This window comes from Armatimonadota bacterium (assembly GCA_037138755.1).
GTDB lineage: Bacteria > Armatimonadota > Fimbriimonadia > Fimbriimonadales > Fimbriimonadaceae > Fimbriimonas.
Window position 1 is genome coordinate 1,317,800 of record JBAXHT010000001.1, and the last position, 229,337, is coordinate 1,547,136.

Here is a 229,337-nt window from a genome sequence, read left to right on the forward strand (position 1 = left end):
TCACCAGATTTCGGATTAAGGCTCAAATCTCGAACCTCTCCCCAAGGGAAGATCGCCTTCGCCGAAACCGTATCCTCCGGCAGCGTGAGCGAGAGCAACGGATCTCCCATGCGAGCGATGATCGGCTCAAGTTCCTTCTTCAACCGCTCAACGCGACCCTGGGATGCACCTGTCTCTTCCAGACCCTCAATCTCCACCGAGAGTTTGATGCGTTGCAGTCTGTCTTTTTTGTAATCTTCGCCCCTCCACTGGTTCGAGGGGTCCGTCAGGAACTGCTTTTCCAAAGACGAAATCTCTTGCTGGTTCAGATTTCCACGCTTCCGATAGGCGGTGATCAATCGTTCACGTGAGCCAAAAGTCACCGCTTCGGCTTCGCGCTGGGCTCGGGCTTCATCAGCGTAGAGCCATGCCAGCTTCTTGATCAACCGCTGCTTCGCCTCTGCTCGGTACTTCTCAGATTTCCCAATTGTTCCGTACTCTTCGATGTATTGATTCTTGGCATAGTAAACGTCACCACTCGTTTCTTGGTCAACTTGTTCGGCGAAGTACTTGAACTGTTTCGTCAACGCCGGAACGGTCTTCGCGTACTCGTCGAGCCGCCGCCGATATGCCTGGATGTAGTCGACTCGGCTCTCGAAATCATCCTTGTTACGAATGACAAGATTGCTCCAAGGTGCGAATGCGTAGGCAATGCCACGGTTCAGGCAGTCATCAGCCATACGCTTCGAGAGCTGGTTCACTCGATTTCTGAACTCGACGAGTTCCTCGGTATCGATCCTCCCGCGCTGCTCCCATTGCCCTTGTAGTTTCGATCCTTCTTCTCGCAACTGACGATACTTTGGAACGTCCAGAAACTCAGATTCGGTAGAGAATCCGATTCGGTTCGCTAGCCGAGCCATTTCGCTCCGCTGTTCGCTACTCAGCTCCGGAAGCGAGTTACCTTGGGCGTCGTAACCAGGCATCGAGAGCTGGTCCAACTGATCCACATCTTGATGAATGTTGAACTTCTTCTGCAACTTTGACAGTCGTTCGATCACAGGTTGATCTGTTGGTTTCAAACCGCCCATTCTGATGTTATGGAATAGAGCGTCCGTGGCCACGCGATAGGCATACTGGGCAGCATTTTCCTCGGAGATGCTACTCAGCGATGGGCAGTGCTTTTTGATGAAGTTCCAATCCAATGCACCCTTGAGCGCTTTACCCATTACCTCAGCCGTCAAATACTGTTCGTAGCCATCTAGGCTGCCAATATCCGCTTGGTCAGGTTCTGCGCCCAACCAGCGTAACTTCTGCACTCCGCTGGCAACCGAAGCTTCTGTCTCTAACAGCTTTCTGTGCTGGGCGGACTTCGATAGGCTCCCGAAATCGTAGGCTGCCTGAATTCGGCGATTGATTGAATCGGAGATTGGCTCGTGTAGATAAGTTGACTCAAATGCTGCCGGATCCGCCGCGACCGACAATATCTCCATCCGCAAAGCTGCATACTGAGCCTTCGTCGCCTTCTCGCTAAGCCGGCCCTTCAGCACATCCTCGGCAAGCTTTCGCGCCTTCACGGCCGTCTTCGCCTCCTTGATCATCTGAGCGAATCGCTTTCGCTCCTCCGTCGGAATCGCGATCCAGGAGGTGAACTTGCTAATCAGGTTGTGCCGAAGCGACATCGCGATGACCTGCTCGCGATTCTTTGCAGACCGCTCCATTGAGCGAATCCGCTGGTAAGCCCAAATCTTGAGCCCTGGGTGATTAGGCATCACCTCTTGAGACAATCGCGAAGCGGGGCCATAAGTGCCAGAGGTCACTTTGGTGCCGCCGACTTCCATCGTCATCGGCGAGTTCAATGCTGGACCACCGTTGCCTGCCACGGCTGCATATCCTTTCTCCGAGCCGGATCGACCGTCTATGACGGTCACTGGCTTTTGACCAGCCACAGGCAACAGCGAGAAACGCCAATCCGAACGTGGCCGAACCGCCGTCTGGTCAAACGTGAACACTCCTGAATCCGATTTCAACCCAATGCTCTCCGTGGCTCGTTTGAGCCACGGCACGCGAGCGACGGTCACCTTTGCGGAGACCTCGCTCAGCGGATCCTGCTTCCGCATTTTGATCGGGAACTCAAACGTCGGCACGCCCTTCACCGTCTTCGCAATCTGAATCCAGCAGACCTCCATTCGGAGATCCTGACCATATTCGACGGGGAAGATCCGGACTCGAAACGTCTTCTTGCCGATAAACTCGATCAGTGCGGGATCCTGCATCCGGGTGGTGATGTTCTTGTAGATTTCCTTTGCCCGTTCTTTCTCTGTAATGAATGCGGGAACCCGCTCGCCATGATAGTAGTAGGCGAAGTCCGTCGGAATCGCGCCATCGGGGAGGGTGTAAATGATGTCCAGCTCCGTTCGCCAGTTCTCTCCCGATTTGAAGATGTGGGTAGCTTTGACCTTAGCGAAATGCCCGGTTACGTCCGCCGTCAGTTCGAGTCGCTTCTGCTGAAGCCGTTCCCCCCTACCGTCGTTTCCGGCAGTGATTCCTACCTGGCCCAGCGAGGTCCCGGCAACAATAGCCAACCCGCCACACAAAAGAAACTGTCGCATTTTCCCCATCACTTCGTACCTGTGCTGCTAACCCCAACCAAAATGCTGATCGGCCTGTTCCCATAATCTCCTAACTTTCCACTCCCAACTTGCAGCCGAGTGGTTGACAAAACCCATGTTTCCTCGTCTTATAGGTAAAGATGCCAATTCCCTTTATCGGTCGTCGATTCCGCCCCGCCGAATTCGAGGCGTATCTCAAGACCGTCACATTCACCGACTTTCGCCCGGAGTTTGTCACGTTACATCACACCGGAGCTCCTTCACTGGCCACACGCCCAGACGGGCTGACCGACCAGCACCTCCAAAACTTGTTGAGCTACTACCAAGACCAGCTCGGCTGGAGCGGCGCGCCGCACCTGTTCATCGACGATCGAGCCGATGGGATCATCGTCTTCCAGCGCCTCGATCGACGCGGAGTCCATGCCGTCAGTTTCAACCGCAACAGTTGGGGGATCGAGATGTTGGGCGAATACGATTCGGAAGAGGTCAATTCGGGGCGCGGTGCCATCGTCCGAGACCACGCCGTCAAAGCCATTTCGTTGATGAATAAGCGCATTGGAGCGGCGCCCGAAAGCTTAAAGTTCCACCGAGACGACCCTCAGACCAACAAGACGTGCCCTGGACTAAAGGTCCAGAAGGCAGACATCGTTGCTAGAGTCGCGGGCGCGATGCAAACGGCTCCTCCTCCAGACATGGTGAGCACATCGGTGCCATGGAAGGTGTATCTGAGTACGGGACTCGAAATTAGGCTCGTTCACATGGTTTCCGGAAGACCAACGTGCCGGATCAGGGAACTTCTGACACTTTTGCGTCCTGACGGCACTTTCTCCCTGAACGGGAGTAAGACCAAAGTGACGTGGAATACCAGCACTGGCAACGTCAAAGTGATTAATGTCGCTCAAATCGACGAGAAGGGAAGCCCATGGGGATTCCTCAAGGAGATCGCAGAAGCCGCCAGGTATCGATATGATGTCAGCGGAAACAGAATTACACTTACAAAGATTTGACCACTGGATTCAGGAGTGAATCGGGACTTTTCGATTGTAATCGACGCAATTACTTGGTATAGTGACGGCGGGAATTCTATGATGAACACTCGTATTCTTATCGGTGTTGCCGCTGCACTCGTCGGTCAAGTCGCACTTGCCAACAGTGAGGGCAGCCAATCACTGCAACTTCGCTACACTGCTTTCGGCGGAGCCGAAAGCCTCTACCGCAGCTACACTTACCGAGCATCTAACGCCGACGGTAGCTCGTTCCACCTCAAAGCCGTCCAAAGCCTACGGGAAACGACAGGTGCTTTCCCGGCGATCAATACTGGCGGAAACGACATTGAGTTCGGAATCACGGCAAACATCGCAGATTTCAACGGGACCTACTCGCTAGGATTCGCGTTTCCTAATACGTTTGCGGACAATTCCACGTCGTTCGTCTACGCTGTGACTCGCTCACTGAGCGACACTGTGGGAGTCTCGATCAAGGGTTTCAGCGGAGCAACTTCGGCCAACGCGTTTTTCGTCAACAAGAACTTCAAGTTGAATAACTCGCTTTCGTTCGACGCAGAAGTCGGTGTGATAATCACTGGCTACTCGACCGTTGATGAGACCACGGGAGCTGCGAAGCGGAATGCCCTGGTTAACGCCCGGTTGAACTACCAATTGTCGGAGATGCTCAATGCATTTGTTGGCGTGACGAACACCCTCGGCGACTCAACCCGATTCTCGCTCAACAGCTCGGTCGGAAACAAGATGGCCCTTACCTTCGGAATCGGAGGCAAATTCTAATGAAGCACCTCAAACTAATCGCCCTAGCTCTCTTCGTCATTATGGCCCTGATCTTCATCGGTTGCGGAGGCGCATTCCCTGGAGTCGCTGGCGGAGATACAAACAGCAGCGGCTACGGTAACGATAACAACCAACCTAACCAGTAGTCAGGCACACCTGATCAAGATAGCCAGATTTTTTCGAATCTGGCTATTTGACTTTACAGGGAACGATTTTTGGGCAAACCTCATAAGCTGGTTACAGTGATAGCCCTCGCCCTGGAAATACCGAAGATGAGTACAGCACCGAAAAGAGAAGACTTTGAACGCTTCATCATTCCCTTGCTGCCTCGACTAAACGCCTTCACTCGTCAGTTGACGGGAGCAAACAATGAGATCGCCAGAGACATTGCTCAAGAAGCCATCGTAAAAGGCTTCCAGAGTTTTATGGCGGGTAAGTTGGAACTCAGCGACCGCACCATGTCCTGGCTCGCCACCGTTGCTCGCAACGAGTTCCTGATGATGAAGCGCAAAGATCGCCGCATCGTCGAATTCTCGGATGAAGAAGGCGGCTATGAAGCCCAACTTCCGCCGCACGACGGTCAACGAGACGCCGATAACTCAGACACACGCGCGATTCTCCAACAAGCTCTCGCCGAACTTCCCGAAGACCAGCGTGAAGTTGTCGAACTAGTTGATATGAACCAGTTTGACTATGAAGAAGCCGCCGATATCCTCGGAATTCCCGTAGGAACTGTTCGTTCTCGCCTATCCCGCGCCCGCCTCAAACTTGCCGCCCGACTCCACTTTATGGTGAACCCCGTATGATCAACGCCGAACCCAAACTCCGCCCCTGCCCTCAAATCCTCTCGAGCATCGAGAAGATCGCCGAAGGCAAAGACTCGAACGGCTTGTTCATGAAGTACGTGAAGAAGCACGTCGAAAAGTGCTCGCATTGCGGCGAAGCACTCGATGCCTTAACTTGCTATCAGGATGCAGTCAAAGCTGCCTACAAGGATACGCTGGAGGAAGGTGAATCTAACCTGACCGCCAGTGATCTCACCTCAATCCTTGACGGAATCAGCCACTGACATCTAGAATTCGACTGTGGCGACTTCCTTTGACGAAACCCGTTATAGACTGTTTCGTATGGAAGCCGCCACCCGATCCCGACTCACCTCCGAGCAAGTCGAGCATTTTGACAAGCATGGCTACTCCCTCTTCAACCAGCCCGTTTTCGAAGCCGCCGAGTTCGCCCGCCTTACCGCCGAATTCGAACGGTGCCTCGAAAAGTACGGAGCCGCCGACCTAGACACCATCCATTTTCGCGAGCCCGTCTTTCTCGATTTCCTGATGAACGACAAGGTTCTCGATCTTGTCGAGCCCCTCATTGGCCCCAACATCGGTATCTGGAGCAGCCACTTCATCTGCAAAGAGCCGCGAACCGGCAAAGCAACCCCCTGGCATGAAGACTCCGCCTACTGGAACGGCCGAACCAGCACCATGGAGGGCATTGTCACCGTCTGGCTGGCCATCGACCGAGCCTTCCCCGAAAACGGCAGCATGGGCGTCGTCCCCGGCACCCACAGCGGAGGCTTCAGCGAATACCAAAAAGTCGACGGAGGCACCAACATCTTCGAAACCGAAGTCATTGGCGTGGATGAATCCAAGGCTGTTTACTTCACTCTCGAACCAAACGAGTGCTCGCTACACGAAGCCCGCATCATCCACGGAGCGAAAGCAAACACCAGCGAGTTCCGCCGCTGTGGATACACCATGCGCTACTTCCCAACCACCACCGAGGTGCTTCCAGAGCGAAACCAAGGCCACAAAGTCTGGCTAGCTAGAGGCAAAAACCTCTCTAAAACCAAGTTCGAGAACGAGTAATCCAACCGAGAACCACAACCGCGAACCCAAGTTCGTGATATGATTGCATGGCAAAGTTGGAGACCGCGCTACAGAACTATCTCGCCGAAAACATCCCCATCACATCCGCGATGGGGATCAAGGTTGCCGTTGCCTCGCCCGAGCGAGTCCTTCTGGAATGTCCGCTCGAGCCGAATCGAAACCACCGAGGAACCGGTTTCGGAGGCAGTATCGCCAGCATCGCGACCCTCGCCGGCTGGGCCTGGATCTGGGTGATGATGCGCGAGCGGACGATCCCGCCCAACATCGTGATCTCGAAAAGCAGCATCGAATATGAACAACCGGTTGAAGGGAACTTCAGCGCCGAACTCCGGCCTCCGTCCGATGCTCAGATCAAGTCATTTATCGACTCCTTCGATCGTCGAGGGTCAGCACGGATCGAGTTGAAAGTCGACGTGCTCTGCCAAGGCGAAGAGGCCGCGTTGTTCACCGGAGTCTACGTAGCGGTTAAGTCATAATAAGGGGCAGGAATGGGCGATCACAAAAAGTTTCAGGGGCATATCGACGAGGTTGCTAAACTGATCTCGGAATACAACCTGTCCGAAGCCGAGCTTGAGGTCGACGACTTCAAAATCGTCCTCCGTCGCCAGCGCCCGCAGGTGATGGTCGGAACTCCGGCTCCCCAGCAGTTCATCGAACAAGCCGTTGAAGAAGCTCCGCCCGCTACGATTCCGGCGTCGGCTCCCGTCCAAACCGGAACCCCGATCAGTAGCCCTATGATGGGAATCTATTACGCCTCCTCAAGCCCTTCGGCAGATCCTTATGTGAAGGAAGGTGACACGATCACTGCAGGTCAAGTTGTCGGCCTTATCGAGGCCATGAAGGTCTTCAACGAAATTCAATCCACCGTCAGCGGCACCGTCAAAAAGATCGTCGCCGAAGGCGGAGCCATCGTCAACCCCGGCGATCCCCTCATGTTCATCGGCTAAAGTACATCGGATGATAATTGCCTCTCTACTCGCATGTAAAGTCGGAGCGTTTATGCTCGTCGGCGGAGGCAGCACGACCCCCGAAATGGTCGCCAAGTTCGCCAACCTCTGCGGCGGCTGGGAAGCAAAAATCGTCGTTCTTGGTCAAACCCGCCAGAAACCAAGCGACGCCACAAGCAGCCGCGACTTCCTCCTCAAACAAGGTTTCAAGAACGTCGAACTCTACGACGATTCCGAATTCTCACTAACCCGCAAGCGAGAACTCGCCGCCTCCGTCCTTAGCGCCAACGGAATCTGGGTTCCCGGTGGTGACCAACGCCTCATCGTCGAGCGCCTCGGCGCCGACTGGGGCAAGAACCTATTTGAGAAAGCCATCAAGAACGGCACCAACTGGTTCGGAACCAGTGCCGGGGCCATGTGCGTCTCCGACCCCATGATCCGCGACGAAGTCACCGAACCCGGCTTCGGCCTGATCGACTTCCTCATCGACACCCACTTCGTCAAACGCAACCGCGAAATGCGCCTCAAACGCGCCTTTTTCGGCGGCAAAGCCGGAATGGGCATCGGCCTCGACGAAGGCGAATGGATCATCATCCGTAACAACCAAATCGAAGAAACCAAAGGCTCCCCAAGAGTGCTGCACAGGGAATATGCCTCTCCCCTTGCCCCCTGAGGGGGAAAGGGGCCGGGGGTTAGGGGGTTGTCGCCCCGAAAAAATCCATTTCCACCGCGCTAAACAACGACGATCAACAGCGCGCAATCCCAACGCACCCCCGGAGTCTCGCCGGGTCTCCCAGACCTCATTACCGAAGCCCGAAGCCCGAAGCCCGACCACCAAAAGCCAAAAGCCAAAAGCGAACAGCGGGTAACGTAAAACCCATGAAAGCCCTCTTCATCGGCGGAACCGGGATCATCAGCTCCGCCAGCTCCCCCCTCGCCGTGAAGCAAGGCTTCGAACTCACCCTTCTCAACCGAGGAAAATCCGCCCGCCCGACCCCCGAAGGCGTCGAAGTCATCCACGGCGACATCAACAACCTCGAAGAAACCCAAAAACTCCTCAAAGGAAGAAAGTGGGACGTCGTCGTCAACTGGATCAACTTCGTTCCTAGCCAAATCGAACGCGACATCGAGCTCTTCCGAGGCAAAACCAACCAGTACATCTTCATCAGCAGCGCCAGCGCCTACCAAACCCCACCGGCCTCACTACCGGTAAGAGAATCCACCCCGCTCGATAACCCCTACTGGGAATACTCACGCAACAAAATCGCCTGCGAAGAAGCCCTGCTCAAGGCGTACCGCGATGAAAAATTCCCCATGACCATCGTGCGCCCATCGCACACCTACGACAAAACCCTCCTCCCGTTCGACTACGGATACACCATCCTCGACCGAATGCTGAAAGGTAAGCCGGTCGTCGTCCACGGCGACGGAACCAGCCTCTGGACCCTCACCCACCACACCGATTTCGCCAAAGGCTTCGTCGGACTCATGGGCCACTCCGCCGCCATCGGCGAGGCGTTCCACATCACCAGTGATGAATGGCTCACCTGGAACCAGATCTACGACACCGTCGCCCGGGCCGCCGGAGTCGAGGCCAAAAAAGTCCACGTCCCCTCCGACATCCTCGCCGTCCGCGACCCCAACCGAGGCCCCGGCCTCCTCGGCGACAAATCCAACAGCTTCATCCTGGATAACTCAAAGATCAAGTCCCTCGTCCCCGCCTTCACCTGCACCACCCCCTTCAGCCGAGGCGCCCAAGAAATCGTAGCCCACTACACCGCCCCCGGAGTCAAAGGCGTAGTCGACCCACAGAAGGACGCGTTAGAAGACGAGCTTTGCGCGGAGTTTGCGAGCTGATCGCTGAAGCTCGGATTTCCTAGAATGGCTCTATGAGGCCAAAACGTATTCCAGAACCCGGTTCACAATTGGGCTGTAAGCTCTCTGTCTTACCGAAAGTGCCGTTAAGTGCCTTGAGTATAGTATTCGGTTTTCCGGTGTCACTAAACCACGTGCGAACATCAACAAGACTTCGTAGGGCAGGATATTCCAGTCACTCCTGGTGGAAAGCTGCCTAAACAGCCTTCTTAGCAGCAACGCTTGGTTGGTTCCACCCCACTCGTGCCGCTCTACGGCACGGATAAACAAAGCTTCCAGTAGCTCATCGTTGTACCTCTGTACCGTATTCCATGATAACACTTGAGGAGAGTAGTATTGTGCACTCAATCGAGCCGAAGAAGGCTCGGCCATTCTTAGATTCTGAAGTGCATTGGAAATGTACAACTGTGCTGCGATAGCCGACCACCCCGCAGGAAAAACCTTCGAGCCTTGACTTACTGAAAGCCGAGAGTCAGTGACCGAACCGCCAGCAATGTCCCAACCGCTGATCAGTTTCCTTCGAAGAAGCTGTAGCCTGCCGCCACAGTCATCCTCTGCTTCGGGGGAAGACTCAATGACCTTCTCCAAGACTCTCGCTTCCTCACACCATGGGCACGCCAGCTCAGTTGAGAATGGAATTCGGTCCACAACATGAAGTTGTACTTTCCAAGAGTTTCCCCTCCCGATGGCGGATTGGACGCTGTCTATTTCAGGATCGGAGGTGCAAGCCAGACCCACCAGATAATCGACGGACGCAGGATTGTTATGGCTGGTAGCAAGTGTTCTGATTTGAACACTATCAGTGATGAGAGTATCCCCCGATGAGAGTCCTTCCCTAACAAAAAGTATCTTTTTGTCCTTTATGTCAGAACCTCTGGCTAGCTCGATCATTTTCACGGGCAAGCCCAGTTGCTTAGCTATACGACTGCCAAGCGTAATGCTCGGTTCGAATCCAGCTGTAACGACTAGGTCAAACTGACGACCTTGCATCGTTGGTAGGGTTAATGCTTTGTTTATCCAGCTTTCAGATGTTGCAAGTACGCCAATATCAATGAAGAATGGAAAATGCCTATCCTCAAAGTCTCTATGGACCTGAATCGCGTCCGGAACGCGATCGTATAAGTCAATGCATGATCTCTGATCTGATCCGCGAAGCTCCTCCCACATTCCTTCCTTAACGGATGCATCGTACTTCAGTCCAAAATGGGCTGGCTTAACCTGCACGGTTGTCTCCGGCCATACTCTTGGATAGAAGAGCACAGGATCGATAGTTACCCGTTTTCTATCCAGGAACTGATCTGCGTTCGAAAAGCTTGAAATGTCCTCGATCACTCCGAGTGAATCATCTTTGATCTCCGGAGACGAGTCTGAGAGACAGAATAGGTAGCTCACCTTCGCGGTAATACTTGCAGGCGCATCCCTAAAAAGCTTCTCAACAATGGACTGGTACTTGCCGGTGCTACCTACGCTGGTGAGACATAGGATCGATGCCCCTTCGGCGACCCGGTCTTCAATGTTTTGCACGACCTTGCCAGCATTCACCGAATCATGACTCGGATGAATCTCAAAACCCTGCACGGGAATTGACATCTCTGCGAGTTGCAACATCCTAAATGCAACTGCTGAAATTGACCACGTGTCAAGCAGAATCGCTGTCTTTTGGTGAAGGTAGGGGAGTGACCAAAATGCAAGTATATCGATGTGTTCAGCACTGTTGAGTAGATTTGCACATCGGAAAAAATCTTCGCAGAGGCTACCGGACGGGCTCAGAAAAACGAAACCTTCATTCTTATGTAGAGATAGTTTTTTCCCCGTTTCAATGAGTCGACCGATCTCCTGTTTTCGGATCTCTCTGCAGAGCTCGACATCTTCGATCCGTTCCAAAGTAACGTTGCTGCTCGTTCGACGAAGCGTATATAGTTCAATCTGGTAGTCCTTAGGGCTGAAAGTTATGAAATAAAGATCAGCACTTACGCTACGTGCCGCCAGTGTCCTGTACTTGCTTTGAGTCGCCGCCTTTAATGTTTGCAGTAATCCTGGTGCTATCTTGACAACGACGGCCTGGGATCTGGCAAGCGCTTCGTTGGGAATAGCGTGAATACATGAATCCAGTTCATGTATAGTGGTGATGTCGAGACCACTGCAAATTTCGAATGGCAACACTGCAGATGAGCTCATTTTTGCCACAGTACAGTTATCGAGGTACCGAGACAGCCGCCACTTGTGCCGTCAAGCGGAACGAAACGGTCCCTAATCTCAGTGCCATTCTGGTAACAGCGAACAATTGTAGTTAAGCCCGGGGTGTCAACAATTACGGTTGCGTGCAGAACCTCGGAGGCTTCCACCAGACTGCTCAGTCCATAGCCGTTTCCCGACTTTCTACCTGGCTGGGCTTTAGTCGTAGTACCCGGCGTGAAGGCCAGTTTGACCAGCTCGAAATCAGCTAAATCTGATACGTTCGCAGGTTGGTTGGCTTCTCGAAACGAGTTTGGGATACCTCTACCGATATCTGCGACACCAACATAGTATGCCGGTGCCCCCGAGGCAACCCCCTTAAACAGGTCTCTATGATCTCTTAGGATGTCTGAGTTGGCGTCTTCGAGAGATTTTAGCTTTGCGCCAAATATACAGTAGTGTCCGAAGATTTCCGAACCGGCCCGGCTCTTTAAGCAGATGTCATGCTCCTCCGTCGCATTCTGCAGCGCCTGGTATAAAATCTCCGGCAATTCGTTGACTCCCAGTTGCCTCTGATCTCCATACTGCTTATTAAGTACCAATGATTCGAACAGCTGATTCAGTCGCTTCCAACTTACCGTGCTGGTCGACTCGTCGCTAGAGTTCTTTAGTTGCCTAAGAGGAAAGGGGAGTGGATGTATTGGGAACTTGCAGACTAGAGTCCAACCCGAATCATAAGACAACCTATCTCGGTGATCCTGATGCTGTTGCACTAAGGGAGCTCTTACATGATCTTCACGATCTAACTGTTTGTTGTCCTGACTAAAAGTTTTTGCAGCAAATACTAATGCGAACCCAAAGCCTGACGTTAAAAAGGTTGGGGGCATCTCGTCGGTCAACATTTCCTCTGGAAGAGATTGGAAGTTCAGGTGGATCGTTCGGCCTTCACGCTTCAAGTACTGAACCCACTGGATCGCAACGCCTTCGCAAAGCGGTTCTACCGCGAACTCTGCGGGTACTTTGACCTCAATGCTGACGCCAGCGGGCAACTGACTGTGCTCTAAGATGAACGATCGGGTCAGATGTGTGGGAAGAGAAATGCAAAGACGAGCGCTCATGAACACCAAGTTGGAAAAAATCTGCTAGCCAAAAGCCTGAGATGTATCCTATTATAATCCGCTGTTTAGCTAGCCATGAGCGTGGGAGGTACGAGCAGGTGTGTACAGGGTTGGCATTGTCAAGCGACCAAACACCTAGAACTTCCGACCACCGGAAAACGAGCTTGTCAGTGAACAGTCTCCCGCTCGTGCCCCACCTCTCGCCACCCTCCCCCGGACGGGTAGAAATCCGCAAATCCCTGGTTGACAAACCCCCGATTTCGTCGCCTATGTATTGATGATGAAATCCTGCAGACCGCGAACGGCGAGCCACTGGCGTGGGCGGGGTAAGCAGGAGTTCGAGGGGTGGCACTGGCAAGCGACCAAACACCGAGAACTTCCGACCGCCGGAAAGGTAGCTTGTCAGTGAACAGCCTCCCGCTCATGCCCCCTCCTCCCGCCCGACTCAATTTGAACTGGTTGCTACCCCGAGATCCATAATCCCGGGGTAGCAGAAGTGATCTACTAGCCTGAGCGAGCTCAGGCCTTCTTGCGGCGCTTAAGAAGAGCTAGCCCACCAAGCGCAAGGGCGGTCATCGATGCTGGTTCTGGAACCGAGTCGAATCGCGCCATCGGCGTAAATCCGGTCCAACCAGTATCGCGTCGGAACGTGCCAACTCCACCAACTCCACCGTCGGTGTAGTTGCCAGCGGTCTGAGTGTTCCAATACGTATCATCAGCGTCAACATCCGTGCCAATTGTTGGAGCCGTGTTGATCACTGCATAGTTTAGTGAGTTATAGGGACCGCCCGCTCCGATTGGGTTTGCCCCCCAAGTTTCGGTGTTGTAAGCCAGTCCATAGATGAAAGTATCTGGGTAGTTGAGGTTGAGCGAGGAAAGGTCAAACGTGACGTTCTGAGCAATGCCGTTGAAGCCAAAAACTTCTGGTCGGTAAAGGATGCTAAAGGTTTGAGTCTTCGTAGCGAGCAATGCGCCAACTGTGTTTCCCGCACCAGCGGCGTAAATGTTGAGCGTCAAAGGGTGGTCGAACGTCGTTGCCGTGCCAACGGTTGGCCACTCGCTTTTCTTTGCCCAACTGCTCAGTGTGAACGTAGCAGCCGTTGCAAGCCGGGTTGAACCCGCCAAAGTGATCTTGTTGCCAAACTCTGCGGTTTGTGTCGCTTGGTAACCGAGGCTGGGATAGTTACCCGCCAGTGTCGAAGGAATGTTGTCAAAGACAACTTGCGCCTGAGAAGAAGCCGCCAACAGCAAAGTTGCGCCTGCTAAAGATAAGTTTTTCATGTTAAGCCCAATCAGAACCCGCGAAAATGCTGGTTCAACATGTCAAGAATAGAGCAAGTCTCCATTCAGCAGGCATGATTACCGGAATTTCCTAACTTAAACTAGCAAATGTGCTGTGGTGCTTAGAATTCATCCAGCTACGTCTCGCATTCCATCATGTTTTGGAAAGAAGCTTATCGATCAAGACTCCGACTCGGCAAGAATCGGAAGATACTGGTAGGCCCGCAAGAGTGATGCGCTTTTGGCGTAACGACTATCAACAGGATGCCATCGCCGAGCAAATTGCATGGGTGAGGTAATAAGGAGGATCAGGGGTGGCACTGTCCGGCGACCAAACACAGACAACTTCCGACCACCCGAAAAATAGCTTGTCCGCAGAATGTCCCGATGAAATCGGGATGAACAGCCTGCCGCTCATGCCCCCGCCTCCCGCCCCTTTTCCATCGGGCGGATGGAATTCCGCAACTCCCTGGTTGACAGACCCCCGATTTCGTCGCCTATGGATTGATGATGAAATTCTGCAGACCGCGCGCTAAGCATGCCGATCATGCCGATCAGGCCGGGGCATCTCACCGTCCCACGCTGATGTTCGAGCAAAGCCCAGAAAAAGGCTCACAACAAGGCTCAGTTCCAACCTCTACACGCCTACCCAACCCTACCCAACGTTCGCCCAAAATCCGAACTTCGTTGAACCTGACTACCCATCAAAATGCGTTGCAGTTCTTTCTTCGAGAACCGCTCAAGACTCGAGATCCCTGCCCCTCAAACTCCACGCACGCCTACCGCGCCAAAACACGACAAACCCAGCAACAAACCCGGAACCAAACCCCAACCCCGCCTGTTGAAACCCCACAGAGGTTCAACACCAGATGGCACTGGGGATCAGTTTAAGTATCAAAGCTCCGACTAGGGAGGAAACAGATGGGAAAGGTAGACTCGGACGAGCCATGCTCTTCGGGCGCCGAGACTACAAAAAGGACTCGTTCGAGCAGCAAGCCGAGCGAGTGTTCAGCTCCGTCTTCGGCACCGCCCTGCGCCTCACTCGAAGCCGCGAAGAAGCCGAAGACCTCGCCCAAGAAGCCATCGTCCGAGCCTACGAGGCCTACGACCGCTTCGACGGAACCAATTTCAAAGCGTGGATCCTGCGGATCACCACCAACCTCTACATCAACAAGTACCGATCCCGCCAACGCGGACCGATGATGGCATCGCTCGAAGACGAAAACGTCGCCGAGCCAATGTCAACCGAAGCCCAAATCCCCGACCGCCAACTGTTCGACGGAATGGTCGGAGCCGAGGTAGAAAAGGCCCTCAAGAGCGTCCCCGATGAATTCCGGCTCGCCGTCATCCTCAGCGATGTGGAAGAAATGAGCTACCAGGAAATCGCCGACGCAACCGGAGTTCCCATCGGCACGGTACGATCTCGAATTGCGCGAGGGCGAGCCATGCTCCGCCGCTCGCTCGAAAGTTATGCCCTCAAAGAGGGATTTATTAAGGAAGGCGAAGATCTATGATCGACCCAATACAATTGCATTCATATCTAGACGGAGAGCTCAGCGAGACTGAGGTCAAAGAAATCGAAGCTAAGCTGGCAAACTGCCAAGCTAGTCGAGAAGAGCTAGCCGCAATTCAGTCAGTCAAGACCGTACTGAAAGGTCGCTTAGAAACGCAGACTTGCGACAAAACCTGGGCCGCCTGCCAAGCAAGACTCAAAGAAATCGAGAGAGTAGAGAAGAGCGGAAACTTCGTTTCCAAATACTCCTGGGCTTTTGCACTGGGCGTTGCGATGATTTTGGTCGTCGGTGGAACCTTCTCTAGGTACACCCAACAGTCGTCAATTTCGACTGGCGCACTGGCTGGATTCGTCGGAAAGAGCAACCGAATGACTCCGGAGAAAGCACTCTCTGAGGCGATCTCAACCGATGTTCTTAGCCGAGTTGATGCAAACCTTTCCAGGCTGCAGGTCCTGAGTGGAAGGGAAATCGTTCTCGAAGGTCAGCTAGCTACCGCACTCCTGGTCAAGGACGCAAACGGCCCTCTCCAGATGCTCGTCTTCCCCGTGAAAGCCAATTTTGAGAACCTCACCAAGGTCGAAGGAACTCGCTACTCTGGTGGCGAGACGTCGTCCAAGCAGAACGCGATTTCGTTCGAGGTGAACGGTCAGTCAGTCGTCCTCTTCGGGCAACGTTCGCAAGAAGCGTTAATGCGATCCGCCGATAAGAACTTTCCCGAAACCAAGTAGCCAAAAGACCCAAATCCTTTCGCAAAACCTGACAGAATGTGTTAAATTAGAGTTGAGAATACGAATTCTCAACTGCCTCTGTTGCGGTGTCGCAAGAGGGCAAGGGTTTGACGATGTTGTTAAAGGCTCGGTTTTTTGGCGTTTTTGTGCTCGCTATGTTCGCGCAAGCGACACTCGCGCAGTTGTCGTGGTTAGGTGGAACAACCACCTTCAATATGGGCTCCCAAATCCCGACGGTTGGCGCCTACATGCAACCATTCTCGAGCGTCACAATCTCGACCCAAACCTTCCCAATCGCCGCCGGCCAAAGTGTCGTCGCCGTGGTCACGACCAACAACTGGCAGACGCAAACCGAGATTCCGCTCAACTTCGACGGCAACGTTGGCAACAACACCAAGTGGTACGGCATAGTCGGCCCTTATCCACAAGGAACCAACGTCCAGTTCTACCTTCGAGCAAACGGCTCCGGGAATACCGTTCAGTACGACAACAATAGTGGTCAAAACTTCCAATACACCTGGCGGTACTCCCCCGCGGCTCGACGCGGCGCGATCCTCCAGTGGTTCGCTACCGACTACAAAACGATGCTCAAACGACTTCCCGAAGTCGTGCAGGCTGGCTATGGTTCGATCTACCTACCACCGCCATCCAAGTCCGGCGGCGGAGGCTTTAGTGCCGGCTATAACCCGATTGATCGCTTTGACCTCGGCGATCGCCTGCTTAGCGGGACCGTCAAAACGAGATTTGGTAGCACCGAAGAGCTCCAAGACCTGATCCGAGCAGCAAAGCGTTTTGGTCTTGAAGTCTATTGCGACCTCATCATCAACCACAACGATAATCGCGCGAGCTGGGCGATCAACCGCTACCCAGACATGATCCCAGAGGATTTCCATATTCGAAGCAGCGCAGACACTGGGAACAACGAAATCGACTTTAACAACGCTGGGCCCCTGAGCTTTTCGATGCTCAACCATGACCTGGTTGGACTGGCAGACATCGCCCACGAAAACGGAAACCTAACGCAAACGGGTGTATTCAACCTTCCCAGTTTCGCTGAGTGGAACATGTGGGGCAAGCCATGGTTCGTGAGGCAACCGACAACGCCCCAGTACTATCCGGGAGGAGTACCGGTGAAGGAAGATGTCCGAGAATACTTGCGCCGCTGGTGCTGGTGGCTCAGCACGGTGGTTGGCTTCGATGGCTTCCGTGTGGATGCTTTGAAGCACGTCAATCCACGCTTCATGATGAAGACTCAGGGGCAAGCGGGTTACGATTCCAACAACTCTGATCTGCTGCCGTCGATCTATGCCGCGAATCCCAACGCCTACATTTTTAGCGAAGTTCTCTCCGGCGACAACTATGAGCTTCGTGAGTTTGCCAAGACCGGCACCCAGCTCCTCGACTTCCCGCTAAAATTCAAGACCGCCTCGCTGTTCAACTCAAGCGGATTTGGTGATCTGACTCAACTAGCGAACGGCTTCGCAATTGACGGGAACACCGGACTGGGTTTCCAGAATGGCGGGGTTGATGCGTCCCTTGGCGTCAGCTTCATCCAAAGCCACGATGACAACGCGCCAGTTTCTAACAACTTGGCCCATGCTTTCTCGCTCTTGCGCCCTGGCGGCTCGGTTGTTTACTACGACGGAAACAACTTGAATCCCTCTGACTACGGCCAGTTCCCCCGGCCGGGCCGGTACGATTCGCTTGGCAACGGCAGCGACTACACCCTGAAGATGGTCGATGCGCGAAATCGCTTCGGACGAGGCACGATCTTCAATCGCTGGACAAACGACAAACTCTACATCTTTGAGCGGCATGTGAACGGTCAAGCGACGATCCTGGTCGGCATGAATATCCGAGGCGATCTCACATCGCTTACTCAGACTGTGAACACCGCGTTTGCACCGGGAACGGTTTTGGAAGACTTGAGTGGTCAACAGCCGAATGTGACCGTCAACGGCTCGGGTCAAGCAACGATAACCGTCCCTTCAAACAGCACCTCGACCAACAGCAATAACGCTCGGGGCTACGTGCTCTATGCTCCGGTTTCGCCGAAGGCGAACGGTACACCGATTGTTGTGTCAGACGCGGTCACCACCGTTTCCTACCCAGAAACTACGATAACGCAACCAACGGGCTCGTTTGCCCAGACCGCGGGCACGCAGACCAAGCGGGCAACCGTCACTGGCAAGTCGCTCAACGTCAATATCAATACGACCGCCGATGGGAACGCTGCGTTCGTGATGCTGGACAATGGAAAGCCAGGAGCTTGGTACACCGGGCTCACGAACACTCTGGAAGGTCTCACCGATGGCTACGTCGCCACAACAAAGCTAGCGAACGGTAGCTTCCGGCTCGCAAACTTCGATATCTCAAATCTTGAGGATGGTCTGCACGTCCTCAAGGTCCGCGTGTTTGCCGACACTGGCAGCCGCCCCGGCGTATTCAGCGACTTTTACTACTGGTTCGATGTCCGTCGGGGACTGGGGACTGGCTGGACCATTGACGGAAACCTCACCGAATTCGGTACTGAGGCCAACTGGTGGCAGCAACGTACTCCTTCATCGAGCTCGAATCGTCTGGATGGGCTCTTCATTTCAAATGACGACCAGTACCTCTACATCGGGCTTGCTGGTCGAGTCGACCCAGCCGAGGGAATGACGAACGGAATGTCGTTGTTGATCGACCCTGCAGTCGGTTCAAGTGGAGGGATCACGAATCTTGCGTCTCTTAATGATGATAGTGGTCCGGCTCCGAGGCTTTTATCGAATACTCGCCTCACTGTTCCAAGTGGGTTCTCCGCAAAGTTGGCTCTATCCAGCTTCCGCCATAGTGTGCTAAGCACGTCGCCGGAATCGGGAATCAATGGGCTGCCCACGCTGCCGAAGACCGCCGGTGCCGAGGCGGGCACTTGGCGAATTGACCCCACTAGGCTGAGTGCGCTGATCGGAGTTCCTAGCAGTATCGCCATCCAACCGCGAACTTCACCTACGGGGACTCTCACCGGGCTTGAAGCAGCGATTCCGTTGCGATCAATCTTCCGCAACGGAGCAGTAAGTGGCCAGGCAATGGGCTTCCTAGCCTATCTTGGAACGACTGGAGAGGCAGGGACAACACTTCTTTCCACTGACCCTCTCCGGGGAAGTATCGGCGGACGGCCCGAAGCCGTGAGCTGGCTGTCGAACCAGTTCCTTCCGACCCAGTCAAATGTCTTGAATGACCCTGGTACAAACTTGTTGACGGTTCCGAGCTTCCTAAGCTACCAGCCGATGCGAGCAAGCGCGAGTCCTGACATTGTCATTAGAACCACGAGTTACGATCCCGCGACCCAAACTCAGACGGTCGGGGTTCGGAACAATGGAACAACCACCCTGTCTGGCCCGGTTTGGTTGGTGGTCACTCCTGGAGTAAAGAGCACGGCTCAAGTGGTGAATCGGCAGGGGATGACCATTTACGGAACGCCGAAGCCGTACTGCCTGATTCGCCGGACGAGCCTTGCTCCGAAGCAAGAGCAGGTGTTCGAGGTGAAGTTTAGCAACGTGAACGGAAGTTCGCCGCTGGCAACCTACGCTGCAATGTTTGGTAGAGGCGCGCTGTAGTTATGCGGTAAAATGTAAGTTCTCCGCGCAGGGGTATAGCTCAGTTGGTAGAGCGTCGGTCTCCAAAACCGTAGGTCGCGGGTTCAAGTCCTGTTGCCCCTGCCATTTTACTGCGGAAATCTCAAGAAACCGATCCTAGTAGAAATGCGTTTATACTAGTCAAGTATGGACGGCGAATACAGCAAGCTGGAAAAGGACTTCCTTGGCAATGAGCGGATGGTTCATTACAACTCGGACGGAGTTGCCGTTTCCGCCAGCCGTGTTGAGCGAGCCGAGGATGGGTCGATGACGGTCGGTGAGCCGATTCCTCTTTCCACCCAATCGCAACCGACCCAAGTACCGGTCCGGCCGACTACAGATGCTGGGCCAGGAAGTTATCCTCCTGGAACCGTCGCCACGATCGGTATTGCGTCTTTTGTCTTGGCTGCCCTAGCAGCTTTGTTCATCATCAACTCAAACAAGTCGGATTCGCCGGCCGAGCGGTTTAATACTGCTGTCTACCGTGATCCTGTTCAGGTGCAACCGCGAACCGAAAACTTGGAAGATGTTCCTCCGCCTAGAGAGTACGACAGCCCCCAGCCCAGGCAAGAGGATGAAGTGCCTCCTGGAGACCCAACAAGGCCAAGAATTGATATTCGAAACGAAGAGCCCGAAGTTCTTGAAAAGAAACCTGAGCCTACTCATGACAAACCCGATCCAGAGCCGAAGAAAGGGTCAGACCCAATTGATCTACGGGGCGATGGCGACGAATCCCGGTAACATTGACAACACAAGATCATGGTAGCCATCGGAATTGCGTCGTTTCTCATTGCGAATCTTCAGCAAAAGCTTGAGACAAAGTTATCCGATCTAAAACCGGTCACTCAAGCAGCCGGAACTGGGCAGATCGAAAAGAATGATGCCTTCTCGATCGGCGGAGTTGTCCTCTCCGAGGGAATGCTCTTTACACCAAAGAACGCTGGAGATAACAACGAGCAAAAGGCGACGCTGGTGTACTCAATCCCCGCCAATACAACTTCGTTTCGAGCCTTCTTCGGGATACCCGACGGCTATCCGACCGCATGGCTCTCAGCCAGCTTGGCGGTTTCGGTCGATGGTGAGCTCGTCAAGCTGTACGAAGCTCAATCAGATTCAAAGCCAATCAAGATAGAAATCCCAACCAAGGGCGCGAAGTCGCTCAAGTTGGTCTTCAACGGCTACTCTGCGCTGGGAGATAGCGTTTTTTCTTCGCTCGCGTCGAAGCCCTCCGAACAAATTCCAAAGCCGGCTGTGGATACAACTGGCCTCGCCCGAGTCATTCTCACGGCCCCGGAGAACGGTGACAAGACTAAAGATAAGCTTGTTGTTAAGTGGGATGCTATCTCTGAAGCAATCGCCTATGGTGTCGAAATAGTTTTGGTCTCTAACAACTCGAAGACGGTTCCGACTCGGTTTCTTCGATCCTTTACAGCCAAAGGAACTTCCTTTGAGTGGGTCTTTTCGGAGGATGTCGTATCTGGCGAGTACCAAGTCAGTGTGATTGCATTTAGCAAAAAGGGAGTTCTGAGTCGCTTCAGCGCGAGCAAGCGATTTACGGTGGAGCGAAGAACGGCTACAAAGCCCGGAAACCAATAATCTCCTGACCTTGTTCTGGTAATCAGGTGTGGTTTCAAGCCACAATGAATGTTATGCGCAGGCACTTGCTTGGACTACTGTTGCTCTCATCCCTCTCGTTTACTGGATGTGATAAGGCGACGACAGTCTCTGTCCCCATGCGGGGCGAGAGACTTCAGCACATCGTTAGTTTGAGCCCTGGAACGACAGAGATCCTCGCCACAATTGCCGTCAATTTTGAAGGCAGAACCAAGGCGTGTGATTTTCCGGACATGGTGAAGTCAAAGCCAATTTACGGAGATTTGAAACCGGACTTTGAGAAGATCACTCTGGACAAGATCCAACTCGTGGTGGTAGACGCTGATCTCTACTCCGAGGAGGATAAAACAAAGCTGAAGTCGACTGGTGCGAAGATATTTGAGTTCAAAGCTACAACGGTTTCCGATCTTGAGAAGGAGATGCTCACGCTCGGTAGCCTTGTTGGCAGCGAAACGAATATCCAGGTTTATGTTGACCGAATCCGGCGAGAGCGCCGGGCTGCGGAAGGAGATTCTCCCTCTCCAAAACCAAAAGCAGTTCTGATCCTTCCTGGATCGGGTGGGACTCATATGATTGCGGGTGTGAAGTCTTTCCAAGCAGATTTGCTCAAGATAATTGGTGCTGAACCTGTTGGACCCGAATCGAGTAAGTTCGAAATGCTGACTCCTGAGTTTCTGTTTCAAGCTAACCCTGATGTGATTATCGTTGCTGGAGAAGCTAAATCCTTCCTGGCAGACACTCGCTTTTCAAACCTCGCAGCCGTTAAGGGTCTGAAGATTTTCGGAAACAAGCAAGACATGTGGGTTCGCCGTGGGGGTCGTATTGACACTCTTATTGAGCAAGCCCACAAAGCCTTGATGCTCGTGGTGAAGAAGTAATGAATCAACGCGCAGAAATCGGAGTTTTCGGTGGATCTGGCTTCTACAGCCTCCTCAAGGATGTCGAGGAAGTCAAAATTGACACGCCTTATGGCGCGCCAAGCGACGCTGTCTTCCTTGCGACCGTAGCTGGCCGCAAGGTAGCGTTCTTGCCCCGCCACGGTCGGCACCACACACTGCCGCCCCACAAAATCAACTATCGGGCGAATGTCTGGGCGATGAGATCGCTCGGTGTCCAGGCGATCATCTCGCCGTGCGCAGCGGGTTCCCTTCAAGCTCATGTTGCACCAACCCACTTCGTCGTCTGCGACCAGTTCGTAGATCGGACCAATGGTCGAGCCGACACTTTCTACGACGGCCCAATCGTCACTCACGTCTCACCCGCAGACATGTACGACGCGACCCTCCGCAAGCTCGCCGTCGAAACCATCCGCGAGAACGGAATCACCTGCCACGACGGCGGAACCGTTGTTGTCATCCAAGGACCTCGCTTCAGCACCAAGAGCGAGTCCAAGTGGTTCCACGACCAAGGCTGGGAAGTCATCAACATGACCCAATACCCCGAGGCATACCTTTGCCACGAAATGGGAATGGCGGTTGTCAACATCTCGCTCATCACCGACTACGACAGCGGCGTCCATGCCGGAGCCGAAGCTGTGAACGCCCATGACGTCCTCAGCGTATTCAAAGAGAACTCAGAGAAGATCAAGAAGGTCGTTCTGGACATGATCGGAAAGATGCCTTCCGACCTAACCACCCTCGGACACCGAGCCTCGCTGGCGTACACTCGAGGCGACGGACACGCAACCTCGCCCAACGATATTCGTCTATTTGAATTGCTGGACTAACCTATGCTTTCGACCCTCATCGCCCTCTCGTCGCTAACGCTTACTCAGGTTTCGGGAGGCCAGGGGGAAAGTGTTTTTCCGAAACCGGTGGCGCGAAATCCGGAGGTGCTGACGGACCGGAGCATTTTTCAGTACCTCACGGACTCGACGAATGACATCTCTCGCACCACGAGTGAGGAACAAGATTGGTCTGCGCTCAAGCTAGTCGCTCCCAAGGTGACAGCAGTAAAGCTGCGCGTGCTGATGCTCGTTTTTGAGCGCGACTTCACGAATCCCAGGATCAGCAACACTCTGGAGCTATCTGACAAAACTCGACTGGTGCAGTCAATGTCGCGAATCAGAGCTTTTTTCTCGTCGATGTCCGCTGGAGAATTGGATATCGAAGTCATCCCGCGATTCATCTCTGAGCCAATTTTCTTTGACTACGAAGCAAAGGAGATCTTGGAGAAAGAGTTTAACCAGTCGAAGTTTGACGCTGACGATCGTGAGGAGAGGGGACCATTCGACTCCGTTATAGCGATTTCTAGTTCAAATGGAAAAATTGGTTTCTCTAGCGACTTTTCATCTCTATCAGGCAACTCTGACACAGTTCTACTCGAACAGAATTTAGTTCGAACGGTGTGCTGGTCTTTCCGAGATAACTTGTTGCGTAGGTACAAGGAGGCTCCTGTCTCGATGGAGGTAGCAGCAAGAACTTCTCCATTCAACTACCCTAATCAGTGGCCAAGCCTTCGCAAATCGGTAGACTCACGTCTATTCAGCAAAACGTTCCGTTCGGATAACGAGTCCGTCCTGCGCGGAACATCTGCATTTGGTGCTCAATCTGAGTTCCAGAGTAACGAGCCAACGACAAGCGTTTCGGGCTCGGTCAATGTACTTTCCGTGGATGGTGCGCTGGTCTACACCGAATCGGCAATCATCAGAAACGGAAGAGTGAAGATACCTGGTTGGCCCGTCGGAATATTGGAATTCAAAGTCCGAACGAAATCTTCAAACCCTGTCTCGTTCCGGTATGTGAGTCCAACCGCTGGTGCCGAAGGCGGTCCAGAGGTCAAAGATGTCACCATCGGAGTAGGTGCCTCTATTCCCATAACGCCAGACGGTACATGGCAAACCGTTCGCGTTGGTCGTGCCGACGGGAAATCACAACATCTTACATTCGGTGTGCCCGCCGAGTTCAATGGCGTTACTCGTGACCCCCACGAGGTGGTCAAGTACGAGTTCAAAGAGTTCAAAATTGTGTCCGACGCGCCGAATCCGGTTACTCCGCCAAAGACTTGGAATTTGGACACCTCGGAAGGGATTGCGCAGGCCCTCACCTCGGCACGAACTGAGATAAAGCGGAATGCGCTAGCACAAGTTCTTTCCGATCCTGATAAATTCAAATCCCTCCAGCCCAAGCTCCTAGAAATGTCGACCGAACTCGAACCCGCCGTCGCCTTCGGCGCCGTCCATGCCTACGGCCGAATCGGAATCGCGAACGACGACCTGATCGGCAAAGCCTTCATGAACCGCCTCGTTGCCACCGCGCCAAACGAGTACGCCCGCGAGGCCGCTCTCCTCTACTTCGCCGAGCACCCCGAACAGACCACTTTCGAAGCCATCGCTCCTAATATCGTTCGCCGCAGCTGGCGAACGAGGATCGCAACAGTGAAAGCCCTTGCCGCGCTGGACAGGACCGAGCTCAAGGCCAAGCCCGCCGCTAGGCAGCTCCTCCTAACTGCCACGGGGCAGGATATGGCGATCATCCGCTCCGCCGCCCTCGCGATGATGAAGCCTGAGGTTGAACTTGAGCGAAAGCAGCTCGAATACTCCCTGGTCAACGATCCTTCGGAGCAAGTCCGGCTTCAGTGCCTCAAACAACTCGCGGCGGCTAACGCCTCCAAGGAAGTCCTCTTCGGGTCCCTTGCCGACGACAGCCCATACGTCAGGGAACATGTCTATGAGCAACTTCCAGTAAGTCTTCAGCGTGAGGCACTCCAGCGCATGGTGATCGACCGAGACACCTATGTCCGAGCGGCAGCCCTTTACGGTTTCGCCAAACTTTCAGAATCAACACAATCAGGTGAAATTCAGAACACGTTTGCTGAGGAGCATCCTGCGGTTCTACTGGCTCTGGTCGAAGGCGCCCAACGTGGAAAGTGGAAACTTCCCGCAAACGTGATCGAAAATGCCAAGAAAAGCAAGAGTCCACTGGTGCGAGAGGGCGCAGCGAAGTTAGCACTGCAATGAAGATTGTCCTTGCATCCGACCACGCAGCCCTAGACCTCAGGGGATACCTGAAAGACAAACTGGAAGCCGCTGGGCATCAAGCCACCGAAGTAGGGGCGCTAACTACCGATGCCTACGATTACCCAGACGCAGCCGACGAACTTGCCAAAGTGCTGAACGATCACGATTTTGGTATTGTCATTTGCGGAACCGGAATTGGCATCAGTATCCGAGCCAATCGATACACCCAAATCCGCGCGGCACTCTGTACCACCGAATATATGGCCGAGATGGCTCGTGAGCACAACGATGCCAACGTCCTGGCTCTCGGAGCCAGAGTTCTCGGCACCGAGCAGGCGTGGGCAATCACCAAAGCGTTTCTCAGCGGAAAACCTAGTGAAGTCCCGAGGCATAAAGCTCGCGTCGAGAAGCTTGGCGCGCCAATCTGACGTAGAATAGTTCCATATGAGTCTTGAGCGCAAAAGCCTGAGCAGCGCGTTGGTCATTTCCGGTCTTTTGGTCGCCGGAATTGCGGGAATGAAGTTCAGATCGATCCGTGACCTTCCGAATACGCAGGAAACGAACCTGAGTTCCATGCTCGCCTCAAACGGCAAAGAACTCGAGATTGCTGAAACAGACTATTTCACCGGAATCATCGAGCTCCTTCGGGGTCGCTACGTTGACCAAGTGCCCACTGACGACAAGCTACTTAGCGGGGCGGTAAGAGGAATGATCGTCGGCTTGCGCGATGTCGATAGCCAGTTCTACAAACCAGAGGAGTTCACCGCCTTCAAGAGCATCCGCGCCGGACGTTATCCCGGAATCGGAGTCTGGATGGACTACAAGCCCCAGAAGGTCAGCCTCAAGCTTGGCGGAGTGAGCCAAGAACAGGACATGCCTCGTCTCACCGTCGTTTCAGTCGCCCCTGGCTCGCCAGCGGATAAAGCGGGTGTGAAACCCGGCGATCTGCTCGATTCTGTTGATGATCACTGGGTGATGAACAGTGAAGCCATCATCAAGTATCAAGCCGCCCAAGCCGACTTCATGGCGAAGAAGATCGACTTCAAAACGATCAACGACATGCGAAAATCGCTCAAGGCCCGTATGGACAAGAGCATCATGCCCGTCCGAGCGCGCGAGAAGCTCATCACAGGCAATACCGGAGAGCTTGCCATTATCTGGGAACGCGCCGGCAAAAAGATCGAAACGAAGATCGCGAAAGCGGAAACTGATGTCCAACGAGCAGTTGCTGCCGACGGAACGGTTAACCTGATGTTTACCAGCGGAGCCGTTGAGGATCTGACGGCGGCGCTGAAAGACAAATCAGCCATCACTCTGGACCTCCGGAACAACGTCCTCGGAGATATGGAAACCATGCGCCGTTGCCTCGCCCTCGTAGCTCCGGCGGGAACTTACGGTTACTTCAAGAACGAGCGAAAGTCGTCGGCACCCGTTCAACTGACGATCAGCAAAGGGAATTCAACCCCTCCAAAGATCAAGTTGATTGTTGATCAAAGCACGCGCGACGCCGCCGAGATCTTCGCTCTTGCGCTTCAGAGCAAAGGAATCGCGACGCTCAGCGGTACCGATATGGGCAACAGCCGCAAGCTGAAAGACGTCGTCCAGCTTCCTGATGGTAGCGGATATACGCTCAATATCGGAACCTTTACTCCAGGCAAGCCGCCAACCACCAAGGTCGCCCAGGCCAAAGAGGAGGCACAAGTATGAAAACTCTCACCCGCGCACTCGCCATTACACTCGGACTGAGTGCCAGTTTCGGGTTTGGATTCCTTTGGAAGGATATCCGTAATGGCCAACTCGGCTCATCTCCGAAGGACCTGCTCCTCGGAATCAAAACGCCGAGCAAGGCGGCAAATGCGGAGTCGTTATTCAAGCAGACATTTGCGAGAATCCTAAGTTCGTACAAGAGCGAACAAGACCGCAAGGAACTCAAGTATTCGGCGATGGAAGGGCTCGTCGCCTCACTTGGCGACCCGCATAGCAACTTCTTCGTACCAAAAATCAACACCGCGTTTCGCGACGATACAAGTGGCAAATTCTACGGAATCGGTGCCAGGTTGCTTCCGGACCCGCTTGGCGTTAAAGTCGTCGCGGTCTTCAAGGATGGCCCGGCGATTCGTGGAGGAATTAAGGGCGAAGACGTGATCATCGAGGTCGATGGAAAACGCATCGCCGGAATGAATTCCGACGATATCATCCTGATGATCAAAGGCAAGGAGAACACCTTTGTCAAGCTCAAGGTTATGCGGCCCGGAAAACCAGAGCCGCTTGTGTTTAACCTTCGTCGCGAGAAAGTCGTTCCGCCGCTCGTCGAAGGCAAACTGCTTGAGGATTCAAACGTCGGCTACCTCAAGATCACAAGCTTCTCTCAAGAAGTCCCTGAGCAGTTCACTCGGGAATGGGAAGCACTGGACAAAGGCAACCTCAAAGGCCTCGTCATCGACCTGAGGGATAACCCCGGCGGCGCGCTTGATGCGGTTGTAGACATGCTAGGAGCGTTCATTGATGACCGGCTTGCCGTCACTCTGAAAGATCGAGATGGTGGAGAAGAGAAGGCGAACACACCCGGCGGTCAAGTTCGACAGATTGGCTACAACGTTGCAGTTCTGATCAACGAAGATTCGGCGAGCGCGGCAGAGATCATGGCGGGAGTTCTCCAGGATTACAAGAAGGCGATCCTTGTCGGCGATACGTCTTACGGAAAATTCTCAGTTCAGACCGTGTTCCAACAGTCAGATGGCGCCGGAATCAAGCTGACAATTGCGAAGTACTACCTGCCCAAGCAAGGGGCACTTTCGCGAAAGGTGGATGATGATGGGATCTACGTCAGCGGCGGACTTAAGCCTGACCTATCGGTCGCCCCGGATCCAGATCAAGAGTTCGAGTCGGGTAATCCGAAGAAGGACAATCAGTTAGCAAAAGCAGTCGAAGCGATCACCAAACGTTAACCCTGGTTGGATTTCGGATCGAAGTAGTTTCGAAGTCCATCGCCAATAAAGTTGAGCGAGAAGACTGTCAAGCTGAGGATCAAACAGGGCCAGAGTAGCTCAACTGGGTACGAGTTGAAGTTCGTTCGCGCACTATTGATCATTCCGCCCCAAGTCGGCGTTGGTGGCTGCACACCGATGCCGAGAAAGCCAAGCGTTGACTCGGAGATAATCGTTCCTGCTAGCTCAACCGTAGAGACGGCGAGGAAAATGCCGGACATTTGGGGCAGCAAGTGTTTGAAGACGAGGTAAGCCGTCGAAGCTCCAGATGCCTTGGCCGCAACCACATATTCTCGCTCCTTCAACGTTGCCAACTGCGTTTTTGTAAGCCTCGCAATGCTTGGCCACCCGGAGATCGAGAGTGCGAAGATGACCGCAAGCGGGCCAACTTTGGTCGCGCCAACAATTCCCACAATCAGGATCGCGAAGAGAATATCCGGGAAGGCAAACATGCCATCTGTGAATCGCATCACGGCATTCGAGACCCACTTCTTCGAAAAAGTAGCGATGACGCCAACTGTGATCCCCACGATCAAATTGATCGTCTGAACCGCAAAGCCGATGAAAAGACTGATTCGCGCACCGTACGCGAGGCGCTGGAGGAACGATCGTCCGATCTCATCCGTTCCGAGCAATGCTCCTGGTGAGCCCATCGGCAAGTGAGGCTTACCGGCGTTATCGAAAACAGGGTCTAGAACCTTCCCGTCGGAGCCAAGCGGGATGGGAATCAACGGCCCAAAGATCGCGAAGAGCAACAGCAACGCCATGTAGGTGACGCCGATCCAGAACAACGGATCTCGAATCTTCTTTCCCTTCAAACCTGGCCCTCCCGGATGCGTGGATCGAGAATTGGCAGAAGGATGTCAACGATGAGATTTACGACAATGAAGATGAAGCCGGTTACAAGGACGCATGCCTGGATCACCGGAACGTTGTTAGAGAGGATTGCTTCAATCGTTGTGCTACCGATCCCTGGATAGCTGAAATATCTCTCCACAACAAACGAGCCAGTGAGAAGGAATCCAAACGTGGTTCCAATTGCGGTCACAACGGGCAGAATCGCGTTCCGGAGCGCGTACTTTGTCATCAGCCGAAACGGCGGAACGCCCTGCGCCGTCGCCGTGCGGATGAACTCTTGCCGCAGGGTCTCAATCATCGAGGCTCGAGTCAATCGAGTCAACAATGACATTGGTCTGAGCGACAAAACCGTTACTGGCAAAGCGAGATACATCCACAATGGACCCCGGAGCTGAGTCTCCCAAGTTGTTGGCAGGACATCAAACTTGATGCAGAAAATAAACGTTAGAATCGGAGCCAGAACGAAGTTCGGCAGGGTCACACCAAACGTCGAAGCCGACAAAATGCCCCGGTCAAGCAACTTAGTCTCCCGGATTGCGGCAATCGTGCCCATCGAGATTCCTACAATGGATGCGAGCAGGATGGCGAGTAGCGCAAGCCGAAGCGTCATCGGCATCGTCCGACCCAAAATCGCCGACACCTTTTCGTGTGTCCCCGAATAGCTCTCGCCCCAATCGCCCTTCACAATCCCGCTGATGTAATTCACGTAGCGAATCGGCAACGGCTTGTCCAAACCAAGGCTTTCGCGAATCCGCTGAATTGTCTCAGGTGAGGCCTTTTCACCAGCAATGTAGGTGGCCGGATCGCCTGGAGCTAAGTCCGAGGCAACAAAGGTGATGATGGAAATGAACAGAAGGCTGACAATGCCAAACGCAAATCTAGATAGAAGCGCTCTGACCAACTGCACCTGAAAAGTTTAGCAGACCTCAGCCCTTAACAACACGGACCGAGCTGATCTTGTCGCCAACCGCAATTCTCTGAACCACATCCATTCCCGCCGTGATCTTGGCGAAGACCGTGTACTTACCGTTCATGAATCGACTTGGAGTGAGAAGGATGAAGAATTGGCTATCACCAGAATCTTTGTCGTCTGGGTTCCGAGCAAGTCCAACTGCGCCGAGATCGCAAGCAAGACCGCTGTCCTCGAATGGAATCTTCTTGCCCGATCCGCCATTTGACTCCTCATCTACGGATCCATTCTTGGAAGCCGGATCGCCAACTTGAACCAAAAATGGCTTCGGCTTCTGAATCGAGCGGTGGAACCGCTGACCATCGTAAAACCCTCTCGAGACAAGTCCCAAAATTTGAGCGCAAGTCTTTGGGGCCGCCTTCTGATCCAGCGTCATTGTGAACTCGCCGCGACCCTCGATCGCGAAAACGAGCTTGTCTTGCGCAGCCGAAAAAGCCGACGCCAAGAGCAGAACCAGAAAAATCAGAAGTGAACGCATACGCCTCAACTACATATTGTGACGTATACACGAGCTCGGCGTTTCAGTCCTCAAGCGCTCGACCGTAGCCATCCAGCCGTACTTGTCCGGACAGAATGAGCACTCCGTCGATGATCGACCAGACGTGGAGCGTGCCGCACGTAATGATCGCGGCGATGAGTTGGATCACCCCAAGAGCGGAATAACCCATGTAAATTCGTCCCACACCGGGCACCAACAATTGCAAAACGCCGCTCAGCGTCCGGCTCTTGTCGCTGCGTGGCATGTTCGCGGGCATGTGGTAGCCGTACGTTGGCCTAGGGTAGCTCGTCTGAGCCTGCATCGGCGGAATCTGCTGCATTTGTTGGGAGTAGCTTGGTTGAGCATAGCCCTGACCCTGACTCATCGGAGGCATGATTTGCGATGGTGACGGCGTCGGGGGCGGCGAAGCAAACGGCTCAATCGCTTGGAACGCACCCGTCAGTTCAGGCACCGAGGAGGCCGGCAGCCAATCGCCCATTCCAGCGCGCCACACGTAAGTCTGTTTCTCGATAACGCCGCCCTCGATCAGCTCTTCGAGCTGCTCCTTGGTGAGTGGGCCAAGCTGCCCAAACGACCCAACGTAATACCAAGTGGCGAGATCACTCATGAATGGAAAGAAACCTTGTGTTAATGAGAACGATACGACAGAGTTGTACCCTTTCGTTTCGTTCATAGGTAAAAGCGACTATCAGACGGAACGCAGCTGTCTGCAGGTACGTTAACCTGAGCAACTCAAATGAGCAAAGAATCCACGAAGCAAGTTTTTGTCGATGAAACCGGAAAGCGTTCCAGGTTGATTCGACTAATTCTCACCGGATTCATTCTCGTTGTCAGTGTGCTCGCATCTGTTTTTCTCATCAGTCTGGGTTCTATTGCTGTTCTTCAACCTAAGAAGCTGACCAATCGAATCAAAACTCATCTAGTCTCAAATGAGAGAAAGGGCTCTGGGATCGAACTTGCCCGGCTGACCAATCGCCTGATGCGCGAGAAAAAGCCTATTTCAGATACCAAGGCCAAAAAGAGCGAAAGTGTTGTCCTCGGCTTCTATGCACCTTGGGAAGAAGCCGGATTGCCTTCGTTCGAAGCTCACGCTGCTTCGATGACTCATCTTGCGCCCGCTTGGCTGCGGCTCTCATCAGATGGAGGCAGGGTCGAGACACCCGACTTTGATCTTGAGTCGAATCCAAAGAATCTGGACATCATTCGCATTGCTCGTGAGAAAGGTGTCAAGATCACGCCTCTTCTTTCCAACGCCAATGAAGGGAATTTTTCGGCTAAATCTTTCAAGCAGCTGTTGGTTGATCCTGCCAAACAGAGCACAATCGTGTCCTGGCTCATCAGATTTTGTAAGGATCACCACTTTGATGGGATCAACTTCGATTTCGAGGAGATCGATCCTTCTGACTATCCGAAGGTTACTGCGTTCCTCAAACAAGCAAGCCTCCAGTTCGGAAAGGAACAACTTGAGCTCTCGTTAGATGTCCAGACGAACCTACCAAGCAAGATCGTCGCTGAATGGTGCAATTCATTGGACTACGTCGTTCTCATGGCGTACGATCAACACGAGGAGACTGGCACGGCCGGGCCAATCGCGTCGTTGTCTTGGGTTGAGGAACAACTAGAAACGATGCTGGCTGAGGTACCGGAAGACAAACTGGTACTTAGTCTCGGCAGCTACGGCTATGACTGGAAAAGAGGTAAGTCGGGGGGCGAATCCATTTCATTCCAGGGCGCGATGGCTGCTGCCGAAGGGTATCGAGATGGCGAAAATCCCAGCGATGTCATTCAGTTCGAATCGAAGTCGCTCAACCCCTACTTTGAGTACGAGGATGAAGCCGGGCAGATGCATGACGTCTGGTTCTTAGATGCTCCCACCGTCTACTCTCACTGGAAACTTGGCCGAGAACGAAAATTGAGAGGAACTGCTCTCTGGGCGGTTGGGACTGAAGACCCAACCATATGGAAGTTTCTTGATCGTCATACAAAGGACAGCTTCGATCCCGTGGGTGAACTCGGCACGGTCCGCTTCCCGTTCGAAGTTGCATATGAGGGCAAAGGCGAGGTCCTGGAAGTACGGGCTAGGCCCTCGGAAGGCAAAAGAGAGATCACTATTGACCCTAAAAGCGGGCTGATCGACGACGTGGTCTACCAGAAGTATGCTTCTTCTTACCTGATCAGGAAGAGCGGGTTCAAACCGAAACAGATTCTTTTGACCTTTGACGACGGACCGGACCCAAAGTACACTCCGCAAATACTGGATGTACTTCGAAAGTACAACGCTCCTGCCGCATTCTTCTTCGTCGGAGCTAATGTAGAGGCCAATCCTCAACTTGCCCAACGAGCCTATGACGAGGGCCATGATGTTGGAAACCACTCGTTCTCTCACCCAAATCTCGGATTTGTTTCCGACGAACGAGTCGCACTTGAAATTAATGCGACCTTTCGAGTCATCGAAAGTGCCACTGGGCGATCATCGATTCTCTTTCGACCACCCTATAACGCTGACTCGCAACCTGAAACGAGCAGCGAAGTACGCCCGGTTGACATCGCCTCCCAGCGTGGCTTCCTAACCATTGGCGAAAACGTAGATCCTAACGACTGGGACCCAAATTTCACTGACGCAAACGGAATTCAGCGGAGGCGAACAGCCGAAGATATAGTTCGACTCACGCTCGAAGATCTCGACCGCCGGGAAGGTACCGGCGAGGAAGGCAACATCGTCCTCCTCCATGATGCTGGCGGTCCGCGCGATGAAACGGTCAAAGCTCTCGATCAGTTGATTCCCACCTTACGAAAGAAAGGCTACGAGTTGGTGACTACCGGGCAGTTGTTGGGTCGTTCAAGAGATGAACTTATGCCGCCCATTGCCTCCAAGGATCGCGGGGCCGTCGCGGTGAATCGAGTTGTTTTCAATTCTCTGCATATCAGCCAGATCGTGTTGTCCACAAGCTTTGTGATCGCACTGGTTCTCGGCTTCCTCAAAGCCATTGCTGTGACGGTTCTGGCTCTCGCAGAGCGAAAAGCAGAGCGAGTCCGAAACTTTGAGCTCGGTTACGCTCCTACGGTTTCCGTTCTCATTGCTGCCTACAACGAAGAGAAAACAATTCTTGATACCGTACGTTCCGTTCTGGATTCGGACTATCCAATTCAGGAAGTCATCGTGGTTGACGATGGCTCGAAAGATGGCACTGCGAAAGCTCTTGTAGGAGAACCACGAGCCAGGGTCATCACAAAGGAGAATGGCGGAAAGGCATCGGCGCTCAATGTTGGCTTGGCGGCAACGCAGAGCGAACTCGTCTTTTGCATCGACGCCGATACTCAGCTCGATCCTACGGCCATCACTCGTCTCGTCCGTCATTTCGCGAAGCCCGAAGTCGCTGCTGTTGCTGGAAACGTCCAAGTCGGCAACGTGAAGAACATGGTCACAGCCTGGCAGGCTGTGGAGTACCGTACCAGCCAGAACCTGGATCGACGCGCTTTGAGCCGTTTGAATGCGATTACCGTAATCCCCGGAGCGATTGGGATGTGGAGACGGGAGGCAGTTCTTGCGGTCGGAGGTTACTCCAGCGATACGCTGGCCGAGGATATGGACCTGACGTGGCGCCTGAGAATCGCGGGCAATCGCCTCCTTACCGAACCGACCTCTGTGGCATACACTGAAGCCCCCGAGACTTGGAGCGCTCTCAGCAAGCAGCGTTTCCGTTGGTCTTACGGCACGTTTCAGTGCCTCTGGCGCTATCGACACGCGCTAGCCCATCACGGTGCCTTTGGCTGGATTGTCTTGCCGTTCATGTGGATCTTTCAAATCGGTTTCCAGCTCCTAGGGCCGATTGTTGACTTACAGATTCTCTTCTCACTCGGCATGGCGATGCTGATGCCCCACACCAAAGAGACTCTTAACTCTGCTCATTGGGATTCGCTGCGGCTTATGCTCGAGCTCTACGCACTCTTCTTTGCTGTCGAGTTGGGCTCGGGAATAATTGCTTATCGTCTAGATCGAGCCAAACCGTGGCCCCTGATGTGGCTACTGGTTCAACGATTTGCATATCGTCAACTCATGTACATTGTCATGCTGAAAGCAATCTGGCGTGCCCTCATGGGCACTCGTCAAGGATGGGGGAAGCTCAAACGGACGGGAAACGTAAAGGTCTAGGTCAAAACTTCAAAGCGATTCTGATCTCGGTTTTTTCGAACCCGATTGGGATCGAATACCTGACCGTTCATCGCAAGATAAACGCCCTTGTTCGCGGTCTGAAGCACCCCCATTGCAAACGCCACGTTGAAAACTGCATCTGTAAACCGAAAGTTTGCCGGCTGCAGCGAACCGGTGAGAACAACCGTCTTGGATGTCCGCCCCTGCAAAAACTGCCCAGTTAAGGCCAAAGTGTCGGTCCCGTGGGTGATCAGAATCCGCTCCTCAATGCACTCATTCACCTTCTCAAGAATCATGGCGCGGTCCTCATCGGTGATCTCCAAACTATCTTTCTTAAGAACGCTTTCGACGATGTAAGGCACCGTCACCCCGCCTTCACGAAGGATTCCTTGTACGACCGGATTCCCCACCTCATACTCGCTCAGCGAGTCGAAGTAAATTTTGTCAATCGTCCCGCCCGTCGTCAAAATGCGAATCATTCGTTAAATTCTACTAACACTGCCCAATGCACGGTTCGCTGGTCAGTTCTCCTCAAGAACGGTTCCGGTAAAATAGTGTGTCAGTCGACCGTGATCTTTCAACGTAGAAAGAACTAAGGCAACCATGTCAACCAAGACTTCAAAAAGCACTTTCAACAAGCTCAAGTTCCTCAAACTGATGATGCTCTCCCGTGAGGGGGATCGCCGCGAAGGAATCTTGCTCCGACAAAGCAAGGGCTGGTTCCAAGTCTCCGGAATGGGCCACGAAGCACTTGGCGCGCTTGCCTACTTACTCCGAGAAGACGACTATATCTTCCCCTACTACCGCGACCGTGGCTTGATGCTGGCTCGAGGACTCACCAACAAAGACCTCGCCCTTGCCTACTTCGCCAAGCGTGATGGAAGCAGCGGCGGCCGCCAGATGCCCGGGCACTACAGCAGCCGACCGCACAACGTTTTCAGCGTCTGTACGCTCACCGGTGGCAACTGTCTTCCGGCCTGCGGAACCGCTTGGGGAATGAAGATGGACGGCAAGGACAGCGTCGCTATCGCCACCATTGGAGACGCGGCGGCTCGGCAGGGCGAGTTTTATGAAGCTTGGGCTTTTGCCATTCAAGAAAAGCTTCCCGTCGTTTTTGTGCTGGAAGACAACAAGTACGGCATCTCAACTCCGACCGAGAAGTTCATGCCGTTCCACCTCGGATTATTCGAATCAGAAGCTGTCGTCAAAGTCGATGGTCGGCATCCGGACAACATCCTAGAAGCAGGTCGAACTGCCATCGAGAAAGCTCGTAAAGGCGAGGGGCCAACCATGATCTGGCTCGACATCGACCGCCTTTCCTCACACACATCTAGCGACGATCACCGGGTCTACCGCGATCTGAACGACATCGAAGAGATGCAGCTCCGCGATCCGATTCGACTCCTTTCCGAGGAACTCCTCAAGTCCGGAGAACTCACCGAAGCCGCATTCCAGGCGATGCAAGATGAGGTCTTCAAGGAAGTCGACGAAGACTATATTGCCGCAGAAAAAGCCGACGATCCGATCAGCGAAGAAACCATGCGCGATTGTTGGGGCGACGAGGTTGATGCAGAGGCTCCGCCGATCACCGCCGGACGTCAAACCATGGTCTCCGCAATCAACACTACCTTCCGAAAAGCCCTCGAAAATGATCCCAAGATCGTCTTCTTCGGCGAAGACATCGAGGACCCCAAAGGCGGCGTTTTCGGCGTCACCAAGGGTCTCAGCGAAGCATTCCCCAAGCAAGTTTTCAATTCACCACTTGCGGAAGCAACGATCATGGGAGTCGCTGTTGGCTTGTCAGCCTACGGATGGCGACCGGTCTTCGAACTCCAGTTCATCGACTTCATCGCTCCTGGCTGGAACCAGATCACTGGCCAAATGTCCACCCTCCGCTGGCGAAGCTTTGGTGAATGGAAGTGTCCGCTCGTGATCTACGCCCCTTACGGTGCGTACCTGCCGGGCGGTTCGCTGTGGCATAGCCAGAGCAACGAAGGCTCCTTGGCTCACGTCCCGGGTCTGCGAGTCGCCGTTCCGAGCACCCCGCAAGACGCCGCCGGACTCCTCTGGAGCGCAATCCACGGTGACGACCCCACCTTCGTTCTCGTTCCGAAGCACATCTTCCGAATGCAAATCGAAGTCGAGAACGTCGAGCCGGTTCCGTTTGGGGTTGCGAATGTCGTTCAAGAAGGCTCCGATGTCACGATCGTCAGCTACGGTAACACGATGGAACTCGTCCACGAAGCCGCTGCCAAGAGTGGCGTGAGCTGTGAGATCATCGACCTCCGGTCAATCGTTCCGTGCGATTACGAGACCATTACCGAGTCCGTCGCAAAGACTGGAAGGTTGGTCGTCGTTCACGAGGACACCAAGACCTGCGGCTTCGGACAGTCGATCATCAGCGAAATGGTCAGCGTGCCTGAGAGATTTAATCTCTTCCTTTCGCCACCTCAATTGGTCTGCCGTGACGATGTCCACATCGGCTACAACCCGATCTATGAATACGCTGCTTTGCCTGACGTTGATCAAGTGATTTCCGCGATCAACGTTGTGATGGAATAACCTAGATTCCGAAGAATTTACGGATCAATCAAACGAAGGGGTCAAGTAAACTTGACCCCATGAAGCCCATGCGAGTCGGCATTATCGGAGCCGGCAATATTAGCTCGATCTACTGCGAAAATCTCAAGAAATTCGCCTCAACTGAGCTGGTGGGCATCGCAGATCTGTTGCCTGCAGCAGCGGAAGCCCAGGCCGAAAAGTACGAGATCAAGTCGTTCTCCGTCGAAGAAATGATCGCAACTGACGAGGTGGACCTCATCGTCAACCTCACGATTCCGGCTGTCCACGGGCAGGTAGCACTCCAAGTCTTGAATGCCGGAAAGCACGTCCACAACGAAAAGCCCCTCGCGCCAAACCGCGAAGAAGCCCGCGAAATGCTCCGCACCGCCAAGGAAAAGGGCCTCACCATCGGTTGCGCCCCGGACACCTTCCTCGGAGCCGCTCATCAGCACGTTCGCAAGCTCCTCGAAGGCGGAATCATCGGCCCGATCGTCGGAGTCCACGGCTACATGACCTCACGCGGAGTCGAATCTTGGCATCCAAATCCCGAGTTCTTCTACAAGCCCGGAGCCGGTCCGATGCTCGACATGGGCCCGTACTACCTAACGGCGATGGTCAACATGTTCGGACCAATCAAGCGGGTCGCCAGCATCACCAACATTACCTACCCTGAGCGAACCGTCACCAGCGAGCCAAAGAAGGGAACCGTCATCAAGGTCGAAACTCCAACCCACTTTGGAACCACGGTCCAGTTCCATAGCGGTGTCGTTGGTCAACTCACCATGTCGTTCGACACTCACGGATTCGAAGGCCAGCCCTGCATCGTCGTCTTCGGCGGCGACGGAACCATGATCGTTCCTGATCCAAACTCCTTCGATGGCTGGGATGGCCGCCCAGAAACCGGCAACATCATCGTCCGGAAAGGAGGCGAGTCCCAGATCATCCGCTCCACCGAGCCATTCAAAGCCAACTCGCGCGGCCTCGGGGTCCTCGACACGGTTCACGCCATCGCCGAAGGACGCCCCAACCGCGCCAGCGGAGACCTGGCCTTCCACGTCCTCGACGCCATGCTTGCCTCAATCGAGTCGTCCGAGCAAGATCGCTTCATCAGCCTGGAAAGCAAGCCCGACCAACCGACCGTGATCGGTGATACGGAGTTCCCGGCCGAACGCGAACTGATGGGCTAATTGGAGCGCGGGTGCCCCCACCCGCTTCCGGGCGCGATAGCGACAATACAAACCAGGATCGCAAGTGGAACAACCCGAAAAATCGGGGCGTCTCGCATGCTTCGCGAGCGCAGCGAGGAGTCACGAGAACCAACAGATTGGAGTAGAAAGGAATATGAAAGTTTCAGTCGAATGGAAAGGCGACCTCACTTTTGAAGCAACCGCCCCGAGTGGCGTGCCATTCATCATGGACGCCTCCCACAACGAGAACGCACCCGCAAAGGGCCCAACGCCGCTTGAAGTTATGGTCGGCTCTCTCGCTGCCTGCTCAGCCGTTGATGTCGTCGGAATCCTTGCCAAAAAACGCCAAACCGTCGAAAGCTACCGAATCGAAGTCGTCGGCGAGCGTCCCGAACCGGGCACCTACCCCCGCCCGTTCACCGCCCTCACCGTCCGCCACATCCTCAAAGGTCCAAATCTCGACCCCGCCGCCGTCGAGCGAGCCGTCCAACTCAGTGACGAAAAATACTGCTCCGTAGCCGCCACGCTGCGCCAGAACCCGACGATTTCGACAGAAGTTGTGATCGGTTAAGGCGCGCAAATAAGATCTGCTATTGCTTGGCGAAATTGGAGCGTGGGACTTCGTCTGCCTTAGGATTTGTCAGGAGGGGCGCCAGCCGAATGGGAGTCAGCTGGCTGGTTTCCGTGTCTCCAACGGTAGTCAACAATCGAATAGGCACTTTTAAGATCCACCCCGGTTCGGTCTCTGACCAGCTTAATTGCTTGTAGCTTTTCGCTAGGTAGGTGTCTTAGTTCCTCCTCGGTTAGATAAATTGAAGATAACTCGGAGTTCAAAGCTACCCGCTGATCGATTCGCTCTCTCCGGCCCGGAAGGGACGACCATCGACCCGCAAGGAAGGCCAGTACTGCCACGTCAATGATGTCTAGTTGCTCTCGATTCATCCTAACAACTCTCGAGCATTTGCCAAAGCAGTCTCGGTCACCGTATCCCCCGCCAACATCCGCGCTATCTCCTCCACCCGATCCTCCGCCGAAAGTGCTACCACCGACGTCTGGGACCGACCCCCTTCTTCCCGCTTCTCAATCCGGTATTGATGCGAAGCGCAAGCCGCCACCTGCGGCAAGTGGCTAATAGCGATCACCTGATAAAACGCCCCGAGAGCCGCCAGCTTGCGCCCAACCGCCGCCGCCGCCTTCCCACCGAGCCCAGTATCCACCTCATCAAAAAGCAACGTCGGAACCCCTACCCGCCCCGCCAAAGCACTCTTCAACGCCAGCATCACCCGCGAAACTTCGCCGCCGGAAGCAATCTTCGCCAGCGGCTTCGGAGGCTCCCCTACGTTGGCCGAAAAGAGAAACTCAACCTCATCAGCACCCAGTGCTGAAGGCTCGCAAGGCTTGATCGAAACCTCCAACCGGGCCCTGCCCATCGAGAGGTCATCCAAATGCTCCCTCATCGAAGCTACAAAAGCATCCGCCTTCGACCTCCGAACACCTGTCAAAACTTGGCAAGCCGAAGCCAACTCAGCCGAAGCCGAGGTGAGTTGCTGGTTCAGCGATTCCTCCGAAGCCTCAGCATCCTCCAAGGTCGCAAGCTCTTCTTCAGCCGATAAACAAAAGGCCAAAATCGCAGCTTCGCTTTCGCCGTACTTCCGCTTGAGCCGTTTTAACCCATCAAGGCGCTCGGACGTCAAATCCAGCAATGCAGGGTCAGAGTCCAGCCGCTCGAAGTAGGAAGACAATGCATGCACGGATTCATCCAGATTCACCACCGCAGCCTCCAGTCCAGAAGCTACGACCTCCAAGGAAGAATCAAACCGAAAAGCATCTGACACCGCAGAGGAACCGCCCGCCAGAAGATCACGAGCATTCACTTCGCCTTCGCTAAGTGACGAAAGAGCGGCCTGAACCGAAGAAGTAATGCGCTCCAAGTTCTTCAATCGAGAGAGTGTCGCCGACAGTTCCTCTTCCTCGCCGTCGACCGGGGAGAAGGAGCGAATCTCGTTCACCTGGAACCGAAGCATATCCAAGCGCTGTTCCCGTTCCCGAAGCCCTCGCCGCAAGGCTTCCATCCGGGTTCGAACCGCTGAAAACGACGAAAACGCCGACTCGACTGCACCTAATGCAGAAACAGCCTCGACTCCAATCCACTGATCCAAATACCCAACATGCGTCAGTGGATCAAGCAAAGCTTGATGCTGATGCTGGCCGTGCAAATCAACGATCAACCGCCCTAGAGCCCTCAAGGTAGCAATCGGAACCGTCCCTCCGTTCACCCGTGCAACCGACCGACCCCCTGCAAAAACCTCACGCAGAATGAACAGACGCCCATCCTCCAGCTCCAAACCAAGCTCAGACAACGGAGCCAGCAGGTCAGCTCGCGCAGACAAATCAAGAACCAGCTGAACCGACGCCTTCGCTGCTCCGGTCCGAACTAAATCCGTATCCGCCCGCTCGCCCAGAGCAAGCTCCAAAGCGTCGATCATCAACGATTTTCCCGCCCCAGTCTCGCCAGTCAGAACCGAGAAACCTCCGTTGAATGAAAGTTCAACGTGGTTGATAATCGCAAGATTCTCGACTCGTAGTTCAGAGATCATCAGGAACGCGCAAACCGCGCTTTGAGTCTATCCCACCAAGCCGCAGTCTCTTCACCATCATAAAAAACGATGTACGAAGTCATCATCAAGAAGGCAAACAGAGGGATGTTCATCGAATACTCGATCCATGCATGGAGGCTCACTCCTGCCAGAAGCACATACTTACGAAGCGGCTTGAAAAACACCAGAGTTCCGAGCGCGAACTCAACGGCAAGGCTCCCCCAGGTAGTGATTTTTACCATAGGATAATCGTCGAAGAAAGCAGGAACGGGAAAGCGATCGAACTCGTGTAATCGAGCTGGGTACCACGTAGCATCCCCTGACTTCCAAAGACCTCCGAACCATTTCGCCCAGGTCGTCGTGAAATACAACAACGCCAAATTGTATGCAATTAGCCGTTGGGGCCACATTGAAATCAACGGCGGCTGTTCCCCTGCGGTCCCCTTGCGCCTTGCAATCCATCGATCAAGAGAGACCGCTGCCCCCGAAGGTCCCATCGCCAAGTAGATGGCCGCGACTCGCATCCAAGTGTCTCCGCCGTGAAGAATGATCGGATTGCGATGATGAATCGCGACGATTCCAAGAGCCAAGCAAAACGTGCTGAACCGACTCCAAATCCCTAATGCGGATAGAGCGGCAAACCCGGTCGTCGCCCAGTAAACCGCTTTCACGATTAGATCGTTGGTCACTCCAAATAGAGGATCGATCCGGTTGAACAACAGCGAACGATCGCCGCCGTTCATGTAGTGCGAGTCCATCCACTTTGCGCCTATCTCGGCCGGAACGTAACCTGTCTGACCAAACCAGTCGTTCCAAAACAGCCCGATCATGACGAAGTTGATGAACAACAACGTGCAGAACAAGATTCGGAACACCCCAAGGGTCACCGGGCTTCCATACCCAAACCACCAACGGTAAAGCTGCTTAGCGCTTTCCAACGTTCCACCCCATGTCTCGCGCTAGTTTGGTCTGATCAACGATGTGCCAATAATAGGTGTAACTCTGGTAGGGCGGTTCTGGCCCACGTTTTGCGTCGTGCCGCGCAACCTCTTGCCAGTGCCGAGTCAACCCAACTTTCACTGGCGGATTCTTGGGGTCTTTCGCGTTGATGAGCGCGAAGTGTTGGGCGAAGACTGGCCACATCCAGCCGTTATCGTTGCCATGAGCCGGATCACTCTGGTTGACTCGCTCATAGAACTTCCGATAGCGCTCCATGAGATACTTCTGAGTGAGCGGAAGTTCCTTCATCCTGGGATACTGGTAGGTCGTATGCGAACCATCGAAGAAGATGATTTGTGCGTCGCACCAAAAGTCCGTCTGCGCCGGATTAGGGGCAAACATATCCCAATATTGCCAGAGCCCAGTGGGCAGGATGTAGGTCTCAAGAAACGGATGAGTCTTGAGCGTAGCGTCGTTCCACTTCAGAAAAATATCGGTTCCGTGCGCTGGTACCTCATTGTTAACAACGGCCTGAGTGGGCTTGGGTAATGCGTAGATCGTCACCATCAAGACGTTAGAAGCGACAAACGCGCACACCAATGGGTGTACGCGTTTGTTCTCAGCGGGTGCGGTTACCTGCACCGTACTAGTTTACGCCTCAAGCTCGGCAAGAACGTCTTTTAGTTCAGTCATCATGTCCGGGTTTTCGTTGACAACCGCCCGAACTTGCTCAGCGATCTGCTTCGCTTCATCGGTGTGCCCCGCTCGCTTTGCAGCAAGGCCGAGGTTAATAAACACACCGAAACTCTGCTGATTCTGCGAGAACGCGAACTGCATGAACTGCCAAGCATCTTCGTGCTTGCCCTGCCCGTTAAGCGACTCTCGGTACTCGCCGTAGGCTGGTTCGCAGCCAGGATACATTTCAAGCAATCGTCGAGCCGCGTCTTCGGCTTCGACGTGATCGCCGATTCGGTTGTACGCCGATGCAAGCATCGCCCACATCTTCCAGTAATCGGCAAGCCAGTTGCGGAGTGGTTTAAGGTCGCGAATCGCACCTTCAGCATCTCCAGCGGCTAACTTTTCGCCTGCAGCCTGAACGCTTTCTATCCGCTTCGGCTGCTCCAGTTCGATAAGCCAAGCAGTTGCCTGGGCCTTGGTGTTCGGATCTGGATTCGCCTTCAGGACGTTTTGCAGTACCGCAGGAATCTCAAACTCGCGGTCGGCGGCCTGGAGAGTCTGAGCGTATTCAAGCAACAGCGGAACATCGGCCGGGGCGACATCAATGACGTCCTCGTAGAAGTCCATCGCTCGGTCCAAATCCTCGTTTTGTGCCAGATAAGGAGCATAGAACCGCTTAACCAAAACGTTTTCTTCGACGCTGACAATGGCATGCTCGAACGCCTTCTCGCCGTCGGATTGGCGACCGTTTTGAATCAGGGAGATGGCGTACTTTGCGTGAAACTCCGGATTCTGCGGATGCGCATCGACCAGTTCTTTCCAAAGCGCAGGAACTTCGTGACCCCGACCGGTCGCGTTCAATACTCCGACCAAGAAGTCCATTGAAGGTTTGGTCTCATCCTCAAGCTCAATCGCTCGCTTAAAGTTGCGCTCGGCATTGACGAACATGTTCATCGACGCCTGAGCATTGCCGAGGCGATTCAAAATCCCCGGATCATCGGCTTTGAGCTGAGCCGACTTTTCGAAGAAATCGACCGCTTTTGCGGCATCGTTTGCCGCTTGGTGAAGCTCACCAAGTGCGAAGAATGCACCAAAGTCGTCTGGAACGAGCTTGGTCGCTTTGTTCAGCGCTCCTTCTACAAGTTCAAAGGTTCCGATCTGGTACTGCGTGCAAGCTCGGCATAGTCCAACCAGCACTTGGTACGCCCCTTCAAACTCCTTGTCAAGCTCGATGGCTTCGGCTAAGGATTCAAGAGCGCCCTCCGGAGAAAACTCCTGGGCCACGAGGCCGTTGGCCTGCTGGATGTAGTTCAGAGCATCGTAACCCTCAAGGAACTTGAGGAAGCAAGCCGCGCTGTCGGTGCCGAACTCCATCGTCTCTCCCGCCAGAAACTCGGGGAGCCCGATTTGGGCTTCATCAGCAAGTCGCTTGACCATTTTGTGGAGAACGGTAAAGATCTGCTCGTCCGTAAACTTGTGGACTTCGGTGACGCCACCTGCCAAGTCATCTTTCTTGGTATAGCGAACCGTAATCTCGTGGCCGCCATCGGCGGCGGCAATCGAGCCGTCCATCGAAACATCAACCCCGGACTGGCTAAACAAATCGCCAAGCTGATCGGCTTCGAGGAGCCCGTCCCCAATATTCACAAAAGCGGTACGGGCAACCCCGCCCTGTTCGACTTGGGTCAGGAAACTCACGGACTGAACATCAGCTTCTCCGTGGCTACGAAGTTGGTCTGCCACGAAAGCGGAAATTTGGCGCCCGAGCTGGGGCTTTGCGCCCTCTCCGGCATTTAAGGGCAAAACTGCAACTTTCAACACGGCTTTCAGTTTACCGGGCAGGGGCGTTGCCAAGTACAATGATCGCCGTGCAAGCCATCGCAAAGACGCGACCTGAGCCGGGCGTTGAAATCGTCCAAGTTCCCGAACCAACCATCCAGCCTGGTTACGTGAAGCTCAAACTCGAGGCTGCGTCGGTATGCGGCACCGATTTGCACATTTACAACTGGGACGAATGGTCTTCCGCTCGCATTAAACCACCGCGTATCATCGGGCATGAGTTCTGCGGAACCGTCGTCGAAGTCGGCGAGGGTGTCACCGAGCGCGAGGTTGGGGATTTTGTTGCCAGCGAGTCGCATATCGTCTGCGGCAAGTGCATTCAATGCCTCCATGGGCAAGCTCATGTCTGTGCAAACACGGTTATCCTCGGCGTTGACGTCGACGGTGGATTTGCCGAATACGCGGTCATTCCTTGGGAAAACGCCCGCCCGACTCCACGTGGAGTGTCGCCTCTCGTCGCGGCCTTCCAAGATGCCCTGGGCAACGCTGTTCACACTGCCATGGCGGGTCCGCTCGAAGGTCGAAGTGTTCTCATCACCGGTATGGGACCAATCGGCCAAATGGCAGTGACTGTTTGTAAGGCAGCGGGAGCCGACAAGGTTTTTGCTACCGAGGTCAGCGAGTTTCGAACCGCCTCTGCGCTCAAAGTCGGGGCCGATGACGTCTTCAATCCGCTCACTCAAGATGCGCTGGCCGAAACGCTAAAGCACTGTCCAGGTGGCGTTGATGTTGTCCTTGAGATGTCGGGTCACCCCTCTCAACTCGCATTAGCGATAGGCGCCGTTCGGCCTGGGGGCAGGGTGTCCCTGTTGGGAGTTTACGGAAAGGCTGAGCAGACAATCCTCCTTAACGAGGTCATCTTCAAAGGGATCGATTTGCAGGGCATTGTCGGTCGCAAACTCTGGGATACGTGGGATCAGATGGGCGCTTTGTTGCAAAGTGGCAAGCTCAATCTGGATCCAATCGTCACCCACGTAATGCACTACACCGAATTCCAGAATGCGATGGAGCTGATGAAGGCCGGTAAGGCCGGAAAGGTCGTCTTTACGTTCAACTAGGGTTGGGCCCTATCTAGCCAGAGCTAGCTGGCGGCGGCGAAGAGACCAGCGTTGATGGCCCCCGCCCGAAAGTCATAGGCCCATGTCATTGCATCATCCAGCGCAAAGGGATAATTCTCGCGATGAGTCGCCAAATCGACCGCAAGTTGGTAGGCCCCTAAATTGGCAAGGGCGTGTTGAGCAACCCGGAAGGTGCCATGGTTATTCTCTGAGAGTGAAGCATCATGACCGGTTGAGGTCCAATCAGCAACCGCTACCGCTTGGTGGCCTTTGATAGCCGCCGCCGCGCCTTGCCAGGAACCGCCCTTGCGAAACCGCGCGGAACAAACGACTGTAAAATGCGCCATCGCATAGATCAAACCGTTTCGCTCCATCGCCCGTCCCGTGCTGAAGGGCTCTCGGGGTGGGCATACCGAGAGCGCGTAGCCGAGCCAACGCCCATGGTCCATCCCACACGGCAAGAAGTGAACCACGTCGCCTTGCGCCCCCAAAATACCGTCTCCAAAAGCAGCGTCGCATCCCTCAGCGGCGCCTGAAACTCCAAAATAGCCTCGATCCGAGCACCAATGTCCTGTCGCCCGGGCCAACTCGACCCCCATCGGAGGTGGCTGACGACTGCCGACTCCTCCTACTCCAAAACGATCCAAGCCGTCCTCGTCCTGCCAAGGAGGTGTGGCTGCCATAGATGGATCGCTAACCCAAAGAACCGGCGGAGCACAGCGGCCAAGGTGCTTTAGCAAAGACTGGGGGTAAGCCGCACAAGCCGACGTAACGATCTCCTGCCGATCCAACAGCACTTCCGCCTGAGTGATCCGCCGGGTATTCATCAAGTGGACGGCCTCGGTGACAAAACCCTCGCGGCGTAGGGTCGAGAGAATCCAGTTCCATGAAGGTTCCGTTTCCCCGTCGAGCCCTCGCCGAAGGCATGAGAGTATTTGGGTGTGACGCGACGATCTCGAGCCGGGGCGGTTTTCACCTTCTCCGTAGAGTGCTGCCAAGACAGTACTTAAAACTCGCATATTGCCACGTACTAAGTATATCGTGTTTGTCGATGGCGATATTTAGGCTACGACTGCATTTTTGCGACATTATTCGCAACTAACCCCGAATCAACAGCTTCATGTCCACTTTTCCCCGAAACGATGGGTTCAAGGTTCGAGCCAAAGTAGACTCCCCAAAAGACAAATGCTCAAGCATTCCGACCTCACTCGCCGCCGCGTCTCGCAGTTTCTGGTTAACACGCTGGAACCGCTCCTCTACGGGGACCAAGTCGATCTCAAAATCGAAATCAACCGTCGTCCAGCCAAGGATCAAAAAGAAGCCATCGCTGGCAATTGGGAAGAGGTCGGCCCAGGCTTTGCTTACGGACCTGCCTACACCACGTTCTGGTTTCGCCTAACGGGCAAGGTGCCAAAATCTTGGGCTGGCCAAAACGTCGTTGTTCACGCCGAAATCGGCAGCGAACGCACCCTTTGGAAGGACAATAGCCCTTACCGCGGCATTGACTACAAGCACACCGATTTTGGATTCTTGACCGGCGGTACCTTGCCGACAGATGGCCCCGTAAAAGGTGGGGAAACCGTCGAGTACATCCTCGAGGCCTATACAAAGAACCCTCAATGCCGAGTGCACCTCAAAGAGCTCCCCAGAGAAAAGGAAGTCGAGAAGGTTGAGTTCGCTTATCTCAAAATCGTCCGCCCCGAAGTCAAAGCCCTCCACTTCGATATCGACTTCTGTCTCAGCCTTCTTGAAACCTACCAACAAGATGACCCCGGTTACGCAACGGTCTTACGCGCGCTTAACGAGGTCATTAACCTGTGGGTCAAAGAGGAGATTGAGTCGATTCCGAGAGCCAGAAAACTAGTTAAGGACACCTTGGGCTCCCTCAACGGGGAGTTCAAACATGCGATCTACCCCGTGGGCCACGCCCACCTCGATACCGCATGGCTCTGGCCTATCGACATCACCAAGAAGAAGATGGCGCACACCACCTCCACGCAGCTCAGCCTCATGGAGCGATACCCAGAGTACGTCTTCGTACATAGCCAAGCCAGTCAGTACGAGTGGCTCGAACTCGAGTATCCCAAACTCTTCAAGCGAGTCAAAGAAGCCATTGCCCGCGGCCAATGGGAACCAGTTGGCTCGATGTGGGTCGAGGCGGACTGCAACCTCACTGGTGCTGAATCCCTCGTCCGGCAATTTCTTTACGGTAAGCGCTACTTCCGCAAGCACTTCGGCTACACCACGAAGGACATGTGGCTTCCTGATGTTTTCGGCTACTCTGCCGCGCTCCCACAGATTCTCGCGAAGTTCAACATCGACTACTTCCTCACCCAGAAGATCAGTTGGAACCAGTTCAACAAGTTCCCCCACCACACCTTCTGGTGGCAAGGCATCGACGGCACTAAAGTCTGGTCCCATTTCCCTCCGGCGGACACCTACAACGCATCTGCCGAACCTAAGGAAGTCGTCTACTCAGTCAAGAATTACAAAGACCAAGCCCGAGCCGACCAATCGCTGTACGTCTTCGGACATGGCGATGGTGGCGGCGGCCCAACCGAGAGGCATCTCGAATTCATTCGCCGCGGTCGCATGGCTCCCAACTATCCAGAGGTCATGTCTGGCAAACGGGCGATCGACTTCTTCCGCGAGGCGAAAGCCAAGTCCAAAGACTTAATGACCTGGGTCGGAGAACTCTATTTGGAGCTTCATCGAGGAACCTACACTTCGCAGGCCGCCAACAAAAAGTCGAACCGCGAGTGTGAGTTCCTGTTGCGCGATGCCGAATGGCTCAGCTCGTTCACGGCTAGTTTCCCAAAGAAATACCCATCGAAGGAGCTCGAAGCAGCTTGGAAACTCGTTCTGCTCAACCAATTCCACGACATCATCCCGGGTTCGTCAGTGCAGGAGGTCTATCGTGACTCGAAGGTTGACTACATAAAGGTAACGGAGTCTGGGAAATCCATTGTGAACGCCGCCTTAACGGAAATCGGAGAGAAGCTGGCGACAACGGAGATGAAACTCCCCCACGCAATCTTCCAAAACACGACTGTTCAGACACAAGCCTCGATCCCTTGGAGGAGCGAGACAGTGCCGGCCAGCGTGGCCTGCGGTGATGAAATCCTTCCGGTGCAAAACGTGGATGGAGAACTCATCTTTTCGACCCCGCTCGCCGCTCAGGGCACCGTCGCGGCGGCAGATTTCTCCGACCTCAACCCAACGACCAAGTACCGGCTAAAAGCCAGCGGACGGAAAATCGAGAATGATCAATGGAGCGTCCGCTTCGACGTCAACGGCAATATCAGCTCAATCCAAAGTCTTGAGGACGGAACGGAGTTCATCGAACCAGGCAAGCTCGCAAACGTCTTCCAACTTTTTGACGATCAACCACTCTTCTGGAGCGCGTGGGACGTTGACGTTTTTGCCTACGAAACGGCTCAAGACCTCCTGAAAAGCGAGAGCTTCGAGATCGTCGAGCGCGGCCCTGTGCGTGTTGCTGTTGAAGTCGTCAAGAAGTTCGGAAAGTCAACAATCAAACAACGCATCAGCCTCGGCCCCACCCCGGGAATCCGGTTCGATACCGAGATCGACTGGCACGAAGACGACAAGCTCCTCAAGGTGGCGTTCCCGCTCAACGTCAACGCCGCTAGGGCGACTTACGAGATTCAGTTTGGAAGCGTTGAGCGACCAACTCACTACAACACCACTTGGGACATGGCTCGCTTTGAAGTCTGCGCCCAGAAGTGGATTGATGTAAGCGAGGGCGACTTAGGTGTTGCCCTCTTGAACGATGGAAAGTATGGCCACGACGTTCATCAAAATGTCATGCGGATGTCACTCCTTCGAGCGCCAAAAGCGCCAGACCCCGACTGCGATATGGGTGTCCATAAGTTCACTTATGTCCTGATGCCGCACTTCGGACCGCATCAGTACGCCGATGTCGTGCGCTCGGCGTACGCGCTGAACGCTCCCATGAGATCGGTGCCGTTGAAGCCAAGCAATGGAACTGCCGCCGTCCTTCCCCAACTGGTCAGTTGCGACAACCCAAACATCGTGATCGAAACCGTGAAGAAGGCGGAAGACTCAAACGACCTCATCGTTAGGGTTTACGAATGTCATAACACAAGAGGGACTGCCGAGCTTCGCTCTCTCCGGCCGATTCTCGGTGCCCAACTTTGTAACCTGGAAGAAACCGAAATGGGCGAACTCGAAATCGAGGATGGAGCTATACAGTTTGATTACAAGCCGTTTGAGATCATCACGCTCAAACTGAGGGTCTAGCAATGGTTCACCTTGCGGCACTCTTGCTTCTGGATGACGATCCTTTGATCGTCATCCAGAAGGGTGATCTACCGATCATCATTTCTGCTCCCCATGGTGGCCGGCTTACAGTCCCAAACTGTCCGCTCCGAACAAACAAGGCCGCCCCCCAGTTCGTGACCGTCCTCGATACCAACTCCGACAAACTTGCCGAAGAGACGGCGAAGGAACTCGAAGAGCTCACCGGCAAGAAGCCCTGGCTGGTCATCGCTAAGTTCAGCCGGAAGTATGTCGATGCCAACCGGCCGGAAAAGGATGGCGCCGAAAGCGAGGCGGGAACTGCCGTCTACCGCAAGTACCATGAAGCACTTCGGAAGGCAGTGGACGCCACCCGGATTCAGCCTGGTGCTCTGCTCATTGACATCCACTCGCAAGGAAAAGTGAGCGATACGGTGTTTCGTGGAACCGGAAATCTCACTTCGCTTCGAAATAAGTCTCTCGGCCCGTTCTCTGGAGCCAAGGGATTCTTGGCGATTTTGGAGAGTAGAGGACTGAAAGTTGAACCCTCCATCAAGGATGCCGATCAAAAGGAGAATCCCGCTTTCAATGGAGGCTGGATCACGAGAAGCTACGGCGCAAGTGCTGAAAAGGGGATCGATGCGATCCAATTGGAATTTGGCGCAGACTTGCGGTCGAAAGACAAACTTACCAGCACGGCCAAGACCATCGCGATAGCGATCAAATCGCACCTTGAAAACGGCTCGAAGTGATAAGATGCTCACATGTCTTTGCTGAAGAAACTGTTCGGCACAAAGCCAACTCCAACCCCCGTCAATGAGATGTCGTACGACGACGTTTGGGTCGAGTTCAGGCGCATCGTGCCCTATCGGGACGGCAAGATGTTCATCTCCGTCTTGCAGCAACCTGAGTACAAGGAGGCGCTTGCCTGGCTGAGTCCTGGTACGGAGTGCCCCATGGCGAAGAGCCTGGTTCGAGGTCTGGTTGACTACTTCCGCAACCCGACTGGCGATCTCGACAACCTCGCGATGGTCTATCAAGCCGAGAGCGTCGAGAATTGGTCAACGCCCCCGGGATCCAGTCTGACGGCACTCGGTCAAATCGTCGCCATCACAGGAATCAAGGCGACCGTCTTCTACAAGCCAACGCCCGAAGAGGAGCACGTCAAGATCGAAATCACCCCTTGAGCGAAGCCAGATCGATCACGAAGCGGTACCGAATGTCGCTCTTCAACATCCGCTCGTATGCGGTGTTGATGTAATCCATCGAAATCACTTCGATGTCGCTCGTAATGCCTCTCGCCGCGCAGAAGTTGAGCATTTCCTGAGTCTCCCGGATGCCCCCGATCATCGATCCAGCGAGTGAACGTCGTCCGCCTATGAGCGAGAACGCGCTGACCGGAGACGGATTTGGTAGGCCGACAAGAACCATCGTGCCATTGAGTTTCAAAAGCCCGAGATACGAATTGAGGTCGTGATCAGCAGAAACTGTGTCCAGAATGAAGTCGAACTTTTTCCGATTCTCCGAGAACACCGCTTCATCACCCGTCGCGAGGAAGTCGTCAGCACCGAGTGCCAAAGCTGCCTCGCGTTTCGACGGTGAGTGGCTGAGTACCGTGACATGAGCACCGAACGCTTTCGCAAACTTGACACCCATGTGCCCGAGTCCTCCGAGACCAACTACTGCGACCGAGTCGCCGGGCTTCACGCCGAAGTAGCGCAACGGCGAGTACGTGGTGATACCAGCACATAGCAGCGGAGCCGCGGCATCCAACGGGAGTCCCTCTGGAATCGACACGATATAGTGCTCCTGAATGACGATTTGGGTTGAGTAGCCACCGTAGGTCGGCCCCGAACCGTCGCGAGCCTGAGCGTTGTACGTGCCAGTCATGCCTTCGTCGCAGTACTGCTCCTCGCCGGCAACGCATTGAGGACAGGTTCGGCACGAATCAACAAAAACTCCAACTCCCACCGTGTCTCCAACCTTCCACTTCGAAACGCCTGATCCAACGGAGAGAACTTTTCCAACGATCTCGTGCCCCGGTACCATCGGGAAAACGGATCCGCCCCACTCGTCGCGAGCCTGGTGCAGGTCGCTGTGGCAGACGCCACAGAACAGAATGTCGATAAGAACATCATCAGCTCCCAGCGCTCTCCGCTCAAGACTCCAAAGCTCAAGAGATGAAGTGGCTGATTGGGCGGCGAAGGCACGAGTAGGGAAGCTCATAGGAACCTTTGTTGTACTGCGATGAGCTTGCGTTTGTCGCGGTTCGCTGTAAAGAGTTGCCCGATTCCAACAAATAAGGGGTAACGTACCCTCCATGAAGAGCGGTATCGTCGCCCTCGCATTCCTTGCCGGTGTCGGCACAACCCTCGTCGTGGCCCAAAACCAAGCCGCAAAGCCAAACCCCGATTCTTTCTACAAGCTCGGTCCTGATTCTCAGGTCAAAGAAGGCGTGCCCAGGGGCGAAATCAAAGGGCCCTTCATGCTCCCGAGTACCGCTTATCCCGGAACCCAGCACACGTACTGGGTGTATGTTCCTGCGCAATATGACGCCAAGAAACCCGCTTCGCTGATGGTCTTCCAAGACGGCCACGCCCACGTCGGACCTGACGGCGGGTTCCGGGCCAGCGTCGTCATGGACAACCTGATCTTCCGCCGAGAAATTCCGGTCATGCTGGGTATCTTCATCAATCCTGGTCGCCGACCTGACCAAGATGAACCGTCCGCGCAGCGCGGCTGGGGTGACGGCTTTACCAACCGCGGTCAAGAGTACAACGCTCTTGACGATAAATACGCCAGGGTCGTGACGGACGAAATTGTTCCTGAAGTCGAGAAGACCTACAGTATCAGCAAGGACCCTGAGCAGCGCGGAATCGGTGGAACAAGCTCAGGAGCGATCGCCGCATTCGGCGTAGCCTGGCACCGCCCGGACTCCTTCCGGAAAGTGCTGAGCATCGTCGGCTCGTTTACCAACATCCGGGGTGGCCACCAGTACCCCGACATCATCTCGAAGGAGAAGAAGAAGCCGATTCGGGTCTTCCTTTGTGATGGTCGAAATGACCTGCGTGGTGTCCGCGACGGGAAATACGATGCCACCTGGGATTGGTATTTACAAAATGTTCGCATGAAGGACGCCCTTACCAAAAAGGGATACGACCTGAACTACACGTGGGGCATCAATAACCATGGCGGAGCCTTTGGTGGCCAAATCCTCCCCGACATGATGCGCTGGCTCTGGCGAGACGCCCAAAAGGACATCACCGATCCTAACGACCAGATTGAACGGAGCTTGCGGGCACCAGGGATGGACCACTAAAAAGCTAAAACCTAGGTTTTGGCACGAAATTCGCACCTCTGCTTGCTGACTCGATCTGAGTCCGCGAGCAGATATGAAAATTGCAATCCTCCCATCGCTTTTGGTCGGCACCCTTGCTATCGCAGGTTCAGCGCAGGCCATTGACCTCACCTTTACGGGTATGAGCTTGCCAGATGCAAAGACTGCATCGATCTCTGTAAACGGAAGTGGCTTCACTTCGGTCTATGCTGGTCAGCTCAACTTCTCTTCAAGTAGCGGCTCCTTGAGCAGCTATTGTGCCGATGCACTGTCCTTTTTGGACAATACTTCGAACAGCTATTCAGCTAGCTCCCTCACCTTGACGCCGAACACCAATCTTGGCAAAGCTGGCACCATTCTTGCCAACAACCAAGCAACAGCCCTGACGTCTGCTCAGCAAGCGGGACTTCAGCTCGCCGTATGGGAAGCTATCTACGACGGCGGATCGACATTCGACGCTTCTGGCGCTAAGTTTCAGGCGAAAAACGTGAGCTCGGAAATCCTGGGCTTTGCTTCGCAGTACTACGGAACTTACTGCGTCACTCCGACGAACAGTGTCACATATTTCGGCACCACTGAAAAGGGTGGCCAATCTCAGATGACCGCAGTTCCGGAGCCGATGACGATGACCGCGCTAGGACTTGGCTCACTCGCCCTGCTACGACGCCGACGCAAGTCGGCCTAACCCATGAACTTGTAGCCAACACCCCGGACGGTCACGAGTTTCTCGGGAACGTTCGGGTCTGGCTCAATTCGGGTTCGAAGCCAGCGGATGTGGACATCCACAGTTCTGGAAGTAACGTAAGCATCCTTCCCCCAAACTCGATCCAAAAGGGCTTCGCGAGTAAAAACCTGACCGGAGTTCTTGGCAAGAAACATGAGCAGCGCAAACTCTTTCGGTGAAAGAGTCATTGGCTTTCCATCGATGCTCGCTTCGTGAGTGCGTGGGTCGATCAATAGGCCGCCACGTTCGATGACTTCGCTCGCGGGTTCGCCTTGAGCGCGCCGCAGAATCGCCTTCACCCGTGCCGCAAGTTCGGACATGTTGAATGGCTTAACAACATAATCATCCGCTCCCATTTCCAGGCCCCGAACTCGATCCTCTTCGTCGGCTCTCGCGGAAACAAAGATAATTGGCGTCTGGTTATCCTTGCGAACTGCCCGGCAAAAATCAAAGCCCGAACGATTGGGCAACATGATATCAAGAATCACAAGGTCGGGTTTTACCCGCTTGAAAAGCCGCATGCCGTCCTCGGCACTCTCGGCGGTAAACGTCGTATACCCCTCGCGTCGGAACTTCGCTTCCAAAGTTTCGGAGATCGCCGGCTCATCGTCAACAATCAGTAGAGTCATGTTTCCAATGCAAGTTTTACGCGCCGATGTTAAGGCTGAGTAAAGACTCCTTAATCCTGTTAATTATCCCGCTGCGATAATCTCAACGTTCGCCCTCGGAACCGTCACTTCCTCACCGCTGTTCAGCTTCGCCCGCAAGACTCGAACGTGAGTTCCCGAATCCAAAGTCACTAGCTCGGGCGGAAGATCTGTGACGCTAGCCAGCAAACCGAAGTAAGGCTCGCGAATGACCCGAATCTGTGTCCCGATATTGAGCGAGAGAACCTTCGCTTCCTTGCTTGCTTCACCCGTAGTTCGCGGTTCTGGAACAATCAACTCCGGCCGGATAACGCCAGCCCGAATCTGGGTTGCTCCATTGATCGAACAATCGTGTCCTTCAAGCGATTTCAAGAGATCAAACGTGCGCGAAGCCATTGGCAAGAAACCAAATCCCTCGGTGACCATCAAGGTCAGATTGATTTTCTCTGAACCGGTAATCGCAACACCGATGTCGTAACCCAAAAACTCGATGAGGTCGCTGTCTTTGAGTCCTCCAGCGATGATTCCGGCTGCGCCGACTGCCGACGCCCGTTTGATGGCAGCGGCTGTCATTCCCGCGCCCCCGATCAAGATTTTTCCGGCGTCGGAATCCAAAATGTGCTTTTCGTCCAGAACCTCGTCGGGCGACTCAACGGCCTGGCGAAGCGAGCCCTGCCGCTCTCCGCCCACTCCAAAAATTCCTTGGACCATCGCACAGCGCGTCTCGATAATCGCGCCCTCCATCGGCAGAACTTCGGCGACTTTGCCCTTGATGTAGGCGTTCATGTCAATTGGAATCGACGGCTCGCGAATCAGAGCATTGCCCGTGATGTCACTGTAGCTTTCAACTGTTCCTGTATGCTCCGAGGTTGCGGTCGGGGCCTTGAATATGCCAAATAGTTTCTTCCCGGTGGCAACAAGATCACCCTTCTCAATCTGATCGCCAACCTTGACCACCATGAATGCCTCAGCATCCTTCGGCTCTACGCCCAGAGGATCGGCAATACGCATGGTCTGCAGGTTTCCTGGGAGCAGAGCCCTGGCAATCGGCGTAGTCGGCTCGACTGTATCACCGATGCCCACCAAAACCTCACCTTTAATCGGTAGTCGGCGTGTGCGGCGGACAACGATGTCGCCACTAACGGTCAATCCAGGTGTATATGCGCTTCCCAATTTCTTAACAACTCCGAGAGGTTTGGGAATGATGATACACCCTACAACTCCATATCGCTGCTATGCCCCGGAAACAGCTTCGCTTCCGGATCGATGTACGTCTTCGCAAAGCAAACCGCCGTCGCCGCCTCACCAACCCCCGTCGCAATCAACTTTAGCTTCGACCCGTAAGTCGCAACATCCCCCACCGCAAAGATTCGCGCCAGGTTCGTCTCGTACTTCGAGTCAACCTTGATCTGATTCTTCTCAATCTCCAGCCCCCATTCCTTCAAGGGACCGAGCGAAGACTTAAAGCCAATGTTCACGCAAATAGCATCCGCCTCAACCCGCTCGAGTTCCTTCGTCTGGGTGTTCTCCAGCGTCACCGCCTCGAGCTTTCCATCCGAGCCATGAAGCTCCTTAACAACATAGAACAGCTTCATCCGAACGCTCGAGTTCTTAACAACTTCAACCGAATGGTCATGGGCCTTAAACACATCTCGCCGGTGAACCAACGTAATGCTCTCGCAGATGTCGTTCAGGTTCATCGCCCAGTCAAACGCCGAATCTCCGCCACCAACAATCAGCAGCTTCTTCCCGGTAAAGATCGAGCGGTCTCGAACCCCGTAGAAGACGCTCTTCCCCACAAACTCTTCTTCCCGCTCAACCCCAATCTTCGTCGGAGAAAACGCTCCCGGTCCCGCCGAGATAATCACCGTACGAGTAGGTAGCTCAAGCCCCTTATCCGTCCGCAACAGCCAATGATCACCACAATCCTCCGCCGAAACCGCCGTATTCTCAAGCACCAACTTCGGATGGAACTGCGTCCCCTGAGCGATCAAATCTCTCGCCAAGTCCTTGGCCAGAACTTTCGGAAACCCCGGCATATCAAAGATGTACTTCTCGGGATAAAGTGCCATCAATTGCCCACCGAGTTCGGGAAGGGAATCGATAACTCGCACGGACATCCCGCGCAGGCCAGCATAAAACGATGCGAACAACCCGCAGGGGCCGCCGCCAATAACAGTTACATCAACGAGATTCATGGCCTAGAGATTTATGGATTAGTGTCGCGGCTCGCCATTGAAACCGGATATCCGTTTTACCCTTTTGTTAACCCCGACCACTTCATCGCAAGCCGCTCAGACCACCTCGGCTTCGGCGGAACATATCCCCGCCCCGCCTCCATTGCATCCTTCAACGAGTTGAAAGTATTCCAGAGACCCCAAAGCGCAAAGAGAACCCACGTCACAGCACTTTTAACGATGATGCCTACCCAGCCAATCTTCTCCGGATGGATGCCCGTCGAGTCCCAAACGCCATCCTCCTTCATCTTCCAGATGCTATAGCTCAGGCTGCAAGCAATCAAAATCCCCGCGATGATCGTGCTCATCACCTGCTCGATCAACATCCGGTAAGAGTGGAACTTGACATAGGGCGAGCGCGTCCCGATCACCGAACCCACGATCGGCGCAACGTACGGTAGAGGAATCGATGCCAGATTCACCAGCATCGCCAACCCCTGATCCTTCTTTGGGATTTCCAAAGTCATTGTCGAATCAGTACGCCGCGCCTCCGGAACCGGTTTCATAGCATCGAAAGTGCCCGATCGATCCGCTTCACAATCCGATCCGGACCTAGAACAGACATCAGCTCAAACAATCCCGGCCCAAACGTCTTGCCCGTCAAAGCAACCCGCGTCGGGTGAACAATCGGCCCCAACTTCTCAATCCCGTTTGCTTCCTGGAAAGCCACCAAAGCCGCTTTCATCTCATCCGGCGACAGAGCCGAGGCACCACAAGCAGAACGAATGTGCTCGAACAAAGCGCGCGCATGAGGCTGGCCAAACCACTTCTCAACCGCCTTCGGATCCATCGGCGGCTCCTCAACAATGAAGAACTCGCAAGCCTCGCCAAACTCGATCAGGTTCGTCACGCGCTCCTGCTCCAGCTTAATGCACTCCAGCGCATACTCCCGATTCGTCCGGGCAAAAAGAACGAACTTCTCGAACTTTTCAAAAATCGCCCGTCCATCGCGAGGTTTCTGATTCGGCAAGACCTCCTCATCAACAAAGTTCTCCCAGAATCCCTTCGTGTGCTCCTCAGCGTACAAGCCCTCGATCTCCGCCAAAACCTGCTCGGCACTCATCGACCGAATCGTGTGGCCGTTCAGCCACTTCAGCTTCTCAATATCGAACTTGCCCGGACTCGGCTGAAGCCCCGAAAGCGCAAAAGCCGAAATCAACTCCGGCTCCGACATCGCCTCCCGATCATCCCCCGGCGACCATCCAATCAGCGCAATAAAGTTTTTCAGCGCCGACTTCAGGTACCCCTGCGCCATGTAGTCCAGAACCCGAGTCGCCCCATGCCGCTTCGACAGCTTCTTGCCATCCGCACCTACAATCACTGGACAGTGAACAAAAATCGGCGGAGTCCAGCCAAACGCCTCAAAAATCAGCCAGTGAATTGGCGAAGTCGAAATCCACTCCTCGCCCCGCAGAACATGGGTGATCTCCATGAGGTGGTCATCCACCATCGCCGCAAAGTGGTAAGTCGGCATCCCATCCGCCTTGATCAAAACCGGATCCGGCAAGGTATTCGAGTCAAACTCAACCCGCCCACGGATCAAATCCTGAACAACGATCTTTCGATCCCGAGGAACCTTTAGCCGGATGACATAAGGCTTACCCTCCGCAATCGCCGCCTCAACTTTCGCGGCATCAGCATCACGCCAATCCCCGCCGTAGTAGCCGATCTGGACCTTGTTGATCTGCTGAAACTCGCGCATCTGCTCGATCTCTTCCTGAGTATCAAACGCCTTATAGGCGTGACCAGAAGCCTCTAGCTCGGCGATCTTCGAAGCATAAATCCCCAAAGCCTGACGCTCCGACTGCCGATAAGGCGCATGAGGTCCACCCACGTGCGGCCCCTCGTCAAACTCAATCCCCACCCACCGCAGAGTCTCCACAAACTCATGCTCGCTGTCCGGGTTATAACGACTCCGATCCGTGTCCTCGATCCGCAAAATACACGAGCCGCCTTCCTTTTGCCGCAACAAATAGTCGTACAGAACCGTACGCAAAGCTCCCACATGAAGGAGCCCCGTTGGGCTTGGCGCAAATCGAACGCGGACTGGCATAGACCCATAAGGGTACCTGCCAGGCTTATTTAGCCTTCAAAGTCTCTTCGCCCGCAAGGCAAGCTTTCAGCGAATCCAAAGCGACCTCGATTTGGTCATCGCGTGGCTCCGAGGTCGTGATCAACTGCGTCCACAGCCCCGGCTTGAACATCACCATAATTGCCGCGTTGTCCCGAAACTTTCCCGCGAAGCGAAGGAGTTCATAGGCAATCCCCGCGATGAACGGCAGAACTGCGATGTGATAAAGGAAGTTGCCCAGCGCGATCATCAGGGTATTGCCCTTGAACTGCGTGAAGTGATCCTCAAACCGTGGAATCCACGGGAAGATCACAAACCCGAGGAGCAAAACAATAATCGCAAAGGAGGTTCCACAACGAGGGTGCAAGCGAGTCTGAGCCTTACAGTTCTCCAGCGTCAACTCCTGCTCCGCTTCCCAAGTGTTGATCGCCTTATGCTCTGCGCCGTGATACTTAAAGACTTCCTTCACCTGCTTCATCTGGCTAATGAGCAGAAGATAGCCGATGAAAAACGCGAACTTGATCGTCTCGACGAGAAGGTTCGTCACCTGTGGCCCGAGGTCGAACTTTTGGCGAAGAGTAGTCCCTCCGACCTGGGGAAGATATTTGAACAAGAAGAGACTAAATGCCAGGGATACGACAATGGTTCCGGCGACGACACCGTCCTGAATCGCCTTTGACGCTACCGGCTGTGAGTTCTTCGTCACCTCTTCCGCCGCATCCACAACCTTATCCTCCGGCTTCTGATACTCCGGAGCCAACTGAATATCCGAAGCAAACTTCATCGCCCGAATCCCGAGCGACATCGCATCGAGCAACGCCCACGACCCGCGCAAAAACGGCGTCTTCAGCCACTTCTGCCGACCAATCCAAGTCTTCTCCAAAGGCTCGGCCTTCACAACCAACTCCCCATTCGGAGCGCGACAAGCCACTGCGAAGTACTTCGGCGACCGCATCATCACTCCCTCGATAATCGCTTGACCGCCAACACTTAGGAATTCATCCTTGGACATCGGTGTAAGTATAGCTTTCACGGGCTTCAGGCTTGAGGGATCAGGTTTCAGTTTCGAAACCACTTCTCAATCCTGAAACCTCAATCCTGAATCCCCCATAGGCCTCAATCCCCATCAAATGTTAAGGAATGCTTAATGAACCCCCCATTAAACCGACTTTAGGATGATGGCACCGAACTTGCCGTACACTTATGTAGTCGAAAAGACCAAGGAGGAGCAATCATGGAATCTCTGACAAACAGAGGACTGAAGCTCACCGAGGACGAAGCATTCGCACTGTTGGGACTTTGTTTAACCAGCCCTGGGCCGGTTGATGAAGCGACAGCGGTTGCAATGCGGAAACTGGCGGCGTATTGTTCGCAAAGAAGCGAAAAGAGCAATTATCCAATCAATCTAAATACAGCAGCCGTTGCACCGAGGTGAGACGAAACAAAGTAAGGGGAGGCAAGAAGCCTCCCCTCTTTGTGTCTGAGGATCAATATGGAGTGCGAAAACTCGTTCTCGCTTTGGATCACTAGAGCTCCGCTCGGACTCCTTCGACAAACTCTCCGCGCGAAAATTGAGCACTGTAACCGAGGTAAGAGCACCAGCCAGTAGATTCGACATCCCCGCCTCGAGCCTCAATCCGTTCGCGACATAATAACAAGGATGCTGACCGTCCAAGACGTCCTCCGAACCCTCGAATCCTTTACCCCCGTTCGATGGGCGTTCGATTTCGATAACGTCGGCCTCCTCGTCGGCTCAAAATCCGCCCCGGTCACCAGAATCATCATCGCCCTTGACCCGAGTCCTGCACTCATCAACCAAGCCATTGCCCAGAAAGCTGAGCTCGTCATCACCCACCACCCCATCCTCTGGAGCGGCACAAAGTCGATCACCGACGCCAAAGACGATACCGCCTTCGCCCTATCTCTGGCAAAACACGGGATCTCACACATCGCCGCCCATACCAACTGGGATGCTGCTCCGGGCGGAATCAACGACACCCTCGCCGGTCTCCTCGGTCTCCAAAATCTCAACTCATTCGGTTCCGCCGCAAGCGTTCCGTACAGCAAGATCATCGTCTTCTGTCAGCTCGAACAAGAAGACATTCTCCTCGATGTGATGGCTGAACACGGGGCGGGAAACATTGGTAACTACCGCCGATGCGGATTCAAGGCCCACGGAGTAGGCACGTTTGAGCCGCTTCCTGGCTCAAACCCCTCCGTCGGCAGAATCGGAAAGTCTGACGAAATCGAAGAAACCAAGATCGAAATGATCTGCCCAACCCACCGAGTCTCCGACGTCATCTCCGCAATGATCGAGAAGCACAACTACGAGCAACCCGCCTTCGACGTGATCCCGCTTGCTCCGCTCGAAGAGCAACCTTGTGGCCGAATCGGCTCTCTAGCCAGTCCGATCACACTACAACAATTCATCACCGAAACCAACACCGCACTTGGAACATTCAGCATGGCCTGGGGTGACCCCCAACGAATGATCGAGAAAGTCGCCGTAGTCGGGGGAGCCGCCGATAGTGACTGGCGCCACGCCCTCGACGCCGGAGCCGATGTCTTCGTCACGGGAGAAGTGAAGCACAATGTCTCAATCGAAGCCACCAACGCCGGCCTCGCCATCGTTGCCGCCGGGCACTTCGCCACCGAAAACCCCGGCATGAAGGCACTGGCGGACCAACTCAGCCTGCGTCTTCCGGCGATAAAGACCAGTCACTTTGAACCCTCCGCTGGGCAATTTGGCTGCCCGATCTAACTTATTGGAACCCGGGGTGTCGACCATTCCGTATTGGTCTGCATGAAAGGTCTCATTCTCCTTCCCATCGGAATCCTCGCTCTCGGTGGATATGTCTACGCTGGATCGCACCTTGCCCAAGGTACGTACGCTGCCGTCAAAGGCAACGGAAAGCTCAAGACTGAGAACCGATCTGTTCCGGCATACACTAAAGTCGTCATAGGCTCCGCATTCGAAGGTCAATTCTTCGAGAGCACTCCCGGCCCACTAACCATCAGTGCCGAATCAAACATTTTGCCGCTGATTGAGACGAAAGTTGAAAACGAAACCCTATTCGTTAATGTCAAAGGTTCGGTGAGCACTCGAAAAGGATTCAGGATCACTGGTCGAACCGCAAAGCTAGCCGCATTCGAAGCTGGGGGCGCGGCCAAAATGGAACTCAAAAACATTGGTCGACACGCACTAAAGCTCGAAGCCTCTGGTGCAAGTAAGGTGAGTGTGTTCGGTACACCTTCAAGTTTGGACGTTGATGCATCCGGAGCGAGCGAAATCGCATTTGGGACACTCACCCTCGAATCACTGATTGTAGAACTCTCGGGAGCCTCGAAACTTAGCCTCGCGGGAACAACCAAGTCAGCGAACATCAGCGCATCCGGTGCGAGCAACTTCACCGGAAACATCTCTGGTGAAAAGTTCAAAGCGGTTGCCTCGGGAGCTTCAAAAGTGGAGATAAAGGGGCATTTCAACACCTCCACCACCAGCGCTAGCGGTGCTTCAAGCATTTCCAAGCCCTACTGATCGTATCCGAAAGAAACTGATTCATACTGATAAAGCCCAAGAAATTTACTAGGGCAGACTGGAGATAAAAATGAGCATATTTGACAAGGCAAAAGAAATGGCCGAGAAAGCCGCCGACGTAGCAGGCGACCTCAAAGACAAAGCAGTCGACGTGGCTGGCGACGTGAAGGACAAGACCGTCGACGTAGCCGGAGACGTGAAGGACAAAGTCGAAGATGTAGCCGGAGATGCAAAGGAAGCCGCTGGTGGCCTCCTCGGCAAAGTAGGCGGAGTCCTCGGAGATCTCAAGGACAAGGCAGTCGAAGTCGCTGAGAACGTCACCGGCAAAGACCTCAACAAAGACGGCGTCATCGGCTCCGCTGCTGTGGAAGTCGAAGAAGCTACCGAAACCACCGAAGCCTAAGGCTCTCAAAATTGAAAGGGGTTTCGACTCAGGTCGAAACCCCTTTTTTGCGTCAGAGGTTCTTTTCGTAGACAACCACGTCGCCGTCAATGACTTCTCCAGTCACTTCGATCGTCTCACCCTTCTCCCTAGGCACGAACTTAAATCGAATCAAGTCCCGATTTCCTGTAGTAGCATTTGGTGCTCGTCGGTCCGAAGCGACAACGAACAGGTAGCCTTTCGGATCACTGACCACTTTCCCGTCAACGCTACGGTACATCGTTGCTTCTCCAGCAAACTCCGCCACGTTTTGACCCTTAGCAAATCGAGCGCACTTGAGGAACCCTACGGTCACTGCGACATTGTGGTCGCCATCCCGAAACTCTGACCTGAACTTCGCCGATCCGCCGACTTCGAACCGTCCTTCTCGAGTCACCTTTTTGACTTCGATTTCGAATCGCACCTTTCGATTGTTATTGGACATCATCCATCCACGACCTCTACAACCTGCTTCGGTTGCGCCAGCTGCGAGCGCGATAGTAGCGGTGACCAAACTGAGTGAGACAAGCACTGATTTCATTTGAACTTCCCTTATTCGGAACCCTCTTTCCAGATCCCGATATATTGAATGATATGTCAAGTTCAAAGCCCTGCGGGACTTCCGGACTAGCGTGGAACCTAGTCGTCAATAAAAACATGGTGGGCGAGGAGAGAGTCGAACTCTCACGGCTATTAACCGCTGGAACCTAAATCCAGTGCGTCTACCAATTTCGCCACTCGCCCAAGTGAACTTTTTCATTTTACCAGAACAGAAACATCGAATCCTTCGTGTACAATTCATGCATGGCCACAAAGACAATTAGCATAGAACTCGATGTCTACGACTGGCTCGTCGCCAGCCGCGAACACCCAAGCGAATCCTTCTCCCAAGTGATCAGGCGAATGAAGAAGAGCGGCGAAAAATGGACCGGAAACTCACTCTACAAAGCTATCACCCTGGGAGAGCTTAAACTCGAGATCACTCCTGAGCAGGAAGCAATGATTCTCAATCAGGACAGGGTCGAAGACATTGCTTCTTGACACCTGCTTCCTCATCGACTTAGCGAAAGGCGACTCTGGCGCCCTTAAGTTCATCTTTCGAGCTGGCGAGCGCAAACTACACGTTTGCCCCATCGTCATCGGCGAGTTCCTAGTTCCGTTCGCGCCAAACCCCCAGCCCGGGCTGACCTTCCTTCAAAGTTTCGAGGTCCTACCAACCGACGAGCTAGTCGCCGCAAAATACGCTCAACTAATCAACCGACTTGGTCGCCAAAAAACCGTTGGCGGAACCAACGACATCTGGATCGCCGCGACCGCAGTTGTAAACAACGTCAGCTTGATAACCAGAAACACGTCGGACTTCTCCAAAATCCCTGAACTCCAACTCCTCAGCTACTAAGCCGAACCGTTCCCCGAACAATCACTTCTCCTTCCCGGTGCTCAACCCCCTCAAACACCACCGGAACCGGAAACATCTCCGCCTCAACTATCGGGTTCATTTTCTCAATCTGCGAAGAAACCAAATTTTTCAACCCCGCCCCCATCGCCGCCGCCGAAACTAACTGAATCGACAAGTCAGAAGGCGACGAAACGGCCAAAACCGCATGAGCCGTCACCGGAATCGGAACAATCACCTGCTTCTTAGCCTCAATATGCACCCCATCCGAAGCCACCGAAACCGAAATATCATAAAGATCGGCAGGCTTCAAGTTCTCTAAAAACACCTCAATCGACTTCGCCCGAACCGTCGCCACAAACCGCCCCGAACCCGTCGATTGCTCCAACGCAGAAGGCTCCAATCGCCAAGATTCCCCCTCAAACGAAACGTGATCAATCAACAACCCCACTGGGGTCATCAGCCACTCAATCGTCGACGAAATCTTCCCAATTTGAACCGACGAATCGTTGCCCACCCCAAGAATTTACCGTAGACTAAGCAAATGCTCACCGCGATGATCGCCCTTGCAACGCTGCAAAACGACCTCCCCCCCATCAATCGCGAGTTCCGCGCCGCCTGGATCGCCACCGTCGACAACATCGACTGGCCCACCAACCGCACCGACAGCGTCGAAACCCAAAAGCAAGACCTCAAAAACATCGTCGCAAGGGCCAAACAACTCCACCTCAACGCCCTTATCTTCCAAGTCCGCCCCTCCGCCGACGCCCTCTACAAAAGCAAGCTCGAACCCTGGAGCGAATACCTGACCAACCAACAAGGCCAAGCCCCAAACCCCGCCTGGGACCCGCTCGAATTCATGGTCGCCGAATGCCACAAGAACGGCATCGAGCTCCACTGCTGGTTCAACCCCTACCGCGCCCAGCACCCCTCGCAAAAGAACCCCGTCGCCAATAACCACCTCAGCAAAACCAACCCCGCAGTGGTCAAACAGTACGGAACCTACCTCTGGATGGACCCCGGCGAGCCCGCCGTCCAAAAGCGCTCCCTCGACGTCATGATCGACGTCGTCAAACGCTACGACATCGACGGCGTCCACATCGACGACTACTTCTACCCCTACCCAATCCTCGACGAAAACAAGAAGAAAGTCGACTTCCCCGACGCCCCCAGCTACGCCAAGTACGGCGGCGGAATGAACAAAGACGACTGGCGTCGCAAAAACGTCGACGACTTCATCGAGCAACTCTACAAAGAAATCAAGCGCCAAAAGTGCCACGTCAAGTTCGGAATCTCCCCCTTCGGCATCTACCGCCCCGGCATCCCCGAAACCATCAAAGCCGGAGTCGACCAATACGCCGAACTCTACGCCGACGCCGAAAAGTGGCTCAAAAAAGGCTGGTGCGACTACTACACGCCCCAACTCTACTGGCCAATCTCCCAAACCCCCCAGTCCTACCCCGTCCTCCTCGACTACTGGATCAAGGTCAACGACCAAAAACGCCACGTCTGGCCCGGACTCTACACCAGCCGAACCGACCCCGCCGGAGGAGCCTGGAAGGCCCAAGAAATCGGCGACCAAATCCGCCTCTCTCGCGAAAAACAAGCCACCGCCGGCAACGTCCACTTCAGCATGAAAGCCCTCATGAAGAACTGGGGCCTGCTCAGCACCGGCCTCCAACGCGGACTCTACAAAGACGACGCCTTCGTCCCCGAATCCCCCTGGCTCTCCCCCCGCAAACCCAAATCCCCCGAAATCTGCATCGAAAACGGCACCATCACCCTCAAGTGCAAAGGCGACGAAGAAACCACCGCCGTCTCCCTCAAAACCAAAGAAGGCACCTGGTCCCCCTGGACCCACGCCGAAGAAGGAGTCCCCCTAAAAAACGCCACCCAAATCGCCGCCATCAGCTTCAGTCGAGCGGGCATCGCCAGCGAACCGACGATTCAGACGGTCAAGTGACCTAAAGAAATCGAGCCATGAGGCGAATAATAACCTTAATCGCCTCACATTCTGAGGCGATTAGACGGTATAATCGCCTCATCAGGTTCAAATGTACATCCATGAGCTTCCCCAATGGCCGAAGTATCGCTTCGACGCCAATGCCCTGATCTCCAGTCTCGAAAGAGTTAATTCGGAGCGCGGAAAGCTATACGGAATCCTCGGCGCCATCGGATTTGACAGCATGCAAAGCCAAGACGCCGAGGCCCTCGCCGAACAGCTCATCAAAACGAGCGCCATAGAAGGCGAAAAGCTCGACCTGGAAGCAGTGAGAAGCTCTGTCGCAAAGCGGCTCGGCATGGCGCGCGCAGGCCTCGCCACCCACGATTACTACATCGAAGGGCTGGTCGAAATGGCACTGGACGCCACCCAAAACTACAATCAACCACTCACGCCAGAGCGCATCTTCAACTGGCACGCCGCCCTTTTCCCCGCCGCACGAAACGCCTACGGGCCGGTAAAGGTGGGCAACTGGCGAGACGACACCGAGGGTCCGATGGTCGTTGCATCCCAAAAACGGGGAAGGGAACTTATCCACTTCCAAGCCCCGGCCGCCCACCGATTGCCAAAAGAAATGGATCGGTTCCTCACCTGGCTAGAAAACAAGAACGAGCCAAGCCTCACCCTCAAAGCCGGAATCGCCCACATCTGGTTCGAAACCCTCCACCCCATGGACGACGGTAACGGACGTGTGGGGCGGAACATCATGGATCTGCTCCTCGCCCGAGCCGACCAGAAACCCAACCGCGCCTACAGCCTCGCCAGCCAAATCCACGCCAACCGCGAGGCCTACTACACCCTGCTCGAACGCACCCAGAAAGGCGACCTCGAGTACACCGAGTGGCTTGCCTGGTACCTCGACATGCTCCAAAGGTCCCTTACCGACGCCTCCGCCCAAGTCACCCAAGCCATCGCCCGAACCCAATTCTGGCATTCCATCAAAGACATCCCCCTCAACGAACGCCAACGCAAAGCAATCTCCCGAATGCTCATGGGCTGGGAGGGCCGAATGACCAACAAAAAATACGCCGCCCTAACCACCTGTTCCGACGCTACCGCTACCCGCGACCTTGGAGACCTAGTAAGCAAAATCATCCTGCGACTCGATGGAGCCAGAGGACGAAGCACCGGCTATGAACTGGTAACCCAGGAATCGTAGCGCCATCAAACTCCCATCGCGCACACCAACTAACAACTCCCCGCTTGACGGGGAGTCGGTGAGACTCCGGTCGAACCGGTGGGGCCGTTGTAGCCTCCTACCAACCCCAAGCTCCCGCATCACCTAACGCAACTCCTTCCGCTGATTCAAGATCATCTCCCGAAAGATCCGGTACCGCCGCTTCAAACGTTCAGATCCCGCCTCACGCTCAAGGCTCTCCAGCAACCGCACGGTCCCAGAATCAGCATGCCGAATCATCAGGCGGGCAAGATCGGCCAGCTCCCTTCGGTACACCCGGTTGGTCAAGTAGTCCGAATAAATCTCACGTAGCCGAGCACTTTGCTGTGGCTTCAGTTCGTACTTCTTCAGCCTTCGGCAAATGTGCTCCTTGTAATAACCTGATCTTAAGCAAAAAGATCGAACCGCAAGGATATCTAGATTCGTGTCGATGTCTTTCGAAGACCAGGGTTCATCCGGAACCGCTGACTGCAGCTCCTCAAACACTTTGCAAAACTGAGCGTAGTCGGGAATCTGCCGTCGTACTTCGTCCCATATCCGCGGATAATCCCAACCCGCGTTCGACGTCATGATCGCATGAAAACGCCCCCAAACCAGCTTCTGATCCACCTCCCGCCACCGCCTGCAGGCTTCAGCAGTGAGCGCCTCACGTTCATGTAGCTTCACGGATTCTTTCCCGAGTGCCAGAATCTTTGGTCATAACAACCGTTCCCGGAACCCATGGTTGATAATACACAAGGTCTTGTTGCTCGGATGCCCCAACATCCCCGATTCCGCAGGCTTAAACAACCAACTCAGATCGAGCCGCCAACCCAAAACTCCCCACTCGTTGGGGAGTCGGTGAGCCAAGCGAACCGGTGGGGCTGTGGTAATTGCCCACCAGCCCGGTGCCTCGGGCAGAGGATCCCAAGGCATCAAAAAAGGGCCGGGGGCGAGGTGGGCGCAGGCACCAAACTCCCATCGCGCCACCAACGCAAAAAACGAACTTTCCTGACCCAAACATCGTTCACCAAAAACAAGTGAACTTCGCCCTACTCACCGCCGTCGCCGCCGCCCGGCCCGCCTTCCCAACTTACACGCCCAAGTTTGTAGCCGGAGCAACCAGGGAATGCGTGATCACCGACGCCAAACCAAATCTCTCCCTCTGTGGCTACACCTGGATGAGGATGGTCAACAGCTTCCTCACCCAACCAATCTACGTCTCCTCGGGCTACACCGAGAAATTCGATAACGATCGAAGCCCAGACCAACGGCCAGGCCTATTCCCCCTCCGCCTTCTCGACTCCACCGCTCCCTGCGGCTTCACCGCCGCCGTCGGAGAAGACCCCCAAAATCCGAGCGGATACATCACCTGGGCCTGGACCTGCTTCCGCGGACTCCAAAAATACGCCACCAAGCGGCCCGAACCAAGAGCCCAAGCCAAAGAGTTCACCCGCCAAACCCTCACCGCCGCCGAGCAAACGTTCTTCAACCGTGAAGTCCCCCAAACCACAAACCTCAAGTTCACACCCACCGAAGTCTCCGTCCGCCCGATCACGTCCACTCTCTTAACCGGTTCGATCGTCTACCAAAGGGTCAAAGACCCCAACGACGACACCCCCAGCTTCGAGCCGCCCCCGTCGGTCAGCTTCGTCAGATCCGGAACCACCTACCGAAGGCTGGCCTCTTGCATCAAGGGTAAGGAGAAGTTTTCCAAAATCGAACCCGCCTGGGTATCCCCGGCCGGCTGGCTTGTCTGCATCGCCGAATCAAACGGCTTCACCGGCTACCTCTGGCTCTTTCCCCCCGGAACAACCTCCGACCGAACCTCAGTGATCAATCGAGACGGCCGAACCGGTCGCTCAAAGGGCCCCCAGGGATTCATCATCTCCCCCTAAACCCGCCAACCAACCCGAAGACCCCACGTCTGCTGGCGCACCTCTTGATGTCTCAGGCTTTCGGCACCCCCCGGGGCCCACGCCGAAGACGTCGTCGTCCAGAAAGAAGCGATCTGCCTCAGAGAAATCACAGGTCGTAAGATAGTTGAGGCTGTGGGACTGCCTCCAAATCAATCTCCGAATGTGTGCCGAACCTGAGCCAGCTGTCTTTCGCATACTCAGGTGAGAGTTCAATCGACTTCCATTGACGGCTCAACTGTTCTGCTACATGCCCGGTGGTGTTGCTACCTGCAAAAGGATCCAGAACCAGATCACCCTCGCTTGTCAAATACTTGATAAAGAACCGTGGCAGATCAGCAGGGTACCGAGCTGGGTGTATTTTCCTTCCAAGTGACTTACTGTCTCGAATATAGTCACTGTTTGACTCGTTGTTTCCTGCTTGGATGAGATTTGATGGAATCGAACCACCTTGGTCAGAGGCAAAGCTTCCATTTATCACGTGGCCACTAGGACGCACCGTTGGTTTGAGCCCTCGGCCTATCAACCGCTTCATGTCAGCACTGTATTCCTGCAAAACTTGTCGGTTATCGGCCTTGGCGAAGGGTTCTTTGACCAGCCAAAAAATGTACTCGACACTATCCTTCACTCGTATCCTGCGGACGTTAACCCATTCCGCAGGTGCCGGCATTTTGGCAGGGTTATACCAAAAGAATTCTTGCGCCAAATCAAACCCTAGATCATCGCACAAGGCGAGTAGAACTCGGTAGTGGTACAAACTGCGGACTGGAGCCCCAGGTGTCCACGCGCCTCCCAGATTGAGCACAAACGAACCGGTCGGCTTGATTATCCTCTTGATTTCCTTGGCAAACGGGAGTAGCCACGCGACGTACTCAGATTGGTCGGCGTTACCGTACTCCTTTTTGAAATGTAAGGCATACGGAGGGCTCGTCATGACTAGATCGACAGAGTCCGAAGGCAGTGACTTCATGTATTCCAGACTGTCCGCGCAATACATTTCACCGTACAACGTTCGGTAGATCGGTTCAGTTATGGAGCGCATCCACCACGTCCTGAAATTTTGTGTACCAGACGGAGCCTTGTACCGGATCCAGCTCCACTTCGTTCATGACGCGGAGCTTGCCAGCGTGAGAACTATGATCGGGAATGTCTCGAACCAAAATATATCTGAACTGGCTCCAGTCCTTTGTGTATCGCCCCATGCACACCGCCACGACATCGAAATGATCGCGGTCGTAATATCGGCTACTCGCATCCTCCTTTGACGCCCGAGTCTTCTGGATTTCAACCTCCAGCTTAACTCTACTTTTCAGCGGTTTGGGTTTACGTAGGGTCTTAACTTCCACTCGGATTCGATTAGAGTCAAGTGTTACCGCCGTGAAGTCATGCATCCCATCGACATCGTGCTCATCGAATGACTCCAACCAACCTTCTTGCGAAGCGATTTTGAGCTTTCGCTCGAAGTGGACCTCTGCTACCGCTCCCTCTAACGCTACTTTGAGCCGAAATCTACGATCGATTGCATCGAGAAGTTCTTGAGAGGTCAAACCGTACTCAATCTCAAGCGGGTGTGGCACGATTGATTATGTCACCCAGCCACGAACCGCCGACTCAAATTAATTCTCAAACTTCACTTTAAGTGCTCCATCAGCCTTCAGGTTGGGTTCCGTAGCGGCGTCATCGGGCAAGAACGGTGCCATAGCAAACTAAACAACTTGGACTGTCCGCAGCTATTGACTTAGAGGGCTGTGGGAGTGGTCCTTGCTCACTTAGAGTCTTTTGCAGTGCAAGATTTCCGCTCTGGCGCTGTAAAGAGTATCTGGTAAAGTGTACTGTCCAAAATGGCTGAATCGAAAGAATCTCTTCATAAAGAAAATTCACTGCTTAAAAACGTTTTAGTTGCCCTGTTTTTTCTTCTTACTGGATTCGGCTTGCTAGGCCTCGCAAGTGTCGATTTTGGCGTCACGGTTTGGAAGTATTTCCCCAAACTATTCGAAAAGATTGGTGCAGTCCTGTTGGCGGTCGGCATCGTTGATGTCCTTTGGGAATACGCACGCAAGCAATCTTTTCTTCACGAAATCAGGACCGCCATTATTCAAACCGATGCCCCGCCAAAGCTTGGAATCGAAGACGCGACTGACTCGTTTCATGATGATGTTCCATGGGCAAAGCTCTTCGAAAATTCTAAGAAAAAGACAATCAGCGTAGCCTTTGCGTATGGAGGGACTTGGAGAGGAATGAATGAGGCACGGTTGAAGGATTTCATAAAGGACGGAGGGACATTGGCCGTCTACCTCCCGGACGCAGAAGATGAAAATGTGCTCACGTGTTGCGCTCAGCTTTTTTCGAAGTCCACAGGAGATATGAAAGAACGCATTCTCGGATCAGAGAAATTCTTTGCTGATCTTCGGAATTCTTGCCCCAAGGCGAGCAAACGGCAGCGCAGTGTTCAAATTTATCGTGTCAAGAAACTGCTGACTTTTTCGGCTTATGTCTTTGAAACGCACACGATTTACTCGTTTTATACGCACTCAAAGGAAAAAGGACGCCCGCCAGCTCTGGTTTGCTCTAAGGGTGGAGTGATGTCCAGATACGTTATGCATGAACTTGATACGCTACGGCATGAGAGCACCGCCAAACTCTACGAACCGTAAGCATCCGAAGTCGGGCTCACTTGGATACGTCGGAATTCTGAATCTCTGGGATGAGCATATCGTGGTTCGGTAAGGTGGTGATTAACCGCGCACTCCCAAGTGAGGACCGAAAACGGAGAACTTTCCAACAACCAGGTTGACAAAACCCCCGTTTCATTGCCTATAAGTGCATGCAAGAATTCCTCGACTGGCTCTCGCCCATCTGGAAACCCCACCCCGGACAACTCGCCTTCCTAGAAGCAAAAGCCAAAACCAAAGTATTAGCCTGCGGACGACGCTGGGGAAAAACCGACGCCTGCGCCGTCCACATCCTGTCGAAGCTCGAAAGCGACAAACCACGCCGCCAGCTCATCATCGCCCCCACCAAATCCCAAGCGAAGATGATCTACAAACGAATCGTCAGCCTCATCAAACGCCTCCTAAACAAAGACCTCTGGTTCCAAAAGTTCATCGACATCCCCACGTTCCGGGACAGCGACATGGAAATCACCATCGGACACCACACCATCTGCGCCCGAAGCGCCGGACAAAAACACAACCTCCGAGGAGACGAAGCCGACCACATCGCCGTCGACGAAGCCGCGTTCGTCACCCGCGAAGTCATCGACGAAGTCCTGAGTCCCATGATGGCCACCACCGACGGCGAGCTCACCCTCATCAGCACCCCCAAAGGAACCAACCACTTCTACGAACAGTTCTCCGAGGGCATCAAAACCGACCACGACAAAGACGAGTTCTTCAGCCTCCAAAGCCCAAGCTCCGACAACCCCATGGTCGTAGCCAAGTTCCTAGAGAAACAAAAGAAGCTCCTCAGCGCCAGTGCCTACCAAACCGAATACGAAGCCAAATTCGTCCAGCACGACGGCTACGTCTTCGCCCGCGAAGCCGTCGAGCGGTGCGTGCACCTCGAACCCGAAGCCGACATCCCCGGCCCCGACATCATCGCCATCGACTGGGCGAGGTACCACGACTACACCGCGTTAGTCGTCCTGCGCGGCCACCAAACCCGCGCATCTGTCCTCGAAGCCGACCGCCTCCAGCGCACCGGCTGGAAAGAACAAATCGAATGGGTCAAATCCATCACCGAGCGCTACCCCAACGCCAGAATCGTCTGCGACACCACCGGAGTCGGAGACGGTATCACCAGCTGGCTCCGAGAAGAACTCAAAACCAAATCCGTGAAAGACCACACCATCACCGCCGCCAACAAACCCCAACTCATCGACGGCCTCGTAAAACTCATCGAGCGAGAACACATCCAACTCCCCGACTACAAACCCCTGCGCGATGAACTAGACAACTTCGAAGCCACCCGCAGCGCCACCGGACACATAACCCTCGCCGCCCAATGCGGACACGACGACCTAGTCATCGCCCTAGCCCTAGCCGCCGCCGACCTCCCCTACGCCAACCGAATGATGATGGTCACCGGAGAAAGAAGATGAGAAGACTCAAGACTCAAGACTAAATACTAAAGACTCCTCTCAGCCCCTCTCCCGGTACTGAACCGCTTCCGCCAAATGAGCCTTCCTAACCTGCTCCGACCCATCCAAATCCGCAATCGTCCGCCCGACCCGCAAAATCCGGTCAAAAACCCGCCCCGAAATACTCATCCGAGCCGCCACCGCCCGCATAAACTGGTCGCACTCCTCGTCCAAGACCACCATCTCCCGAATCTCCCTCGGCGTCATCTTCGCGTTCACTCTCGCCCCACCCAACCGAGCCCCCTGCAGCTCCCGCGCCGCAACAACCCGCTCCCGAATAGCAAAAGAAGCCTCCCCCGGCTCCTTATCCATCAGCTCATCCGGCTTCAACCGAGGCACCTCGAGGTGAATATCAATCCGGTCCATCAACGGCCCACTAATCTTGCTCGCATACTTGCTACAAGACGCCGGATTCGAAACGCACTTCTGCTCCGGCAACCCCCGAAACCCGCAAGGGCAAGGATTCATCGCCCCAATCAAAATACACTCCGCAGGAAAAGTCAGAGTATTGCTCACCCGAGCAACCGTAATCACCCCATCCTCCAAAGGCTGCCGCAAAGCCTCCAAAACCGACCGATCAAACTCCGGCATCTCGTCCATCAACAACACCCCAAAGTGCCCCAAAGAAATCTCCCCCGGCTTAGGATTCTTCCCCCCACCCACAATCGCCGCATGCGATGCCGAATGGTGAGGCGACCGAAACGGCCGCTCCCAAACCAACCCCTCCCGAGCCCCCTTTTGCCCTGCCGAGGAATGAATCCGAGTCACCGCAATCGCCTCTTCCAGTTTCAACGGAGGCAAGATCGTCGGCAATCGCCGCGCCAGCATCGTCTTCCCTGAACCCGGAGGACCAACCATCAAAACGTTATGCCCACCCGCCGCCGCGATCTCCAGCGCCCGTATCGCGTGCTTCTGCCCTTTTACATCGCTGTAATCAACTTCGTAGTGAGGCAGTCGAACATCTTCGCCATCATCAAACACCACCGGTCCAACGAGCAAGGACCCATTCAAAAGCTCAACCGCTTCGAGCAGATTCCGAACTCCGTAGACCTCAACGCCCACTGCAACTGCTGCCTCGCGAGCATTTTGATGGGGCATGATCAGCCTCCGGAAGCCTTGTTCGAGTGCCATCAACGCCACTGAAACCGCTCCATCTACCAGCCGCATTTCGCCGTCCAGACCCATCTCTCCTATGATGAGAGTGGATTCTAACTCGGAGATTGGCAAGACGTTGTTTGCGGCAAGAACCGCGATAGCAATCGGCAAATCCAGGAACGGCCCTTCCTTTCGCAGGTCCCCTGGAGCTAGGTTGCAGAGCACTCGCTTATAGGGAAAGTCCAGCCCGGAGTTCTTGATCGCCGTCCGAACCCGCTCTTTGCTTTCTCCGACTGCCTGATCCGGCAGGCCGACCAGGGTGAACATCATCTTCTCAACCGCGGGTTGGAGGTCAACTTCGATCACAATCGGCAACGCCTCAATCCCGTTCAGGGTTGCGGAGTGGGCTTTGGCGATCATGCGTATAGTTTGCCGTCAGCGGTTGGCAGTTTGCAGTTTTTTTTCGGGTGGGGGTACGAATTTGAGTTCAAGATCGCAGGCGACGTCCTCGGTACCGCCTTGCATCCGAGTCTTGGGGATTCGGAGCTTGAGAAGTTCTGGGAAGGGAAGTTTTGCATTCCAGATTGCGGTTCCGACGATTTTCGGCTGACTCTGTGCCCGATAAGTGATTTGATCCACGCGAATCTTGTTGTGGACGGAACGAACGACCGCAACTGCGCCCGCCGTCATCGACTCCGTTTCGTCCATAAACTCGGAAATCCAGTCACCTCGATCTGAATCTCGGTCACGAATGGATCGCAACACGCGCTGGAAAATGCCTTCAACGGGACCTCTTTCGGGCGGCGAAAACGCTACAGATCCGTTCGAAAACAACGTCCATTTTCGCTCTGAAGGAGCGGCTTTGTAATCCGTCACAATCCGCTGACCGTCCACAGAAGTTGCGATCAGTTTCTGGACAAACGTCAGTTGGATTGCTTTCGGTTCGACTTTATCCACCCGAATACGCAACGACTCCTCGTTAGCGAGGTCAGTGTCTGCGTTGGTAAACCGTGACGTCAGGGTGTAGTCCCAGAACTGTCCTTCCTTCATCACAGGAAGCAATACTAATGCAGCAATCAGAGTCATTTCAGAGGAGTCTCTCCGGGTGGAACCCAGCCGGCTTTTCGGGCTTTCTCTTCCATCTCCAAAGGATTAGTCGCTTCACGACTCTTTTCGGATTCCTGGATTTCAGATTCTTTAAGAGATTTGATCTCCTTTCGCATTGCGCTCGCCTTCGCTTTCTGGTCGCCATACATTAGCCAAGGTCCACGGGCGGCAAAGAGTCCGGCCGCTACCGCCAGGATAATCACGATGGGAAGGAACAGCCCTTTCTTCTTTTTTCGGGTTCGCCGCCGGTTCATTTCACAACCTGGGTCATGATCATATTCGTGTTTCCGGCTTTGCCAGCTGGAACCCCGCCGGTGAGAATGACGAGGTCGCCGGAGTGCAGGCAACCGTTCGCGCTAAAGGTTTCGACCGCTTCCGCCATGACGTCGTCCGTCGAAGAAGGCTGAGGCACCAGCGTGGCCTGAACTCCCCAGACCACAGCCATGTAGGCAACAGTCTCAGGGCGCCAACTCGCACAGAGAATCTTTGCCTTTGGTCGAAACTTTGAAACCAATCGGGGGGTTTGCCCGCTTGTCGAGGTGGTGACGACAGCGGAAGGCACAAGCTGACGCTCGAGAATGGCGACGGCTGCAGCAATTGCCTCTGTGTGCTCCTCTGGGTCCTCTTTGGTGTATCGGTCGTAAATGTCGTCTCCAAGTTCGTACTCGGCTTCGAGAGCAATGCGCGCCATGACTCTGACGCACTCGATCGGGTACTGCCCAGCGGCAGTTTCGCCAGAGAGCATTACGGCGTCCGTCCCGTCGAGAACCGAGTTGAAGACGTCCGAAACTTCCGCACGAGTCGGGCGAGGGTTCGTCATCATACTCTCCAACATCTGGGTCGCTGTAATGACGGGGATTCCTGCTCGGCCGCAGTGCTCAATGATCCGCTTTTGGAGTCGAGGGACGTCTTCGATGTCCATCTGGAGGCCCATATCGCCACGGGCGACCATCACGATATCGACTTCTTCCATGATCGAATCGAGTTCACGAATCGCTTCGGGAGTTTCGATCTTAGCGCAGACCTTCATCGTGGAGTGGTGCTTCTGGAGTTCCCACTTAAGGAGTTCGATGTCTTTTGCGTGCTTGACGTAGCTCAGGGCAATGAAGTCGCAACCGTAGTTGACGGCCTGCTGAACATCGTCGAGGTCCTTGATGGAAAGCGCCGGAACATTAAACGCTTGGCCAACCAACGTGATTCCTTTCTTGCTTTTGAGGTTTCCTCCTGTGACAACGCGTCCTTTGAACCACTCACCGGACCTTTCTTCGATACGAATCTCGATTTCTCCATCACCCAGCAGGAGCTTCTCGCCTGGATCCATGACTTCAAGGATTTCATCTTGCTCGATTGGAAGCTCGGCTCCCTTGCCCATCGTGACAACTTGTCCAGCAACTAGGTCGAGACCATGAGTTCCGAGATCTCCGACGCGGAATTTTGGCCCTTGTAGATCAGCGAGGATTGCAACGGGAGCAGTCGTTGGGGAAAGTTCGCGGATCCATTCGATCCACCGGCCCTTGGCTTCCCAGTCTCCGTGGCTACAGTTCAGTCGGGCGACAGACATACCGGCTTCGATCAGTTCTTGAATCCGTTCTTTTGAATCCACTGCGGGACCCAGTGTGACCACTATTTTGGTTCGCCTATCCATAATGCTTCGCTTCCGTGCTGGCTTCGTTGAAACCTAGCCTAGAGTATGCCGTATCATAAAGGACGTGGCGGAGCCTGTTTTAAGATCAGGGGAAGATGTTGAAGCAATCTTAAAGATCGCGCTTAGAAACGAGCATGGCTCAGTGGACGAGTTGCGCGAACGCCTCGCTCGTTCGGCGGATGAGCTTGGAATCTCCCCGGAGGCCTTGGCCCAAGCGGAGGAGCAGTACCGTAAGGAAGCAAAAGTCGATAAGTACATGGCGGCCAAGCAAGCGGGTTTTCGTTCGAGCTTGATTACTTACGGGGCAATCACCGTTCTATTGAACGTGATCTACACGATCACAATGTTTGGCAAGTTTTATTGGCCGGGGATCGTTCTCGCCGCCTTCGGTGTCGCCATTGCCGGGCACTTTAATGAACTCCGACAGCGTCCAAGCTTATCTGATCGAAAGTTTCAGCTGTGGCTCCAATCGGGGGAGCCAACTTCGGTCGGTACGGACAGCGATGAGTGGGCGGACAAAGAAGCCCGCGAGCGACTCGAACGGTAAACTCGTTGATACATGCTCACCCGCGAGTTCTTCGAAGCGATGCCAAAAGTGGAACTCCACGTCCACCTCGAAGGGGCTACGCAGCCCGAAACTCTTCTGAGACTCGCCAAGAAAAACGGCGTTGAGTTGCCAGCAACCGACATCGAAGGCGTCAAAAAATGGTTCCAGTTCGAGAATTTTGACCAGTTTGTCCAGGTTTACATCGCGTGTATTGAGTGCTTTCGATCCGGCGAGGATATTGAGCTTCTTGCCGAAGAATTCGCTCGAGAGCAAGCTCGTCAAAACATTTTCTATACTGAGGCGACCTATACGGCCGAGACGATTTTTCGAAGGTGTGGAGTGCCCCCAGATGAGCAGATCGAGGCATTGAGATCTGGCTTTGCCAAAGTTCCAGAAACGCGAGTTGAACTGATCATCGACATCGTGCGCGACATGGAGACTCCGAACGGAGAATGGACGGCGGAATTGTGTAAGAAGTGGTTTGGAAAAGGCGTCTGTGCCATCGGTCTCTCAGGGTTCGAAGGGCGTACCTCGGTCTCCCGGCACTCCGCCGCGATTCGTGAGTCTAAGAAGGCAGGTCTGAAGTGTTCGACGCACGCGGGCGAAACTCAGGGTGCAGATTCGATCCGCGAAGTGATCGAACACGCCGACCCCGATCGGATCGGGCACGGCGTCCGTTGCGTCGAAGATCCACACCTAGTGGCACAGCTCCGGGATTCTCAAATTCATCTCGAAGTGAATCCGAGCTCCAATGTGTGTCTGGGCGTTTTTCCTTCGCTGGAGAAGCACTCGCTTCCGCGAATGATGGACGAGGGCCTGAATCTATCGATCAACTCTGACGACCCCCCATTCTTTAACACAACTCTCTCCGACGAGTATCTGCGGTGCGCGGAGACATTCGAGTTCTCCACCGACGTAATCTACTCTCTGGCTGTCAACGCGGCGAAGAACGCCTTTCTCCCTGAACCAGAAAAGCGAGAGTTGATCGCCAAGGTGTCCGCCGGATTCAGTGCGCTTACCAGCGGATTAGATTAGCGCCCCAGACGAGTCCAGCCCCGAAGCCCACAGTCATGACCACCATTCCTTCTTTGAGGCGGCCAGCCTCAACCGCTTCATACAGTGCAAGCGGAATCGAGCCTGCGCTGGTGTTGCCGTATTTTTCCAGATTGACGAAGACCTTTTCCGGGGGCAAGTTCAGTCGCTTTGCTGCGGATTCGATGATTCGAATGTTTGCCTGGTGAGGGACAAAGAGGTCGACTTGGTCGGCAGTCATCCCGGCATCGTGAAGCACCTTTTCGCAGGCGTCGCCCATGGCTCCGATTGCGAATCGATAAACCTCATTTCCGTTCATCTTGATGCCGTAGGTGCGGGCGTACCACTCCTCACTTTTCGGCGGATATTTGGTTCCGCCAAGCTCGTTCATGATGTGTGGCGCGCCGCTGCCGTCGCTCATCAGCGCCGTCTTGATGATCCCTCTGGTGCTGGATTCTTGGTGGCCAAGAACGACAGCGCCTGCCCCGTCTCCGAACAAGATGCATGTCGAGCGGTCGTTCCAGTTGACCTGCTTTGAAAGCGTATCGACGCCGACGATAATCGCGTTGTCGATCTGACCGCTCACGACCATCGCGTTCCCCACCGATGCTGCGTAAATGAACCCGGCACAGGCGGCACCGATGTCAAAGGCGCCAGCATTTTTGAGGCCGAGTTGATCCTGTACGTAGCATGCGGCGGTCGGCCAGTCCCAGTCTCCCGAGACCGTGGCAACGATCACCATATTGATGTCGTTTTTGTCGAGTCCGGAGTTTTCAAATGCCTCTCGAGCCGCAGTAAGGGACAAGTCGAAACAACCTTCGTTAGGACCGCAGATTCTGCGCTGCTTAATTCCCGTGCGTTGAACAATCCACTCGTCGGTTGTATCAACAGTTTTGCTGAGCTCCTCGTTGGTAAGGATTTTCTCGGGGAGTGCGTGCCCGATGCCTTTGACGACGGCGTTTCTGTTCATTAACTTCCAAAGAAGTTACCCGTTTTTGGGGTCGACGAAGTTCTGAGGAAGTTCGCGGTGGACGGCATCTCGGATGTGATCAACTAACTCTGATCGGATCGCCTTGTCGGCCATTAGCACCGCATTCTTGATCGCTTTTGCGTTGCTTCGGCCGTGGGCAATGATGCACGTTCCGTTGAGCCCAAGCAGGGGAGAACCCCCAACTTCGGCGTAGTCCATGTGCTTGCGGATCGGCTTCATCACTTTCTTGAGCGGCCAATACATCGTCTGCATCAACTTGTTCGTCGGGACTCCGGCCTTGATCATCTTGGCAAACATCTCGGCGACGCCTTCAGCGGTTTTGAGGATGGTGTTTCCAACGAAGGCTTCGCAAACCACAACATCGCACGGCGCATTGAACATGTCCTTCCCTTCAATGTTTCCCGCGAACCATTCGTGATGTTCCAATAGCTTAAAAGCTTGTTTTGCAAAGGCGTTGCCTTTGCCTTCCTCTTCGCCGATGTTTGCTAGGTGAACTTTTGGATTTTTGCGTCCCATGACCGCTTCGGCATACGCTCGGCCCATGATGGCGAACTCGACGAGGTGCTCGGGATCAACATCGGGCGATGCCCCGGAGTCCAACAGGAGGAATCCACCGTGCATGTTAGGCAGTTGTGAACCAATCGCAGGACGGTGAATGCCGTGCACCTGTCGCCAAGTGAGAAGTGAGGTGGCACATGCCGAGCCGGTGGATCCCGCCGATACAAAAGCCTTTGCTCTGCCTTCCTTTACCAGACGGCATCCGACCACCATGGAAGAATCCTTCTTCTTTCGGTAAGCGTCCAGAGGCTTCTCGTGCATCTCCACGATCTGGGTCGCGTTGACGATTTCGATATTCTTAGGGAAGTTGGCAGGCAGAAATTTCTCGACAACGTGGGTCGGCCCAACCAGGAGCAACTTTCCGAGAATGCTCGGAGCCGCTTGGAGTCCACCCAGGATAATCTCGCCAGGGTAGTTATCGCCACCCATGGCGTCCAAAACGATGTTCGGCTCGCCGTGCGAGATGACCTCGGAAAGGTGGATCTGCGCGGCCTCGCTCACTCTGCCGGGTCTCCAAGGAGCTTTTTGAGCTTGCCAAGCTCGCTATTGTCGTTATCGATGATACGAGTTGCCCCTTCTGCAAAGATGCGATCACACTCTGCGATTGCATCCCCTTCACACTGAGGGTGGATCGGAAGGTTCAGAAGCAGGGTCTGTTGGATGAGTGCCTCGACCATTAAGTTGTTCTCCTCGAAGAACTTAACCGGCTCATCGGGATCAGCTTCGACTTTTGCGAAGTCCTGGTGGCTCATCGAGCTTGGAATTCCGACCACTCCAAACTGTTCGTCAAGAACAAACTCGATATCCATTTCGAGAGGTTGATCGCATCGCGAGCACTCCAGAACGACCCGAGCTTTGAACTCACCAGTGAGAAGGAGAGCATTGCCTGTCGAGATCGCTTCGAGGAATCCTTCAACGGGGGCGACCAGATCCAGGTCCTCCATTTCAGGAAGTTCTGTGGCAATGTCAACCGCCAGCTCCCGGCCAGGATGCTGGAGAACGTCATTGAGGTCTAGTAAGTCGTCCCTTCGCACCGGACTGAAATTGTACCAGCGTGGCGAATTCCCAAAAAAACCTATCCAAGTGGGAACATAACTTGCTATACTCCGATCACTCTTGTTGCTAGGGATCACTATGCGTCGTCAATTGGATTGGAAACAACTGAAGTGGGGCTTGGGCGTTGGCGCTCTCGCCATCGCGATTTTTGGCTGTGCGGGTAACACCGCTGGCGGCTCTTCTACGGGCTCTACTGCGACCTCCGGGTCCACTGCAACCTCTGGGTCAACTGCCACCTCTGGTGGGCTATTCCCTGATGTAGCGTCTGTCAACCTCTCTGACACGCCTGCTCTCCTTCAATACGTCTTCTTGACGGGTGCTGGACGCGCGCCTTCTACCGAAGTTGCGGTTGCTCGAAACATGGCCGTCACCGACAATTTTGGAATCGAAATGTCGGATCTTACGGAGAAGACGCTGACGCTAACCTCCAATCAGTCGCAGATTCTTCCGACAAACGTTGGTCTCAAGACCACCGAATCAAGAAACTTTACGAAAGTTGACCTCAACGTAGTGAGATACGACCTCAGCGATGATACTGGAACGCGATCGTTCACCAACATCATCGGTATTCCCGGAACGATTCCTTCGGACGTTAGAATCTATAAGGGAAGAGAAAGTCTTGTTCCTCTGTACATGGATGGCTCGACCATCAACACCGAAACAAGAAACATCGCCGGAGTCGATACAGAAGTCGCAGTTTTTGATCGAGCTTGGTTTGATAGCATCAACCAGATCGAAGGAGATACCACGATCGTTCGAGGGTTCTTGAGCGACTACATCTGCTTTGATGTTTCCGCGATTGCATCAGGAAGCCGACCTACCTTGAGCCAAGGCCTTGGAGTCGCCAATCGAATCTTCTTCTCGGGTGACGGATATGCACTCGGGGCAGGGAATCCTGCGGCAGGCGTGGCTGGTGGAGCACCGTTTGAGTCAATCTTCCCAGCTGGGCAAGATGCATCCGTCGTCGGGCGATACTCCGCTCCGGCAACTCTTCCCGGCGGAATCGCAGTGTCGCTTACCCCTGGAAGCTACACCACTTTGGGCGTCGACCCAACCGACGTCACTACGACTGATCCAGTTCTCGCGCGAAAGATCACTTCTTTCCAAGGAACATGGAAGCCGCACTTCCAGCAGCGACAGGACCCTTCGACGGGAACGATCTCAGACGTTGGTTACTTCAAAAACGTCCACTCATTCGAAGCGGTTGCTTTCCCGAGCAGCTTGGACGACGAGCGGCAAGACGTAGTGTTCTTTAACCAGACGATCAGCACCGCACCCAATGGTGCAAAGTCAGCCACGATCACTTCGATCATGTGGGGTTATATCGACATGGGTACCAAGCAGCTGTTCTTGTATCCAATCAAGAACATCGGTGATGCAAATGCAACGACAAACAGAGTCGGCGAAGTTTCTGGTTCAATCGGAACTCAGTACAACTCGGCCGGCGGTTCGACCGTGTCGCCGCAGAAGACTCGTTGGATCGACTTTTCATTCACCTCGCCTCCGGCTGGTTTCCCAAGCAGCGGAAAGATCGTCGTCCTACGCAAGTGATGCCCTGCTAAATGCATAGAATCCTTGCCGGTATCGATACGGAGTACGGACTCCGTATCGAAGGGCGAGGAGCTGAAACCCAAGTCGAGGACTCGGAAGACTTCGTAAGAAGTTATCCGGGTCCTTGTTTTGTTGGCTGGGACTACAGGTTCGAGAACCCGCGCAACGATCTACGGGGCTTTTCAGTTGACCGGCTAGAGGTCGATCCAAACGACGCGAAATTCGACAAAGGCAAGTCTTACGGTGATCCCAAAGATGTTCGAGCGGATCGGGTGCTTCTTAATGGAGCTAGGTTCTACAACGACCACGGCCACCCGGAGTACGCGACTCCGGAGTCCTTCTCAATCTTCGAGTTAGCAAGGCTTGTCTCCGAAGGCGACCAACACCTCCTCGCCACTGCCGGAGCCTACGCCGCCAAAACCGGGCGGCGAGTCACTCTTTATCGCAACAACACCGACTTCCACGGCTCCTCCTTCGGTACGCACGAAAGCTACCTCGTCTCACGCAGACATTCGCCTGAGGCAATCCAAAAAGCCGTCGTCCCCATTCTCATCGCTCGCCAGCTCCTCACCGGGGCCGGAAAAGTCGGTTCCGAAAATGGCGAACCATGCGATTTCCAACTCAGCCAACGTGCCGACCACCTCTCCGAACTCTGCAACCTAGAAACCCTCTGGCGTCGTCCGATCTTCAACACCCGGGATGAGCCTCATGCGGATCCCGCCAAGTGGATGCGGCTCCACGTCATCACGGGAGACTCGAATATGATGGAGGTCTGCTGTGCGCTGAAAGTCGGGTTAGTCAAAGTCGCACTATATCTCTTAGAAGCTGGAGCAGTTCCTAATTACGAGATTGGCGATCCGGTCGAACTTTTCAAAAAGTTCAGCCGAACTGGGGGTGACCTCTTCACACGGCTCGCAGCGAAATCAATATTGATCACCTACCTTGAGGAGCTACAACGCACTTCGTGTCTTGAGGTTGACCCCGAATTGGCATGGGTTTCGACACGGTGCGTTGAGCTTTGTCATCAGCTAGAGTGCGAAGATATTCCACCGAACACGCCAATTGAGTGGCATGCAAAATTTAGATTAGTCAATCAGGTCGAAGAAGGACTTGGAGATGTGGATCTGAGGGCCTATGATCTTGAATTCCATAATGTTGATTCTGATGAAGGTCTGTATGGCGCAGTAATGGATTCAGAGAGCATCGCTGGTGACCTTCCTTGGAACCAACCCGAGAGTGCTCCCATGACCCGAGCCTTCGCCCGATCCGTCGCAGTCACTAAATTCAAAGACCACCTCCAAACCGTCGGCTGGCGAGGAATCACCATCAACAACGAATTCATCGATCTTCCCCCCGAAAAGGAATATCCCGCGACGCTGGCGGACTGCCCGGACGTAGAATCATTCATAGCCGCCCTCAAGGAGATCCGATGATAAACGCCGAACAGCCGCAAAGACAAATGCCCACCACGCCCGAGCGCAAACTCGGCGATGATAGCGGCCCCAAAGCCCCCGATGTCCAAAAGCCCGATGGCGGCAACGAGCTCCTGCGCAGACTCAAGAAAGTCGACCCCGACCAGGCCAAAAAGTATCGCCAGAGGTCCGGCCAGTGATGTCGCCCCTCGCTAAACCGTTCAACGAGTTAGTTCCAGCCCCCTTCAACGAGGCAACCGGTAACCACCCCGAAACCCACGGAACAACCGTCCTCGCGCTGCGCTACAAAGACGGCATCCTCATTTTCGCCGACCGCCGAGCCACGATGGGCAACCTCATCATGTTCGAACAGGCCGAGAAGATCATGGCCTTGGACGACGCAACCGTCGTAGCAATCAGTGGCTCCTTTGCGCGCTCGGTCGAAATCTGCCGCTATCTGAAGCACTCCTTCAAGTACTACCGACGCTCCGTCCTCCAAGAGCTCAGCCTCGAAGGCAAGCTCGCCGAAATCAGCCGATCCCTCGCTGGAAACGCGGCCTCGGCGATGGAAGGCATTGGCGTCTTCCTACCCATCCTCGCTGCCTACAACAAGGACACTGACGACTTCCAACTCTACTTTTTCGACGGGGCCGGAGCGAGGTTCCTCAACGAAGAGTACGCCTGTGCCGGATCAGGCAGCATGCAGATCAAAGGCGTGTTCGAATACCTCCGCCGAAAAGAAGGCTCGTTCGCAAAACGCCCCCTCGATGAAGTTCTCAAAAACGGCCTGGAAATGCTCGACATTGCCGCCACGCTCGACAGCGCAACCGGCGGTTTCCAACGCATCGAACCTGTTGTCCGAGTCCTCGACAAAGATGGCAACCGACCAATCGACGAGAAATCCCTCAAAACCGCCATGCAGGCGGTTCTGAAGGCCGCTAAACCCCTTTAGCCGCCGAGCCGCGCCAGAGCAGACTCAACGGTGTTTCGAGCGAAGTGTAGCGAGTGGTTCCGGCGAGATTCAATGACCGGAATTGCTCGTTTGTCTCCATAGTCCGCCAATGCATTGATGGCTTGGTCCATCGGCGCATACGCCCGGCCCTTCGCAAGGGAGACAAGGAGGTCGAACACTTCTAGTGAACCGGCAGCATCTTTGACCTGCCCAAGCACGCTAATCGCTCTCATCCGCACTGGTCCCGGAGCGAACTCGCGCACCGCCTTTAGAGCCATCGTCCGTGCCCGATCCTTGTCATTCGCCGCAAACCAAGTCAGTGCTCTCGTCTGAGTTTGTAGATTCCACGTGTTCGTGTTCCAGCCCAGCTCAGCGGTAGCCGCGTCGTTTCGAACCGAAATCAGTTTATCAAACGCTGCGTTCCTCATCTCCTCATTGGAGCTCGTAGAGAAAATCCTCTCAAACAAAGGCTCGTTCTTCGATCCCTTGTTCGCCGCAAGCCCCCAAAGAGCCGTCAGTTGGAACTTCGGATTGTTGGAAGATTCCAACACGGTGCGGAGGAAAGAATCAACAGATGTTCGGCGGAGTAACTCTAGCTTCAGGGCATCCGAGCGTGGGCGATCAAACTCTGCCATCCTGAACACGGGGGATAGCTTGTCGATCAAGCGCATTCGCTGCGCATCATTGTCCGCCAACGTCCAGGCACGCTCCCAATCTGCCGACTTGTAGTCCGAAGGATAAGAAATGTCACACAGTAGCCAGGCACCAGGGTCTAAGACGAGAGTCTCGCCGGCGCCCACGACGACTGGGACAGGATCACCAGAGGTTCCACCCAACACACCTCGCCGAGTGACCATTTCACCGTTCATGATCACGTATTCAAGATCGACGTCAAACCCAGGTGTCGTTTGCTTAACGCTAAATCCGTCGGCAGTCTTACTAACCTTGAAGTTCGGAACCCCCTTGGTGTAGAACCACTGCTTGCGGAAGTCTTGCAACTTCGAACTAGACGTCTTCTCGTACGAAGCGAAGAACTGCTCAGTTGTGACGTTCTTCCGACCATACTCACCCAGATAAGCCTTGGTTGCCGACCAGAACTTGGGCTCACCAAGCTGACGCATCAGCATGAACATTCGCGTCGCGCCGCCGGGGTAGGCATTGCCGTCGAACATCTCCATCGGCACGGTATAGTCGGTTCGCACCATCGGATGCTCTTTTGCCGATGCTTTACACCCTTCATAGGTGTTGAATCGTTCGATATGATAAGCACTATCACCGTCGATCTGGCGGGTCACAAAGTGCGGAAGAAACGTTGCCCAGCCCTCGTTCACCCAGATGTGGGCCCAAGTCGGAGTTGTGATGAGGTCACCAAACCACTGGTGTGCCAGCTCGTGAGCATTCAGCCCCCGTGCAGAAGACGTCGCCGCAGCGTTCTCGGGGAAGATCGCCCCGATCGTCTGCGTCGTACAGCTCAAGTTCTCCATTCCGCCAAACATGAACTCTGGCACCACCGACTGGGCGTACTTAGCCCAAGGATAATCGACGCCAGTCAGTTTCGAGTAAATCTCGATGAGCTTGTCAGTTCCTCTGAACGCCGTTCGTGCGGCATCTTCTGCCCCTTTGGGTGCCCAAATCTGCACCGGCTTGCCTTTGAAGTTTCCGTCCGGAATCGCGACATAATCTCCCGCGACGAGCGAGATCAAGTAGGTCGACATCGGCTGATCCTGCTTCCAATGCCAAATCGCCTGATCGCCGACGGTCTTCGTCCCAACAAGCTTTCCGTTGGAAAGCACGCTCATCCCTTTAGGAACCCGCGCTACCAGCTCGGTCGTGGTCTTGTCATTGGGAAAATCGTAGGTGGGGAACCAGTAGCGGTTGTCCTCCATCTCACCTTGGGTGTAAGCGAGCGAGCCCTTGCTCGGGTACGCGCGCTCGGCGGGAACAAAGTAGATTCCGGCTTCGGGAGCAGCAGAATATTTCAGAGAAACAGTAAGTGGAGTTCCACTGGGAACTCCGGTGCACCGCACGAATACGTTTTTTGCCGTCGATTCCGTCTTAAACTTGCCTTTTCCAACCACATTCACCGATTGAATCGTCATCGGACCCTTATCGAACGCCAACACAGCATTTTTGGCGGTTGTGAGGAGTTTGTGTGAGACTACACCAGAAACCGCTTCCGCTTTGAAATCGAGCGTGACGTCCAGCTTGACGTCGAGAAGGTCAAACTGGTGGGGTGGCCGAATGTCGGGTGCAAAGAACACAGTCGCAGCGAGGGCCGAGCCGAAAAGCATAAGCTATCTTAGCCCATCTTGTCGCGCAACCGAACCGCTGCGTCCCATGCCTTCCGGATATCCGCAACTAGCAAGCTGTAACCGCCGTCGTTATCTGGTCGTTGTTGTCGCAAAATGTAACTTGGGTGCAAAGTGGCGATGGCGGTTTTGGCGTACTCGCATTCGTTGTAAAGCCCGCGTTCCTTGGTGATTGCAAAGTTCTTCCGGATCAAGTTTCTCGCGCTCGGTGCGCCAACGCACAGAATCACCTTGGGGGCGATGAGCGTGAGTTGAGGAAGCAACCACTGGCGGCAAGCTCCGGTCTCTTCCTCGGTTGGAGGGCGATTCTGAGGTTTCCCAGTCGACCAATCCGCAGCGCGGCATTTCACCGTGTTACAGATGTAAACCGTCTCGCGGCTAAGGCCGGCGTCCACAAGCGCCTTGTCTAACAGTTGGCCCGCTCGCCCCACAAACGGTCGACCGGTTCTATCCTCCTGATCACCTGGACCCTCTCCGACAAGAACTAGCGGAGAACGCGGATCGCCTTCCCCGAAGACGACGTTGGTTCTTCGCTCACTGAGTCCACAGGCAGTGCAAACCAGAGCATGCGATCGCAACTCCTCAAGCGTCACGACGTATTGCCTCCAAAAGTTTGTCGTAACTGTCTTCAAGCGATTGGGGCATGACCCGCGTATCGCCGACGGTGGTGAGGAAGTTAGTGTCCCCGTTCCAGCGGGGCAGAACGTGCCAATGGATATGCTCCGGAATTCCAGCTCCGGCTGCGCGGCCTAAGTTAATCCCGATGTTGAAGCCATCCGGCTTGTAGACTTCAGTAAGCCATTTTACAGACCGGGCGACCAATCGATTGATCTCCAAAAGCTCCTGATCGGTCATCGTTGGCAAGTCATTCGTCTGCCGAAAGGGTGCAATGAGCAAGTGCCCGTTTGTGTACGGGAAGGCGTTGAGAATGACAAAAGCCGTTTCACCGCGGTGCAGAATGAAGTTCGTCCGGTCATCGTTCTGAGCCGGAAGCTCCACAAAGATGTTGCCGGAAGCCGAGGGTCTCTCGACATACTTCAGCCGCCAAGGCGCCCACAAATTCTCTGGCATGAAGTCTAGTTTAGACCCTTAGATTGACTTCGCAAGGATAATCGCTTCTGCAACTTCCTGCATCGTCTTACGAAGGTTCATTGACTGCACCTGGATGCGACGGTAGGCTTCAGCCTCGCCAAGGCTGTGGGAGTCCATCAAGATTCCCTTGGCTCGGTCGATTGCCTTTCGGGCTTCGAGACGCTGCGATAGGTTCGTCACTTCCTTTGTTAGCAAGACGTTTTGCTCAAAGCGGGCGCGGGCAACTTCGATCGAGGGTGCTAAATCGCTCGGCTTAAACGGCTTCACCAGATAAGCAAAGACCCCAGCGGCTCGGGCTCGGTCGATGAGTTCCTTATCCGAGTAGGCCGTAAGCATGATCGTCGGAGCGATGTTTTCGTCGGTGATAATGTCGACCGCCTCAATCCCGTCCATCACGGGCATCTTGACGTCAAGAATGCAGACATCCGGCTTCAATTCTCTCGCCAGATCCACCGCTGCTTGGCCGTCGCCAGCCTCACCCACAACTTCATATCCGAGGCTCTCCAGCATCTGGCGGAGGTCAAGCCGGATAATCGGCTCATCATCAGCAATCACTACGCGAACTTGGGACATGGCTCTTTGGGTGCCGACACGATCTTCATCGATCCGCATCGCGAATCTAAAAGATACCATGATCTAAGCTAAAATGAACCGTGGCAAAGCGCGCAGACGGTTTTCTCGATCAGATCATAGATTACGCAGGCACTTTTCCCCCTGCTGCTCTCGCCGCTTCCGAAGCTGTTGAGAGTTACTTTGCCTTGATGGACACCGACGATCACTGGATCATCGAGAACCTGGCGTGGCGGGTCGCCGATCTCGCAACTCTGGCAGATTTACTCGGAAATCGAAACGTTGGAATCGCGGCAATTGGTCGTACAGGTGCTGAGTGGGCTGACTGGCAGGCAGCCAGGGAGTATGACGCGAAGGACATGTCCGTCTTCTTAGGCATGAGCCAAAATTCGATGATCCGAACCTACGAGTGCCCGGCTCCGCCTCTGTCGCACTTCAGTGCGGGAATCGCCTCGCTCAAGAGCTACCGCGATGAAACCGACGTGTTCTTCGAGGTCTCTTGGGATCGAGACGTAACCGACGAACTTGCCATGATGGCGGAGAGTGAATGGCTTTCTGCAAAGTTTCGATGTGGGGGGGCTGCAATCCCGTCTCCAACTCAACTCGCGACCGTTTTGAAAGAGTGCATTGATCTAGAGCTACCTTTCAAACTCACCGCTGGACTGCACGAGCCAGTAGCTCACGAAGGTCAGCACGGCTTCCTTAACGTGTTCGCCGCTATCGGCATGCGGTATCTGGAGGATTCTAGCATCAGTGAGATGGCAAGTATTCTCGCCGACGAGAATCCATCCTCGTTCTCGATCACGGGAGCTTTTGCCTATCGCGGCCGCGAGTTCTCCGAAGACGACCTCGAGGACCTTCGCTCCTTCTTCACCACCTTTGGCTCGTGCAGCGTTGCCGAGCCGCTCGCCGGCCTCGACCGCCTCGCAGGAAAGTAAATCATGTTTGTCGTACCAAAAACCGCTCGCTCCTGGGTCAACGTTGATCCATCGTCTCATTTTTCAATCCAAAACTTGCCGTTCGCAATCTTTGCTCCGCTAGCAAGGGAAGTCACGTTGGCGACCGCCATTGGCGACTACGTTGTCGATATCACGGTTCTTCGTGACGCCGGCCTGATTTCCGACAAGCAGTTTCCATTTCTTGACAGCTTTGCTGACCTAACTCAAGAAGAGTTCTCTGCGCTTCGGAAGGCGCTCTTCGAGCTCCTTGAAGAGTCGAACCCCAAGCTTCGGGATAATGACATTCTGCGTCTGAAAGCGTTGATCCCCATGAGGAAGGCGAGGCTAATGCTTCCAATCAAACCAACGGCCTTTATCGACTTCTATTCGGGAATCAACCATGCAAGCAATGTGGGTCGCATGTTCCGACCGGACATGCCTCCGCTTCTGCCGAACTATCGCCACCTACCGGTCGCGTACAACGGCAGGGCGAGCAGTGTCGTTGTCAGCGGGACTCCGATCCGGCGCCCGAAGGGCCAGACCAAAGCCCCTGATTCCGAAGCGCCGACTTTCGGCCCTACTCAAGAATTGGACTTCGAACTCGAAATGGGATTCTATGTCGGGATGCCGTCCGCGATGGGCGAGACGGTCGATATTGGCCTTGCGAAAGACCATATTCTCGGTTTTGTACTCGTCAACGACTGGTCGGCGCGCGATGTGCAGCGTTGGGAATATCAGCCGCTTGGGCCGTTCCTTGCCAAGTCGTTCGGAACATCCGTTTCTCCTTGGGTTGTCCTGGCGGACGCTCTGGAGCCATTCCGAGTTACCCGGTTGGAACAAGACCCTCCGGTGCTCGGTCACCTTAGGACAAGTGAGCCGATGGCTTATGATGTCACTCTCGAAGTCAAGCTGAAGCCCGAAGGCGCCAGCGAGTATGCGAACGTCTCGCGTACCAACGCGAACCAGCTTTACTGGTCCTTCGACCAGCAGCTCGCGCACCAAGCCTCTAACGGAACGCCGCTCTCTTGGGGCGACCTGTATGCCAGCGGAACGATCTCCGGCACTGAAGAGGGAACTTATGGCTCACTGCTAGAGCTCACTTGGCGAGGCTCAAAACCGATTGAGGTTGGTGGCGTGTCCCGGAAGTTCCTTGAGGATGGCGACAGTCTCGTCCTGACGGGTTATTGCCAAGGCGACGGCTTCAGAGTCGGCTTTGGCGAAGTCGAAGGCACAATTCTCCCTGCCTAGAGCCTAAAAGAACAATGGGGCAAGCAATTCTAGATCGCTTGCCCCATCTTTGTGCGAGAGAAACTTACGAAGCTAAGTCGTCGGCCTGGCGCTGAAACACCTGGTGGACAAACTCTGCCACTGCCATACGCTCTTCATGATTCTCGGGAACGAACCGGACGCCTGCGCTAAACAGGTCGGAGTTCGGAATTTCGACGGTGTGTCGGATCTCCCCTCGGAGTTCCAAGTTGTCGCCATCGGTGCAAGCTACCTGAATAAAAACCTTTGAACCCGAAACCAGTTGAGAGCGAGTCCGGACCTGGATTCCTCCTAGGCCAATGTCTGTAATAACAACGTTCACCGTGTCAGACGAACCGTCAATGGTCATCACGGCGTAATCCAGCAGCTCGTACCGAATGTAGCGACGTTTGTCAGTGTTATATGCCAGATTCAACGGAAGTCTCCTAGTCTCGGTGACCGAACAAAGCTCGGTACAAGAGAGTTATCGGAGAGTTGATTCCATATACTAAGACTTGGGAACCATCAAAAATGAGAAAGGCGATCCGAATCTCGGATCGCCTTTCCTGATCGTCTGAAAGGAGCCTTACTTGGACTCTTTCTTGGTGATCAGCACGTGACCAGTTGAAGGGTCAAAATCGATGTTGACTTTAAGAGCGTCTCGCATGAACGTCAAAGGAACGATGGTTCGTCCTCGATCGATGTAAGGCGCCATTTCTAGCTTGAACGACTGGTCGTTGACCTTTGCGTTTGCATCGCCAACTTTGAACCAGATCTTCGTTCCGTCCGCGGAAGCGTTAACTTCCTTGGCCGACTTGAGCCATTCGACCATTCCGCCGGCCTTTTTGATCAGGTGTCGGAACGGGGTCATCGGGATCCCTTCGTCAACTCGAGGCTGAACATCGAACTCGACGAATCGTCCGTTATAAAGAACGGCGAAGGTGTTGACACCCTCCATTCGGAAGCCTTTATCAATCGAAAGAACCTTGCTCGCTGCTTCAGCGGCGAAGTTCGGCAAGCCGTAAGGTCGAGCAACTCGGGTTCCAGTCGGGACCATGTTCAGGTTGCCCATTGGAATTCCGCCATCCACGACTGGCGACTTAAGGGTTGCTACTTTGTCATCAATCTTGGGGGCGACCTTTGTGCTCGTTGGCTGGAGCTTCGGTGGCGTTTTCGCCGGAGTGGTTGCCGTTACGGTGGTTTTGACTACGGGAACCGTCTTTGGCTCGGAGACCTTTGGGGTCGTGACCTTTGGAGTCGCAACTCCAACTGGAGCAGTTGCCGCTGCGACAGCTAACTCTGAACCCTTAACCTTTACGCTGGTGTCCTCAATCGTCGGAACGGAAGTGCCCTTCGACACAACGGCCTCTCCGCCGCCGAGCCCCACACGATTAGTTCGACCGCCTGGGTTGTTGACAAACACGCGGACCTGCTTCGACTTGTAGGTGTTGGTTAGTTCATCGACCACCCAAGCTTCGACGGTGTGCCATCCATTGGATTCTTTCTGGGTATCCCAGACATAGTTGTAAGGGGGGGTGTTCTTAATGTCTTTGTGGTCGCCGTCGATGAAGAACGAAACGAACGCGTTCTTCAGTTCCTTGCCGAAACCGATCTTGATTTCGACAGGACCCTTAACGGTCTCGCCTTGTTTTGGACCAGTGATGTAAACAGGGCCCTTGTTGCCTTGGTCGGTCGAGATGTTTTGCTTCTGACTGGAAAGAACTTTTCCGGTCTTGTCGTACAGCCGAATCTCAACTTCGTTGTCTCCGTCCTTGAGGTCGGTGACGGTAACGGTGAACTCAACGGTTCCCTTGGTTTCCTTCGACGCAACCGCGCGGGTAGCGAACGACTCGCCGTTGATGCGGAGTTCAACCAACGAAGCATTAGCGCCATCGTACTTTACGGTCAGAGTCGGGCTGTTGAGAGCTCGCTGAATCAGAATCTCGGCATCAAATGCAAACGCGAACGAACCAGCGGAGAGGGCAGCAGCGCCCGCCAAAGCCATCGTTCTCTTAATCTTCGTGAACCTATTCACCATGTTATCACCAAGCACTATCCCCCCGGATAGCAATACAGGTGGCTTATTGTCGCACTTCTGGCCCAGAATGTCAACGATCTTTTTGCGTTCTTCACAATTTTCTGTGACAGGTTGTGCGTCAATAAAGAGATGCTCTCTGCGCTAGTGGCAACGGTTGTGATGTCAACCCTCGATCAACGTCCCCTTCTGGACTATCTAGCCTTGCCACAAAGGGGCCTCCCTTCTGCAAAACTGACCCGCAACAACGGCATCGACGAGATCGAATTCTGCAGCCAGATGTGGCAGAAACAGCTCTGGTCGCACCGCATTCTCATGAAGGTTCCGAAGGGTGCTGAGAAGACGGAGACAGCGATTCTCTACATCACCGGCGATGGTCCCTTCAAGGGCGACATGGTAGATATCAACCTCCTATCCAACGCCACCGGAATGCCGATCATGATGCTCTTCAACATCCCCAATCAGCCAATCTGGGAGATGCGTGAAGATGATCTCATCGCTCACACCTTTACAAAGTATCTCGAAACCGGCGACACCACTTGGCCGCTCCTGTTCCCCATGACCAAAGCCGCGGTCTCGTCTATGGACGTTATCCAGAGGTTCACCAAACAAAACGGGATGAACATCAAGAAATTTGTCGTCACTGGAGCAAGCAAGCGCGGCTGGACTACCTGGCTCACGGCTGCCAGCGGCGACAAACGGGTTGTCGGAATCGCGCCCATGGTCTACGACAACCTCAACATCGGCCCACAACTCAAACACCAACTCGAAATGTGGGGCGACTACAGCGAGCAAATCCAGGACTACACCCGCCGTGGGCTCCAAGCCAAACTCGAGACCAACGAGGGCAAAAAACTCCTCGAAATGGTCGATCCGTACTCATACCGCGACAAGATCAAGGTCCCAACCCTGATCGTCAATGGCTCAAACGACCAATACTGGGCCACCGACGCCACCAAGCTCTATTGGAACGACCTCAAGCAACCCAAGAACGTCCTCCAAGTCCCCAACAATGGCCACGGACTCAGCGACCGAATCCGCCTCACGAACTCCATCGGCGCTTTCGCGAGGTCCCTCAACGGAGCCTTCAAGTTTCCGAGACTGCAAAGCAAAACAACGGTCACCGAAGAGGAAGTCTCCTTCAACCTCGACCCGAGCGAAGGCCAAATGGAAGCCGTCTCGATCTGGAAAGCCGAAAGTGACACCAAAGACTTCCGCGAGCGACGCTTCGTCGAAGAGAAAAAGGCCAAAACTGACATCCTCAAAACCGAACTCAAGCCCGGAAAGTGGAGTGCCGTCTTCCTCGAGGCTCGTTACAACATCGGCGGTAAGCCTTTCACCCTATCGACTCCCTGCGAAATCGCCTACGGTGGTAAACCCCAAAAATGATTCGGCTTCTCCTTGGCCTTGCTATCGTCGGCTGCAATTCGGCTCCTCAAACCCCGAAGCCGACAAACATCAAGCTCTACTCAATCGGTCACTCGCTCAGCAGCGAAATTCCCGATATGGTCGCCTCGCTAGCCAAGAACACTCCGGGTCTCAAGTTCGAATTCCAAGAGCAATTCCGACTCGGAGCGCCGCTGGACCTCCAGTGGAATGAAGCAGTCAAACCCGCCGACAAATGGGATGACGGCAGATTCCGAATCAGCTATCCAAAGAGTCTTGGCAAAGGCGGCTACAACGCCGTCGTCCTCGTCGACTCCGTCCCTCGCGGCGGTGACTGGCAGGAAAAAAACTCCATCGAATTCCTCACTAAGTTCGCCGACTACATCGGTCGCACGAACCCGAATGCCAGCATCTACTACGTTGAACCCTGGCACAGCCTCAAAAGCGGAACCGGCAAAGCCGAATGGGACACCCACAGCCCAACCCGCAACCTCCCGTGGCGCAAACGCGTCGACGCCGACGCCCCGATGTGGCTAAGAATCAAGTCCGCCGCCGAAAAGGCCACCGGTCGCAAAATCACTCTGATCCGAGAAGCCCAAGCGCTCGGCGCGCTAGTCGATGCCGCCGAAGCCGGCCGCCTCCCCGGATTCACCAAAGCCCAAGACCTCTTCGGCGACGACATCCACCTCAAGCCCGCCGGAATGTACTTCATCGCCTGCCTCCAATACGCCGTCATCTTCGGCCGCTCTCCCGAGGGCCTCACCGTTGACCTCAAAGGTCGCTGGGGCAGCGAATACTGGGGCAAGCAACTCTACGGCAACGGTCCGATCCACCAAAGACCGGACCCTGCCGCCGTCAAAGAAATGCAACGCATCGCCTGGCAGTTCGCTAACTAGGTAAATTTTTGGAGTGACCGAGGTTACTGGCAAAAGGATCGTTGGACTAGCTGGTAAGTCGGCCCTTGTTGGCAATCTTCTCATTGCACTCGCTAGTTTAGTGGTGATCAAGAATGACTCAATGCCACTTTGGGTCTTCTATCCTGGTTCCTTTTTGCCGCTTACCTTTGCTTGTCTCCTTTTGCTCTGCCTGTTGGTGTATTCCGAACTGAGAAAGTTCAGGGAGATGTATGCCTTGGCGGTTAAGTGGACGGCGGCCTTTATTCTGGTGAGTGCTGTTGAGATCTGGCTCGGGTACTCGTTACTTAACGGATTGAGGCACTGAAGCTCGGCACGAATGCTGCTAGGTGATGATGACCCAGTCGTGAACTCAGTCGAATCAGGGCTACTGGAGGTACCCTGTAACCCGAAGTTGGCCGGGTGACGGCCCCGATTTGATCGGGGAGGAAAGTCCGGACTTCATAGGGCATGGTGCCCTCGGCAACGGGGGGCGGGGCGACCCGACGGAAAGTGCAACAGAAACAAACCGCCTCGGCTCGCCGGGGTAAGGGTGAAATTGTGAGGTAAGAGCTCACGTCTTTGGTTAGCAATAGTCAAAGAGGGCAAACCCCACCAGAAGCAAGGCCAAATAGGGAGGGGCTGACTCGGCCCGACGACCCTCCGGGTTGGCCGCGTAGATAAATCGTCACACAAATACAGAATCCGGCTTACAGGCCAACTTCAAAACTGGATCGTATCCAACGAATTCAGCATCTATTCAGCTTTCCTTCATCAAATTCAAATATTGGCTTGGCACCATAAACGTATGTCCAAGCGAGCCTTTACTCTCATCGAGCTCCTCGTAGTCATCGCAATCATCGCGATCCTCGCCGCGATCCTCTTCCCAGTCTTCGCCCAAGCCAAAGCCGCTGCAAAGAAATCCGCCTGCCTCAGCAACCAGAAGCAGCTCGGAATCGGCGCCCAACTCTACATGACCGACAACGACGGAGCACTCTACCACCACCACGAGCAATGGGTCCTGGACGACGGCTCGCTGAGAGACGATCTCCCCGCCGACATCACCGGCTGTGAAGGCGGCGGATACGGGAACAGCCAAGCCGAAAAGCCGTGGGCTGTCTTCTTCCAGCCTTATCTCAAGAACCGGCAGATCCTCTTCTGTCCAACCGATTCGACGCCAAAGTCGACGACCCTCTCCCAAACAATCGAGGAATACAACGGTGGAATCGAGGAGATTGGAACCGAGTGCGCCGTCGCCCCAACCGGTGAACAGTGCCGCGCAGAACAAGGTCACCTGACCATGTGGAGCTATCTGCTCAACTCCATATTCACCCACAAATCCTGCACCTACGCGATGGATGGCTCGCTGGGCGACTTCGCATCCGAATCTCTTCTCGCCAGCCTAGAAAATCCGAACATCATCATGTTCAGCGAGCGTAACTCCGCCGGTTTCGCCGATCCAGAAAGCGATTTCCATTACACATCCCAGGACGATTACGACACGTGGTCCGGCGAGGGTGCGATGGTCCAGTGGGGCAGCGGAAGCCGACCCAACGAGGGCTGGCTCCTCCAAAACCGGCATAACCAAGGCGCAAATTACATCTACGCTGACACCCATGCCAAGAATCTTCGCTGGGGCAAGGCGCGTCTTGACCAGTTTCCAGATCATGTAGTGAGAAAGCCGCTCGCGAATCCACCGCTGTAGACTCCCGTCTCGCACGGTCCTCCCGATAGAATCGGTACTGAACCTCGTGCGTGATGTCTCCGCACCGAGACGGCTACGCCGAAGGATCGATCGTCACAGTGCGTGGACCCGCGATCATGCCTTTCACATCCGGAATCGACACGGTGATTCCTTCCGGAACGACCAGCGTCGCCTCCCAGGATGAGCCTTTGAGCCGCACATGCGCGTGTAGAAGGCCTTTGCCTGTAGCGATGTACCCCTCGGCCCACTCCAAGTCGCAAAGGTGCGGTCGGAATTCGATTCGCCCTGGTTCAAGAGGATGGAAGCCGAGAATTTTCGTCTGGAAGTGCAAGAGTGGATGCGCCGCCCAGGCGTGGCAATCTGATCGGGAGGGCTCTAACTGCTCCATTGTGCAGACCAACCCGTTGTCAACCATGGCTCCCCATTCCTTCCTAATCGAATCTAACATCTGTTGATGCCGACCGAGTTTCGCCAACGCTTCGAACCGGTAGTGCTGGAAGTAAAACGTCGCCTCTGGCCCCTTGGGCTTCGAGTCGTACCAGCGAGCACCGATTCGCTGTAGCTCCTGATCATTCGAGAGGATCGCTATCGCGTGTGTGTGCTCGCAGAACGAGGCACCACCCGGCTCGTCGGGAATCAGCCCGTCCGTTGAGACCTGCGCCTTGATTGCCTTCCGTAACTCCTGGATCCACATCAAAATCGGCCGCTGACTCTGGGCGTATCCGTACAAACTCTCCAACTCACTTGTGGCTTCGAGAGCAAGTAACAACTGCAACGCGAACCCGAGATTGATCTTCTCGTTTCCACCCGGCGGAATTCCGGCGTCCCACGCCGGAACCCAGTCGAGGAAGTTCCAATCTTCCTGGGCTTTAGGGAGATTCGTCTCAGGGTCGATTAACATTTGATACGAGTTCAGAACCGCCCGAATCCCCGGCAAATGCGCCCGTACCAACTCCCGATTTCCCCGCCATTCGTGGTGATCCGCGACCATAAGAATCCACCAAAGCGAGAATGGCGGGATGTACTGCCGGTTCCGACAAGGATATCGGCTCTGGGTAATTCCGCGCCGAGAACGGGATGCATCGAACATAAGTATCGCCTTCCGATGTGCCCGGTCATCATCACCAAGCAACGAAGTCATCAGGGCCTCGATTCGGGTGTCCCCCACATACTGCAACTGCTCATAGTACGGCGAATCGCAGAACGTATCGTGGCAGTCCATTTGCAGAGTGCGCAGGCAGATGTCGGCAATGCGATCCAGCTGAGGATCGGAGCATCGGAACGGGTGCGTCGAAGGTTCCAACGGATACCTTGTCTCCTCGAATCTCAAGTTTCGCAATACTAGCGGCTCATCCCCCGTCTCAACAAAGATCTCCAAATACCTTCCCGCCAGCCACCACAGCGCTCGATACTCTTCGTCTTGGCCTGCCGGACGAACCTCATCCCCTTGCCCCAGCGCTTTCGACCAGACCATGCCAAACAGCTTGTTCTCGATCTCGTTCCGATTCCCCTTCTCGTTTGAGGTCAGCTCGTGATAGAGCGATTCCGCCCAAGTGAGACGAACAGTCGAACCTTTTCCGCCCGAGGTCGCAAGCGACCAGTACGAACACAAGTACGTCTCGCAATCCACAATCACTCGGCGACGAGTGTTGGCAGGAATCGTGATGGAATAGCCATTCAGCAGGGAAGCCCAGTCGTCATGCTCGGGGGCCAAATCGGAACTGTTTTTGACCCTCAGTTCGTTCGTCTTAGTATCTGCCGGAGCGTCGATATGCCTCACGACAAAGTGCTTCCAGTCCCGTCGCCAAGGGTTTGGCAGCATCGATGGGCGCAGAAGTCGGACCGGAAACGTATCTCCTGCGCCTTCAATCGTCGGTTTTTCAGACTTCACCGCCGCAACCCACGATAGTTCCGCATCACTGCCGATAAATCGGAACCGGTCTCCCGTCGCAAACGTCGCCGTGCGAGGAATCATCTCAATTCCTCGAACCTCCCGCGCTATCCAGGGAGCCTTGCCCGTCGTCAGCAACGGTGCCAAGGCCTTGTCCTCGGCGATCAACAGAAAACCATGCCGAAACATGAATTGAGCGAACGGCGCATGATTGTTTCCGAGTGACCAAACAAACGCCTCAATTCTATGCTCGCCCGTCGCCAAGTCAAGCTGATACGACTCATAGAACCAATGATCGGGATCGCCTCGCTCCGACCCACGACCCACCAATTCGCCATCCACAAACAACTGGTACCGCTCATCCGCCGTAACGTGAATCTTAGTTGAGACCGCCTCCTTCAGAGAAATATCCAAACGGTAAGAAACAAAAAACGGCTCGACGTGATGCCCTGGCAATGCTACAAACGAGGCATCCAACTGTCCCCGATCCCATGGCGCAGGCTTTCGATCTATGGGAAATGGGTCGTAATCGATCAGCACGCGCTGGCAAGACATAGCCGATAGTGTACGCGCAGAGCTATGGTATAATCTTCTCTTGTCCGTGTGGTGAGTTGCCCGAGTGGACAATGGGAACAGACTGTAAATCTGTCAGCGAGAGCTTACGTTGGTTCGAATCCATCACTCACCACCATTTATTTTTTTGATTCCTCGCTAAATCGGTGTGTAAAATGCACGCATGGTTATAGCCGCCGTGGCATATTTATCACTTGCCATGCAAGATGCCACTTCCATCAGCGTTGCGATTGACACCACAAAGACCCGCGATGCGATCAACCCCTACATCTATGGTCAGTTTATCGAGCACCTAGGTCGCTGCATCTATGGCGGAATCTGGGCCGAGATGCTCGAAGATCGAAAGTTCTTCCACCCAATCAAAACCATCTATGCTCCGTATGTGTCTATGAAAGACACCGACTTCCCCGGAATTGGCGCATCGCCTTGGGAAATTAATAGCGGTAAAGTCGAAATGTCTAAGCAGGACGTCTTTGTCGGTCGTCACACTCCCGTCCTTGCCGACGGAACCCAGATCAGCCAGCACCGCCTCGGCACCCTCGCTGGAAAAGAATATGTTGGCTATATCTGGCTTAAGCCCCTCGCTGGAACCCCCAAAGTTTCCGTCTCGTTCGGCGCCGAAACGGCAGTATTGAGCCCGAAACCCGGTGACTACACAAGGTTCCCCTACAAGTTCAAAGCCGACAAAACAAGCGACGAGATGACCCTCTCTGTCGCAGTTCAAGGCGGGTCCGTCGCCCTCGGAACTCTCTCGCTCATGCCTGCGGATAACGTTCGCGGCATGCGTCGCGAGACCCTGGTGCAACTCAAAAAACTCGGCGGAACCATCTACCGCTGGCCAGGCGGAAACTTCGTCAGTGGCTACGACTGGCGCGACGGAATCGGCGACCGTGATCGCCGTCCACCCCGGGGCAACCCCGCGTGGGGAGGGGTCGAGCATAACGACTTCGGAACCGACGAGTTCATCGACTTCTGTAAAGAGATCGGCACCGACCCGCTCATCGCCGTCAATACCGGTTTTGGCGACGCCTACACCGCTGCCCAATGGGTCGAGTACTGCAACGGCTCCGCCAAAACAATCGGTGGATCATGGCGAGTCAAGAACGGCTACCGCAAACCATACGATATCAAAATCTGGTGCGTTGGCAACGAAATGTGGGGTGACTTCCAACTTGGATACATGAAGCTGGACCACTACACTCGCAAGCACAATTGGGTGTCCGAGGCAATGCTCAAAGCCGACCCCTCGCTCACCCTCATCGGTAGTGGCGACCTTGGGGACCCCGAAGTCACCGGCCTCGACGGCAAAGTTGCCAACCGAAGCTGGTCCAAAGGCATGCTCGAAAAATGCTCCGAGCACATGGACCTCATCTCCGAGCACTTCTACGACGGCCGCCTTCCCTGGAACAAGAATCAGCGATTCCCGATTAACGAAGCCGTCAGACAGATGGCGAACAACATTCGCAAAAAGGCTGATGGGCATCGCAAGATGCAGAAGGGCATGAAGCAGCTCAACGGCAAAACCATTCCCATCGCAATGGACGAATGGAACTACTGGCACCGCGACTACACGTACGGCGAACTTGGCTGTGAATACGACCTCGCGGACGCCCTCGGGATCGCCGCCGGGCTCCATGAGTTCTTCCGACAGACCGACATCATCCACATCGCAACTTACGCTCAAACCGTAAACGTGATCGGAGCAATTAAAACGAACCGAACGGCTGCTGAAATGGAGAGCACGGGTCTTGTCCTCCAGGTCTATCGCCAACACTATGGTTCCATTCCGGTTCAAATCAAAGGCAACTTTGCCGAACTCGACATCGAAGCTGCCCTCTCGGCGGACAAAAAGACCCTCACCGTAGGCGTCGTCAATCCGACGAGCAAAGCAGTCACTCTGGACATCAACTATCCAGGTGCCAAGCTAGACCAAGCCAAGGCGTACGTCGTAACCGGCGAAGCCGAGACCGACAAAAACGCCCCTGGTCGAGCCCGCAAAGTTGACATCATTCAGCTAAAAGGCACAACCATTCCACGCCTTGGCTGCGGAGTTATCTCTATCCCGCTGTAGATGCGGGATTAGGGGATATGATTTAACGGTAACGCCATGCTCACTGCCCTGATCGCAACAATGATGTTAAAAGACGCACGACCCGTCGATACCTACGGTCTCCTCCAAGCCAAAGGAAACCGGATCGTCGCCAAAGACGGCAAGCCGGTCGCCCTCCAAGGCATGAGCCTTTTCTGGAGTCAATGGATCGGCAAATACTACACCGCTGGCACCGTCAAGTGGCTCAAAGATGACTGGAAGTGCAGCATCGTCCGCGCCGCCATCGCCGCCGACCAAGGTGGATACCTCAAGCAACCCCAAGTCGAACTCGCCAAAGCCGAAGCGGTTATCGATGCCGCCGTCAAAGAAGGCATCTACGTCATTGTCGATTGGCACGACCACAAGGCCGAAGCCCATACCGCCCAGTCCGTCGAGTTCTTCAGCAAAATCTCCAAGAAGTACGGCAAGCACATGAACGTGATCTACGAGATCTACAACGAGCCGCTCAAGGTCAGTTGGAAAGACACGATCAAGCCCTACGCCGAAACCGTCATCGCCGCCATCCGGAAAAACGACCCCGATAACCTTATCGTCGTCGGAACTCCAAACTGGTCCCAGGACGTCGAGGACGTGATACCGAACCCAATCAAAGACCGAAACGTCGCCTACACCCTCCACTTCTATGCACGGGGCCACAAGCAGTACCTCCGTGACAAAGCCCAAAAGGCGCTCAACGCCGGGATCCCGCTCGTAATCACCGAATGGGGAACTGTCAACTACGACGGCGACGGAGCTGTGGACGACGCCTCGACAAAGGAGTGGCTCGCCTTCGCCAAAAAGAACTCCCTAACGATGTGCAACTGGTCCGTCGCCGACAAAGTCGAAGGCGCCGCCGTCCTGAAGCCTGGGGCGAGCCCCACAGGTAACTGGCCAGCATCCCAACTGACAGACTCAGGCAAGTACGTTCGTGAGCTGATTCGCGGTTGGAAGGCCAGATAGCAAAGTAGCAAACGTGGAATGACGATGATCCGAGACTTGTCTTGAATAAGCTGAACTCCGTTAGTGAGAAATTCTACTACCTGAGGGTACGATCCGCTTGTGTTCGTTTTTCCTGGTATCTTCGGCAATAAACGCTGTGGAGCTATATGAAGAACTCACAAGATGTTAGATGAAGAATAAATCTGAACTGAAACACGTCAAAGATCTTTTAGAGCTCAAGGCAAACGACCTTCTGAAAGCTAACCCCGAGTATCAGAGAGGGTTAGTGTGGAGCAAAGATCAGAAGCGAAAGTTAATCGATTCGATTCTGCGCGGATACCCTATCCCGCTGATTTACTTGCATGTAGTCAAAAAGGAAGTTGGCGGAATCTCCAACACAATGCTATACGTGATCGATGGTCAACAACGAATAAACGCGATCCACGAATACTCCGAGGGAGCATTCAACCTATATGACCCAATCGGAGATGAACGTCAAGCTCGATTTCCCTACTTCATAAAAAATGAACCTTGCCCTTGGGCGGGCAAGTACTTCCACGAACTTTCAGAGGATCTCCAGAACCAGTTTAAAGATCAGCAGCTACCGGTTGTCACAATAACTTCGGACGGGGACCACGAGCCGCGAGACTTGTTCATACGGTTGCAAGCAGGTACACCCTTGAGTAATCAGGACAAGAGGGACGCTTGGCCAGGAAACTTTAACGAGTTCATTCTGAAAATAGCTGGAAAGCCAGAAGTGCCTAAGTATCCAGGCCATGACTTCTTCCACAGGTGCATGGGAGTAAAACAAGGAGCGAACCGCTCGAAGTTTAGGCAATTTTGTGCGCAGTGGGCGTTGCTCTACTTCAGCCGACGAAGTGGCACGCCTTTAGGCGCGATCGATACGAATGCCGAAGGTCTCGATAACTTTTACTACCAAAACATCGACTTTGATCTCCAAAGTGTGGATGCAAAGCGATTCGAGTCAATTTTATCGAAGCTAGCGGATCTCCTCGGAGACGGTAAGCGAAGAGCTTTGAAGAGCAGCGAGGCTATGCACTTGATACTCATAGTAGACTCGTTGCTCGATGAGTACACCCGTGGTTGGGAAGCTGACTTCGCAGCTGCTTTTGATGGATTCATGGCTTCGTACATCAGTGCAAAGAGCGATCGCTATTCGAGTAACGCCGGTCCATATTGGGTGATATACGGTCAAGGCACGCGTACTAATGCTGATCGTGGAGATACGATAATGAGGAGACACGAGTTTTTCGTCCAGGAGATGCGTAAGCGGATGCCTAACCTAAAGGCAAAGGATGAAAACAGACTCTTCGGTGCAATTGAAAGAGAGATCATCTACTACCGAGAGGGGAAGAAGTGCCAAGTTTGTGCTGCGGAAGTGAAGTGGGACGAAATGGAGATTCATCATGTTACACCCCACTTTGAAGGTGGGAAAACAAGCCTCGAAAACGGCGCGCTTGTTCATGGACATTGTCATCCCAAAGGCGAAGCTGCGACGAAGTTTAAGCTCGACTTGGAACGTCGAAAATCGACAAGTTCAGGGGAGTCCACGGCCTGAGACCCCCTGGGTTAGCTTGCAATAGTCGGCTCAGGCTACGAATTCAGAGACTAATCGGCTCGCCCAAAAAATCGACTAAAATCCACTAGCAAATGCTAGCGCCGCCTTGTTTTTAGTGCCCAGATTTCCCTTTTCCAGAAGGGATCACTCTTCCACAACTGCACACCTAAACCGAGTCACCAACATGATCGCCCTTACAATAGTTTCCCTCGTCTTCTCATCCCCCGTTCCGAACTTCGCGACCCAAACACAAGCTCAGCCTCTGGCCGAAGTAGGAATCAGCGAGCCCGGTGCCTCGCCAGAAAGCATTACCTCCACCAAGGACGGGACCGTCTATTTCGGCAGCACCGCCAAGGGTACGATCTACCGCGCCTTGCCCAAGCAGGCCCAAGCCGAGCCGTGGATCAAGGCGACCGAAGTGGGACTCACAAACGTCCTCGGCGTCCTCGCCGACGAGAAGTCAAAGACCCTCTGGGTCTGCTCCAACGTGTCGTCCGGCAGAAACGCGGCCGCGGGCGGACAGACCGCCCTCCGATCCTTCGATCTCAAATCCGGAGCCACGAAAGGAACCTACCCAACCCCCGGAGGCGGCTTATTCAACGATATCGCCGTCGCAAAGGACGGAACCGTCTATGTCAGCGATATGAGTGATTCGCGAATCCTTCGCCTCAAGCCAAAGGCAACCGCGCTGGATGTATGGGTCAGCGACCCTCAACTTCGCGGCATCGACGGACTCACATTCCTCGCCGACGGAGCCCTGTATTTCAACAACTACTTCAACGGAAAGTTCTCCCGAGTCCGAGTGCAGCGCGACGGAACCGCCGGACCAATCGTCGATCTTGAGACGTCAGTCAAGTTCACCCGCCCCGACGGCCTCCGCACATCAGGAGCCAAGACGATGCTCCAAATCGAGGGCTCGGGCCGGCTTACCGAGATCACAATCGACGGCGACAAAGCCATTGCCAAGGTCCTCGGCGAAGGCTTCAACCAAGCCAGCGCCCTCACCCAACACGGCAAAGAAATCCTCGTCTTGATCGAGCGGACCAAGGCGGTCCGGGTCGCATATCCCAAGTCTTGAGATTCCCACCGAACAATCTCCCGCCCGGCTCGTCCTACTATGCCTAAGTGGGCCAGTGGCCGAAACGGACAGGCGACGCAAAACTTTGGTGCGCGTTCGAAAGAGCTTGGGGCTGGAGGAGTAGGGTCCGTGGCCGCGTTGCGGCGTTCCCCGAAACGGAAGGCGGATGACCGGTTTCAGAAGCACCGAAAGGCACCGTATGGGCCGAGGGCGGGGAAGTTCCGGTCAGTGAAATCCTGTAGGGAAGCGAGTTTTCCGAAGAGTCATCGGCCAAGCCATGCGGGTTCAAGTCCCGTCTGGTCCACCAAGATTTTCCGGGCGAACGCGGCTATTTCGCTCAGAACTCGATGGTGATTGTTGCACCTTCTTGCTCTAACCCTGAGACTTCGAATCTCCTCAGTATCAGTTCACTCAAGTGGAAGTCATCGCAGGTAAACACGCAGGCCACTGGGTGCTTTGAGTTTCGAGACTGTCTAAACAGTGTGTCCAGAACTGGCTTCGCAAGATTGTCCAGATCTCCCCTTCTTCGTGGTGTCAGTCGAAATTCGACAACAACTCGCGAAGGACGAACGGTGGCGCCGTATGGTTCAGAGACGACCTCTCGTGCACGTGTGGCGATCGCTTGCCGCCAGGCGCTTTCATGAGGTTCATTAGCCCAAGGGCTAGGACGTCCACTCACGTCAAAAATGATCGGCGCCATTGGCTTCTATTATGCGCGCACGAGATCGACGCCGCCTCTGGTAAAACTTCCCAAACCCGTGGAAAATCCTTCACCCCTCGACTGGGGAGCCGCTCCCGACTGGTCAACCATCCCCGCGCCCACTGACGACGGCGCCACATCCCACCTCCCCGGACTGAACTGGCCACCCGTAAGTCTCGAAGGAACCGACGGACAACTGCACGATCTCTCCACCCTCAAGGGTCTAACCGTCGTCTACGCCTACCCGCGAACCGGTCAGCCCGGAATCGAGAATCCCGACGGTTGGGACCTCATCCCCGGCGCCCGAGGCTGCACCCCCCAATCCTGCTCCTTCCGAGACCATTTCGCCGAACTAAAAGCCCTGGGCGTCGACCATCTCTTCGGACTCTCGACCCAAACTGCCGACTACCAACGCGAAGCCGCCGAGCGCCTCCACCTGCCTTTCCCCATCCTCTCCGACGAGCAACTCATCCTCACCCAAGCCCTCAATCTCCCCACGTTCGAAGCCGGCGGAATGACCCTCCTCAAGCGCTGCACCTTCATCATCCTAAACGGAAAAATCCACCACATCTTCTACCCCGTCTTCCCGCCAGACCAAAGTGCGAGCGCCGTCAAGCAGTGGCTAATCGATCGCGAACCGTGACCTCAACCGACCCGACGAGCAATGGCCTAAGCTCGGCCCGCATCTAAAACCGGCTTGCTGACCCAAGCATGATCCAAATCTCGCATGACTAAAGCGTGGTCAAACTCAACGCTTCCCGCAGGGAAAACCGCCTCGTCTTCAAAGAACGAAGAGTGAAACTGAAGCACCTCAAACGGGCGAACTTCCCATTGCTGAGTCACAAGCTGAATTCCGTCAAACCGATCACAACGAGAAGTAGCCGAATACCCAATGCTGCCCGCTTCGAAGAACGCCGAAGAGGCGGCCAACGACTCGAAACGAGAACCCGTCGGCAGAGCATCAGCAACCCGGCCCTGCACTCCCAGGTTCATCGCCCCATCCTTGCTCCGAGCCGAAAGGGTTACCATCTCGCCATCATCGGTCACCTCAAAGTCCGCTGGGTACTGTTCGCCCGGAAAAAGCCGTCCCCCCGCCAACTGCGACAACCAGAAATTACTATCCCGACGAGGGATATAAACCCCTTCGCATTGCCCTCCGTCAGCATCCGTCCACGTCACAGCAAACCGGTGCGCCGCGTTCTCGCTCGAGAACCCTAGAACTTTCGGTAAACCCGAAGGACGAACCTGCTCAAGCCGAATCAAGCAGATCCCTCCGATCGCAAATCCGTCGTGCGTTTTCGGCGAAAACCGCTCGGGAAGCATCTTGGACGCAACTGCTGCATCAATCCGAAAATTAATGAGAAGCCGACGCCGTATCACCCCCCGAATCTCCCCAAAACTGGCCATCTTCAATTCCCAGACTACCTGGCGATCTACCATGGGGCAGCATGAGCGGAGGTAGCTGGATTGACCGATGCTGGTAAGCCCGTCTCCATGAGCTGTGAAGAGGCTCAGAATTTCCTTGCAAGCGATCCAAATTGAACCCGTGTATGACTACAAATCCAGGAAGAGCGTGCTATTCACTGCCTTCACTCAATCCCTGCCCGAACAGGACTTTGTTCTGCTACGATGGAGTATCGATGGTCACCAGTCCGTTTGATACTTTGGGAGGAACGGAGAGAGATTGTTCGCTCAACAGTGCGCCCCAATCGAGCAATCGCTCCCTAAACGGTGTGCAATGATTTCCACATTCCTACTGTGCTGTCTCGCCCAGCAGCAGATAAACCTCTCCGGTTCCTACGTTCTAGACTCCTCGTTTGGAGAAACAACTTTCAGTCATGGGGCGCTGAGTGTAGGCATCGACTTCTCATCGGAAACATCGTATTGCCGTAAAGAGTTCTTGCTTGGAGCTGTTTCCGTAAACAAGGCACCGGGAAACCAACTAAGAAAAGTCTCCCTGACCGAGGACGACTGTGACGTCTACCTAGGACGAGACGTACTCGATGAACAAGCAATCTGGATTGATCGGATCAATCGAACGATCACCTTCAACAATCCAGAATGGCCACAAGAGAGAACGAAAACGCTAAAGCTCGTTATCGCTGGGAAGTCGCAAACAGTGCGGATTGGCAAAGACACCTTCAATCTGATGAGACTGCACAACTTCGGCATCCTGCAAAGCTCGTCGCCAAAGACGGACGTGCTTCAAATGTTGTTCACTGAACCCGAATATCCTAAGTTCTTTTTATATGGAAACGCCAATACCTTTGGCCTTGGGTTGGTTCCGGGCGATAAGTTAGCATTCAATATGGCAAAACGGGAAGTGGAGATAACGAATTCCAAGTTCTCCGAGGACAGCTTAGTGTTAGCTGCATTGTTGAGGCAAAGGTATTGGGTTAAACGAGATGGTGCGGGATGGTATCTCGCAGAGGGCATAACATCGAAAAACTTGGACCAGAGTCTTGAACCGCTTTGGATGAAACTGAGTAGTGTAGGGGGGCTTCCCGCAGAGAGAATCTCAATAGAAGCTCTCCGTAAAGACCGGCACCTAGTCAGAACAATCGCAGAAGCTAAAGAAGCTGTAGTAATCAATCGTCGAGGAGAGATCGAAGTACTCCGGCTCGAGGACGACTCTACGACAAGCTCCTCGGCCAGCCACTTTCATGGGTGGGGTAAGCAAGATCATTCGAAATGATGCTCGAAACCGAAGGTCGAAAGATGTCCTACAAGGTGACAATATGGATTGTCGTCGTAGGCTTCCCGTTGCATCTCTTTTTTGGGACGATGATCGTTCCAGGCCAGGCTGACACGATTCTGAATTGTTTACTGCTAGGGCTTGCGGCGTGCAACTTTTGGTATATGGCGAAAAATCCTGCTGTGTTCAGAGTTGAAGATGAGTTTAGGAACATCACAAAGACGGGAAGAAATGCAATTGTTTTGCCTGGTGTGTTTCGTTTTGTCGAGATGGTTACGCGCTCGAACTTGCCCGCTGAAGATCTAAGGTGGATGCCCTATGTAGACGCTTTGCTTTGCTTCCTGGGGGCGATTTACCTCTGGCGCAAAATCTGGCTCGTCAATCGTCGCAATACGCCGAAACCCTGACAGTTCCTAGACGTCGCCAGACGACAAGCCACTTGCGTGGGTGGGGCAAGCGGAAGGGCATGGGCTGGCACGTTTAAGCGACAGTTGCCGAGTGCTTGGCTGACATGCGCCTAGCTTAAGCGTGAACAGCCATTCGATCTCACCGAGCACTTCCAACTGATGACTAGCTCAAAGTCTCGGACCGCTCATTGAACTGTCAGCAAACATGCATCAAACATGGTTGACAAACCCCACCTTTTGTCGCCTAGTAAGTGATGATCAAAAACTTTCTACACGCGAGCGAGGAACGTCCCGATGAAGTCGCGATGGACCGTCCGGAGATATCCGGAGCGCCTCGCTTGCCTGCGCCTAAGTCTGAGCAAGGCTCCCACCCCCACTCAAATCCTTGTCCCCACTTGTCCCCACCAAAATCGAAAAAAGAGCACCCATTTGAACCCAATGTCCCCACCAAAACGCGTCGCAGTTCTTTCCCACTCAAGCCTCAAAGCGCCTACCCAACCCTACCCAGCTTTCTCACCAAATCCGCACATTCTCGAACCTGACTACCCACCCAAATGTGTCGCAGTTCTCTCCTATCGCTTCCCGCTCCAACCCTGCCGGGTCACGATCGGAACGTACCCGACCTCCATTCCCTTCGGCGGTTTCACCAGAAGTGCCGGATCAACGCTCGCCAACTTACCCACGGAGGGCTCTGGCAAGTAGCTCCGATCCTGCTTCCAATTGCGGTGAATCTTCTCCACCCGTTTCTGAATCGCCTCACGCTCCGAAGGGCTCAAATCCGCATTCAGCATCGCGGGCTGATCCGCAAACCGATACCAGTAGTAAGTCACTTCGCTGCCATCTCCAAGCTTGCGAACGAACGGCCCCGCCTTCGGTCCCGGCGACTTCCAAGGTGTCTGAGCTTCCGAGGGAGTCACGTAAGGCTCCGTCGGCCGTTTGGCCGGCGGAAACTTCGCATCCTGCAACCCCGTCTCCTCGGGAACCTCATCCCGACGAACCACCGCCCAAACCTCTTTGCCATTTGGCTTCTTCGTCAGCCGGTAAAACTCGGGCAAGGTCACCAACGAACCGTCCGCGCCCTGGTCTCCCATCAGCTCCCGCTTCCATCGGTAGCCGTAAGTCTGAGGATCGAGCGCAATCGGCGAAGCATACGAAGCCCAATCAACGTCCGCCGACTTCGAATGCTCAACCCCCGGAAGGTGAATCTTCCACGTCGCATACCCTCCAGTCTTGAACGTGTGAACGCTCGACGCTGCCTCGTTGATCTTGCCCGAAGCCACCTGACCACCGCCGAACCACCGACTCACATCATCCCAAAGCGCGCCTTTCGCATAAGCCGTGCTCCGATGAATCAGCCGAGAATCCTTCCCAATCTCGCCGGGAAAATGAGTCGGCGCAATTCGAGCAAACATCGTCCCAGCGCTGTCCTTAGCCACCATCGCCGGAACATGTTGAGTCTCCATCTGCACCGCCCGGTTAGGGTCGCTTGGCCTAGAATCCAGAAAGAGTCCCGCCAACTTCTCGTCCTTAGCCGAAGCTTTTGACCAGAAGTGAGGAGTGAAAAACGCCACCGGCCCCTTAAAATTTGCCGAGTTCAGGACCAACGTCCAAGCATTGTTTCCCGTCGGAACCGCCTTGCCTGCTGTCGTAGCCTTAGGCTCGGTCAACGGCAAGGGCAAGTACCCATAACCAAACAACTCACCCTTCGTCCCTTGCTTAAGATTCAGTCCGTCCGGTGGCCAAAGCACCCACGGGCTCAGCTGAGCAACCGCGTAAAGCCCAGTCGGATTCTTCCAATCCCGTCCCTTGCCCGCGCCCGGTCCATTCGCCCACTCGCTGAAGTTGAGCGCAACGCCGCCCATGATGAACTTCGGCGTCTCCGTCGCAAACCGAGTATCCCGCCACCATCCAAGCCCGCCCTCGATATCGGTGTAGTGATCCTTCGGCCCCTTCCCCTCAAACTGCGGAAACATCCAAGTGCCAAACAAACCACTCTGAAAATCCGATCCCGGATAAGTCTTCTGCAACGGCCAAGTCGCCACGTACATCGAGAACCCCCCGTTAAACTTCGGATCAACTCGCTCGTGAGGGACAATCAAATACCCCGCCATCTCCGTCATCTGTGGTCCAGTCTGACGTGATGGAGAGAGTGTGCTCAGAGTGGGAAGTTGTGAGATAAGGATGCTAAAGATCATGACAGTGCTCTTCCGGACGACTCGTGGTGATTCTATTGTAGTGGAGGTTGAATCAGGAAGCTTATTTGCAAGCCGCAACAACTACGTCAATCAACCCCGGAAACTGCGGAGCCCCGGTCTTCCGATTGAACAGTCCTGAATCAATCCCGATATCCCATAGCATCGGAACCACCCCGTGTCGATACGCCGACCTCGTCACGTATCCAACCCATGCCCGCTGAAACTTCTCGTACCCCGGAAACTGCTTTTTCGACATCGCCGCATACTCGCCTAACAAGACCGGAACTCCCTTATCGACAAACCAAGTCTTCATCAACCCAAACTGCCGATCCACAAAGGCCTCGTTCGCCCATGTTTCGGTCACCTTGGGATCAGTCGCCCCCGCTCCCCACTGCCAAACCGAACTCTTCTCATTCAACGTGAAATTGTAAGGATCGTAGTAATGAACTTCCATCATCAACTTCTCCTTGACCGAGTCCTTAGGAAGCGTCGCATTGAACTTCACCGCATGACCAATATTCGTGTTGTAGCTCTGAACCACCAAGAATCGTTTAGAGTTCATGCCACCCGTCTTTCGAACCGTATCAACGAACAACTGGTTGTATCCGTTCTGAACCTCCGCGTTCTCCGCCGTTGGATCCCCGTAGTTGTCCTTTACATGCACCTCATTGCTTCCGGCAAAGATCAGATGATCATCGAAGCTCTTGAAGCGGGTGCCGATCTGCTTCCAAAACGCTGCCAACCGCCGCCCGGCCGCATCGCGGTCCTTAAAGGTCGGCTCCAACCAGCCGCCATCCCAGTGAACATTGAGCATCACGATCAGGTCAGCCATTCGGGCCATCTTAACAACCTTCTCAACGTGATTCATCCACGATGCCGAAACGGTGTGATTCGTATCCGAATACTGCGACCAAGCCGCCGGAATTCGAATGCTTCGGAACCCTGCCGATCTCATCGCCTTGAACACCGCCTCATTCGGCTCCGGATTCCCCCAGGAAGTCGCCTTCGGAATCGCCTCGAGCGTATTGCCCAAGTTAATTCCCGGCGACATCAAATTCAGAGCATTTTTAGCTGTCAGAGCTTCGCCCGCAAGCGAGTGGCTGATCACTCCCAAAAGCAACGCGAAAACGATAGCCGCGCGACTTCTCATCAGCCTTATCGTTCTTCGATCTTCACTGTCATCTCGACTCGTTTCACCGGGTTATCTCGCTCATCTCGTTCTGAGGCGACGATCTTGTCCACGACGTCCATCCCCTTGGTCACTTTTCCGAACGCGGAATACTGGCCGTCAAGGTGAGGTGAAGTCGCAACCATGATAAAGAACTGCGAACCTGCAGAATCTGGGTCTTGCGAGCGAGCCATGCTGAGGATTCCTCGGACGTGCTTCGTATCATTGAATTCGGCTTTAACTTGGTATCCTGGTCCACCGGTCCCCGGATAACCAGTTGCGCCCGGCTTTGTGTTTGGACATCCTCCCTGAATCATAAACCCCGGGATGACACGGTGAAACGCGGTCTTGTCGTAGAACCCTTTTTTCGCCAAAGCGATGAAGTTCGCGACGTGCTTCGGAGCCTTATTGGGGAAGAACTCTAGCTCGATTACACCAAGCGTGGTGGTTATCACGGCCACGGGTTTCTTAGCGACTTTCGGAGCGTCGGCTTGATGCAAAAGAACTGCACAGAGAAGGGTGTACATCCAGTTATGTTAGCACCTGAGATCGATTCGAGCTTTATAGCTTTTGAATCTTCACTCGCTGCAAAACTCGCTTTACCAAAGCCGCCTCTACGGGAGCCCATTTGGGCGATAGCTTGTTGTCAACGATCAACTCCGCAAACGTGACTCCGGTCGGAGCCATGTCTTCGGCGTACAGAATCATCAGTTCGCGCCGCTTTGTCGGCTCCGGCAGGTGAACAAGTCGAACATTGATGATCTCCTTCGGCATCGTGTACCCTGCCGCCGAGATCAGGCGAACAACTCGCTCGATTTCGGATCCGGGTTTGAAGGTTGTCTCCATCGGCCCGAACCGGGGCCGCATGTTGAAGTCCAATCCAGCGATCTTAATGTCCGTCCCGTTCTTGTACTCGTAAGAGTAGGTCGGCTTCGAGGGCAAGTAAGCCTCAAACTGCACCCAGCAATAGCTCTTCACCCGCTTCTGATTGTCCGCCTCAACAAACACTTGAATCTCGCAGTCGGCGACATCAAACAAGTTCCACCGGTCTGCGCCTACATACTTGAACGACTTCGGCAAAGTCACCTTTGCGCGAGGTAGGTCCTCCGAAATCACACTCGTGCCAACTACTTTGTGGTTGGGGGTCTGCACTGACGGATTTTCTCGAGCGAGTAGAAGAGTTGCGCCAAGTGCCAAGAACTGACTCATGAATCGGATACGGCTCTATCCACCCGATCGGTTACCAGGGGGTCAATCTGCCCAGCTATTTAGCCCACTTCAGTGCTTCGAATGCTAGAGCCGCCCCTCCTAGCATTCCTGCATCCTCAACCTGCTCCGCAAGCCGAAGCTCGCAATCTCGGAACAATGATGTGATTGCATTCGAACGAGCAGCCTCAAAGATAGGGTTGAGCAACCACTTACCCGCCTTAGAAACCTGCCCTCCAATCGCCACAATGTCCGGAGCAAAGATGTTGATGTAATTCGCGACCCCGACACCCAGAACGGTGCCGACTTCGCGAAAGGTCTCAATCGCGACCTCGTCTCCAGCTTCGCATGCCTCAAAAATCATGCGAGGAGTGATCGAGGAGGGATTGCCCTCCGAGAGTTCGGTCAGAGCCGAGGCGCGACCCCGAATGATCTTGTACTGCGCCCGCCGCACAATTGCATCTCGCTGGCAATAGGCCTCAACCGTCCCGTAAGTTCCTGCGCTACAGTCCAAGCCGTCCATGTTCACAATGACGTGCCCAAGCTCAGCTCCGCCTTTATTGCCGCCAACTAAAACTAAGGGCCCGCGCGCGTCGCCCAAAAGGGCATCTGGAGAGAGAATGACCCCGCCGCCGATCCCCGTACCCATCGTCACCATTACAAACGACTTAGCCGTTCCACGACCACAGCCGTACCGATACTCGCCCAACGCCGCCATGTTGGCGTCGTTGTCCATGAAAATCGGAATATCAATGTGCTTCGACAAGGGTGCCCGAACCGGAACATCGAACCAGCTCTCAAAAATTCCGTCAACGTCCTGCCCAAAGTTTGGAGCCCATCGAACGATTCCCGCCGCGTTATCAATGTGTCCTGGTATAGCCAGGCCGACTGCTTCTGGTTTGGACTCAGCCGCTCCCATTGCCTGCCGAATCGTTCCGGCTAAGGCGTCAAAAATCGCCTCGGTACCTTTCTGAGCGTGAGAAGGATTCTCGAACTGCTTGCCAGCCGGCGAGCCATCCTCGTAAAAGGCTCCCGCCCGAACATTCGTTCCCCCGAGATCAACGCCGATTACGCATCTAGACACATTGAAAAGTTTAGCATCCGGGTAACCCCGCAATCGAATGATGAATCTATGTAAGAATTGTTGAACTAACTACCTGGCAAAAGCGTAGGGGTTAGATACAGTTTGGGGAGATATGGCAAGCGCAAGGATTGGAGACTTCTCGCGACGAATCGTTCGCGAAATTGAGAAAGCCGTGGTCGGCAAAAGGGACGCCGTGGAGATGGCAACCGTGACCTTGCTTTGCGAGGGTCATCTTTTGATCGAAGACGTTCCGGGCGTCGGAAAAACCACCTTGGCGAAAGCCATGGCCCGAACCATTGGTGGAGAATTCCGTCGGGTGCAGTTCACCCCTGACCTTCTTCCTGCCGACATAACGGGTAGCTCGATTTACAACCAGAAAGAAGCCGAGTTCGAGTTCCGAGCGGGACCGCTCTTTGCCAACGTCGTCCTTGCCGACGAGATTAACCGCGCGACTCCCAAAACCCAATCGGCACTGCTCGAAGCGATGGAGGAGGGCCAAGTTTCGACTGACGGAGAAACCAGAATGCTTCCGCGACCATTCTTTGTTATCGCCACCCAGAACTCCGTCGAGATGACCGGCACTTACCCCTTGCCGGAGGCTCAGCTCGACCGATTCTTCTCACGAATCTCTCTGGGCTATCCCGACCGCGAAGCCGAGCGAGCCGTTCTAAGCGCTCAGCAGACCGCCAGTCCGATTGAAACGGTTTCTGCCGCCGTGACCCTCGAAGAGCTTAAAGAAATTCAAGCCGAGATTCGGCAAACCTTCGTCCATGACATGATCAAGGACTACATCGTCGATATTGTTCGCGCAACTCGCAATAGCAACCAACTCCTTCTGGGAGCATCACCTCGGGCAACTCTTCACCTGATGCGAGCTGCTCAGGCCAAGGCCGCAATTCAGGGTGCGGACTCAGTGCGACCCGACGATGTGAAACAAGTCGCTCCCTACGTTTTGGGGCACCGAGTGCTTGCAAGAGCCGAGCTGCGGGCAAAAGGAATGGACTCTTATGAAGTCGTGAAACAGGTCGTCGATTCGGTCACCGCGCCGCTTCCGGTGGGGTAGCCAGTGCGTCGCGTCGCAGCTCGAGCTCTAGGTTGGGCTTCCGCCTTTCTGGGCATAGTTGCCGTCCTTATCAACGCGCCTGCACTTTTCTACATGAGCTTCGCCCTAATCGCGACGCTCGCAGCCTGTCACATCCAAAGTAACATGGCAACGAAAGCGCTCCGTATCGAACGGATTGCCCCGAAAAGCGTCCATGTAGGCGAACTCGTCACTGTCGAGATCGTCCTTTGGAGCGAGCGGAAGATCAAACGCCCGCTGGTGACAGTGGACGATAATCTTCCGCCCCGGCTTCACCCTGGCGGCGTCGGCCCTAGCTTGCCAGTGGCTCCGGCATTCGATCTACCAGTCCGGACGATGTATCAGTTCACCCCGCTCAAACGCGGTCGATTCCGCTGGAAGAACCTCAAAGTCACTGCGACCGATGCGCTTGGGCTCACGACGAAGACAGTTGAGTACCCGACCGAGCAAACCGAGATCGTCGTTGTCCCGCTTCCGATTCCCGTTTCGATTGAGCTACCGAGCTCCGCTGGTTGGGGGATCAACGAAGCAATCTCTGGCCAAGCCGCCGGAGCTGGGATTGAGCCGAGAGGAATTCGGCAGTATGCCTACGGCGACTCCCTACGCCACGTACACTGGCGTACCAGCGCACGAACCGGGGTTCTGCAGGTCAAGGAGTTTCAGGCAGGTTCGCAAGGAGCCGCGAGCTTTTTGATCCAGCGATCAAGCAATTCAGATGTGGGTAAAGGCAACGTCTCGACATTGGATGCCATAAGTGGTCATGCCTTGTTCATCGCTGAGCAGATGCTCCGACAAGGTGTCAGCGTCAGTTTTCCTCTGATGGAAGCGGAGCGCGGAATGAAAGGCGAGGCCGAGCGGAAAGAAGAGATCGCCTTGCTACTTGGCACCCTAATGGCGGATTCTCCTGCGACCTTAGGAGCCGATCTTTTAGAAGCCGCCTCGTTATTAGAAACAGGAGCAACGCTCTATGTGTTTGTCTCTGTTGACGATGGATCGCTCGTCTCGGCACTACAAAGACTTAGAGGTCGAGCGAGCGTGGTCGTTTTGGTTTATGACGCTGCGGCATACGATCCCAAGCGACTATCCGATTCAGCAGCACTATTTAGCGAGGCATATCGACAAGCCGGGGCTCACGTTGTATCGATGCCGGAGGTGGCGGGTTGAAAAAGAACTGGTGGACAGATACCAGCGCGGCGAACTTCGTCGACTACCTGATTAGCTGGATCGCGTCGTCTCTGGCCGCCTGGTCTTGCGGCCAAGCGGTAGGTTCAAACACTGTGTCAGTGCTGGGATTGGGAGTTGTCACAGTAGGAACTCTTCTTAGCTTCCTTGCCCGCTCGATTGGGTACGAGAAGAAGTGGACTGGACTTGCGGGCGCGCTCTACTGCGTGGCAGCTTGGTCAGCATTTCTGGGAGTTGGATTTATCAACGGTGTAGTCTTCGAGGAAGGAACCTTTCCTCGAGAGTTGATGCCTTCTAGCTGGCTCTACTGGATGATCCTGTTCGGAACCTTTTTCCTTTGGCGGGATGGAACGCTGATCTTCCACTTGGTTCCTGCCTTGGCGATGTTCGGATTCGTGGGGTGCTACGACACTTTTCGACCGGTTGTGGTTCTGTTCTTCATCTTCTTGGTCTGCTTTGCAATCATGTTCGCTCGCGCACATGCTCGCGAGATGCAGACAAGGGCGCTTCAATCAGGCTACTTTAATCATCTTTCTCAGTCGCGGCTCTCGGCGATGGATCAGTCGGAGGTTCTGCGCGAAGGCCCATGGCGCTGGGCTGCCGGTGCGGAATGGGCTCTCGGCTCGGCGTTGATAATCGTGTTGCTTTCCGCCCTCGGAGCGCCGGTGATCCAAGCAGGAGCTAAGCCTATAGCGGGGCTGATCGCGGTTCGCCAGCCGACTATTCGCAGTGCCGCGAGCCGCCTCCCTACTTCTGCGGTTGCGAACCAGGAAACCGCACGTGTCGGAACCGGGGGAGTCAACCTCACGAACCGTCCCTACTTCGAAGTCAGAGGGGATGTCCCTGATTATCTGCGTGTCGGAACGTACAACCGCTGGAACGGTCGGCTATGGCAACGGGTGCCCTCGGTGTCCCAAGATGAAGTCTTTGATACGTCAACCGGGAAAGCACTTGATCAACGAGACCCCCAGCTGACACAGAGACTCAAAACGCCCAACCAGTCCCCAGGCACTCCTCCGAGTGAGTACCGGTCCCAGGTGATTGATATCACGTCGCTGATTCCCACCTCCGAGATTCCGCAGGCGGGGAACAGCCCGATTATCCAACACCCAAGGGGCGTCGTTCCCTCGTCGGACGGCGTCGGCGTAGCCGCGTCGATAAGCGTCTATTCTGGAAACGTTCGATTCGATGTCGTCGACCCCAAGCCAGGTGCGATGGTTCCCAAACGAGTGACGGGCATGATGATCGAAAACGTCTCGAAGGATAACCTGTCCCCACGTTTCGTTCTAAAGGCCAAAGAGGTCACCAAAGGGGCTAAGAGCGATGCGGAGCGGATGGAGAGTATTCGCGCGGCGGTCAGTCGGCTCATCAAGTACAACACGAAAGTCGAACCTACTCCAGCTGGGAAGGATCCAGCCGAATACGCGTGCTTCGAGAAAGGCGAAGGTTACTGCGATGTTTTCGCCACATCGGTTGTGCAAATGGCACGAGCCGTCGGGATCCCCTGCCGATACACCATTGGCTACCTTCGCGATCCCCTCAACGTCAACTCTGTGGGAACCCAGATTCTTCTTGAGTCAGATCGTCACGCATGGGCTGAGGCTTTTTTCGAGGGGGTTGGTTGGGTGCCGTTCGATGCAACTGTTGGCGCGGATGTTGTTCCAGGTGGCGACCGGCGACATAGCGAGAACGACGGATTGACGTTCGTTCAAATCCTGGGCTGGATACTGAACGGCCTGATTGTAGTAGCACTTGCGATTGGTGGCATCGCCATGTACAAGGCGAAAACCGCTCCCCGAACTCCGGAAGTTGTCCGAGCCGAGATGGACCGCAGTTATCTCATCTTCGTAAGCAATCTTTGGCGGTTCACCGGTCAGCGCCGCTTGCTCAGTGAGACTACTCAAGAGTATCTCGATCGAGTTGGAGAGAAATTGGGTGAGCACAAAGGGGCCGCCGCTGAGATCGGACGAGAATTCACGAACCGAATGTTCTCGCGAACGGCACCAAGTGAGGAACAAGTGGCAAAGCTCCAAGCCGACGTGACAAACTTTGCTAAGCAACTTCGCGCGGCAAAGAAATGAGTTTTAACATCCCGAAAGTCCTTCAAAACCGCGTCATCGGGATATCGGGTGGAGAGGAGTTGCTGATTCGTCGAGCAATCACAGACCTGATCGCAGGCGCAGGCCTAGAGAAAGACGATTATGACCTCCAGCACCTGAGCGGGGATTCGAGTTCGCCGAGTGAGTGGCTCGGCTCTGCCGGCACGATCCCATTCCTGGCTCCTCGCCGAATTGTGGTTGTTAAGAACGCCACCAAGGCCAAACCAGACGAAATCTCGGGTGAAAGTCTAAAGGCGCTTCCGGAGACAGCGCTGCTTGTACTCGTTCTTGAAGAAGACACAACGGGAGACGACCGTAAGGGCGGAGCGAAGAAGAAAGCATTTGAGAAATTGATCACCCAGGCTGGTGGAGCGGTATTCAGCTTCGAGCTTGACCCTAAGAAGGCGAAGGAAGACATTCGGTCCGAAGTTGCCAAACGCGGAAAAACGATTCATCCACAAGCCCTTGAACTCCTTACCGAAATGGTTGGTGGAAGCGTTAGCAGAGCCTATGAGGAGCTGGACAAGCTCGTGCTCTTCGCGGCGCACGATCAGATCTCTGAGAGCGATGTGCGAAGTATTGTCGTTGCTTCTCGAGAGTGGAACATCTGGCGAATGATCGACACGATGGTGCTGGGCGATGTTCCGGAGTCGTTGAAGCAGCTCAAGATCATCCTTTCCAACAAAGGCAAGGTCGAGGATGTTGCGTTTGGGCAGCTCTTTCCTCTCATTTCTCGCCAGCTTCGGCTCCTCTATCAAGGGCGGCTTTGCTTGGACGCCGGAGTCACGCCAGATCGGCCAGGCGAGCTAGTGAACACCTTCCCGAACAAGCCAAATATCACCAGCATCTCGGATTATCAGCGCAATTCGGTGATGCGATCTGCGAGGAACTTGAACCTGAGTCAGATTGGACAGGCTATGCAACACCTCTCCGAGGCGGACTCGCGGCTTAAGGGTATGGGTGCATCTTTTAGCGGAATGGATACGATCGAACGACTTGTTTTTGATTTAGCCAGCACACTTAACCCAAAAAGGGCATAGAATAGAGGAAGCGATGTCAGAGCATATCGAGGGCAATTCGGGAGACGATTTAACTAGCCCTCCGCAGTTTTTTGCGGAGCAGGTCTTCGATCAACCGGAGATTGTTGACATCACCGAGCCGATTGAAGTGCAGATCGAGGGTCTCTATGAAACCGAGATCAATCGCTCGCCACATCAGTACATCGTTCTAACCGATGGAGAGATTCGACTCCCGATCAGCATTGGGACTCCGGAAGCGAAGGCAATCCTTGATGCGCTTGAACTCGAAGTCCCTGATCGACCAATGACCCACGACTTGCTCCGCAACGTGATCGACCGCCTTGGGGCGACGGTGGAACGAGTGGTCATCGATGACCTGTGGCGTGAGGTCTACTACGCCAAGATCTACCTTTTACGTGGCCTCGAAGAGTTCATGATTGATGCTCGGCCGTCCGACGCGATTGCCGTCGCGACTCGCTTTGCGGCACCGATATTTGTTCAGTCAAAGATTTTAGAAGTCGCCGGAAAGGAAGGCTAGTCGGTAGCATATCGGCATGAATTCCGCCGAACGTGCCGCATTCTTGCGAAGTGAGCTCGAAGAGCACAACTATCGCTATTACGTGCTTGATTCGCCTTCGATTTCTGATACGCAATACGACCTTCTGTTTCGTGAGTTGGTCGATCTCGAGGCAGTCGATCCTGTTCTTCGGACGACGGATTCGCATACCCAGCGCGTGGGAGTAGCGCCGCTGGCCAGCTTCATACAGCATCGTCATGCGGTGCCGATGCTCAGTTTGGATAACGCATTCTCGGCCGACGAGCTGAGAGCTTGGGACGAGAAAAATGTCAAAGTCGCGGGGCGAGCGATCTCGTATCTGTGTGAGCTTAAGTTCGACGGAGCATCATTGTCGTTGACCTACGAAGACGGTTTACTGGTCATCGCGACCACTCGCGGTGACGGAGTCACTGGCGAAAATGTCACTACAAACGCCAGAACCATTCGCGGGGTTGCCCTCCGGCTTCGGGGACAGGCTTCCGGACGCATTGAAGTTCGGGGTGAAGTTGTCATGCTGAAGTCCGTTTTTGCCGAACTCAACGAGGCCAAGCGGAGCCGGGGCGAGCAGCTTTTCGTCAATCCGCGTAATGCCGCCTCCGGCGGGCTGCGACAGCTGGACAGCCGGCTCACTGCCGAACGAAAGCTGAACTTTTTTGCGTACGGCATCGGCTTGGCCGATGGTGTCGCGCTTCCTGATTCCCAGTTCAGTACGCTTAAGACGGTCAAGTCCTGGGGGTTTCCAACTCGATCCGAGACATCTCTTTGTGGTTCGATCGAAGATGTGATTCGCTTCATTGAGCGCATTGGACTTCAGCGCCCGTCGTTGCCTTTTGGCATCGACGGAGTGGTGATCAAGGTCGATGATCGTCAGATTCAGCAGGACCTTGGGTTCACGGCTCGCGGTCCCCGCTGGGCCATAGCTTACAAGTTCCCCGCGGAGCAGGCATTTACGAAGCTCAACCAGATTTCGCTTCAAGTCGGGCGGACTGGGAACGTGACTCCGGTGGCGGAGCTTGAACCAGTTTTTGTTGGGGGTGTGACGGTTTCCCGAGCGACCCTGCATAACTACGATGACCTCGCCCGACGTGGAGTTCGCGAGGGGGATTGGGTGATTGTCCAGCGTGCTGGCGACGTTATCCCAGAAGTCGTCGGCCCCGACCTTTCCCGACGGCCGCAGAATTCCGTCGAACCTAAGCCGCCGACTCGTTGCCCCGTTTGCGAAACGCCGCTTGTGCGACCTGAAGGGATGGTCTTCTTGAAGTGTCCGAATTCCAAAGGCTGTCCGGCGCAGATTCGCACTTCGTTAGCGCACTTTGTAGGTCGCAAAATGATGGACATCGATGGCCTTGGCGAGAAGCAAATCGAGCGGTTCCTCGAACTGGGTTATCTGACCGACGTTGCTTCGATCTATCGTCTTCATTCGCATCGAGCCGAGCTGATCGAGCTTGACCGAATGGGTGAGCAGTCGGTAGACAACTTGCTCTCAGCCATTGAAGCATCCAAAACTCGCCCCCTGCCAAAGCTGATTTTTGCGCTCGGAATCCCAGAGGTCGGTGAGCGCGGCGGGCAGGACCTTGCGCGGGCTTTTGGCACCCTTGAGGCTCTTCGCCGGGCTCACTACGATGATTTGGTTAGCATCGATGGGTTCGGTCCCAAGACAGCATCTCAAGTCGAACTATGGTTCGACGATGAGGACAACCAGCAGCTCATCGACGATTTGCTCGCGGCAGGAGTCAGCCCGGTGGAAGCGGAGGCTCCGACCGGCGACCAGTTTGCCGGAATGACGTTTGTTTTCACCGGAAAACTTGAAAAATTCACTCGCGAGGATGCCGAGGCAACTGTGATGAAGCTCGGTGGTAAGGCATCCGGGTCGGTTTCGGCGAAAACGAACTACGTGGTCGCCGGACCAGGGGCGGGGTCGAAGCTCGCGAAGGCGGAACAGCTTGGGATCACGGTTTTGACTGAGGATGAGTATTTGACGATGCTCCCCTCAGCAAAGCCAGAATCTCATCCCTAGCCGACATGCAAAACTTCCAAATCACGGTTACCGACGGTCGCCTTGACCTAGATCGAATCGCGCGAAGCGGCCAGATGTTTCGTTGGCTTCCTAACGGTGACGGTTGGGCGATTTATGATGGTGATCACGTACACCTGGTCGAGCAGGTCGACGAAGTTTTGCATGTTCGATCCAACCAAGATCACAAAGTCTTCAAGGGTTTGATGAGGTTCGATGAGGACCACGGAAGGAAGCTCGAAGATATCGTTAGGTTGGGCCCTGAACTTGAGCCCTCCCTCAAAAACTTGGTTGGAATGCGGATGATGCGTCCGGTATGTGCCCGCGAGACTCTTTTCAGCTTCCTGTGTTCGGCCAATAACCACCTCTCGCGCATCACCTCGATGGTTTGGAAACTTTCTGAAGCGCGGAATCTCCCGTCAACCCCGTCACTCGCTTCAATTCCGTTCCTGACCATAAACCAAATCGCCTCTATCGGTGAAGGAATTCTTCGGCAAGAAGGCTTTGGATATCGAGGAAAGTCAATTCCCCAAGTGGCGAAACGGCTGGAATCAGACGGCGGCGACCGGCTCTTGGAAGAGCTTAAGTCAGAGGAATATGGCGTGGCTCGTGACTATCTGTTGACCCTTCCTGGGGTAGGTCCTAAGCTTGCAGACTGTATTTGCCTGTTTGCATTTGACCACCAAGAGGCCGTGCCTGTTGACACACACATCTGGCAACAGCTGACCAAAATCTACTATCCAAACTGGCACGGAACGGCCCTAACGAAGACAAAATATGACTATGCAACAAAGGCATTTCGAGACCGTTTTGGGGCTCTCGCAGGGGTAGCGCATCAGTTCTTGTTTGTCGATAATATGACGAGTTATCGAAATAAAAATCCGAAATCGTAGCTTTTTTGTTATTTCCTGTCTACGCAAATTCTAGGTTCAACCCAACCTGAACCCCCAAGTAAAGACGGGCGGCGAGTATGCCAAAATGATTGTGTTATCGTCGTTTTGTCCGTATTGGGGTCGACTCCCCGCCGGACCCCGTTGATGTGTAGTCATGCTGTAGGAGGTGACCCCGAATGCACAACTCCCCACAAAGGGTTTGTTTATTGCTGGTTGGATTGGTAGGCGCAATGTTCGCTTACGCAGGACAACCGAAAGAGGAAGGTATTGAAACGATCTCGGAGACGAAGTCTCTGAAATCAGAAACGGTATACGAGTTTAGCCGTCAGGTAGGACTCGGGCGTATGGTCAAAGTACGCGATGGTAAAGACGGTTCCATCACTAAGGTCTTCAAGCTCATGAAGAAGGATGGCAAGATCGTCGGGAAGGAGTTGATCCGAGAAGAGAAGATCGACGCTGTGCCTACCACTTACCGACTTGGTAACGGAGGCTATAATGCTAGCCGAGGAACCGGAACATTTAAGCCAAAGAAGGTGCTCTCAATGCGAGCTTCGGCTTACGATCCGGGCCCACATTCCAACGGAAAGTGGTCAGGAACGACTACACTGGGCATTCGACCGACTTATGGCATTGTTGCCGTTGATCCACGCGTGATTCCGCTAGGTTCAATCCTATTCGTCGAAGGCTATGGCTTTGCCTATGCTGCCGATACCGGTAGTGCAATCCGTGGAAATCGAATTGACCTCTGTATGAACTCGGTAGCGCAGTGTTACCAGTTCGGACGCAAGACCGTAAAGGTCCACGTCCTCGGTAAAAAGTGAATCTCGCCGATCGTGGCGAGCTTGTTGGCTTCCTTCGGAAGCACGGCATCAGTGCCGACAAGAGTTTGGGGCAGCACTTCTTGTGCGCCCCAAGCGTTGTTAAGGGCATCGTGGATGCGGCAGGGTCTTACAAAACCTGCTTAGAGGTCGGTCCAGGTCCAGGAATTCTAACCTCATTTTTGGCGAAAAGAGCCGAGCAGATGGTCGCCGTCGAATTCGACGAGCGCATGATTGCTTTGCTTGCCGATTCAGCACCATCCTGCGCGGCGATACATGGGGATGCGCTAAAGGTGGATATGCGCGAGCTGCTCGCCACTACTCCGCATCCGCGGGCGCTTGTTTCGAATATGCCGTATTACATCACCGGACCGTTGCTAGAGCGGTTCGCGGGGATACGCGATTGCTTTGACGTTGCAGTTCTGATGATGCAGAAGGAAGTTGGCATCAAGATTGTTGCTGGGCCGGGCGAGCGAGAGCGCGGCGCGCTGAGCGTGATGCTTCAGACTCAGTTCGAAATCACGAAGTTGTTGAAGGTCCCACCGGGATCGTTTATGCCGCCTCCTAAGGTGGAATCGGTGGTTCTGAGGATGATTCCGCGCCAAGTGGACCTTCCGTTGGCGTTTGAAAAGGTGGTGCGAGCAGGTCACAGTCAACCTCGAAAGACGCTGATCAACTGCCTCGCTGCAACCTTTCGGCTAGATCGACCGGTCGTTCAGGCGGCGGTCGAAGCAGCGGGACTGACAGAAAATGCCCGGGGATTTGAACTTACCGAGGCCCAGTGGGTCAAACTCTCGGAAGTCATCGAGGGTCAGCCATGGAGCGAATCAGTAGCGAAACCGTAAAAGCGTGCGCGCTGGAGCTTGGCTTTTCGACGGTTGGTGTTGCGCCCGCTTTGCCGATTCCTGAAGCGTTGGCAACGTACCATGCTTGGCTTGCTGAAGGGTTTGGTGCGGACATGGCGTACCTGGAGAACCACAAGGCGCTGAAGCAGCATCCTGAGAACCTGCTAGAAGGGTGCGAGTCGGTCATCGCGGTGACTCTGAACTATTACCAGCCGCCGCCTCCTGGAGAAGGGAAGATCGCGCGGTATGCGCTCGGGCGTGATTACCATAAGGTTTTGCGCTCGAAGCTGAACCGCTTGGCTCGCAGGATTGAGCAGGATCACCCGGAAAGTCGACAGCGGGCATGCATAGATTCTGCTCCGATTTTAGATCGAGCGTATGCGAGTCTGGCTGGACTCGGCTGGTTCGGAAAGAACACGATGCTCATTGACTCGAAGCGGGGAAGTTGGTTCTTCATAGGATTGCTCTTGTCGACAGTTCCTTATGAGCTTGATGAGCCCAGCGTCGGCGGATGCGGGAGCTGCCGGGCATGTATTGACGCCTGCCCAACTGGAGCGATCAAGTTACTAGGGGATCGCTACCAAGTGGATTCTCGGAGCTGCATCAGCTACCAGACAATCGAAAATAGAGGAGATCTGACCGCCGATACGGATGGGTGGCTGTTTGGCTGCGATGTTTGTCAGGAGGTTTGTCCGTTTAACCAGCCTCGATCTTCTCAGCCGTTGCGGGCTGACTTGACATCGGAAAGCGACTTTTTGATGCCGCTGGCCGAGCGAGTTCGGGCGGCAACAAATGAAGCTGAATGGGGTCTTGCCACCCAAAGTTCCCCTATTCGGCGAGCAGGCTATCTTGGCTGGGTGCGAAACCGCGAAGGAAAAATTACCTCATGACGTGGCCAGCTCGGGTGCGGACGGCTTGGGAGTATAGCTCGACATACTTGGCCGCCGACGTGTCCCAGCCCCAGTCGGCTTCCATTCCGTTACGCTGAATCTCCGCCCAGCGAGGTTTGTCATTGAAGACTTCAGCGGTTCGTCGGCACGTCGCGACTAACTCCGTCACAGACTTGTGGGCGAAAGTGAATCCATTGATTCCTTCGAACACGGAGTCCATGAGTCCGCCAGTTTGGCGGACGACGGGAACTGTACCGTAGCGCATGGCGATCATCTGCCCGAGGCCGCAGGGCTCAAATGCCGAGGGCATCAGGAAGGCATCGGAGCCAGCGTAGACGCGCTGAGCAAGAGATGGGTCGAAAACGTTGAGGAGCCGGAATTGAGTAGGATAGCGCTCCTGAAGAGCCTCGTAACCGCGCACTATCCCAGGCTCGCCGAGTCCCTGAACGACGAGTTGTGCACCGGTCGAGAAGATTTCGGGTGCGGCATCAAGGAGGATATCGAAGCCCTTTTGCGAGCTTAGACGAGAGACCATTCCGAAAACGGGTGCCTGATCTTGAATCGGTAAGCCAACTTCCTTTAGAAGTTCAAGGCGGCAGACATCCTTGCCTGCCAGCGCAGCGGCCGAGTAGGATGCGACGATGTCGGTGTCATTCTCTGGGTCAAAAACTGAAGTGTCAATACCGTTTAGAATTCCAGACAGCCGTCCATTGTCGGCAAGGAACTGGGTCATTCCTTCAAGCGCAGCCCCATACTCGCGCGTTTGAATTTGTGCTGCGTAAGTCGGAGAAACGGTGTTCACCTTCTCGGCAAACGCCATTCCAGCTTTCAGGAAGTTGACCCGTCCCCAGGCTTCGACTTGATGATAGTTGAAGAGGTGGTGGGGCAGATCGAGCCAGTCCAAGGCGTCTATGTCGAATTCGCCTTGGTAGGCAAGGTTATGGATCGTGAAGACCGAAGCGGTGTTCGCCCATGCCGGTGCGGCTCGCTCTCGGAGTAGAACAGGGACGAATCCGGTGTGCCAGTCGTTTGCGTGCAGGACCTCCGGAATCCAATCCAGCTCTTCGCAAGCTCGGAAGACGGCTGCTGCGAAGAAGGCATGGAGATCGCCGCCTGGTTGGTAGAGAGTCGCAGAATCAACTGCATTCGAGAACCAGCGATCACAACCGATGAAGTAGTGCAGTACTCCGTCGTGCTCGTACTCCCAAAGGGATGCGCTCTGGGTCCACTCTGAGTTCATTCGCACTTCGAATCTTGCCTTTAGCTGGCGAAGCGACCAGCGAGGATCTGTCTTGATCATCTCGTAGAGTGGCATGATGACGCGGCAGTCAACGCCTTGTTTGACTAGAGACTTCGGCAAACCGCCTGCAACGTCTGCAAGTCCGCCGACTTTGGCGAACGGCGCAACCTCAGCTGAAATGAATAAAACCCTCATCCAATGATTCTCAGGCTTAATGACCTGACCCCTTCCCGTTGTGTTCCACGGGTCCCAAAGCTGGGGGCTTGGTCGTTATACCTGCTTCGCGCTGTCCTGATTTCATGCAGTTTGAGTTCGTTGAAGCAGTAACACCTCCATAATTGAATCCAGATGAGCTTCTTTGCCTCGCGCCAAATTCAACTCGCTATTGGGGCACTGCTCTTTCTACTACTCAGCTTTGTCCCGAATTTTGGATGGCTCGCCTACATTTCGATTCTTCTTGGAGCAATTGAATCGGTTCCCGCGGCTTGGACGACCGTTCGAGCGAGAAAGCTCGATGTTGAGTTCCTGATGATCTTGGCGGCGGTTGGAGCAATCGCGCTCGGAAGACCCGGTGAGGCAGCTGTTCTGCTTTTTCTGTTTTCGCTGAGCAAGGCACTGGAAGATCTTACGATGGCAAAAACGAAAGGAGCGATTGATGCGCTCGTTCGCTTGCGCCCAGCCACAGCCATCGCGATCCGAAATGGCGCTCAGATCGAGATCCCTGTTGAGGAAATCGTACTAGGTGATGAGCTATTACTTCCCGCTTTTTTGACGGTAGCGGTGGATGGTGAAGTTACGGACGGAATCGGAAGCGTAGACACCTCCGCCCTGACTGGAGAATCAATCCCTGTGCCGGTTAAGCCAGGGGAAAAGCTTCTTGCAGGAGCGAGAAACTTGGAGTTCGGGCTGAAGTATCGCGCAACTTCAACCATTAAAAATTCAACGCTTCAGAAGGTCGTTGACCTCGTCGCCGAGGCTCAGGGCAACCAGGCGAGTGGTGAAAGAGTCAGTAAATGGTTTGGTGAGAAGTACACCTGGTTCGTTTTGATTGCGAGTCTTGCCGTGTTTCTCCTCCGCCTGTTTGTCCTAAAGCTCCCATTAAGAGAAGCAAGCTACCAGTCCTTGACCTTGCTTGTCGCGTTGAGCCCGTGTGCGCTGGTGATCAGCGTGCCAGCGGCTACGTTGAGCGCAATGACTTGGGCAGCCCGTCATGGCCTTTTGATTCGGGGAGGCGAGATGATTGAGCGAATGGGACAGGTAACAGCTTTTACGTTTGATAAAACCGGAACGCTCACTCAGGGGCGCCCAGAATTGACGGAGATTTGCTTATGTGATGTGGAATGCAATGGGAGCGAAGTCTGTTGGGGCGGAAACGGAGAGTTCTCGGCGGAGGCGGCTGAGATTTTGGCGTACGCTGCTTCGGCAGAAGCACAGAGTGAGCACCCGGTTGGACATGCCATCCGTCGGTCGGTTCCGGCGGGCACGAAAGTTCCGATTGCTGAGACAATAGAGGTCATTCCCGGTGAAGGGATTCGAGCGACCATTAGCGGGAAACGGGTCCTAATTGGGCAGCTTTCGTTGATTGAACAGACGGGTTTGAAGCCAACCGACGACTTCCGCAACCACTTTGGTGAGATCCAGGCGAGGGGTTGGACTGTCGCGGCTCTAGCGGTCGATGAGAAGATGGCGGCGCTCGGATTCAAAGACGGCCTCAAGAAGGGCGCGATCGCAACTCTAGAGAAACTGCGCGGCCAAGGGATAACCAGCATGACTATGCTGACCGGCGACCACCCGCGCACCGCGGAGGCCATTGCGAAGGAAGTCGGACTCAAGGATTTCCACGCCGCGCTTATGCCGGGCGACAAGCTAGAAATCATAGACATGCTGAGCAAGGATTACAAGGTCGCCATGGTCGGTGATGGAATCAACGATGCGCCAGCTTTGACTCAGGCTTGGGTAGGCATTGCTATGGGTGGCCTAGGGAGCGATATTGCGCTGAACGCTGCCGATATTGTTCTGATGAATGACCGGATCGAGGCTTTGCCCGAGCTGATCGCTCTCGGGCGACGAACGAATGGAATTGTTCTCGCGAATCTCATCATCGGCGGCGGAGTCATCGCATGCCTGACAGCAGCGTCGCTGGCTGGCCTATTGCCTCTTCCGATCGCTGTCATTGGACATGAAGGCTCCACCCTCCTAGTTATCCTCAATGGCCTGAGGTTGCTCAGGGGGCCGTTCACAACAATTTAGTCCCGACTGGCATCGTGGGCTTCTGAACTGCTTACCGAGCCAAGAGACCTACCAATTCCAAACTAATCTGCGAACTTGATCTCGAGCCTTGGGCGCAGACCGCGCTCCTTGTTGTCTTTGGAGAACACCTTGTACATCCCCTTCATCCCTTGCTCGCTTGCATCGTACTTGGAGGTGAGGGCGACGAAGAGTTTGTCGGTTAGCTTTGCAAAATCGTTTGCGAAAGCTGATTTTTCGCCAAGGAGATTGATGCGGATTTCGAATGTGTCATCGGCAGTTGTGGTTTTGATCACCCCGGAACCATAAAGGGATTTCGCGGATGGCTTGACCTCTCCCGCCATCTCGAAGCCCCAAGTCTTTTCTGAGAAAGTGCCGACAAGAGGTCGAACCTCCAGAGGCCAATCCTTTGCTGCAGGGTCAACTGCGGGCTTGCCCGCAGGGGTCAGTACCAGTTCTGCAGAGGCGAGCTTCTTGTCTTTTGCGACGGCCGAAACATCGAACTTTAGATAGCCGTAGCTGAACGATTCTAGGTCACCGGCTGAGGCCGCGACGGCGTTGCCTCCGTTTCCGAAAATCCGAAGAGCCGAGTCTCCACCGGGATCGCTGGCATGCGAATACACCCATACGTCCTCGCTCGCTTCGATGGTTTCGACAAGCACGGGACGGCTGAGAAGAGCGGCGAAAAGAAGCGTAGAAACCATTTGTCTATCATACTTAACGTGCGAGATCGTGTCTGGAGTGCGGAAACTTGTTCCCGCTTTCCATCCCAGCGATTCATCGCGGTCGGAAGCAAGCACCATTCTCCACGCCGAGCAGAGCTCGTACTGTGGAAAAGCGGCAACAAGTTTCCGCACTCCAAACCAGAACAATGCGCGAAATACGAGCTCTGCGAATCCTCGAATTTCCGGCGATCAGGGATCGCCTGGCTGCGCATTGCCAAACCGCGTTGAGTCGGGCGGAGGCGCTCGAACTGACTCCGGACTTTGAAGAAGGAAAGATCTGGAAGCTGCTCGATCAGACCCGAGAGGCTTACGATCTTCTCGGAACCGCTCCACCTCCGTCGCTCTACGGAGTTGCGGATTGCCGCGATGCGCTGAAACGAGCAAGCAAGGGTGGAATGCTCGGCGGGCAGGAGCTTCACCAGATTGGGGTTGCGCTGGGAGCGATTCGAGCGATGAAGGACCACCTGGAGCACCTGGAGAAGCCGAATTTGAAGGAGATCTCGATCGGACTGTGCCCCGAGCAAAAAGTCGAGCAAGAGCTACTTTATTGCCTGGACGGCGACGGAACCATCGTCGACGATGCAACTCCCACTCTCGCGAACATAAGAAGCCGGAAGAAGGGGGCGCACGCCCGAATTATTGAACGAATCACAGCCTACACAACGGGCAGGGCCAGGGAGTATCTCAGCGATCCGATCTACACCGTCCGCGAAGGACGCTATGTCGTTCCCGTCAAAGCCGAGCATAAGGGCAAGATCAAAGGAATCGTTCACGACAGCAGCGCGACTGGGTCGACCTTCTTCATTGAGCCCGACGACGTTATCGCGGCTACAAACCAAGCAAGGCAAATCGACGCCGAAGAGCGCGAGGAAGAGAAGGCGATTCTTACGATGCTCAGTCGAAAAGTCGCTCATATCGCCGAGGCAACCAGCGGCTCGCTAGTTCACCTTGCGGAACTCGACCTAATCTTCTCGAAAGCAAGACTCGCCGCAGAGATGAAGGCGGCGTTGCCGATTCGTAAAGGAGGAAATTTCATTAGGATTCAGGGCGGCAAGCATCCGCTTCTCGACCCCGAAAAAGTGGTCCCGCTCGATATCCAGGTTGGAAAAGGGAATAGCGTCTTGATCACTGGCCCGAACACTGGGGGAAAGACGGTGAGTATTAAGACTGTCGGGCTCTTCGTGGCAATGCTCCAGTGTGGGCTGCTGCCCCCGGCCTTGCACGTTGAGTTTGGACACTTCACCCAGCTTTGGGCAGACATCGGGGACGAGCAGTCGATTGAGCAGTCGCTTTCGACTTTTAGCGGCCACCTCAAGAACATCGCAAGTGCCCTGAACAACCTTGAATCAGGCGCGCTTGTTTTGTTGGACGAAGCCGGGGCAGGGACGGATCCGGCAGAAGGCGCGGCTCTAGCCCGCGCAATCCTTGAAGAGTTTGCGCAACGAGGCGCCACGTTGCTCGCGAGCACCCACTACGGCGAACTAAAGGCGTTTGCCTTTGAGGCTGAAGGGTTCCAGAACGCAAGCATGGAGTTTGACCAGAAGTCGCTCCGGCCAACTTATCGACTCATCCTGGGAGCTGCCGGCGCCAGCCAAGCGCTAAAGATCGCCGAAAAATACGGCATCGCGCCGCACATCATCGAACGAGCCAAAGCGGGTCTGAGTGAGCAAGCCCAGGACATCGCGGCGATGCTCCAACAACTTGAAAACAGCCAAAAGCAAGCCCGCGCTGCCCAGAGCGAAGCTGACCGACGCGCGGCGGAGCTGAAAGAGCTCGAAGCGAAAGCGGAACGAAAGCTCAAAGATGCCGAAGACATCCGCAAGCGAGCCAATGAGCGGGCCCACGACGCCATTGAATCGACGCTGAGAGAAATCCGGATTCAGAGCGACGACATTATCGACCGGCTCAAAAAGCATGGCGGCAACCCAGATGCGATCCAGCGGGCGAAAAAGGACCTGCAAGCCCTCGACTCGCTAGGAAAGGATCTCAGCAAGAAGTTCAAGAGTGAACCGAAACCGACAACCACCCAGGCGCAACTCAGAAAAGGTGACACCGTCCAGGTTCTCGGCTTCCAGCAGAACGGAACGTTGCTCGACGAGCCGACTGGAAGGGACGTTCAGGTTCAAATTGGGGCTATCCGCATGAAAGTCGACATTCGAAAACTCATCCCCGTCGAAAAACCCAAACCGACCCATGTTAGCCGGGGCAAGGTGAATATCGAGAAGACCTTCAACGTCACCACCGAGATCACGCTACGGAACCAACGCGCCGAAGAAGCGATCAGAATTCTTGAGAAATTCATCGACGAAGCAATCCTCGGAAACGCCCCGTTTGTCCGAATCGTCCATGGAAAGGGCGAGGGAATCCTTCGTCAGATCACGCAGGACTACTTGAAACAGCATCGAGATGTGAAGAGCTATCGCGACGGCGACCCAACTGAGGGTGGTCAAGGAGTGACGATTGCCAACTTCGCTTGAACTCCTAGCTGAAGCCGAACAGGCTGCCAGACGGGCCTACGCACCCTACAGCAACTATCAAGTAGGAGCGGCAATCCTCACCGCGAGTGGCGAAGTTTTCACCGGCGCGAATATCGAAAACATCTCCTACGGAGCAACAATTTGTGCCGAGCGAACCGCAATTGCTCATATGCGAACCGCGGGCGATCACCATATCCAAGTCGTTGCCGTACACACTCCCGATCACGGTTGGCCCTGCGGAATCTGCCTCCAAACCATCGCCGAGTTTGCGATTGACGCAGATTCGACAAAAATTGTCGTACCATCAGAGAACGGTTTTATCGAGAGAACGTTAAGAGAGCTCGCGCCCTATTTGTGGTCTAGCGAACTGGTTAAGAAGAAATGAGCACCATCACCCGAGTCATGTTCGCGCTTTTGTGCGTTGTCCTTCTCGCCTGTGGAGGCGGCGGTCCCAAAACTGACGACAACCTCGGTGGTGTTGGCCCCTTCAGTTCGCTACGCATGGAAGTTCGTCTTGAATCAACGAATGCGATCATTGACCCGACGAATATCTTCGTTGGCGAACGAGTAAAGTTTCGGATTACGGCAATCGATGGTGGGGTCGTAGGGAATCCGCGCATTACTTTGAACGTGAACAACTGGTCCTTGTCTGGTGCACCGGGAGGTACATTGGCACCCGATGGAACGTATACAGGCTCAGGAACCGCATCATCGAGCACGGGAATAGCTACCGCAACCGCAGACGGATTGACGTTTACGACAGGCGTCCGAGTGGTGCAACCCCAAGCCGTAATCACGGGAAGAATCAGATTGACGACTGGGCAGGGTGCCAGCAAGCTCCAGATTCAGGCAATCGATGCGGCGGCAAATGTCGTTGCAACCGGGTTGAGCGGCGCGGATGGCTATATTCGAATGAGTCTTCCAACCACTGCGAAGAAGTTCAGCGTGGACTTCTCGATTGCTGACCCGACTTTGATCTATTACATCCGGCAGTTTGCATACAACGGCAAGGACTACTCCCCAGGGATCTCTGGATGCGTTGCGCCGCTTCCCACATTGACCAACTTAGTGACGAGTCCACTCATTACCGACATCGCGATTTACCAAGCTTCTCCAACTTTTCCGCCTCCTCCGCCAAACGGTTGTTCATAAAAGTTTCGATAACCCTTACACAAAGCTGCAGGGACTTGGCATAATAAGGCGCAATGAAGCATTTGCGCTCATTTGGTGTATGTCTGCTTGGACTCCTGCTCGTGGCTTGTGCAGGAACCTCAACGACCACGACGACAGGATCAACTGGCGGCGGAGGAGTCACAATTGCAACGACTCCAAAAGTTGAGATGATTTACTCACCAGGGTTCGGCTCGGTCGCGACGCTCCCGGTTTATGGCGATCCTCTTAACATCCGAACTGGCGAGCAAGTTCGCTTCCAAATGGTTGGTTACACGTCTTCTGGAGAGCGAGTTGTTCTTTCGGCAACCGATTGGCGCACGTCAGACACCACGAACACTTTCGGCACTTTGTCGAACACCGGTGTGTACGACGCGGCATCGCGGCAAACCCCTTCTACCTATTTGGTCTCGGCTACCTACAACGGTGTTGAATACTCAACCGAGTACGCAATCAAGGGTCGAGAAACCCGCGTTACCGGAATGTTGTTGAACCAGGGGACTGGACTTCCAGTACAAGATGCTTTCATCTACTTCTTTGACATCAACGGCGACTACGTGGGTATCGCCCAGTCGACATACGACGGTTCGTTCCGAGCCGCTCTTCCACGAGCCGCGCAGCGATTCCAAATCGTCAATGACAGTCTCTCGGCTTCGTTCTTCCGGCTGATCCAGTTCAACTCGATGACTGCCTTGACCACTGTACGTCCCAGCTATTTGGATAATCGCAATTCGTCTGGAGTGGTTGTCGCACAGAGTATTAGCACGGCAGGAACTCAGTACAGACTGACCGGTGTCTCGCAGCTCTGCAAGCCGCTTTTGTCGACCACCACTAGCTTGACCGCTTCGGACTACTACCTCACCAATCCAATCCTGGTTGTTCCGACAACCGCGACCAACAGCCTCGGCGCTCCTATCGATCCGTTCCTGGTCGCTGAAGGTTGCACCGTTCCGTAGGCTAAAGCCTCAATCAAAGCCACAACCGAGACCGGAAGACTCTTCCGGTCTCGTATTGTTTTGAGTGGAGGATTTTCGTTATGCGGAGTACAATCAAGGCGTGCCTGAGCAGTTGCTTCCGGTGAATGCTGACCCGCGCGAGTTAATGCGCGACCCGGTCGTGCTCCAGGCAATGCAGCTTGCTGACCGCCTCCGAGAGGCGAAAGGCGAGGCTCTGGAGGCCGACGAGTATGAGGCCATCGCCGAAGCGACCGGCGTCGCTCCGGAATACTTGAAGTTTCTTGAGCAGGATAAGAGCGTTCGGAAAGCTCGGAACTTCGCGGATAACCTTCGCTCGCAATACTTCGCTTTAGAAAACGACACTCGGCGATACGTTTCGGCTGGAGTACTCGGCACATTTACTGCTCTGTTTTGGCGCCTCGGCGAGAAGCTAGATGACCTCACCTCCAACCCGGCTCTGAACTCCCAGTACGGCGTTTTTCAAACGCTGGCATATCTGTTCATCGCGGGAGCGATCTATAACTCGACGATCACGAAGACCCAGAAAGCGGGTGCGGGTTCGGGTTTGATTTTTGGCGCAACCAGCTTTTTGATGAGTGCGGTTTTTGGTTTAGTTTTTTTCATCGGGGACATGCACCACACGCCTCCGCTGATCATTCTCTGGGCGGCACTTTGGGCGGTCGTCGGAATCGCGGCCCACGCGGTCACTCACCAGAAAGGGAAGAATTCGACGCAGGCGACGAAAGGCGTTGAGGCTAGACAAGAGCTCTTGAAGCAGCTCGTTGATCTTCAAGACCAACTTCGCCAGGGTTCGCAGACGATCACCTTCCTGTCGCTCGACGTTGTTGGTTCGACAAAGATGAAGATCGGGGCGGACAATCTTGCGGTCGAGTTCACGTTCAACGAGTATCACAAGTACGTCGAGCGTGTAGTTGAGAAGTACGGCGGCCGCGTTCACTCGACAGCAGGAGACGGCGTGACGGTTGCGTTTGACCATGCTCAAAGTGCATTCAATGCCGCAAAACAGATCCAGACCGGAATGGTCGAGTTTAATGCGTTGCGAAACAAACTTGGCGTCCCGCTGGCTCTTCGGGCCGGAATCCACACCGGTGAGGTTGTTGCGCCGAAGAGCGGTGACGTCACCTCGATCAACTTCGCTAGCGTCATCGACATAGCGGCGCACTTGCAGAAGGAATCGCCAGTCGGCGGAGTTGCGGTGAGCGATGCAACCGTCGGCACGATCTCAGGTGGCTCGCAAGTCGTTGGGACGGAGCGGGTCTGCGTGCATGACACTTGGGCGACCATCTGGATGCGCAAGCGAGCGCTGGACAGCTTCCGCCTTAGCGAAACCGCCGCGACCCCCTCACAGGCCTGACCATGTTCGGAATCGTTCAACGCCGCTTACGGACACTCGCAGAATTTGAGGAGGCTTGGAACACGCCGATTGACATTCCCAGTTTTGTGCGCGACCTCGGCGAGCCAGGCTCTCTAAGCATCGATAGCGGATTTCAGGCTGCTGCCCACTTCATTGGCGGGTCGCTTGAGCGATCTGAATTCAAACTGTTTCGCAATGGTGGGCTGCCTCTTCTTGAGCGGCGAACGCCGCCTTTACGCGAAGAAATCCTGCTCAAGCTCGGCCCGAACGCCATCCGAGGCGCGTACTTGCCGATTTCATTGGAGCTTCATATTTGTCATGAAGGTTTGCGCGAGGTTCGAGAACGCTATTGGCTGGGTGCTGGTCGCCCTCCGATCGTTCTGGTGAGCGGGAACATTGGGTTGACCCAGCAGGTGCCCTCCCACGACATCTGGAATGTCGCAACCGAAGACGCTCTGCGCGAGCTGCTCCATACGATTCGAAATGACGTCCTGCCGTTTATGGAGCTTCTGGATGCTCCGAATCAGCTTCGCCGCGCGATATTCGACTTTGAAGCCCCTCTGTTCGATCATGCAACTTCGATTGAGTGGTTGCTAATTGAATTTGGGCGAAAGGATGCCCGTGATTACGTTCGGGCTTTGATCGATAACGAAGACATCGCAGTTCGCGACTTCTGGTCACATCATGACGAAATCAAGTCCGAAGTCGGTGCGGCAATTAAGACCGGCGAGACGGCTCGAAATCTGGCGGTCATTGCGGTTTCGCACGACCTGTTCAAACGCTGGCTGTACTAAGTCTTGAGTGCGCACACTCAAAACGCCCTAACCCGGTAAACTACAGTTTCTACCGCTTAGGACCAAACAAATGGCCGCTCCCAAAAAACCAAGCGTACGAGCTCCGCGCCGTCGCAAAACAGATTTAGCTTCTTCCACCCCTTCCAACGGCGCAGTTCGCAGTAGCGAACTCATCGTTAACGTCGCAAACCGAGAGACTCGCATCGCCCTACTCGAGGACGGAAAACTCATGGAGTTCCGTGTCGAGCGCGAAGAACGCGTCGTCGGCTCGATCTTCAAGGGCATTGTCCAGAACGTACTTCCGGGAATGGATGCCGCATTTGTTGATATCGGCCTGGAGCGCAATGCGTACCTGAGTATTGCCGACGTTCTCCCTGAAGAGGGAAGCGACAACTCGCCGGCCGCGGTGCGTCGCTCCGAGCTTCGCCGCCGCAAGATCAAGGACTTGCTCAAGCCTGGTCAGCAGATCATGGTGCAGGTCACCAAGGGGCCGCGAGGCACCAAAGGTGCTCGGGTTAGCACCCGAATCTCCCTCCCAGGACGCGCAGTTGTTCTAATGCCAGAAACCGGGAGCGTCGGCGTTAGCCGAAAGATCGAAGATCGACGAGAGCGAGAGAGATTGAAGAAGATCGGCGAAAAGATCTGCCCTGACGGTTTTGGCCTCATCATGCGGACCGAGTGCGAAGGTCGCACCGAAGCTGAGCTTCGCGCAGACGTTTTGTATCTCGTGCACGTTTGGGAAGAAGTGACCAAGGTTGCCAAGCGCGAGCGAGCACCGGCCTGCGTGCACCGCGATCAGACCCTCTTGTTCCGAACTGTGCGAGATGTGTTCGGCGAGTCGATCACTCGAATGGTGATTGATGACCCTGACGAGTACGAGAAGGTTCACATCATCGCCAAGGCCGTTGCACCGGCGATGGTGAGCAAGATTCAGCTGTATGACCGTGAAGAGCCGATCTTTGAGTTCCAGGGGATTGAGAAGGAACTGGATCGTATCATGCAGCACCAGGTTCCGCTCAAGAGCGGCGGCTATCTCGTCATCGACGAAATGGAAGCACTGACCGCAATTGACGTAAATACCGGAAAGCACGTTGGCGGCTCAGGTGGACTGTCTGACACCATTCTCAAGACCAACATGGAGGCATCGGACGAAATCCTTCGCCAGCTTCGCCTTCGCGATATGGGCGGAATCATCGTGTGCGACTTCATCGACATGGAAGATGCCGCCGCTAAGAAGAGGGTTATGGACCACTTTTCGGCTGGGCTGGAGCGCGACCGCGCCCGAACCAGGATCGGTAAGATTTCGTCCCTTGGGCTTCTTGAACTCACTCGAAAGCGCACCGGAGAATCGGTGACTCAAGAAATCACGGAAATCTGCCCGATGTGCCTTGGTGTCGGTCGAATCGCTTCGAAGGAGACGCTCAGTCTCATGATCGAGCGCGAAATGCGGAATCGACGTGGAGAGCCAGGGAATGCCTTCTTCGTCGAAGCCCATCCCGCGGTTGTCGAAGCCCTGATCGGCCTCGACGGCGAAAGCGTTGAGGAACTCGAGCACGAAATTCGACGCGGAATCTATATCCGAGCGAATTTCGATTTTGAGTACGACGAGTATGAGATCACCAGCGGAACCCTCGAAGTCTTTGACCAAGAGCTGATGAACTATCGCCGGTCTCAGGTCATCGAGGTGAACGTGAGAAGGTCTGCATTTGAAAACGTGAACCGTTCGATTGGCTGGACAGATGATGGATTCTTCATCGAGCTGATCAACGGCCAGGAGTCAATTGGCCACCGTGCGAGAGTCGCGATTCATGACCTACGTAGGTCTTTCGGCGTCGCCGATCTAATTCAGCCCGGTCATGCAAGTCCTTCGCGAACGATTGCCTAATCTGATCACGTCTTACAAGTGACGTCATGCGCTGGGTGACCACCGAAGAGCGAGAAAAGCGGAAACAGTACGCCGTAGGATGCGGCGTACTGTTCGGTGCACTCGTTTCTGTTTCGTCGTTGGTCGTCGGCTATGCGCTTACTTCCGCTAGCGTTCATCGGGCGACCTTGACCCGTGATCCCATAACCGACAAGGTTAATGATATTGGCGTCGGGGTTTATATCCCAGTCGCGATCGTTATGTTTTTCGGCGGGATTCTGATCAGCATCGGGACGTTGCTCTACGGCTATTTCCAGGAAAAGAACAAGAACCAAGGGGCTCGCCTCGTTCACGCGAGCTCGCGAATAATCGCCCGGTTTGCGATTGACAAGAACGGGCTCCTCATCACTGACGAGTCATCGTTCGAGTTTCAGGACAAGTTGCGCTACTATGTGCGGGTTCTCAGTCCGACTGAAGGTTCCTTAGAGTACGAATGTGCCGAGCCCGTCTTCTTTCAGTGCGGCGAGGGGATGGTTGGTGACATTGAAATCACCGGCCGCTGGATAGGTGCATTCCGTCCCTACACTGGGATGGAACAGACTCACGTCGGAGAACGTTTCTAGACAACCCTACCGTCACACTGCTCTCAAGATTCACGCGTTGAAGTCTAACCCGTCCGACTTTGGGGAGGCTATTGGGACATCTGGCGTTGCATCTTTTTCGACATCATGGAGTTCGACGACGTCAGATTCCTGAGTCGATCCTTCTTGAGAAGACCCGCCGGATCCCCGACGTTTATCCTTGGAAGCCGCATCGACGCGATGTCGAAAGTCGTGGCCGAACGTTGAGTTGTACGTTCCATGCACTCTTTCGACTTCGCCCACGCTACACCTACCTGACCCCGATCCCGCCTTCTTGGCGCATAAAGTTTCGCAAGCGGTTCATGGCCTGCGTATGAAGTTGGTAAACCCGGCTCTCTGAAACTCCTAGGACCTTGCCGATTTCCTTGAAGGTCAATCCCTCAAAGTAATAAAGCGCAACCACTAGGCGTTCGCGTTCTGGAAGGTGGTCAACTCCTTTGGTCAGAATCCGGCGAATCTCTTTGCCTTCAACTTCTCCGCCCGTGCTGGTGTTTTCATCGGCCAGAAGTTCGATGAACGAGACATGGTCGTCGCCGTCCGAGGTCCCCAGAATGTCGTCAAGCGAGTAGACGTTGGTTCGCCCCATGCGGACCATGAGTTCGCTCACTTCCTGAGAGCTGATTCCCATCGTCTCGGCAATCTCTTGGTCGGTCGCGGGGCGGCCAAACTTCGTCTCCAAAGCCATCATCGTTCGGTCAAGCGCCTTCAGCTTTTCACGAATCGAACGAGGGACCCAGTCCTCGTCGCGAAGCATTTCCAAGATTGCGCCCCGAATCAATGCAATCGCGTAAGTCTCGAATTTTACGTCCCTAGTCGGGTCGAACTGGTCGACTGACTTAATCAGACCGATGACGCCAGATCCCACCAAGTCCTCGCGATCGAGGCCACCTGGAAGGGAAGTCACCAATCGTCCGGCGGTGATCTTCACCAGGTACGAATAGTGGTCAATAATGTCGGCCCGGGCACCGGGGTCTTTGAAAACTTTAAAGTCTTTCCAAGCCTTTTGTAGCTGTTCTGCACTGAGCGGCATAGCGATTCCAATCCATGGCGGGGGCCTAAGCGGCCTTCGCCTGTTCTCCTTCCGTAGTTTCTGCGTCGGCATCCTCGCTTGGAGCACCACCGGGCATTACAGTTAGTTGTACCGGAACAGACGTAATGGCCGCCCATAAAGCACCGCAACACCATCCAGAAACTAGAGCGACGAGGGCTCTTTGTAAGCACAAGGCGGGTTCAATATTGCCAAAAATGCCCGCAAGAAGGGCTACAAACCCTGCGAGACAAGCAACTAGTTTCGGCATATCGACCATCCTCGATGTTCATCGAGTTACTGTTAATACTGCCAGTTTTCCATGCTCCCGTTAGGGTCAAACCTCGTAAAGTTATCAGGTTTTGGGGAGCGAAAGCTGGAGCGGTTGCCCAACTAAAAACTGATTCGTAACCCGTCATAGGCCAACCGCACATGATCGGGCAATCCAGCTTCGTATGTGTTATGATCAAACTCGTGACTCAGATGGGTTAGATAAGCCCGCCTAGGCTTGAGCTCCTCAATCACCGCCATCGTCGCTTCGAAGTGAAAATGGTTTGGATGTGGCTCGTGGCGTACCGAATCAATGACCAGAGTATCCAATCCCCATAACATCTCAATGGAGGCCGGAGGAATGTGGTTCACGTCCGTAATGAACGCAAAATCGTTGACCCGCACTCCGGTGACGGGATACTTTCCATGCATGACCTCAAAAGTGCGTACTTCCAACCCCCCGACGTGGATCACCGCTGGAACATCTATGAGATCGAACCGAGGGACCCAGATCCCGGGTGGCGTGTCCATAAAGGCATAAGGATAGATCCGGCGAATGTCTTCTTGGTAACGACGAACCGCATAAACCGGGACGGATTTTTCCGCGACCACGCAAATCGAGCGCAGATCATCCATACCCATCACGTGGTCAGCATGAGTGTGAGTGATAAGAACCGCTTCGAGATCGTAAACCTTCTCGCGAGTCAGCTGGAGCCGCATCTCCGGTGCGCAGTCGATCTGTAAGTTCCCAGACGGCCCCATGAGGAGGCACGACGAACGAGTTCGGTGGTTTTTGGGATTCGCAAGGAACTCTTCTGGATACCTAACGCCAAGCATCGGAACCCCGTTGCTCGTTCCCGAACCCAGAATGATTGCGGTTCCCGAAGACACGTTAAATCTCTTCGGCTCGTTTCAGAACCTCGAAAGCGACATACGAACTCGGAATCTCAGTGTACTGAGAAATGCGCTCCAAGCACCGAGCAAAGCTCCTTTCATTCACATCGTCAAAATTCGTCTGCTCTCTGCGAGCGTCGGCGACGATCGAGACCGCTGCATCAAAAAATCGTCCTCTGTTTTGCGGCAAAGATCGGTTTGCGACTCCGGCGAATTCGCGACTGATCTTCTCGTAAACCGCTTCCCAAGACGTTTTCGTCTCGAGTTCGGCCTTCATCTTGGCCATATCGGCCTCTTGCATTCGGCGCCGTTCAGCGTCTCTTCGCTTGGTCAGGTCCCAGTCTTCTTGGCTGGTTCCGTCGATTACTCGGAGCCGGGTCGGCGCACCCAAAGCAGCAGTGGCAGTCGACTCAATCAGCCGTGAAGTGGCTGGCATTCTCAGGTGTCCCCCAAGTTCTCCTTGTCCACCCGGAACACCGATGACTAGATAGCCGTCTTCCAAGGCGATCGGAACTGCCGAGGAGAGAGCGGTCCAAACACCGACACCTGTCACTCCCGCCTTCACTTGAGGGAGAATCTTTGGCCACAACTCCGCGACTTCTGCCATGAGCAACCGGAGTATAGCTCGTGAATCGGCAAAAATGCCGACCTCAAAACCGCAATCTCGGGCAATGTTGCGCGTTAGAATCAATCATGGTTTCTCCGCGTTCACTGGTCTGGCTACTCCCTCTCGCGCTTGCCGGTTGCGCAGGACCCGGTTCAGCTTCGACTGCGGTGTGCGGGCCCGATTCGTTTGTTCCCAACTATGCAACCGAAGTCAACCTGAAGCGATGGGAATCTTTGCCGATCAAGGTGTACTTCCAGACGAACACGAACACAGGTGGAGTCAATATCGAGAATGAGTCGCGCAGCGGGTTTGATGAGTGGGAAACAGCCCTTGGTCAAAACCTTTGGACTGAGGTGACTTCGGCAGCCAGCGCTAACTTGGTGGTGAAGGTCCAAGCGAGTTCTCCACAGAGCACACTTGCCGAAACGACGATCTATTTCTTCTCGGGCCAAAACATTATCAACCGGGCAGAAATGGTGATCTACACCTGGCCTTCGCTGCCCACTGGAGGTTATGCGGGTACCGCTGCCCACGAAATGGGCCATGCACTTGGTATCAATGGGCATTCGAGTAATGTTGCCGACATCATGTACTTCACCGGAAACGCCACGGACCTGCTGACTCAAAACGATTTGAACACGCTCAGAACCGCATATTGCGGCTTTGGACTTCTCAAAAGCGCCCCTCCGACTCGGGCGGGAGGCACATTGATTTCAGAAAAAATCTCCTGTCCTGCACACTAAGATGGCCCACTTGGCACGAATCCTGCGACTAGGGTGTTAAACCTATCGGCTGAACCTGCATTGAACCTGCCAGGTACGATGATGGGGCTAGTATTTTTACGAGGAAGATGAATTTGAAGAAACAAGAATTGGCGTTTGGGATCATGATCGGAGCAGTTGTGACAAGCGGACTGTTTGTCACATCCGGCTGCAAAGGGAAGACCGCCGAAGTCATGGCGACCGTCAACGGCGAGCAGATCACCCGAGAAGACTTCTATACCTACATGGAGCACAAGCCTTCTGTCATGGTGCAAACTCCGCAAGGGGCCGCAAGTGCAAACGTCGCCACTCCACTCAACTTCCAGTCACTCAACGATCTGATCAACCAGAAGCTTTTAGAGCAGATGGCAAAGGACGAGGGTGTCTACCCAACCGAGCAGGAAATTAAAGACGAAATCTCCTTCCAACAGACTAAGAACCAGGGCTTTGTGAAGACGTTGACCGGTCAGGGTTACACCATGTCCGAGATCCGCCGTCAGCTCGCTCTCGAGCGATGCCGGTTCAAGTTGATCACAAAAGGAATCAAGATTTCCGATTCCCAAATCGACAACTACATCAAAAATAATCCTCAGCAGTTCGTTAACCCTAAGACCGTCGACCTTAGCTGGGTCGTTGTCAAGGACGAGGCCACGCAAAAAGAAGTCGATTCCGCGATCAAAGCTGGTGATAACTTCTCCATCGTAGCCACCCGATACAGCGTCGCGAAGACGCCCACCTACCCAAGTCGACTGTACTCCCAATTTCCGGACCGACTCAAGCAAGTCGTTGACAAGCTGGCTGAAGGCGGAACAAGTGACTGGCTAGTCGATGGCGCTAACAAGGTGCGATTCCGCGTTGAAAAGAAAACCGAGGCCTCAAAGATCGAGATCAAGCCTTGGATGAAAACCGAGATCTCGCGCGCACTGGCAACCCAAAAGGGATCGGTTGCGGTTGATCTCGACAAGCGCTTGCTGGCCAAACGCAAGGACGCGAATCTAAGTGTGACCCCGACTGGCCTCAAAGAGCAGTTCGACAACATTGCGAAATCGCTCAAGGAGTCCGACGTTAAGGCCGGAACTTCGACAACAGCCGAAACAAATCCTAAGTAAAAATAAAAAAGCCCTCGGTGTTTACCGAGGGCTTTTTCGTGTCTGATATCTTGCAGCTAAGCTGCGTGGGAAACTGAACTGAGTCCGTCGGTAAGCATCTTGACGTGCTCCGAAGAAAACTCGTCGGTCTTGACGTACTCCTGCATCGCAGATTCCATCTCGCCAAATGAAGGTGATGTCCAAGTTCCAAGCGGGTCACTGCTGGAATCCAGCTTGGTAAGGGTTAGGCGCAAATTGCCGCCCTCAGCGTACTGCAATCCGTAGCGAACAAGGTCAGGAATAGAAGTGTAGACACCGTTGACCTTGCTGGTGCCGTCGGTGAATACTTGCTCACTCACCCAATAGAGTCGTCGAAACATCGTTGTTTTGTAGCTCCTGCCGATTAACGGCTTGTTATATTTTGACGCCAAGCATGTGGAAAAGTGCCCACTTCTCAGCGAATTGAGTTAAGTATTGGTCAAATGTGTCGTCCCGCCAGGGCAAGTGGCCCATTTCCCGTAGCAATACAAGGACTTCGCCGGTGCGCCAAAATGAATGGGTGACTGATCTCTTTGTCCCCGATGAATCAGCCATGTTGTCTCTTGGTGAACGAATCGGTAAGGTGCTGAAGCGCGGTGACATCGTTCTTTTTGAAGGAAACTTAGGGGCAGGAAAGACGACTCTCATCCGAGGAATACTTCACGGGTTTGGTTGGAAAGAGCCTGTCCGATCCCCAACATACAATCTGTTTTCACCTTACGAGACCGATCCCCCCATCCTACACGCTGACCTCTATCGCCTCTCCGACGCTCAAGGCACTGGAATAGAAGATTATTTCGATAGTCATCTCTGTCTGATCGAGTGGCCGCTCGCGTTGGCATCGTTGGTTCGACTTGAACACTGTCCCAAAGTGCAAATCTCGACTGAGGGCACCGGACGCCTAGTCAGTCTGAGTAACATCAATCTATGATTCTTCGCGTCGGGCTGATCAGCGCTGCCCATGTGCACACTCCAAGCTACGCCCACAACTTTGCCTCTAATCCGAGGGCCGAAATTGCGGGTGTATGGGACGATGATGTGGCACGAGGAAAGGAGTTTGCCAAGCAGAGGGGAACTCCCTTTTTCAAAGAACTTTCGGAGTTGCTGGCCAAGTGTGACGCCGTTGCGATCAGCAGTGAAAACACCAAGCATCTGGCGCACATCCAAGCCGCCGCAAACGCGGTGAAGCACATCATCTGCGAAAAACCGGTCGTCGTTCGCCAGGACGATTTTGACAAAGTTCGTGAAGTTGTTGCGAGAAACAACGTCAAGTTCATGACTGCGTTTCCTTGCCGCTTTTCTCCCGCCTACCAATCCCTTAAGCAACGTGTGAAGAGCGGTGAGCTTGGCGAAATCAAGGCGATCAACGCTACAAACCGCGGTCAATGTCCCAAGTCGTGGTTTATCCAGCCCCAGCTCAGCGGCGGCGGAGCAATGATCGATCACGTTGTTCACGTCGCCGACCTGCTCCGCGACTTGCTCGGGGAAGAACCGAGCCATGTGGAAGGCCAAATTGGCTCCAACATGTACGGTGGCACAGGCTGGGACGACACCGCAATGGTCACCCTTGACTATCCAGGCGGAGTGTTCGCCACCCTCGACAGCTCCTGGTCCCGTCCGGCCTCCTTCCGCACCTGGGGCGATGTCACGATCAAGATCGTGGGCACCAAAGGCGTCCTCAATGCAAACCTCTTCGACCAATCGCTGGGTCACTACAAGAATGACCGTTCGAAGTCATTCTCAGATCAGTGGTACGGAAGCGACCTCGACGGAGCAATGATGGGAGCGTTTGTTGATGCATGCCTAGACAACACCGAAGTTCCGGTCACCCTCGAAGACGGCCTCGCCGCCGCCCAAATTTCTCTGAAGGCTTACGAGTCATTGAAGCCGCAAGCAGCGTAGAAACGAGTTCATGACAATTCGAGTTGCTCACGATTTCAGTTGCTCCTGGTGTTGGGTAGGTCTCTTTCACGCCCTACGCCTCGAGCAGGAGTTTGGTGTGACCATCGAATGGGTTGGCTATGAACTATTTCCCAAAGACATGGAGTGGGACTACTCTTCGTGCCCGCTGGAACCCAAAAACAAGCCCAAAACGCCGGGTCGCTTCGCGATCCATTGCTTCGCCGAAGGAATAGCGGTCCCGAAAGTTGATCGCCCCTACGAACAGCGCACGTATAACGCGCACCAGGCGGTTGAGTACGCCAAAACTGAAGGTGTCGCGAACAGTCTCGTCGAACGGCTCTACCGGGCGCACTGGGAAGAAGGAAAGGACATCAATGAATTGTCCGTTCTGAGGCAAGAAGCTGCCGGCATTATTCAGAACATCGAAGAGATGATCAAGGCAGCCGAAGGAAACCGCTTCGACGACAAAATCACCGACTTCAATGAACCAGCCTACGCAAGCGGCGTATACAATCTCCCAACCTTCTTTATCGGCGAGGAGCGGCTGGCTGAACAGCCATACATTAAGCTCAAAGCCGCCATGGAAAAGCTGATTCCAGCAAACCCGGCCGGCTCGGTCTACAGGGACTTGGTTTTCACCAACCCGCACACGGATCGACCATTCACCTTCATCAATATGGTGACCACCATCGACGGAAAAATCATCTCTGGCGACCGTGGAGAGCATGTCAGCGATTTGGGCTCCGCCAACGATCACCAGATCATGAACCGGCTAGAGCACAAAGCTGATGCAGTCCTGTGCGGTGGAACGACCGTGCGAGCAAGCGGTAACTGGGATCCGGTCACTCCCTATCGAATTGCGGTAACGCGGTCAGGAAACCTCGATTGGTCAAAGCCCTATTTCACCGGTGGAAGAGCAATTGTCCTGCATCCAATAGACGTTCACCCCCAGGTTCCGGATGGTATTGAAACGATTGCGTTTAGTGACTGGCCAGACGCCCTTAAACAACTGAAGGGGCGCGGAATGGAGATCATCAATGTGATGGGCGGTAGCGAGATCAATGCTTACCTGCTCGAAGCCGAACTCATCGATGAGCTGTTCCTAACTTTGGCTCCCAAAATAAAGCTCGGCGATAATATCCCGACCTATGCCGGCGGAACCCCGCTGCCTCGCGAAAAAGTGCAAACCTACAATCTGGCGGAAGTCCATCACATTGAAGACGAGATCTTCCTCAGATATACCAAGAAATGAACCCGTTAGCACCTACGATGTTCCTTCGGCGAAATGCCGGGAAGACGGTGCCGCTGGTGCTGGTCATCACCCTCGCCGTGATGCTCATCCAAAGCATCATTGCGCTCATTAACAGCATTCCGCTGAGCATCAGGACGATCTATCGCTATACAGACGCCTTCCTGGGAGTTTCTCCTCGGTTGGATCCAGCAAAGACTCCCGAGTTCGTCAAGATTCTTACGACGAATCCACCCACGGCTATTGATCGAGTGATTCTGTGTCGAGGTAGCGGTGCCCAAGTCAAAAGCATTGTCGGAAAATGGCCGTTCGCCGTCATGGCGATGGACCGTCCCGACGTCGATTACTACCTCAAGCGTCAGGGCGCAACCGGAATCACGGGGCGCTACCCAAAAGACGGCGAACCGGAAATGATCGTCAGCGAGCCGGTCGCTCGGAACCAGAACCTTAAGATCGGTGACATCTTTCTCAAGCCAGACGAGGCCGAAAATTTCTCGCGAATGCCTGTCAAAGTGGTCGGAATCGTGAAAGCTGAGCGCTGGTTGATGCTCAGCAATAAGAAATATTATGCTGACACCCAGCCGATCCCCATCGACTTCGCCCTGGTCTTCACTAAAGATAAAGGCAAACAAGGCGAGTATGACCGTTGGGCCGAAAAGAAGATGAAAGGCGAGTTCGCCCAGCTCTTTGCTTTTCACCAGATTGAAAAGCAATCAGGTGAGATGTTCGCGGTGCTCTACAAGATCATTAACCTCGTGATTGGGGTACTGGTGATCGTCATTACCACGATGATGGGCATGCTAATGAACATCTACCAAAGCCAAAGGCTCGTTGAATTTGGGCTGCTCCAGGCGATCGGGTTCACAAAGCAACAACTTCTCAAACGGGTTTTGATCGAGTCTTTGATTGTCATCGTCGGCGGTTGGTTTGTCGGCCTTGCCGCCGCTCGCGGAGTCCTGCTGATTGCCCAGGCCGCCCTTATGACTCCGAATGCGTTCGCCCTCGACGTCGCCGACCCCATGGCTCTGCTTTACACAGTTCCAGTCCCGATTGCAATCCTCATCGTCGCCATTGGCACCATCTGGCTAAGGTTTCGAAACTTCGACCCTGTCGCGGTTGTTGAAAGGAGGTTGGTGTAGCTTTGGCTATCCACGGTTCGCTGGTCGTTTATCGCTCTGGCACGGCTTTCTCTTCGCAAAAGCCTGAAAGGCGTTTCCAAAATGTGAAAAATGAAAAGCGAAAGGCGAAAGGCGGCCCCCAATGATCACCGCCACAAACGTCTCCCTCGTTTATAACGACCACGAAAAGCAGGTCTTCGCCTGCAACGACGTCACGCTTGAAGTCAAACCCGGCGAATTCCTCGGAATTCTCGGTCCCAGCGGATCCGGAAAAAGCTCACTCCTCTATCTGCTTTCCGGGCTCAAAAACCCAACGACTGGGAACATCAAACTCCGCAACCAGGATCTCCAAACTCTCAGCGATAGAGACCGAGCCGAGCTCCGCCGAAAGCACTTCGGCTTCGTCTTCCAGCAGCCCTTTCTCCTTGGTTACCTCACCGCCCTCGAAAACATCCTCGCCATCTCTCCAAACTCAAGGCAGCGCGCCGAAGATCTTCTTGCCGAGCTTGGGCTGAAGGACAAACTCCACCGGCTCCCTCACGAACTCTCCGGCGGCGAACGTCAGCGCGTTTGCGTCGCCCGCGCCCTCATCAATCAACCCGAAGTCATCTTCGCCGACGAACCCACTGCTGCTCTAGACCACGCCAACGGCGAACAAGTCGTTCAACTCTTGGACCAGCACCGAGGTAAAGGCTCCCTAGTTATGGTCACCCACGATCCATCCATGCTTAATCAGGCAAACCGAATCGTTGGAATGAACAATGGGCAGACAACCGCACAACGTTAGCACCCGGAACAATTGCTCGAAACTTGTTGTCAAAACTGATCGTAAAAACAATTGAGGTATTCTCCTCTATTGCGTCACACGGGCAACCGCGTGGCTTCTGTGGGCCTAAACAATCCACAAAAGGATGAAACTTACGACGAAGAGATGAGGGGAGACGAGTTGCAAGCGGTGAAGCCCAATGTTGCGCAAAACCAACCTGCACAAGTTTGCTCGATTCGAATCGTCCCATTCTCGTCGGGTTTCTCGCGCCGATCCTGATCGGTGTCTGCGAAAGGTTAACATTGAGGACTGTGTGATTGACAACTATAACTCTTCTTACGCTTAGCGGCCTTTGTTGCGCCGCCGTCGCCGTCGACCCAAGTCGCCTTGGGTTCATGGGTTGGCTTCGAGGTCTTTTCGAAGGCAAGGTCAAACCCGAGCCAGCACTCGTTGCCGCTGCCCCTCCTCGCCTTCGGCAGGAAGGCGGATGGACAACAATCGAGTGCGATGACCTCGAGGCATTCGACGAATGGCTCGATCGAGACTCCGAGGGTCTGCCCTACCGTCCCGGCGAAGAGCCATCCTTGGGTAGCCACCTGCTCATCGAACTTTTTGGCTGCGATGGAAGCACCCTAGAAAAGACCGACACTGTTGGTGATGCAATGGTTGGAGCGGCAAATGTGTCCGAAGCCACCATCGTCGCCGATTGCTTCAAGGAATTCAAGCCTTACGGCGTCAGCGGAGCGGTGATTATCCAAGAGTCGCACTACACCATCCACACCTGGCCCGAACACGGCTACGCGGCTGTGGATCTGTTCTATTGTGGGGGCACCGTAAAGGTCCGCCGAGCCGTCGAACTTCTCCAAGAGCGGTTCCAACCCCAACGCATCAAGTTCCTGGTTGTCCGACGCGGTAGCCAGAGCGAAGTCGAGCGATAAGATCGACCTTAGACCTAAAACCGGGACTCAGCGAGTTCCGGTTTTTTTGCCGTATAGATTGGCACAAAGGTAGCCTGAACCACACCCTATAGATGAAAGGATTTCTCCAGCATGGGTTCGACCTCTCAGCACTCTCGCCAAGTGGTGAAAAGAACTGCGTTCTCATGCTAAGCAGCGGGAATCCCCGAATGGCGGGTGGCGTCCCAACTCAGTCCCTCAACCGCGCCGAGTTCCTAAACTCAGTTGGAATATCTTCAACGATTGTATGCCGAGGATCACACGATTGGAATGGGTTCCAAAGAGTCAACGACGTTGACGTCCTTGCAGTCTCTCCAAAGGACTTCAAACTGGGTCGATGGATCGCTAAGCAGTGGTTTCATCCTCTTCTTCCTCATGGCCAAAGAATTGCTCTTGAGGAACTTCAAGCCGTCAAGCCGATCGACTTCATTTTGGTTACTGATTCCCAGTGCGCACTGGCTGCCGTTCCGTTTGGAAAAAAACATGGCGTTGTCTCGGGCCATTCGATTCAAGGAACCGCACTAATGCCCGCGGTATTGCCCAAGCTACTCAAACGGAGCAGCCTTAAATGGGAGCGATTTGCTTTTGATCACATTGACATTTCGCTTCCCTGCAGCCTAACGCTTCTCGCAGAATACGAACGAGCGTTTGGACACGCCAAAAACTTTGAGGTGCTCTATAACGCCATTGACGACGTCTTTCAGTCGGTTGACCGAGGTAATCGACCAATCCGCAAATTTGGCTTTGTCGGGCGGCTTGAGCACGACAAGCGCCCGTTTGCCATGATTGAGGCGACGAAGACCATAAATGTCCCAGACGATTGGAGATTCAGGATGATTGGCGAAGGATCGTTGCGGGCTGAAGTCACCAAAGCAATTGCTAATCATCCGCATCGAGACAAGTTTGAGCTGAGCGAGGGATTCTTATCAAGCCGGGCTGAACTTGCACGCGAATATGGGGAAATGGACTGCCTCGTCTGGTCCTCCGAAGTCGAAGGCCTCGGAGTTGCTCCCACGGAAGCGATGGCTACAGGCCTCCCAGTGATCGGCCCGAACATCGTCCCTGGTCACGAACTTCTCGGAGCGGACTACCCCGCATTCGCCGATGTAGACGACTTCGCAACCATTGGGAAGCACATGGTAGCTATGGCATCCGATCCAAACCTTGCTGCAGTGTGCCGCGAGCGAGGTCTAAAAATTGCCGCCAAATTTCGGCCGCAAGTCACGATGACCAGGCTCGCGGAGATCATTCGCAACGGCGGACTCTGATCTTTGAGGCACCAGTAACACGTATACTTTGTTGAACTAGCCGTCCTATGACCTCGCCCGACCTCACCATCATCGTTCCTGCCCTGAACGAGGAAAGAACGATTCGAGAGGTTGTTGAACGCCTGCTTGCCCTCCAAGCAAGCACCCAGATCATCGTAGTGAATGACGGTAGCACCGACAAAACTGCTCAAATCCTAGACGAGTATCGAGGCAAAATCGAAATCGTCACGAACGAAAAGCCTGCAGGCAAGGGTGCGGCAATTGTCAAAGCTCTTCCCCTCGCCAAAGGCAGACTCGTTGCCATCCAAGACGCCGACCTCGAGTACGCCCCGGAAGAACTTGTCACCCTCGCCCGCCCGATCTTGGATGGCAAAACCAAGGTCGTCTTCGGAAACCGCTTTCATCACGGACTGCCAAAGGAAATGGCGATTCCTAACAAGATCGTCAACATCCTTCTCGCCGCCACGGTTCGGATTCTCTTCGGAGTCAAGCTTCACGACGAAGCCACATGCTACAAACTTGTCGACACCGAGTTACTGAAGAAAATGAACCTCCAGTGCACCCGGTTCGAGTTCTGCCCAGAAGTCACCGCCAAGGCTATCCGGCTTGGAGCCGAAATCACCGAACTCCCCATCAGCTATGTCCCACGAACCAAGGCCGACGGGAAAAAGATCCGTTGGACTGATGCTCCCGATGCTTTCCTTACTCTCTTCAAGTACCGCTTCTGGAAACCTTGATCGAGTGTTAACACTCCGATAACCACTTGGGTTGAGCCACCGGGGTTAGACTCAGCCCAAATGCTTGCGTCACTAGCCGCCGCCCTCGTTTTCCCGCAATCACCCCAGTTCGAAGCACCTGCCGGAGAGAAGTTTGCTAAAGTCGTCTATGGTGGCGAAACCGTTTTGCCTAACGGGCGGATCATCACTCCCCTGGGCAAGCGCATGTACACCGCCGAGAACCTTTGGCGAGTCGAACTCTCGCCAGATGATAAGACGTTGGTGGGAATCACCGAAGCTGGGCTCTCTCTTTTTGATCTAACCCAGACCAATCCGAAGCAACGGCAGATCGCGATTCCAAAGGGGAGCATCGCCGGAAAGTTCTCGCCGGATGGAACCACTTTTGTAGCCGGTGGTGGCGAGAACGGTGATCTGCTCGTATTTGACACTGCGAGCTGGAAGATCGTCAAACGGATTTCAATCAAAACCGTTGAAGAAAAGGATCCTTTCATCGTTGACTTAGCGCTTAGCAAGGACTCCCGCTACGCCTACACCATCGATGTCGCCCACCAGCGACTCGTGACAATTGACCTTCAAGCGGAAAAAGTGATCGCAAGTGTCAAAGCGGGACGCCAGCCGTACGCGATCGAACTCTCGCCCGATGGAAAGTCGGTTTTCGTCGCCAACATCGGAATCTTTGATTACGAGTTGGTCAAAAAGCCTGAAGAAGGAAAGGGAAATCCTAGAGGATTAACCCGCCCCCCATTTAGCTTCCCCACCAGGGAGGCTGAGGAAGGAGTGGAGTTCGAAGGACGCAAGATTGCCGGACTCGGCGACGCGCTGGTGCCAGATGCTCACTCCGTTTGGAAATTCAACGTAGTTCAACCAAACGCTCCATTCCCAACGAGGAAAGTGAAAACTGGAATCCTCATCCATGCAACCGCCGGTCAAGGTAAGGCCGTTGGTGGAAGCTCACCGAACGCCCTCAAGTTTGTCGGCAACGATCTTCTAGTTTCAAACGCTAACAACGACAGTGTTCAAGTCTTCGATACGGCGCTCCAACTCAAAAAGACAATCTCCCTCACACCGCAACCCTTGCTTAAGGGTTATCGTGGGGTCATTCCAACTGGACTCGCGACCACACAGGATCACAAGCGGGCCTTCGTATGTGCAACTGGAATCAATGCCGTTGCCGAGCTAGATCCCAAAACCTGGACTGTCAAAGGATATCTCCCCGCCGGAGATTGGCCGATTGCGGCTACCTTCAACAAGCAAGGCGAAATGTTTGTTGCCAATAGCTACGGAATTGGGATGGGACCCAGGGGCTACAAGGAGTTCCGAAAGCCAGATGACGAACGTTACGGGATGCCAACCACCGGCGCCATCACTGGCGAATACCTACCTGGAATGATCACAAGGTTCATCCCAAAGCCAACTTCAGAACACACGCAAACCGTTCTCCGAAACAACGGCTTGCTCCCTGTCAACCGAACTCCAAATTTTCCGAAAGAAATCAAGCACGTCGTGTTCATCACCAAGGAGAACCACACGTTTGACGGAATCTTTGGCTCATTGAAAGGAGCAAACGGCGATCCTGACTACGACATGCACGGCATGAACGGGTTCATCGATGGCAAAAGGGATCAGAAAGTGCCGATCATGCCGAACCACGTTCGACTCGCAGAGCAGTTTGGAATTTCGGACAACTTCTACATGGAGGTCGGCGCATCCGGTGCAGGCCACCGCTGGCTCGTGGGCGTTTACGCATCCCTATGGACGTCGCGTCTCTACTACTCGGGGTGGAACTTCAAAGCGAACGACGCTGCGAAGGGGAGGCTCATCAGCTTCGGCTCTAACGGCAGCCAAATTCCCGAGGACTACCTCGAGAACGGCTCAATGTGGGAGCACCTTGGTCGAAACGGTGTGAGTTTCCGAAACTATGGCGAAGGATTCGAATTTGCCGACTCTGACGAGGACGCTCCGTTCAGCAAAACCGGAACCGGCGAGGTAGTCAACTTCCCGATGCCTAAGATTCTTTTTGACAACACCTGCTTTGAGTTTCCCGGCTACAACAACAACATCCCCGACATCGTCCGGGCCGACTGGTTCAAGGAAGATATACAGAACAATTATCGGAACAAGAACAAACCGTTGCCGAAGTTCATGAACATCGCCATCTGCAATGACCACGGAGCCGGGCCAAACGCCAAGCAAGGCTTCCCCTTCACCAGCAGCTACTTGGCAGACAACGACATGGCTCTCGGTCAAATCGTCGATTACTTGTCCCATACTCCCGAGTGGAAAAACATGGCTATCTTCGTCACGCAAGATGACGCCGGGGGAGACAGCGATCATATTGACCGTCAACGCAGCTTCGTCCTTGCAATCTCACCGTATGTGAAGAAAGGCTATGTCAGCCACAAACACACCAGCATCATGAGCATCATCAAGTCGATCTACCAAATCTTTGGCCTCGGACCCAACAACATGTTCGATGCAGTGGCGACTCCGTTAGACGATATGTTCACCTCGAAGCCGGACTTCAGACCATACAACCATGTTGCCGCAGACCGCCGAGTGTTCCGACCAGAAGAGACGTTTGATCCCTCTGACCCCGACTTCAAGCGAAGAAGGGCGATGAAATCAGTGCAAATGGACAGCAAAGAGTGGTTCGAATGGCTTGAGAAGCAGCGAAAGAGTGGTAAGTCTTAACACTGTAAAGTGTTGTTATTTTGAATAACAACAAACTCTGAACAATTCTCTAACTCCTCGTTAACACAAGAAGTGAACACTTTTCCCCGGGAGCTATTCTTATGCGAAAAGCATTTACTCTAATCGAACTACTCGTCGTCATCGCGATCATCGCGATTCTCGCTGCAATCCTGTTCCCGGTCTTTGCCCAAGCAAAGCTTGCCGCGAAGAAGACCAAGTCCTTGTCGAATGTCAAGAACCTTGGAACCGCTTTCCAGATCTATCTTGGTGACAACGACGATGTCACACCTTCGATTTTTGGAACAAACAACCAAGTGCTCTGCACAAACGCGAACGTGGCAATCAGCAAGAGCGTCGAGGGTTGCAGCAACGAGTGGTGGTACCCAATCTTCCCGTACTTCAAAACGATCGATCTCATCTACTCTGACGAGCGCACAAACCCAGACACGAGTTTTATCCGAAACACCGTTTTCGGAACCAAGTACATCTCTGCATACGGTTACAATTGGGGCCCATTCGGATGGCGAGGCGGCGGACTTCTTGAGAAGCAAGTTGTCTACCCTCGACCTACTGGTGGAAACGGAAACATCAACCAAGGAAAGAGTGCTACCAGCGTCACCGAGCCTGCCGGAGTCTTTGTCTTCGGAGATACCTACGATACTCCGCGTGCAACCGTTGGGATCGGATTTGCAGGCGACCAGTGGACTGGCTTTGGGAACACCACTCTTCGCTACGGCGGTTCCTTCAACTATGCATTCTTGGACGGACACGCAAAGGCACTTAAAGTAAAAGGCGGCATTCTTCCGGGGGCGTTCGGACAAGCCGCCACTGGCGGACGTTGGATCATGCCAAGCGATCACGTTCGCTTTGCAGGTGCGTTCTGTTCGGATCCAGATGCGATCATTCAACCGGAGGATGGGACGACATCTAATCTGGTTACGTCGCCTCGCCCACCGGCTCTGGCCTGCAATGCCTACGCACAGTGGGTTGTTGACAACACCAACACTCCTTGTGTCGGTAACGCAATCGGCACGGCTTGCCGCTTTGCAAACTAAGTCTATTAGAGTTATGCAGTTAATCGCTGCGTAACTCCAATGCCTCTGCTTTAAGCCCGCTCATTGAGCGGGCGTTTTCTTAACTACTTCATAATAGTATGTAAACGTTCTGTTAATATACTGAGGGAACAATTGTTTGGGAGAAATCTTATGCGAAAAGCATTTACACTAATTGAGCTACTCGTCGTCATCGCGATTATCGCGATCCTCGCCGCTATCCTGTTCCCAGTCTTCGCCCAGGCGAAAGCTGCTGCAAAGAAGACGGCTGCCCTGAGCAACGCAAAGAACATTGGAACCGCTTCGATGATTTACGCTTCGGACGCAGACGATCGATTCCCATCCGTTTTCGACGGCGGCAACGGTGGAGATCCCATCCGAACCATGGATCCATACATCAAGAACCTTGATATCTGGTCGCAGTACCGACAGAACAAGGATAAGATCACCCGAAATGCCGACGGTTCGATCAACTATGGTAACAACGACATCGGTTACAACTGGGGTTGGGAAATCCGCGGTGCCGAAGCCATGTTGAATGAAGAAAAGTGCACAGGCGGCGGAGCTGTCCAGGGTTGTTCAACTGGTCGATACAACACAGGTAAGTCGAACTCCGAGATGGCAAATCCTGCGTCTCTGTACGCCTTCGGTAACACCTACGACACCCCTCGCCAAACGATGGGCGGAATCGGCTGGTTCTTCGACGATTATCCCGGCGGTCTCAACGCTAACAGCCGAAACAGCGGTATCTACTTCGGTGGAAGCATCGTTACCTCGTTCGCCGATGGGCACGCTAAGTCGGTCGCTTGGAAGGGCGGTTATGTTGCGGCATTCGGCGAATATGTTGGATCACCAAAGAACTTCAACGACCGAGTCAACGGCTACTGCGCTGACCCAGATGCAAGAATCAATCCGTTCCCTCGCTCGGGCTTCCCGCTCGGATCGATGGTTTGCCGAGACTTCCTTGCGTTCCCAGAAGCAACCGGAGTCACTTGGTGGAGAGACTGATCCGTCTCGCAATCATAGCTACCTTGGTTTTCCTAGTAGGCTGCCAAGGTGGCGAAGAGACCAAGCCAGAAGCTCCCGCCTCTCAGGAAGCGGCAAAAACGGCTGCCGGAAATTGGACTCCCGAACAGCAAAAGATTTTTGCTGAGGAGAACAAGAAAGCCAGAACTGGACAAGATTCTGGAACTGGCGGAGCTCCAACTGGAGTTGGTAAGTAAAAAAGTGGGCACCCAACAGGTGCCCACTTTTTCTGTCAATCGAATGAAGCGAATAAACAGAAGCAAAGAAATTATTAGTCATGGAAACTTCTCAGAATCGAATAAATGTTTCATTTCTCTTTGCACTCACAGCAACCATCCTTGCAAGTGTCTGCATTTCGGGATGCCAGGGCGAGCCGGAAGTTGTCGAGACTCAGGCATCAAAAGACATGGCTGCCTCCGCGGCTTCAGCATGGACACCAGAAAAGATCAAGATTTTTGCAGCCGAAAACAAAAAAGCGCGTGCTGGACTCGACAAGTAATTTGAAAGGACTTGGGTTCTGGCCGTCGGATGTTTCTTGGGATGCATCCGTCTTTGAACATTATTCAAGTCTTAATCATTTGCAAACATTCTGTTAATACACTGAATGAATAGTAGTAGTGGGAGTTTCCTTATGCGTAAAGCATTTACATTAATCGAGCTACTCGTCGTCATCGCAATCATCGCGATCCTCGCCGCTATCCTGTTCCCGGTCTTCGCCCAAGCATAAGCAGCCGCCAAACACACGACCAACCTTTCCAGCGTGAAGAACATCGCGACCGCGACGATGATCTACGCTTCCGACTCGGACGACGCTTTCCTCTGCGAATTCAATAACGACTCGCTGAACGACTACGGCGAATGGCAGTGGTTCCTCCAGCCTTACATGAAGAACCGGGATATCGTCTATGACGTGAACCGAACCAGAGGCGGCGGAGATACTTACATCGATCCTAAGGGACGCATGATCGGCTACGCGCCGAACTTCGGAGTTCTCAACTATCGAGGCGGCACCGGAATGTTCGAAGTCGCAACCAGCAACTTCCAAATCTGCCGGACCGGTGGCAACCCCGAGTGCGACAACGGTCGCATGTGGAGAGGAAAGAGCCTCACCTCCTTTGACTCCGCAGCAGAAATGCAGATGTACACCACCACGGCAGACTCGCCAATGTACACCAACGCTTACTACTATCAAACCGAAGACGGTGAGAACAAGGAGCCAAGAAACGGCGGACGATGGGTCAACGGTTTCGTTGACGGACATGCAAAGACCGTTTTCTACGGCGCATACACCGTTCCTTCTCTCGGAAACGCATACATTCAAATGCCAAAGAGCATTGTGGATGCCCACCGATACTGCGCGAACGCAACCGTCACGGAAGGCGAGTCTGCCGATGCTGGCGGATTCCCAACCGTTGGTATGCGATGTGTGGATATCAACGCGCTCCTCATTGCCAGCCGAGTCGCGAAGTAATGACGAAAGGCATCGCAATCGCAATCGCCCTGATCTGCACCCTCGGGTGCGGATCGGGCGAGGAAGCCGGAGTTACCAAAGGCGAAACCTCCGCCAAAGAGGCTCAGACTCAGCTCGACAACTCGATGACCAAGGAACAGCAAGAGCAGTTCAAACAGAACGCAAGCGGATTCAATCCGAAGAACGCTCCGAAGTAGTGCTCAGCATTGCCTGAAAAGCCACAATCGCTCCCGCAACGTGTACGTTGAGGGAGCGACCTTTTCCAGCCATTGGAATAAACACCGCCGCCGAGCACTTCTTCATCACCGAACCGTACACGCCTGCCCCCTCGTTTCCGAGCACCAAGCAGGTTTGAGTTGGATATTCAAACGACAAGTAGTGGGATGCCTCATCGGCAACCTCCACAGCAACCAAGGTGTAGCCCGCGTCAACCGCCTTGTTGCAAGCCTCCAAGTGATTCTCGATGTGCAACCAAGGCACCTTTCGATGGGCTCCCATCGAAGTCACTGCCACCAAGGGCGAGTTTTCTGGCGTCGGAGTCTTACCTGTCAGCAAAATTTGAGTGGCGCCACAGGCGTCGGCAACCCGAAACATCCCTCCGACGTTATAGCCATCCTCCCAATCCTGAAGCAGAAACACAAGATCAACGCCCGACGACTCGTACTCTTTAAAAAGCTTCCGAATACCGGCCTTCTTTCGTATCTGCTTCATGGAATAGCAATAGTACACTGAGAGCGCGATGCAAAGGGGCTACGATGTCATCTTTCAAGACCGCACTCTCGGTGCGCTCCTCATCTGCGCCGGGCTCCTCTTTACAACTGCTGTTTGCGTCTGGGGTGCTCTCTTTTTCCAGAAGAAGATCAAAGAGGACAGCGAGATGCGCCGCAAGTTTCGGCGCGAGAATCGCCCCCCAAAGTAAAAACACTGGCTTTTCCCTTCTTGCGATGTTCCTCGCAATTCTCATAGTCTGTAGCACGGGCCCAAAGCGGAAGCACAATCACGGAGGTCGTAATCACGGCCCTTCCGGTGTGTATGAAACTCTTCGTTAGGCAGAAAAGGAAAGGGCAAGGATTCACGATTGTCGAGGTGATGGTCGCGCTTTTGATTCTGGGAATCAGCTCGGTGACCGTCCTTGGGATGTCGATGATGTCCACCAAGATGGCGAAGCAGAATGAGATTCGCTCGACCGTTCAATCAATTGCACGAAGCCAAATCGACCGCTTAGTTGCCGTCTCTCAACAGAACCGCGTCGTGGTGGTCAATCAGCCGATTACCCTGGACGCAGATCTCCAATCGCAACTTCCATCAACGAATCTTTCAGCGACCTACAGCATCAAACCTGTTGCCGGATCAAAGAACCTCCAATCCATCGAAATCATCGTTCGATGGGTTAACCAGGCTGGAAGAAGCAATACGGCGATGTCCACGGTCTCGGTTGGAAAGACTTTCTCCTCGGTTGTAAATGCTGACTGGATCCAGGACCCTTGGAATCCGCATCCAATTGATCAGCTCTTTTACACCCCACCTCCTCCCCCCCCGCCACCACCATCCACAACAGGGACCAGCTCTAGCGGAAGTTCAGGCTCCAGCGGTAGTTCTGGCAGTAGCGGATCGAGTGGAAGCTCCGGATCAAGCGGAAGCTCTGGATCGAGCGGAAGTTCAGGGAGTAGCGGAAGTTCAGGTTCTACAGGTTCGCCGCCACCACCATCCGGTTTCAACTTGGGCGGAGGAAACAAATGGAAATGAAGCTGCGATCCCGAAGAGCGTTCAGCACCATGGAGATCATTGCTGCCGCCACCATCGGTTTGATGGCAACGGTGCTTCTGGCTCAAACCTCGATCCTTGCTGCCAAAACCTTTAAGAAGGTCAGCGAGGTCGCAAGTGCCCACACAATGGGGCGCCGAGCTTTCGATACTTTTGTTTCTGACATACAGAAAGCAGATCTGTCCATGGCGAAGTTTCCGGCCTGGAGTTCCAGCCCGTGGTACACCGCCAAAGACAATGAATGCGTTATTCTGCGTCAACCTAAGTTCAAGTCTGATTTGACCGTCGATACCAAGAACTGGACAGTCGTCACCTACCAACTCGTGGCAGCATCGGTGCCTTCCGAAGGTCCCTACGTTCTGAAGCGTATCGAGAGTCCGCTAATGGTCGATCCTGGAGTCTCCAGTAGTGCCTCAATGGGAACTTCTCGGATCGTCGCAAAGAACATCAAGAGTGTCCAGTGGAACCAAATGACCAACCAGACCTTCTGGGGAGATCGAAACACCCAGGACTTCTACATTCGGTCAGCTCCAGAGCCAGACACTGCCCAGATCAAGCTGAAAGCTCTCATCGGAGGTGAGGACCGACTTGCGGATGGTAAGGCAACGAGAAGCGGTACCAAGATATCCCTGTACAAAGCGATGGAGTGGGGTGTAGCTATGGATGTGAGCTATCGTATCAAGCCAGACATATCCCTCGATGCCACCGGAGACAACAGCGCTAGCGCCATGTTTGTCAAGTTTGTCTTCCAGCCTCGCTGGACGGCTAACAACTATTCAACCCAAACTCGAGAAATTACGCTTTCCGGCATGCCCCAGCTAGACAACAAGGTGGACTAACTTATGAATTCTAAACTTAGAAGTTTCAATCGTCAACGCGGCATGTCGGTCGTCCCCGTGATGATCTTTGCCCTCGGCTTTGGAGCGGTTGGCGTCAGCATCATGTCGATGTCCAACACCCAAGCCAACGAGGTCAAAGGTGCTGGAGACAAGTGGCAAACCGATGGTCTGGCTTCCAGTGGAGCAAACATCCTCTATGAACAGATTCGTCAGCAAATGATTCAGGACCAGTCCTATCCGTTCGTGCTTGCCGAAACGCCACAGAAGGTGAAGCGGCCAGACAACACAGAAGACACAATCGGGACATGCTCAGCTCGAATCGTTGCAGATCGTCTTGTTGAGAAAGACGAGGGCGGATATCGCATCCAAACCTACTACTTCACGATCGAAGGTCGAGGAGTGTCAAGTTTAGGCAAGGAAAGTATCACTCGGGTCGAATTCAAGGGCGTGATGTGGAGGCATCTCGTTCCTCGGGACACGTATGGGAACAATGGGGCCCCTGATTCGATTTGGTTCCCTACTGGCGCAATCGTCGCGAATGGCGCTGTGAACATGACGACTAACCAAGGGATTAGAACCTTATCAAGCAACGGGGATGCCCACGTAGTTGGAAACAAAGGTATCACGTGGAACCCATTCAGCGGTAGCAAAAACAGCTTCGCTAACCCAAACATCATTGACATTCAAGGCTACTATCTCGTCCCGGACGGCGGTCCTTATACGAGCACCTTATCGAACAGCGGCCTAGCCAATCCTAGCGGCGTCAAAAATTACCGTTCCCCAGCCGCGCCCGCCCAAGGCGATTTCCCGGGAGCGGCCGCCAACTCAGTTATCAAACTTAACGGCGAAGCTTCGTTCCCTGACGCGGGTACGGTTGACGGTTGGGCTGCGGACTATCTGAACTCAGCAAGTGTATCCACGGCAGCGAAGTTTCCGACCGGTCTCAACTCGTCGGCGATTACTCCCCGAGTTTCGGACGGCCAAATCGGAGTTCAATCTCCCGCTCTCATCACCGGAGATCTCAACGTAGCAAATGGAGCAACCGTTCACCTCTGGCCAGCCAGCACCAATCCGAAAAAGAACATCATCTACGTCAAGGGCAACGTCAAAAACCTGGGCAACATTATCAACCATGGCTGCACCCTGATCTTTGAACAAACTTACGAGGATGCTTCTTCGGCAACCTATCGCATCGAGCAAGATGCGTTGACGTTCAAGACCAAGGAAGAAGCGGTCATGAAGTCAGCGCTTCTATCGCTCAAGTCTTCGAAGGATGCGTTCAAGTTCCACACCAACGGATCCGCAACCACCGGTCTGATTTACGCCATGAAAGGGGGAATCCAGATCGACGGTTCGAACGCCGACTTCACCGGGATGCTCCTAGCTGGTGGAAGCGGAACTAACGGAAACATCGACGTGAAACCAGGAGGGGGAAACTCGTTCACGGTGCACTACGAGGCGTACGCAGCGACCGGTGGCAATGTCGTGACGGATGCTGAATCAGTAATCAATACTGAGTACGTCGCCGGAAACGTCGCACAGCCATTCACGCCAACCAAGATGTACAACTGGAATTGGATCAAGTAATTGGGAAACGAGCCGCCCACCGAATCGAATAAACTGATCTGGTGGGCGACCGAGTTCCGATTTTGACTTACCACAAGATCTCGCCGATCACCAAAGGCACCATTTACCCCGGAACCTTTGTTCCGCCCAATCTGTTCGAGAAACACCTTCGCCTACTCAATCGGCGAGGGTTTTCTTCTGTTCGAGTTTCTGACTTATTCAGCGACCGAATGCCCGGCCAACCTATCCTTCTCACGTTCGACGACGGTTTCCAGGACTTCGCCGAAAGCGCTTGGCCACTACTTCAGAAGTATGGTTTCGGAGGGCTGGTTTTCCTGGTTCTCAACCACCTCGGCGGACATAACGACTGGGATATTGCTGTCGGCGACAAACCTGCACCTTTGATGACGCTGGACACAATCCAAGAACTGGCGGGTCGAGGTGCCCAATTCGGCTCCCACACTCTCAGTCATCCTCGACTCGCTAGCCTCGATGAAGCTGACCAACGGCAAGAAATATTCGGGAGTCGGACCATCCCCGCTTCCGACTTCCAATATCCTATTTCTGACTTGTCAATCTGCTACCCCTACGGCTCGTACAACGAAACTACCCTCCGGCTTAGCCGAGAAGCGGGCTACCAGTACGGATTCAGCACCGACAAGGGCCTCAACAACGCCAGTACTGACCCGATGCGCCTCAAGCGCATTGCAATTCGCCACGATACCAGCGTTCCCGCCCTCATTTACAAGCTATGGAGAGGCTTCCGATATGACCGATGAGTCCTTAAAGATAGTTCATGTCACTAGCGCCGGGAGCTATACCTACGGCGCCGTCATGAGCATGATGACCCTCGCCAAAGCCCAAATCGCCGCTGGCGAGGACGTCCAATTCGAAACCTGGAAAGGGCGAAAATTCGGCGCAGAACTTCGGGGACAGGGCTATCGAGCCCACGAGGTCAAAGTCCGCACTAAAATCGACGTCCTCGCCATCCTCCAAATGCGCCGCTGGTTCCGCGAGCAAAGGTTCGACATCGTCCACACCCACCTCTCCACCAGCTCCATCAACGGCTGCCTCGCAGCCCGATTCGCAAAAATCCCCAGCGTCGCCACCGTCCACGGAATGAGCAGCAAATGGAGCTTCATCTTCGCCGACCACATGATCGGGGTTAGCCAGGGCGTGTGCGACCACATCGTTTCCCAAGGCGTTCCCAGGAGCAGAACTACCCCCGTTTACAACGGCGTCGACGTCCCCGCCGGGGTCATGACCAAACAAGAAGCCCGAAAAGCCTTCAACCTCCCGCCAGAAGCTGCCGTTTTCGGTACCGTCGCCCGCCTCACCCGCATGAAGGGCATCGACACCGGCCTCGAAGCCTTCCGAATTCTCGCCGAAAAAGTCCCCGGCTCGCACTACATCCTCGTCGGGAACGGCGACGGTGAAACCGGCTACCGCCAATGGGTCGACAACCACAACTTGCAAGACCGAGTCCACTTCCTCGGCTATCAATCCAACGTCTTCAACCCCCTGGCCGCAATGGACCTCTTCCTCTTCCCCAGCCTCAAAGAGGCAATGGGAATCAGCGTTGTCGAAGCTTTGGCGATGGGACTGCCAGTCGTCAGCAGTAATGTAGGGGGGCTGCCGGAGGTGATTACTCCAAAGGTAGGTGTCCTAGTTCCTGCGAGCGACCCCAATGCGATGGCGAAAGAAGCTCTCGCCGCGCTCCAGAATCCGAACCTACCCGCCGAGGCTAAACTCCGCGCGGAAGCCCATTTTAGTGTCGACTCAATGCGTGAAGGCACTCGCCGGGTCTACCAAATGCTGATCGAAGCCTGATCTTAACTCCAACTTGTATACTGCGCGCGTATGCTTGCGCTGATCGCCTTAAAACTGCTTGCCGCTCCCCAAGCTCCCAGCTGGAGCGACATACGCGCCGAGCTACAAAAGCCCTGGCCCCAAAACCACGAGTTTCGCGTCGTCTGCCACGGACACAGCGTTCCGGCTGGCTACTTTGTCACCCCAAAAGTCGACACGTTCAACGCCTATCCGCACCTCCTCCACCAGGTACTCAAAAAAGAATTCACCAACGCGGTTATCAACGTCGTCGTCACCGCAATCGGCGGCGAAAACTCTGTTCAAGGCGAGAAGCGATTTATGGAGGACGTGATGTCCCTCAAGCCAAGAGTCGTCACCATCGACTACGCACTTAACGACAGAGGCGTCCCACTCGACCAATGCAAAGCTGCCTGGCAGTCCATGATCACCACTGCCCTTAGGAGCAACGCCAAGGTGATCCTTTTAACCCCAACGCCAGATCTAACCGCCAAAATGCTGAACTCCGACGACCCGCTCACGCAACGAGCGTCCATGATTCGCGATCTTGCCAAACAAAACCAAGTCTCCCTAGCCGACCCTTACGCCGCCTTCAGCGACATCCTCAGAGCCGGCAACTCCCTGGAACCGTACATGTCTCAATTTAACCACCCCAACCGAAAGGGCCATGACGTCGTCGTGAAGGAGCTTGCAAAGGTTTTCTTTTCCAAAACGGACTAGCAGGGTGGGCTAGAGTGCTAGCCTTTGTCGAAAACCATCCCAAAGGGATGATGGACGCTCTAGTGTGATCCACCGGACTTCGGGGCTAATCGGACTGTCTTCCAGGTCAAGCGTACAGCCGCTCTTTTCCCAGCGATGCAGTCCGGCAGGACCATCCAGCCACAAGTCGGAGCGAATCCAACCGATTGGTTCGAGGGCAACAGAAATCTGCTTGATCATCTCAACATCAGAAGTGTTCTTCGCTGGTGTCAAGATGAACGCGCGACTCATCCGACCTGTGCTCATTCCGTTATACAAGTAGGACAGCCAGGCGTTATCGCCTGGACCATTCTTCAACCCCAAAACCCGAATCGCCTCATCAACGGGCGAGCTCGCACGAGGCATCAGGATTAGAGTTGCAATGCCTGCCGCAACTCCGGCTCCAGTCCCAACCCAGGCCCTCCTCCGCATGCCCCATTATGACAAACCTAAACTTCAGCAAACTCTCCCGGCAACTGCAACTCGAGAAACTGCTTCTCGAATGGACCAGTCAATCGATCTGAGGTGATCATCAGCAAGGCAATAGTTCGGTTCAAAAACGGCGAGTAGGAGAGCATGATTCGGTCTTCACCCCTCGCCCACTCCCACACGGTCTGGCCCGACCGCTTGACAATCCATCCGTTGGAACCAAGTTTGGAAGTCCACTCTCCGCAGAGTGTCTTGAGTTCACTTTTTGAGTCACGCGCAATGGTGTAACTAGCCAGGCTGCCGTCTTTGCTCCATTGCTTTTCTGAAGGGACAGGAAGAGCGAGCAGCTCTTCAATCGGAATGCGGGTGTAACTTGCGACCGCCGCGACTCGATGCTCTTTGATCGTCCCAAAGAGCACGATCACAAAGAAGCAAACAGTACACCCAACGAGGAAACGGTAAACGTTCTTCATGGGTTTTCAGTGATGATGGATACGGAGGCTATACATGCTCCGGTTCCACGCCGGGCCAAAAGGTCCCGGTTCTCAGTATGAGTTCGTTAACCCAAACTCTCGGCGCAACGCCTCAAACCCGCCAGGCGTAGAAGCCAATGGGTATAATTTAGCAATCTCGGCAGGCGAGTGCTAAAACCCTGCACTCCTCCTCCAGCCCACAAGGGCAGTGGAGCGCCGCCGAAACCAAAAAGAAAACGACCATGGCAAACTTGAAACCACTCGGTGATAAAGTCGTCGTTGAGGTACTCGACGCAGAAGAGAAAACTGCTTCGGGAATCTACCTCCCAGACAGCGCTAAGAAGAAGCCGCAAGAAGGAACCGTCGTCGCCACTGGCAACGGACGAGTCCTCGATAACGGCGAGCGCAACACACTCAACGTCAAAGTCGGCGATAAGGTGCTCTTTAGCAAGTACGGCGGAAACGAAGTTTCCATCGAAGGCAAGGAATACACCATCCTCGACGAAGACCAAATCTACGCCGTCATTGGCTAACTCCGCAACGAAAACTCATGGCTGATTACCGCAACCTCGACGTCTGGCAACAAGGTCGGACACTTGTCACGACCGCTTACCGCTTTACCGAAGTCCTGCCCGACGCCGAAAAGGAACGGCTCACCCTGGAGATCATTCGTGCCTCCTACGACGTCCCGGCGACCATCGCCGTGGCCGCTTGGCAAGACACCGGGAACTACAGCGAAGCCGTCGCTTCGCTGAACCGCCTCGATACCCTCGTGGCTCTCGCCGCCGACCTCGGCTATGTCGAAGAGTTCCACACCAAGGATATCAAAGAGCGAGTCCGCGAACTGAGCCTCAAGCTCGGTTCAATGTCCAAGCCGATGCGAACCGAGCGAACCGACCGCGAGGACCGGCCGCAACGCGACTTCAATCGCGATGATCGGCCCCAGCGAAATTTCGACCGAGACGATCGCCCACCTCGCCGCGACTTCGGAGACCGACCTCCACGCGACTTCAATCGGGATGACCGGCCTCAGCGAAGCTTCGACCGAGACGACCGCCCACCTCGCCGCGACTACGGCGACGACCGACCTCCTCGCCGAGACGAGGGTGGCGACGATCGCCCACCACGTCGCGACGATGACGGCGGCGGACCTCCTCGACGCCCATACGGCGGCGGTGGCGGTTTCCGACCAGGTGGCGGCGGCAGACCCGGCGGCGGTGGCGGATACGGCGGCCGACCAGGCGGTGGACGCCCAGGTGGCGGTGGTGGATTCCGACCCGGCGGTCGCCCAGGCGGCGGTGGCGGCGGATTCCGAGGCCCCCGAGATAGAGACTAATTCCAGTTGGCAGTTTGCAGTTTGCAGTTCAGAGAATCGCAATCCGCAAACAGCCAACCCAACTGACAACTGTTAACTGATAACTGAGAACTGAACATGGCAGCAAAGAACCTAGTATTCGACGAAAACGCACGACGAGCCCTTGAGCGCGGTGTCAACAAAGTCGCCGACGCAGTCAAGGTCACCCTTGGACCAAAGGGGCGAAACGTCGTCCTCGACAAAAAGTGGGGAAGCCCAACGATCACCAAGGACGGCGTCACCGTCGCCAAGGAAATCGAACTCGAAGATCCCTATGAGAACATGGGTGCGCAACTCTGCAAAGAGGTCGCCTCCAAAACCAACGACGTCGCCGGTGATGGAACCACCACCGCAACCGTCCTCGCCCAGGCAATCGTCAACGAAGGCCTCCGCTACGTCGCCGCCGGTGGAAACCCCATCGCCGTCAAGCGCGGAATCGAAAAGGCAGTTGAGCAGGTCATCGCGACCATCAAAGAAACCGCCAAGCCGATCAAGGACAAAGAGCAGGTCGAATTCGTCGCCACCATCGCTGGTAACGATTCCGAAGTCGGAAAGCACGTTGCTGAAGCAATGGACAAAGTCGGCAAGGACGGAGTCATCACCGTCGAAGAGTCCAAGGGCCGAGACACCCAACTGGACGTCGTCGAAGGTATGCAGTTCGACCGAGGCTACATCAGCCCCTACTTCGTCACCGATCCTGAGCGCATGGAAGCCGTTCTCGAGAATCCGATCATTCTGATCCACGAGAAGAAGATCAGCGTCGCCGCCGATTTCCTTCCGTTCCTTGAGAAAGCCGCCGCCGCTCGACGACCAATCCTCGTCATCGCCGAGGACATCGAAGGTGACGCCCTAAGCACCATCGTCCTCAACAAGATTCGAGGCGTGCTCCAAATCGCCGCCGTCAAGGCCCCTGGCTTTGGCGACCGACGAAAGGCAATGCTCGAAGACATCGCCGTTCTCACCAACGGAACCTTTATCAGTGAAGACCTTGGAGTCAAGCTCGAGAGCGTTCTGATCGAGCAACTTGGCACCGCCAAGAAGGTCGTCATCAGCAAGGAAGAGACCACGATCATCGAAGGCGCCGGTTCCAAGGAATCCGTTCTCGGTCGAATCGATCTCATCAAGCGACAAATCGACACCACCGACAGCAACTACGATAAAGAAAAGCTGCAGGAGAGACTTGCTAAGCTCAGCGGCGGCGTCGCTGTCATCAAGGTAGGAGCATCCACCGAGACCGAGCTGAAAGAGAAGAAGCACCGCTACGAAGACGCCCTCTCGGCAACCCGAGCGGCCGTCGAAGAAGGCATCGTCCCTGGCGGCGGAGCAACCCTCCTCCGAGCAGCCGATAAGCTCAGCACCGAAGGTATGAGCACCGATGAAGCAACCGGAGTTGCCATTGTGAAGCGCGCGCTCGAAGAGCCAATCCGACACATCGCCAAGAACGCCGGCCTCGAAGGCTCGGTCATCGTGGAAAAGGTCCGCGCAGCGGCAGACGGCTTCGGCCTCAATGCCGTCACCGGCGAGATTGTTGACATGGTCGCTGCTGGAATTGTTGACCCCGCAAAGGTCACCCGTTCGACCATCACCAATGCCGCGAGTATCGCAGCCCTCGTACTCACCACCGAAACCCTAGTCGTCGACAAGCCCGAAAAGAAGGGCGCCGGAGGAGCAGGAATGCCCGGCATGGACGGTATGGGCGGAATGGACTACTAAGTCAGAACCGACCACCCTTCCGACGGGACGAGAACCTTCTCGTCCCGTCTTCGTTTATCTACGCCTCGAGTTCGATTTCTTAGTAACAAGATCGTTGATCGGAAAGCTCGCATATTTACTAGTTTCGGGATTTCATTCAGTGAAATCGCTGAATAATTAAAAAGAATTTTGTCGAAAACTTAACAAAACGCGCGAGGTTTGGATTAATCTTGCAAGATTCAGATTAGTAGGTCTGTTTGCGTTCGGATTTGCTGAACGCGATCGTTTGGAGGTTCCCGCGCCGATGCTGGAACAGGAAGGCATGAAGAAAAAGCAATATATCGTTGATTCGAGCATTCTCTCGAACAAAACACTTTTGGTTTTAGGCTTAGCTGCGGTGGGCATGTCCCGCGCAAACGCACAGGTCAACGGCACATGGATTGGCACCGCATCTGCTAACTGGAGTGCTACTTCAAGTTGGCTCGGTGGAAACGTTGCTGATGCCGGTGGTACTGCGACATTCAATGACGCAACCGGTCAGACTGCAGGTTTCACTGCTACAGTTGACGTTGCGAACCGAACCCTTTCGGCGATTAACTACAACACTGGGTTTTCGACGACCATCGCGGGAACGTTTGGCATTAACATGTCTGCGACCGGTCTCTCGTTAAACGCGACCAACACTCTCTGGTCGACCCCCTCGCTGTTCTTTACAACTGTCAACACGATCTCTGCGCCGATCAGCGGTACTGGGAACCTGACTAAAACTGGAGCAGGAAGCGTTGCCCTCACTAGCACCACGAGCTCGTTCACCGGTCAAGTCCAGGTGCTCGGAGGAACCCTTTGGGTCAACTCTGGAAACAACGCAACGTTGGGTAACGTTGCCAACGGTGTTTTGCTCGACGGTGGAACTCTTGGAATCAACACCAGCGCACTTACCGCTTCACGAACCTGGACAATTGGTTCAAATGGTGGTGCAATCAACAACTTTGCAGCCCTGACCATGGGTGGAACGCTCACCGGAACTGGCGCGCTTACCAAGCAAATCAGCACCGCAGGCTTGACGATTACCGCTAACGGCTCAACATTCTCAGGGCTGCTACGGTCAGATTCCGGCACTACGACGATTAGCGGTGCCTCTGGTCAACTTGGTGCTGGTAGCAACGTCGACATCAACGCGACTGTAACCCTTGATAACACCACAAACCTTAACAATCGCCTCGCTGGAAGAAGTGTCGTCAGCCGTGGTGGAAACCTAAACCTCACCGGAAACGCCTCGGGAGCTACTTCAGAGTCCATTGGGACGTTAACCGCCCAAGGAGGTAATAGTTTCGTTACGGTGACCCCGAACGCTGCGCAGTCGAACACTTTGACAATCAACTCGCTTGCCCGAAACAACGGCGGAGGCATCTTCTTCAGGGGTGCCGGACTCGGAAATACAGCTGGTGCTGGTGTCGCAAGCGTTGTAGTTACCAACGGTCCTACGATGATCGGCGGCGGCGGAGGTGCCGGAACGACGAACCAATCGATTATCCCTTGGGTGACGTCGCTAAACGGTACATCGTCGCTTGGCGTGAACATGACGACACGCGATAGCGGTACGGGTCAACTCCGACCGTTGGGAGCAACTGAATATGCCGCGACAATTGGTGCGGCAGGCGCAACCGACAACGTCAGCATTACTGCAAACGAAGCACTTGGATCTGCAACCACAATTAATGCGCTCCGGCTAGGCGGTTCAACAGCCGTCGCGCTGAGTGGTGCACCGCTCACCATCACGAGTGGACTCATTCTCAACGGACAAACTCTCTCCAACCTCAATACAATCTCTAACGACGTAACGGCAGGAGCAGCTGAACTGATCCTCCACACCGGCGGTCTCGGAGGTTCTACAACCCCACTTAATCTTTCGGGAGTTATCTCTGGATCGGGCGGTCTGACGAAAATTGGCTCAGGTAGCTTGTCTCTCACAGGGAACAACACCTACACTGGCACGACGACACTAGCCGGTGGATTGACCGTTTTAGGCACGGGGACTGTGGCAGGGGACGGCGTAACTCCGAGCGCATTCGGTCTTAGCACTTCTCCGATCAAGATGACGTCAAGCACGAGTGCAACTCGCATTTGGGCCACAGGAAACGCGGTGGTAAACCGCGACCTTGAAGTGCACCTTGGCGCAAGCTCGTTGCCGGGAATTGGAACCGCTGGTGTCAACCTCGCAGAATCTCTGACCGTTAACGGAAACATCAACCTGCTGAATACGTCCGGTTCCCCGCTCAACAACTTCCTCAACCTGGAGGGTGACGATTCTCTTTCCAACGGTGTGACACTCAATGGTGTGGTTTCCGGCCAAGGTGGCTTGAGAACCAGCTTCGGATCGTACAACATCCTCAACGGGGCAAATACCTACAGCGGTGGAACACAGATTGGATTGAGTAATTTTGGCCTCACTTCCGGCACCGGACTGAACCAGTTCGTCCAGGGCGATGTTTGGGAAGCAGGCACCGATAGTGCCTTTGGAACAGGCACAATTTGGGCGACAACTAGCTCAGTTTCCGGCTTCGCCGGACCAGGATTGGGCACAATCATGGCACGAGGCGGTGCCAGAACATTCGGTAACCGAGTAGAAGTCACTTCAGGAATGATCAACCTATCGGGTACGAACCCAATGACGTTCACTGGAGCTTGGGAGCTCAACGGTGGCGCAGCAAACGGGTCAGTGATCCAAGTTGGAGCAACTTCACCAACTACAATTAGTGGTGTGGTATCTCGGGGTAGTTTGATCAAGTCCGGGGCTGGAACTTTGACCCTTAGTGGAAGCAACCAGTACACCGGCCAAACGATCATTCGTGAGGGAACGCTCAGCGTGAGCACGATCGGAAACGGTGGAACATTTGGAAACCTCGGAGGAGCCCCATCGTCCGCAAGCTATCTGACTCTTTCAGGAAACGCTGCCGGAAACACCGGTTCGCTTAGATACACCGGAGCAGGCGAAACAACGAACCGAAATCTTGCTATGGCAGGAAGTGGTGGTACGATCGACGCTTCAGGATCTGGGGCGCTGGTCTTCGGTTCAACGAACTCGATTACTCAAAACACTCCAATCGGAAGCGGTTCGATCACTGGTCTTACGTTCAACTCGGGCAGCAACGTGGTCTCTGTTGGAACAACCTTTGCAAGCCAAATGGTTGTTGGGTCGACCGTAACGGGTAACACGAACATTCCGGCAAATACAACGATCACGGAGGTTGGAGCGAACTTCATTCGATTGAGCAACAACGCAACGGCTGGTGGCGCAGCCCAATCTCTAACATTGACATTCCCATCTCTGATGCCAAGGACCCTCACACTAACCGGTTCAAACACCGATCTGAACACGCTGAATCTGAGCCTTGGTAATCAGGGAACGAGCCTTACATCCGCCCTGGTTAAAAACGGAACTGGTACATGGAATCTCACTGGAGCGAGCACCTACACAGGTGGAACCACCATCAACGCTGGCAAGCTCTTCGTCAACGACACCATCAGCGGCACGACTTCCGGTCTCGGAGTTGGCGCGGTGACGATGAACGGTGGAACACTCGGCGGAAACGGTTCCGTTCGCGGAAACCTTACAGTCAACAGCGGTGCCGCAGTTGCTCCTGGCAATAGCCCTGGAATCTTGAGCGTGTTCGGGAACGTCACGATGAATTCCGGCTCGGCGTTTAACGTTGAGCTGAACGGAACCACGCCAGGAACCGGCTACGATCAGTTGGTCGTTTCAGGAACAACGACCCTAAACAACGCTACGCTTAACTTGTCGGGAATTGCGCCAAACACGGCACTCTCAGACTTGTTCTTCATCGTAAGCAACACGGGAGCGGGCGCAGTCAGCGGGACATTCAATGGACTTGCTGAAGGAGCTACCGTCAGCTGGTTGGTCGGTGCAGATACGTTCACCGGAAAGATCACCTATCTTGGTGACTTCGGAACAAATTCGATCACCGGAGGAAACGATATCCTGATCACTAACGTCGTTCCTGAGCCTGGCACCTTCGCCGCAATCGGTCTAGGTCTTGCTGCTCTGGCTCGCCGACGACGAAAGAACGCCTAACACGCGTCTCACAGAGCCAGTGCCCTCGATCCATAGATCGAGGGCACTTTTGTTTTCTTGATTCAGGTCAGCAAGGTGCCCACAATTTCACACGAGAACTTTTCTGGAACCGACCTATCCCGGAAGGCGTTAGAAACATCATAGGGCTCCAAACAAGAGAGTCCGACATAGCAAGAACCTCCCAATCCCTCGGCGGCCGCGAACAAGCCAAAACGCGGTCGTCTTTTTTCTGTCCAAGATTCCGTATAAAATAGCCAGATGAACCGAGTATTGATCGCCTTGTTAGCGGTGACCCTGACCGCTTGCGCTCCTGCCAAGCCCGAGCCTCGGGCCGCCGGGCGATACATTGACAAAATCACGGTTGCCGAAAAGCCACGCGACTACATCCTCCAGGTTCCGAAGGGATACGACCACACCAAACCAACCCCGGTCGTCATCGCACTTCATGGTCTCACGAGCAACAAATTCGATTTCGAGAGAATCCTTCATCTCAAAGACGAATGCGATAAAGCCGGCTTTATTCTTGCGGTCCCGGACGGTCTGCCCGACAACTTTCGAGGCTGGAACGCCGGATTCTTCAAGATGGCAGGCGACAAAGCCGACGTCGAATTTATCAAGACAATCCTGGATCGAATAGAGGGTGAGTTCAACATCGACAAGAAACGCGAGTACGTCTTCGGTCACTCTAACGGCGCAATGATGAGCTACTACCTCGGCTCGGTAATGGGCGACCGCTTAGCCGCGGTTGCGGGTATCTCTGGCACAGTCGGTCTTCCAGCAAATGGTGGACTAGATACAATTCCGGCTCCCAAATCCCAAGTCTCAGTCCTGTTGATCCACGGAAAACAAGACAACGTCGTCGTCTACAAGCGAGGGATGAAAGCCATGCTGCAGAGCATGGGAGCCGATGAAAGCGCGGAATGGTGGGCCAACAAGTTTGGCCTTCCTGTAAAAGCCGAGACGGTCGAGTACAAGAAGGACCAGGCCACCATGCGTCAGTTTGGAAAAACCGACAAGGGAGCCGAAGTCACCCTCATCTCCTCGGAGAACGGAACTCACGAGATTTTCGGCGGCTGGTACGCCGCGGGCCGTGAATCCAAGAGTGGAATCCTCGCCTGGGACGAGATCTGGAAGTTCTTCCAAGACCACCCTAAGCAGTGATCAAATTCCAAGCTGAGCTCTGGATATGGCGCGCAGAGAACGGCGTTGGGTGGCACTTCCTGACTCTGCCCGAAGCTGCGCGAGATGCGCTGAAAGCCAGCATCAAAGGAACTCCGAAGAAGGGCTTTGGCTCGGTGAAAGTCAATGTCACGATAGGGAAGACAGACTTTCAAACCTCTCTGTTTCCCGCAAAGGAATATGGAAGTTATCTGCTGCCGGTTAAGGCTACGGTGAGAAAGGCGGGAAAGTTGGTCGCAGGTGACTTGGTTGCGGTAACCCTAGAAGTCGTTTAGATCGCCTCGGATGACAAGGAAACCCTTCACGACGTCCACAGGCCCTCCGCTCGCCTTCCACTTGGCAAGCGTTGCGCTCACCGCTTCGCGGTTTGAGCCGATTAGGTCGGCAAGCTCTGCATGGGTGAGTTTGATGTTAACAAACTCCCGCCCCGACTTGGTCTGGCCGGGAAACTGCTTGGCGAGACGCTGAACGAGTTTCGCAAGGCGTTGCGCAACTGTGAGGAACAGCACGTCCTGCATCTGATTGATGATTTGAGAACGTCGTTCACGGACAAGCTTGGAGACGGCAAAAACCATTTCCGGCTTGGAGAGAATTAGCTGTTTCAGTGTTTCCAAAGGAACAGCGTAGAGCACGCAGAAGCCAATCGCTTCGGCGCTCTCGCCAAAAGCAAGCTCGTTCTCGAACAAGTCGATGTCGCCGATCAGCTCGCCGGGCTTGAGGATTCCGACCGTTAGTCGCTTCCCCTGCGAGTTAGTCGACACAATGCGGACATTGCCTTCTTTGATCAGATAAGCGTGAGTGTGTTTCACCCCGCTCATGCAGATGTGATTGTTCCGCCCGAATTCCACCAAGCGGCTCTCGTGTACGAGTAAAGTCAGATCTTCCGCGCCCAGTGACTTGAACAGATCGAAGTTCCGAAGAACCCACAATCTTCGATCGGGAGCCAGAACTTGCGAAGCACTCATTGCTATCAATTTACGCCATCGATTGACTACCTGTCCCAGTAGCGCGCGCAAAAGTCGAAGAAGATGGGGAAGTTTGGAACGTTTGTGTGTCCGCCAGTGTGTCCGCTAAAAGCGAGTTCGCCGCCGACCGCTGGCACCCCTTCTCGGGGCAACTCCGACACAGAAAGTCCCTTCTTACCTAGCTGTTCCCAAGCAGGAGAGGCCAGTTTGGTCGCCATAAAAGTTCCCATCAGATCGATCCAAATCCCTTCCACCTGCGGTGATCCGATTCCGACAAACGTTGGACGAGGGGCACATAGAGCCAAGAGCTGGTGGGCGTCGACTGGCATATCGCCGGGAGTCAGCGGCCCTGCATATTTGACATAGTTACCCGCCATCCAGTGGTACTCGCCGCTGCTTGCGACATTCTCGACGGTCTCGCCATTATCGCGTCGCCAGATCTTGATGCCGCCTTGCCCGGATGAACCGATGAGGGCCGTCCCAAATCGCTGGTCATAGGCCATGGTCACCGCCACCGCTTTGCCGTAGCGCGAGATGCCTTCTATCGCAACCTTCTTGGCGTCAATCTTTGGGTTCTTTGTGAAGAGGTCAAGGCATCGTCTGGCTCCCCAGGCCCAGGCTTTCAGTGCTCCCCAGTCGTCTGGCTTCCGAGCTTGGCCCTTGTTAACCAATCCAATGATGCCTCGGTTGAGTCCACCTCCGTTATCTGCTTGGACCGAGTTTGGATCAAGGATTGCAAATCCCCACCCCCGCTTGATCGCGTCAACTTGCCAAGCCGGTGGAGGTGGCGGCGCAACCGGAGCCGAGCCAGGGCGCCGGGGAAAGATGAAGCCGAACTCGAGGATCACCGGAGACTTCCGCTTGGTCTCGACTGGCAAGGTCAGAGTGAGTTGAATGTCAACTTTGATCTCAGGACAGGATCTGTTATCGACATGCCCAACAAGCTTTTGCGAGGTCGCCTTGGCTCCGGAAAAGTCTTTCTCCTCGCTAGAGATGACCTCCCAGGTGACTCCCGGGGTCTTCTTGGGGGTGCGGCCGTAAATCTCGCGGTCGAGCAACTCGGTGATTTCGGCCCTTCGCCGAATCCAATCGGCTCTCGTTTTTACAGTGCGACCGTTGTTAAAGGTGAGCAACGCCGGGATGTTGGGATTAGGGTTGGACTTCGCTTCGTCCGTATTCGCAAAGTTTGGGTTCTTAGGATTCATCCCGTCTTTACCGGGTCTCAATCGTTCGATTCCAAGCTCTTTCAGAAGCCTTGCGTGGTCTTCTTGGGCGGAAATTGGGGGCGGAATCTGACCGAGCATAACGGCGAGGAACGACATGAAATCAGCTTAGCCGATAGCCGCAGGTTACTCGGCGTTCGGGTGGTCCATCTTCTCGATGCGGACTTTTATGATTCGCTTCCCGTCGGTTTCGGTGACGGTGAACTGATAAGTCCCATCATCAATCCATTCACCTTGCTTGGGTTGTCGTCCAAACAAGCCGAAAATGTAGCCTCCGATTGTGTCGAAGTCCTCGCTCTCAAAGTTTGATCCGATCTCTTCGTTCACGTCGTCGACGTGCGTCTTGCCTTCCACAATGAAGCCGTTTAGAGTTTCGGACACGGTCGGGTCTTCGTTGTCGTACTCGTCTTGAATTTCACCGACGAGCTCTTCGATGATGTCCTCAATCGTGACAATTCCTGAGGTTCCACCGTACTCGTCTTTCACAACGGCAAGCTGAGTTCGGAAGTGCCGCATATCCGCAAGGAGGTCGTGAATCGACTTGTTCTCAGTGACGTAAAGCGCAGGGCGCATGAGTGAACGGAGGTTCACTGGCTTCCCGCGCAGCATCGTCACTAGCAAATCCTTGGCGTGGATGATCCCGACGATTTCGTCGTCGGTTCCTTCAAACATCGGGATTCGCGAGTGGCCCGAGGTCTGGATCAGCTCGACCAAGTCGTACGGGTTGATGTCAATACTTGCGGAATCAACATCAATCCTCGGAGTCATTACCTCCCGAGCGATCGTCTCTTTGAACTCAAAGACCGAGTGAATCAACTCTGTCTCTTCTTCCTCAAACTCGCCGGATTCTCCGCCCGATTCTACTAGAGACCGAATCTCTGTCTCCATCGTATTGGATCGCCGAAGAGAAACTCCGCCGCCCGCCGCACGAGCGAATACCTGGGCGATTGTGACAAAAATTCCGGCAATCGTGAACAGGAAGGGACGGAGAATGCGGCGCAAACCGCTCTCAGGAGCTTTGTCGCCGTTTGATGATTGATCGATCATGGATGTCGTTTACTACTTAACTGTATCACGTTGACTCACTTATTTGGGGAGCGTTGCGTAAAGGAGGAGGCCAACTCCGGTGCCAACGGCGGCTCCCAAAACAAGCTCGCTGATGGTGTGAAATTTTGCTTCGTACCGACTCTGCGCGATCACTGCGGCGAGAGTGAGTGCAATTGCGGCAACAACCGCATTGGTTGTGAGCAGTACGGCCCAGGTGGCAAAGAAGAAGCCCAGTGCAGCATGCCCTGAGACGAGTCCACCCTGAAGAACTTGCCCTCGCTTTCCGAGACCCTTACCGATGACGACTGCGATGATACAGAGGAATACCCCGATGATGATTCGGGGGATAACTCCGATCTCTGGAGCCTCTGCACCAAGAGAGACTTTGAGGGTTTCCCAGCGATTCTCACCCAAAACGAGTAAAGATCCGACAACAATCGCGATGATCGTGGTGATCAATACCGCACCCGCGGCGATGTCCTTTGCGAACTTCGCCATAGGGTTATAGTTAGGACTGACGAGATCGACAACGGCCTCGATGGCAGAGTTGAACATCTCGGCGACGACGACCAGCGAGATCGTAAACAGCAAGACAAGCATCTCGCGAAGCGGAAGGTTCACGAAGATACCGAGGAGGATAACGATAAACACGACGTAGAGGTGAAACCTCATGTGCCGCTGAGTTTTGAAGGTGAAAACGATCCCGCGAATCGCCACGCGGAACGGCTCAAAAACGTTTCTTCGTTCGCTCATTCCTCTTCCTGATGGAGTACAGACGTCCAAAAGGCGTCAATCGGCGTCCCGATCATCTCGCCAATCTCGTTCATTCGAGTTTGCATTCTCAGTTTGTCTTCGTCTTGTACGTCATCATAGCCCTTAAGGTGAAGCACTCCATGGACGATCAATGCGATGAGTTCTTGTTCAAGTCCGACTCCCCTTGCAGAGGCCTGTCGCTGTGCGTAGGGCAATGAAATTGCAATGTCGCCGAGTGGGAACGGATGGTTTTGTCCGGAGGGAAAGGTGAGAACGTCGGTCGTGGCGTCAATGCCTCGAAACCTTTGATTTAGTTCTTGCACTTGCTGATCTGTAGTCACTAGGACGTGTACTGATTGGGAAATCTCTTCGATGCCACATACCTTCTCCAGAGCGAGCTGAAGCTTTGAAAGCTCCAGTTCTGACTCGGTTGCATTCTCAACTGAAAAGGGGAATCCCATACATGCAAATGGGGAGTTCCATAACAGAACTCCCCAAAAACTTCATTGACCGATTATCGCTGTGAAACGCGTCGACGAGCTTGTCGTCGTCGCTTCTCGCTTGGCTTTTCGTATGCGCTGTGCTCCTTCAGTTCTCGCAGAACTCCGGCTTGCTGGAGCTTCATGTTGAACTTCTTGAGTGCGCTGTCGATGGATTCGTTGGGTTGAACTGTAATGTAAACCATAGGTTATAGGGAAAGGATACCGCAAAACGAAACGACCGAGTCGGTACCGACTCGGTCGTAACTTCGCTCAAAGAATGATTTGGATTACCAAGTTGTGTAGCCTGTGATGCCCGACCTTACGTTTCCGAGTCCAGACAGGGTTGTGGTGTAGGTGAAATCGCTGGTGCCATCAAAATCCTTTGGGACCGCTTGAAGGTATGGACCTCTCCAGTCGGCTGCCGTCAAAGCGACCAACGTTGCTGTCGAATCGTAGCCCTGCGTTGGTGCGGTTGTAACTGCCAAAGAAGCGAGATCCTTAGGGAATAGTCCTGTATCCGCTCTGAAAAGCTCAACTGCATTACGGGCTAGCTTTAGGTTACTTCGGAGCGCCGACTCCTTGCTTCGGGTCGTCGAGTTCGAGAACTTCGGAATCGCGATTGCAGCAAGCACGGCGATGATGATGATGACGATGAGCAGTTCCACAAGTGTGAAAGCGTTTCGGCGATTTCGGAGCGAAGGTTGTCGCATATTTCCTCTCTTCAATGTTTATTGGTTTACTAGGGTCAATTCTTTAGAACTTTGAGTGAATTATCGAATGTTTTCGACCGCACTGTAGATCGGACCGATGATCGACATCGTGATCGAGCCAACGATGAGTCCCATCCCGACGATCATCAGCGGCTCAATGATGCTAACAAGTGCCTTTAGACGGCCGTCTACCTCAGTCTCCATGGATTTGCAGACGGTGGAGAGTAGTTGCGGCAAGCGCCCCGTTCGTTCCCCCACCGAGATCAGTTGGATGACTTGCTTCGGAAAAATACTGTGTTTGCCAAGTGCCTCCGACATTGAGCTCCCGCGCTCGATGTCGTCCTTTGCTGTGAACAGAGCTTTTTCGAGTTGTGTGTGACCCGCAACTCGAGCTCCCGCTTCAATCGCTGCGAGCAGGGGAACGTTTGAAGCCACAAGCGTGGAGATGGATTGTAACGAGCGAGCAAGCGCGAGCCGTTTCATAAGATCGCCCAAGAGTGGCAAACGTGCGGCCACTCCTGAGAGCACCTTTTGAGAGATTGGGTTTCTCAGGGCAATCGTCAGACCGACGATGAACGCGACTAGCCCTACCGCTGATACGATCGGCTGACTTCGGATAAAATCGCCCGACTTGAGCATCACTTGGGTAGTCAGCGGAAGCTCTGCTTTCATTTGTTTGAACACCACCGCAAACCGAGGCATAACGAATATGATCAGAACTAGAATCGTGCAGCTCGAAACTCCCAGCATGACGCTTGGATAGAGCATCGCGTTCATGATCTTTCGTTTGAGATCCGCGGCGCGTTCCATGTAGGCCGCACCGTTATCAAGGGCTTGATCTAGTCGCCCGCCCGCCTCAGCAACTCGAATCATGTCGACGATGATCGCGGGAAACATGTTGGGAGCGAGCCTCAAAGCTCCCGAAATCCCTTGCCCACTAACAACACCGTCTTTGACCAGACGCATCGTTGCTTCAATTTTTGGAGTGCGAGCACTGCTGATCACGGCATCAATCGCCTCGATGAAAGGAACCCCCGTTTCTGCCATAACGGCAAGGTTGCGAAGAATTCCGGCGGCGTCTTGGGGAGAGATCTTTGATCGAGCGGCTTCCGGTAGAGCTGTACTCTGTTCCGTCTTTTGCGCTTTTGCGCCATCGGGGCGCAAAGCGATGACGCTAATGTCTTGTTTAGAAAGACGATTTTCCGCATCCTCCATCGAGGATGCAGAGATGGCACCTTCGACACGAGTGCCTTTGCCGTCGATCCCCTTGTAGGCGTAGGAGACCATTAGCCTTGCTCCGCAGTGACACGCACGACTTCCTCAATTGTTGTTCGGCCTTCCAATACTTTGTCAGAAGCGTCTTGCCGAAGCGTCAGCATTCCGTTATTGATCGCAGTCTGCTGAATTTCGCTGGCATTCTTGCCAGCCAAGATCATTCGTCGAAGTTCCGAAGTCATTTCAAGAACTTCATAGACTCCCATTCGACCTCGATAACCAGTCTTCGAGCAGTGCTCACAGCCCTTTCCTCTTACAAATGTAGAAGCTGGATCGAGTCCGAGCCGACGGATGTTCTCCGGATCTGGTTTGTACTCTTCGAGGCACTTTGGACAGTTAACGCGAACCAGACGTTGGGCGACCGAGCATGAAACTGAGCCCCCAAGCAGGAAGGGTTCGATACCCATATCAACGAGTCGAGTGATCGCGGAAGACGCGTCGTTGGCGTGGAGCGAGCTCAACACAAGGTGCCCAGTCAAAGCCGCCTCGGTTGCGATCGAGGCCGTTTCTTGGTCTCGAATTTCACCAACCAGAATGACGTCAGGGTCTTGGCGCAGCATCGAACGAAGGCCCGTCGCAAAGGTGATTCCAGCTCTTGGATTAACGTTGGCCTGAGTGATTCCGTCAAGCTGGTACTCAACTGGGTCCTCAATCGTGATGATGTTTCGATAGATCGCATTCAGGTAGTGCAGGCCCGCGTAAAGCGTGGTGGTTTTTCCGGACCCGGTAGGGCCGGTGACCAGAATCATGCCCTGAGGCTCTTGAAGCCTGGATGTCAGTGTCTTGAATCCAGATGCGTGCATGCCAAGCTTCTGAATGTCGATCATGGCCGCGTTTTTATCGAGAATTCGGATAACGATCGTCTCTCCGAAGACGCTTGGATAGGTCGACACGCGGAAGTCAAACTCACCTTGTGGGGCGACAAGAGTACAACGACCATCCTGTGGAGCGCGTCGCTCAGCAATGTCGAGTCCCGCCATCAGCTTGATGCGCGAAGTAAGAGGCATCTGAAGGTCTTTTGGAACCACCATGACTTCTTGAAGGAGACCATCGATACGAACGCGGACGCGCACCCGCCGTTGGTGAGGCTCAATGTGAATGTCCGAAGATCGCATCGCGATAGCACGGATCAGGACGGCGTTCACCAACTTGACGACGGGAGCACCTTCGCCAACTTCGCGAAGCTCGACGACATTGGTTGTGCTCTGGTCGTCATCTTCTTGCGACTGAAGAGTGAGCGAGTCGGTATCAACGCCTCGCACTGCTTCGCCAACAATCTCACCCAGATCGTCGTACGCACCGAATGTTCGGAAGATCGCGTCGCGGACGTCCGTCTCGGTCGCCAACAGTGGGTCGATGTCACGCCCGGTTAGGTTCGAAAGCTCATCAAGGGCAGTGAGATCCAGCGGATCAACCATCGCCATCGTCGCCGAAATGTCAGTGACCTCTATAGGCACGGCCAACAGCCGAACCGCTACGGAGTGGGGAATGATCTTGGCCTGATCAAAATCGAGGTCGGTCTTTGCTAAGTCAACAAACGGCACGCCCATCTGGAGGCCAACTGCCGCCAGATTCTGCTTTTCAGAGATCCTCTTGAGTCGAACAAGAAGATCACCAACCGACTCACGAGTATCCTCGCGTTTAGCGAGGATCTCCATGAGTTCCGCGCGAGAAATCAGTCCTTCTTCGACAAAAATCTCGCTTAGTGGGCGATCAATGTTCATTGTTTGATGATGTTGGGCGTGATGCTGATGATGAGCTGAGACTTTCTCTTCTCAATCCGACGACTTTTGAACAGCTCGCCAAAGAACGGAATGTTGCTCAAAACGGGCAACCGCTGGTAGTTCTTGATGTCTTCCTCTTTCACGAGTCCGCCGATGACCATCGTGTCACCGTCTCGCATGGTGAGTCGGTTCTCACTGCTTCGTGTCGCGAGCTGCGGGTAAGTACCGCCGTTCACATTGAGAAACTCTATGATCGAAGAGACTTCCGGCCGGACGGCCAGGGTGATGCTGCCGTCAGCGGCGATCTGTGCGCTCACATCAAGTTGAATTCCAATCTTGAGCTCCTGCACCGAAAATACAGGTTGGCCATTTGCGTTAAAGCTCGCAACGATCGGGAACTGCCGTTTCTCTCCGATCAGGATCGAAGACGACTCACCATCCATAACATTGATATTTGGACTTGAAAGCAGACGAGCCTTGTCCTTTTGCTCAAGTGCCTTCAGTGTGGCCGCAAAAGAGACTCCGGTTCGCTGGAACGTCCCGAAGTTTGGCGAGGAGTTCGTCACCTCAGAAACGTTGAACTGACCAGGAACCCATTGGATGCCTTGTTCGTTCAAAACGGAATCGGAAACGTCATGGATCGTGACCGTAATCTGAACTTGTCGTCTTGCGATATCAGTTGCGCTAATAATGGCTTCCAACTGGGCAACTGCTTTAGCCGGGCCGCTGATAAGAATGGTTCTAGAGTTATCTGCAGCTTGATCGACAGGAGCAACTGGGGCCCCGCCCCCAGCAGCCGCCACAACGTTGAGTCGAGGGACTAGCGAATTCGGCATTGCAACAAGAGAAACACCGAGCTTTGATACTGCATCTTTCAGTGCGTTGACCAGCGTTGTGGCCCCAAGGTATTTCAACGCCACGACCTTGAAAACGTCGTCAGCTTTAGGCGTCGGTTCGGGATTCGTAGTCGTTGTATTCCCCGGAGCCGTCGGTGTCGCTGTCTTTGTTGGCGTCTCTGACGCATACTCCTCGGGGTACGCCGCTCGAAGAACTGCATCCTCTGCCATCACAAGCGTGTTTCGAACCTTTAGAGTTCGAACGCCTGCCAACGCTGAAATGTGCTTCATTGCTTCGCTCAGTGGCATATCTTTGATGTTCAAAGTCACCTTCTGGTCGGCCTTTGAGATCAGCACGATATTGATGCCGGTCTGTTTGCTGAGCAGTCCAACGACAGTTTCCAACGGGGTAGCCGATAGCGCAACCGAGACTCGCTTCTCCATCGGAGCCGCTGGCTGAGGCTCAAAAAACTTGTTTGCTGCGCCGGCGGGCTGACTAGGATTCTGAACGTGAGGCACTTTTGGCGCCACGGCGTTAGTGAGATCAAGACGCACCTCTGATACTTGGCTTCCGATTGAGATGAGTTGTTCGGGTCCTTGGTCGCCTGGACGCAGCCCTCCCTGAGAAGTGGTTCCTGGCAGCGCTGGCGGTTGGCTCGTGGCGTTGATCGGGGCGGAGACTGGTCGATCCATCGGGCGAACCAGCGTTGCAGAACCGGGATCGCCTAGTTTGATCTTTACTTTGCCCTGAGCGAGCAGGGCTCGCGAGAGGGGTGTTCGCAGGCTCATTTGAATAGGACTGCTGAGCACTGACCCTCCAAACCCTTGCCTCAACAACATTTCGGAGATGCTAACGTTCAGTCGTTTGGGTCCAACACCACGGAAAGCTACTGTCGGAGCCGAAACAAGCTTGGTTGGGGCAACGTACAGCTTGCAGACTAATCCTGAGTTTGAGGTCAAAACAACGGCGAGTGCGAGGGTATCAATCATAGTTGGACCTCCCTTCCAATCCAGACCGACTTGCGTCGACCACGGATAGAGAGAGTGAGTTTTTCAGAGGTCATCGCGATCACGCGAATCCCGTACGGCAATCCTTCGCCTTGGTCTGCGGTGTATTGGCTCTCGCCAATTCGGATGATTGCCACTGGATTTCCAGCGTCAACGAATCCTTCAAATCGAATCATAATCGGCTTTGGAGTGTCTGCATTTTCAGGTGCTTCGCCTCCGCCGGCGGGCAGTTCTCCCGTGGCGGGCAAACCTGGATGGTTTTCAGAAGTCGGATCCAGGGGAGTGGTTTCTCGTTCCGCTTGAGATCCCTTTCGACCAGCCTTTGGGAGCGATGCAGGCGGCTTCTTATCACCAACAGTTGCAATCGGCTTCTTGGGTTCAAGCTTTCCGAAGGGTGTCTTGTCAATCTTGGGAGGAAGGTCGCTTTCGATCTCCTCAGATTCGCCAGGCTCGGTTGCAGGGAGTTTCTCGGACGAAGGTTTGGTCGTGGTTACAGCTGGGTCGGGTGACTTTTCCTTTATCTCAACGGGCGCAGGAGCGGGAGTTGATCCGCTTGCAAACGTCGAGAACAGGCTCGTACCGAGGAAGCCAATCGCGCCCACCGCGACGACTGCGAGAATTACTGCTTGCTTAGGGTTTCCGGTTTTCAACTCTTGACCTCCATCTTCAGGACACGAAGGGTCACTTTTGCGTTCACTTCAGACTGCTTCGTACGACCTTCGTTGATGTCAATTGAATCAACTTCGACCGGATCAGGTGCCGAGCATAGTGTGCGGATCACTTCAAAAACTCCTGTGAACGTTCCGTCGAGCTGAAACTGAACAGTGACCTGAGTCCAGCCCTTGACCTCTGCGGTCGTGTAACGAGAGGCGTAGGGTTGTAAGTCGGGTGCAGTCTGGAACTCAACCAGCCGACAACCATTTAACATCGCTGCCTCATCGATTACGGCCTGAATACGGCTCGCGCTCTTACGCTTCGGCATTCGGACCGTCAGCTTTTTGGACTGCTCAATCGTAGCTTCCATGTTGGCGATGTCTTTTTCAAGACCGACGATCTGTGCCTTGGCTGTAGAAGCGTTGATCATTGAGGCGATCGCAGAACCAGATACAAACAAGCAAGAAGCGGAGAAGAAGGCCCCCACTCCGATTGTCCATCGGCGGATGGCGCGAGAGAGTTTGCCGGTCGCAATGGTTGTAGAAATCACTTGCCCACCTTGACCTTTTTGAGATAGTCAAACACGACGCCATCGTCGCCCATCACCTGACTCTGCCGAATCGCGGTTTGGTTCGACGCCGACACATTTCGTCCTCGTCCGGCTGCTTCAACAAATCGACGTCCGTCGGCCGCGCTCCGGGCATTTGCAACCACCTTGAAGCTCAATTCACCTCCCATTGCCTCGATCTTGAGGCTATCAAAGCGGACGGTCTCGGGTGTGGATTCCAAGAACTTGTGAGACTCGTTGAATAGGTAGTTTCGATATTTGTTGCAGTTTCCTCGCATTTCCGCGAAGTCGAGGGAAGGAGTAACCTCTGCGACGGTCTTCGCGAGTTGCTTCTGATCTCGCAGGGCTGCATCACGTTTCTTAACAGACTCGTTTGTTCCTTCGAAGACATTGCTGCGCCAAGTGCTAACTGCTGGAAGAAGAACCAAACCGGCTAGGCAGACACCGGCCAAAACCAACATTTGTCGCTGAATCTCAACCTGCATCGCGGCACGAGAAGACGACCACTCGTTGAGCAGGTTTACCTCGACGTTAATCGAACGAGTCTTAGCCGACCCTAACCCAGTTAAATTCGCGTCCACCATCTAGTTGGCTCCGGTTCTGTGTGCTCTGACTCAATCCCGCTAGGGCAAGTCCCATGACGATCGTGTAGGCCTCTTGTCGGTTCGATACCGACGCGAAAGTCTCACGGTTGAATCGAGTCATCATTCCCGCGATGGGACGTGCAAACTCGATCCGCAGCCCGAGCTGCTTCTGTAAATAGTCGGCGAGACCTGGCAAACTCACCAGCCCTCCGCAGAGAATTGCTTGATCCAAAATCCCGGCGTAGCTCCGCTCGGGGTGCAGAGATCTAAAATAGCGCATGAGGCGCATGACTTCACGGGTCAGCTTCTCGAGCTGCTCGGTAATGTCGACGATGCCGTAGTCGTCTCCCAACGGCACGCTGAGAATTCCCTTTGAAGAGAGGTTTGTGCGCGGATCGTGCATGACCGTGTCGGCAATTTCGGGAGAGAGATTGAGCGCGTCCCGAACCGCCGAATGGAACATGCTTGAACCAAACTTGACTCCCCGGATGAACTGGAGCTGTTGGTTTTGAACAACGTACATGTGAGTATTGCTTGAACCTAAATCGATAATCGTCAACGAAGCGTCGCGCCAAAGTGCGGATCTTCGATTCAACCGTCGTTCCACAACCCGGAGTATCGCCTGAGCTTCAAGCTCCGCCCGAATTGGTTCAAGACCGGCATAAAGCAGTGCCTCAGAACGGGAGTCGACGATGTTACGCGGAGTTGCGACGACAAGTGCCGAGATTTCGTCGCCATGCACCTTTGCTGTCGCTGCCTCGACGTATGCCGATTCGAGGGGGAAGGGGAGGTGCTTTCGCACTTTGAACTTGGCCGCTTCTCGAATCTCGGATTCTTCCATCAATGGTAGAGTCACCCACCGAAGTACGGCCAAGTTTGACGGAATATCGAAAACCGCGCCCGGGCACGAAATCTGATTATCGCGCAAGAACTTTCCAAAGTTCCGACCAAATTCTTTGGACTCCTCAATCATTCCATTCTTGATCGAACCGGCGGGAGGGATGAACGAGCCAGCAGCACCGATGTCGGTCCGCGCACCAACTTGGTTCAGCATCAAGACTTTGGTCGAACGGGTTCCAAAGTCGACCCCAAGTGAAGTCGTATGATCTCGATTAGCGCTAACTGGCTCAAATAGCATTAGGCTGCTCGATCCTCCAAGCTCGCCTGATTAGCCTCAAACTTTGGACCCCAATAAGCGGAGTAGAGATCATCGAGCTCACCAGCGGCGAGGAGCTCTTTCAGCGCTTCGACGACGACGGAGTCGAATTGGATTCCCGCACCCTTCGAGAGCTCGCCCATAACATGACCCATGTCCATGACGCCTCGATAAGGGCGGCGACTGCTCATCGCGTCAAAGGCGTCGGCAACGCAGACAATGCGGAGTGAGAGCGGAAGTTCGCCACCCTTTAGACCGTCGGGATATCCTGATCCGTCGAGCTTTTCGTGGTGGTTTCGAATGATCATCAAAACGCCATCGCTGAGCATGAGCGGGCGGCAGATTTCGTAGCCAATAACCGGGTGAGACCGCATGAAGTGAAACTCATCGTCGGTTAGTCGGCCGGGCTTGTTCAGGATGGCGTCCGGGACACCGATCTTGCCGATGTCATGGAGAATCGTACCGATTCGGAGTTCTTCGAGCGCGTCTGGCAGCAAACCGAGCTTTGAGCCGATCATGACCGAGAGATCACAAACGCGCTGAGAGTGACCTCTCGTATAGTCGTCGCGGGCTTCAAGCGCGGTCGCTAGCGACTCAAGAGTTCGAAGAAAGGTCGCACGGTTACGCTCTTCCATTCGAGCGTTATGAATCGCGTTCGCGAGAAGGGAAGAAAGGGATTGAAGAAGATCAAGCTCCTCAGCCTCGAGAGCTTCAGCCTCTTCAGTGTTCACAATGGTCATTGCGCCAATGATCTGCTCATTGATTGCCATTCCCACACCCCGAAACTCGCGGTTAAGTAGTGGCACCGAGACTGCGCTCTTGATGGCTAAACCAATTCCGTCGCACTCGACGGTCTCACCGTCTTTTGCCGTCAAAGTGATCGGCTGGCCCTCTTTGGCCACGTAGCCAGAAATGCCGTCTCCCATCGCAACAACCATCGGGAAGAAGAAGTCACCAGATTGCGAAAATGCGGCCTCAGTGATGAGAAGCCCTGGATCCTCATCGGAGGTAAGGACGACCATCCCCGCTGTGGCACCGACATCTTGAATCGCGCTTTTCAATGTTCCTTGAATGAGTTGCCGAAGATCGCCGGAAGCAGCTACGTTCGAAGACGTGTTCATCAACGTCGAGAGTCGTCGATCTCGATCTCGCAGAATGCGATCCTTGGCTTGGAATCGTGCGAGAGTGATTCCGCCGAAACCTGCAAAGATCAATCCGAATCCCGACGAGAGGAGAGACTTCCAGGTTTCGTTGAGGATGGTCCCATAAACGGTGATCCCTATGGCTACGATGGTCACCAGCGTTACTCGCCTGGTGTTACGTGTACTCAAAGCTTCGAAAATGATCGCTGGAATGCTGATCATCCAGACGTTCGCCATGTCCCTGGGTCCGTAAATCGTAGCGGCGATCGGAAGCAGGATGTCAAGAAATCTCGAGTGCGAGACTAGGTTTTGTCCGTACTTTCGATAGGCCTCAGGCTTTCGGATCATGAACTGGATCGCAAGTCCGGAAATCGCACCAAACGCGCATCCACCGAGAATCCATTGTTCGTCTGCGCTGCCCCAGGCGACCACAGCCCAGATCAGCATGAGCGCCCAGCGGGCTTTAAGCCAAAGCTGATCGGCAGCAAAGGATATCTGCAACTCCCGCTTCAAACTATCACCCCGTTGATTACCTGGTCAAAATACATGGCTGTACCGTTAGGTAAATCGGAGAACTTATGGGTTCTCTTTAGGTTTGTTGACTAAAAAAGCTCTACCACATGCCAGGAACACGCATTCGTTTGTCCCAGGCTGGGCTATTCCAGAAGAAGGAATCCTCGACAACCGTCAGCTCCTGGTTCCCTAAGTTGAACTTGTTTGCCCAGATCCCGCCTTCTACGGTAAGGTCGCTTCCACCTGACCGACTAACGATGCCATTGCAGATGAGGTAACCGGACAAGTTGTTTGTCTGTAGGGTGACGTTCCCGTCCACAATAATCAATCCTTGATCAGTTGAGGAATTTCTCGCAAAATTCTTTATGAAGACGTTTCCTTTCACGAATACTGTGCCTCGACCTGAGTACTGCACGTCAAATGTGACGTTCCCGTCGTTGTACCAGAGGCTCTGAAATGCTCCGATAGCCGAAAATGATAAAGAGTTGCAGCTCTGGGTTCCGGATGTCTTATTGCTTGCTGCTGCGGCATAAGCATTGGAGTCCAGAACTGCAACCGTGCTACGCCGGCCCAATCGGAGTGCTCCCGAGACTGTCGGCGTTTCCGTGAGAGAACTCCTTGGTCCATACAAATCTCGCGAAATCTTTACTTGATTTCCTCCAGACTTGTAATCGCCTCCTAGATACACATCGCCGGTTACTAACACATCACCACCGGGTTGGAAATCAGTTTCGCTTCCTAGTCCAAACCAGACGGGCGAAATCGCACCCCGATTACCAATGAAGAACTGTCGCGTCCGAGTCGCCCTCCTTCCGACGACTGCGGTATCAAGTTCGACCATACGGCTCTTCGTACCTATTCCTGCGGAGGCATCAATCGTCACCTTATAGCCGTTGATCGTCAACGATGTCGTACTAGGGATAATCAATGAACCCTCCAACTCCCGTTGCGTGAAGATCGCCTTAAGGCTGTCCTCTATGTAGTCAAACTTCACATCCTCCTCTGTTCGAAACTGTCTCAAAGTCGTAAACTGGCCGACATCTGCGGTGCTCATCAAAATAGTCGAAACCGAGGCAATTAGCACAACACAAAAAATTAACACAGAGCCGCGCTTGCGTCGAGTCCTCACATTGCGCCTCGCCAGTGAAATCGATGGTTGAGATCCAGCCTAGCGGGGCGGCGAGAAGTCGCTAGTCCGCCATCCTCCGGCTCCGACGTTGCAGTCTGAAGGCGAACCCTCACTAACTGGGATGAGGTCACTACAGTGAAAGTAACCGTTCCTGGAATGGAAACTCTCGGTTGTCCCGCCTGCCAAAATGACCAGTCGCGATTGATATCGCTCACCGTTGGAGTCGTGTCGTCGGTGCGGATCGCCATGAACCAAAAACTCCCCGTACTACCCGGCAACCCCAGGGCATCGGCAGAGTAAAACCAGACCCGTTGATTTCTGGAATAGGTTTCACGGAGCATCTTATCGGTAGCGTCGGGCTGCGTGTAGTCTTGAAATCCATCCGCGTCGCGATCAATTCCTTCCTTTGGCAGCGTACAAACCAGAGCCGTCTTGCCGCTGATCGACTTAGTCTCAACTCTGACCGCCCCCATGCAGGCAACTCGCATTGCAGATACTAAAGTCGTCGATGATTGCAATGTGCTAAACCGAGAAACCGCATCCGCCGTACGGATGGCGACAAACGAATACAAAGTAGAAGCAGTGCCGACGATCAGCGCGGTCAGAACCAGTGCCAGGGTCATTTCAATCAGCGTCGAGCCGCGCCTAGTTGACATCCGGACACCTCACGTAAGTCTCAATCGTAATGGTCTCGGTGTAGTTTCTTGGCCCTTTGCTCTCCGGCCAAGACGCCGTCCCAACAATGAGTGCCACCCCAGAGTAGCTGGACCAGGTCGGAGTCGTCTTGACTACGCATGTTTTCCCTCCTGGCAACGTGGCATTGGTCGTGATCACACTGGGTAACGTGGTGGATGTTTGTGCGGTCTGAGTCGTTACCTCGAGTCGATCCTGCAAAGCCGCCAAAGCGACCGCTCTCCGCTCGGTACGTGCGATGTTTCCAACTGCCTGTTCGGCAGTATCCGTCAATGCGGCCGAACAAACGCCAAGAAACGCCGCCGCGACCAAAACTTCGGCCAACGTAGTTCCCCTTTGACGGCGCAAACACCTCACCCAGCAATTATCGGGGCAAAACAGCCAAAGTTGGAGGGGCATCCACAAGCTCAAGAGTCAATAGAAAAGACTCAAGACTACAGTTGGTACCGGGGATGGGACTCGAACCCACACGACTTTCATCAGCGGTGTTTGAGACCGCCGCGTCTACCATTCCGCCACCCCGGCACATTTAGGGCGCGATAAAGAATGTACCCCGTCCATAATGAAGAGGTGATCCTCTCGGCACAAGGAATGAGCAAGCGGTTCGGTCCGCGATGGCTTTTCCGAGGCCTCGATATCGAGATTTCACAGGGGGATTGCCTCATCGTCACCGGCAAAAACGGCTCAGGGAAGTCCACTCTCCTTAAACTCCTTGCCGGTCTCGAGCGACCAACCGAAGGCACCCTGAAAAACGGTTTCGACAACGAGCAATCTAATCGCACGTACTGCGCCCTAGACCAAGCCGTCTTCCCCGTGTTAACGGTCACCGAGCACCTCGAGCTATCTTCCCAACTCCGCTCCCAATTGCCAACTCCCCACTCCCAACTTCTCACCCAAGTCGGCCTCTCGGACCACCAAAACCACCAGGCCCAGCACCTTTCCAGCGGCCTAAGAAGCCGCCTCAAAATCGCCCTCGCGATCCAATCCCAACCCAAACTCCTGATCTGGGACGAACCCGGTGTCGCCCTCGACGAAGCCGGTCGTGAGTTAGTAGCCAAAGTCGTCAAAGAGCAACTCCAACGCGGAGCCCTCGTCCTTGCCACCAACGACCCCGACGAAAGGAGGTTCGGCACCCATGCCCTCGAGCTATAAACCCATCCTCGCTGTCTTCAGAAAAGAGTGGCTCACCGAAAGCCGCACCCTCAGCGGAATCACCACCACCGGCCTTATCTGCTTCGTCAGCGTCGTTATCCTCAACGCGATCACTTTCACCACCAAGCTCAACCCCCTCGTCGCCGCCGGAATGTACTGGATGGTCCTCACCTTTAGCGCCGCCATCAGCCTCCCAAGAACCTTCCTTCAAGAAGAAGAGCAGGGCACGGCCGACTTTTGGCGCCTCTTCGCCACCCCCGAAGCCGTCTTCTGGGGCAAGGCCCTTTTCAACATCACCCAGATGCTGATCGCCACCAGCCTAATGAGCGTCATGTTCCTCATCATGCTCCCCGTCAAGCTCGCGAACCCGCTTGCGTTCGCAGTCAACGGCCTCGCCGGAGCTGTTGCGATCGCCAGCACCGCCACCCTAGCCGGAGCAATCTCCGCCCCCGCCAGTAACCGCGCCGCACTCAGCACTGCTATTTCTGTCCCTCTTCTGATTTTTCTCATCAACCTGGGCATCACCGGAACTGCCACCGCTCTCGGTGAGGGCCTTAAAACTGGGGAAAGTGGCGTGATCGGAATGATTGCGTACGCAATCGCCACAACCACCATCGGCCCTGTGGTTTACTCAAAGATATGGAAAAGCTGACGCGGCCAGTGCTGTTCATTGGAATGCCGCTCGCCATCTGGCACAGCTACCTCGTCGGCGATGCCGCCGGGTTCATGAACCCCGAGTTCGCCCGTATCTTCTTCTGGCACTTCCCGTTCCCGATCATGGCGACCGGACTCGTCTCCGCCGGACTCTGGTTTAGCTGGAAGTACCTGAAAACCCGCGACCAAGCCTGGGACATCCGTAGCCAAAGCGCCCACGAGTACGCGATGCTTTTCATCCTGCTCACACTCGCCAGCGGAGTCTTCTTCAGCAAGGTCCAATGGGGAGCTTGGTGGCAAAACGACCCTCGTCAAGTCAGCTTCCTTCTGGTCAGCACGGTCTACATCGCCTACTTCGTCCTCCGAAGCGCCTTCCCCGACCCCGACAAACGTGCCCAAAACGCCGCTGGCTACGCCCTCGCCGCGTTCCTGCCTTTCCTTTTCCTCACCTTCGTCTTCCCTCGACTCCCCCAAGTCGAATCGTTTCATCCCAGCGAGACGATTATGAAAGGGCGCCTCAAAGGCGGCTACGCAATGGTCACCGTCGAACTGATGATCCTCGTCTGGATCCTCACCGCCTGGGTCTACAAGCTTCGCGCTCGCTCTCTGCTCATCGCACACAAACTGGAAAACAACTATGGATCTCTGGAAAGTCCTCGCCGCTCTGACGTCAATGCTCCTGTGGTTCGGCGTCTGCCTGATGCTCCTTCGGACGGAGAAAGCAGTTAAACGCGCCGAAGAGAAGCTCGACGAACTCTCGAAGTAAAATCTGGAGTGCGGAAACTTGTTCCCGCTTTGGTTTCTAGCGATTCATCGCGGTCGGGAAGGCTCAACAATCTCCACGCCGAGCAAGCTCGGCTGACCCAAAGCGGTAACAAGTTTCCGCACTCCAAATCGCCATGTCCAGCTTCACCGAGATCGCCGAATTCTACGACGATCTCATGAAGCCCGTGCCCTACCGCATGTGGACCAGCTACTACCTCCTCCTCCTCTCCATGCAGGGCGCAAAGCCCAAATCCGTCCTCGACGCCTGCTGCGGAACCGGAACCCTTACCCACATGCTCACCCACGAGGGCCTCGAAGTCGAAGGCTTCGACCTCAGCGAGCCCATGATCCGCCAAGCCCGCCTCAAAGCCGAACGCAGAAAACTCCCCCTCAGATTCGAAGTCGCCGACGCCCGAACCGTCGACATGGGCCGCAAGTACGATGCCGCACTCTGCTTCTTCGATAGCTTCAACAACATCACCGACCCCCAAGACCTGCTCAGAGCGTTTAAGAGAATCGCCGCCCACCTCCCCCCCGGCGGCTCATTCATCTTCGATCTCAACCTCGCCTACGCCTTCGAACAAAAGATGTTCAACCAGCAAGACATGAGCAAATCCAGCAAAGTCCGCTACCGCTGGCGGGGCGACTACGACCCCCGAACCTGCATCATCAAAGTGAACATGCAATTCTGGGTCGGCGAACAACACTTCACCGAAACCCACACCCAACGCGCCTACGAAATCGAAGAAGTTGTCGACCTATTAGACGAAGCCAGCTTCCGCGATATCCGAGTGTTCGAATCCTACACCCTCAACCCGCCGCGAGAGAAGTCAGACCGCGTTCATTTTGCGTGTATAAAGAAGTGATTCGGTGGAAGTCTGGTCCGAGAATCTGCCCGAAAACCATGTCTACCTTCGACACTGTACGGTAACGTACCGACTGAACAATCCGGTCGGAAACCGTACTTGCCTCTGGGTCGCCGCGGACGGTAACTATCACGGCAACCTAGGTATGCAGCACGAAGACATTGTTTCACAGGCAAATGAGTCTGAGCTGTGGGGCGGCACTCTTGAGCTCATTAACGGACCTATAATACTGCTCAATAGGAACACGGCTGTCCGACTCGACAATCACTTCTGGGGAAGTTTGTCGACGCCTCTTGGCCCAATCTATTACAGTAGCTACTCTGCGACATTCCATTGGATGCTCGCGAGCGAGATTTGGTCCGGCAAACTGGACGGGCTTGACTTCTTCGTTCGTGATTACGATCCTCAAAGAAGAGTTGCCGAAGGTGGAATCGAGCTAGTCAACGACTACACAAACTGGCGAGAAATTGAGCTTGACCCATTCGCAAAGCAAATTCGAATCCTCGACCGTCCAAGGTGAAGCCGAATCGAGGCATCATAATTCAGCATCTTCCTTTTCCATGCGCCGTGCGACCTCCTTAAGTTCTGCTGAAATCCTCACTCGTCTTAGTCTCTGAAGAACTCGGAAGTATCCAGCACTCAGTGCGAGCTGTCCGAGGCACCAGCCTGGAAGTGCCCATGCCGAAAGACTTACTCCCGTAAAATTCATGACCGGCCAGATGAGGATGAACGAGAATCCAGCGCGTAAATAGAACTTCCTTGAGCCCCCGATAAAAGCGTAGCGGAGCCATCTCATCAGATCGAATCCGTGACGCGTGCCGAAAATCCAGTCGATTCTGAGCAGGAGCCACAGTGCTGCTAAACCAAAGCCCACCACAATCGCTTGCACCCAAAAGGTCGGATCCGACGTTTGAGCGCTTTTAGGGATACCGATCGCAAACAGCATCGAAAGAGTACTGATCAGCAACAGAGATAGCCTCAATAGGCAGACCCCAAATCCCGCCACCATTCCTCTGGCCACGAACCAATTGTACGCGAGAAGCCACCGCTTGGGCAAAGAAAGTAGTTCCCCTAAGAGAGAACGTAGAGAATCCCTAAAAAAATGAAATAGGGCCATGTGTTCGGGAGCTTATAGTCGAAAACTTCCCCTCGAAAAAACGCACGCCACATTTCAAATAGATCCCAGATCCCATAACCGATCACAACAATCGCGACGAGCCACTGCGCGGGCAGGGTAAGCAGATGCAGCCTGGGTGGCAGATGCTGTCTTTTCAAGCGATCAATATCGGAAGCCTCGTAATCCCCCGATCCCAGTTTGTCCGTGAACCGCATGATAACTACCTGAACTTCTCGTTCTGCGAACGCAAAAATCCGACTGACTCCAAAACTGCTGTACACTTCATCCATGAACCAACAAGAACCAGAGGTGCTGACTCCTGAGGAGTACGCCGCTATCGACCTAGTGCCGCCCCATCAGCCCGGAGACGGAATCCCGCTGAGCACAGCCGTCGAGCGAGCAAGAGCAAGGACGGCCGCTTGGCTTGGCGCGCATGAGGTGATTGAGAAATCCGCGTAGTTGTGCTCAGCACGTGGGCTGACCTCGACCTATCCGGGATCCACACGACCACCACAGCCGACTTCGGAATGACCCAAGCTGACCGATACATCCAGTTCCTGGTCTCCGAAATGGAACTTATCGCCTCGATGCCTGGACTGGGTAGGCGCATCGCAGAACGACCAGGACGCCAAAGTTACATTGCCAAATGGCCCGGAGCCAAAGCGGGTCACCGAATTGTGTATGAGGTAACGGAAGAAAGCATCTACGTCGTTCGAATCCTTCACACCGCAATGCAGTACTTCTTGTATATTGAAGACCAGATTTCGATGCCTCGGGATCCGTGATCCTGAGGCTACTCCGGCAGCCTCCCAAACGAGTCATAATCCCTGCCCTGTCCAAAGAGAATCCTAGGCTCGGGAGTCATGCCCAAAACCCATTCGTCTTAGCCTCGGGATTGAGAATCCTGAGGCATCGAGAGTTACTTCGCCGACCCCGCCAGAATCCCGTAGAACGCCGCCGCAGGACCTGTGTTCTGGTGCACCGTAAACTCGCTCGACATCGGCGAATTGCGGTTGCTGAACCACATCTCGTTCCCCGGCCACTGGTCAATATCGGGATAAGCCGTCTTGTTTGCCCAGTGCGAATCCCATGGCCCATTCCCGTAAGGCTTCTCCTTTCGCCAGGGTCCGTAAGGGATGAAGCCGGGTGGGAACTTGCCGAGGCACCAGAAGTCGAGGTGGAAGAACTGTGTCACGTTGCGGGGGCCGACCCCAGTCATCCAAACCATGTTCAAAGCGTTGGTGCCAAGGAAGTAATCCGCGGTCGTAAACAGCACGGATCGATATGCCCGAGATTTCTCAGGATCACTTTTTTCGGTCAGCTTCATCGCAACTGCGACTTCGGGGATCAAAGGCGTTGTTTGCTGGCCAATGAGCATCGGCATATTGAAATCGCCACCCCAGCGAAGTGCCCGCTTCGAAGCCGACTCAAGCCCGTGAGAATTCGCCGTAGCAAGCACCGCTCCCCGAACCCGTTTCATCAACGCAGGGTCCGCCTTTGCCGCCGAGAGCGCATACAGTCCCAGACCGTACTGCTGATCGCCCCAATAGATCGTCCACTCCTGAATATCCGCCCAATCCTTCTTCAATTGAGTCTCATAGGCCACGTCCTCCGTCAGAGCGAACAGCGCCGCCGCTGCATAGGTCCGGTAATCCTTCACCACCACTTCATCCTTCGCCAGCGTGTGAGCCAGCGCCCACCGGTAAGACTCCACGGCTTCCTTCTTCCAGTCAACCTTCTCCGGATCGTTCAGCCCCTGTGACTTCAACACCAGCGCAACATGCGCCGCCGCACCCGCATAGCGAAACGTCGACATCGGGTCCTCACCGGCAACAATCCAAGTCCGGTTCACGTCCTTCCAACTCGGCGTCCCTTCGCCGTCGGCTCCGAACTGGTCACCGCACACCCGCAACGAAAGCCCGCCCGTGCCGTACTTCTTCGCCAAAAGCTCCGATCGCAGTCGATACCCAAACCGAGGCAGCCACATTGCCTCATCCAGGATGTCCGGAATCCCGTTCCCGCTCTCCGGAATGTTCAAATCCCCATCCCGAAAGTTCTCTGGAGCGATCTGAAAAGCCATCAGCAACTCAGTCGCCACCCGCAAGTGCGTCGGATAACTATCCCAATCCCCCGCATCCTGATACCAACCCCAGGCATCCAGCGGTCCCTTGATCCCCGCCTCCATCGCCGCCTTATCTTCAGGTGTCGAATCCGAAGTCTTCCAGTCCAACATCCGAGAAGTGGTGTAAACCAGCTTTCCCTTGAATCCGGGAGTAAGCAGAGGGTTATGCGGAGCTGGCCGAACTGATTCGGTAAATGGCTTCTTGAGCTCGATCCCGGAGCGATTGTGATACAGCGATCTCGTAGTCGCGACATAGGCTTCGCGCAAGGCATCTGCTTTGATCTTGAACGGGAATGAGGTCCCGGTGCCATCTACTTTGAGTCGGTACGAACCAGGCGTTTTGAACGAAGAAAAGTCGCAGTCATAAACGTCGGCGTTCAGATAGTTGCCAAAAGGTTTCGACTCCTGAACGTGTGCCGTCTCAGGCTCAGACCGCTTCTTGCGGAATGCAACTTTTCCTTCAAAAACGCTCTTTCCTTGACTGTCGATCAGGCGAAACGGCTTACCTGAGAACGGTGCGTAGTCCACCGAACCCATGTCCCCGGCCCAATGGTACAGGTAACCGTACTTGGCTGGCGCATCGGGAACGTAGCCAAGAAGGTTCACGTGTATCGCTTCACTCCTCATTGAGTCGTCGACTTTTACAATTTGCTTATCACATAGTCCCTTCGGAAGGGAAATCGAGGTGCTACTCCCTGTTGATACAGCACTCGGTAGAACTACGTAGAGCCAATGCTCTTTGACGTGATCAGGGCGGTCGTTCTCAAACCGGTCTCCCACCCATCGATCTGTAAACCAAGCAAAGTCGGTCCCTTTGGACTTTCTTCCGATGCGTAGCGCGGTCTGACTTCCAACGCGAAAGTTACTGGCGTTCGTTGCCTGACCGACGTTCATCGGTGCGGTGAATACTTGGTCGTCCGTATGCTTTTGTCCCAGCGAGTGGTGCTTCACATAGCCTTCGTTCAAATGAACCATTGCTATAGAAGGAGCGATGAGGCAGGCATCCACCAGTTGAGGCGTCAAAGGCGCGCTACCTTGGGACAGCAATAGCAGCGAGAACGCAAGCATCTCAACATCTTACAGTTGAGATTGGATTATCGATTTACACTTCTGCGCTTTGCAGATATGATTTCCGTGTTCATCCCCGCCCAGTGCAGCATTCCGCCGTACCGGCCGTGCTCCATCTTAATGCACTTATCCTGCACCGCAACTAGCCCCGCGTCAATCGCCCGAGACCCGGCGTCGAAGTTGATAATCCGCAACTGCGACCAAACCGCCTTCGCGCCATTCGCAATCGCCTGGTCGGTGATGTCCCACATCTCATGCCCAGGCCGAAAAACGTTGACGACATCCACCGCAAACGGCACCTCCGCCAACGACCGATAAACCTTCTGCCCCAGAATGAAATCCGCCTTCGGATGAACCGGAATCACTTCAAAACCTTCATCAAGAAGATAGGAAGCAACCATATTCGAAGCCTTGGTCGACTCCGTCGAAAGCCCAATAATCGCAACCTTCCGCATCGAAGCCAACAGCTTCTGAATCTGGTCGCCATTCTGATACCGCTCCCGCTGCTCCGCAGTCAGGGTCGTGTTCAAGTTAATGCTACAAGCGATACTCATGCCTTCTCCAAAGCCTGCTCCAGGTCCCAAATCAAATCGTCCGTCGTCTCCAGACCTACCGACAACCGAATCATCCCCGGCGTGATCCGCGCCGCTTCAAGTTCAGAGTCCGACATCTGTTGGTGCGTCGTGCTCGCTGGGTGAATTACGAGGCTCTTTGCATCGCCAACGTTCGCAAGGTGCGAGAACAACTGCAAAGACTCAATGAACCTCTTGCCCGCCTGACGCGCATCGGTACCCGAAATCTCAAAAGCAAACACCGCCCCCGCCCCCTTCGGCAGATATTTCTGAACCCGATCATGATGCGGGTGAGAGGGAAGTCCGGCGTAGTGAACCCGGCCCACCTTTGGATGAGCCTCAAGGAACCGGGCAACCGCCAAAGCATTAGAGACATGCCGCTCCATCCGAAGCGACAAGGTCTCGAGTCCTTGCAACAAGTTAAAAGCGTTCGTCGGCGAGATACATGCCCCGGTGTCCCGAATCGTCTCCGCACGCAGCTTCATTAAGAAAGCGTAATGACCAAACGTATCAAAGAACCGCATCCCGTGATAACTCGGCGAAGCATCTGCGATGGTAGGGAAACCCGAGAAATCAAAGTTTCCAGAGTCTGTCACCACGCCGCCAATCGACGTCCCGTGACCACCAATAAACTTCGTCGCCGAGTGCAGAACAATCGTTGCTCCGTGCTCAATCGGACGGCAAAGATAAGGCGTCGCGAATGTCGAGTCAACCACCAAAGGAATCCCTTTGGAATCACCCAAAGCAGCCAAAGCTGAAAGATCAGGAATCGAGTTAATCGGGTTACCGATCGTCTCGACAAACAACATCCGTGTCTTTGGGGTGACCGCTTCTTCCCAGTCCGAATCCCGATCCGGATCGACAAACGTGACGTCGATGCACAGCTTCTTGAGCGTGTGGGCAAACATCGTCATCGTCCCGCCATAAAGCTGGTTCGATGCAACAATATGATCGCCCGGCGAGCAAAGGGTCATCACCACCCCAAACTCCGCGGCCATCCCGCTGGCGGTCGCCACTGCGCCAGTCGCGCCTTCCAAAGAAGCAACCCGCTCCTCAAAAACCGCCGTCGTCGGGTTACTAATCCGCGAATAGATATTGCCGTACTGCTTCAACTCAAAGAGGTGAGCCGCTTCATCGGTGTCCTTGAAAACATAACTCGTCGTCTGGTGAATCGGTACCGCCCTAGCCCCCACGAATGGGTCAGGCACCTGCCCGGCGTGGAGCATTTTGGTTTCGAATCCGAACTGACGGGAGGAACTCACTATATCTATTATGGTTCTAGCTCTTGGTAATATCCCCGAGTGTCCGAGTGGAATCGAATCGTTCTTAGTCCAGCTCTTAAGAAGTCTGACGTTTCTTTTGCACTCGACGAGGACCTCTCCGAAGTGTCGAAGGACTGGAACCTCCAGCCAACCGAAGAGATTCTGAAGCGGATCATAGGCCTTTGGTGCGCAGCAGGCTACGCACAAACAAAGTTCAGTCCCTACTTTCCTGAATACGTTGAAACCAACAATATTCATGATTGGTTGACAGGTCCGGAGCGGAGGTTTGTGTTCACCGAGAAGCCAGGCAAATCAGACCAGATTCACTTTAGCTGGCGAACTGAGCACCTCTATTTCTTACTGTGGTGTGTTGGAGTTATCCCTCAAATAGATTTGCCAATAATGCAGTCCCGGATTGGCGACGTATTCGACTTGTTTCCGCAAGACATGGAGCCACCGGACGTGCTAAGACAAGCAATGAAAGTCCGACCAAAGGAAGACATCGTTGCGTGGGCAGAAGTCCTCTATGAGGTGCACGGAGCCCTCCGGCGCGGAAAGCTAAAGAAAACCAAGATTTCTATTGAAATCGTTCAAGAGTGGCACCACGCCGTCAACTGGATACTTGATGTTTGCCCCGGCGAATCTTGGGAGTTTGTGACGGCGGATACCTAGTAGCGAATAAACTCCCGAACCGCGTCATCTGACCGTAAGTACTCCAACTCCTCTTCGCCCGGGCGCTGGGGACGATCTCGCTCGCACGCCACAATGCAAAGGAACCCCAGCGGCGAATCCTCATCCGCCCGGAACTGGTGCCAAGTCATCGGCGGAATATGGACGATATCCTGGCAACAAATCTCCGAAACCGTATCGCGAACCAAAACCCGTCCCCGACCCCGGATCACCATCACCGCGTGCTGATGCTCATGTCGCTCCAGAGTCGAGTGACCACCCGGACCAACTTCGAAATACCGAAACTCAACCGGCAAATCGCCCTGCCCCTCCAGCATCACCTGCCTAGTGACGTCGCGGAACATATCGCCGTCCTCCTTGTAAGGAAGAACCTCAATCCCCTCCCACCGAAAATCACCCGTTGCCTTAACGATCATGATAAGTAGTTACTTCTACGCCAGTTTACTTGCCAATGCCAGAGGCTCGCATATAATGAACTCGTGGCCCTGCTCTCACTGATCGCCTACGTCGCCGGATTCCAATCATCGATCAACGGACCCCAGTTCCGGCTCGATTCAACGAATTCGTTCCCGTTCGTCATCCCCTGGGATGATGCTGTTAGCGGAACGGCGACCGATGTCAGCTTTCTCAATGCAAAACCCGCCGGAAAGAACGGCCGGATCATCGCCAAAGATGGTCACTTCTTTGAGGCAACAACCGGGAAGAGAGTTCGGTTCTTTGGTACCAACCTTGGCGCAAGAGCCGCATTTCCCCTGAAGGAAGACGCTCCAAAAATTGCCGCTCATCTGGCGAAAATGGGGATCAATATCGTCCGGTTCCACCACCTGCAGAACGATTGGGATAAAGAGTTCGGGATGATTTGGAAGAAGGGCCGAGAGCATATCGAGTTCGATCCCGTCCAGGTTGACCGGCTCGACTTCTTCTTTGCCGAGCTTAAGAAGCAGGGTATTTACACCAACATGAACTTGCAAACCACGCGCAAGATGGTGCCCGAGCTTGGATTCCCCGCGAGCACTCTCGAAATCCCGAACTTCCAAAAGAAGGTCGACAAGCTCAACGATAGGATGATTGGACTGCAAAAGCAGTACGCCAAAGACCTGATCGACCGAGTCAACCCGTACACAAAGCTGAAATACAGAGATGACCCCGCCTTGATGGTGATCGAGATCAACAACGAGAACTCCCTAGTCGGCTGGCCTGGAGAATCGCCCGGTCAGGGGTTAGAAAAATGGCCCGAGCCATACCAGAGCGAACTCCGAGCGAAGTGGAACAACTGGCTGAAAGCTAAGTATCTGAACGATGTCGGGCTCGCCAAAGCCTGGCCGACCAGGGACACAAGATCCGGAGCTTCGGCTACCACCCCGAAGAGTAAGTGGACTTGGGAGAATCAGTCGAACGGGGACGTTACGTATACAACGACCGCCAGCGATGCAGAAGGGGCACCGTTGCTCACAGCCGTCATCAAGTCAAACCCTGGGCCTAACTGGAACGTTCAGGCTCACTTAGGCGGACTCACCCTAGTTAACGGAAAGACCTATACTGTGCAGTTTCAGGGTAAGGCTGATAAAAAAGTTGGAGTCAACATCGACAGTCGCCTCGATATGCCGGACTGGCGATTCCTCGGGTTAGGTGGTTCTGTGGAACTAACTTCAGATTGGAAAACCTATTCACTGAGTTGGACCGCGATTGCCACAGAACCTGCTCATGCCCGACTGGGGTTCGTACTTGGCGATATTCGTGGAACGGTTCAGATCAAAAATCTAACCATTCGCGAGGGAACCCTCGAGACCGGAGTCGAACCTGGCCAAACTTTGGTGCGAGGCAATATCGGGATACCGAGCGCGGGAACCTCTGCAAAGTACAACGACTACGCTACATTCCTTTTAGAGACCGAAGCGAATTACAGCACTGCGATGCGCAAGTATCTGCGAACCGATCTTGGCTTCGACAAAGTCAACATGATCGACTCTCAAATCTCCTGGGGCGGGCTAACCTCGCTGGTCCGCGAGAAGAACATGGAGTTTGCAGACAACCATGCATATTGGAATCACCCTGCTTTCATTGGCAGCGACTGGGACCCCAAGAACTATCGTGTCGAGCGAAATGCTCTTGTCAACTCTCCCGATCTGGGCACCCTGAAAGACTTGTCGATCTGGCGAGTGGCCGGCAAACCCTATAGTGTGAGTGAGTACAACCATCCTGCTCCGAGCGATTTTCAATGTGAAATGATGCCGCTGTATGCCGCCGTTGGTGCAACTCAAGATTGGGACATTCTGTACACCTTCGCTTGGGATGGAACTGGCTCAAGGGAGAAGAACGACTTGTATGAGGGCTACTTCGACTTTGCTAAGAATCCGGCGAAGAAGGCGTTCTTCCCCGCAACTGCCTTGACGTTTCGGCTGGGGCTGTTCGAGCCGTTCGGCAACTTCAGTCCCATCTTTATTCCCGAAGACGGCTGGAAGAACTCCATGTTCCCAAGCGCATTCTCGAAAGACATTGATGTTCTAACTAAGCGCCACGCGATTGCGACAACGAAGTTCCAATGGCTACAAACCGAATCCACCACAACCGCCACCCGAACCGGGAACGGCACCGATAATGTCGTGGTTTTTGAATCTGATAAAGCAATCAGCATCGCTGGATTTGTTGGCGGAAAGTCGGTCAAAACAAAGTACGGAACGTTCAAGTTCGCCAACACGCCTACGAACTTTGCGTCCCTCATGCTCACCCCTCTGGATGGAAACGCTCTCAAAGTTTCTAAGCGAGTGTTGCTCACGGTCGTCGGTCGAGTTGAGAATCAGAACATGGGCTGGAACGCGGCTCGCGATTCGGTCAGCGATCAATGGGGAACGGCACCGAGTTCGGCTGAAGTCATTCCGGTCACTGTGACACTCGCCGCCAGCACACCCGTCAAAGTCAGTAGTCTCGATAGCACCGGAAAGCCAAAGAAGGCTCTTTCCTTCAGCAACAAGAGCTTCGAAATCAACCTCTCCAGCCGGTCCGCTTGGTACGAGATCACTCAATAATCCGCCCATGATCCCTCCTGTCCTTCTTCAGCAAATTCAGCTCCCGTTCATTGCGCCGTGCTTTAGCTCGCACATGGTGTTACAGCGCGACAAGCCCAACAACATCTGGGGTTGGAGTTCGCCAGGGTCGCAGATTCGAGTCTCCATCGGAGGCTCGCGGGCGACGGCAACGACTGATGCCACCGGGAAGTGGATCGCCCAAATCAAGCCTCCAAAGGCCGGTGGCCCTTACAAGTTGACCATCGAGGGACTCCAGAAGGTCGAACTCGATGACATCCTCGTCGGCGATGTCTGGATCTGCTCGGGTCAATCGAACATGGAGATGGGGATCTCCATGGCAAAGGATGCAAAGAACGAAATTGCCGCAGCGACCGACTCCCATATCCGGATTTTCATGGGCACCAAAACAACCTCGTTGAAGCCTGCCAGCACCAATGAAGGAACTTGGGCAGTCTGCTCCCCCGAAACCGTAGCAAAGGGCGGCTGGGGCGGATTTTCCGCGGTTGGCTACTACTTCGGCCGACATCTTCGGGCCAAAGTCGGGGTGCCAATCGGACTGATCCAAACCGCATGGGGCGGCTCCGCTGCCGAAGCCTGGACCAGTAGCGCCGGATTGGCTCCCGTCAAAGACTTCGACGACCAAGTCGCCCAAGCGCGAATCCAATCAATTGGTTCTGCGTCTTCAACCCACGACCTGATCGAAAAGTGGGTGACTCAGAACTCACCCATGCCAGCAGGAGCCGGTAACAAAACCGTCAAACTTCCCGGAACCACCCGCCAAATGGGCCAAGACGGCAAACGCCGAGTCTATTGGTTCCATCGAACCCTCAACCTCACCAAAGACCAAATCAGTCAACCCTGGCTCACCGTTGGTTCTGTCGAAGGTGCCGACGCCCTCTACATCAACGGCAAACGCGTGATGGCGGGCAACAGTATCCTGATCTGGCAAGCCGCCCAAATGCCCGCCGGAGTCCTGAGAGAGGGCGAAAATGATCTCTGGTTCCGTCTCGTCGACCTCAACGGAAACGGAGGGGTCACCAACCCACAGTTTAACATGGACTTTGGTGGCGGAAACCGCGTCGAACTCGGCGGCCAATGGGAGATCTACCCGGGTGCCGAACTCGACAAGCTCCCCAAGTTCCCGCCAATGATCGAAGGCAACCCCAACTGGCCAACCGTCCTCCACAACGCGATGCTCCGGCCCTTCCAGCCGATGGCAATCAAAGGTGCCATCTGGTACCAAGGCGAAACCAACGTCGGCCGAGGTGAGCAATACTCCCGCCTCCTACCCGCCCTCATCACCGATTGGCGCAAAGGCTTCGCCCAAGGCGACTTTCCATTCCTCGTCGTCCAGCTCGCCAACTACGGCCGCAAACATGATCAACCAAGCGAAAGCGGCTGGAGCGAACTCCAAGAAGCCCAAGCCACCGCCGTCACTCGAGTAAAGAACGCTGCGCTCGTCTGCACGGTCGACATCGGAATGGGTAACGACATCCACCCCACTAACAAGCAGGACGTCGGCCTCCGCTTGGGACTCCAAGCCGAGCGAATTGGCTACGGACGAAACCTTGTTTCGAGCGGCCCAACCGTAAAGGGTATCGACCTCAAGGGCAATGAGATCGTCGTGAAGTTCGATAATGTCGGTAGCGGACTCATGGCAAAGGGAAGCCTCAACAAGTGCTTCGCCATCATGGGCTCAAGCGGAAAATGGGTTTGGGCCGATGCCCGAATCGAAGGAGCGAGCGTCGTTGTGAGCGCGAAGGGGGTCATCGCCCCGATGTACCTACGCTATGCTTGGGATGAAGATCCGAACGCACCTCTGTACAACAAAGAAGGGTTGCCTGCCGTTCCCTTCAGAATTGATCCTCCAAAGTGAGAGTTGTTGTGCCCCGAACGCATCGGGGCACAACCGAACTTACGGAGCAGGAACGATCCGGACAATCTTGTCTGGGCCGTTCAGTGCGACGTAAATCACTCCATCCGGAGCAGTTGCGATATCTCGCACTCGTCCCATTCCGATCAGAAGTCCTTCCCGCTCGACGAGTTCGCCGTTCTTCGTCCGGATCCGATCAACGTTGTTTCCGCTCAGCCCGCCTGCGATCAGATCGCCTTTCCATTTAGGGAACGCCGCTCCACGTGCAACATCAAGGCCGGAAGCTCCGATCGAGGGTAGCCAGCGGAAAACTGGCATCTTGTACTTCTCGCCTGGCCCGTTCCAAGGCACCCACTCTGCTGAGTCGTTGTAGTTAATGCTGAACGCCACTTTGCTCCAACCGTAGTTGTCTCCCTTGGTGCAGTCGTTCAGTTCGTCGCCTCCACGGGGACCGTGTTCGGTGTCCCAGATTCGGCCATCCAATCCAATGGTCAAGCCCTGAGGGTTGCGATGCCCGTAACTCCAGACCTTTTCTGCGACGACTCCCTTCCCAACGAATGGGTTGTCCTTGGGAACCGATCCATCCTCGTTCAGCCGATAGATCTTGCCATTAGGGATGTTCAGGTCCTGCGCAGTGTTGCCGCCTCCACGCTCTCCCTGCGAGATAAATATGTGGCCTTTCCCATCGAACGCCAGCTTGCAACCATAGTGAACGCCCGAACCGTTGTAAAACTCCTGGCCGACCTGATAAATCGTTTGCTGCGAGCCCCACTCAGCATTGTCGCCGTTCCACGTTAGCTTGCCTCGGACGACCTTGGTCATGGCTGCTCGCGAACCATCGGCTTTGGGCTCCGAATAGCTGATATAAACCCAGCCGTTTGTCGCGTACTGCGGGTGAACGGCGACTTCCATCTGACCGCCTTGGCCGAGTTCGAGCACCTTCGGAAGCCCCATAATCTCGCCAACTTTCTGGCCGCCTTTATAGATAATGATTCCTCCAGGGCGGTTAGTAACCAACATGCGACCATCCGGAAGCCAGTCAATCGACCAAGGCACTTTGAGTCCTTGGTTTTGATCAACGACAGTTTCGACGCGATAGTTGTGCAACTTGGAGTTGAAAACATCGCCCGTCTTCTTTGGCTGGCCCATCTGCCACTTCAGAGCCTTGCCCTGAAGTTCTCGAATGTGAACCACCAGTCCCCAAACTTCTTGATCCGTCAACGTCTCGCCCATCGACTCCATTCCGGTGCCGGGGACCCCGTTACGGGTCGCGTCGAAGAATGCTCGGTCGTGCTTCTGATCAAACTTTTCAGGTGTCAAAAGAGTTTGGGTTCCTCCCCCACCGCCTTCGCCATTTTCTCCATGACACTTCGCGCAATAGTCGTTGTAGAGCTTGGTGACGTTTGTTCGACGCTGCTGGGGCTGCTTCTTGTTGGGCTCGTACGGAGCTTCCTTCTTCCCTGCAGCAATCGTAGTGCATCCGACCACAAGACCGGACGCTGCGAGAGCTAATTGAAACAGTTTTGTCATGTCAGTGGTTTTACCTAGCTCTACGGGTGAGGACGACCAGAACATCCGCAGTTAAGTTGTCAATTTTCATTGCGCCGCCCTTGATCGTGGTCGTGGTGTTGAACTCTCGGTCGCCGCTCATGTCGAAGATCTTAGTGTCGTAGACTCCATCCTTCCACTTTGCGTACTTGATCGTGCAGGTTGCTGTGTTGCCATTGCCGACCGCTGAATTGATCCGGATAACAGATTTGTCGCCGTTTGAGGCGAGCAATGCGCTGCTGACAGGCATGATTCCGGGGATATCGATGCTTCGAACCCGGAACCAATCGGGGCCGTTGTTTTCGATTCGCAGGAGATGCTGACCAGCGGTGTAGGGAACCCGGATTGATTCGGCCTTGTTGCCTTGCCCTTTCCACTCTTTGGAAAAGACCTCTTTTCCATCGAGGAAAACCTGAGCTTTGGAGCCGCCAGTCGCGAACTCGGCGAGGTTGATACTCGCCTCGCCAGGCTGCTCGGCAGTGAATTTTATCGAGACTGGCTCGGGCTGCATTTCGCGATGCCCGGTGCCTTGGAAGTAGCCGGAAAGTAGTCCGACCTTCTCAGCGTCCGCAGGGAGGTCGAAAGACATCACGTCGCTCTTCCCCCAACCGCGACCAGGAATTAGCTGAAGGGTTGCTCCTTTGGGCGAATTGACGGCGATCTTTTGGCGTTGGAAGGTCATCGGATCGCCGAGTAAACTTAGTACATCGATGGACCGCTTGTATTCCCCGTACATCCCCGGCTTACTCATCTGATCCCAGTACCAGAATTGCGCCGCTCCCGAGTGTCCCGCGAAGAATGCGCCCCAAATGCCGTCCCGAATGGCCAAGCGATCCGAGTTACCCGAGTCTCCCCAGCCGATTTCTCCGAAGAACAGCGGCGATTTAGGATCGGGAGGTGTCCCCAAAATTAATCCGGAGATGCTGGATGGATATCCATGACCCTGCTTAAAATCCATCTTTGACCAGATGGATTGACCAAGTTCGCTACTAGTGGTTATCAGGTGTCGGTAGGGATCGAGTGATCGGATGTAGGCCCCCATTTCGTCGTGCCATTTTGCCACCGTCTTCCAGTCGGCCCCTTTCCTTATTGCCTCTACAAACTGGACTTCATTGAAGAGTTCCCACGCCATGATTGATGGCGAAGAACCCCAACGGGCGATCGCGTATCGAACGAAGTTCTTCTCTCGTTTGATAGCTTCTGGATGTGTGAAGAATTCGGTTGCGGTATTCAGAAAGCCGCCGTTTTTCTTGTTCCAAGGGTGGTCATTCCAGTTGGGATTGACGTCCGTGCTGACTTGACCGTGATGAAACAGGACGAATTGGAATTTGAGTCCGTTCTTTTCAGCTCCTTCGACGGTTTCATCGAGGCGTTTGAGAACTTCCGGTGAGAACTCGCCATCTTTGGGTTTAGGAAAGCTCGTCGGCCAGTACGGATTTCGGTTGTCCCAGTGGCAAGCCCAGATTCGGGTCCAATTGAGGCCGTTTGCCTGCATCAGGTCCATCTGCTCGCGGAACTTGTACTGCCCACCCTGCCATGCGAGGTTATGCCCAATCGGCCAATAGGATTGGCCCTTCTTTCCATCGGTGAGCCAGAATTTGGTTCCCTGTTTGTAGACAAACCCGCTTGTCGTCTGAGCGGCCCTGACCGTGATTTCTGAGCCTTGGCGGGTGCCGTTGCGATAGAAAAAGCCTTTGTAGTTTCCTGCTGCTGGGAACACTGGTTTCGCCTTCCAATTCCCGGCGTCGTAGTATGCGGGGAACGATACGGTCCTGCCTTTTACCGTTACCAGGAACACGACATCGTTGTCCTTCGCATCGTAAGGATTCCCCGTCATTGGAATACCTTTTCCGATGACTGGGGCCGAGGAGTAGGCAACCTGAGGTGGAGCGATATAACCGTCTATCAACACGATAGAGCTATCTTATCTCACCTCAGTGCCAAGAGGATGAGATATCGACCCATTTGTCTTGCTCTGCACCTTGATAAATCGCCGACATCACGACATCTCGATTCGTCGCCTCCCGAGGCGTAACGAGATCAGCGGGCTTTCCTTCGAGGGCATCGAGCCAGCCGTTGAATCCAGCGGGCTTGGCGGGTTCTAAACTCTCGTAAACCGCAAGCTTGCCGTCTTCACCTGCAACCTTCAACTCAGCACCAAGCGTCGCGTAGCCCTTCGTTCCCATGACCATCAACCGGTAAGGGTCGGCGACATCGTTCCAACCTGCAGCCATGGTGCCGATAATGCCGTTGGTGAACTTGAGCATCGCTTCTCCGAGCTCTTCGCACCCTTCGTACCGGGCTGTGCCGTTCGAGAATGCTCCAGTAACAGATCGAATAGGCCCAAACATCCAAAGGACGAGATCGAGGACGTGGGTTCCCAAGTCACCGAAAGCTCCGACTCCGGCACGGGATTTATCCGCCATCCATCGCCAGTCTGTGTCAAACCATCCGCCAAGCGCGCCGGAGTGGCAGTTGCTGGCCCGGACACGGGTGATGGTTCCAAAGTGCCCTTCGTCAACCAGTTTCTTCAGCGTCTGCACCCCAGCACCACCTCGCGAGAAGTAGCCGGTGGAAAACATGTTTCTGTTCTCTGTCAGTACTTTCAATAACTCTTTAGACTGAGCCGCATCAAAGCCAACTGGCTTTTCGATAAAGATGGGCTTGCCCGTTTTGGCCAGCGCAGAAACGATCTCCAAGTGGTGGACTGTTTCACTGGTCACGACGTAACCAGTTACGGCGTCGTTCCCGGCTAACTCGGCAAGTGACTGAACCGGCCCCTTCAAGTTCTCGGCGTTCTTCTTCGCCCGTTCGGAGTCATGATCATAAACTCCTGCACACTCGATTCCTCGCTTCAGGACCTCGCCTGAGAAACCTGGGGTGTGAATGTGGCCAACTCCGGCCCAGCCTAATTTGATGCTCATCGACGGAGAGTTTATCCAGTGAGAAGCTTAGAGTTCTGGGCGATTTGGCAAAAACGGAAGGAGATGCATGGCACCCCTCTCCCAGTGTTTAGACGGGAGAGGGGTGCCAGGGATCAGAAGTTGTCTGGATTCAGGCCCTTCAGCTCATCCAGCACAAAAAGACCATCCTTTCGGATGAGCACGTCGTCGAACCAGATCTCACCGCCGCCGTACTCCGGACGTTGGATGCAGACGATGTCCCAGTGAATCGAGCTGACGTTCCCGTTTCCTCCGGGCGGGTCGTAGGCGTTGCCGGGGGTGAGGTGGAAGGAGCCGGCGATTTTCTCGTCAAAGAGAGTGTCCTTCATGGGTTCGAGAACATAGGGATTGAAGCCGATGGCCCATTCTCCGAAGCAACGCGCTCCTTCATCGGTATCCAGAATTTCGTTGAGCTTGGCGGTGTTTGCTCCGGCGGTTGCTTCAACAATGCGGCCGTTCTCGACACGGAAAAAGATGTCCTTGAACTCGGTTCCTTGGTAGAGCGAGACTGTGTTGTACTGAACCGTTCCGTTCATAGAGCCTTGGACGGGGGCAGTGAAGCACTCACCATCGGGGATATTCGCTTCGCCAGCGCATCCGACGGCGCCGATGCCTTTGATGCTGAACGAGAGGTCGGTTCCAGGGCCAATGATCCGAACCCGATCCGTTCGAGCCATCAATTCTTCGAGCGGCTTGGTCGCTGCCGCCATTTTTGCGTAATCCAATGTGCACACATCGAAGTAAAACTTCTCGAACGCCGGTGTGCTCATGCTGGCCTGTTGAGCCATTCCGGGAGTCGGCCATCGGAGGGCGACCCACTTGGTATTCGGAACCCGGACTCCGAAGACGACCGGCGTCGTGTATTCCTTCTGCCACATCTTCATAATATCGCCGGGGACGTCGGCGGTTTCAGCGTAGTTATGAGTTCCCCGCAACGCGATGTAAGCCGTCATCTGCTCCATCTCGTACTTTTCGATCGTGGCAATGGTCTTCGCATTAGCCTCGGTCATGCCGTGCAAAAGCTGACGCTTGACCAGATTGCTTTCAAGCCGAACCGCGACCTTGGCTCCGCGGGATTGAGCAACTCGGACGATTTCGGCGACGGCCTCCTCGGGAATATCAAATGCGTGGACGAGGACAGAGTCGTCTGAGTTAAGCCGTGTTGAGTGGTCACAGAGCAACTCGGCGAGGCGTGTGATACGCGGGTCAAGCATGGCACTAGGTTACCGCGCCACGCAAAAAGCCCCGAACCTGGGTACCCAGGAATCGGGGCCGAAGTGGTTACTTCTTGTCGGTGTCGGCTGGGGCGTTGGTTGCCGGAGCAGCTGCCGAGCTACCCGCATCCGGAGCAGCAGCTTCGGGAGCTGCAGAGTTTGCCATCGGCTTCTCAGCCGGTGGGACGTTTGTTGCGGTGTCAGTGTTGCCTTCGGCAGCCTGACCACAACCGGTGACGAGAGCGCCAGCTACGAGACTGGCGGCGATGAGCAGCATGTATTTTTTCATGTTTCTCCTGGATTTTCTAGATTGGCAACCGGGGCTCTTGAACCCAGTTCCACACCTAGTAACGGAGACGGCGGCGATTCGGTTTCCGTTTTTTTAGCCGCCGCCAAATCCGCTAAACATATCGAGGGCACTGACATCAACCCGAACGTCCGATACGCGCCAAGCCTTCTTCGGGAAAATCAGATACTCGTAGGTGTCTTCTCGCTTTAGGGTGATGGTGACGTTTTTGAGCTCAACGCTTTGGTTCATGCCGAGCATGCTCACCGACATTGTCGCTGGAGTTTCGATGCGTGCCTCGTCGCCGAAGACCTGGGGTTCAAGTGACTTGAACTCAACGTCAGGCTTGAGCTTCTTGATGTAGTCAGCAATCTGTCCCTTTGCACCCGGCGAACCTTCGCCGTTCACAGTCAGGCTCGCGCTCAGTTTTTCGAGAACGCCTCCTGGGCGGCCCTCCTTGCTTGCCTTGAGACCATCTTTAACAGCTTCGACGATCAGCGTTTTGTCATCAACTTTGGTGAGGAGTCCGAGGGCAATTTTCCCCCCGACCAAGAGCGCAACAACTCCGCCAGTTACCGCCAAGATCTTTCCGCCGCGAGCCATGTCTTAGGTTACGCCAAAAGTGCGCGGACAGATTCGACATCCTTCGCCATTTGCTCTTTCAGCGAATCGAGGGAAGGGAAGTTAAGCTCGGGTCGTAGGAAGTGTTCCAGCCGCAAACGAACATGTTTGCCGTACAGCGAGGCGCCAGGATAATCGAGTAGGAAGGCTTCAATCGAGCGAGGCCCGCCGCCAGCAGCAGGTCGCGTGCCTATGGCGAGCGCGGCGTTGAACGATTGCCCATCAAACATGATCCGAGCGGCGTAAACGCCGTCAGCAGGCAAGACTTGATCGAAGGACCGGGCGATGTTGGCGGTGGGGAATCCTAGGGTTCGTCCTAGCTTTTGACCGTGATCGACAAATCCCTGTATCTCAAATCCGCGTCCGAGCATTGCGTTGGCTTTCTCGAGATCACCTGAAGAGACGGCAGCCCGGATCAGCGAGGAAGACACCCGTTCTTCGCCCACTGAAAAGGCGGGCACTACGTCTGTATCCATCCGCTCCGAGAGCCAAGTAAGAGTGCCTTCGCGCCCGTTCCCCATCGCAAAATCGTGGCCGACCACAACCGTAGAAGCCCTAAGCTTTTCAACCAGAATTGTCCTGAAAAACTCGTCAGCACTCATCCGGCTCAGCCACGCGTTGAACGGCAGAACAACCGTTAACCCTACGCCGAGTCCCTGAAAGTGCTCAAGGTTCATCTTGAGAGAGGCGATGGCTTTCGGTGCCTTTGATGGGTTAAGTACAACCGATGGGTGTCGGTCAAATGTCACAACAATGGACGGTAACTCCTCGCGTCCAGCCCGAGCGACGGCCTCGGAGATGACAGCTTGATGACCCAAGTGGACCCCATCGAATGTTCCAATACAGACAACTGCACGAGTCCATTCGGGGCGCAATAGCTCGATTCCGAAATGAACTTGCATTACACTTTTCTCCTAAACGCAATCGGAATTGTGAGCAACCCAAACTGAGCAAGACCTACGGGCACAAGGGTTCCGATCTCCGTCCAGCTCGAGATGACGGCTAGCATCGGTGGGACTCGAGAAGTCGAGGACTCGGCGGTAGTTAGGGCCGAGGCAAGGAACCAATTCACCAACCCCCAAACGACTGGGATTGTTACATTGAGAGGTGCCCGAAGTCGCGAGAATGGGACGAACGCAGGAACAAAGGCGGCAAGCAAAGCCACTGCACCGCATGCGGCTACCGGGCTACAAAGAGAAACAACGCGAGGCAACAACCCGTCTTCAACGGGAATCTGTTGAATCGCCCAAACAATGGCGACAAGAAGGCAAACTGAGCAGCAACCAAGAGCGAGGGCCACCCGGTCGGTAAAGCTAGCCGGGGAGGTCTTCGGGTCGGACATCGGCGGCGCCGCGATTCTCCTCTGCAATTTGCTCGAAAATCTCTTTTCGGTGGACGGTGACGTCTCGGGGCGCACGGATACCTAGTCGGACTTGCTCTCCGCGCACTTCAAGGACGACGACCTCGATTCCATCTCCGATGACGATTGTCTGATTTACTTTTCTGGTGAGGACCAGCATCTGTCTGCCCTCCTTGGCATCCTCGTCCGGGGCAACCTATGCCGCCAACTTTTGTGCAGGCGCAGACTGCTCCGAAAAGATCGGATGTCGCATAGTATACGCTTCATTGTCCAAAACGACCTGTTTTCCTCGTTTTGTATCCAAATTGATCAAGATTGGCGCAGCAAGGTTTGCGGTTGCCTTTTTCGGTTCCCCGACGGGAATTGCAGAAGTGACAAAAATCCCGAAGTCTGCACCGCTCATGAGTCCGAGCTGATTAGCGTCAAAGTCGCTGACCTCGGGATCGTAGTCATCAAAGAACGCAGCAGGATCCGCGATCAGGAAAGCGAGCGAAGAGTCTTGAGCCGACTGGAGCCAGCTGAATGGACTTCCGGGCTTGCTCGGAACCATCAGAAACTCTGTTGATTCGCCAAAGCCGATCAATCCCCCCTCAAGGGTGATGACGTCGGAAGGTGAAAATTCGATGCTGCCGAAACGAGTATGGGTAAGGATCATGGTTGCTATTTGAGGTAGTTCAACAAGCTGAGCCCAAATCCTTGGCTCATGACTTGAAGGGATGCCTGGTAGGCAGTTTCGGCGCTCTTATACTCCATGATCGCCTGAGAAAGGTCCACATCTTCGATGTCGGAGATGCTGCTTGTGAGTTCTTCAATTCGACGCGAATGGTCGTTTTGGAAGGACTCAACACTTTTTGCCCGCGTTCCAACATCTCCTCGGAGATTGTTGAGTTGCGAGATGCCGTCTTGGACGGCCTTGATACTCACGTCGCTAATGGTCGAAGTGCTTCCGCCTTCGAGATTGGTTTTTAGCTGATCAAGCGTTGTGTAGAGGGTTGTGAAAAGCTGTTGAGCGTCGGCATTGATTGTGATCGAGTCGCTTGCGCTTGCCTCAACCTTCATCGTTCCTGAGTTGCCCTTGTAGGTAATGCCAGTTGTGGTGATGTTGAATGGCTGGGTGTCGGTCGCCGTCCCTGAGAATAAGTAGCCACCAGTCGGCCCCTTGCTGTTCGCAAGGCTGAGAACTTGATCGCGAATCGTTTGGACTTCCGCCGCCATCGCCCGACGAGCATCGATGGATGTCGTTGCCGTTGCACCAGAAACGGCCAAAGAGTTAGCGCGGTTCAACAGATTTCCAACTTCACTTAGCGAGCTTTCGCTGGTCTTGAGCCAAGTCTCGGCTCGGTTTAAGTTGGTCTTGTACTGTTCGATCGATGCCTTGACGCCGCGCATTGTTAGCACGTCGCTTAGTCCTCGAGGATCGTCGCTCAACGTATTGATGCGCTTGCCTGAACTCACGCGCTGCTGAGCAACACGGTAGTTATCGCCCGCAGTGTTCATCTTGCTACGCATCGTCTCAAATTGATAGTTCGTGCTTACTCGCATTCAAAAGCCTCCTATTCAGAATCATCGGTAAATTCGCTGGGTAATCCTTAGTCATTTATCCCGGTTCGTTTATCGTTTCAACATATTGATGAGATCGCTGAGCGTTTCATCCATCACGCTTAAGACCTTTGCGGATGCCTGATAGCTGCGCTGGAACTGTTGAAGATTCGCGAGTTCGTCGTCGAGATTCACTCCACTGACGTCCTGAACTTGTGACTCGACTTGTTCGCCGAGCGCGTACGCGGTATCGCGATCATTCTTGGCGGTGGCGATATCGCGCCCTACCGTCGCCAGCAACGTTGAAAAGTAGCCGCGCGTCGACTGTCCGCCAAGACCTGCGACGGTTTGGTCACGAAGCTTAGACATTGCAGTCGCGATCGTTCCATCGCCAGCCGCGCTGGTGGTACCGGTGACAAGCAGGGCTGGATTCGTCTCTACTGCAGAATCGACGTAGAGATTCGCAGCCCCGAGGATCGGGGTCGTGGCGTTGTCGGAAAAGAAGAATCCCCCGGCCGCCCCGGAGTTTGTGACACCACTTTGGTGGAGACTGTTTACTTGGGAACGAATTGTGTTTGCCAGGCTATCAAGCTGGGTCATGTACTGTGCAACATCACCCAGACCATCGAACTGACCTTTGAGGACTCCCCCCGAGATGGGCCAATTTGTCGCACCGCCATCATTCACAGTGCTCGTCGAAGCGTTAAAGTTTGTTGGGAACTGCCGCGCACCGACTTGATCGACGAGCGGCAAGCTTCCGACAAACACCGAAAGGCTATTGTCGCTACTCAGATTGGTGTCGATGTTGACGAGCTTTGAGAGTTCGGCTACCGCCTGATCTCGTTGATCCATTAGGTCGTTGGGAAGCCCACCTCCAGCGATATTGGCTCGGATGTCAGAGTTGAGCTTGCCGATCTGATCAGCGTAACTTTGAATCTGAGTAATTGTATCGGTGACTCCCTTAGTCTGAGAATCTGAAACGGCTTTGAGGTCGCTGTACGCCGTTCTGACTTTTGTCGAGAGGTCCCGGGCTGAAGCAATAACGGCTTGCCGATTTGTTGTGGACGAGGGATCGTTTGCGAGCGATGACCACGAGTTGTAAAATGAATCCAACGCGGAGCTGATGCCTTTGCCGGAAACATCCAAAAACGATGACTGGACTCTTTCGAGCAAACTGAGTCCTGCTTCGGATCGGCCTTGATCGCCGTTGATGTCCTGCCGGCGTGACTCTAAGAAGGTATCTCTTGCCCGGCTAATTTGAACAAGATTGACCCCGGATCCTAGATTAATGTTTCGCCCGGCACTGTAGGTGTTCGGAATGCCAACCGCAAGCTCCGCTCGCTGACGCGAATAGCCCTGCGTATTGACGTTAGCAATGTTGTGACCGGTCGTATCGAGAGAGCGCTGGAAAGCATTAAGCGCGCGTCTCGAAGTTTCGATCCCCTGAAATGGACTTGGCATTGTTAATCTCCTCCCTAAGCAGCTGCATCAACCAAGATCGACTTCGATCCTGAAGGTCGCCCTCTATATGGCCCCGATCCTTCGGTGGCTGCTCGAGCGATGAGCGTGAGTGTGCCGTTGATGTATGTCATCTCGCTCTCAATCAGCTTTCGGTTCTTCGACATCACATCTTGGATCCGCTGGGCTCCCACTAGGACCTTGTTCGCAGTGGCCTGTATGATTGCCGCCTCGTCCTTTTCTAGAACGGCGACGAGACCTCGAAGGCTTGGCGTTGGTGCGCCAAGCTCTTCGGCCAGCCTCTTTGCCTCATCCATTGCCTTGGCATCAATTGTCCGAACATTGGCGAGTTGCGCTTCCAATTCAGGTCGGATGCGTTCGACTCGTTCGACATCTCGCAATGTCACCGCGACGGTTTGCTCATGAAGCGTCAGCAGAAGCGCGTCGGACGCCTTCAGCCATTCGGCCCATGTGGTTTGTAGAGTTTTTGTTCTCATGCTTTCTTCTCGATCTGTGATTCAGGGGTCTTGTTGGAGCGGGCGTTTTTGATGGCCTGTTGGGCCGCCATTGGCGCCACGCTTCGATATATTGTCTTGCTGATTCCTAGCTGTCCGCTTTCAGCGAGCATGTCGGAAAGATTCTGTTCGAACATGTCCTTGTACACTCCGGCACCTGGAACATCGCTACCGAACAGTCCCTTCTTGCCGCCCATCTGTTGGATGAGCGACTTGAACATGAACGCTTCGAGTCCGTCAGATGCCTTCTTCAGCTTTGCGAGGTCCTTGCTGGCAAGGATGGCTGGTTTCAGCGCATTCGTGATTTCAAGATTCATTGGATGATCAGCCTCGCTTTGAGGGCGCCCTGCTGGCGCAGGAGCTGGAGAATGTTGATGATGTCGTTCGCCTTCAGCCGGAGCTCTTGGAAGATCCGGGCGAGGTCGGCGACTGTGGTGTTTGGAGCCAGGACCGCGACGTCTGCCTCACCTTGATTTGCGTTCACCCTTTGGTTTGCAACCACTTCTGTGGTGCCTTTTGAGAAGGGATTTGGCTGGCTCACGCTGACCTGCTCCTGAATTTCGACGCTGATCGAACCTACGGCGATGACGCTGGGGGCAATCTTTACGTTTCCGCCGATTGTGATCGCACCTGACTTCTCGTTGATGATGACAATTGCAGCGTTGTCCACGTTGACGGTCATCTCCTCTAATCTAGCCATTGTTGTGATCGGATTTACGCCCTTCGGTGCATTGACCGAGATTGTCTGTCCGTTCTCGGCGACCGCATTTAGCTCGGGATACTTTTTGTTGATCATTTCCTGAATTCGGCTTGCTGTGGTGAGATCGGAGTCCATCAGTTCGAGATACATCTTCCCGTCGTAGACGAGTTTTGTGGGTGCCCCGCGTTCGACGATTCCGCCGTTGGGGACGCGACCGACGGTCATGAATCCGGTTGTGCTCTGGTTTCCTCCAGCAGCGGCTCCAAAGCCGCTGATGCTGACCGAACCTTGGGCGATGGTGTAGATCGTCTCGTTGTCGCCAACCGCATAGAGCTCAGTTCGCAGCAACGTTCCGCCGCGTAAGCTCTGAGCATCGCCTGCTGAAGAGACGGTGACATCGAGCTGCTGACCGTTTGTAGTGAAGGCGGGAAGCTCGGCAGTAACAACGACCCAGGCCGCATTCTTCGGCTCCATGTTTGAAAGTTGAGCGTCCATATTGATGCTCTTTAGGTAGTTGGACAGAGCTGCCGCGGCTTGCGGGTTTCGGCGGGTGTCGCCGGTGCCGGCAAGGCCGATGACGAGCCCGAATCCCATGAGCTGGTTACCCCGAATCCCCCGGAAGCGAGAGATGTCCTTGAGGCGAACGGATACTCCGTTCTTCTCGTCGAGATTCATCATTTTCACCCGACGGTCGAGTTCGCCTTGGCTGGTCTTCGGTTCGTCAATCTTGCCGCTGGGCTTGACCAAAGGAACGTTCTGAGCCGTACCAATACAGGCCGCAGCGAGGAGCAAAATAGATGATATGAGCCTCATTAGAACAACCAATCCATCAGCTTCGTGACAAAGCCGCGTCGTTGCCGCTGGTAGATCATTCCGATGCCTTCGGATTTGATTTCGGCGTTAGCGAGGTTCTCGCTTAGTAGCGTGTTATCCAGCCGAATATCGTCGAGTCGGCACGTCCCGGTGAGGGTCATCTGCTGGGTGTCGCGGTTGATCTTAACGGCCCTGGTTCCCTCGACAACAAACACTCCGTTCGGCATGATTTGCTTGATGGTCACTGACATACGGGCCGAGAGCTTATTCGTCTGCGAAGACGTTCCCTGGGATTGCATTTGACTATCAGCAGATGTGCTTCCTCCAGAAAGAAGCGTGTTGACCAGACCAACTCCGAGCCAGTTGGCTAGGGGAATATTGTTTGGCCCGACTTTGTTATCGTCCTTCTTGCTGTTCTGCATGTTCGCCTGGTACTGACCATTTGATGACTCACTGATGATGACGGTCAGGATGTCTCCCACCTTCCGTGCGTTTCGGGTTTGAAACAGAGGCTTGTATGCTTTGGGAGTTAGAGATCCGAAAGTCTCGTCTGTTGTTGTCGTTTGTTGGCTGTAGGCAACGAACGGAAGCAGTGCCAAGAGTAGGAGAGTCTTTTTCATAGTCGCACCTCAACGGTGTTATTAGCGAGCAATATGCCGGTCTGGAGAGCTCCGGTGTCTGTTTTCACAGTCACCTTTTGACCTAGATAAGCGGTTCCTTGAGCTTTGCCCTTCACCACCACCGTGGCGGAGGCAGAGATCATCTTTAACTTCACGTCATCGCCGAGTTTGACTTGGGGGATGTTGCCCGTGCCGTACATCAAATTGAGCGAAGTCGAGAGCTTTTTGTCGACTGAGATATCCACGGTTACCGAAAGCTGGTTATCGCGAATTTGGAGGTTAGAGGCTTCGACCGAAGATGCGCCGACGGGTACGGGAACGGCGAATTGCCGAGTACGGAGTTCCAAATCAACATCGATTCCGAACTTCTTTTTGAAAGCATCTGAGACGGTTTGGTTGATTGATTCGATGGTAACGGATTGGCTCTTTCGAGCGACCTTTGCTCCGCCGGGAACGGTGATTTGAACCGTGCGAACATCAATTTGGGCCGCCGCAATGTGAGCACGAATCGTCGCCGTCGTTAGTGTCCGTGCCGCGCCAAAGTAAGGCGCGCGCCCCAGGTCGATGCCCTTCAGAGTCTTTACTAACGTGGGATCCCCGCTGATCTCCGCCACGGACTCCAGCGAGACGGATTCTCCTTCAACAAGGCTGTCCGGGCGGACCGTGACTTCGGCTGTTGGAGACAAAAAGGCGCTACCTGCGGTACCGCTGGTCTTCGGTTTCGTGGGAGCTTTCGCTGCGGTTCGCTCAGGACGAATGACGCCTGCACTTCCATCGCCGGGGTTTGTCAAGCTTGGCTTCGAGAGCGTAGAAAGCATTGAATCAAAGTTGATGAAGCTGGGCTTGTCTTTGAAGACGGCAAGCACAATGCGTCCGATGGTCTTCGGAGTTGTTCCGACGACCGCTGTGATCTCGCCGTCCAGAGAGCAACTGAGAGACGAGGTTCCGGCGGGTGCGAAAATCTTCGGAGCTAGGATGGAACCATCGGCGGCAACGAGACCCTTTGGCGACGAGACCAGCATCGCGGAGCGAGCGTAGAGGAGATTGGCGCCACGTGTAAATCGAAGGTATCCCTCGCCATCGACTTTGATCGAGAGCGATGGCACCGGAGCCAAGATGACTACAGAAAGAAGAGTTGAGATCATGGATTACCTCTTGAGCGTGTTGAGGGTCTGGAGCATGTCGTCGGAGGTTTGGATCGCCTTCGAGTTGATCTCATAGGCTCGTTGAGCAGAGATCATACGGACCATTTCCTCGACAACCGAAACGTTTGAACCTTCTAGGTAGCCGGCCATTAATCCGCCAGCACCCGCGGTCTCGGGTGGAACGATGGTCGCGGTTCCCGAAGCGGTGCTCTCTGCCCACATGTTGCCGCCGATTCGGCTCAGACCTGCTGGGTTGGGGAAGACAGCAAGCGTGATTTGACCGATGCTGACCGGTGTGCTACTATCCGATGTAGTCGCTTCGACGTTTCCGGCTTTGCCGATGCTTACGGAAACTGTGTTCGCCGGAACAACGATCTCTGGTTGAAGCTTGTAGCCGCTGCTTGTCACCAGCGTGCCGGTTGCGTCTCGCTTAAAGCTTCCGTCTCGGGTGTAAGCAAAAGTGCCGTCTGGCTTAAGGACTTGGAAGAACCCTTCGCCGACTACCATCACGTCGGTTGAGTTGTTAGTGTTCAGAGCTGCGCCTTGCGCGAAGTCGTTTGCAGTTGCAGAGTTGGTAGCACCCAGACCGTACTGAACGCCGCCTGGTGTCTTCTGATTGTTACCAATAGAGGTTCCGCCAGCTTGCACGGTTTGATAGATCAGATCCTGAAATTCGGCGCGTTGATGTTTAAAGCCCGTGGTGTTGGCGTTAGCGAGGTTGTTTGAGATGACGTCGAGGTTCAGTTGCTGAGCAACCATTCCGGTGGCGGAGGTATTGAGTGATCTTAACATGATGTCTGATGGTCATTCTTTGCCTTCCTTTGCGTGTTTCAAGCCTCGCATCCTGCTCAGCCTTTCGTCGTCACCGATTGGTTACTAGCGTTTCAAAATCTCGAAGAGCTTTGCCGTCATGTCATCCTGGGTGTGGATTGACTTCTGACTCATCTCAAAATGGCGGGTGATCTTGATGAGATCAACCATTGTGGCGACCGCATCAACGTTGCTCCCTTCGAGACTGGCAATAGCAATGTCTGGCTCATCGACTCGGGTCGGAGTAGGGGCAGACCAGAGGTTGTTGCCTTCCTTACTGAAGGTTCCGGTATAGACTCCCAACTTGGCGATTTGGTTGGTACCTTGCATGACCTCTCCAGTGGGCGAAATGTGAACAAGCCCTTCGGTTCCAAGCCGAATCGGCTGGCCGCGATCATCTAAAACCTGAAAACCGCGCTGGGTCACCAGGAACCTTTCCGGACTGACCTTGAGAGCACCGTCACGGGTGTACTGCGTTTTTCCGTCGGCTTGAATCGCGAGCATTTCTTTCGGATTCTGCAAAGCGATATCGAGGGGGTTGCCGGTCGAGCGAACAGGGCCTAGCTTCATGTCAGTGCTTTCGACCACGGCATCGGGCCCGTTCCCAACGCTTCCCAGGAACTTGCCCGAGCCACCATGGGCATACATGTTCTTCACCAACACATCCGCAAACGCGATGGTATCGGTCTTGTAACCGTCCGTTGATGCATTGGCCAGATTGTTCGAGATCACGTCCATCCACTGGGTCGTGGTCTGCATCGCTTTCGCGCTCGAATAAATTCCTCGGTTCATCCCGATATTGAGCATCGGCACGTATTCCTAACAGGTTAGGGTCAGAACTTTGCAATCTACTTTAGGTTTTGGAATCTGGAGCAATAAAAAAGCACCGCAGAGATGCGGTGCGATTCTCAAAGCAGCTCTTCGCGATCTAGCTCAAAGCCATCTCTCGCAGCCCACTCGATACTTCAAACTTCGCCGCCGTCTTCGCCTGCACCTCGTCCAGCGAAACGCCCGGCGCGAGCTCCAGCAGGGTCATTGAAGTCCCTCGCTCAACCGAGAACACTGCCAAGTCGGTAATCACCAAATCAACGCAAGCTCTGCCTGTCAGGGGCAATGTACAAGCCGGAAGCACTTTTGAGTCTCCTGCTTTGTTGGTGTGTTCCATCACCACGACGACGCGCTTGACGCCTGCGACCAAATCCATGGCGCCACCCATCCCCTTGACCATCTTGCCAGGAATCATCCAGTTGGCAAGGTCGCCGGTCTCGGAGACTTCCATTGCTCCCAGAATGGACAAGTCGATATGCCCACCGCGAATCATCGCAAAGGAATCAGCCGAAGAGAAGTAAGACGATCCAGGAATTTCGGTCACCGTCTGCTTGCCTGCGTTGATCAAGTCTGGGTCTTCTTCGCCTTCAAACGGAAACGGCCCGAGCCCCAGCATCCCGTTTTCGGATTGCAACGCGACTTCCATTCCGTCCGGAATGTAGTTCGCGACCAAGGTCGGAATCCCGATTCCAAGGTTTACATAGAATCCATCGCGAAGCTCTTGCGCTGCTCGCTGTGCCAACTGATCTCGATTAAGCGCCATTTTCCCTCAGCCTAGACGGATAGATCGTCCGATGCGAGAAGCTTACCGAAAGCGCCATCCCCTGAAGCTTCATTTTCAAGGCTCCCTCGGCTGATCGATAACGCCCACTCATTCGCTCGACGACGAACCGATAGGGCTTCACTACAGTAAGATTTTCAGACTCGGCGAGATCGGCTTGGATCACAGCAGTGTCACGATCAAAACTCTCTAGGCGGTAGGTGATCTTTACCTCGCCAATCGCTGGATTTGGATTGAAGCTCGATTGCCAAATGTCGCCGATTCCAACTTCGCCCTTCGGCAGGAGTAAGTCGACAGTGGAACTTCCGAGCCCGGACATCCCCGCGAGCGTGAGCGCTTTTCCTGTCATATCGCACTCCTTCTCATACTTCAGCCCCTTCATCTCCTCGAAGGTCGTAGAAGCAGCGGCAAGTGCGCCGGATGCCATCACCGAGACCCCGGGGACATACATTGAGGTCTTGACTGCCTGGTCGGTGACGGAGATCACTCGTTCTGCGAAGTGCATTGTGGCAGCAACGGAGCCGTTCTCTCCAGCATCGATTGCGATCTTGACTTGATGCTCAAATCGCTGCTGTGGAAGCACGTTCCAACGCAGAGTAATCTTTTCATCCGCCGCAAAAGCTGCTGATGAGAGCACAAGTAGGGCACCAACTATACGAGCGCGAAGGTTCATCCTGAATATGATAGCAACTGCCACTCTCGCCCTTGGCTTCCTTCATTCACAACCTCAATCCAAATTGCGAGATTCGTTTCATTCCTATCCACCAAAGACCCTGTTTCTTCGCGCATTCAAGCAAGAAAAGGAACTCGAAGTCTGGGCAGGAACTCGCAAGCTGCGTCTGATCAAAACCTTTCCGATCCTCGCGGCGAGCGGTGTTTTGGGCCCCAAACTTCAGCGCGGTGACCGACAGGTGCCCGAGGGCTGGTACCACATCGACCGCTTCAATCCGAAGAGCCGATTCCACCTGTCTCTGGGTCTGAACTATCCGAATGAGGCTGACCAGATCCGGTCCGCGGGCCGTGATCCTGGCTCTGACATCTTTATCCACGGAAGCAACGTCAGCATTGGATGCTTAGCAATGGGAAATCCTGCGATTGAGGAGATTTATGGGGTTGCTCGCGACATGAAAACTCGTATCCAAGTTGTGATCCTTCCGAGCCGACGGATTGACCCAAAGACCGAACTAGACAATCAACTCAAGGGGATCAACGACACATTCGAAACCAAGCACTTTGTTCCAAAAGTGAGAATCAATCGCTTCGGTGCCTACGAAATCACGCCTTTGGACGAGTAGTTCGCCGCTCGATGCGTTTTTCAAAACTCTCGCCAACAACAATCCGGTTCACATAGATTGAAGGCGTGTGAATCTGGTCTGCATCCAGTTCGCCCACTTCAACCAGTTCCTCAACTTCTGCAATGCAGACGCGACCAGCCGTCGCCATCATCGGGTTAAAGTTCCGGGCCGTCTTTCTGTAGATCAGATTCCCCGAGCGGTCGGCTTTCCAGGCTTTGACGATCGACAGATCAGCCACCAGCCCTGTCTCCATCACGAAATCTTCGCCGCCAAACTGGCGCATCTCTTTCCCTTCGGCGACCAGAGTTCCGAAGCCGGTCTTGGTGTAAAAAGCGGGAATACCGGCGCCGCCCGCACGGATTCTCTCCGCAAGCGTTCCTTGAGGATTGAACTCAAGCTCCAACTCGCCCGAGAGGTACTGCCGCTCAAACTCCGCGTTTTCTCCCACGTAGCTACTGACCATCTTCTTGATCTGCTTGGTTTGCAGCAGAAGACCAAGACCAAAATCGTCCACACCGCAGTTGTTGCTGATCACGGTGATATCCTTCACGCCCGAATCTCGCAGGGCAACGATCAGGTGCTCCGCAATCCCGCAGAGCCCAAAGCCCCCGGACATCACGGTCATCCCGTCAAAAACCAACCCCTCAAGAGCTTCCTCGGCACTGGGAAAAACCTTGTTCATCGTGCCTCAGAGTGTACGCCATATGGAGTGCGGCAACTCGTTGCCGCTTTACGTTGCGAAGGGCTCTGCCCGAGCTAAACTTGCTACCAGATGAAAAGCTGGCCTCATGCCCCAGCCCGAGCCTGGATTGGACACGGCTCCTACATGATCACGGGCGGAACTTACCAGCGCAAGCGGCTATTCGATACCTCCGCAAAACTCGAGTTACTGCAGGATATCGCGTTCGAAACCTGCCTCAACTACCAGTTCGAACTCCAGGCGTGGGCCTTTCTATCGAATCACTACCATCTGGTCGGCCACTACACGGGCCAAAGCCATAGCTTCAAGCAAATGATGAAAGCTATTCACGGAAAATCGAGCATCGAACTGAATCGACTGGACCGCGAGCCTGGTCGAAAGGTCTGGTACCAGTATTGGGACTCGCACGTCACCTTCGAACGATCCTACTTGGCAAGAATCGCATACGTTCATCGCAACCCGGTCAAGCACGGTCTGGTCTCGGTGCCTCAGGATTATGAGTTCTGCAGTGCCGCTTGGTTCGAGCGAACCGCTGAGCGACCCTGGTACGAGACGATCATGAGTTTTGACACGAGCGAAGTGAACGTCTTCGACGACTTTTAGCTCGGGCAGAGCCCGTCGCTATCGAAAGCGGAAATGAATTTCCGCACTCCGAAAAGAAGGAGCCAACCTCGGGGGAGAAGCGGCTCCTAATAGCATTGCAGTTTGTGGATAAGGTCTCCTTGCGGAGAACCATGCAATCAGACGCAACCGCATTGCCCGGGTTCCCTTTTGCTAAGCTCAAGGGGACTTTCGACCCTCACTGTTTGAGCGGGAAACTTCCAGGAAGCATCGGCAGACACATGTTCACAAAACCTTAACCTTAAACCCCTAGACCTGAAGCGAAGTGTGAGGTTTAATATGAGGGTCGTAGGGCAAAGTGGCTCTGCGCATGGTTGGAATACTCATGAAAAAACTTCTATTCATTTCTGCCCTGGGAATCTCCGCGGCATCCTCATTTGGGCAATTCACGTTGACAAGTTTCGATAACGGACTTGGCTACAATCAGAACTTTGACTCAGTTCTTCCCTCCGGAACAACTACTGCTCCAGCAATTTCAGCCCTGCCAAATGCTACCAGTGGTCTACTGAACGGCACGACGTCTGTTACCGCTGTCTCAGGTTCGGTTGCCACGGCGTTCGCTTTCCCAAACAATGAGTGGACGTATTCGTGGGGTAACCCGACAAACTCAGCTAACAACCAAATGGCTTCGATAAACGGTGGCACATTGGTCGGCAGCACTTACACAGGCACAACTAATAGCACTGGTGGATTCAAGAACTACGGGATCAGCGGAGATGCAGATCGTTCGCTGGGAACTCTTGCTTCTGGAACTTCGGTTACCGGAGTAACCAATCTCTCGATGAATATGGGGCTGTCGCTTCTTAACGGAACGACCACCTCAACTGGCACTGTAGCTCTGGACTACACCCTGAAGACATGGCGTTTTGGTGCGGCTAACCAGGCTGATGGATACACTCTCAGTTACGCTCTCTTCAAGGGCGGTAGCGGATACTCTGCTTCCTCGCTTTCTAACGATGCCAACTGGAAAATGGGTGCTACATACTACCAATCGAATGGTGGAGCAGACACTTTTGCAAACACTCCCCCGAGCGCAACCCAAGCTGGCGCCGATGCTGGTGTCAATGGGAACCTTGCCGCGAATCAACGGGCTATCAAAGCCAGGTTCGAACTTTCGCGTAACGGAGATTTGTATGAGCCTGGTGATTTGCTGGTTATCCGATTCAGCGACCTCAACAATCCTGGAAACGATCAGGGTATTTCGATTGACAACCTTCAAGTAGTTCCAGAACCAGCTTCGATGGCAGTCCTCGGACTTGGAATCTTCGGTCTCGCTCGACGACGACGCAACAAGTAAGTCGAAACGGAATATCCAACCATAAACACCCCGAACATAGCTCGGGGTGTTCTGCTGTTTGAGAGACTGACCAATCGAAGACCAAAGCCGAAGACTCAAGGCTCGGGCGCCTTGAGCCTCCGAAAGCCCCTCAGCCCCAGATCAAGTCTTCGCGAACGATGATTGTTTCCGCACGATCGGGGCCGATCGAGACAATCGCCACCGGTGTCTTGGTGTACTCCGCCATGAAGTCAAGATATTCCCGAGCATTCTCTGGCAAGTCAGACATCTTACGGCAAGTTCTCAAATCTCCCGTCCAACCCGGAAGCTCCTTGTACACTGGCTTCACCCGCGCCAACACGTCAACATCACCCGGCAAGTAATTGATCTCTTCGCCATCTAGTTCGTAGCCAACGCAAACCTGAATCGTCTCGAACTCCGAAAGGATATCCAGGCGAGTGACGACGAGCCCAGAAAGGGAATTCAAGCGGCACGCGTGCCGAAGCGCAACTAAGTCGAGCCAGCCGATCCGGCGACCCCGTCCGGTGGTGGTTCCGAACTCTTTTCCGATGGTCCGAATATGGTCGCCCAGTTCGTTATCCAGCTCCGTCGGGAATGGTCCCGAGCCCACACGGGTCGTGTACGTCTTGCAAACTCCAAGAACGGAGTCAATGTGCCTTGGCCCGATTCCGGTCCCAAGACAAGCTCCGCCAGCTACCGGGTGCGACGAGGTCACATAGGGATAAGTCCCCGAGTCGAGGTCCAGAAATGTGCCCTGGGCACCTTCGAGCAGAACTCGCTCTCCGGCTTCCACTGCCTCGGCGACCATTGGCTCAATATCTCGGACGAACGGTCGGAGACGATCCGCATAAGCCGAGTACTCCGCAAGCACCTCTTCAAAAACCAGAGGAGCCTGGCCGAACCGAACGAGCATTTCGTTCTTCGCTTCCAGAACAGCCCTCAGACGAACTGAAAAACGAGCCGGATCGACAAACTCGCCCATCCGAATTCCGATGCGAGCAACCTTGTCCTGATACGCTGGACCAATGCCCCGCGAGGTTGTGCCGATTTTATTCGACCCCCGAGCGGTCTCCTCCAGCGAATCGAGCATTCGGTGATAGGGGAAAACGACGTGGGCTGCCGACGAGATAATCAGCTCGCCGAGGTCCTTTTTCTGAAGAATTGTCCTGTCCCACTCTTCAAGCAGACCCTTGGGGCAGACAACCATGCCTGACCCGACGATCGCTCGGGTGCCTGGGTGCAAAATCCCGGCGGGAATAAGGTGGAATTTGTACTCCTGACCGTCGGCGATCACCGTATGCCCGGCGTTATTGCCTCCGGCATATCTAACGACGAGGGAAGCTTGGCTTCCGAGTACATCAACGAGCTTTCCTTTAGCTTCGTCGCCCCACTGGGCACCGACAATTACAAGTGTTGGCATGGTTCACAAACTCCTTTGTACGTGACCTTCGTCATAGAAGAAGGCCAGCGCACCCTGCTGAGGATCCGCCGGCCTTTTCAGAACCGTTGAGCCTTCTCCCAACGGTATAGAAGTATAGCTTATACTGCTGAGAATGCGTTTCTTAGTTGCCCTTCTTGGTATAGCCGCCCTAACCGGTTGCGCTCGTACTTCCTCGACGACTGTCGTCGATGCCAACGGAGATTGGCATCGGACAGTCAAGCTGACGATCTCCAAAGGGATGGGTGTAAACGATCCCGCAGCCGCCGCCGAAGAGTGGCCCACTCCATTCAAGCTCCCCACTGGAGCGGAGTGGAGCAAAACTGAATCCGTAAAGGAAGACGAAAAAACGATTACCCTTTCGCGGGATGTCAAGGCTGGTGACACTCAGCTCACCGACATCGTGGGCCAAGATGAGA

General features: G+C 54.4%; 226 protein-coding genes, 4 tRNA genes and 1 other RNA gene (2 of these 231 running past the window's edge). 127 read left to right on the top strand and 104 right to left on the bottom strand.

The window, feature by feature from the left end:
• Window positions 1-2,588, bottom strand: the 5' portion of a protein-coding gene (locus WCK51_06215; protein ID MEI7576469.1) for a VIT domain-containing protein. The gene continues 1,183 nt to the left of window position 1, outside the view; 2,588 of the gene's 3,771 nt are visible here — the first part of the coding sequence; its start codon is at window positions 2,586-2,588; its stop codon lies beyond the left edge, outside the window.
• A 140-nt stretch (window positions 2,589-2,728) separates the two neighbouring features.
• On the opposite strand from WCK51_06215, the gene WCK51_06220 reads away from it, so the two are divergent.
• From WCK51_06220 to WCK51_06265, 10 genes are all read left to right on the top strand, one after another.
• Window positions 2,729-3,595 (top strand): peptidoglycan recognition family protein, encoded by an 867-nt coding sequence (locus WCK51_06220; protein ID MEI7576470.1) that lies wholly within the window; start codon window positions 2,729-2,731, stop codon window positions 3,593-3,595.
• 78 nt (window positions 3,596-3,673) lie between these two features.
• The gene (locus WCK51_06225; protein MEI7576471.1) at window positions 3,674-4,372 is read left to right on the top strand and encodes a hypothetical protein; all 699 of its coding nucleotides are present in this window, start codon (window positions 3,674-3,676) and stop codon (window positions 4,370-4,372) included.
• Window positions 4,372-4,518, top strand: coding sequence for a hypothetical protein (locus WCK51_06230; protein ID MEI7576472.1), 147 nt, complete (start codon window positions 4,372-4,374; stop codon window positions 4,516-4,518). Before WCK51_06225 ends, WCK51_06230 begins: the two co-directional genes overlap by 1 nt.
• A 96-nt stretch (window positions 4,519-4,614) precedes the next feature.
• A complete protein-coding gene (locus WCK51_06235) occupies window positions 4,615-5,178 on the top strand; it encodes an RNA polymerase sigma factor (protein MEI7576473.1) in 564 nt (187 codons plus the stop codon).
• A complete protein-coding gene (locus tag WCK51_06240; GenBank protein MEI7576474.1) occupies window positions 5,175-5,441 on the top strand; it encodes a hypothetical protein in 267 nt (88 codons plus the stop codon). Before WCK51_06235 ends, WCK51_06240 begins: the two co-directional genes overlap by 4 nt.
• 58 nt (window positions 5,442-5,499) lie before the next feature.
• Window positions 5,500-6,237, top strand: a complete 738-nt coding sequence (locus WCK51_06245) for a phytanoyl-CoA dioxygenase family protein (GenBank protein ID MEI7576475.1) — start codon at window positions 5,500-5,502, stop codon at window positions 6,235-6,237.
• A gap of 47 nt (window positions 6,238-6,284) precedes the next feature.
• The gene (locus WCK51_06250) at window positions 6,285-6,734 is read left to right on the top strand and encodes a YiiD C-terminal domain-containing protein (protein ID MEI7576476.1); all 450 of its coding nucleotides are present in this window, start codon (window positions 6,285-6,287) and stop codon (window positions 6,732-6,734) included.
• A gap of 12 nt (window positions 6,735-6,746) precedes the next feature.
• On the top strand, window positions 6,747-7,205 hold the full coding sequence (locus tag WCK51_06255) for an acetyl-CoA carboxylase biotin carboxyl carrier protein subunit (GenBank protein MEI7576477.1): 459 nt from the start codon (window positions 6,747-6,749) through the stop codon (window positions 7,203-7,205).
• Between the two features lie 10 nt (window positions 7,206-7,215).
• Window positions 7,216-7,878, top strand: a complete 663-nt coding sequence (locus tag WCK51_06260) for a Type 1 glutamine amidotransferase-like domain-containing protein (GenBank protein MEI7576478.1) — start codon at window positions 7,216-7,218, stop codon at window positions 7,876-7,878.
• 206 nt (window positions 7,879-8,084) lie between these two features.
• Window positions 8,085-9,062 (top strand): SDR family oxidoreductase, encoded by a 978-nt coding sequence (locus WCK51_06265; GenBank protein ID MEI7576479.1) that lies wholly within the window; start codon window positions 8,085-8,087, stop codon window positions 9,060-9,062.
• 30 nt (window positions 9,063-9,092) lie between these two features.
• Here WCK51_06265 and WCK51_06270 read toward each other — a convergent pair whose 3' ends face one another.
• The 3 genes from WCK51_06270 to WCK51_06280 all read right to left on the bottom strand — a co-directional run bounded on the left by WCK51_06270 (window position 9,093) and on the right by WCK51_06280 (window position 13,654).
• Window positions 9,093-11,258 carry a hypothetical protein gene (locus WCK51_06270; protein MEI7576480.1) on the bottom strand — a complete coding sequence of 722 codons (2,166 nt, stop codon included), beginning with the start codon at window positions 11,256-11,258 and terminating at the stop codon, window positions 9,093-9,095.
• Window positions 11,255-12,373, bottom strand: coding sequence for a hypothetical protein (locus tag WCK51_06275; GenBank protein ID MEI7576481.1), 1,119 nt, complete (start codon window positions 12,371-12,373; stop codon window positions 11,255-11,257). The genes WCK51_06270 and WCK51_06275 overlap by 4 nt, the downstream gene beginning before the upstream one ends.
• Window positions 12,374-12,892: 519 nt before the next feature.
• Complete coding sequence (locus WCK51_06280; protein ID MEI7576482.1) at window positions 12,893-13,654, bottom strand: PEP-CTERM sorting domain-containing protein; 762 nt, start codon at window positions 13,652-13,654, stop codon at window positions 12,893-12,895.
• 947 nt (window positions 13,655-14,601) lie between these two features.
• On the opposite strand from WCK51_06280, the gene WCK51_06285 reads away from it, so the two are divergent.
• From WCK51_06285 to WCK51_06340, 12 genes are all read left to right on the top strand, one after another.
• Entirely contained in the window at window positions 14,602-15,168 is a 567-nt protein-coding gene (locus WCK51_06285; protein ID MEI7576483.1) for a sigma-70 family RNA polymerase sigma factor, read from the top strand.
• Complete coding sequence (locus WCK51_06290; protein MEI7576484.1) at window positions 15,165-15,896, top strand: hypothetical protein; 732 nt, start codon at window positions 15,165-15,167, stop codon at window positions 15,894-15,896. Before WCK51_06285 ends, WCK51_06290 begins: the two co-directional genes overlap by 4 nt.
• Window positions 15,897-16,009: 113 nt before the next feature.
• Entirely contained in the window at window positions 16,010-19,495 is a 3,486-nt protein-coding gene (locus WCK51_06295) for an alpha-amylase family glycosyl hydrolase (GenBank protein ID MEI7576485.1), read from the top strand.
• 29 nt (window positions 19,496-19,524) lie between these two features.
• Window positions 19,525-19,600 (top strand) — tRNA-Trp (locus WCK51_06300).
• Between the two features lie 60 nt (window positions 19,601-19,660).
• Window positions 19,661-20,254 carry a hypothetical protein gene (locus tag WCK51_06305; GenBank protein ID MEI7576486.1) on the top strand — a complete coding sequence of 198 codons (594 nt, stop codon included), beginning with the start codon at window positions 19,661-19,663 and terminating at the stop codon, window positions 20,252-20,254.
• Between the two features lie 18 nt (window positions 20,255-20,272).
• Window positions 20,273-21,109, top strand: coding sequence for an NPCBM/NEW2 domain-containing protein (locus WCK51_06310; protein ID MEI7576487.1), 837 nt, complete (start codon window positions 20,273-20,275; stop codon window positions 21,107-21,109).
• Window positions 21,110-21,162: 53 nt separating this feature from the next.
• Window positions 21,163-22,005 carry a helical backbone metal receptor gene (locus WCK51_06315; protein ID MEI7576488.1) on the top strand — a complete coding sequence of 281 codons (843 nt, stop codon included), beginning with the start codon at window positions 21,163-21,165 and terminating at the stop codon, window positions 22,003-22,005.
• A complete protein-coding gene (locus WCK51_06320; protein MEI7576489.1) occupies window positions 22,005-22,853 on the top strand; it encodes an S-methyl-5'-thioadenosine phosphorylase in 849 nt (282 codons plus the stop codon). The genes WCK51_06315 and WCK51_06320 overlap by 1 nt, the downstream gene beginning before the upstream one ends.
• A 3-nt stretch (window positions 22,854-22,856) precedes the next feature.
• Window positions 22,857-25,085 carry a HEAT repeat domain-containing protein gene (locus tag WCK51_06325; protein MEI7576490.1) on the top strand — a complete coding sequence of 743 codons (2,229 nt, stop codon included), beginning with the start codon at window positions 22,857-22,859 and terminating at the stop codon, window positions 25,083-25,085.
• The gene (rpiB, locus tag WCK51_06330) at window positions 25,082-25,513 is read left to right on the top strand and encodes a ribose 5-phosphate isomerase B (protein ID MEI7576491.1); all 432 of its coding nucleotides are present in this window, start codon (window positions 25,082-25,084) and stop codon (window positions 25,511-25,513) included. Before WCK51_06325 ends, rpiB begins: the two co-directional genes overlap by 4 nt.
• Before the next feature lie 16 nt (window positions 25,514-25,529).
• Window positions 25,530-26,792 (top strand): S41 family peptidase, encoded by a 1,263-nt coding sequence (locus tag WCK51_06335; GenBank protein MEI7576492.1) that lies wholly within the window; start codon window positions 25,530-25,532, stop codon window positions 26,790-26,792.
• A complete protein-coding gene (locus WCK51_06340; GenBank protein MEI7576493.1) occupies window positions 26,789-28,033 on the top strand; it encodes a S41 family peptidase in 1,245 nt (414 codons plus the stop codon). Before WCK51_06335 ends, WCK51_06340 begins: the two co-directional genes overlap by 4 nt.
• Here the strand turns inward: WCK51_06340 and WCK51_06345 are convergent.
• From WCK51_06345 to WCK51_06360, 4 genes are read right to left on the bottom strand one after another with little or no spacing between them, the layout of a single operon-like run.
• Window positions 28,030-28,890 (bottom strand): ABC transporter permease, encoded by an 861-nt coding sequence (locus WCK51_06345; GenBank protein ID MEI7576494.1) that lies wholly within the window; start codon window positions 28,888-28,890, stop codon window positions 28,030-28,032. The genes WCK51_06340 and WCK51_06345 overlap by 4 nt on opposite strands.
• Window positions 28,887-29,837, bottom strand: a complete 951-nt coding sequence (locus tag WCK51_06350) for an ABC transporter permease (GenBank protein ID MEI7576495.1) — start codon at window positions 29,835-29,837, stop codon at window positions 28,887-28,889. Before WCK51_06350 ends, WCK51_06345 begins: the two co-directional genes overlap by 4 nt.
• A gap of 19 nt (window positions 29,838-29,856) precedes the next feature.
• Complete coding sequence (locus WCK51_06355; GenBank protein ID MEI7576496.1) at window positions 29,857-30,378, bottom strand: peptidylprolyl isomerase; 522 nt, start codon at window positions 30,376-30,378, stop codon at window positions 29,857-29,859.
• A gap of 43 nt (window positions 30,379-30,421) precedes the next feature.
• On the bottom strand, window positions 30,422-31,006 hold the full coding sequence (locus tag WCK51_06360; protein MEI7576497.1) for a GYF domain-containing protein: 585 nt from the start codon (window positions 31,004-31,006) through the stop codon (window positions 30,422-30,424).
• A 129-nt stretch (window positions 31,007-31,135) separates the two neighbouring features.
• On the opposite strand from WCK51_06360, the gene WCK51_06365 reads away from it, so the two are divergent.
• Complete coding sequence (locus WCK51_06365) at window positions 31,136-34,552, top strand: glycosyltransferase (GenBank protein MEI7576498.1); 3,417 nt, start codon at window positions 31,136-31,138, stop codon at window positions 34,550-34,552.
• On the opposite strand, the gene WCK51_06370 is transcribed toward WCK51_06365, so the two are convergent.
• On the bottom strand, window positions 34,549-35,031 hold the full coding sequence (locus WCK51_06370; GenBank protein MEI7576499.1) for an asparaginase domain-containing protein: 483 nt from the start codon (window positions 35,029-35,031) through the stop codon (window positions 34,549-34,551). The genes WCK51_06365 and WCK51_06370 overlap by 4 nt on opposite strands.
• A 124-nt stretch (window positions 35,032-35,155) precedes the next feature.
• Here WCK51_06370 and WCK51_06375 point away from each other — a divergent pair, with 124 nt between their 5' ends.
• The 3 genes from WCK51_06375 (at window position 35,156) to WCK51_06385 (ending at window position 38,872) form a co-directional block, all read left to right on the top strand.
• Window positions 35,156-37,114, top strand: coding sequence for a thiamine pyrophosphate-dependent enzyme (locus WCK51_06375; protein ID MEI7576500.1), 1,959 nt, complete (start codon window positions 35,156-35,158; stop codon window positions 37,112-37,114).
• 59 nt (window positions 37,115-37,173) lie between these two features.
• A complete protein-coding gene (locus tag WCK51_06380) occupies window positions 37,174-38,301 on the top strand; it encodes a Gfo/Idh/MocA family oxidoreductase (protein MEI7576501.1) in 1,128 nt (375 codons plus the stop codon).
• Window positions 38,302-38,455: 154 nt separating this feature from the next.
• Window positions 38,456-38,872, top strand: coding sequence for an OsmC family protein (locus tag WCK51_06385; GenBank protein ID MEI7576502.1), 417 nt, complete (start codon window positions 38,456-38,458; stop codon window positions 38,870-38,872).
• A 367-nt stretch (window positions 38,873-39,239) separates the two neighbouring features.
• Here the strand turns inward: WCK51_06385 and recN are convergent, their stop codons facing one another.
• Genes recN through WCK51_06405 form a run of 4 tightly spaced genes read right to left on the bottom strand, consistent with a single transcriptional unit; the run spans window position 39,240 to window position 44,336 of the window.
• On the bottom strand, window positions 39,240-40,898 hold the full coding sequence (gene recN / locus WCK51_06390; protein MEI7576503.1) for a DNA repair protein RecN: 1,659 nt from the start codon (window positions 40,896-40,898) through the stop codon (window positions 39,240-39,242).
• A complete protein-coding gene (locus WCK51_06395) occupies window positions 40,898-41,836 on the bottom strand; it encodes an HTTM domain-containing protein (protein MEI7576504.1) in 939 nt (312 codons plus the stop codon). The genes recN and WCK51_06395 overlap by 1 nt, the downstream gene beginning before the upstream one ends.
• Window positions 41,823-42,479, bottom strand: a complete 657-nt coding sequence (locus WCK51_06400; GenBank protein MEI7576505.1) for a hypothetical protein — start codon at window positions 42,477-42,479, stop codon at window positions 41,823-41,825. The genes WCK51_06395 and WCK51_06400 overlap by 14 nt, the downstream gene beginning before the upstream one ends.
• A gap of 9 nt (window positions 42,480-42,488) precedes the next feature.
• Window positions 42,489-44,336: a hypothetical protein gene (locus tag WCK51_06405; protein MEI7576506.1), complete on the bottom strand. Its 1,848-nt coding sequence runs from the start codon at window positions 44,334-44,336 to the stop codon at window positions 42,489-42,491.
• A 47-nt stretch (window positions 44,337-44,383) separates the two neighbouring features.
• Between WCK51_06405 and tdh the strand changes: the two genes are divergently transcribed.
• The gene (gene tdh / locus WCK51_06410) at window positions 44,384-45,412 is read left to right on the top strand and encodes an L-threonine 3-dehydrogenase (protein MEI7576507.1); all 1,029 of its coding nucleotides are present in this window, start codon (window positions 44,384-44,386) and stop codon (window positions 45,410-45,412) included.
• A 23-nt stretch (window positions 45,413-45,435) separates the two neighbouring features.
• On the opposite strand, the gene WCK51_06415 is transcribed toward tdh, so the two are convergent.
• Complete coding sequence (locus WCK51_06415; GenBank protein MEI7576508.1) at window positions 45,436-46,431, bottom strand: DNA-processing protein DprA; 996 nt, start codon at window positions 46,429-46,431, stop codon at window positions 45,436-45,438.
• A gap of 166 nt (window positions 46,432-46,597) precedes the next feature.
• Between WCK51_06415 and WCK51_06420 the strand changes: the two genes are divergently transcribed.
• From WCK51_06420 to WCK51_06430, 3 genes are read left to right on the top strand one after another with little or no spacing between them, the layout of a single operon-like run.
• Window positions 46,598-49,693 carry an alpha-mannosidase gene (locus WCK51_06420; protein MEI7576509.1) on the top strand — a complete coding sequence of 1,032 codons (3,096 nt, stop codon included), beginning with the start codon at window positions 46,598-46,600 and terminating at the stop codon, window positions 49,691-49,693.
• A gap of 2 nt (window positions 49,694-49,695) precedes the next feature.
• On the top strand, window positions 49,696-50,442 hold the full coding sequence (locus tag WCK51_06425; protein ID MEI7576510.1) for an N-formylglutamate amidohydrolase: 747 nt from the start codon (window positions 49,696-49,698) through the stop codon (window positions 50,440-50,442).
• A gap of 12 nt (window positions 50,443-50,454) precedes the next feature.
• Window positions 50,455-50,877 carry a hypothetical protein gene (locus tag WCK51_06430; GenBank protein ID MEI7576511.1) on the top strand — a complete coding sequence of 141 codons (423 nt, stop codon included), beginning with the start codon at window positions 50,455-50,457 and terminating at the stop codon, window positions 50,875-50,877.
• Here WCK51_06430 and WCK51_06435 read toward each other — a convergent pair.
• Complete coding sequence (locus WCK51_06435; GenBank protein MEI7576512.1) at window positions 50,867-51,916, bottom strand: NAD(P)-dependent alcohol dehydrogenase; 1,050 nt, start codon at window positions 51,914-51,916, stop codon at window positions 50,867-50,869. The genes WCK51_06430 and WCK51_06435 overlap by 11 nt on opposite strands.
• A 94-nt stretch (window positions 51,917-52,010) precedes the next feature.
• Between WCK51_06435 and WCK51_06440 the strand changes: the two genes are divergently transcribed.
• Window positions 52,011-53,009, top strand: coding sequence for an alpha/beta hydrolase-fold protein (locus WCK51_06440; GenBank protein MEI7576513.1), 999 nt, complete (start codon window positions 52,011-52,013; stop codon window positions 53,007-53,009).
• Window positions 53,010-53,082: 73 nt separating this feature from the next.
• Window positions 53,083-53,712, top strand: a complete 630-nt coding sequence (locus WCK51_06445; GenBank protein MEI7576514.1) for a PEP-CTERM sorting domain-containing protein — start codon at window positions 53,083-53,085, stop codon at window positions 53,710-53,712.
• On the opposite strand, the gene WCK51_06450 is transcribed toward WCK51_06445, so the two are convergent.
• The 6 genes from WCK51_06450 to WCK51_06475 form a co-directional block, all read right to left on the bottom strand.
• Window positions 53,709-54,380: a response regulator transcription factor gene (locus tag WCK51_06450; GenBank protein MEI7576515.1), complete on the bottom strand. Its 672-nt coding sequence runs from the start codon at window positions 54,378-54,380 to the stop codon at window positions 53,709-53,711. The genes WCK51_06445 and WCK51_06450 overlap by 4 nt on opposite strands.
• 63 nt (window positions 54,381-54,443) lie before the next feature.
• Window positions 54,444-55,547: a hypothetical protein gene (locus tag WCK51_06455; protein MEI7576516.1), complete on the bottom strand. Its 1,104-nt coding sequence runs from the start codon at window positions 55,545-55,547 to the stop codon at window positions 54,444-54,446.
• A gap of 65 nt (window positions 55,548-55,612) precedes the next feature.
• The gene (locus WCK51_06460) at window positions 55,613-56,596 is read right to left on the bottom strand and encodes an NAD(P)/FAD-dependent oxidoreductase (GenBank protein ID MEI7576517.1); all 984 of its coding nucleotides are present in this window, start codon (window positions 56,594-56,596) and stop codon (window positions 55,613-55,615) included.
• A gap of 56 nt (window positions 56,597-56,652) precedes the next feature.
• Window positions 56,653-57,141 carry a hypothetical protein gene (locus tag WCK51_06465; protein ID MEI7576518.1) on the bottom strand — a complete coding sequence of 163 codons (489 nt, stop codon included), beginning with the start codon at window positions 57,139-57,141 and terminating at the stop codon, window positions 56,653-56,655.
• On the bottom strand, window positions 57,138-58,688 hold the full coding sequence (gene gltX / locus WCK51_06470; GenBank protein MEI7576519.1) for a glutamate--tRNA ligase: 1,551 nt from the start codon (window positions 58,686-58,688) through the stop codon (window positions 57,138-57,140). Before gltX ends, WCK51_06465 begins: the two co-directional genes overlap by 4 nt.
• 25 nt (window positions 58,689-58,713) lie before the next feature.
• On the bottom strand, window positions 58,714-59,718 hold the full coding sequence (locus WCK51_06475) for a DUF1385 domain-containing protein (GenBank protein MEI7576520.1): 1,005 nt from the start codon (window positions 59,716-59,718) through the stop codon (window positions 58,714-58,716).
• A 648-nt stretch (window positions 59,719-60,366) separates the two neighbouring features.
• Here WCK51_06475 and WCK51_06480 point away from each other — a divergent pair.
• The 3 genes from WCK51_06480 (at window position 60,367) to WCK51_06490 (ending at window position 62,647) form a co-directional block, all read left to right on the top strand.
• On the top strand, window positions 60,367-61,467 hold the full coding sequence (locus WCK51_06480; GenBank protein MEI7576521.1) for a Nif3-like dinuclear metal center hexameric protein: 1,101 nt from the start codon (window positions 60,367-60,369) through the stop codon (window positions 61,465-61,467).
• A gap of 42 nt (window positions 61,468-61,509) precedes the next feature.
• On the top strand, window positions 61,510-62,244 hold the full coding sequence (locus tag WCK51_06485) for a DUF2807 domain-containing protein (GenBank protein MEI7576522.1): 735 nt from the start codon (window positions 61,510-61,512) through the stop codon (window positions 62,242-62,244).
• Window positions 62,245-62,314: 70 nt separating this feature from the next.
• Window positions 62,315-62,647, top strand: coding sequence for a YtxH domain-containing protein (locus WCK51_06490; protein MEI7576523.1), 333 nt, complete (start codon window positions 62,315-62,317; stop codon window positions 62,645-62,647).
• Between the two features lie 52 nt (window positions 62,648-62,699).
• On the opposite strand, the gene WCK51_06495 is transcribed toward WCK51_06490, so the two are convergent.
• Together WCK51_06495 and WCK51_06500 are read right to left on the bottom strand one after the other, a co-directional pair.
• Complete coding sequence (locus WCK51_06495) at window positions 62,700-63,206, bottom strand: hypothetical protein (GenBank protein ID MEI7576524.1); 507 nt, start codon at window positions 63,204-63,206, stop codon at window positions 62,700-62,702.
• A gap of 117 nt (window positions 63,207-63,323) precedes the next feature.
• Window positions 63,324-63,409, bottom strand: a tRNA-Leu gene (locus WCK51_06500).
• Window positions 63,410-63,469: 60 nt separating this feature from the next.
• On the opposite strand from WCK51_06500, the gene WCK51_06505 reads away from it, so the two are divergent.
• Together WCK51_06505 and WCK51_06510 are read left to right on the top strand one after the other, a co-directional pair.
• On the top strand, window positions 63,470-63,706 hold the full coding sequence (locus tag WCK51_06505) for an antitoxin VapB family protein (protein ID MEI7576525.1): 237 nt from the start codon (window positions 63,470-63,472) through the stop codon (window positions 63,704-63,706).
• A complete protein-coding gene (locus tag WCK51_06510) occupies window positions 63,696-64,064 on the top strand; it encodes a type II toxin-antitoxin system VapC family toxin (protein ID MEI7576526.1) in 369 nt (122 codons plus the stop codon). The genes WCK51_06505 and WCK51_06510 overlap by 11 nt, the downstream gene beginning before the upstream one ends.
• Here WCK51_06510 and WCK51_06515 read toward each other — a convergent pair.
• The gene (locus tag WCK51_06515) at window positions 64,054-64,578 is read right to left on the bottom strand and encodes a hypothetical protein (protein ID MEI7576527.1); all 525 of its coding nucleotides are present in this window, start codon (window positions 64,576-64,578) and stop codon (window positions 64,054-64,056) included. The genes WCK51_06510 and WCK51_06515 overlap by 11 nt on opposite strands.
• Window positions 64,579-64,605: 27 nt before the next feature.
• Between WCK51_06515 and WCK51_06520 the strand changes: the two genes are divergently transcribed.
• On the top strand, window positions 64,606-66,024 hold the full coding sequence (locus WCK51_06520; GenBank protein ID MEI7576528.1) for a family 10 glycosylhydrolase: 1,419 nt from the start codon (window positions 64,606-64,608) through the stop codon (window positions 66,022-66,024).
• A gap of 91 nt (window positions 66,025-66,115) precedes the next feature.
• A complete protein-coding gene (locus WCK51_06525; GenBank protein ID MEI7576529.1) occupies window positions 66,116-67,222 on the top strand; it encodes a Fic family protein in 1,107 nt (368 codons plus the stop codon).
• A 123-nt stretch (window positions 67,223-67,345) separates the two neighbouring features.
• Here the strand turns inward: WCK51_06525 and WCK51_06530 are convergent, their stop codons facing one another.
• On the bottom strand, window positions 67,346-67,906 hold the full coding sequence (locus WCK51_06530; GenBank protein ID MEI7576530.1) for a hypothetical protein: 561 nt from the start codon (window positions 67,904-67,906) through the stop codon (window positions 67,346-67,348).
• A 353-nt stretch (window positions 67,907-68,259) separates the two neighbouring features.
• On the opposite strand from WCK51_06530, the gene WCK51_06535 reads away from it, so the two are divergent.
• The gene (locus WCK51_06535) at window positions 68,260-69,117 is read left to right on the top strand and encodes a hypothetical protein (GenBank protein ID MEI7576531.1); all 858 of its coding nucleotides are present in this window, start codon (window positions 68,260-68,262) and stop codon (window positions 69,115-69,117) included.
• 127 nt (window positions 69,118-69,244) lie between these two features.
• Here the strand turns inward: WCK51_06535 and WCK51_06540 are convergent, their stop codons facing one another.
• Window positions 69,245-70,105 carry a site-specific DNA-methyltransferase gene (locus WCK51_06540; GenBank protein ID MEI7576532.1) on the bottom strand — a complete coding sequence of 287 codons (861 nt, stop codon included), beginning with the start codon at window positions 70,103-70,105 and terminating at the stop codon, window positions 69,245-69,247.
• Window positions 70,106-70,160: 55 nt separating this feature from the next.
• On the bottom strand, window positions 70,161-70,712 hold the full coding sequence (locus tag WCK51_06545; protein ID MEI7576533.1) for a hypothetical protein: 552 nt from the start codon (window positions 70,710-70,712) through the stop codon (window positions 70,161-70,163).
• A gap of 264 nt (window positions 70,713-70,976) precedes the next feature.
• Between WCK51_06545 and WCK51_06550 the strand changes: the two genes are divergently transcribed.
• Both WCK51_06550 and WCK51_06555 read left to right on the top strand, forming a co-directional pair.
• Window positions 70,977-71,789 (top strand): hypothetical protein, encoded by an 813-nt coding sequence (locus WCK51_06550; protein ID MEI7576534.1) that lies wholly within the window; start codon window positions 70,977-70,979, stop codon window positions 71,787-71,789.
• Window positions 71,790-71,959: 170 nt separating this feature from the next.
• On the top strand, window positions 71,960-73,234 hold the full coding sequence (locus WCK51_06555) for a terminase family protein (protein ID MEI7576535.1): 1,275 nt from the start codon (window positions 71,960-71,962) through the stop codon (window positions 73,232-73,234).
• 39 nt (window positions 73,235-73,273) lie between these two features.
• Here WCK51_06555 and WCK51_06560 read toward each other — a convergent pair whose 3' ends face one another.
• Genes WCK51_06560 through pyk form a run of 4 tightly spaced genes read right to left on the bottom strand, consistent with a single transcriptional unit; the run spans window position 73,274 to window position 77,120 of the window.
• Entirely contained in the window at window positions 73,274-74,788 is a 1,515-nt protein-coding gene (locus WCK51_06560) for a YifB family Mg chelatase-like AAA ATPase (protein MEI7576536.1), read from the bottom strand.
• 15 nt (window positions 74,789-74,803) lie between these two features.
• Window positions 74,804-75,454 (bottom strand): hypothetical protein, encoded by a 651-nt coding sequence (locus WCK51_06565; protein ID MEI7576537.1) that lies wholly within the window; start codon window positions 75,452-75,454, stop codon window positions 74,804-74,806.
• Complete coding sequence (locus WCK51_06570) at window positions 75,451-75,729, bottom strand: hypothetical protein (protein ID MEI7576538.1); 279 nt, start codon at window positions 75,727-75,729, stop codon at window positions 75,451-75,453. The genes WCK51_06565 and WCK51_06570 overlap by 4 nt, the downstream gene beginning before the upstream one ends.
• Window positions 75,726-77,120: a pyruvate kinase gene (gene pyk, locus WCK51_06575; protein ID MEI7576539.1), complete on the bottom strand. Its 1,395-nt coding sequence runs from the start codon at window positions 77,118-77,120 to the stop codon at window positions 75,726-75,728. Before pyk ends, WCK51_06570 begins: the two co-directional genes overlap by 4 nt.
• Window positions 77,121-77,184: 64 nt before the next feature.
• Here pyk and WCK51_06580 point away from each other — a divergent pair, with 64 nt between their 5' ends.
• The gene (locus tag WCK51_06580; GenBank protein ID MEI7576540.1) at window positions 77,185-77,667 is read left to right on the top strand and encodes a hypothetical protein; all 483 of its coding nucleotides are present in this window, start codon (window positions 77,185-77,187) and stop codon (window positions 77,665-77,667) included.
• Between the two features lie 12 nt (window positions 77,668-77,679).
• The gene (add, locus tag WCK51_06585; protein MEI7576541.1) at window positions 77,680-78,702 is read left to right on the top strand and encodes an adenosine deaminase; all 1,023 of its coding nucleotides are present in this window, start codon (window positions 77,680-77,682) and stop codon (window positions 78,700-78,702) included.
• On the opposite strand, the gene WCK51_06590 is transcribed toward add, so the two are convergent.
• The 3 genes from WCK51_06590 to WCK51_06600 are packed head-to-tail and all read right to left on the bottom strand — an operon-like array spanning window position 78,683 to window position 81,282.
• Window positions 78,683-79,669: a beta-ketoacyl-ACP synthase III gene (locus tag WCK51_06590; protein MEI7576542.1), complete on the bottom strand. Its 987-nt coding sequence runs from the start codon at window positions 79,667-79,669 to the stop codon at window positions 78,683-78,685. The two genes, add and WCK51_06590, sit on opposite strands and share 20 nt — an antisense overlap.
• Before the next feature lie 15 nt (window positions 79,670-79,684).
• Window positions 79,685-80,749 (bottom strand): phosphate acyltransferase PlsX, encoded by a 1,065-nt coding sequence (plsX, locus tag WCK51_06595; GenBank protein MEI7576543.1) that lies wholly within the window; start codon window positions 80,747-80,749, stop codon window positions 79,685-79,687.
• Window positions 80,746-81,282 carry a DUF177 domain-containing protein gene (locus WCK51_06600; protein MEI7576544.1) on the bottom strand — a complete coding sequence of 179 codons (537 nt, stop codon included), beginning with the start codon at window positions 81,280-81,282 and terminating at the stop codon, window positions 80,746-80,748. The genes plsX and WCK51_06600 overlap by 4 nt, the downstream gene beginning before the upstream one ends.
• A gap of 100 nt (window positions 81,283-81,382) precedes the next feature.
• Between WCK51_06600 and WCK51_06605 the strand changes: the two genes are divergently transcribed.
• Genes WCK51_06605 through WCK51_06620 form a run of 4 tightly spaced genes read left to right on the top strand, consistent with a single transcriptional unit; the run spans window position 81,383 to window position 85,219 of the window.
• Window positions 81,383-82,855 (top strand): hypothetical protein, encoded by a 1,473-nt coding sequence (locus tag WCK51_06605; GenBank protein ID MEI7576545.1) that lies wholly within the window; start codon window positions 81,383-81,385, stop codon window positions 82,853-82,855.
• Window positions 82,856-82,866: 11 nt separating this feature from the next.
• Window positions 82,867-84,288, top strand: a complete 1,422-nt coding sequence (locus WCK51_06610) for a proteasome accessory factor PafA2 family protein (GenBank protein ID MEI7576546.1) — start codon at window positions 82,867-82,869, stop codon at window positions 84,286-84,288.
• Window positions 84,285-84,467: a ubiquitin-like protein UBact gene (locus WCK51_06615; GenBank protein MEI7576547.1), complete on the top strand. Its 183-nt coding sequence runs from the start codon at window positions 84,285-84,287 to the stop codon at window positions 84,465-84,467. Before WCK51_06610 ends, WCK51_06615 begins: the two co-directional genes overlap by 4 nt.
• The gene (locus WCK51_06620) at window positions 84,467-85,219 is read left to right on the top strand and encodes a proteasome subunit alpha (GenBank protein MEI7576548.1); all 753 of its coding nucleotides are present in this window, start codon (window positions 84,467-84,469) and stop codon (window positions 85,217-85,219) included. Before WCK51_06615 ends, WCK51_06620 begins: the two co-directional genes overlap by 1 nt.
• Here the strand turns inward: WCK51_06620 and WCK51_06625 are convergent.
• From WCK51_06625 to WCK51_06640, 4 genes are read right to left on the bottom strand one after another with little or no spacing between them, the layout of a single operon-like run.
• A complete protein-coding gene (locus WCK51_06625) occupies window positions 85,216-87,510 on the bottom strand; it encodes a M1 family aminopeptidase (GenBank protein ID MEI7576549.1) in 2,295 nt (764 codons plus the stop codon). The genes WCK51_06620 and WCK51_06625 overlap by 4 nt on opposite strands.
• 8 nt (window positions 87,511-87,518) lie before the next feature.
• A complete protein-coding gene (locus WCK51_06630) occupies window positions 87,519-88,121 on the bottom strand; it encodes a uracil-DNA glycosylase (protein ID MEI7576550.1) in 603 nt (200 codons plus the stop codon).
• Window positions 88,111-88,599 (bottom strand): HIT domain-containing protein, encoded by a 489-nt coding sequence (locus WCK51_06635; protein MEI7576551.1) that lies wholly within the window; start codon window positions 88,597-88,599, stop codon window positions 88,111-88,113. The genes WCK51_06630 and WCK51_06635 overlap by 11 nt, the downstream gene beginning before the upstream one ends.
• 18 nt (window positions 88,600-88,617) lie before the next feature.
• Window positions 88,618-89,193 carry a response regulator gene (locus WCK51_06640; protein ID MEI7576552.1) on the bottom strand — a complete coding sequence of 192 codons (576 nt, stop codon included), beginning with the start codon at window positions 89,191-89,193 and terminating at the stop codon, window positions 88,618-88,620.
• Window positions 89,194-89,273: 80 nt separating this feature from the next.
• Here WCK51_06640 and WCK51_06645 point away from each other — a divergent pair, with 80 nt between their 5' ends.
• A complete protein-coding gene (locus WCK51_06645) occupies window positions 89,274-90,128 on the top strand; it encodes a hypothetical protein (GenBank protein MEI7576553.1) in 855 nt (284 codons plus the stop codon).
• Between the two features lie 3 nt (window positions 90,129-90,131).
• The gene (gene fahA / locus WCK51_06650; protein ID MEI7576554.1) at window positions 90,132-91,376 is read left to right on the top strand and encodes a fumarylacetoacetase; all 1,245 of its coding nucleotides are present in this window, start codon (window positions 90,132-90,134) and stop codon (window positions 91,374-91,376) included.
• A 64-nt stretch (window positions 91,377-91,440) separates the two neighbouring features.
• On the opposite strand, the gene WCK51_06655 is transcribed toward fahA, so the two are convergent.
• Both WCK51_06655 and WCK51_06660 read right to left on the bottom strand, forming a co-directional pair.
• Complete coding sequence (locus tag WCK51_06655; protein ID MEI7576555.1) at window positions 91,441-91,809, bottom strand: PilZ domain-containing protein; 369 nt, start codon at window positions 91,807-91,809, stop codon at window positions 91,441-91,443.
• 150 nt (window positions 91,810-91,959) lie between these two features.
• Window positions 91,960-93,411 carry a stalk domain-containing protein gene (locus WCK51_06660; GenBank protein MEI7576556.1) on the bottom strand — a complete coding sequence of 484 codons (1,452 nt, stop codon included), beginning with the start codon at window positions 93,409-93,411 and terminating at the stop codon, window positions 91,960-91,962.
• Window positions 93,412-93,540: 129 nt separating this feature from the next.
• On the opposite strand from WCK51_06660, the gene WCK51_06665 reads away from it, so the two are divergent.
• The 5 genes from WCK51_06665 (at window position 93,541) to WCK51_06685 (ending at window position 97,392) form a co-directional block, all read left to right on the top strand.
• Window positions 93,541-94,797, top strand: coding sequence for a PhoPQ-activated protein PqaA family protein (locus tag WCK51_06665; protein MEI7576557.1), 1,257 nt, complete (start codon window positions 93,541-93,543; stop codon window positions 94,795-94,797).
• Window positions 94,794-95,690 (top strand): hypothetical protein, encoded by an 897-nt coding sequence (locus WCK51_06670; GenBank protein MEI7576558.1) that lies wholly within the window; start codon window positions 94,794-94,796, stop codon window positions 95,688-95,690. The genes WCK51_06665 and WCK51_06670 overlap by 4 nt, the downstream gene beginning before the upstream one ends.
• A gap of 13 nt (window positions 95,691-95,703) precedes the next feature.
• Complete coding sequence (locus WCK51_06675) at window positions 95,704-96,015, top strand: hypothetical protein (GenBank protein MEI7576559.1); 312 nt, start codon at window positions 95,704-95,706, stop codon at window positions 96,013-96,015.
• Window positions 96,016-96,098: 83 nt separating this feature from the next.
• Window positions 96,099-96,416, top strand: an RNA gene (gene rnpB, locus WCK51_06680) — RNase P RNA component class A.
• A 79-nt stretch (window positions 96,417-96,495) separates the two neighbouring features.
• Window positions 96,496-97,392, top strand: coding sequence for a prepilin-type N-terminal cleavage/methylation domain-containing protein (locus WCK51_06685; GenBank protein ID MEI7576560.1), 897 nt, complete (start codon window positions 96,496-96,498; stop codon window positions 97,390-97,392).
• Between the two features lie 73 nt (window positions 97,393-97,465).
• On the opposite strand, the gene WCK51_06690 is transcribed toward WCK51_06685, so the two are convergent.
• Window positions 97,466-99,838, bottom strand: coding sequence for an alpha-L-rhamnosidase (locus WCK51_06690; GenBank protein MEI7576561.1), 2,373 nt, complete (start codon window positions 99,836-99,838; stop codon window positions 97,466-97,468).
• A 50-nt stretch (window positions 99,839-99,888) separates the two neighbouring features.
• Here WCK51_06690 and WCK51_06695 point away from each other — a divergent pair.
• From WCK51_06695 to WCK51_06720, 6 genes are all read left to right on the top strand, one after another.
• Window positions 99,889-99,974: transfer RNA gene (locus tag WCK51_06695), tRNA-Tyr, on the top strand.
• Window positions 99,975-100,019: 45 nt separating this feature from the next.
• Complete coding sequence (locus tag WCK51_06700; protein ID MEI7576562.1) at window positions 100,020-101,927, top strand: alpha-L-arabinofuranosidase C-terminal domain-containing protein; 1,908 nt, start codon at window positions 100,020-100,022, stop codon at window positions 101,925-101,927.
• Window positions 101,928-101,963: 36 nt separating this feature from the next.
• A complete protein-coding gene (locus WCK51_06705) occupies window positions 101,964-102,905 on the top strand; it encodes a glycoside hydrolase family 5 protein (GenBank protein ID MEI7576563.1) in 942 nt (313 codons plus the stop codon).
• Window positions 102,906-103,074: 169 nt separating this feature from the next.
• Window positions 103,075-104,463, top strand: a complete 1,389-nt coding sequence (locus WCK51_06710; protein MEI7576564.1) for a DUF262 domain-containing protein — start codon at window positions 103,075-103,077, stop codon at window positions 104,461-104,463.
• Between the two features lie 184 nt (window positions 104,464-104,647).
• Window positions 104,648-105,541: a hypothetical protein gene (locus tag WCK51_06715; protein ID MEI7576565.1), complete on the top strand. Its 894-nt coding sequence runs from the start codon at window positions 104,648-104,650 to the stop codon at window positions 105,539-105,541.
• Between the two features lie 758 nt (window positions 105,542-106,299).
• Window positions 106,300-106,884, top strand: coding sequence for a peroxiredoxin (locus WCK51_06720; protein MEI7576566.1), 585 nt, complete (start codon window positions 106,300-106,302; stop codon window positions 106,882-106,884).
• Between the two features lie 26 nt (window positions 106,885-106,910).
• On the opposite strand, the gene WCK51_06725 is transcribed toward WCK51_06720, so the two are convergent.
• On the bottom strand, window positions 106,911-107,648 hold the full coding sequence (locus WCK51_06725; protein MEI7576567.1) for a DUF2071 domain-containing protein: 738 nt from the start codon (window positions 107,646-107,648) through the stop codon (window positions 106,911-106,913).
• Between the two features lie 331 nt (window positions 107,649-107,979).
• Between WCK51_06725 and WCK51_06730 the strand changes: the two genes are divergently transcribed.
• Window positions 107,980-108,936: a hypothetical protein gene (locus WCK51_06730; protein ID MEI7576568.1), complete on the top strand. Its 957-nt coding sequence runs from the start codon at window positions 107,980-107,982 to the stop codon at window positions 108,934-108,936.
• Window positions 108,933-109,343 carry a hypothetical protein gene (locus WCK51_06735; GenBank protein MEI7576569.1) on the top strand — a complete coding sequence of 137 codons (411 nt, stop codon included), beginning with the start codon at window positions 108,933-108,935 and terminating at the stop codon, window positions 109,341-109,343. The genes WCK51_06730 and WCK51_06735 overlap by 4 nt, the downstream gene beginning before the upstream one ends.
• A gap of 572 nt (window positions 109,344-109,915) precedes the next feature.
• On the opposite strand, the gene WCK51_06740 is transcribed toward WCK51_06735, so the two are convergent.
• The 5 genes from WCK51_06740 to WCK51_06760 all read right to left on the bottom strand — a co-directional run bounded on the left by WCK51_06740 (window position 109,916) and on the right by WCK51_06760 (window position 114,996).
• Complete coding sequence (locus tag WCK51_06740; protein ID MEI7576570.1) at window positions 109,916-111,538, bottom strand: hypothetical protein; 1,623 nt, start codon at window positions 111,536-111,538, stop codon at window positions 109,916-109,918.
• A 61-nt stretch (window positions 111,539-111,599) separates the two neighbouring features.
• Window positions 111,600-112,688, bottom strand: a complete 1,089-nt coding sequence (locus WCK51_06745; GenBank protein ID MEI7576571.1) for a glycoside hydrolase family 5 protein — start codon at window positions 112,686-112,688, stop codon at window positions 111,600-111,602.
• 5 nt (window positions 112,689-112,693) lie between these two features.
• Entirely contained in the window at window positions 112,694-113,233 is a 540-nt protein-coding gene (locus WCK51_06750) for a peptidylprolyl isomerase (GenBank protein MEI7576572.1), read from the bottom strand.
• Between the two features lie 34 nt (window positions 113,234-113,267).
• A complete protein-coding gene (locus tag WCK51_06755; protein MEI7576573.1) occupies window positions 113,268-113,858 on the bottom strand; it encodes a hypothetical protein in 591 nt (196 codons plus the stop codon).
• A 112-nt stretch (window positions 113,859-113,970) separates the two neighbouring features.
• Entirely contained in the window at window positions 113,971-114,996 is a 1,026-nt protein-coding gene (locus tag WCK51_06760) for an ROK family protein (protein MEI7576574.1), read from the bottom strand.
• 112 nt (window positions 114,997-115,108) lie between these two features.
• On the opposite strand from WCK51_06760, the gene WCK51_06765 reads away from it, so the two are divergent.
• The 10 genes from WCK51_06765 to queG all read left to right on the top strand — a co-directional run bounded on the left by WCK51_06765 (window position 115,109) and on the right by queG (window position 126,393).
• Entirely contained in the window at window positions 115,109-116,059 is a 951-nt protein-coding gene (locus WCK51_06765) for a MoxR family ATPase (protein ID MEI7576575.1), read from the top strand.
• A 93-nt stretch (window positions 116,060-116,152) separates the two neighbouring features.
• Complete coding sequence (locus WCK51_06770; GenBank protein ID MEI7576576.1) at window positions 116,153-117,241, top strand: DUF58 domain-containing protein; 1,089 nt, start codon at window positions 116,153-116,155, stop codon at window positions 117,239-117,241.
• Complete coding sequence (locus WCK51_06775) at window positions 117,238-119,340, top strand: transglutaminase domain-containing protein (protein MEI7576577.1); 2,103 nt, start codon at window positions 117,238-117,240, stop codon at window positions 119,338-119,340. Before WCK51_06770 ends, WCK51_06775 begins: the two co-directional genes overlap by 4 nt.
• A complete protein-coding gene (gene holA / locus WCK51_06780; protein MEI7576578.1) occupies window positions 119,337-120,398 on the top strand; it encodes a DNA polymerase III subunit delta in 1,062 nt (353 codons plus the stop codon). The genes WCK51_06775 and holA overlap by 4 nt, the downstream gene beginning before the upstream one ends.
• A 13-nt stretch (window positions 120,399-120,411) precedes the next feature.
• Window positions 120,412-120,915: a bifunctional nuclease family protein gene (locus WCK51_06785; GenBank protein MEI7576579.1), complete on the top strand. Its 504-nt coding sequence runs from the start codon at window positions 120,412-120,414 to the stop codon at window positions 120,913-120,915.
• A 16-nt stretch (window positions 120,916-120,931) separates the two neighbouring features.
• A complete protein-coding gene (gene ligA / locus WCK51_06790; GenBank protein ID MEI7576580.1) occupies window positions 120,932-122,950 on the top strand; it encodes an NAD-dependent DNA ligase LigA in 2,019 nt (672 codons plus the stop codon).
• 5 nt (window positions 122,951-122,955) lie between these two features.
• Entirely contained in the window at window positions 122,956-123,840 is an 885-nt protein-coding gene (locus WCK51_06795) for a hypothetical protein (protein ID MEI7576581.1), read from the top strand.
• A gap of 230 nt (window positions 123,841-124,070) precedes the next feature.
• A complete protein-coding gene (locus tag WCK51_06800) occupies window positions 124,071-124,661 on the top strand; it encodes a 3D domain-containing protein (protein MEI7576582.1) in 591 nt (196 codons plus the stop codon).
• A complete protein-coding gene (gene rsmA / locus WCK51_06805) occupies window positions 124,658-125,503 on the top strand; it encodes a 16S rRNA (adenine(1518)-N(6)/adenine(1519)-N(6))-dimethyltransferase RsmA (GenBank protein MEI7576583.1) in 846 nt (281 codons plus the stop codon). The genes WCK51_06800 and rsmA overlap by 4 nt, the downstream gene beginning before the upstream one ends.
• Window positions 125,476-126,393, top strand: a complete 918-nt coding sequence (gene queG / locus WCK51_06810) for a tRNA epoxyqueuosine(34) reductase QueG (protein ID MEI7576584.1) — start codon at window positions 125,476-125,478, stop codon at window positions 126,391-126,393. Before rsmA ends, queG begins: the two co-directional genes overlap by 28 nt.
• Here the strand turns inward: queG and WCK51_06815 are convergent.
• Window positions 126,383-127,828, bottom strand: coding sequence for a glycogen/starch synthase (locus WCK51_06815; GenBank protein ID MEI7576585.1), 1,446 nt, complete (start codon window positions 127,826-127,828; stop codon window positions 126,383-126,385). The genes queG and WCK51_06815 overlap by 11 nt on opposite strands.
• A 153-nt stretch (window positions 127,829-127,981) precedes the next feature.
• Between WCK51_06815 and WCK51_06820 the strand changes: the two genes are divergently transcribed.
• Window positions 127,982-129,883, top strand: coding sequence for a cation-translocating P-type ATPase (locus WCK51_06820; protein MEI7576586.1), 1,902 nt, complete (start codon window positions 127,982-127,984; stop codon window positions 129,881-129,883).
• A gap of 62 nt (window positions 129,884-129,945) precedes the next feature.
• Here WCK51_06820 and WCK51_06825 read toward each other — a convergent pair whose 3' ends face one another.
• Window positions 129,946-130,584, bottom strand: coding sequence for a hypothetical protein (locus WCK51_06825; GenBank protein ID MEI7576587.1), 639 nt, complete (start codon window positions 130,582-130,584; stop codon window positions 129,946-129,948).
• A 167-nt stretch (window positions 130,585-130,751) separates the two neighbouring features.
• Between WCK51_06825 and WCK51_06830 the strand changes: the two genes are divergently transcribed.
• From WCK51_06830 to WCK51_06865, 8 genes are all read left to right on the top strand, one after another.
• Window positions 130,752-133,082 carry an endonuclease MutS2 gene (locus WCK51_06830; protein MEI7576588.1) on the top strand — a complete coding sequence of 777 codons (2,331 nt, stop codon included), beginning with the start codon at window positions 130,752-130,754 and terminating at the stop codon, window positions 133,080-133,082.
• Window positions 133,066-133,467, top strand: coding sequence for a cytidine deaminase (cdd, locus tag WCK51_06835; GenBank protein ID MEI7576589.1), 402 nt, complete (start codon window positions 133,066-133,068; stop codon window positions 133,465-133,467). Before WCK51_06830 ends, cdd begins: the two co-directional genes overlap by 17 nt.
• Window positions 133,464-134,234, top strand: coding sequence for a hypothetical protein (locus WCK51_06840; GenBank protein ID MEI7576590.1), 771 nt, complete (start codon window positions 133,464-133,466; stop codon window positions 134,232-134,234). The genes cdd and WCK51_06840 overlap by 4 nt, the downstream gene beginning before the upstream one ends.
• A 53-nt stretch (window positions 134,235-134,287) precedes the next feature.
• A complete protein-coding gene (locus tag WCK51_06845; GenBank protein MEI7576591.1) occupies window positions 134,288-135,208 on the top strand; it encodes a hypothetical protein in 921 nt (306 codons plus the stop codon).
• Between the two features lie 100 nt (window positions 135,209-135,308).
• The gene (locus WCK51_06850; GenBank protein ID MEI7576592.1) at window positions 135,309-136,583 is read left to right on the top strand and encodes an adenylate/guanylate cyclase domain-containing protein; all 1,275 of its coding nucleotides are present in this window, start codon (window positions 135,309-135,311) and stop codon (window positions 136,581-136,583) included.
• A 2-nt stretch (window positions 136,584-136,585) separates the two neighbouring features.
• Window positions 136,586-137,377, top strand: coding sequence for a hypothetical protein (locus tag WCK51_06855; protein ID MEI7576593.1), 792 nt, complete (start codon window positions 136,586-136,588; stop codon window positions 137,375-137,377).
• Window positions 137,378-137,447: 70 nt separating this feature from the next.
• Window positions 137,448-139,262 (top strand): Rne/Rng family ribonuclease, encoded by a 1,815-nt coding sequence (locus WCK51_06860; protein MEI7576594.1) that lies wholly within the window; start codon window positions 137,448-137,450, stop codon window positions 139,260-139,262.
• 26 nt (window positions 139,263-139,288) lie between these two features.
• The gene (locus WCK51_06865; protein ID MEI7576595.1) at window positions 139,289-139,864 is read left to right on the top strand and encodes a hypothetical protein; all 576 of its coding nucleotides are present in this window, start codon (window positions 139,289-139,291) and stop codon (window positions 139,862-139,864) included.
• Window positions 139,865-139,932: 68 nt separating this feature from the next.
• On the opposite strand, the gene WCK51_06870 is transcribed toward WCK51_06865, so the two are convergent.
• The 4 genes from WCK51_06870 to WCK51_06885 all read right to left on the bottom strand — a co-directional run bounded on the left by WCK51_06870 (window position 139,933) and on the right by WCK51_06885 (window position 142,680).
• Window positions 139,933-140,103, bottom strand: a complete 171-nt coding sequence (locus tag WCK51_06870) for a hypothetical protein (protein MEI7576596.1) — start codon at window positions 140,101-140,103, stop codon at window positions 139,933-139,935.
• Between the two features lie 29 nt (window positions 140,104-140,132).
• Window positions 140,133-140,912, bottom strand: a complete 780-nt coding sequence (locus WCK51_06875; GenBank protein MEI7576597.1) for a FliA/WhiG family RNA polymerase sigma factor — start codon at window positions 140,910-140,912, stop codon at window positions 140,133-140,135.
• Between the two features lie 390 nt (window positions 140,913-141,302).
• On the bottom strand, window positions 141,303-142,070 hold the full coding sequence (locus WCK51_06880) for an MBL fold metallo-hydrolase (protein ID MEI7576598.1): 768 nt from the start codon (window positions 142,068-142,070) through the stop codon (window positions 141,303-141,305).
• Between the two features lies 1 nt (window position 142,071).
• Complete coding sequence (locus WCK51_06885) at window positions 142,072-142,680, bottom strand: hypothetical protein (protein ID MEI7576599.1); 609 nt, start codon at window positions 142,678-142,680, stop codon at window positions 142,072-142,074.
• A gap of 86 nt (window positions 142,681-142,766) precedes the next feature.
• Between WCK51_06885 and WCK51_06890 the strand changes: the two genes are divergently transcribed.
• A complete protein-coding gene (locus tag WCK51_06890) occupies window positions 142,767-143,423 on the top strand; it encodes a hypothetical protein (GenBank protein MEI7576600.1) in 657 nt (218 codons plus the stop codon).
• Between the two features lie 113 nt (window positions 143,424-143,536).
• Window positions 143,537-144,550 carry a SurA N-terminal domain-containing protein gene (locus WCK51_06895; protein ID MEI7576601.1) on the top strand — a complete coding sequence of 338 codons (1,014 nt, stop codon included), beginning with the start codon at window positions 143,537-143,539 and terminating at the stop codon, window positions 144,548-144,550.
• A 56-nt stretch (window positions 144,551-144,606) separates the two neighbouring features.
• Here WCK51_06895 and WCK51_06900 read toward each other — a convergent pair whose 3' ends face one another.
• Window positions 144,607-144,909, bottom strand: a complete 303-nt coding sequence (locus WCK51_06900) for a hypothetical protein (protein ID MEI7576602.1) — start codon at window positions 144,907-144,909, stop codon at window positions 144,607-144,609.
• 179 nt (window positions 144,910-145,088) lie between these two features.
• On the opposite strand from WCK51_06900, the gene tsaE reads away from it, so the two are divergent.
• The 16 genes from tsaE to WCK51_06980 all read left to right on the top strand — a co-directional run bounded on the left by tsaE (window position 145,089) and on the right by WCK51_06980 (window position 159,001).
• A complete protein-coding gene (gene tsaE, locus WCK51_06905) occupies window positions 145,089-145,499 on the top strand; it encodes a tRNA (adenosine(37)-N6)-threonylcarbamoyltransferase complex ATPase subunit type 1 TsaE (protein MEI7576603.1) in 411 nt (136 codons plus the stop codon).
• Window positions 145,496-146,470: a Gfo/Idh/MocA family oxidoreductase gene (locus WCK51_06910; protein ID MEI7576604.1), complete on the top strand. Its 975-nt coding sequence runs from the start codon at window positions 145,496-145,498 to the stop codon at window positions 146,468-146,470. The genes tsaE and WCK51_06910 overlap by 4 nt, the downstream gene beginning before the upstream one ends.
• Window positions 146,471-146,480: 10 nt before the next feature.
• Window positions 146,481-147,722 carry a dihydrofolate reductase family protein gene (locus tag WCK51_06915; protein MEI7576605.1) on the top strand — a complete coding sequence of 414 codons (1,242 nt, stop codon included), beginning with the start codon at window positions 146,481-146,483 and terminating at the stop codon, window positions 147,720-147,722.
• Window positions 147,719-148,858 (top strand): FtsX-like permease family protein, encoded by a 1,140-nt coding sequence (locus WCK51_06920; GenBank protein ID MEI7576606.1) that lies wholly within the window; start codon window positions 147,719-147,721, stop codon window positions 148,856-148,858. The genes WCK51_06915 and WCK51_06920 overlap by 4 nt, the downstream gene beginning before the upstream one ends.
• Window positions 148,859-148,979: 121 nt before the next feature.
• Window positions 148,980-149,624, top strand: coding sequence for an ABC transporter ATP-binding protein (locus WCK51_06925; protein MEI7576607.1), 645 nt, complete (start codon window positions 148,980-148,982; stop codon window positions 149,622-149,624).
• 296 nt (window positions 149,625-149,920) lie between these two features.
• Window positions 149,921-150,541, top strand: coding sequence for an adenosylmethionine decarboxylase (speD, locus tag WCK51_06930; protein ID MEI7576608.1), 621 nt, complete (start codon window positions 149,921-149,923; stop codon window positions 150,539-150,541).
• A 92-nt stretch (window positions 150,542-150,633) separates the two neighbouring features.
• Window positions 150,634-151,827 carry a glycosyltransferase family 4 protein gene (locus WCK51_06935; GenBank protein ID MEI7576609.1) on the top strand — a complete coding sequence of 398 codons (1,194 nt, stop codon included), beginning with the start codon at window positions 150,634-150,636 and terminating at the stop codon, window positions 151,825-151,827.
• A 47-nt stretch (window positions 151,828-151,874) separates the two neighbouring features.
• On the top strand, window positions 151,875-152,564 hold the full coding sequence (locus WCK51_06940) for a glycosyltransferase family 2 protein (protein ID MEI7576610.1): 690 nt from the start codon (window positions 151,875-151,877) through the stop codon (window positions 152,562-152,564).
• Window positions 152,565-152,624: 60 nt separating this feature from the next.
• Complete coding sequence (locus tag WCK51_06945) at window positions 152,625-155,255, top strand: alkaline phosphatase family protein (protein ID MEI7576611.1); 2,631 nt, start codon at window positions 152,625-152,627, stop codon at window positions 155,253-155,255.
• A gap of 101 nt (window positions 155,256-155,356) precedes the next feature.
• On the top strand, window positions 155,357-156,310 hold the full coding sequence (locus WCK51_06950; GenBank protein ID MEI7576612.1) for a prepilin-type N-terminal cleavage/methylation domain-containing protein: 954 nt from the start codon (window positions 155,357-155,359) through the stop codon (window positions 156,308-156,310).
• 150 nt (window positions 156,311-156,460) lie between these two features.
• On the top strand, window positions 156,461-157,315 hold the full coding sequence (locus WCK51_06955; protein ID MEI7576613.1) for a prepilin-type N-terminal cleavage/methylation domain-containing protein: 855 nt from the start codon (window positions 156,461-156,463) through the stop codon (window positions 157,313-157,315).
• 23 nt (window positions 157,316-157,338) lie between these two features.
• Complete coding sequence (locus tag WCK51_06960) at window positions 157,339-157,530, top strand: hypothetical protein (protein ID MEI7576614.1); 192 nt, start codon at window positions 157,339-157,341, stop codon at window positions 157,528-157,530.
• An 80-nt stretch (window positions 157,531-157,610) separates the two neighbouring features.
• The gene (locus tag WCK51_06965; protein MEI7576615.1) at window positions 157,611-157,832 is read left to right on the top strand and encodes a hypothetical protein; all 222 of its coding nucleotides are present in this window, start codon (window positions 157,611-157,613) and stop codon (window positions 157,830-157,832) included.
• Window positions 157,833-157,964: 132 nt separating this feature from the next.
• Entirely contained in the window at window positions 157,965-158,060 is a 96-nt protein-coding gene (locus WCK51_06970; protein ID MEI7576616.1) for a prepilin-type N-terminal cleavage/methylation domain-containing protein, read from the top strand.
• 33 nt (window positions 158,061-158,093) lie between these two features.
• The gene (locus tag WCK51_06975; protein MEI7576617.1) at window positions 158,094-158,804 is read left to right on the top strand and encodes a hypothetical protein; all 711 of its coding nucleotides are present in this window, start codon (window positions 158,094-158,096) and stop codon (window positions 158,802-158,804) included.
• The gene (locus tag WCK51_06980) at window positions 158,804-159,001 is read left to right on the top strand and encodes a hypothetical protein (GenBank protein MEI7576618.1); all 198 of its coding nucleotides are present in this window, start codon (window positions 158,804-158,806) and stop codon (window positions 158,999-159,001) included. Before WCK51_06975 ends, WCK51_06980 begins: the two co-directional genes overlap by 1 nt.
• Here WCK51_06980 and WCK51_06985 read toward each other — a convergent pair.
• Entirely contained in the window at window positions 158,976-159,515 is a 540-nt protein-coding gene (locus WCK51_06985) for a TrmH family RNA methyltransferase (protein ID MEI7576619.1), read from the bottom strand. The two genes, WCK51_06980 and WCK51_06985, sit on opposite strands and share 26 nt — an antisense overlap.
• A 28-nt stretch (window positions 159,516-159,543) precedes the next feature.
• Between WCK51_06985 and WCK51_06990 the strand changes: the two genes are divergently transcribed.
• From WCK51_06990 to WCK51_07020, 7 genes are all read left to right on the top strand, one after another.
• Entirely contained in the window at window positions 159,544-159,723 is a 180-nt protein-coding gene (locus tag WCK51_06990; GenBank protein MEI7576620.1) for a hypothetical protein, read from the top strand.
• Between the two features lie 113 nt (window positions 159,724-159,836).
• Window positions 159,837-160,550, top strand: a complete 714-nt coding sequence (locus tag WCK51_06995) for a type II secretion system protein (GenBank protein ID MEI7576621.1) — start codon at window positions 159,837-159,839, stop codon at window positions 160,548-160,550.
• A complete protein-coding gene (locus tag WCK51_07000; protein ID MEI7576622.1) occupies window positions 160,547-161,407 on the top strand; it encodes a hypothetical protein in 861 nt (286 codons plus the stop codon). Before WCK51_06995 ends, WCK51_07000 begins: the two co-directional genes overlap by 4 nt.
• A gap of 3 nt (window positions 161,408-161,410) precedes the next feature.
• Window positions 161,411-162,994: a hypothetical protein gene (locus tag WCK51_07005; protein ID MEI7576623.1), complete on the top strand. Its 1,584-nt coding sequence runs from the start codon at window positions 161,411-161,413 to the stop codon at window positions 162,992-162,994.
• Between the two features lie 41 nt (window positions 162,995-163,035).
• Entirely contained in the window at window positions 163,036-163,752 is a 717-nt protein-coding gene (locus tag WCK51_07010; protein MEI7576624.1) for a polysaccharide deacetylase family protein, read from the top strand.
• Window positions 163,742-164,803: a glycosyltransferase family 4 protein gene (locus tag WCK51_07015; GenBank protein MEI7576625.1), complete on the top strand. Its 1,062-nt coding sequence runs from the start codon at window positions 163,742-163,744 to the stop codon at window positions 164,801-164,803. The genes WCK51_07010 and WCK51_07015 overlap by 11 nt, the downstream gene beginning before the upstream one ends.
• Window positions 164,804-164,833: 30 nt before the next feature.
• On the top strand, window positions 164,834-165,520 hold the full coding sequence (locus WCK51_07020; GenBank protein ID MEI7576626.1) for an SGNH/GDSL hydrolase family protein: 687 nt from the start codon (window positions 164,834-164,836) through the stop codon (window positions 165,518-165,520).
• A 9-nt stretch (window positions 165,521-165,529) separates the two neighbouring features.
• Here WCK51_07020 and WCK51_07025 read toward each other — a convergent pair whose 3' ends face one another.
• Entirely contained in the window at window positions 165,530-165,970 is a 441-nt protein-coding gene (locus WCK51_07025) for a hypothetical protein (GenBank protein MEI7576627.1), read from the bottom strand.
• Between the two features lie 17 nt (window positions 165,971-165,987).
• The gene (locus WCK51_07030; protein MEI7576628.1) at window positions 165,988-166,440 is read right to left on the bottom strand and encodes a hypothetical protein; all 453 of its coding nucleotides are present in this window, start codon (window positions 166,438-166,440) and stop codon (window positions 165,988-165,990) included.
• Between the two features lie 242 nt (window positions 166,441-166,682).
• Between WCK51_07030 and groES the strand changes: the two genes are divergently transcribed.
• From groES to WCK51_07060, 6 genes are all read left to right on the top strand, one after another.
• Window positions 166,683-166,973: a co-chaperone GroES gene (gene groES, locus WCK51_07035; protein MEI7576629.1), complete on the top strand. Its 291-nt coding sequence runs from the start codon at window positions 166,683-166,685 to the stop codon at window positions 166,971-166,973.
• A gap of 17 nt (window positions 166,974-166,990) precedes the next feature.
• Window positions 166,991-167,776 (top strand): four helix bundle protein, encoded by a 786-nt coding sequence (locus WCK51_07040; GenBank protein MEI7576630.1) that lies wholly within the window; start codon window positions 166,991-166,993, stop codon window positions 167,774-167,776.
• A gap of 96 nt (window positions 167,777-167,872) precedes the next feature.
• A complete protein-coding gene (gene groL / locus WCK51_07045) occupies window positions 167,873-169,507 on the top strand; it encodes a chaperonin GroEL (protein ID MEI7576631.1) in 1,635 nt (544 codons plus the stop codon).
• 301 nt (window positions 169,508-169,808) lie between these two features.
• A complete protein-coding gene (locus tag WCK51_07050) occupies window positions 169,809-173,579 on the top strand; it encodes an autotransporter-associated beta strand repeat-containing protein (protein MEI7576632.1) in 3,771 nt (1,256 codons plus the stop codon).
• A gap of 258 nt (window positions 173,580-173,837) precedes the next feature.
• Window positions 173,838-174,740, top strand: a complete 903-nt coding sequence (locus tag WCK51_07055; GenBank protein MEI7576633.1) for an alpha/beta hydrolase-fold protein — start codon at window positions 173,838-173,840, stop codon at window positions 174,738-174,740.
• On the top strand, window positions 174,737-175,033 hold the full coding sequence (locus tag WCK51_07060; protein ID MEI7576634.1) for a DUF1905 domain-containing protein: 297 nt from the start codon (window positions 174,737-174,739) through the stop codon (window positions 175,031-175,033). Before WCK51_07055 ends, WCK51_07060 begins: the two co-directional genes overlap by 4 nt.
• On the opposite strand, the gene WCK51_07065 is transcribed toward WCK51_07060, so the two are convergent.
• From WCK51_07065 to WCK51_07155, 19 genes are all read right to left on the bottom strand, one after another.
• Complete coding sequence (locus WCK51_07065) at window positions 175,019-175,723, bottom strand: Crp/Fnr family transcriptional regulator (protein MEI7576635.1); 705 nt, start codon at window positions 175,721-175,723, stop codon at window positions 175,019-175,021. The two genes, WCK51_07060 and WCK51_07065, sit on opposite strands and share 15 nt — an antisense overlap.
• Window positions 175,724-175,749: 26 nt before the next feature.
• Window positions 175,750-177,045, bottom strand: coding sequence for an acetylxylan esterase (locus WCK51_07070; protein MEI7576636.1), 1,296 nt, complete (start codon window positions 177,043-177,045; stop codon window positions 175,750-175,752).
• Between the two features lie 27 nt (window positions 177,046-177,072).
• Entirely contained in the window at window positions 177,073-177,993 is a 921-nt protein-coding gene (locus WCK51_07075; protein ID MEI7576637.1) for a hemolysin family protein, read from the bottom strand.
• Window positions 177,994-178,032: 39 nt separating this feature from the next.
• A complete protein-coding gene (locus WCK51_07080) occupies window positions 178,033-178,746 on the bottom strand; it encodes a diacylglycerol kinase (GenBank protein MEI7576638.1) in 714 nt (237 codons plus the stop codon).
• A complete protein-coding gene (ybeY, locus tag WCK51_07085) occupies window positions 178,743-179,207 on the bottom strand; it encodes an rRNA maturation RNase YbeY (GenBank protein MEI7576639.1) in 465 nt (154 codons plus the stop codon). The genes WCK51_07080 and ybeY overlap by 4 nt, the downstream gene beginning before the upstream one ends.
• Before the next feature lie 53 nt (window positions 179,208-179,260).
• Complete coding sequence (gene rpsU, locus WCK51_07090) at window positions 179,261-179,431, bottom strand: 30S ribosomal protein S21 (protein ID MEI7576640.1); 171 nt, start codon at window positions 179,429-179,431, stop codon at window positions 179,261-179,263.
• An 84-nt stretch (window positions 179,432-179,515) separates the two neighbouring features.
• On the bottom strand, window positions 179,516-179,938 hold the full coding sequence (locus tag WCK51_07095) for a prepilin-type N-terminal cleavage/methylation domain-containing protein (GenBank protein MEI7576641.1): 423 nt from the start codon (window positions 179,936-179,938) through the stop codon (window positions 179,516-179,518).
• A gap of 60 nt (window positions 179,939-179,998) precedes the next feature.
• Complete coding sequence (locus WCK51_07100) at window positions 179,999-181,225, bottom strand: type II secretion system F family protein (GenBank protein ID MEI7576642.1); 1,227 nt, start codon at window positions 181,223-181,225, stop codon at window positions 179,999-180,001.
• Window positions 181,225-182,937 (bottom strand): GspE/PulE family protein, encoded by a 1,713-nt coding sequence (locus tag WCK51_07105; GenBank protein MEI7576643.1) that lies wholly within the window; start codon window positions 182,935-182,937, stop codon window positions 181,225-181,227. The genes WCK51_07100 and WCK51_07105 overlap by 1 nt, the downstream gene beginning before the upstream one ends.
• The gene (locus WCK51_07110; protein ID MEI7576644.1) at window positions 182,934-184,763 is read right to left on the bottom strand and encodes a hypothetical protein; all 1,830 of its coding nucleotides are present in this window, start codon (window positions 184,761-184,763) and stop codon (window positions 182,934-182,936) included. The genes WCK51_07105 and WCK51_07110 overlap by 4 nt, the downstream gene beginning before the upstream one ends.
• On the bottom strand, window positions 184,760-185,431 hold the full coding sequence (locus WCK51_07115; protein ID MEI7576645.1) for a hypothetical protein: 672 nt from the start codon (window positions 185,429-185,431) through the stop codon (window positions 184,760-184,762). The genes WCK51_07110 and WCK51_07115 overlap by 4 nt, the downstream gene beginning before the upstream one ends.
• Entirely contained in the window at window positions 185,428-185,985 is a 558-nt protein-coding gene (locus WCK51_07120) for a hypothetical protein (GenBank protein ID MEI7576646.1), read from the bottom strand. The genes WCK51_07115 and WCK51_07120 overlap by 4 nt, the downstream gene beginning before the upstream one ends.
• Window positions 185,982-186,587, bottom strand: a complete 606-nt coding sequence (locus tag WCK51_07125; protein ID MEI7576647.1) for a hypothetical protein — start codon at window positions 186,585-186,587, stop codon at window positions 185,982-185,984. The genes WCK51_07120 and WCK51_07125 overlap by 4 nt, the downstream gene beginning before the upstream one ends.
• On the bottom strand, window positions 186,550-187,725 hold the full coding sequence (gene pilM, locus WCK51_07130; GenBank protein MEI7576648.1) for a type IV pilus assembly protein PilM: 1,176 nt from the start codon (window positions 187,723-187,725) through the stop codon (window positions 186,550-186,552). The genes WCK51_07125 and pilM overlap by 38 nt, the downstream gene beginning before the upstream one ends.
• Window positions 187,725-189,386: an HD domain-containing phosphohydrolase gene (locus WCK51_07135; GenBank protein MEI7576649.1), complete on the bottom strand. Its 1,662-nt coding sequence runs from the start codon at window positions 189,384-189,386 to the stop codon at window positions 187,725-187,727. Before WCK51_07135 ends, pilM begins: the two co-directional genes overlap by 1 nt.
• 112 nt (window positions 189,387-189,498) lie before the next feature.
• On the bottom strand, window positions 189,499-190,452 hold the full coding sequence (locus WCK51_07140; protein MEI7576650.1) for a hypothetical protein: 954 nt from the start codon (window positions 190,450-190,452) through the stop codon (window positions 189,499-189,501).
• A gap of 71 nt (window positions 190,453-190,523) precedes the next feature.
• On the bottom strand, window positions 190,524-191,183 hold the full coding sequence (locus WCK51_07145; protein MEI7576651.1) for a hypothetical protein: 660 nt from the start codon (window positions 191,181-191,183) through the stop codon (window positions 190,524-190,526).
• Entirely contained in the window at window positions 191,173-191,544 is a 372-nt protein-coding gene (locus tag WCK51_07150) for a hypothetical protein (protein MEI7576652.1), read from the bottom strand. Before WCK51_07150 ends, WCK51_07145 begins: the two co-directional genes overlap by 11 nt.
• A 117-nt stretch (window positions 191,545-191,661) precedes the next feature.
• Window positions 191,662-191,745, bottom strand: a tRNA-Leu gene (locus WCK51_07155).
• A gap of 45 nt (window positions 191,746-191,790) precedes the next feature.
• Here WCK51_07155 and WCK51_07160 point away from each other — a divergent pair.
• The 5 genes from WCK51_07160 (at window position 191,791) to WCK51_07180 (ending at window position 195,177) form a co-directional block, all read left to right on the top strand.
• Window positions 191,791-192,372: an ABC transporter ATP-binding protein gene (locus WCK51_07160; protein MEI7576653.1), complete on the top strand. Its 582-nt coding sequence runs from the start codon at window positions 191,791-191,793 to the stop codon at window positions 192,370-192,372.
• Complete coding sequence (locus WCK51_07165) at window positions 192,356-193,024, top strand: heme exporter protein CcmB (GenBank protein ID MEI7576654.1); 669 nt, start codon at window positions 192,356-192,358, stop codon at window positions 193,022-193,024. Before WCK51_07160 ends, WCK51_07165 begins: the two co-directional genes overlap by 17 nt.
• Entirely contained in the window at window positions 193,012-193,755 is a 744-nt protein-coding gene (ccsA, locus tag WCK51_07170; protein ID MEI7576655.1) for a cytochrome c biogenesis protein CcsA, read from the top strand. The genes WCK51_07165 and ccsA overlap by 13 nt, the downstream gene beginning before the upstream one ends.
• Window positions 193,756-193,925: 170 nt before the next feature.
• On the top strand, window positions 193,926-194,657 hold the full coding sequence (locus WCK51_07175) for a class I SAM-dependent methyltransferase (protein ID MEI7576656.1): 732 nt from the start codon (window positions 193,926-193,928) through the stop codon (window positions 194,655-194,657).
• Between the two features lie 4 nt (window positions 194,658-194,661).
• Window positions 194,662-195,177, top strand: coding sequence for a hypothetical protein (locus tag WCK51_07180; protein ID MEI7576657.1), 516 nt, complete (start codon window positions 194,662-194,664; stop codon window positions 195,175-195,177).
• Between the two features lie 15 nt (window positions 195,178-195,192).
• On the opposite strand, the gene WCK51_07185 is transcribed toward WCK51_07180, so the two are convergent.
• The gene (locus WCK51_07185) at window positions 195,193-195,678 is read right to left on the bottom strand and encodes a hypothetical protein (protein MEI7576658.1); all 486 of its coding nucleotides are present in this window, start codon (window positions 195,676-195,678) and stop codon (window positions 195,193-195,195) included.
• Between the two features lie 384 nt (window positions 195,679-196,062).
• Here WCK51_07185 and WCK51_07190 point away from each other — a divergent pair, with 384 nt between their 5' ends.
• Together WCK51_07190 and WCK51_07195 are read left to right on the top strand one after the other, a co-directional pair.
• Window positions 196,063-196,233 carry a hypothetical protein gene (locus tag WCK51_07190; GenBank protein ID MEI7576659.1) on the top strand — a complete coding sequence of 57 codons (171 nt, stop codon included), beginning with the start codon at window positions 196,063-196,065 and terminating at the stop codon, window positions 196,231-196,233.
• A gap of 2 nt (window positions 196,234-196,235) precedes the next feature.
• The gene (locus WCK51_07195) at window positions 196,236-196,559 is read left to right on the top strand and encodes a type II toxin-antitoxin system RelE/ParE family toxin (protein ID MEI7576660.1); all 324 of its coding nucleotides are present in this window, start codon (window positions 196,236-196,238) and stop codon (window positions 196,557-196,559) included.
• A gap of 134 nt (window positions 196,560-196,693) precedes the next feature.
• Here WCK51_07195 and WCK51_07200 read toward each other — a convergent pair whose 3' ends face one another.
• Genes WCK51_07200 through WCK51_07210 form a run of 3 tightly spaced genes read right to left on the bottom strand, consistent with a single transcriptional unit; the run spans window position 196,694 to window position 200,762 of the window.
• The gene (locus tag WCK51_07200; GenBank protein MEI7576661.1) at window positions 196,694-198,964 is read right to left on the bottom strand and encodes a glycoside hydrolase family 9 protein; all 2,271 of its coding nucleotides are present in this window, start codon (window positions 198,962-198,964) and stop codon (window positions 196,694-196,696) included.
• Window positions 198,965-198,990: 26 nt separating this feature from the next.
• On the bottom strand, window positions 198,991-199,518 hold the full coding sequence (locus tag WCK51_07205; GenBank protein ID MEI7576662.1) for a CoA-binding protein: 528 nt from the start codon (window positions 199,516-199,518) through the stop codon (window positions 198,991-198,993).
• Complete coding sequence (locus WCK51_07210; protein ID MEI7576663.1) at window positions 199,515-200,762, bottom strand: O-acetylhomoserine aminocarboxypropyltransferase/cysteine synthase family protein; 1,248 nt, start codon at window positions 200,760-200,762, stop codon at window positions 199,515-199,517. Before WCK51_07210 ends, WCK51_07205 begins: the two co-directional genes overlap by 4 nt.
• 75 nt (window positions 200,763-200,837) lie before the next feature.
• Between WCK51_07210 and WCK51_07215 the strand changes: the two genes are divergently transcribed.
• A complete protein-coding gene (locus WCK51_07215) occupies window positions 200,838-201,470 on the top strand; it encodes a DUF4272 domain-containing protein (GenBank protein MEI7576664.1) in 633 nt (210 codons plus the stop codon).
• Here WCK51_07215 and WCK51_07220 read toward each other — a convergent pair.
• On the bottom strand, window positions 201,467-201,904 hold the full coding sequence (locus tag WCK51_07220) for a cupin domain-containing protein (GenBank protein MEI7576665.1): 438 nt from the start codon (window positions 201,902-201,904) through the stop codon (window positions 201,467-201,469). The two genes, WCK51_07215 and WCK51_07220, sit on opposite strands and share 4 nt — an antisense overlap.
• A 63-nt stretch (window positions 201,905-201,967) precedes the next feature.
• Between WCK51_07220 and WCK51_07225 the strand changes: the two genes are divergently transcribed.
• Both WCK51_07225 and WCK51_07230 read left to right on the top strand, forming a co-directional pair.
• A complete protein-coding gene (locus WCK51_07225; protein ID MEI7576666.1) occupies window positions 201,968-204,514 on the top strand; it encodes a hypothetical protein in 2,547 nt (848 codons plus the stop codon).
• A gap of 7 nt (window positions 204,515-204,521) precedes the next feature.
• The gene (locus WCK51_07230) at window positions 204,522-206,390 is read left to right on the top strand and encodes a sialate O-acetylesterase (GenBank protein MEI7576667.1); all 1,869 of its coding nucleotides are present in this window, start codon (window positions 204,522-204,524) and stop codon (window positions 206,388-206,390) included.
• 39 nt (window positions 206,391-206,429) lie between these two features.
• Here WCK51_07230 and WCK51_07235 read toward each other — a convergent pair whose 3' ends face one another.
• From WCK51_07235 to WCK51_07335, 21 genes are all read right to left on the bottom strand, one after another.
• Window positions 206,430-207,917: a PQQ-dependent sugar dehydrogenase gene (locus WCK51_07235; GenBank protein MEI7576668.1), complete on the bottom strand. Its 1,488-nt coding sequence runs from the start codon at window positions 207,915-207,917 to the stop codon at window positions 206,430-206,432.
• 10 nt (window positions 207,918-207,927) lie between these two features.
• Window positions 207,928-209,847, bottom strand: a complete 1,920-nt coding sequence (locus tag WCK51_07240; protein ID MEI7576669.1) for a cellulase family glycosylhydrolase — start codon at window positions 209,845-209,847, stop codon at window positions 207,928-207,930.
• A gap of 22 nt (window positions 209,848-209,869) precedes the next feature.
• Window positions 209,870-210,859 carry a Gfo/Idh/MocA family oxidoreductase gene (locus tag WCK51_07245; protein ID MEI7576670.1) on the bottom strand — a complete coding sequence of 330 codons (990 nt, stop codon included), beginning with the start codon at window positions 210,857-210,859 and terminating at the stop codon, window positions 209,870-209,872.
• A gap of 113 nt (window positions 210,860-210,972) precedes the next feature.
• Window positions 210,973-212,091 (bottom strand): aminopeptidase, encoded by a 1,119-nt coding sequence (locus WCK51_07250; GenBank protein ID MEI7576671.1) that lies wholly within the window; start codon window positions 212,089-212,091, stop codon window positions 210,973-210,975.
• A 67-nt stretch (window positions 212,092-212,158) separates the two neighbouring features.
• A complete protein-coding gene (locus WCK51_07255; GenBank protein MEI7576672.1) occupies window positions 212,159-212,380 on the bottom strand; it encodes a hypothetical protein in 222 nt (73 codons plus the stop codon).
• A gap of 93 nt (window positions 212,381-212,473) precedes the next feature.
• Window positions 212,474-212,980: a hypothetical protein gene (locus WCK51_07260; GenBank protein ID MEI7576673.1), complete on the bottom strand. Its 507-nt coding sequence runs from the start codon at window positions 212,978-212,980 to the stop codon at window positions 212,474-212,476.
• A gap of 8 nt (window positions 212,981-212,988) precedes the next feature.
• Entirely contained in the window at window positions 212,989-213,900 is a 912-nt protein-coding gene (locus tag WCK51_07265; protein MEI7576674.1) for a bifunctional riboflavin kinase/FAD synthetase, read from the bottom strand.
• The gene (locus tag WCK51_07270) at window positions 213,900-214,340 is read right to left on the bottom strand and encodes a hypothetical protein (protein ID MEI7576675.1); all 441 of its coding nucleotides are present in this window, start codon (window positions 214,338-214,340) and stop codon (window positions 213,900-213,902) included. Before WCK51_07270 ends, WCK51_07265 begins: the two co-directional genes overlap by 1 nt.
• Entirely contained in the window at window positions 214,312-214,518 is a 207-nt protein-coding gene (csrA, locus tag WCK51_07275; GenBank protein ID MEI7576676.1) for a carbon storage regulator CsrA, read from the bottom strand. The genes WCK51_07270 and csrA overlap by 29 nt, the downstream gene beginning before the upstream one ends.
• Before the next feature lie 36 nt (window positions 214,519-214,554).
• Window positions 214,555-215,013 (bottom strand): flagellar assembly protein FliW, encoded by a 459-nt coding sequence (locus WCK51_07280; GenBank protein ID MEI7576677.1) that lies wholly within the window; start codon window positions 215,011-215,013, stop codon window positions 214,555-214,557.
• A gap of 5 nt (window positions 215,014-215,018) precedes the next feature.
• Window positions 215,019-215,900, bottom strand: a complete 882-nt coding sequence (gene flgL / locus WCK51_07285; protein ID MEI7576678.1) for a flagellar hook-associated protein FlgL — start codon at window positions 215,898-215,900, stop codon at window positions 215,019-215,021.
• Window positions 215,901-215,969: 69 nt separating this feature from the next.
• Complete coding sequence (flgK, locus tag WCK51_07290; GenBank protein ID MEI7576679.1) at window positions 215,970-217,358, bottom strand: flagellar hook-associated protein FlgK; 1,389 nt, start codon at window positions 217,356-217,358, stop codon at window positions 215,970-215,972.
• A gap of 14 nt (window positions 217,359-217,372) precedes the next feature.
• Window positions 217,373-217,852 (bottom strand): flagellar export chaperone FlgN, encoded by a 480-nt coding sequence (flgN, locus tag WCK51_07295; protein MEI7576680.1) that lies wholly within the window; start codon window positions 217,850-217,852, stop codon window positions 217,373-217,375.
• Entirely contained in the window at window positions 217,849-218,187 is a 339-nt protein-coding gene (locus tag WCK51_07300) for a rod-binding protein (GenBank protein MEI7576681.1), read from the bottom strand. Before WCK51_07300 ends, flgN begins: the two co-directional genes overlap by 4 nt.
• The gene (locus tag WCK51_07305; GenBank protein ID MEI7576682.1) at window positions 218,184-219,383 is read right to left on the bottom strand and encodes a flagellar basal body P-ring protein FlgI; all 1,200 of its coding nucleotides are present in this window, start codon (window positions 219,381-219,383) and stop codon (window positions 218,184-218,186) included. The genes WCK51_07300 and WCK51_07305 overlap by 4 nt, the downstream gene beginning before the upstream one ends.
• Entirely contained in the window at window positions 219,383-220,003 is a 621-nt protein-coding gene (locus WCK51_07310) for a flagellar basal body L-ring protein FlgH (protein ID MEI7576683.1), read from the bottom strand. The genes WCK51_07305 and WCK51_07310 overlap by 1 nt, the downstream gene beginning before the upstream one ends.
• On the bottom strand, window positions 220,000-221,148 hold the full coding sequence (locus tag WCK51_07315) for a hypothetical protein (protein ID MEI7576684.1): 1,149 nt from the start codon (window positions 221,146-221,148) through the stop codon (window positions 220,000-220,002). The genes WCK51_07310 and WCK51_07315 overlap by 4 nt, the downstream gene beginning before the upstream one ends.
• Before the next feature lie 3 nt (window positions 221,149-221,151).
• The gene (gene flgG / locus WCK51_07320; protein ID MEI7576685.1) at window positions 221,152-221,940 is read right to left on the bottom strand and encodes a flagellar basal-body rod protein FlgG; all 789 of its coding nucleotides are present in this window, start codon (window positions 221,938-221,940) and stop codon (window positions 221,152-221,154) included.
• Window positions 221,941-222,024: 84 nt separating this feature from the next.
• A complete protein-coding gene (locus WCK51_07325; protein ID MEI7576686.1) occupies window positions 222,025-222,750 on the bottom strand; it encodes a flagellar hook-basal body protein in 726 nt (241 codons plus the stop codon).
• A gap of 136 nt (window positions 222,751-222,886) precedes the next feature.
• Window positions 222,887-223,549 (bottom strand): CoA transferase subunit B, encoded by a 663-nt coding sequence (locus WCK51_07330; GenBank protein MEI7576687.1) that lies wholly within the window; start codon window positions 223,547-223,549, stop codon window positions 222,887-222,889.
• Window positions 223,539-224,240: a hypothetical protein gene (locus WCK51_07335; protein ID MEI7576688.1), complete on the bottom strand. Its 702-nt coding sequence runs from the start codon at window positions 224,238-224,240 to the stop codon at window positions 223,539-223,541. The genes WCK51_07330 and WCK51_07335 overlap by 11 nt, the downstream gene beginning before the upstream one ends.
• 64 nt (window positions 224,241-224,304) lie before the next feature.
• Between WCK51_07335 and WCK51_07340 the strand changes: the two genes are divergently transcribed.
• Window positions 224,305-224,862 carry a L,D-transpeptidase family protein gene (locus WCK51_07340; GenBank protein ID MEI7576689.1) on the top strand — a complete coding sequence of 186 codons (558 nt, stop codon included), beginning with the start codon at window positions 224,305-224,307 and terminating at the stop codon, window positions 224,860-224,862.
• Here WCK51_07340 and WCK51_07345 read toward each other — a convergent pair.
• The gene (locus WCK51_07345; protein MEI7576690.1) at window positions 224,843-225,544 is read right to left on the bottom strand and encodes a CoA transferase subunit A; all 702 of its coding nucleotides are present in this window, start codon (window positions 225,542-225,544) and stop codon (window positions 224,843-224,845) included. The two genes, WCK51_07340 and WCK51_07345, sit on opposite strands and share 20 nt — an antisense overlap.
• A 90-nt stretch (window positions 225,545-225,634) precedes the next feature.
• Here WCK51_07345 and WCK51_07350 point away from each other — a divergent pair, with 90 nt between their 5' ends.
• Both WCK51_07350 and WCK51_07355 read left to right on the top strand, forming a co-directional pair.
• Window positions 225,635-226,165, top strand: a complete 531-nt coding sequence (locus WCK51_07350) for a transposase (protein ID MEI7576691.1) — start codon at window positions 225,635-225,637, stop codon at window positions 226,163-226,165.
• A gap of 343 nt (window positions 226,166-226,508) precedes the next feature.
• Window positions 226,509-227,480, top strand: coding sequence for a PEP-CTERM sorting domain-containing protein (locus WCK51_07355; GenBank protein ID MEI7576692.1), 972 nt, complete (start codon window positions 226,509-226,511; stop codon window positions 227,478-227,480).
• 130 nt (window positions 227,481-227,610) lie between these two features.
• On the opposite strand, the gene WCK51_07360 is transcribed toward WCK51_07355, so the two are convergent.
• A complete protein-coding gene (locus WCK51_07360; protein MEI7576693.1) occupies window positions 227,611-228,900 on the bottom strand; it encodes an adenylosuccinate synthase in 1,290 nt (429 codons plus the stop codon).
• 133 nt (window positions 228,901-229,033) lie between these two features.
• Here WCK51_07360 and WCK51_07365 point away from each other — a divergent pair, with 133 nt between their 5' ends.
• Window positions 229,034-229,337, top strand: partial view of a hypothetical protein gene (locus WCK51_07365; GenBank protein ID MEI7576694.1) — the 5' end (the start) only. It continues 626 nt past the right edge of the window; only the first 304 of its 930 coding nucleotides appear in the window; it begins with the start codon at window positions 229,034-229,036; its stop codon lies beyond the right edge, outside the window.

What these genes read in the sequence shown, in the direction of transcription:
- WCK51_07335 (MEI7576688.1), bottom strand. Translation starts at nt 224,240, where the DNA reads ATGAACCTTCGCGCTCGTATAGTTGGTGCCCTACTTGTGCTCTCATCA.
- WCK51_07165 (MEI7576654.1), top strand. Translation starts at nt 192,356, where the DNA reads ATGCCCTCGAGCTATAAACCCATCCTCGCTGTCTTCAGAAAAGAGTGG.
- WCK51_06340 (MEI7576493.1), top strand. Translation starts at nt 26,789, where the DNA reads ATGAAAACTCTCACCCGCGCACTCGCCATTACACTCGGACTGAGTGCC.
- WCK51_06950 (MEI7576612.1), top strand. Translation starts at nt 155,357, where the DNA reads ATGCGAAAAGCATTTACTCTAATCGAACTACTCGTCGTCATCGCGATC.
- WCK51_06955 (MEI7576613.1), top strand. Translation starts at nt 156,461, where the DNA reads ATGCGAAAAGCATTTACACTAATTGAGCTACTCGTCGTCATCGCGATT.
- WCK51_06915 (MEI7576605.1), top strand. Translation starts at nt 146,481, where the DNA reads ATGACAATTCGAGTTGCTCACGATTTCAGTTGCTCCTGGTGTTGGGTA.
- WCK51_06870 (MEI7576596.1), bottom strand. Translation starts at nt 140,103, where the DNA reads ATGGAACGTACAACTCAACGTTCGGCCACGACTTTCGACATCGCGTCG.
- WCK51_07310 (MEI7576683.1), bottom strand. Translation starts at nt 220,003, where the DNA reads ATGAAAAAGACTCTCCTACTCTTGGCACTGCTTCCGTTCGTTGCCTAC.
- WCK51_07025 (MEI7576627.1), bottom strand. Translation starts at nt 165,970, where the DNA reads ATGCGGAGGAGGGCCTGGGTTGGGACTGGAGCCGGAGTTGCGGCAGGC.
- WCK51_07300 (MEI7576681.1), bottom strand. Translation starts at nt 218,187, where the DNA reads ATGAATCTTGAAATCACGAATGCGCTGAAACCAGCCATCCTTGCCAGC.
- WCK51_06550 (MEI7576534.1), top strand. Translation starts at nt 70,977, where the DNA reads ATGGCTGAATCGAAAGAATCTCTTCATAAAGAAAATTCACTGCTTAAA.
- WCK51_07360 (MEI7576693.1), bottom strand. Translation starts at nt 228,900, where the DNA reads ATGCCAACACTTGTAATTGTCGGTGCCCAGTGGGGCGACGAAGCTAAA.
- WCK51_07210 (MEI7576663.1), bottom strand. Translation starts at nt 200,762, where the DNA reads ATGCTCCACGCCGGGCAGGTGCCTGACCCATTCGTGGGGGCTAGGGCG.
- flgL (MEI7576678.1), bottom strand. Translation starts at nt 215,900, where the DNA reads ATGCGAGTAAGCACGAACTATCAATTTGAGACGATGCGTAGCAAGATG.
- WCK51_07220 (MEI7576665.1), bottom strand. Translation starts at nt 201,904, where the DNA reads ATGATCGTTAAGGCAACGGGTGATTTTCGGTGGGAGGGGATTGAGGTT.
- groL (MEI7576631.1), top strand. Translation starts at nt 167,873, where the DNA reads ATGGCAGCAAAGAACCTAGTATTCGACGAAAACGCACGACGAGCCCTT.
- WCK51_07125 (MEI7576647.1), bottom strand. Translation starts at nt 186,587, where the DNA reads ATGGTGGACGCGAATTTAACTGGGTTAGGGTCGGCTAAGACTCGTTCG.
- WCK51_06885 (MEI7576599.1), bottom strand. Translation starts at nt 142,680, where the DNA reads ATGGCAGAAGTCGCGGAGTTGTGGCCAAAGATTCTCCCTCAAGTGAAG.
- WCK51_06480 (MEI7576521.1), top strand. Translation starts at nt 60,367, where the DNA reads ATGCTGACCGTCCAAGACGTCCTCCGAACCCTCGAATCCTTTACCCCC.
- WCK51_06820 (MEI7576586.1), top strand. Translation starts at nt 127,982, where the DNA reads ATGAGCTTCTTTGCCTCGCGCCAAATTCAACTCGCTATTGGGGCACTG.
- WCK51_07325 (MEI7576686.1), bottom strand. Translation starts at nt 222,750, where the DNA reads ATGAACCGAGGAATTTATTCGAGCGCGAAAGCGATGCAGACCACGACC.
- WCK51_06640 (MEI7576552.1), bottom strand. Translation starts at nt 89,193, where the DNA reads ATGTCCCAAGTTCGCGTAGTGATTGCTGATGATGAGCCGATTATCCGG.
- WCK51_06430 (MEI7576511.1), top strand. Translation starts at nt 50,455, where the DNA reads ATGTCTTTGCTGAAGAAACTGTTCGGCACAAAGCCAACTCCAACCCCC.
- WCK51_07105 (MEI7576643.1), bottom strand. Translation starts at nt 182,937, where the DNA reads ATGAACATTGATCGCCCACTAAGCGAGATTTTTGTCGAAGAAGGACTG.
- WCK51_07345 (MEI7576690.1), bottom strand. Translation starts at nt 225,544, where the DNA reads ATGAACAAGGTTTTTCCCAGTGCCGAGGAAGCTCTTGAGGGGTTGGTT.
- WCK51_06230 (MEI7576472.1), top strand. Translation starts at nt 4,372, where the DNA reads ATGAAGCACCTCAAACTAATCGCCCTAGCTCTCTTCGTCATTATGGCC.
- add (MEI7576541.1), top strand. Translation starts at nt 77,680, where the DNA reads ATGCTCACCCGCGAGTTCTTCGAAGCGATGCCAAAAGTGGAACTCCAC.
- WCK51_06565 (MEI7576537.1), bottom strand. Translation starts at nt 75,454, where the DNA reads ATGACTCTGATTGCTGCATTAGTATTGCTTCCTGTGATGAAGGAAGGA.
- WCK51_07040 (MEI7576630.1), top strand. Translation starts at nt 166,991, where the DNA reads ATGGCTGATTACCGCAACCTCGACGTCTGGCAACAAGGTCGGACACTT.
- pyk (MEI7576539.1), bottom strand. Translation starts at nt 77,120, where the DNA reads ATGGATAGGCGAACCAAAATAGTGGTCACACTGGGTCCCGCAGTGGAT.
- WCK51_06475 (MEI7576520.1), bottom strand. Translation starts at nt 59,718, where the DNA reads ATGTCCAAGGATGAATTCCTAAGTGTTGGCGGTCAAGCGATTATCGAG.
- WCK51_07260 (MEI7576673.1), bottom strand. Translation starts at nt 212,980, where the DNA reads ATGGCTCGCGGCGGAAAGATCTTGGCGGTAACTGGCGGAGTTGTTGCG.
- recN (MEI7576503.1), bottom strand. Translation starts at nt 40,898, where the DNA reads ATGATCTCTGAACTACGAGTCGAGAATCTTGCGATTATCAACCACGTT.
- WCK51_06910 (MEI7576604.1), top strand. Translation starts at nt 145,496, where the DNA reads ATGATTCTTCGCGTCGGGCTGATCAGCGCTGCCCATGTGCACACTCCA.
- WCK51_06965 (MEI7576615.1), top strand. Translation starts at nt 157,611, where the DNA reads ATGGAAACTTCTCAGAATCGAATAAATGTTTCATTTCTCTTTGCACTC.
- WCK51_06700 (MEI7576562.1), top strand. Translation starts at nt 100,020, where the DNA reads ATGGTTATAGCCGCCGTGGCATATTTATCACTTGCCATGCAAGATGCC.
- WCK51_06525 (MEI7576529.1), top strand. Translation starts at nt 66,116, where the DNA reads ATGTACATCCATGAGCTTCCCCAATGGCCGAAGTATCGCTTCGACGCC.
- WCK51_06555 (MEI7576535.1), top strand. Translation starts at nt 71,960, where the DNA reads ATGCAAGAATTCCTCGACTGGCTCTCGCCCATCTGGAAACCCCACCCC.
- WCK51_06220 (MEI7576470.1), top strand. Translation starts at nt 2,729, where the DNA reads ATGCCAATTCCCTTTATCGGTCGTCGATTCCGCCCCGCCGAATTCGAG.
- WCK51_06940 (MEI7576610.1), top strand. Translation starts at nt 151,875, where the DNA reads ATGACCTCGCCCGACCTCACCATCATCGTTCCTGCCCTGAACGAGGAA.
- WCK51_07020 (MEI7576626.1), top strand. Translation starts at nt 164,834, where the DNA reads ATGCTTGCGCTGATCGCCTTAAAACTGCTTGCCGCTCCCCAAGCTCCC.
- WCK51_06425 (MEI7576510.1), top strand. Translation starts at nt 49,696, where the DNA reads ATGGTTCACCTTGCGGCACTCTTGCTTCTGGATGACGATCCTTTGATC.
- WCK51_06415 (MEI7576508.1), bottom strand. Translation starts at nt 46,431, where the DNA reads ATGCGAGTTTTAAGTACTGTCTTGGCAGCACTCTACGGAGAAGGTGAA.
- WCK51_06730 (MEI7576568.1), top strand. Translation starts at nt 107,980, where the DNA reads ATGATTTCCACATTCCTACTGTGCTGTCTCGCCCAGCAGCAGATAAAC.
- ligA (MEI7576580.1), top strand. Translation starts at nt 120,932, where the DNA reads ATGAATTCCGCCGAACGTGCCGCATTCTTGCGAAGTGAGCTCGAAGAG.
- WCK51_06490 (MEI7576523.1), top strand. Translation starts at nt 62,315, where the DNA reads ATGAGCATATTTGACAAGGCAAAAGAAATGGCCGAGAAAGCCGCCGAC.
- WCK51_06250 (MEI7576476.1), top strand. Translation starts at nt 6,285, where the DNA reads ATGGCAAAGTTGGAGACCGCGCTACAGAACTATCTCGCCGAAAACATC.
- WCK51_07015 (MEI7576625.1), top strand. Translation starts at nt 163,742, where the DNA reads ATGACCGATGAGTCCTTAAAGATAGTTCATGTCACTAGCGCCGGGAGC.
- WCK51_07000 (MEI7576622.1), top strand. Translation starts at nt 160,547, where the DNA reads ATGAAGCTGCGATCCCGAAGAGCGTTCAGCACCATGGAGATCATTGCT.
- WCK51_06285 (MEI7576483.1), top strand. Translation starts at nt 14,602, where the DNA reads ATGCTCTTCGGGCGCCGAGACTACAAAAAGGACTCGTTCGAGCAGCAA.
- WCK51_06770 (MEI7576576.1), top strand. Translation starts at nt 116,153, where the DNA reads ATGAGCTTCGCCCTAATCGCGACGCTCGCAGCCTGTCACATCCAAAGT.
- WCK51_06240 (MEI7576474.1), top strand. Translation starts at nt 5,175, where the DNA reads ATGATCAACGCCGAACCCAAACTCCGCCCCTGCCCTCAAATCCTCTCG.
- WCK51_06275 (MEI7576481.1), bottom strand. Translation starts at nt 12,373, where the DNA reads ATGAGCGCTCGTCTTTGCATTTCTCTTCCCACACATCTGACCCGATCG.
- WCK51_06710 (MEI7576564.1), top strand. Translation starts at nt 103,075, where the DNA reads ATGAAGAATAAATCTGAACTGAAACACGTCAAAGATCTTTTAGAGCTC.
- WCK51_06325 (MEI7576490.1), top strand. Translation starts at nt 22,857, where the DNA reads ATGCTTTCGACCCTCATCGCCCTCTCGTCGCTAACGCTTACTCAGGTT.
- WCK51_06740 (MEI7576570.1), bottom strand. Translation starts at nt 111,538, where the DNA reads ATGATCTTTAGCATCCTTATCTCACAACTTCCCACTCTGAGCACACTC.
- WCK51_06385 (MEI7576502.1), top strand. Translation starts at nt 38,456, where the DNA reads ATGAAAGTTTCAGTCGAATGGAAAGGCGACCTCACTTTTGAAGCAACC.
- flgN (MEI7576680.1), bottom strand. Translation starts at nt 217,852, where the DNA reads ATGAGAACAAAAACTCTACAAACCACATGGGCCGAATGGCTGAAGGCG.
- WCK51_07245 (MEI7576670.1), bottom strand. Translation starts at nt 210,859, where the DNA reads ATGAGCATCAAATTAGGCTGGGCCGGAGTTGGCCACATTCACACCCCA.
- WCK51_06355 (MEI7576496.1), bottom strand. Translation starts at nt 30,378, where the DNA reads ATGCGTTCACTTCTGATTTTTCTGGTTCTGCTCTTGGCGTCGGCTTTT.
- WCK51_06945 (MEI7576611.1), top strand. Translation starts at nt 152,625, where the DNA reads ATGCTTGCGTCACTAGCCGCCGCCCTCGTTTTCCCGCAATCACCCCAG.
- queG (MEI7576584.1), top strand. Translation starts at nt 125,476, where the DNA reads ATGGAGCGAATCAGTAGCGAAACCGTAAAAGCGTGCGCGCTGGAGCTT.
- WCK51_06460 (MEI7576517.1), bottom strand. Translation starts at nt 56,596, where the DNA reads ATGAATCTCGTTGATGTAACTGTTATTGGCGGCGGCCCCTGCGGGTTG.
- groES (MEI7576629.1), top strand. Translation starts at nt 166,683, where the DNA reads ATGGCAAACTTGAAACCACTCGGTGATAAAGTCGTCGTTGAGGTACTC.
- WCK51_07350 (MEI7576691.1), top strand. Translation starts at nt 225,635, where the DNA reads ATGAAAAGCTGGCCTCATGCCCCAGCCCGAGCCTGGATTGGACACGGC.
- WCK51_06420 (MEI7576509.1), top strand. Translation starts at nt 46,598, where the DNA reads ATGCTCAAGCATTCCGACCTCACTCGCCGCCGCGTCTCGCAGTTTCTG.
- WCK51_06715 (MEI7576565.1), top strand. Translation starts at nt 104,648, where the DNA reads ATGATCGCCCTTACAATAGTTTCCCTCGTCTTCTCATCCCCCGTTCCG.
- WCK51_06365 (MEI7576498.1), top strand. Translation starts at nt 31,136, where the DNA reads ATGAGCAAAGAATCCACGAAGCAAGTTTTTGTCGATGAAACCGGAAAG.
- WCK51_07265 (MEI7576674.1), bottom strand. Translation starts at nt 213,900, where the DNA reads ATGCAAGTTCATTTCGGAATCGAGCTATTGCGCCCCGAATGGACTCGT.
- WCK51_07270 (MEI7576675.1), bottom strand. Translation starts at nt 214,340, where the DNA reads ATGTCCGACCCGAAGACCTCCCCGGCTAGCTTTACCGACCGGGTGGCC.
- WCK51_06610 (MEI7576546.1), top strand. Translation starts at nt 82,867, where the DNA reads ATGCATAGAATCCTTGCCGGTATCGATACGGAGTACGGACTCCGTATC.
- WCK51_06865 (MEI7576595.1), top strand. Translation starts at nt 139,289, where the DNA reads ATGCGCTGGGTGACCACCGAAGAGCGAGAAAAGCGGAAACAGTACGCC.
- WCK51_06925 (MEI7576607.1), top strand. Translation starts at nt 148,980, where the DNA reads ATGATCACCGCCACAAACGTCTCCCTCGTTTATAACGACCACGAAAAG.
- WCK51_07205 (MEI7576662.1), bottom strand. Translation starts at nt 199,518, where the DNA reads ATGAGTATCGCTTGTAGCATTAACTTGAACACGACCCTGACTGCGGAG.
- WCK51_07110 (MEI7576644.1), bottom strand. Translation starts at nt 184,763, where the DNA reads ATGATTGATACCCTCGCACTCGCCGTTGTTTTGACCTCAAACTCAGGA.
- ccsA (MEI7576655.1), top strand. Translation starts at nt 193,012, where the DNA reads ATGGAAAAGCTGACGCGGCCAGTGCTGTTCATTGGAATGCCGCTCGCC.
- WCK51_06995 (MEI7576621.1), top strand. Translation starts at nt 159,837, where the DNA reads ATGAAACTCTTCGTTAGGCAGAAAAGGAAAGGGCAAGGATTCACGATT.
- WCK51_06845 (MEI7576591.1), top strand. Translation starts at nt 134,288, where the DNA reads ATGAAGCATTTGCGCTCATTTGGTGTATGTCTGCTTGGACTCCTGCTC.
- WCK51_06225 (MEI7576471.1), top strand. Translation starts at nt 3,674, where the DNA reads ATGATGAACACTCGTATTCTTATCGGTGTTGCCGCTGCACTCGTCGGT.
- WCK51_07095 (MEI7576641.1), bottom strand. Translation starts at nt 179,938, where the DNA reads ATGCGACAACCTTCGCTCCGAAATCGCCGAAACGCTTTCACACTTGTG.
- rpiB (MEI7576491.1), top strand. Translation starts at nt 25,082, where the DNA reads ATGAAGATTGTCCTTGCATCCGACCACGCAGCCCTAGACCTCAGGGGA.
- WCK51_06570 (MEI7576538.1), bottom strand. Translation starts at nt 75,729, where the DNA reads ATGAACCGGCGGCGAACCCGAAAAAAGAAGAAAGGGCTGTTCCTTCCC.
- WCK51_07255 (MEI7576672.1), bottom strand. Translation starts at nt 212,380, where the DNA reads ATGAAAAAATACATGCTGCTCATCGCCGCCAGTCTCGTAGCTGGCGCT.
- WCK51_06660 (MEI7576556.1), bottom strand. Translation starts at nt 93,411, where the DNA reads ATGGTGAATAGGTTCACGAAGATTAAGAGAACGATGGCTTTGGCGGGC.
- WCK51_07030 (MEI7576628.1), bottom strand. Translation starts at nt 166,440, where the DNA reads ATGAAGAACGTTTACCGTTTCCTCGTTGGGTGTACTGTTTGCTTCTTT.
- WCK51_06785 (MEI7576579.1), top strand. Translation starts at nt 120,412, where the DNA reads ATGTCAGAGCATATCGAGGGCAATTCGGGAGACGATTTAACTAGCCCT.
- pilM (MEI7576648.1), bottom strand. Translation starts at nt 187,725, where the DNA reads ATGCTATTTGAGCCAGTTAGCGCTAATCGAGATCATACGACTTCACTT.
- WCK51_06310 (MEI7576487.1), top strand. Translation starts at nt 20,273, where the DNA reads ATGGTAGCCATCGGAATTGCGTCGTTTCTCATTGCGAATCTTCAGCAA.
- WCK51_07075 (MEI7576637.1), bottom strand. Translation starts at nt 177,993, where the DNA reads ATGATCGATCAATCATCAAACGGCGACAAAGCTCCTGAGAGCGGTTTG.
- WCK51_06265 (MEI7576479.1), top strand. Translation starts at nt 8,085, where the DNA reads ATGAAAGCCCTCTTCATCGGCGGAACCGGGATCATCAGCTCCGCCAGC.
- WCK51_06990 (MEI7576620.1), top strand. Translation starts at nt 159,544, where the DNA reads ATGCAAAGGGGCTACGATGTCATCTTTCAAGACCGCACTCTCGGTGCG.
- WCK51_06320 (MEI7576489.1), top strand. Translation starts at nt 22,005, where the DNA reads ATGAATCAACGCGCAGAAATCGGAGTTTTCGGTGGATCTGGCTTCTAC.
- WCK51_06605 (MEI7576545.1), top strand. Translation starts at nt 81,383, where the DNA reads ATGCGTCGTCAATTGGATTGGAAACAACTGAAGTGGGGCTTGGGCGTT.
- flgG (MEI7576685.1), bottom strand. Translation starts at nt 221,940, where the DNA reads ATGTTAAGATCACTCAATACCTCCGCCACCGGAATGGTTGCTCAGCAA.
- WCK51_06890 (MEI7576600.1), top strand. Translation starts at nt 142,767, where the DNA reads ATGGTTTCTCCGCGTTCACTGGTCTGGCTACTCCCTCTCGCGCTTGCC.
- WCK51_07080 (MEI7576638.1), bottom strand. Translation starts at nt 178,746, where the DNA reads ATGAGCGAACGAAGAAACGTTTTTGAGCCGTTCCGCGTGGCGATTCGC.
- WCK51_06970 (MEI7576616.1), top strand. Translation starts at nt 157,965, where the DNA reads ATGCGTAAAGCATTTACATTAATCGAGCTACTCGTCGTCATCGCAATC.
- WCK51_07140 (MEI7576650.1), bottom strand. Translation starts at nt 190,452, where the DNA reads ATGAGCACCGCAGATGTCGGCCAGTTTACGACTTTGAGACAGTTTCGA.
- WCK51_07280 (MEI7576677.1), bottom strand. Translation starts at nt 215,013, where the DNA reads ATGATCCTTACCCATACTCGTTTCGGCAGCATCGAATTTTCACCTTCC.
- WCK51_06505 (MEI7576525.1), top strand. Translation starts at nt 63,470, where the DNA reads ATGGCCACAAAGACAATTAGCATAGAACTCGATGTCTACGACTGGCTC.
- WCK51_07055 (MEI7576633.1), top strand. Translation starts at nt 173,838, where the DNA reads ATGAACCGAGTATTGATCGCCTTGTTAGCGGTGACCCTGACCGCTTGC.
- WCK51_06440 (MEI7576513.1), top strand. Translation starts at nt 52,011, where the DNA reads ATGAAGAGCGGTATCGTCGCCCTCGCATTCCTTGCCGGTGTCGGCACA.
- WCK51_06745 (MEI7576571.1), bottom strand. Translation starts at nt 112,688, where the DNA reads ATGAGAAGTCGCGCGGCTATCGTTTTCGCGTTGCTTTTGGGAGTGATC.
- WCK51_06725 (MEI7576567.1), bottom strand. Translation starts at nt 107,648, where the DNA reads ATGGCCAGTTTTGGGGAGATTCGGGGGGTGATACGGCGTCGGCTTCTC.
- WCK51_06450 (MEI7576515.1), bottom strand. Translation starts at nt 54,380, where the DNA reads ATGACTCTACTGATTGTTGACGATGAGCCGGCGATCTCCGAAACTTTG.
- WCK51_06625 (MEI7576549.1), bottom strand. Translation starts at nt 87,510, where the DNA reads ATGCTTTTCGGCTCGGCCCTCGCTGCGACTGTGTTCTTTGCACCCGAC.
- WCK51_07005 (MEI7576623.1), top strand. Translation starts at nt 161,411, where the DNA reads ATGAATTCTAAACTTAGAAGTTTCAATCGTCAACGCGGCATGTCGGTC.
- WCK51_06825 (MEI7576587.1), bottom strand. Translation starts at nt 130,584, where the DNA reads ATGGTTTCTACGCTTCTTTTCGCCGCTCTTCTCAGCCGTCCCGTGCTT.
- WCK51_06635 (MEI7576551.1), bottom strand. Translation starts at nt 88,599, where the DNA reads ATGCCAGAGAATTTGTGGGCGCCTTGGCGGCTGAAGTATGTCGAGAGA.
- WCK51_07065 (MEI7576635.1), bottom strand. Translation starts at nt 175,723, where the DNA reads ATGAGTGCTTCGCAAGTTCTGGCTCCCGATCGAAGATTGTGGGTTCTT.
- gltX (MEI7576519.1), bottom strand. Translation starts at nt 58,688, where the DNA reads ATGCCAGTCCGCGTTCGATTTGCGCCAAGCCCAACGGGGCTCCTTCAT.
- ybeY (MEI7576639.1), bottom strand. Translation starts at nt 179,207, where the DNA reads ATGGGATTCCCCTTTTCAGTTGAGAATGCAACCGAGTCAGAACTGGAG.
- WCK51_06255 (MEI7576477.1), top strand. Translation starts at nt 6,747, where the DNA reads ATGGGCGATCACAAAAAGTTTCAGGGGCATATCGACGAGGTTGCTAAA.
- fahA (MEI7576554.1), top strand. Translation starts at nt 90,132, where the DNA reads ATGTTTGTCGTACCAAAAACCGCTCGCTCCTGGGTCAACGTTGATCCA.
- WCK51_06465 (MEI7576518.1), bottom strand. Translation starts at nt 57,141, where the DNA reads ATGAAACCGGTTCCGGAGGCGCGGCGTACTGATTCGACAATGACTTTG.
- WCK51_06270 (MEI7576480.1), bottom strand. Translation starts at nt 11,258, where the DNA reads ATGAGCTCATCTGCAGTGTTGCCATTCGAAATTTGCAGTGGTCTCGAC.
- WCK51_06690 (MEI7576561.1), bottom strand. Translation starts at nt 99,838, where the DNA reads ATGTCTTGCCAGCGCGTGCTGATCGATTACGACCCATTTCCCATAGAT.
- WCK51_06315 (MEI7576488.1), top strand. Translation starts at nt 21,163, where the DNA reads ATGCGCAGGCACTTGCTTGGACTACTGTTGCTCTCATCCCTCTCGTTT.
- WCK51_06840 (MEI7576590.1), top strand. Translation starts at nt 133,464, where the DNA reads ATGAGCACCATCACCCGAGTCATGTTCGCGCTTTTGTGCGTTGTCCTT.
- WCK51_07230 (MEI7576667.1), top strand. Translation starts at nt 204,522, where the DNA reads ATGATCCCTCCTGTCCTTCTTCAGCAAATTCAGCTCCCGTTCATTGCG.
- WCK51_06855 (MEI7576593.1), top strand. Translation starts at nt 136,586, where the DNA reads ATGTTCGGAATCGTTCAACGCCGCTTACGGACACTCGCAGAATTTGAG.
- WCK51_06860 (MEI7576594.1), top strand. Translation starts at nt 137,448, where the DNA reads ATGGCCGCTCCCAAAAAACCAAGCGTACGAGCTCCGCGCCGTCGCAAA.
- WCK51_06980 (MEI7576618.1), top strand. Translation starts at nt 158,804, where the DNA reads ATGACGAAAGGCATCGCAATCGCAATCGCCCTGATCTGCACCCTCGGG.
- WCK51_06615 (MEI7576547.1), top strand. Translation starts at nt 84,285, where the DNA reads ATGATAAACGCCGAACAGCCGCAAAGACAAATGCCCACCACGCCCGAG.
- WCK51_07305 (MEI7576682.1), bottom strand. Translation starts at nt 219,383, where the DNA reads ATGAGGCTCATATCATCTATTTTGCTCCTCGCTGCGGCCTGTATTGGT.
- WCK51_07190 (MEI7576659.1), top strand. Translation starts at nt 196,063, where the DNA reads ATGAACCAACAAGAACCAGAGGTGCTGACTCCTGAGGAGTACGCCGCT.
- rpsU (MEI7576640.1), bottom strand. Translation starts at nt 179,431, where the DNA reads ATGGTTTACATTACAGTTCAACCCAACGAATCCATCGACAGCGCACTC.
- WCK51_06815 (MEI7576585.1), bottom strand. Translation starts at nt 127,828, where the DNA reads ATGAGGGTTTTATTCATTTCAGCTGAGGTTGCGCCGTTCGCCAAAGTC.
- WCK51_07315 (MEI7576684.1), bottom strand. Translation starts at nt 221,148, where the DNA reads ATGATCTCAACTCTTCTTTCTGTAGTCATCTTGGCTCCGGTGCCATCG.
- WCK51_06590 (MEI7576542.1), bottom strand. Translation starts at nt 79,669, where the DNA reads ATGAACAGAAACGCCGTCGTCAAAGGCATCGGGCACGCACTCCCCGAG.
- WCK51_06670 (MEI7576558.1), top strand. Translation starts at nt 94,794, where the DNA reads ATGATTCGGCTTCTCCTTGGCCTTGCTATCGTCGGCTGCAATTCGGCT.
- WCK51_07145 (MEI7576651.1), bottom strand. Translation starts at nt 191,183, where the DNA reads ATGTCAACTAGGCGCGGCTCGACGCTGATTGAAATGACCCTGGCACTG.
- WCK51_06495 (MEI7576524.1), bottom strand. Translation starts at nt 63,206, where the DNA reads ATGAAATCAGTGCTTGTCTCACTCAGTTTGGTCACCGCTACTATCGCG.
- WCK51_06370 (MEI7576499.1), bottom strand. Translation starts at nt 35,031, where the DNA reads ATGATTCGCATTTTGACGACGGGCGGGACGATTGACAAAATTTACTTC.
- WCK51_07355 (MEI7576692.1), top strand. Translation starts at nt 226,509, where the DNA reads ATGAAAAAACTTCTATTCATTTCTGCCCTGGGAATCTCCGCGGCATCC.
- WCK51_06295 (MEI7576485.1), top strand. Translation starts at nt 16,010, where the DNA reads ATGTTGTTAAAGGCTCGGTTTTTTGGCGTTTTTGTGCTCGCTATGTTC.
- WCK51_07175 (MEI7576656.1), top strand. Translation starts at nt 193,926, where the DNA reads ATGTCCAGCTTCACCGAGATCGCCGAATTCTACGACGATCTCATGAAG.
- WCK51_06665 (MEI7576557.1), top strand. Translation starts at nt 93,541, where the DNA reads ATGCTCTCTGCGCTAGTGGCAACGGTTGTGATGTCAACCCTCGATCAA.
- WCK51_06765 (MEI7576575.1), top strand. Translation starts at nt 115,109, where the DNA reads ATGGCAAGCGCAAGGATTGGAGACTTCTCGCGACGAATCGTTCGCGAA.
- WCK51_06380 (MEI7576501.1), top strand. Translation starts at nt 37,174, where the DNA reads ATGAAGCCCATGCGAGTCGGCATTATCGGAGCCGGCAATATTAGCTCG.
- WCK51_06540 (MEI7576532.1), bottom strand. Translation starts at nt 70,105, where the DNA reads ATGAAGTCACTGCCTTCGGACTCTGTCGATCTAGTCATGACGAGCCCT.
- WCK51_06375 (MEI7576500.1), top strand. Translation starts at nt 35,156, where the DNA reads ATGTCAACCAAGACTTCAAAAAGCACTTTCAACAAGCTCAAGTTCCTC.
- WCK51_06445 (MEI7576514.1), top strand. Translation starts at nt 53,083, where the DNA reads ATGAAAATTGCAATCCTCCCATCGCTTTTGGTCGGCACCCTTGCTATC.
- WCK51_06875 (MEI7576597.1), bottom strand. Translation starts at nt 140,912, where the DNA reads ATGCCGCTCAGTGCAGAACAGCTACAAAAGGCTTGGAAAGACTTTAAA.
- WCK51_06520 (MEI7576528.1), top strand. Translation starts at nt 64,606, where the DNA reads ATGCTCACCGCGATGATCGCCCTTGCAACGCTGCAAAACGACCTCCCC.
- WCK51_06830 (MEI7576588.1), top strand. Translation starts at nt 130,752, where the DNA reads ATGCGCGAAATACGAGCTCTGCGAATCCTCGAATTTCCGGCGATCAGG.
- WCK51_06485 (MEI7576522.1), top strand. Translation starts at nt 61,510, where the DNA reads ATGAAAGGTCTCATTCTCCTTCCCATCGGAATCCTCGCTCTCGGTGGA.
- WCK51_06685 (MEI7576560.1), top strand. Translation starts at nt 96,496, where the DNA reads ATGTCCAAGCGAGCCTTTACTCTCATCGAGCTCCTCGTAGTCATCGCA.
- WCK51_06620 (MEI7576548.1), top strand. Translation starts at nt 84,467, where the DNA reads ATGTCGCCCCTCGCTAAACCGTTCAACGAGTTAGTTCCAGCCCCCTTC.
- WCK51_07330 (MEI7576687.1), bottom strand. Translation starts at nt 223,549, where the DNA reads ATGGCGCTTAATCGAGATCAGTTGGCACAGCGAGCAGCGCAAGAGCTT.
- flgK (MEI7576679.1), bottom strand. Translation starts at nt 217,358, where the DNA reads ATGCCAAGTCCATTTCAGGGGATCGAAACTTCGAGACGCGCGCTTAAT.
- WCK51_06245 (MEI7576475.1), top strand. Translation starts at nt 5,500, where the DNA reads ATGGAAGCCGCCACCCGATCCCGACTCACCTCCGAGCAAGTCGAGCAT.
- WCK51_06985 (MEI7576619.1), bottom strand. Translation starts at nt 159,515, where the DNA reads ATGAAGCAGATACGAAAGAAGGCCGGTATTCGGAAGCTTTTTAAAGAG.
- WCK51_06750 (MEI7576572.1), bottom strand. Translation starts at nt 113,233, where the DNA reads ATGTACACCCTTCTCTGTGCAGTTCTTTTGCATCAAGCCGACGCTCCG.
- WCK51_07070 (MEI7576636.1), bottom strand. Translation starts at nt 177,045, where the DNA reads ATGTCGTTCCTCGCCGTTATGCTCGGTCAGATTCCGCCCCCAATTTCC.
- WCK51_06280 (MEI7576482.1), bottom strand. Translation starts at nt 13,654, where the DNA reads ATGAAAAACTTATCTTTAGCAGGCGCAACTTTGCTGTTGGCGGCTTCT.
- WCK51_06260 (MEI7576478.1), top strand. Translation starts at nt 7,216, where the DNA reads ATGATAATTGCCTCTCTACTCGCATGTAAAGTCGGAGCGTTTATGCTC.
- WCK51_06795 (MEI7576581.1), top strand. Translation starts at nt 122,956, where the DNA reads ATGCAAAACTTCCAAATCACGGTTACCGACGGTCGCCTTGACCTAGAT.
- WCK51_07250 (MEI7576671.1), bottom strand. Translation starts at nt 212,091, where the DNA reads ATGCTTGACCCGCGTATCACACGCCTCGCCGAGTTGCTCTGTGACCAC.
- csrA (MEI7576676.1), bottom strand. Translation starts at nt 214,518, where the DNA reads ATGCTGGTCCTCACCAGAAAAGTAAATCAGACAATCGTCATCGGAGAT.
- WCK51_07200 (MEI7576661.1), bottom strand. Translation starts at nt 198,964, where the DNA reads ATGCTTGCGTTCTCGCTGCTATTGCTGTCCCAAGGTAGCGCGCCTTTG.
- WCK51_06705 (MEI7576563.1), top strand. Translation starts at nt 101,964, where the DNA reads ATGCTCACTGCCCTGATCGCAACAATGATGTTAAAAGACGCACGACCC.
- WCK51_07100 (MEI7576642.1), bottom strand. Translation starts at nt 181,225, where the DNA reads ATGGTCTCCTACGCCTACAAGGGGATCGACGGCAAAGGCACTCGTGTC.
- WCK51_06335 (MEI7576492.1), top strand. Translation starts at nt 25,530, where the DNA reads ATGAGTCTTGAGCGCAAAAGCCTGAGCAGCGCGTTGGTCATTTCCGGT.
- WCK51_07235 (MEI7576668.1), bottom strand. Translation starts at nt 207,917, where the DNA reads ATGACAAAACTGTTTCAATTAGCTCTCGCAGCGTCCGGTCTTGTGGTC.
- WCK51_06920 (MEI7576606.1), top strand. Translation starts at nt 147,719, where the DNA reads ATGAACCCGTTAGCACCTACGATGTTCCTTCGGCGAAATGCCGGGAAG.
- WCK51_06435 (MEI7576512.1), bottom strand. Translation starts at nt 51,916, where the DNA reads ATGAGCTTCCCTACTCGTGCCTTCGCCGCCCAATCAGCCACTTCATCT.
- WCK51_06560 (MEI7576536.1), bottom strand. Translation starts at nt 74,788, where the DNA reads ATGATCGCCAAAGCCCACTCCGCAACCCTGAACGGGATTGAGGCGTTG.
- WCK51_06935 (MEI7576609.1), top strand. Translation starts at nt 150,634, where the DNA reads ATGAAAGGATTTCTCCAGCATGGGTTCGACCTCTCAGCACTCTCGCCA.
- WCK51_06900 (MEI7576602.1), bottom strand. Translation starts at nt 144,909, where the DNA reads ATGTTTCGACGACTCTATTGGGTGAGTGAGCAAGTATTCACCGACGGC.
- WCK51_06800 (MEI7576582.1), top strand. Translation starts at nt 124,071, where the DNA reads ATGTTCGCTTACGCAGGACAACCGAAAGAGGAAGGTATTGAAACGATC.
- holA (MEI7576578.1), top strand. Translation starts at nt 119,337, where the DNA reads ATGAGTTTTAACATCCCGAAAGTCCTTCAAAACCGCGTCATCGGGATA.
- WCK51_06305 (MEI7576486.1), top strand. Translation starts at nt 19,661, where the DNA reads ATGGACGGCGAATACAGCAAGCTGGAAAAGGACTTCCTTGGCAATGAG.
- WCK51_07050 (MEI7576632.1), top strand. Translation starts at nt 169,809, where the DNA reads ATGAAGAAAAAGCAATATATCGTTGATTCGAGCATTCTCTCGAACAAA.
- WCK51_06360 (MEI7576497.1), bottom strand. Translation starts at nt 31,006, where the DNA reads ATGAGTGATCTCGCCACTTGGTATTACGTTGGGTCGTTTGGGCAGCTT.
- WCK51_06290 (MEI7576484.1), top strand. Translation starts at nt 15,165, where the DNA reads ATGATCGACCCAATACAATTGCATTCATATCTAGACGGAGAGCTCAGC.
- WCK51_06735 (MEI7576569.1), top strand. Translation starts at nt 108,933, where the DNA reads ATGATGCTCGAAACCGAAGGTCGAAAGATGTCCTACAAGGTGACAATA.